General features: G+C 71.1%; 155 protein-coding genes and 3 tRNA genes. 63 read left to right on the top strand and 95 right to left on the bottom strand.

From position 1 onward, the window contains the following. Nucleotides 1-210 precede the first annotated feature (210 nt). Nucleotides 211-750 carry a DinB family protein gene (locus ABZ911_RS25895; protein WP_358060859.1) on the bottom strand — a complete coding sequence of 180 codons (540 nt, stop codon included), beginning with the start codon at nucleotides 748-750 and terminating at the stop codon, nucleotides 211-213. Between the two features lie 67 nt (nucleotides 751-817). Continuing rightward, a complete protein-coding gene (locus ABZ911_RS25890) occupies nucleotides 818-1378 on the bottom strand; it encodes a CGNR zinc finger domain-containing protein (protein WP_358060856.1) in 561 nt (186 codons plus the stop codon). Nucleotides 1379-1441: 63 nt separating this feature from the next. On the opposite strand from ABZ911_RS25890, the gene ABZ911_RS25885 reads away from it, so the two are divergent. Then, on the top strand, nucleotides 1442-2293 hold the full coding sequence (locus ABZ911_RS25885; RefSeq protein WP_358060853.1) for an alpha/beta hydrolase: 852 nt from the start codon (nucleotides 1442-1444) through the stop codon (nucleotides 2291-2293). Here the strand turns inward: ABZ911_RS25885 and ABZ911_RS25880 are convergent. Together ABZ911_RS25880 and ABZ911_RS25875 are read right to left on the bottom strand one after the other, a co-directional pair. After that, a complete protein-coding gene (locus ABZ911_RS25880) occupies nucleotides 2286-3389 on the bottom strand; it encodes a PrsW family intramembrane metalloprotease (RefSeq protein WP_358060851.1) in 1104 nt (367 codons plus the stop codon). The two genes, ABZ911_RS25885 and ABZ911_RS25880, sit on opposite strands and share 8 nt — an antisense overlap. A 102-nt stretch (nucleotides 3390-3491) precedes the next feature. Continuing rightward, nucleotides 3492-4703, bottom strand: a complete 1212-nt coding sequence (locus ABZ911_RS25875; protein WP_358060848.1) for an amidohydrolase — start codon at nucleotides 4701-4703, stop codon at nucleotides 3492-3494. A 130-nt stretch (nucleotides 4704-4833) separates the two neighbouring features. Between ABZ911_RS25875 and ABZ911_RS25870 the strand changes: the two genes are divergently transcribed. Both ABZ911_RS25870 and ABZ911_RS25865 read left to right on the top strand, forming a co-directional pair. Continuing rightward, on the top strand, nucleotides 4834-7395 hold the full coding sequence (locus ABZ911_RS25870) for a glycosyl hydrolase family 18 protein (protein WP_358060845.1): 2562 nt from the start codon (nucleotides 4834-4836) through the stop codon (nucleotides 7393-7395). 177 nt (nucleotides 7396-7572) lie between these two features. Continuing rightward, entirely contained in the window at nucleotides 7573-8760 is a 1188-nt protein-coding gene (locus tag ABZ911_RS25865; RefSeq protein WP_358060842.1) for a Shedu anti-phage system protein SduA domain-containing protein, read from the top strand. Nucleotides 8761-8822: 62 nt separating this feature from the next. On the opposite strand, the gene ABZ911_RS25860 is transcribed toward ABZ911_RS25865, so the two are convergent. The 4 genes from ABZ911_RS25860 to ABZ911_RS25845 form a co-directional block, all read right to left on the bottom strand. Continuing rightward, on the bottom strand, nucleotides 8823-9821 hold the full coding sequence (locus tag ABZ911_RS25860) for a PQQ-binding-like beta-propeller repeat protein (RefSeq protein ID WP_358060839.1): 999 nt from the start codon (nucleotides 9819-9821) through the stop codon (nucleotides 8823-8825). Nucleotides 9822-10043: 222 nt separating this feature from the next. Further along, nucleotides 10044-12845, bottom strand: a complete 2802-nt coding sequence (locus ABZ911_RS25855) for a vitamin B12-dependent ribonucleotide reductase (protein WP_358060836.1) — start codon at nucleotides 12843-12845, stop codon at nucleotides 10044-10046. Then, nucleotides 12842-13309 (bottom strand): transcriptional regulator NrdR, encoded by a 468-nt coding sequence (gene nrdR, locus ABZ911_RS25850; RefSeq protein ID WP_358060833.1) that lies wholly within the window; start codon nucleotides 13307-13309, stop codon nucleotides 12842-12844. Before nrdR ends, ABZ911_RS25855 begins: the two co-directional genes overlap by 4 nt. Before the next feature lie 811 nt (nucleotides 13310-14120). Then, a complete protein-coding gene (locus ABZ911_RS25845) occupies nucleotides 14121-14249 on the bottom strand; it encodes a hypothetical protein (RefSeq protein WP_358060830.1) in 129 nt (42 codons plus the stop codon). Nucleotides 14250-15277: 1028 nt separating this feature from the next. Here ABZ911_RS25845 and lexA point away from each other — a divergent pair. From lexA to ABZ911_RS25830, 3 genes are all read left to right on the top strand, one after another. Beyond that, nucleotides 15278-15985, top strand: a complete 708-nt coding sequence (gene lexA, locus ABZ911_RS25840; RefSeq protein WP_358060827.1) for a transcriptional repressor LexA — start codon at nucleotides 15278-15280, stop codon at nucleotides 15983-15985. Between the two features lie 303 nt (nucleotides 15986-16288). Beyond that, entirely contained in the window at nucleotides 16289-17344 is a 1056-nt protein-coding gene (locus ABZ911_RS25835; protein WP_358060824.1) for an aminotransferase class I/II-fold pyridoxal phosphate-dependent enzyme, read from the top strand. Nucleotides 17345-17425: 81 nt separating this feature from the next. After that, nucleotides 17426-18400 (top strand): helix-turn-helix domain-containing protein, encoded by a 975-nt coding sequence (locus tag ABZ911_RS25830; protein WP_358060821.1) that lies wholly within the window; start codon nucleotides 17426-17428, stop codon nucleotides 18398-18400. A gap of 145 nt (nucleotides 18401-18545) precedes the next feature. Here ABZ911_RS25830 and ABZ911_RS25825 read toward each other — a convergent pair whose 3' ends face one another. Next, entirely contained in the window at nucleotides 18546-21713 is a 3168-nt protein-coding gene (locus tag ABZ911_RS25825; RefSeq protein ID WP_358060818.1) for a PDZ domain-containing protein, read from the bottom strand. Between the two features lie 256 nt (nucleotides 21714-21969). On the opposite strand from ABZ911_RS25825, the gene ABZ911_RS25820 reads away from it, so the two are divergent. After that, nucleotides 21970-22254, top strand: a complete 285-nt coding sequence (locus ABZ911_RS25820) for a hypothetical protein (RefSeq protein WP_358060815.1) — start codon at nucleotides 21970-21972, stop codon at nucleotides 22252-22254. 64 nt (nucleotides 22255-22318) lie between these two features. On the opposite strand, the gene leuS is transcribed toward ABZ911_RS25820, so the two are convergent. Next, nucleotides 22319-24769, bottom strand: coding sequence for a leucine--tRNA ligase (gene leuS, locus ABZ911_RS25815; RefSeq protein ID WP_358060812.1), 2451 nt, complete (start codon nucleotides 24767-24769; stop codon nucleotides 22319-22321). 458 nt (nucleotides 24770-25227) lie between these two features. Here leuS and ABZ911_RS25810 point away from each other — a divergent pair, with 458 nt between their 5' ends. Next, on the top strand, nucleotides 25228-26988 hold the full coding sequence (locus ABZ911_RS25810; RefSeq protein ID WP_358060809.1) for a hypothetical protein: 1761 nt from the start codon (nucleotides 25228-25230) through the stop codon (nucleotides 26986-26988). On the opposite strand, the gene ABZ911_RS25805 is transcribed toward ABZ911_RS25810, so the two are convergent. Then, complete coding sequence (locus ABZ911_RS25805; protein WP_358060868.1) at nucleotides 26985-28187, bottom strand: cytochrome P450; 1203 nt, start codon at nucleotides 28185-28187, stop codon at nucleotides 26985-26987. The two genes, ABZ911_RS25810 and ABZ911_RS25805, sit on opposite strands and share 4 nt — an antisense overlap. Before the next feature lie 235 nt (nucleotides 28188-28422). Here ABZ911_RS25805 and ABZ911_RS25800 point away from each other — a divergent pair, with 235 nt between their 5' ends. Next, on the top strand, nucleotides 28423-29517 hold the full coding sequence (locus ABZ911_RS25800) for an RNA methyltransferase (RefSeq protein ID WP_358060806.1): 1095 nt from the start codon (nucleotides 28423-28425) through the stop codon (nucleotides 29515-29517). On the opposite strand, the gene ABZ911_RS25795 is transcribed toward ABZ911_RS25800, so the two are convergent. The 3 genes from ABZ911_RS25795 to ABZ911_RS25785 all read right to left on the bottom strand — a co-directional run bounded on the left by ABZ911_RS25795 (nucleotide 29492) and on the right by ABZ911_RS25785 (nucleotide 33173). Next, complete coding sequence (locus ABZ911_RS25795) at nucleotides 29492-30658, bottom strand: cytochrome P450 (RefSeq protein ID WP_358060865.1); 1167 nt, start codon at nucleotides 30656-30658, stop codon at nucleotides 29492-29494. The two genes, ABZ911_RS25800 and ABZ911_RS25795, sit on opposite strands and share 26 nt — an antisense overlap. A gap of 91 nt (nucleotides 30659-30749) precedes the next feature. Next, nucleotides 30750-31601 (bottom strand): alpha/beta hydrolase, encoded by an 852-nt coding sequence (locus tag ABZ911_RS25790; RefSeq protein WP_358060803.1) that lies wholly within the window; start codon nucleotides 31599-31601, stop codon nucleotides 30750-30752. Nucleotides 31602-31634: 33 nt separating this feature from the next. Then, nucleotides 31635-33173 (bottom strand): GMC family oxidoreductase N-terminal domain-containing protein, encoded by a 1539-nt coding sequence (locus ABZ911_RS25785; RefSeq protein ID WP_358060800.1) that lies wholly within the window; start codon nucleotides 33171-33173, stop codon nucleotides 31635-31637. 128 nt (nucleotides 33174-33301) lie between these two features. Between ABZ911_RS25785 and ABZ911_RS25780 the strand changes: the two genes are divergently transcribed. Continuing rightward, nucleotides 33302-34837: a long-chain fatty acid--CoA ligase gene (locus ABZ911_RS25780; RefSeq protein ID WP_358060797.1), complete on the top strand. Its 1536-nt coding sequence runs from the start codon at nucleotides 33302-33304 to the stop codon at nucleotides 34835-34837. Between the two features lie 106 nt (nucleotides 34838-34943). On the opposite strand, the gene ABZ911_RS25775 is transcribed toward ABZ911_RS25780, so the two are convergent. From ABZ911_RS25775 to ABZ911_RS25750, 6 genes are all read right to left on the bottom strand, one after another. Next, nucleotides 34944-35558, bottom strand: a complete 615-nt coding sequence (locus tag ABZ911_RS25775; protein ID WP_358060794.1) for a hypothetical protein — start codon at nucleotides 35556-35558, stop codon at nucleotides 34944-34946. 20 nt (nucleotides 35559-35578) lie between these two features. Continuing rightward, a complete protein-coding gene (locus ABZ911_RS25770; protein ID WP_358060791.1) occupies nucleotides 35579-37006 on the bottom strand; it encodes an AAA family ATPase in 1428 nt (475 codons plus the stop codon). Between the two features lie 263 nt (nucleotides 37007-37269). Next, on the bottom strand, nucleotides 37270-38529 hold the full coding sequence (locus tag ABZ911_RS25765) for a cyclopropane-fatty-acyl-phospholipid synthase family protein (protein ID WP_358060788.1): 1260 nt from the start codon (nucleotides 38527-38529) through the stop codon (nucleotides 37270-37272). A gap of 3 nt (nucleotides 38530-38532) precedes the next feature. Beyond that, on the bottom strand, nucleotides 38533-39882 hold the full coding sequence (locus ABZ911_RS25760) for an FAD-binding oxidoreductase (RefSeq protein WP_358060785.1): 1350 nt from the start codon (nucleotides 39880-39882) through the stop codon (nucleotides 38533-38535). A 156-nt stretch (nucleotides 39883-40038) separates the two neighbouring features. Continuing rightward, a complete protein-coding gene (locus ABZ911_RS25755; protein ID WP_358060782.1) occupies nucleotides 40039-41025 on the bottom strand; it encodes an NAD(P)-dependent oxidoreductase in 987 nt (328 codons plus the stop codon). After that, entirely contained in the window at nucleotides 41022-42584 is a 1563-nt protein-coding gene (locus ABZ911_RS25750) for a serine/threonine-protein kinase (RefSeq protein WP_358060779.1), read from the bottom strand. The genes ABZ911_RS25755 and ABZ911_RS25750 overlap by 4 nt, the downstream gene beginning before the upstream one ends. 160 nt (nucleotides 42585-42744) lie before the next feature. Between ABZ911_RS25750 and ABZ911_RS25745 the strand changes: the two genes are divergently transcribed. After that, the gene (locus ABZ911_RS25745) at nucleotides 42745-43860 is read left to right on the top strand and encodes a CaiB/BaiF CoA-transferase family protein (RefSeq protein ID WP_358060776.1); all 1116 of its coding nucleotides are present in this window, start codon (nucleotides 42745-42747) and stop codon (nucleotides 43858-43860) included. 3 nt (nucleotides 43861-43863) lie between these two features. On the opposite strand, the gene ABZ911_RS25740 is transcribed toward ABZ911_RS25745, so the two are convergent. After that, nucleotides 43864-45078, bottom strand: coding sequence for an FAD-dependent monooxygenase (locus ABZ911_RS25740; RefSeq protein WP_358060773.1), 1215 nt, complete (start codon nucleotides 45076-45078; stop codon nucleotides 43864-43866). Between the two features lie 78 nt (nucleotides 45079-45156). Here ABZ911_RS25740 and ABZ911_RS25735 point away from each other — a divergent pair, with 78 nt between their 5' ends. Continuing rightward, a complete protein-coding gene (locus ABZ911_RS25735; protein ID WP_358060770.1) occupies nucleotides 45157-45693 on the top strand; it encodes a TetR/AcrR family transcriptional regulator in 537 nt (178 codons plus the stop codon). A 168-nt stretch (nucleotides 45694-45861) separates the two neighbouring features. Here the strand turns inward: ABZ911_RS25735 and ABZ911_RS25730 are convergent, their stop codons facing one another. Beyond that, nucleotides 45862-46305 carry an effector binding domain-containing protein gene (locus ABZ911_RS25730; RefSeq protein ID WP_358060767.1) on the bottom strand — a complete coding sequence of 148 codons (444 nt, stop codon included), beginning with the start codon at nucleotides 46303-46305 and terminating at the stop codon, nucleotides 45862-45864. A gap of 108 nt (nucleotides 46306-46413) precedes the next feature. Here ABZ911_RS25730 and ABZ911_RS25725 point away from each other — a divergent pair, with 108 nt between their 5' ends. Then, nucleotides 46414-47853, top strand: a complete 1440-nt coding sequence (locus tag ABZ911_RS25725) for a GuaB1 family IMP dehydrogenase-related protein (protein ID WP_358060764.1) — start codon at nucleotides 46414-46416, stop codon at nucleotides 47851-47853. Here the strand turns inward: ABZ911_RS25725 and ABZ911_RS25720 are convergent. After that, nucleotides 47817-48464, bottom strand: coding sequence for an SDR family oxidoreductase (locus ABZ911_RS25720; protein WP_358060761.1), 648 nt, complete (start codon nucleotides 48462-48464; stop codon nucleotides 47817-47819). The two genes, ABZ911_RS25725 and ABZ911_RS25720, sit on opposite strands and share 37 nt — an antisense overlap. A gap of 66 nt (nucleotides 48465-48530) precedes the next feature. Between ABZ911_RS25720 and ABZ911_RS25715 the strand changes: the two genes are divergently transcribed. Then, nucleotides 48531-48905 (top strand): FKBP-type peptidyl-prolyl cis-trans isomerase, encoded by a 375-nt coding sequence (locus tag ABZ911_RS25715; RefSeq protein ID WP_358060758.1) that lies wholly within the window; start codon nucleotides 48531-48533, stop codon nucleotides 48903-48905. 77 nt (nucleotides 48906-48982) lie between these two features. After that, nucleotides 48983-50509: an ATP-dependent DNA ligase gene (locus tag ABZ911_RS25710; protein ID WP_358060755.1), complete on the top strand. Its 1527-nt coding sequence runs from the start codon at nucleotides 48983-48985 to the stop codon at nucleotides 50507-50509. Here the strand turns inward: ABZ911_RS25710 and ABZ911_RS25705 are convergent, their stop codons facing one another. The 6 genes from ABZ911_RS25705 to ABZ911_RS25680 are packed head-to-tail and all read right to left on the bottom strand — an operon-like array spanning nucleotide 50510 to nucleotide 56792. Next, on the bottom strand, nucleotides 50510-51763 hold the full coding sequence (locus tag ABZ911_RS25705; RefSeq protein WP_358060752.1) for a HAMP domain-containing sensor histidine kinase: 1254 nt from the start codon (nucleotides 51761-51763) through the stop codon (nucleotides 50510-50512). After that, nucleotides 51760-52443 (bottom strand): two-component system response regulator CseB, encoded by a 684-nt coding sequence (cseB, locus tag ABZ911_RS25700; RefSeq protein ID WP_358060749.1) that lies wholly within the window; start codon nucleotides 52441-52443, stop codon nucleotides 51760-51762. The genes ABZ911_RS25705 and cseB overlap by 4 nt, the downstream gene beginning before the upstream one ends. A gap of 15 nt (nucleotides 52444-52458) precedes the next feature. Next, complete coding sequence (locus ABZ911_RS25695) at nucleotides 52459-53634, bottom strand: ABC transporter permease (protein ID WP_358060746.1); 1176 nt, start codon at nucleotides 53632-53634, stop codon at nucleotides 52459-52461. A 2-nt stretch (nucleotides 53635-53636) separates the two neighbouring features. Beyond that, nucleotides 53637-54311: an ABC transporter ATP-binding protein gene (locus ABZ911_RS25690; protein WP_358060743.1), complete on the bottom strand. Its 675-nt coding sequence runs from the start codon at nucleotides 54309-54311 to the stop codon at nucleotides 53637-53639. Further along, the gene (locus ABZ911_RS25685; protein ID WP_358060740.1) at nucleotides 54304-56004 is read right to left on the bottom strand and encodes a peptidoglycan-binding protein; all 1701 of its coding nucleotides are present in this window, start codon (nucleotides 56002-56004) and stop codon (nucleotides 54304-54306) included. Before ABZ911_RS25685 ends, ABZ911_RS25690 begins: the two co-directional genes overlap by 8 nt. After that, nucleotides 56001-56792 carry a hypothetical protein gene (locus tag ABZ911_RS25680; protein WP_358060737.1) on the bottom strand — a complete coding sequence of 264 codons (792 nt, stop codon included), beginning with the start codon at nucleotides 56790-56792 and terminating at the stop codon, nucleotides 56001-56003. Before ABZ911_RS25680 ends, ABZ911_RS25685 begins: the two co-directional genes overlap by 4 nt. 249 nt (nucleotides 56793-57041) lie before the next feature. Here ABZ911_RS25680 and ABZ911_RS25675 point away from each other — a divergent pair, with 249 nt between their 5' ends. The 4 genes from ABZ911_RS25675 (at nucleotide 57042) to ABZ911_RS25660 (ending at nucleotide 61286) form a co-directional block, all read left to right on the top strand. Continuing rightward, nucleotides 57042-58892 carry a penicillin acylase family protein gene (locus tag ABZ911_RS25675; protein WP_358060734.1) on the top strand — a complete coding sequence of 617 codons (1851 nt, stop codon included), beginning with the start codon at nucleotides 57042-57044 and terminating at the stop codon, nucleotides 58890-58892. Beyond that, nucleotides 58889-60106, top strand: a complete 1218-nt coding sequence (locus tag ABZ911_RS25670; protein WP_358060731.1) for an MFS transporter — start codon at nucleotides 58889-58891, stop codon at nucleotides 60104-60106. The genes ABZ911_RS25675 and ABZ911_RS25670 overlap by 4 nt, the downstream gene beginning before the upstream one ends. Then, complete coding sequence (locus ABZ911_RS25665; protein ID WP_358060728.1) at nucleotides 60099-60953, top strand: alpha/beta hydrolase; 855 nt, start codon at nucleotides 60099-60101, stop codon at nucleotides 60951-60953. Before ABZ911_RS25670 ends, ABZ911_RS25665 begins: the two co-directional genes overlap by 8 nt. A 105-nt stretch (nucleotides 60954-61058) precedes the next feature. Further along, nucleotides 61059-61286, top strand: a complete 228-nt coding sequence (locus tag ABZ911_RS25660; protein ID WP_358060725.1) for a hypothetical protein — start codon at nucleotides 61059-61061, stop codon at nucleotides 61284-61286. A gap of 461 nt (nucleotides 61287-61747) precedes the next feature. Here ABZ911_RS25660 and ABZ911_RS25655 read toward each other — a convergent pair whose 3' ends face one another. Next, on the bottom strand, nucleotides 61748-62269 hold the full coding sequence (locus ABZ911_RS25655; protein WP_358060871.1) for a hypothetical protein: 522 nt from the start codon (nucleotides 62267-62269) through the stop codon (nucleotides 61748-61750). Between ABZ911_RS25655 and ABZ911_RS25650 the strand changes: the two genes are divergently transcribed. Beyond that, nucleotides 62187-62543 (top strand): septal ring lytic transglycosylase RlpA family protein, encoded by a 357-nt coding sequence (locus tag ABZ911_RS25650; RefSeq protein WP_358060722.1) that lies wholly within the window; start codon nucleotides 62187-62189, stop codon nucleotides 62541-62543. The two genes, ABZ911_RS25655 and ABZ911_RS25650, sit on opposite strands and share 83 nt — an antisense overlap. A 584-nt stretch (nucleotides 62544-63127) precedes the next feature. On the opposite strand, the gene ABZ911_RS25645 is transcribed toward ABZ911_RS25650, so the two are convergent. Beyond that, nucleotides 63128-63745 carry a DUF1707 and DUF4870 domain-containing protein gene (locus ABZ911_RS25645; RefSeq protein ID WP_358060719.1) on the bottom strand — a complete coding sequence of 206 codons (618 nt, stop codon included), beginning with the start codon at nucleotides 63743-63745 and terminating at the stop codon, nucleotides 63128-63130. A 132-nt stretch (nucleotides 63746-63877) separates the two neighbouring features. Here ABZ911_RS25645 and ABZ911_RS25640 point away from each other — a divergent pair, with 132 nt between their 5' ends. Next, complete coding sequence (locus tag ABZ911_RS25640) at nucleotides 63878-64216, top strand: hypothetical protein (protein ID WP_358060716.1); 339 nt, start codon at nucleotides 63878-63880, stop codon at nucleotides 64214-64216. Between the two features lie 84 nt (nucleotides 64217-64300). Here ABZ911_RS25640 and ABZ911_RS25635 read toward each other — a convergent pair whose 3' ends face one another. The 11 genes from ABZ911_RS25635 to ABZ911_RS25585 form a co-directional block, all read right to left on the bottom strand. After that, nucleotides 64301-64744, bottom strand: a complete 444-nt coding sequence (locus tag ABZ911_RS25635) for a hypothetical protein (protein ID WP_358060713.1) — start codon at nucleotides 64742-64744, stop codon at nucleotides 64301-64303. Between the two features lie 129 nt (nucleotides 64745-64873). Beyond that, nucleotides 64874-65563: a class I SAM-dependent methyltransferase gene (locus ABZ911_RS25630; RefSeq protein WP_358060710.1), complete on the bottom strand. Its 690-nt coding sequence runs from the start codon at nucleotides 65561-65563 to the stop codon at nucleotides 64874-64876. Between the two features lie 158 nt (nucleotides 65564-65721). Further along, the gene (locus ABZ911_RS25625) at nucleotides 65722-66861 is read right to left on the bottom strand and encodes an NAD(P)/FAD-dependent oxidoreductase (protein ID WP_358060707.1); all 1140 of its coding nucleotides are present in this window, start codon (nucleotides 66859-66861) and stop codon (nucleotides 65722-65724) included. A 222-nt stretch (nucleotides 66862-67083) separates the two neighbouring features. Further along, the gene (locus ABZ911_RS25620; RefSeq protein ID WP_358060704.1) at nucleotides 67084-68163 is read right to left on the bottom strand and encodes a DUF4192 domain-containing protein; all 1080 of its coding nucleotides are present in this window, start codon (nucleotides 68161-68163) and stop codon (nucleotides 67084-67086) included. Nucleotides 68164-68233: 70 nt separating this feature from the next. Continuing rightward, nucleotides 68234-69145: an EI24 domain-containing protein gene (locus ABZ911_RS25615; protein WP_358060702.1), complete on the bottom strand. Its 912-nt coding sequence runs from the start codon at nucleotides 69143-69145 to the stop codon at nucleotides 68234-68236. 10 nt (nucleotides 69146-69155) lie between these two features. After that, complete coding sequence (locus ABZ911_RS25610; protein WP_358060700.1) at nucleotides 69156-69737, bottom strand: nucleoside triphosphate pyrophosphatase; 582 nt, start codon at nucleotides 69735-69737, stop codon at nucleotides 69156-69158. 60 nt (nucleotides 69738-69797) lie between these two features. Beyond that, the gene (locus ABZ911_RS25605) at nucleotides 69798-70433 is read right to left on the bottom strand and encodes a response regulator transcription factor (protein WP_358060697.1); all 636 of its coding nucleotides are present in this window, start codon (nucleotides 70431-70433) and stop codon (nucleotides 69798-69800) included. Continuing rightward, nucleotides 70430-72328: a sensor histidine kinase gene (locus ABZ911_RS25600; RefSeq protein WP_358060694.1), complete on the bottom strand. Its 1899-nt coding sequence runs from the start codon at nucleotides 72326-72328 to the stop codon at nucleotides 70430-70432. Before ABZ911_RS25600 ends, ABZ911_RS25605 begins: the two co-directional genes overlap by 4 nt. Before the next feature lie 102 nt (nucleotides 72329-72430). Further along, on the bottom strand, nucleotides 72431-72814 hold the full coding sequence (locus tag ABZ911_RS25595; protein WP_358060691.1) for a hypothetical protein: 384 nt from the start codon (nucleotides 72812-72814) through the stop codon (nucleotides 72431-72433). A 70-nt stretch (nucleotides 72815-72884) separates the two neighbouring features. After that, complete coding sequence (gene ftsH / locus ABZ911_RS25590; RefSeq protein ID WP_358060688.1) at nucleotides 72885-74891, bottom strand: ATP-dependent zinc metalloprotease FtsH; 2007 nt, start codon at nucleotides 74889-74891, stop codon at nucleotides 72885-72887. A 41-nt stretch (nucleotides 74892-74932) separates the two neighbouring features. Further along, nucleotides 74933-75721: a hypothetical protein gene (locus ABZ911_RS25585; RefSeq protein ID WP_358060685.1), complete on the bottom strand. Its 789-nt coding sequence runs from the start codon at nucleotides 75719-75721 to the stop codon at nucleotides 74933-74935. Nucleotides 75722-75916: 195 nt separating this feature from the next. Between ABZ911_RS25585 and ABZ911_RS25580 the strand changes: the two genes are divergently transcribed. Further along, nucleotides 75917-76912, top strand: coding sequence for a DUF3616 domain-containing protein (locus ABZ911_RS25580; protein WP_358060682.1), 996 nt, complete (start codon nucleotides 75917-75919; stop codon nucleotides 76910-76912). On the opposite strand, the gene ABZ911_RS25575 is transcribed toward ABZ911_RS25580, so the two are convergent. Both ABZ911_RS25575 and ABZ911_RS25570 read right to left on the bottom strand, forming a co-directional pair. Next, nucleotides 76902-77561 (bottom strand): peptidyl-tRNA hydrolase, encoded by a 660-nt coding sequence (locus ABZ911_RS25575; RefSeq protein ID WP_358060679.1) that lies wholly within the window; start codon nucleotides 77559-77561, stop codon nucleotides 76902-76904. The genes ABZ911_RS25580 and ABZ911_RS25575 overlap by 11 nt on opposite strands. Continuing rightward, nucleotides 77548-78822 carry an MFS transporter gene (locus tag ABZ911_RS25570; protein WP_358060676.1) on the bottom strand — a complete coding sequence of 425 codons (1275 nt, stop codon included), beginning with the start codon at nucleotides 78820-78822 and terminating at the stop codon, nucleotides 77548-77550. Before ABZ911_RS25570 ends, ABZ911_RS25575 begins: the two co-directional genes overlap by 14 nt. A gap of 72 nt (nucleotides 78823-78894) precedes the next feature. On the opposite strand from ABZ911_RS25570, the gene ABZ911_RS25565 reads away from it, so the two are divergent. Beyond that, entirely contained in the window at nucleotides 78895-79875 is a 981-nt protein-coding gene (locus ABZ911_RS25565; RefSeq protein WP_358060673.1) for a helix-turn-helix domain-containing protein, read from the top strand. Here ABZ911_RS25565 and ABZ911_RS25560 read toward each other — a convergent pair. Together ABZ911_RS25560 and ABZ911_RS25555 are read right to left on the bottom strand one after the other, a co-directional pair. After that, a complete protein-coding gene (locus ABZ911_RS25560; RefSeq protein ID WP_358060670.1) occupies nucleotides 79844-80608 on the bottom strand; it encodes a class II aldolase/adducin family protein in 765 nt (254 codons plus the stop codon). The two genes, ABZ911_RS25565 and ABZ911_RS25560, sit on opposite strands and share 32 nt — an antisense overlap. Before the next feature lie 57 nt (nucleotides 80609-80665). Beyond that, nucleotides 80666-81145, bottom strand: a complete 480-nt coding sequence (locus ABZ911_RS25555) for a hypothetical protein (RefSeq protein WP_358060667.1) — start codon at nucleotides 81143-81145, stop codon at nucleotides 80666-80668. Nucleotides 81146-81182: 37 nt separating this feature from the next. On the opposite strand from ABZ911_RS25555, the gene ABZ911_RS25550 reads away from it, so the two are divergent. Next, entirely contained in the window at nucleotides 81183-81812 is a 630-nt protein-coding gene (locus ABZ911_RS25550) for a TetR/AcrR family transcriptional regulator (protein WP_358060664.1), read from the top strand. Between the two features lie 85 nt (nucleotides 81813-81897). Here ABZ911_RS25550 and ABZ911_RS25545 read toward each other — a convergent pair. Then, nucleotides 81898-81970: transfer RNA gene (locus tag ABZ911_RS25545), tRNA-Ala, on the bottom strand. A 117-nt stretch (nucleotides 81971-82087) separates the two neighbouring features. On the opposite strand from ABZ911_RS25545, the gene rpmG reads away from it, so the two are divergent. Further along, a complete protein-coding gene (gene rpmG / locus ABZ911_RS25540) occupies nucleotides 82088-82252 on the top strand; it encodes a 50S ribosomal protein L33 (protein ID WP_358060661.1) in 165 nt (54 codons plus the stop codon). Further along, nucleotides 82249-82494, top strand: coding sequence for a type B 50S ribosomal protein L31 (locus ABZ911_RS25535; RefSeq protein WP_358060658.1), 246 nt, complete (start codon nucleotides 82249-82251; stop codon nucleotides 82492-82494). Before rpmG ends, ABZ911_RS25535 begins: the two co-directional genes overlap by 4 nt. Before the next feature lie 41 nt (nucleotides 82495-82535). On the opposite strand, the gene ABZ911_RS25530 is transcribed toward ABZ911_RS25535, so the two are convergent. Beyond that, a complete protein-coding gene (locus tag ABZ911_RS25530) occupies nucleotides 82536-84119 on the bottom strand; it encodes a von Willebrand factor type A domain-containing protein (RefSeq protein WP_358060655.1) in 1584 nt (527 codons plus the stop codon). 172 nt (nucleotides 84120-84291) lie between these two features. On the opposite strand from ABZ911_RS25530, the gene ABZ911_RS25525 reads away from it, so the two are divergent. Continuing rightward, complete coding sequence (locus tag ABZ911_RS25525; protein WP_358060652.1) at nucleotides 84292-86067, top strand: asparagine synthase-related protein; 1776 nt, start codon at nucleotides 84292-84294, stop codon at nucleotides 86065-86067. Here the strand turns inward: ABZ911_RS25525 and ABZ911_RS25520 are convergent. Next, nucleotides 86036-86578 carry a TIGR03086 family metal-binding protein gene (locus ABZ911_RS25520; RefSeq protein ID WP_358060649.1) on the bottom strand — a complete coding sequence of 181 codons (543 nt, stop codon included), beginning with the start codon at nucleotides 86576-86578 and terminating at the stop codon, nucleotides 86036-86038. The genes ABZ911_RS25525 and ABZ911_RS25520 overlap by 32 nt on opposite strands. Here ABZ911_RS25520 and ABZ911_RS25515 point away from each other — a divergent pair. The 5 genes from ABZ911_RS25515 (at nucleotide 86577) to ABZ911_RS25495 (ending at nucleotide 90774) form a co-directional block, all read left to right on the top strand. Next, nucleotides 86577-87407, top strand: coding sequence for a helix-turn-helix domain-containing protein (locus ABZ911_RS25515; RefSeq protein ID WP_358060646.1), 831 nt, complete (start codon nucleotides 86577-86579; stop codon nucleotides 87405-87407). The genes ABZ911_RS25520 and ABZ911_RS25515 overlap by 2 nt on opposite strands. 44 nt (nucleotides 87408-87451) lie before the next feature. Further along, complete coding sequence (locus ABZ911_RS25510; RefSeq protein WP_358060644.1) at nucleotides 87452-88507, top strand: phosphotransferase; 1056 nt, start codon at nucleotides 87452-87454, stop codon at nucleotides 88505-88507. A 36-nt stretch (nucleotides 88508-88543) separates the two neighbouring features. Beyond that, nucleotides 88544-89317 carry a YndJ family protein gene (locus ABZ911_RS25505; RefSeq protein ID WP_358060641.1) on the top strand — a complete coding sequence of 258 codons (774 nt, stop codon included), beginning with the start codon at nucleotides 88544-88546 and terminating at the stop codon, nucleotides 89315-89317. Nucleotides 89318-89328: 11 nt separating this feature from the next. After that, the gene (locus ABZ911_RS25500) at nucleotides 89329-89796 is read left to right on the top strand and encodes a DUF1990 domain-containing protein (protein ID WP_358060639.1); all 468 of its coding nucleotides are present in this window, start codon (nucleotides 89329-89331) and stop codon (nucleotides 89794-89796) included. 183 nt (nucleotides 89797-89979) lie between these two features. After that, entirely contained in the window at nucleotides 89980-90774 is a 795-nt protein-coding gene (locus ABZ911_RS25495) for an alpha/beta hydrolase (protein WP_358060637.1), read from the top strand. A gap of 72 nt (nucleotides 90775-90846) precedes the next feature. On the opposite strand, the gene ABZ911_RS25490 is transcribed toward ABZ911_RS25495, so the two are convergent. Then, the gene (locus ABZ911_RS25490) at nucleotides 90847-91653 is read right to left on the bottom strand and encodes an LLM class flavin-dependent oxidoreductase (RefSeq protein WP_358060636.1); all 807 of its coding nucleotides are present in this window, start codon (nucleotides 91651-91653) and stop codon (nucleotides 90847-90849) included. 356 nt (nucleotides 91654-92009) lie between these two features. On the opposite strand from ABZ911_RS25490, the gene ABZ911_RS25485 reads away from it, so the two are divergent. The 10 genes from ABZ911_RS25485 (at nucleotide 92010) to ABZ911_RS25440 (ending at nucleotide 101803) form a co-directional block, all read left to right on the top strand. After that, nucleotides 92010-93455, top strand: a complete 1446-nt coding sequence (locus tag ABZ911_RS25485; RefSeq protein ID WP_358060633.1) for an aldehyde dehydrogenase family protein — start codon at nucleotides 92010-92012, stop codon at nucleotides 93453-93455. A gap of 29 nt (nucleotides 93456-93484) precedes the next feature. After that, nucleotides 93485-94627, top strand: a complete 1143-nt coding sequence (gene solA / locus ABZ911_RS25480) for an N-methyl-L-tryptophan oxidase (protein ID WP_358060630.1) — start codon at nucleotides 93485-93487, stop codon at nucleotides 94625-94627. A 25-nt stretch (nucleotides 94628-94652) separates the two neighbouring features. Continuing rightward, nucleotides 94653-95471: an ABC transporter substrate-binding protein gene (locus tag ABZ911_RS25475; protein ID WP_358060627.1), complete on the top strand. Its 819-nt coding sequence runs from the start codon at nucleotides 94653-94655 to the stop codon at nucleotides 95469-95471. Nucleotides 95472-95473: 2 nt separating this feature from the next. Beyond that, complete coding sequence (locus tag ABZ911_RS25470; protein WP_358060624.1) at nucleotides 95474-96247, top strand: amino acid ABC transporter permease; 774 nt, start codon at nucleotides 95474-95476, stop codon at nucleotides 96245-96247. Between the two features lies 1 nt (nucleotide 96248). Then, entirely contained in the window at nucleotides 96249-96971 is a 723-nt protein-coding gene (locus tag ABZ911_RS25465; RefSeq protein WP_358060621.1) for an amino acid ABC transporter ATP-binding protein, read from the top strand. Continuing rightward, a complete protein-coding gene (locus ABZ911_RS25460) occupies nucleotides 96971-98173 on the top strand; it encodes a hypothetical protein (RefSeq protein WP_358060618.1) in 1203 nt (400 codons plus the stop codon). The genes ABZ911_RS25465 and ABZ911_RS25460 overlap by 1 nt, the downstream gene beginning before the upstream one ends. Continuing rightward, a complete protein-coding gene (gene pdxA, locus ABZ911_RS25455) occupies nucleotides 98170-99210 on the top strand; it encodes a 4-hydroxythreonine-4-phosphate dehydrogenase PdxA (protein WP_358060615.1) in 1041 nt (346 codons plus the stop codon). The genes ABZ911_RS25460 and pdxA overlap by 4 nt, the downstream gene beginning before the upstream one ends. Further along, complete coding sequence (locus tag ABZ911_RS25450; RefSeq protein WP_358060612.1) at nucleotides 99207-99971, top strand: DeoR/GlpR family DNA-binding transcription regulator; 765 nt, start codon at nucleotides 99207-99209, stop codon at nucleotides 99969-99971. Before pdxA ends, ABZ911_RS25450 begins: the two co-directional genes overlap by 4 nt. A gap of 94 nt (nucleotides 99972-100065) precedes the next feature. Then, nucleotides 100066-100779: a helix-turn-helix domain-containing protein gene (locus ABZ911_RS25445; protein WP_358060609.1), complete on the top strand. Its 714-nt coding sequence runs from the start codon at nucleotides 100066-100068 to the stop codon at nucleotides 100777-100779. Further along, complete coding sequence (locus ABZ911_RS25440; RefSeq protein ID WP_358060606.1) at nucleotides 100772-101803, top strand: VOC family protein; 1032 nt, start codon at nucleotides 100772-100774, stop codon at nucleotides 101801-101803. Before ABZ911_RS25445 ends, ABZ911_RS25440 begins: the two co-directional genes overlap by 8 nt. On the opposite strand, the gene ABZ911_RS25435 is transcribed toward ABZ911_RS25440, so the two are convergent. From ABZ911_RS25435 to ABZ911_RS25425, 3 genes are all read right to left on the bottom strand, one after another. Next, complete coding sequence (locus ABZ911_RS25435) at nucleotides 101783-103054, bottom strand: alpha/beta hydrolase (RefSeq protein ID WP_358060603.1); 1272 nt, start codon at nucleotides 103052-103054, stop codon at nucleotides 101783-101785. The two genes, ABZ911_RS25440 and ABZ911_RS25435, sit on opposite strands and share 21 nt — an antisense overlap. Nucleotides 103055-103179: 125 nt before the next feature. Beyond that, nucleotides 103180-103845: a response regulator transcription factor gene (locus ABZ911_RS25430; protein ID WP_358060600.1), complete on the bottom strand. Its 666-nt coding sequence runs from the start codon at nucleotides 103843-103845 to the stop codon at nucleotides 103180-103182. Continuing rightward, a complete protein-coding gene (locus tag ABZ911_RS25425; protein WP_358060597.1) occupies nucleotides 103842-106025 on the bottom strand; it encodes a histidine kinase in 2184 nt (727 codons plus the stop codon). The genes ABZ911_RS25430 and ABZ911_RS25425 overlap by 4 nt, the downstream gene beginning before the upstream one ends. Nucleotides 106026-106174: 149 nt before the next feature. Here ABZ911_RS25425 and ABZ911_RS25420 point away from each other — a divergent pair, with 149 nt between their 5' ends. After that, entirely contained in the window at nucleotides 106175-106651 is a 477-nt protein-coding gene (locus ABZ911_RS25420) for a hypothetical protein (RefSeq protein WP_358060594.1), read from the top strand. Between the two features lie 106 nt (nucleotides 106652-106757). On the opposite strand, the gene ABZ911_RS25415 is transcribed toward ABZ911_RS25420, so the two are convergent. After that, a tRNA-Ala gene (locus ABZ911_RS25415) sits at nucleotides 106758-106833 on the bottom strand. An 86-nt stretch (nucleotides 106834-106919) separates the two neighbouring features. On the opposite strand from ABZ911_RS25415, the gene ABZ911_RS25410 reads away from it, so the two are divergent. Next, the gene (locus ABZ911_RS25410) at nucleotides 106920-107858 is read left to right on the top strand and encodes an RNA polymerase sigma-70 factor (protein WP_358060591.1); all 939 of its coding nucleotides are present in this window, start codon (nucleotides 106920-106922) and stop codon (nucleotides 107856-107858) included. On the opposite strand, the gene ABZ911_RS25405 is transcribed toward ABZ911_RS25410, so the two are convergent. The 7 genes from ABZ911_RS25405 to ABZ911_RS25375 all read right to left on the bottom strand — a co-directional run bounded on the left by ABZ911_RS25405 (nucleotide 107834) and on the right by ABZ911_RS25375 (nucleotide 112226). Beyond that, the gene (locus ABZ911_RS25405; RefSeq protein ID WP_358060588.1) at nucleotides 107834-108379 is read right to left on the bottom strand and encodes a Clp protease N-terminal domain-containing protein; all 546 of its coding nucleotides are present in this window, start codon (nucleotides 108377-108379) and stop codon (nucleotides 107834-107836) included. The genes ABZ911_RS25410 and ABZ911_RS25405 overlap by 25 nt on opposite strands. A 3-nt stretch (nucleotides 108380-108382) precedes the next feature. Further along, nucleotides 108383-108598: a helix-turn-helix domain-containing protein gene (locus tag ABZ911_RS25400; protein WP_358060585.1), complete on the bottom strand. Its 216-nt coding sequence runs from the start codon at nucleotides 108596-108598 to the stop codon at nucleotides 108383-108385. Nucleotides 108599-108726: 128 nt separating this feature from the next. After that, nucleotides 108727-109554: a metal-dependent hydrolase gene (locus ABZ911_RS25395; protein ID WP_358060582.1), complete on the bottom strand. Its 828-nt coding sequence runs from the start codon at nucleotides 109552-109554 to the stop codon at nucleotides 108727-108729. Continuing rightward, nucleotides 109551-110813, bottom strand: a complete 1263-nt coding sequence (locus ABZ911_RS25390) for an MFS transporter (protein WP_358060579.1) — start codon at nucleotides 110811-110813, stop codon at nucleotides 109551-109553. Before ABZ911_RS25390 ends, ABZ911_RS25395 begins: the two co-directional genes overlap by 4 nt. A 149-nt stretch (nucleotides 110814-110962) precedes the next feature. Continuing rightward, on the bottom strand, nucleotides 110963-111430 hold the full coding sequence (locus tag ABZ911_RS25385) for an SRPBCC family protein (protein ID WP_358060576.1): 468 nt from the start codon (nucleotides 111428-111430) through the stop codon (nucleotides 110963-110965). Between the two features lie 59 nt (nucleotides 111431-111489). Beyond that, a complete protein-coding gene (locus ABZ911_RS25380; protein ID WP_358060573.1) occupies nucleotides 111490-111870 on the bottom strand; it encodes a hypothetical protein in 381 nt (126 codons plus the stop codon). Next, nucleotides 111867-112226, bottom strand: a complete 360-nt coding sequence (locus ABZ911_RS25375; RefSeq protein ID WP_358060570.1) for a hypothetical protein — start codon at nucleotides 112224-112226, stop codon at nucleotides 111867-111869. Before ABZ911_RS25375 ends, ABZ911_RS25380 begins: the two co-directional genes overlap by 4 nt. 73 nt (nucleotides 112227-112299) lie before the next feature. Between ABZ911_RS25375 and ABZ911_RS25370 the strand changes: the two genes are divergently transcribed. Then, the gene (locus tag ABZ911_RS25370; protein ID WP_358060567.1) at nucleotides 112300-112797 is read left to right on the top strand and encodes a DUF523 domain-containing protein; all 498 of its coding nucleotides are present in this window, start codon (nucleotides 112300-112302) and stop codon (nucleotides 112795-112797) included. Here ABZ911_RS25370 and ABZ911_RS25365 read toward each other — a convergent pair. Then, nucleotides 112773-113153 (bottom strand): hypothetical protein, encoded by a 381-nt coding sequence (locus tag ABZ911_RS25365; protein ID WP_358060564.1) that lies wholly within the window; start codon nucleotides 113151-113153, stop codon nucleotides 112773-112775. The genes ABZ911_RS25370 and ABZ911_RS25365 overlap by 25 nt on opposite strands. A gap of 74 nt (nucleotides 113154-113227) precedes the next feature. Beyond that, complete coding sequence (locus ABZ911_RS25360) at nucleotides 113228-113797, bottom strand: TetR/AcrR family transcriptional regulator (RefSeq protein ID WP_358060561.1); 570 nt, start codon at nucleotides 113795-113797, stop codon at nucleotides 113228-113230. 115 nt (nucleotides 113798-113912) lie between these two features. Between ABZ911_RS25360 and ABZ911_RS25355 the strand changes: the two genes are divergently transcribed. From ABZ911_RS25355 to ABZ911_RS25335, 5 genes are all read left to right on the top strand, one after another. Continuing rightward, nucleotides 113913-115283, top strand: coding sequence for a hypothetical protein (locus ABZ911_RS25355; RefSeq protein ID WP_358060558.1), 1371 nt, complete (start codon nucleotides 113913-113915; stop codon nucleotides 115281-115283). Nucleotides 115284-115319: 36 nt separating this feature from the next. Then, a complete protein-coding gene (locus tag ABZ911_RS25350; protein ID WP_358060555.1) occupies nucleotides 115320-115670 on the top strand; it encodes a hypothetical protein in 351 nt (116 codons plus the stop codon). An 81-nt stretch (nucleotides 115671-115751) separates the two neighbouring features. Beyond that, nucleotides 115752-116528: a hypothetical protein gene (locus ABZ911_RS25345; RefSeq protein WP_358060552.1), complete on the top strand. Its 777-nt coding sequence runs from the start codon at nucleotides 115752-115754 to the stop codon at nucleotides 116526-116528. Beyond that, nucleotides 116525-117451: a hypothetical protein gene (locus ABZ911_RS25340; RefSeq protein WP_358060549.1), complete on the top strand. Its 927-nt coding sequence runs from the start codon at nucleotides 116525-116527 to the stop codon at nucleotides 117449-117451. Before ABZ911_RS25345 ends, ABZ911_RS25340 begins: the two co-directional genes overlap by 4 nt. 11 nt (nucleotides 117452-117462) lie before the next feature. Further along, nucleotides 117463-119640: a hypothetical protein gene (locus ABZ911_RS25335; protein ID WP_358060546.1), complete on the top strand. Its 2178-nt coding sequence runs from the start codon at nucleotides 117463-117465 to the stop codon at nucleotides 119638-119640. Here ABZ911_RS25335 and ABZ911_RS25330 read toward each other — a convergent pair. From ABZ911_RS25330 to fxsA, 4 genes are all read right to left on the bottom strand, one after another. Then, complete coding sequence (locus tag ABZ911_RS25330) at nucleotides 119594-120700, bottom strand: hypothetical protein (protein WP_358060543.1); 1107 nt, start codon at nucleotides 120698-120700, stop codon at nucleotides 119594-119596. The genes ABZ911_RS25335 and ABZ911_RS25330 overlap by 47 nt on opposite strands. A 76-nt stretch (nucleotides 120701-120776) precedes the next feature. Continuing rightward, nucleotides 120777-121730 carry a hypothetical protein gene (locus tag ABZ911_RS25325; protein ID WP_358060540.1) on the bottom strand — a complete coding sequence of 318 codons (954 nt, stop codon included), beginning with the start codon at nucleotides 121728-121730 and terminating at the stop codon, nucleotides 120777-120779. A gap of 9 nt (nucleotides 121731-121739) precedes the next feature. Then, nucleotides 121740-125345, bottom strand: coding sequence for an FxSxx-COOH system tetratricopeptide repeat protein (fxsT, locus tag ABZ911_RS25320; RefSeq protein WP_358060538.1), 3606 nt, complete (start codon nucleotides 125343-125345; stop codon nucleotides 121740-121742). An 80-nt stretch (nucleotides 125346-125425) separates the two neighbouring features. Continuing rightward, nucleotides 125426-125635, bottom strand: a complete 210-nt coding sequence (fxsA, locus tag ABZ911_RS25315; protein ID WP_358060535.1) for an FxSxx-COOH cyclophane-containing RiPP peptide — start codon at nucleotides 125633-125635, stop codon at nucleotides 125426-125428. Between the two features lie 102 nt (nucleotides 125636-125737). Here fxsA and ABZ911_RS25310 point away from each other — a divergent pair, with 102 nt between their 5' ends. The 3 genes from ABZ911_RS25310 to ABZ911_RS25300 are packed head-to-tail and all read left to right on the top strand — an operon-like array spanning nucleotide 125738 to nucleotide 128362. Then, the gene (locus tag ABZ911_RS25310; protein ID WP_358060532.1) at nucleotides 125738-126910 is read left to right on the top strand and encodes an FxsB family cyclophane-forming radical SAM/SPASM peptide maturase; all 1173 of its coding nucleotides are present in this window, start codon (nucleotides 125738-125740) and stop codon (nucleotides 126908-126910) included. Continuing rightward, nucleotides 126907-128178, top strand: coding sequence for an HEXXH motif-containing putative peptide modification protein (locus ABZ911_RS25305; RefSeq protein WP_358060529.1), 1272 nt, complete (start codon nucleotides 126907-126909; stop codon nucleotides 128176-128178). The genes ABZ911_RS25310 and ABZ911_RS25305 overlap by 4 nt, the downstream gene beginning before the upstream one ends. Nucleotides 128179-128197: 19 nt before the next feature. Beyond that, nucleotides 128198-128362 (top strand): hypothetical protein, encoded by a 165-nt coding sequence (locus ABZ911_RS25300; protein WP_358060526.1) that lies wholly within the window; start codon nucleotides 128198-128200, stop codon nucleotides 128360-128362. On the opposite strand, the gene ABZ911_RS25295 is transcribed toward ABZ911_RS25300, so the two are convergent. Further along, the gene (locus tag ABZ911_RS25295) at nucleotides 128348-128797 is read right to left on the bottom strand and encodes a MarR family winged helix-turn-helix transcriptional regulator (protein WP_358060523.1); all 450 of its coding nucleotides are present in this window, start codon (nucleotides 128795-128797) and stop codon (nucleotides 128348-128350) included. The two genes, ABZ911_RS25300 and ABZ911_RS25295, sit on opposite strands and share 15 nt — an antisense overlap. 79 nt (nucleotides 128798-128876) lie before the next feature. On the opposite strand from ABZ911_RS25295, the gene ABZ911_RS25290 reads away from it, so the two are divergent. Together ABZ911_RS25290 and ABZ911_RS25285 are read left to right on the top strand one after the other, a co-directional pair. Beyond that, nucleotides 128877-129254, top strand: coding sequence for a cupin domain-containing protein (locus ABZ911_RS25290; protein WP_358060520.1), 378 nt, complete (start codon nucleotides 128877-128879; stop codon nucleotides 129252-129254). An 11-nt stretch (nucleotides 129255-129265) separates the two neighbouring features. Continuing rightward, nucleotides 129266-129640 (top strand): cupin domain-containing protein, encoded by a 375-nt coding sequence (locus tag ABZ911_RS25285; RefSeq protein ID WP_358060517.1) that lies wholly within the window; start codon nucleotides 129266-129268, stop codon nucleotides 129638-129640. Here ABZ911_RS25285 and ABZ911_RS25280 read toward each other — a convergent pair. Next, on the bottom strand, nucleotides 129634-130572 hold the full coding sequence (locus ABZ911_RS25280; protein ID WP_358060514.1) for a GNAT family N-acetyltransferase: 939 nt from the start codon (nucleotides 130570-130572) through the stop codon (nucleotides 129634-129636). The genes ABZ911_RS25285 and ABZ911_RS25280 overlap by 7 nt on opposite strands. A gap of 272 nt (nucleotides 130573-130844) precedes the next feature. Between ABZ911_RS25280 and ABZ911_RS25275 the strand changes: the two genes are divergently transcribed. The 3 genes from ABZ911_RS25275 (at nucleotide 130845) to ABZ911_RS25265 (ending at nucleotide 133813) form a co-directional block, all read left to right on the top strand. Beyond that, nucleotides 130845-132188, top strand: coding sequence for a hypothetical protein (locus ABZ911_RS25275; protein WP_358060511.1), 1344 nt, complete (start codon nucleotides 130845-130847; stop codon nucleotides 132186-132188). Then, nucleotides 132185-133303, top strand: coding sequence for a hypothetical protein (locus ABZ911_RS25270; RefSeq protein WP_358060508.1), 1119 nt, complete (start codon nucleotides 132185-132187; stop codon nucleotides 133301-133303). Before ABZ911_RS25275 ends, ABZ911_RS25270 begins: the two co-directional genes overlap by 4 nt. A gap of 162 nt (nucleotides 133304-133465) precedes the next feature. Continuing rightward, nucleotides 133466-133813 (top strand): VOC family protein, encoded by a 348-nt coding sequence (locus ABZ911_RS25265; protein ID WP_358060505.1) that lies wholly within the window; start codon nucleotides 133466-133468, stop codon nucleotides 133811-133813. A gap of 7 nt (nucleotides 133814-133820) precedes the next feature. On the opposite strand, the gene ABZ911_RS25260 is transcribed toward ABZ911_RS25265, so the two are convergent. Continuing rightward, nucleotides 133821-135029 (bottom strand): beta-ketoacyl-[acyl-carrier-protein] synthase family protein, encoded by a 1209-nt coding sequence (locus tag ABZ911_RS25260; protein ID WP_358060502.1) that lies wholly within the window; start codon nucleotides 135027-135029, stop codon nucleotides 133821-133823. 502 nt (nucleotides 135030-135531) lie between these two features. Here ABZ911_RS25260 and ABZ911_RS25255 point away from each other — a divergent pair. Next, a complete protein-coding gene (locus ABZ911_RS25255; RefSeq protein WP_358060499.1) occupies nucleotides 135532-135936 on the top strand; it encodes a hypothetical protein in 405 nt (134 codons plus the stop codon). A 425-nt stretch (nucleotides 135937-136361) separates the two neighbouring features. Continuing rightward, the gene (locus tag ABZ911_RS25250) at nucleotides 136362-136967 is read left to right on the top strand and encodes a CPBP family intramembrane glutamic endopeptidase (RefSeq protein WP_358060496.1); all 606 of its coding nucleotides are present in this window, start codon (nucleotides 136362-136364) and stop codon (nucleotides 136965-136967) included. A gap of 106 nt (nucleotides 136968-137073) precedes the next feature. Here ABZ911_RS25250 and ABZ911_RS25245 read toward each other — a convergent pair. The 5 genes from ABZ911_RS25245 to nadD all read right to left on the bottom strand — a co-directional run bounded on the left by ABZ911_RS25245 (nucleotide 137074) and on the right by nadD (nucleotide 139486). After that, nucleotides 137074-137146 (bottom strand) — tRNA-Ala (locus ABZ911_RS25245). A gap of 70 nt (nucleotides 137147-137216) precedes the next feature. Then, entirely contained in the window at nucleotides 137217-137840 is a 624-nt protein-coding gene (locus ABZ911_RS25240) for a histidine phosphatase family protein (RefSeq protein WP_358060493.1), read from the bottom strand. Beyond that, complete coding sequence (rsfS, locus tag ABZ911_RS25235; protein WP_358060490.1) at nucleotides 137837-138232, bottom strand: ribosome silencing factor; 396 nt, start codon at nucleotides 138230-138232, stop codon at nucleotides 137837-137839. The genes ABZ911_RS25240 and rsfS overlap by 4 nt, the downstream gene beginning before the upstream one ends. A 152-nt stretch (nucleotides 138233-138384) precedes the next feature. Then, a complete protein-coding gene (locus ABZ911_RS25230; RefSeq protein ID WP_358060487.1) occupies nucleotides 138385-138801 on the bottom strand; it encodes an ATP-binding cassette domain-containing protein in 417 nt (138 codons plus the stop codon). A gap of 73 nt (nucleotides 138802-138874) precedes the next feature. Beyond that, nucleotides 138875-139486: a nicotinate-nucleotide adenylyltransferase gene (gene nadD, locus ABZ911_RS25225; protein WP_358060484.1), complete on the bottom strand. Its 612-nt coding sequence runs from the start codon at nucleotides 139484-139486 to the stop codon at nucleotides 138875-138877. 95 nt (nucleotides 139487-139581) lie between these two features. On the opposite strand from nadD, the gene ABZ911_RS25220 reads away from it, so the two are divergent. Further along, the gene (locus ABZ911_RS25220) at nucleotides 139582-140598 is read left to right on the top strand and encodes a M48 family metallopeptidase (protein ID WP_358060481.1); all 1017 of its coding nucleotides are present in this window, start codon (nucleotides 139582-139584) and stop codon (nucleotides 140596-140598) included. A 271-nt stretch (nucleotides 140599-140869) separates the two neighbouring features. Then, entirely contained in the window at nucleotides 140870-141088 is a 219-nt protein-coding gene (locus tag ABZ911_RS25215) for a hypothetical protein (RefSeq protein ID WP_358060478.1), read from the top strand. An 8-nt stretch (nucleotides 141089-141096) separates the two neighbouring features. Here the strand turns inward: ABZ911_RS25215 and ABZ911_RS25210 are convergent, their stop codons facing one another. The 9 genes from ABZ911_RS25210 to ABZ911_RS25170 form a co-directional block, all read right to left on the bottom strand. Next, on the bottom strand, nucleotides 141097-143490 hold the full coding sequence (locus ABZ911_RS25210) for a protein kinase (RefSeq protein ID WP_358060475.1): 2394 nt from the start codon (nucleotides 143488-143490) through the stop codon (nucleotides 141097-141099). Nucleotides 143491-143580: 90 nt separating this feature from the next. Continuing rightward, nucleotides 143581-143754 carry a hypothetical protein gene (locus ABZ911_RS25205; RefSeq protein WP_358060472.1) on the bottom strand — a complete coding sequence of 58 codons (174 nt, stop codon included), beginning with the start codon at nucleotides 143752-143754 and terminating at the stop codon, nucleotides 143581-143583. Nucleotides 143755-143805: 51 nt separating this feature from the next. Next, nucleotides 143806-145095: a glutamate-5-semialdehyde dehydrogenase gene (locus ABZ911_RS25200; RefSeq protein ID WP_358060469.1), complete on the bottom strand. Its 1290-nt coding sequence runs from the start codon at nucleotides 145093-145095 to the stop codon at nucleotides 143806-143808. 113 nt (nucleotides 145096-145208) lie between these two features. After that, nucleotides 145209-146333 (bottom strand): glutamate 5-kinase, encoded by a 1125-nt coding sequence (proB, locus tag ABZ911_RS25195; protein WP_358060466.1) that lies wholly within the window; start codon nucleotides 146331-146333, stop codon nucleotides 145209-145211. Between the two features lies 1 nt (nucleotide 146334). Then, nucleotides 146335-147687 (bottom strand): GTPase ObgE, encoded by a 1353-nt coding sequence (obgE, locus tag ABZ911_RS25190; RefSeq protein WP_358060463.1) that lies wholly within the window; start codon nucleotides 147685-147687, stop codon nucleotides 146335-146337. Between the two features lie 189 nt (nucleotides 147688-147876). Then, nucleotides 147877-148134: a 50S ribosomal protein L27 gene (gene rpmA, locus ABZ911_RS25185; RefSeq protein WP_012893687.1), complete on the bottom strand. Its 258-nt coding sequence runs from the start codon at nucleotides 148132-148134 to the stop codon at nucleotides 147877-147879. Between the two features lie 15 nt (nucleotides 148135-148149). Next, nucleotides 148150-148452 carry a 50S ribosomal protein L21 gene (rplU, locus tag ABZ911_RS25180; RefSeq protein ID WP_049575732.1) on the bottom strand — a complete coding sequence of 101 codons (303 nt, stop codon included), beginning with the start codon at nucleotides 148450-148452 and terminating at the stop codon, nucleotides 148150-148152. A gap of 252 nt (nucleotides 148453-148704) precedes the next feature. Beyond that, entirely contained in the window at nucleotides 148705-151446 is a 2742-nt protein-coding gene (locus ABZ911_RS25175; RefSeq protein ID WP_358060460.1) for an Rne/Rng family ribonuclease, read from the bottom strand. A gap of 158 nt (nucleotides 151447-151604) precedes the next feature. Next, nucleotides 151605-152357, bottom strand: coding sequence for a TIGR03936 family radical SAM-associated protein (locus ABZ911_RS25170; RefSeq protein ID WP_358060457.1), 753 nt, complete (start codon nucleotides 152355-152357; stop codon nucleotides 151605-151607). A gap of 174 nt (nucleotides 152358-152531) precedes the next feature. Here ABZ911_RS25170 and ABZ911_RS25165 point away from each other — a divergent pair, with 174 nt between their 5' ends. Next, nucleotides 152532-153356, top strand: coding sequence for a sugar nucleotide-binding protein (locus tag ABZ911_RS25165; RefSeq protein ID WP_358060454.1), 825 nt, complete (start codon nucleotides 152532-152534; stop codon nucleotides 153354-153356). On the opposite strand, the gene ABZ911_RS25160 is transcribed toward ABZ911_RS25165, so the two are convergent. From ABZ911_RS25160 to ABZ911_RS25110, 11 genes are all read right to left on the bottom strand, one after another. Continuing rightward, nucleotides 153349-155259 carry a TIGR03960 family B12-binding radical SAM protein gene (locus ABZ911_RS25160; RefSeq protein ID WP_358060451.1) on the bottom strand — a complete coding sequence of 637 codons (1911 nt, stop codon included), beginning with the start codon at nucleotides 155257-155259 and terminating at the stop codon, nucleotides 153349-153351. The genes ABZ911_RS25165 and ABZ911_RS25160 overlap by 8 nt on opposite strands. A 20-nt stretch (nucleotides 155260-155279) precedes the next feature. Further along, the gene (rodA, locus tag ABZ911_RS25155) at nucleotides 155280-156443 is read right to left on the bottom strand and encodes a rod shape-determining protein RodA (protein ID WP_358060448.1); all 1164 of its coding nucleotides are present in this window, start codon (nucleotides 156441-156443) and stop codon (nucleotides 155280-155282) included. Then, a complete protein-coding gene (gene mrdA, locus ABZ911_RS25150; RefSeq protein WP_358060862.1) occupies nucleotides 156440-158485 on the bottom strand; it encodes a penicillin-binding protein 2 in 2046 nt (681 codons plus the stop codon). The genes rodA and mrdA overlap by 4 nt, the downstream gene beginning before the upstream one ends. A gap of 5 nt (nucleotides 158486-158490) precedes the next feature. Next, nucleotides 158491-158955 (bottom strand): rod shape-determining protein MreD, encoded by a 465-nt coding sequence (gene mreD, locus ABZ911_RS25145; RefSeq protein WP_358060445.1) that lies wholly within the window; start codon nucleotides 158953-158955, stop codon nucleotides 158491-158493. Then, entirely contained in the window at nucleotides 158952-159899 is a 948-nt protein-coding gene (gene mreC / locus ABZ911_RS25140; RefSeq protein ID WP_358060442.1) for a rod shape-determining protein MreC, read from the bottom strand. The genes mreD and mreC overlap by 4 nt, the downstream gene beginning before the upstream one ends. Next, nucleotides 159899-160930 (bottom strand): rod shape-determining protein, encoded by a 1032-nt coding sequence (locus tag ABZ911_RS25135; protein WP_358060439.1) that lies wholly within the window; start codon nucleotides 160928-160930, stop codon nucleotides 159899-159901. The genes mreC and ABZ911_RS25135 overlap by 1 nt, the downstream gene beginning before the upstream one ends. 256 nt (nucleotides 160931-161186) lie before the next feature. Continuing rightward, on the bottom strand, nucleotides 161187-161597 hold the full coding sequence (gene ndk, locus ABZ911_RS25130) for a nucleoside-diphosphate kinase (protein WP_358060436.1): 411 nt from the start codon (nucleotides 161595-161597) through the stop codon (nucleotides 161187-161189). Nucleotides 161598-161742: 145 nt separating this feature from the next. Continuing rightward, complete coding sequence (locus ABZ911_RS25125; RefSeq protein ID WP_358060433.1) at nucleotides 161743-163425, bottom strand: hypothetical protein; 1683 nt, start codon at nucleotides 163423-163425, stop codon at nucleotides 161743-161745. A gap of 11 nt (nucleotides 163426-163436) precedes the next feature. Further along, nucleotides 163437-163778, bottom strand: a complete 342-nt coding sequence (locus tag ABZ911_RS25120) for a DUF4233 domain-containing protein (protein WP_358060430.1) — start codon at nucleotides 163776-163778, stop codon at nucleotides 163437-163439. Then, nucleotides 163778-165097 (bottom strand): folylpolyglutamate synthase/dihydrofolate synthase family protein, encoded by a 1320-nt coding sequence (locus tag ABZ911_RS25115; RefSeq protein ID WP_358060427.1) that lies wholly within the window; start codon nucleotides 165095-165097, stop codon nucleotides 163778-163780. Before ABZ911_RS25115 ends, ABZ911_RS25120 begins: the two co-directional genes overlap by 1 nt. Nucleotides 165098-165466: 369 nt before the next feature. Then, on the bottom strand, nucleotides 165467-165742 hold the full coding sequence (locus ABZ911_RS25110; protein ID WP_358060424.1) for a metalloregulator ArsR/SmtB family transcription factor: 276 nt from the start codon (nucleotides 165740-165742) through the stop codon (nucleotides 165467-165469). Between the last annotated feature and the right edge of the window lie 648 nt (nucleotides 165743-166390).

The following is a 166390-nucleotide window of genomic DNA, read 5'->3' as shown; positions in this document are numbered from 1 at the left end:
CCGTCTACCAGGAGCTCTGCTACGTCATGAGGGGAAAGCCGGACCCGCGATCATGTTGTGACCAGCCATCCGCCACCAGGGATGGAAAAGGCTCAGTAGACGGGGCCGACCACCTGGGGCCCGTACACCTTGAGGGCGGACCCCTTGCGGTCGTGCATCAGCAAGAGGGCGAAGGGGGCCACGCCGAGCTCGCTGAACTCGGCGTGGCCTCTACTCCCCGGTCTCCCCGTCCACCGACTCCCGGAGGAGGTCGGCATGACCGTTGTGACGCGCGTACTCCTCGATCATGTGGACCACGATCCACCGCAGGGACGGCGTCTCGCCGCCGGGCCAGGACCGCTGGGCCAGACGGTCCAGGCCGCCGTCGTCCAGCGCCTCGGCGACCGCCTCACGGGAGCGGTCCACGGCCTTCTCCCACAACGCGAACAGCTCCTCCGGGGAGTCGGCGGCGGCGGAGTTCCAGTCCCAGTCGTCGTCGGCGCGCCAATCCACGGTGTTCCACGGCGCGGATCGGTCCCGCCCGTGCAACCAGCGGGAGAACCAGTCGTCCTCCACGTATGCCAGATGCTTGAGCAGTCCGCCCAGCGTCATCGACGAGGCACCGACCGTTGCCGTCAGCCCCGCGGCGCCGAGGCCCCGGCACTTCCACGCCAACGTCGCGCGCTGATAATCGAGGAATCCCAGGAGGGTCGCCGTCTCGCCGCCCGCGACAGGCGGCTCGGGTCGACCGTGCTCGTCCACATCAGTCATGAACGGCAAGCATAACGACTGTGATCACCGGCGGCATGAGCACTTGAGCGGAAAAACACCCGCCGCGCTATCCGCTGTGGCGGGCGCGATGGAGGCGGACCTTCTCGCGGTTGCCGCAGCGGCGCATCGAGCACCACTGGCGGCGGCCCGCGTTCGACCGGTCCATGAAGCGCAGGCCGCACTCGGGGCCGGCGCACACGCGGACGAGGCGCCGGGCCTCGCCGCCGAGCAGGGCCACGGCGTCGTGCGCCACTTCGGCCAGGGCCGCGGAGACCGGGTCGGAGGGCGGGAGCCGTACCAGGGACAGGTCGGGGTGGAGTTGGAGGAGGGGTGCGTGGCGCGCCGACGCCCAGCGGTTGAGGAGCGCGAGTTCGGGGGCGCCGGGCGGGCGGGCGGCCATCGCGGCGTCCGTGCAGAGGCTGATCGCCTCTCGCAGGTCGCGCGCGTCCAGGAGGCTCGCCTCTCCGGCCTCGGCCCGCTCGGGGGTGAGGCCGGAGGCCGCCAGCCAGGCCGTCAGGTCGGCCGGTTCGAGCAGGAGCTCCCGGCCGCCCGTCTTCCGGTCGCGGTAGGTGTTCACCAGGTCGAGGCTCGCCCTGCCGCCGTCCCACACCCAATCCTGGTTGCTCATACGCCTAACTCTATGATGCAGTTACAAGGTAACCACATCATCCAGTTACCAACGGGAGTGGACATGCCCGAGTCGCGGATGGCCGAGGTCGGCGGGATCCGGATGCACTACCTGATCGAGGGCGAGGGGCCGCCGCTGGTGCTCCTGCACGGGTGGCCGCAGACCAGCCACTGCTGGCGGCACGTCATCCCGGCGCTGGCCGAGACGCACACCGTGATCGCCCCCGACCTGCGCGGGTACGGCAGGACCGACAAACCACGCACCGGCTACGACAAGCGCACCATGGCCGCCGACGTCCGCGAGCTGGCCCGGTCGCTGGGCTTCGAGCGGATCAGCCTCGCCGGGCACGACCGGGGCGGCCGGGTCGCCCACCGCTACGCCCTGGACCACCCGGCGGAGGTGGACCGGCTGGCGGTGCTGGACATCATCCCGACCAGGGAGATGTGGCGCAGGTTCGACATGGACACCGGCCTGGCCGCGAGCGCCTGGCACTGGACCTTCCACCTGCAGCCCGACCTCCCCGAGCAGCTCGCGGGCGCCGATGTACGCGGCTACCTGAGCTACTTCTTCGAGCGGTGGACGGTCCAGCGGGCCGCGGTGGACGAGGGCGTCGAGGAGTACGTGCGCGCCTTCTCCCGGCCGGGCGCGCTGCGCGCGGGCTTCGACGACTACCGGGCCTCCTTCCCGGACGACGCGGCGCACGACGACGCCGACCACGACGCGGGACGGCGGCTGGAGATGCCGGTGCTGGCGCTGTGGGGCGCGGGCGGGATACCCGCCAGGGTGGACGTGCTGGACGCCTGGCGCGGCTACGCCCGCGACGTGCGCGGCGCGGAGATCCCCGACTGCGGCCACTTCCTCGCCGAGGAGCGCCCCGAGGCCGTCGTGACGCACCTGCGGGAGTTCCTCAGGTAGGCGTCATCGCCGCCCGCGCCGACGCCATCACCGACAGCAGCGCGTCGCGTTCGGCGCCGAACTCCTCCAGATCCATGCCGCCGCGCTCGGCCCGCTGGTGCAGCATGGCCAGTTCGGTCGCGGCCTGCTGGTAGTCGCCCATCGCCCGGCCCGCCCGCCTGCGGGCCCGGCGGCGGGCGCCGAGCGAGCCGAGCATGCCGACATCCTGCGCGGTGACCAGCCCGGTCGCCTCGTACAGGGGCAGGTAGGCGCCGATCCTGGCGAGAAGCTGCTTGCGTTCGCGCACTGTCACCACGACGAGCACGATGATCACCGCGAGCAGCAGGAAGTACACGATCGCCAGTCCGCCGGGCGAGGAGAGGACGGCCATCCCGTTCCACAGGCCGTGCAGCAGCACCGCGGCCAGGTAGCCGAGCGGGACCGCGGCGTACCTGCCCGGACCGCTCCTGGTGACCGCGTACGCGACGCCGATCCCGATCATGGCGGTGTAGACCGGGTGGCCGAGCGGGGCGACCAGCCCGCGGAGGACGAACAGGGTGAGCGCCCCGTTCGTGCCGTCGGCCTGGAAGGCGGCCAGGTAGTAGCCCACGTTCTCCACCGCCGCGAAGCCCAGCCCCGCCATGGCGGCGTAGATGATGCCGTCGGTCAGCCCGTCGATCTCCCGCCGCCGCCTGAGCAGCAACAGCAGCGCCGAACCCTTGAGCGCCTCCTCCACCACCGGGGCCACCACCACCAAGCCCACGTCGTTCACCCGCTGGGCGGCCAGTCCCACCCCCGCGAACATGCCTTCGCCGAGGATCGTCAGCAGGATGGCCAGCGCCACCGCGATGCCCCCGCCCCAGACGAAGGCGAAGACCAGGTGCAGCCGGGGTTCGGGCTCCAGCCGGTCCAGCGCGAGCACGGCGGCCAGCAGGACGGGCAGCGGGCCCACCGCCAGCAGGGCCGACAGGCCGAAGTCGGCGGGCCCGCCGGACAGCAGCATGGCGGCCAGGATGAACAGGGCGACGAGGCCGGATATGACCAGCGCGGCGATGAGCGTCCGGCTCGGTCGCCGCGGCAGCACAGGGGGGCGGTAGGTCTCGCGGGAGACGGTCATCCCCCCACTATGAGCTGATCACCTTGACGGTGACTTACAGCGAGGATATTTCACTCAGGTTTGAGCACGATGTGCTGGCCTACTCCGGGGTCGGGTCCATGACTAGCGCGGCCCGGATTCGCGGTAGTAGGGGTCCAGCATCTCGCCCTCGCCGTCCGCGTAGGTGTAGACCTCGCGCCCCGACACGAACACCCGCAGCGCGCGGCTCATGACGTCGAGCGGGTCGCCCGACCAGATGACGACGTCACCGTCCAGCCCCGGCTTCAGCGCGCCGACCCGGTCGCCCAGCCCCATGATCCTGGCCGGGTTGAGCGTGATGGAGCGCAGCGCGACATCGCGGTCCAGGCCCTCCTTGACGGCCAGCGTCGCCTGGTGGACCAGGAAGTGGATGGGCACCACCGGGTGGTCGGTGGTGATCGCCAGCTCGACGCCCGCGCGGGCCAGGATGCCCGGGTTGCGCAACGAGCGGTGGCGCAGTTCCACCTTCGACCTGCTGGTCAGCAGCGGGCCGATGATCACCGGAACGTTCCGCTCGGCGATCAGGTCGGCCAGCAGGTGCCCCTCGGTGCCATGGTTGATCACCAGGCGGTAGCCGAACTCGTCGGCGAGCCTGAGCGCGGTGGCGATGTCGTCGGCCCGGTGCGTGTGCTGGCACCAGGGCAGCTCGCCGTCGAGCACCCTGACCAGCACCTCCATCGTGCCGTCCCGGTCGAACGGCTTGCCCTCGGCCGCCGCGAACTCGCGCCTGTCCCGGTAGTCCTGCGCCTTGGTGAACGCGTCCCTGATCACCGCGGCCACGCCCTGGCGGGTGGAGGGCAGCTTCTTCTGGTCGCCGTACACCCGCTTGGGGTTCTCCCCGAGCGCGCTCTTCACACTGACCGGCTCCCTGACCAGCATCTCCTCGACGGTACGGCCCCAGCACTTGACCGCGACCGTCTGCCCGCCGATCGGGTTGCCGGAGCCCGGCTTGATCACCGCGGTGGTCACTCCGCCCGACAGCGCGTCGGCGAACGCCAGGTCGGCGGGGTTGATCGCGTCCAGGGCGCGCAGCCGGGCGCCGTTCGGGTCGGTCATCTCGTTGGTGTCCTGGCCGGCCCAGCCTTCGGCCTCCTCGTACACGCCGAGGTGGCCGTGGGCCTCCACGAAGCCGGGCAGCACCCAGGAGCCGCCCGCGTCGACGATCGTGGCGCCGTCGGGGATCTCCACATCGTGGCCGACGGCCGCGATCCGGCCGTCCTTGATGAGCACGGTGCCGCCTTCGACGGGGTCGCCGTCCACGGGTACGACGTATCCACCGGTAATCGCAATGTTCATGTAAGGAAACCTACCGGCGTCCAGGCCAACGAAACCGAGCCGCACTCGCCGCAGCTCTTGCCGACGGCCTGACGGGGGCTTACTATCCGCGTAATTGTTAGGAAACCTTCTTTAAAGAAAGGCTTTCTACGTGCGCCGATTAGTCACCCCCCTGATCGCCGTTCTCGTGATCATCGCCCTCGGCACCGTCCCCGCCCACGCGGCGGCCCGTCTTGTCGCGGCCGTGAGTCTCAGCGGCACCACCGCCACCTTCGTCGTCAGCAACCCCGACACCACCGCGGTCTCCGGCTGGTCGATCGTCTTCGAGCTGCCCTCCGGAGTGACCGCGAGCAACCCGCAGAACGCCACCATTCGCCAGAACGGCACGAAGGTGACGCTCACCCCCGCCTATTACATCGCCACCGTGCAGCCCGGCAGGAACACCGAGCCGTTCAGCCCCAAGGTGACGCTCAGCTCCGCCGTACAGCCGACCACGTGCACGATCAACGGCGCGAACTGTGACGGCAGCGGCGGCCCGCCGCCCACGCCCGCGCCCGTGACCGCCACCTACAACGTCAGCGGCACCAGCGCCGAGTTCGTCGTCGCCAACAACAGCACCACCGCGCTCACCGGCTGGTCGATCGTCTTCGACCTGCCCGCGGGCGTCACCGCCAGCAACGCCGACCACGCCACGATCAGCCAGAGCGGGCGCACGGTCACCCTCACCCCCGCGCACTACAACACGACGATCGCGGCCGGGCGGACGACCGCGCCGTACAGCCCGACCTTCCGGGTCAGCACCGCCGACGCCGAGCCGACCAGTTGCCGGGTCAACGACGTCAACTGCGACGGCTCCGCCGACGCCCCGCCCGGCGCGCCCGGCAACCTGCGCTCGCCGGTCAAGACCACCAAGACCGTCTCGCTCGCCTGGAACGCCGCCACCCCGGGCAGCCTGCCGATCGTCGGGTACGAGGTCTACAACGGCACGGCCACGGCCATCACGGTCACCGGCACCAGCGCCACGGTGACCGGCCTGACCCCGAACACCGACTACACCTTCACCGTCAAGGCCAAGGACCGCAAGGGCACCCTGTCGGCGGCCTCGTCGCCGGTGACCGTGCGCACCAACAACCCGGCCGACGACACCCAGGCGCCCACCGTGCCGGGCAACCTGCGCAGCACCGGCAAGACCTCCTCCAGCGTCACCCTGGCCTGGAACGCCGCCACCGACAACAGCGGCGTCGCCAACTACGACGTCTACGTCGGCTCGACCGTCGCCGCCACCGTCACCGAGACGACGGCCACCGTGACCGGCCTGTCCCCCTCCACCCCCTACACCTTCACCGTCAAGGCGCGCGACCTGTACGACAACATGTCCGCGGCCACCCCCGCCGTCCCCGTGACCACCTCCGACATCGTGGAGAACGGGTACGCCAGGGTCGGCTACTTCGTCCAGTGGGGCATCTACGGACGGCAGTACTTCGTCCGCAACCTGGACACCACCGGCGCGGCGGCCAAGCTGACGCACATCAACTACGCCTTCGCCAACATCGACCCGGTCAACCTCACCTGCCTGCAGGGAGTCACCAAGGGCACCACGGGCAACCCGCAGGACCCGAACCAGGGCGACGGAGCCGGTGACGCCGAGGCCGACTACGGCAGGCCGTTCAGCGCGGGACAGTCCGTGGACGGCGTGGCCGACACCGGGTGGGAGAAGCTGCGCGGCAACTTCAACCAGCTCAAGAAGCTCAAGGCCAAGCACCCGCACCTGAAGGTGCTGATCTCGATCGGCGGCTGGACCTACTCCAAGTACTTCTCCGACGTGGCGGCCACCGACGCCTCACGCAAGAAGTTCGTCAGCTCCTGCATCGACACCTACATCAAGGGCAACCTGCCCGCCTACAACGCGGCCGGCGGGCCCGGCACCGGCGCGGGCGTGTTCGACGGCATCGACCTCGACTGGGAGTGGCCGGGCGCCGAAGGACACGCGGGCAACCACATCGGCCCGAACGACAAGGCCAACAACACGCTGCTGATCGCCGAGTTCCGCCGCCAGCTCGACGCGCTGACCACGGAGACCGGCAAGCGCTACCAGCTCACCGCGTTCACCCCCGCCGACCCGGTCAAGATCGCGGCCGGCTGGGACCTGCCGGAGATCGCCAAGACCCTGGACATCTTCAACATCCAGGGCTACGACTTCCACGGCGCGGGCAGCGACAACTCCTGGGAGCCGAACCGCGCCGGCCACCAGGGCAACCTGTACCTCGACACCGACAGCCCCTACAACCCCGACTTCAGCGTGGAGAAGGCGGTCGACGTCTACCTCCAGGCCGGGGTCAACCCACGCAAACTGACCATCGGCCTGGCCTACTACGGCCGAGGCTGGCAGGGCGTCGCCGACGGCGGCAAGTACGGCGAGTGGCAGTCCGCCACCGGCGCCGCCCCCGGCCAGTTCGCCGAGGAGGCGGGCACCCGCGGCTACAGCAACCTGCTCGCGAGCGTCCCCGGCTGCACGGTACGGCACGACGAGCAGTCCGTGTCGACCTACTGCTTCACGGGCAACGGCGGGCAGTGGTGGAGCTTCGACGACGCCTGGTCCATCGGCAAGAAGACCGCCTGGCTCAAGAGCAAGGGCCTGCTGGGCGCGATGATCTGGGAAATGTCCGGCGACACCGGCGTCCTCACCAACGCCCTGGACGCGGGTCTGCGATAACCCCCGGGGGAGCCGGCCACCGACCGGCTCCCCTTCGTCCTCTCGTTGCCGCTCCTTGAGAGCCGCCCCACCCGGGCGGCCTGTCCGGCCTGACGGCTGAGTTCTGTCGGCGGCTTGTGGCAGTGTCCGGGTACCGGATGAGCGGTTCACCCGGGCCATTCGGCGAGGAGTGAGGCGTTGGCTGGGAGGAACAGGATCCGTTCGGACTCTGTGATGACGTCGTTCTTGAGGCTCATCCACTCACTCGCGGAGTCTGAGCAGGTCAAGTCCGCCGTGCAGGACGTTTTGGACCACATCGGTTATCCCTACCGGGGTGGGAAGACGATGCTGGACCTCATCAGGTTCGCCATCCGGCAGGCGGAGATCGGGGGCGATCCGGGGTCCGCCAGCCGCCTCGACGACGCACTCGGCTACGCCACGGGCCGGGTGCTGAGCCCAGATCTCGAGGACAGGTACCAATTGCTCGACGGAGAGTCGAGCCGTACCCTCGGCGCGCTCGAGCTGGCGATGTCCAACACACATCTGGCGATCTCAGTGCTCTTCGAGGCGTTCCTCGAAGAACACCCGGAAGCCGGGGTCGTCGAGGCCCGAGAGTATTTCCGGCGGCTGGCCAAGGCGTCGATCCAGGTCGTGGAGGACCGGGAGGCGGGCACTTACCGGGTTCACAGGCTGGAGGTGGACGGTCAGATCTGGCTAGCCGAAGCCTTGCTGCGACGCACCATGTACGAGCCGCTCACCCGGCCGGCCCCCTCCGTCTCGGAGTTACCGCCGGGGTCGCTCGCGATCCTCTCCAGGGCCGACGCCGAGTCGGTTCTCGCCGGCATGCAACTCTGTCTCCGTCGGCGGAAGCTGGCCGAGATCCGGCGCGTGGTCGAACATCCGTACAGCTCAGAGCGCCAGATCCAAGGGGCGCTCACCGGCGCGTGGTGGCTGTTCGGCGGCGAGTACGTCGGCCAATCCCTGCGCCGCAGGCTGACACGCGGCCTGGAACTCGACATCCCCTTGCTTCGCCCCGACGGCGTCCTCCACGTGGTCGAGCTGAAGCGCGCTGCTGTCAAGGCCATCGAAGGCCACCGAACGTCGACCATCCCCAGCGCAGACGTCCACAAAGGCGTGGCCCAGGCACAGAACTACCTGAAACTCCTCGACGAGAACCGCGACATGGTTCTCGAGCATGGCGTCGACACCCGGCGCGCGACCGCCGTCCTCGTCATCGGCCATCCAGACCTGCAGACCCGGTTCTCTGAAGCCCAGATCAACGAGACCCTCCGCGTCTACAACTCCCACCTCTCACGCATCGAGGTCATCACCTACAAACAGCTCCTCGACGCGGCGGAGCGCGCACTCGACCTGACCGCTCTGTAGATATCGAGGACTGAGATTTGTACAGGAATGGAGCGCTTGCGCATGGATTGGGTGTTCCTTAGTCATTCGCCTCGCCGAAACGGGCCGACGGCGATCATCCTGAGAGTTCCCTTGGTTACCATGATCACCTCTCCCGTTCCCAGGCCTCGCAGTGCGGCAATCCTGGCGGCCGACGAGGCCCGCTCCAGAACCTGGCCGTCGGAGCGCAGCCGAAGGAGCACGCCACCTTGGCTGCCGATCACGAACCCGTCACCGTCTCGCACCACCCCATCGGCGAGCGGCTGAGCGACATCGACGTGCCACAGTTCCGATCCGTCTTCGGGGTCGACGGCCAGATAACCGCCCTGCCGGTCTCGCAACCACACCACACCCCCGGTGAACTCGGGAGCGAAGCCGAGAAGGCCGGTATCGTGACGGAAGAGCTGCTCGACGATGCTCGAAGACAGTCGCATGGCCGCAACGGACCGCGTGCCGCAGAGCGCCAGGCATCGGTCGGGGCCGATCACAGTGAACGCCTGACGATTGTCAGTATCAGCCAGCGGCTCTGGCAACCTCCAGCGACCCAGTTCCATTCCATCACGCGGATCGATCAGCCATGCTTCCGATCCGCTCCCCAGCATCACACCGCCACCCCAGGGCTCGGGGCGCACCGTGGCCGCGCACTGCTGTGTCCGCCACAGAGGCCGTCCGTCCTGCAGGTTGACAGCGACAATGGGTGTGTAACCGCGCCAGCCGCCGACGAGGACCGCCTCCGGGGTGGCCACCACATGCCCCGAATACCCACGCAACCCGGCGCGCCACATCACAGACCCCGTCGGGAGGTCGAGGCAGACGAGTTGATCGGAGTTCTGCGGCAGCACCAGGCAACGATCGCCGTAGACCACGACGGCACGCGGCCAGGTTCCTACCGGAACGTCCCAGCGGACCGCGCCGTCGTGGCGGTCCAGACAAGCCAGCCGATTGTGGCGCTCATGGACGACGACACGGTCTCCCGCTATCGCCAAAGCCGAAGTGGAACCCCTCTGATGAAGCTGCCGCTCCCATAGCGTCTTCCCGATCATCGACCAATATCACCAGGAATGCGCCGCTTGCATCAATCTCATTAACAAAGAAGCGCCTCATTTCGGCCGGACGGTGAAGGTGATTCCCGGCACTTCTCGGGACACTCAGCGATCCCACGAGACCAGGGGAATGAGGGATGCCGAGCACCTTGTCTCGCCACCCCTCATATCCTGCTTCTAGCGGACTACGCAGATACGGTCGAATGCCACCTCTGCGGTGTGTCAGCTGCAGCCGCTGGTCGAGCCGCAGCCCTCGCAGACGTAGCAGCTGCCCGCGGGGCGCATCTTGGTGCCGCAGGTCATGCAGAGCGGCGCGTCGGCGGTGAAGCGCTGGTGGCTTTCCAGCGTGAGCTCCTTCTTCGGCGCCACCTCCACCCTCGGCCGCTCCTCGATCGGCGCCGACTGGGCCAGCGCCTCCTTGTCGACGAGCGCCGCCGGGTCCTCGCCGCGCTGCTGGGCGGCGCGCTCGGAGGCGGAGAAGATGCCGAGCGCGGCCCGCTCCTCGTAGGGCAGGTGGTCGAGCGCCAGGCGGCGGAAGATGTAATCCATCACCGAGGTCGCCATCCGCACGTCCGGGTCGTCGGTCATGCCGGCCGGCTCGAAGCGCATGTTGACGAACTTGCTCATGTACGTCTCGAGCGGCACGCCGTACTGCAGGCCGATCGAGATCGCCACGGAGAAGGCGTCCATGACGCCCGCCAGGGTCGAACCCTGCTTGGACATCTTGAGGAAGACCTCGCCGAGCCCGTCGTCGGGGTAGGACGAGGCGGTCATGTAGCCCTTGGCGCCGCCCACCGTGAAGCGGGTGGTGGTGCTGGGGCGCTGGTTCGGCATGCGGCGGCGGGTCGGCCGGTTGACCTCGATGACCTTGACCTCGGGCTCGGCGGACGCCGCCTTCGGCTCCTCCTTCTTGCCGCCGGCCGACAGCGGCTGGCCCACCTTGCAGTTGTCGCGGTAGACGGCCAGCGCCTTCAGGCCGAGCTTCCAGCCCTCCAGGTACACCTGCTCGATGTCGTCGATCGAGGCCGACTCGGGCAGGTTGACCGTCTTGGAGATCGCGCCGGACAGGAACGGCTGCGTGGCGGCCATCATCCGGACGTGCCCCATGGGGGCGATCGCCCGCTCGCCCATCGCGCAGTCGAACACCTCGTAGTGCTCCGGCTTCAGGCCGGGGGCATCGACGACGTGGCCGTTCTCGGCGATGTACTCGACGATGGCCTCGATCTGCTCCTGCTGGTAGCCGAGCTGCCTGAGCGCCCGCGGGATCGTCTGGTTGACGATCTGCATGGAGCCGCCGCCGACCAGCTTCTTGAACTTCACCAGCGCCAGGTCCGGCTCGATGCCGGTGGTGTCGCAGTCCATCATCAAGCCGATGGTGCCGGTCGGGGCGAGCAGCGACGCCTGCGCGTTGCGGTAGCCGTTCTTCTCGCCGGCCTTCAGGCACTCCGACCACTGCCGCGACGCCTCAGCGTGGATCTTGCCGTCCATCCCGCTGATCGTGCGCAGATCGTCGTTGGCGGCGGCGTGCTTGCGCATGACCCGCTTGTGCGCGTCGGCGTTGCGGGCATACCCGTCGTACGGCCCGACCACCGCGGCCAGCTCGGCGCTGCGGCGGTAGGAGACGCCGGTCATCAGGCTCGTGATGGCGCCCGCGACCGCGCGGCCGCCGTCGGAGTCGTAGGCGTGGCCGGTCGCCATGAGCAGCGCGCCCAGGTTCGCGTAGCCGATGCCGAGCTGGCGGTAGGCCCGCGTCGTCTCGCCGATCTTCTCCGTCGGGAAGTCGGCGAACGTGATCGACACGTCCATCGCGGTGATGATCAGCTCGGTCAGCTTGACGAAGCCCGCGATGTCGAAGGAGTTGTCGTCCTTCAGGAACTTCAGCAGGTTGATGCTGGCCAGGTTGCAGGAGGAGTTGTCCAGGTGGACGTACTCGCTGCACGGGTTGCTCGCGGTGATGCGGCCGGTCTCGGGCGAGGTGTGCCAGTCGTTGATCGTGTCGTCGTACTGCACGCCCGGGTCGGCGCACTCCCACGCGGCCTTCGCCATCTTGCGGAACAGGTCGCGGGCGTCGATCCGCTCGATCACCTCGCCGGTCAGCCGGGCGCGCAGGCCGAACGTGTCGCCCTTCTCCACCGCCCGCATGAACTCGTCGGAGACGCGCACCGAGTTGTTGGCGTTCTGGTACTGCACCGAGACGATGTCCTTGCCGCCGAGGTCCATGTCGAACCCGGCGTCCCGCAGCGCGCGGATCTTGTCCTCCTCGCGCGCCTTCGTCTCGATGAACTCCTCGATGTCGGGGTGGTCGACGTCGAGGACGACCATCTTGGCCGCCCGCCGGGTCGCGCCGCCCGACTTGATGGTGCCCGCGCTGGCGTCGGCGCCGCGCATGAACGACACCGGGCCGCTGGCCGTGCCGCCGCTGGACAGCAGTTCCTTCGACGAGCGGATGCGGGACAGGTTGATTCCCGAGCCCGAACCGCCCTTGAAGATCACACCCTCTTCCTTGTACCACTCCAGGATCGACTCCATCTGGTCGTCCACAGAGAGGATGAAACAGGCGCTGACCTGCTGCGGCGACTGGGTGCCCACGTTGAACCAGACCGGCGAGTTGAACGCGAACACCTGGTGCACCAGGGCGTGCTTCAACTCGTGGTCGAAGATCTCCGCGTCCTCCTCGGAGGCGAAGTAGCCGTACTCCACGGCCGTCTTCGTGTACATCCCGACAACCCGGTCGACCAGCTGCTTCAGGCTCCACTCGCGCTGCGGGGTGCCCACCGCGCCGCGGAAGTACTTGGTCGTGACGATGTTCGCCGCGTTGACCGACCAGAACTCGGGGAACTCCACGCCACGCTGCTCGAAGTTGATCGAGCCGTCCCGCCAGTTGGTCATGACGACGTCGCGCCGCTCCCACGAGATCTCGTCATAGGGATGCACGCCCGGCGTGGTGAAGATGCGCTTCATCTTCAGGCCCTTGCGAGGACGCTTCGCCCCGCGCGCCTCTGAACCGCTGACCGTCTCCGTCATGACTCCCCCTTCACAGGTGCCTTTTCGGCCTTCAACTGCTCGATCTCGGCTTCGAAGTCCGCCAGGCTCTCGAAACCGCGATATACCGATGCGAACCGGAGGTACGCCACCTCGTCCAGGTCCCGCAGCGGCCCCAGGATGGCCAGCCCCACCTCGTTGGAGGGGATCTCGGCCGCGCCCTTGGCCCTGATGGCCTCCTCCACGCGCTGCCCGAGCTGCGCGAGGGAGTCCTCGGTGACCGGGCGGCCCTGGCATGCCCTGCGCACCCCCGCGACCACCTTGTCCCGCGAGAAGGGCTCGGTCACCCCGCTACGCTTGCTCACCATCAGCAGCACCGTCTCCTGGGTGGTGAACCTGCGCCCGCACTCGGGGCAGGTGCGCCGCCGCCTGATGGCGGCGCCGTCTTCGGTGGAGCGGCTGTCGATGACTCTGGTGTCCGGATGGCGACAGAACGGACAGTGCACGCCTCGCCTCCTCGGCCCGCCGTCACCACTCGTAAAATGCTCGTCGCGAGACGCTCGCGCACGCCCCACGGCGTGCCATGGAGCGGTCACGTAAACACAAGTTGTGGTGAACTACATCGGTGTAACTACTAGATGTTGTGGTCCAACCGTAGAAGCGCGCGACCATGAACGCAAGTTGGCAGACCCCGCCCCACCGAAGTCGCTGATCAGCGCCACAAGCCTCCGCGCGCCTGGCGTGTCGAGCCTCGCCGACGGGCCCACCCACCTGCCGCAAACGCCTGCTCTACGGGACATTCTCCCGAAAACCCGCTGGTCACCGGCCAGGCGCCCCCTCCCCAGATCCTCCCACCCGACCCGCAGACGCACCAACTCCAGACCCCACCACCCGACTCCGGTACGGCCACGCCTACACCCCGACTCCACCGCCGGAAGCGAGCCGCCACCCATGCGTCTCACGCGTCTTGTGTGTCTTGTGTGTCTTGTGTGTTTCACGCGTCTTGTGTGCCTCGTGTGGCCCCTCGGCACAGCCTCAAGCCGGATCACACCTACCCTGCGGGCGGAACTCCCCCGGCCCCTGACGTCCGGGCCCAACCTTGACCCACACGATGTTCTGACTTTCCTGCCGTATGCGGCGTTCCGGCCATAGATCCTGGCGACACTCTGCGTTCCGGACCAGGTTTCCCGCGTCGCCTGGTAGTCAGTCACCCCGTGTTCCGAATTGGGGCCCGCGCATTTCCGGGAGTTGGGGCCCGTGCAGAGGATCTCGGCAGGTTCAGGGGTGCTTGCCAGGCGCGCCCATGTCGGCGATCGTTCAGGCGGTTGCCCGTCCGTCCACGACCACCCAGGACAGCACCTCGCCAGTTACCGGCCCGCCCTCGTGCGCCGATGCCCAACTGGCGGCCTTGGTGCCGAGCACGAACGCCCCCAACGCCACGGCCACGAACAGCATTAGTAGAACAATGCGCCCCCGCCGGGTAATCCGCATCGGCCGCCGAGCCGACCCAGCCGATCCACGTGATGAATTCACAGTTCGCCGCACCGAGTTCGTACGCTGCTGTGGCAATTCGTCAGACGAACGTACCGGTTTCAAGAATCGCCGACGCGACCCCACCGGCACCGGAGCTACAGATCGACGAGGCGAGCCCGCCGTCGAACGCGACGCTTTCGCAGCCCGCCGAAGCTTCCGCTGAAGCCGGATCCGCCGCCTCTCCAACCGCCGAACCTTCCCACCAGCACCACGCCGTCGCCCACCACCGGCTGTCAGGTGCTCAGCTTCTGCCGCCTGGCCACGGACCATGCCCACTTGGCGTTCAACCCTCTGCACGGACGGCGTCTCGCACTCTTTAGGGCGGCTTGCCCCGGACCCTCCGAGGCCGGGGGAACTCGCACTCGTGGCGATGGGCCGCGCGGGCGCCGTACCGGAGATCGGGTCTTCGTCTTTCTCCGGTGAGCGTGGCTCGGGGACCAGCCACAGGTGACGCCCCCTGGCTGGGGCACCCGTTTGGGACTGAGCCCTCCGTCGCCGATCTCGCTGGTTCTGGCCTTGGATGCTCCGCCCCTGAGGCTCGGACTTGGAGCCATCCTGCTCCAGAGCCTCGGGATTCTGGGAGGCTCTCCCCTGAGCCTCCTGGCGCTCTCGGTCCCCCCGGGTGCGCTGCTCTCGCGTGAGGTCCGCAAGGAGGGTCAATTGCGTGTCTTCGCTGGTTGTGTGTGTGATTGTGGTCGCTCGCACTGATGACCTCCCGCCACCGTCGACCCAGGAAAAGGTCGAATAAGATCAGCGAATCGAACACGGTGTCGATCGAACTCCCGTACGATGTTGTACACCACCGTGCCAACAATTTCGAGGAAGACTCGAACAATTGTTTGAAGATGATCTTCAACGGCGATACGGTCGCTGTGTGCGACGTGAAGACCACGGACCGGGAGGTTCGCCGGTAAGGCGGGCCGCCGGGCGAGGAGGAGAGCATGAGCGAGCGGGATGACGAAAAGGGCGTCACTGACCTTGCGGTGCGTCGGCGTGACTCTCTGGGGCTGACCCCCAGACAGCGCAAGATCCTTGAGGTGATCCGCGACTCGGTCCAGCAGCGCGGCTACCCGCCGTCCATGCGGGAGATCGGCGAGGCCGTGCACTTGACCAGCACGTCCAGCGTGTCGCACCAGCTGACGGCGTTGCAGCGCAAGGGCTACCTGAGGCGTGATCCCCACCGGCCGCGCGCCCTGGAGGTGCGCCTCCCCGGCGAGCCGGTGCTCTGGGTCGACCCCGACGGCAGAGACGACGAGACCCCGGTGAGCAGGCCCACTGCCGCCTACGTGCCGCTGGTCGGCCGTATCGCCGCCGGTGGCCCCATCCTCGCCGAGGAAAGCGTCGAGGACGTGTTCGCGCTGCCCAAGCAGCTCGTCGGTGAAGGCACGCTCTTCCTGCTTCAGGTCGCCGGTGACTCGATGATCGAGGCCGCCATCGCCGACGGCGACTGGGTGGTCGTCCGCCAGCAGCCCGTCGCCGAGAGCGGCGACATCGTGGCAGCGATGATCGACGGCGAGGCCACGGTCAAGACGTTCAAGCGCAAGGACGGCCACGTCTGGCTGGTCCCCCACAACTCCAACTACGACCCGATCCCCGGCGACGAGGCAAGCGTCCTGGGCAAGGTCGTGGCAGTCCTCCGCCGCCTCTAGCTCCAAAGATCCCGCTCCTGGAGTCACTTGAGCCACCCACAGTCCGCCCGAGTCACCCGCTCGGGCGGACTGCAGGCCCTGTTGGAACACATCCAGTAAGCCGCCTACGCCTGATCCTCTCCAGCGGGGTGCGTATCAGCGGCCGGGCAGCGTGGCGATCCTGCACGAGTCACTCGGCCTGCGGCACTGCCCTCGCCGGCTACGAGCCCTCGCAGTGAAAAGTCGATATTGCGGCGACGCGCCTAGACTGATCGAGTGAATGACTCGTTTCGTGTCGAAGACCTTGAAACCTCTCGTGATGGGTTGAAGTGGACGAAGGCGGGTCCGGGGGTGATCCCCGCGTGGGTCGCCGACATGGACTTCCCGGTCGCCCCCGAGATCACCGAGGCGTTGCGCCGCCGCGCCGCCGGTGACCTCGGCTACCCGGTCTGGCTGGACTCGCCCGACGCGGGCCCGCTCGCCGAGGCGTTCGCCACGCGCATGGCCGTACGGTACGGCTGGCAGCCCGACCCGGCGCTCGTCCGCTCCTACACCGACATCAACCAGGCACTCCAGGTACTTCTCCAGGTGTGCACGAGCCCCGGCGACGGCGTGGCCGTGCACACGCCCGCCTACCACCCGTTTCTGGGCACGCTGGCGGAGATGAACCGCCCGCTGCGGCCGATTCCGATGCTGCCGGACGGCGACTCCTGGCGCTTCGACAAACCCGACCTCTCGGGCTGCCGGGTGCTGCTGCTGGTCAACCCGCACAACCCGACCGGCCGGGTGTTCACCCGCGCGGAGCTGCTCGCCCTGGCCGACCAGGCCGAACGGCACGACCTGATGGTCATCTCCGACGAGATCCACGCCGACCTGACGTACGCCCCGAACGAGCACATCCCGTTCGCGACGATCCTGCCCGAGCGCACGGTGACGCTGACCTCGGCGACGAAGGCGTTCAACCTCGGCGGCATCAGGTGCTCGGTCGCCCACATCGGCATGCCCGCGGTCCGCGAGGCCCTCGACCGCCAGCCCTCCTTCGTGTACGGCTCGGCGAACCTGTTCGGCGTCGAGGCGACGGTCACGGCCTGGCGCCAGGGAGACGCCTGGCTGGAGCAGGTCGTGGCGACGCTCGACCGCAACCGCAAACTGATCGCCGAGCGGCTTCCCCAAGGGGTCGGCTACCGGATCCCGGAGGCCACCTACCTGGCGTGGCTGGACTTCGGCGAGCCGGGCGCCGCCGGTCGGCTGGAGCGCGAGGCGAAGGTGCTGCTGAGCGACGGCGACGAGTTCGGCCCTGGCGGCGAGAACTTCGCCCGCCTGAACTTCGCCACCTCCCCCCCCGTCCTGGAGGAGATCCTCCACCGCATCAGCGGTTGATGCGCATGCCGTCCAGCGCCAGGCCCAGATACCGGGCCGGCTGGGCGCCCCCGCCAAAACGCGAGATGTCATGATTGCGTCATGCTCAAGGCCGCCGGACTCGACGTGACCGAGGAACGCGCGTACCGGCTGCTGGTGCGCTCACCCGGCGCGCACGCCGCCGAACTGGCCGCGGAACTGAGCGTCCCCGTCGATTCCGCGCACGCCGCGCTGCGCTCCCTGCACGCCAAGGGCCTGGCCCGACCGCTCGACGAGGACCGCTTCGCCCCGGTGGCCCCCGACATCGCGATCGGTCCCGTGCTGCTGCGCGAGCAGGAGGGGCTCGACCAGGCCAGGCAGGCGGTCGATCAGCTCACCGGGGAGTACCTGTCGCACGCCCGCCGCCATGATCCCGGCCAGGTCGTCGAGGTCCTGCCCAGTAGGTCGGCCCTGCGCCAGCAGTTGCGCCTGCTCCAGGACAACGCCCGCCACGAGGTCGTCTACTTCTGCCGGGCGGGCCATGTGGCGATGCCCTCGGAGGAGAACGCCGAGGAACCGGCCGCCCTGCGCCGCGGCGTCCGCTACCGGGTGATCTACGAGCGGGCGCTGCTGGAGCAGCCGGGGATGCCGGCCAGTCTCGCCCACGGCATCGGCTTGGGCGAGCAGGCGCGGGCCGTACCCGAGCTGCCGGTGCGGATGGCGATCGCGGACGGCGAGCTGGGGGTGCTGCCGCTGGTGCAGCACGTGAACGCGGGCGCGGAGCCGACCGCCGCCCTGGTACGGCGCGGCAGCCTGCTCGACGCGCTGACGGCCCTGTTCGAGAGCCAGTGGGAGCGGGCGACCCCGCTGGCGATCACCGAGAGCGGCGAGGTCGCCACCTCCGGCTGCCCGCTGGACTCCGACAGCCTGTCCCTGCTGTCGCTGCTGGTCGCGGGCGTGCCGGACAAGTCGATCGCCACCCAGCTCCAGGTGTCGCACCGAACGGTGCAGCGCCGGATCACCCAGCTGATGGAGCAGGCGGGTGCGCGGACCAGAACACAGCTGGCCTGGCACGCCGCCCGCGAGAACTGGCTTTGACAGCCCCGTAGACCGTCTGCCTGACCTGGATCGCGGACCCGACTTGTACAGGTCCGACTCCGATCTCTAGGACGGCCGGCTCACCCGTCGATGCCGCATCCCTGACCTGTCGTGAGTACGACGAGGTCAGGGATGCGGCGATGGGCTAGGCCGGCGGCGGCAGCTCGGGCGGTGTGGCGGCCGGGGTCTCCGCCAGCGCGGCCAGCGCCAGCTCGACGGCCTTCTCCAGTTGCGGGTCACGCCCGGCGACCCGGTCCTGCGGGGTCATGACGACCTCGACGTCCGGATCGACGCCGTAGTTCTCCACGCCCCAGCCCTGCCCCTGCAGCCAGAAGGAGTACCGGGGCTGGGTGACGGCCGTGCCGTCGACCAGGGAGTAGCGGCTGTCGATGCCGATCACTCCGCCCCAGGTCCGGGTGCCGACCAGCGGGCCGAGCCCGCGCGCCTTGATCCCGGCGCTGACGATGTCGCCGTCGGACCCGGCGAACTCGTCGGCGATCGCGACGATCGGGCCGCGCGGCGAGTCCTCCGGGTAGCGGGCGGGCTGGTAGCCGCGCGACAGCGCCCAGCCGCTGACCTTCCGCGACAGCTTCTCCAGGACGAGCTCGGAGGTGTGGCCGCCGCCGTTCTCGCGGACGTCCACGACCAGCCCCTCCCGGTCCATCTCGGTGCGCAGGTCGCGGTGGAACTGCGCCCAGCCGGAGGCCACCATGTCGGGGACGTGCAGGTAGCCGAGCCGCCCGCCGGACAGCTCGCGCACCGCCGCGCGGCGGTCCTCCACCCAGGCGTGGTAGCGCAACGAGGAGTCGTCGGCCAGCGGGGTGACCACGACCCGGCGGGGTTCCCCGCCGCCGGACGGCCTGACGGTCAGCTCGACGGGCTGCTCTGCCGTACCGGCGAGGAGGGCGAGCGGGCCGCGCACCGGGTCGACGGGGCGTCCGCCGACGGCGACGATCGCGTCTCCCTCGCGTACGGCGACGCCGGGCGCGAGCAGCGGCGAGCGGGCGGCGTGGTCGGACGACTCGCCGGGCAGGATCCGCTCGACGATCCAGGCGCCGTCCTCGGTGCGCGACAGGTCGGCACCGAGCAGGCCCTGGCGGCGCTTGGGGTCGTAGCCCCCGCCGGCGGCCCGGGCGTAGGCGTGCGAGGTGGCCAGCTCGCCCTGTACCTCCCACAGCAGGTCGATCAGCTCGGAGTAGGCGCCGATCCGGTCCACCAGCGGCGCGTACCGCTCCAGGGTGGCGGCCCAGTCGACGCCGTTCATGTCCGCGCGCCAGAAGTGGTCGCGCATCAGCCGCCCGGCCTCGTGGTAGCCCTGCCGCCATTCGGCGACCGGGTCGATGGTGACGGTGACCCGGTCCAGGTCGATGGTGACGACGTCGTCGCCCTCACCGGCCGAGCGGGTCTGCAGCCCGTTCTTGCCGTTGACGACCAGCCGGGAGCCGTCGCCGCTGACCTCGAAGGCGCGCAGTTCCCTGCCCAGCTCGGCCTTGGCGCGCTTCTTCAGGTCGTAACGCTCCAGGACGATCTCGGGGGACGACTCGCTGCCGTCGCCGAGCAGTCCGGCCAGCGGGTGGCGCAGCCACAGCAGGGCGTCCTTGGCGGTGCGCAGGTTGCTGTAGCGACCGGCGGGGACGGGCACCGGCACGACCCGGGAGGCGAGCCCCTCGACGTCGACCTCGGTCCGCGGCGGCGCGCCCTTCTCGCCCTTCTCGCCGTCGTCGCCGTCCTTGGCGTCCTTGGCGTCGTCGTCCTCGCCGTTGAAGCCGCGCCCCTGCAGGCTCGGGTCGAACGGCGAGGGCGTGGTGGCCTTGAGCGGCACGATGTACGGCCGGGTGCCCGCGGGGAAGGACAGGTCGAACACGTGCGCGTCGTAGACCGGGTCGAACGTGCGCGTGGACAGGAACGCCAGGTGTTTGCCGTCCCTGGTGAAGACGGGCGCGGAGTCGCTGAAGCGCTGCGAGGTCACATGGATCGTGGTGGTGCCGTCGACGCGGCCCATCTTGATCTGGCGCAGCGGCTCGTGGTGCGGGTGCGCCCAGGCCAGCCACGCCGAGTCGGGCGAGAACGTCAGGTCCTGGATGTCGCCCTGGTCGGTGCGGTCGAGCTCGCGCAGGTCGCCGGACTCCAAATTGACGACGAGCAGGCGGCCGTCGTGCGTGGCCACGGCCGCGTGCCCGCCGTCGGGTGAGGCGGCCAGGTCGAGGACCCGGCCGAGTTCCCCGGCGGCCAGCGTGCGGAGTTCGCCGCCGGGCTTGCCGATCTCCAGGGCGTCTTCGCCGGTGGCGTCGCTGACCCAGATCGCGCGGCCGTCGGCGTCGAGTGCGCGCGGGAGCCGTACCCGCACGCCGGGCTCGACGCGGAGCGCGCCGGCGGGGCCGTCGCGGTGGGTCACCCAGTGCGCGGTGCCGCGGATCTCGACCGCGCTGGCCCGCCCGGTCGCGTCGGGCGAGAACCCGCCGACCCGGTTGGGCGCGGGCCGCCGCGCGCGGGCCGGCCGCGGCCCGCCCAGCCGGACCTCCAGCCGGTACGGCTCGGCGTCCAGCCCGTCGAGCAGCCACAGGTCACCGGCGTGGCTGTAGATCACCCGGGTGCCGTCGGTGCTGGCGTGGCGGGCGTAGAACCCGTCGTGCGCGGTGTGCCTGCGCAGGTCGGAGCCGTCGGGCAGCGAGGAGTACAGGTTGCCGCAGCCCTCGTGGTCGGCCAGGAAGGCGAGCCGCTCGCCGACCCACATGACCGACCAGTACTGCGCGGTGCTGTCGGCGAACAGCCGGGTGAACTCACCGGACCCGTCCGCGTCGACCCAGAGCTTGCCCGCGGTGCCGCCCCGGTAGCGCTTCCACTGCGACGGCTCGCGCCACATCGCCGACACGGTCGCGACCTTCTCGCCGCTCACCGCCACCTCGCTGACCCACCCGTACGGCAGGCGGGTGGCCGGGCCGCCGTCGAGCGGTACGGCGTGGGCCCAGGTCCGGACCCTGCCACCCTCTCCCGCCGCGGTGACCGCCAGGACGTTCCCGTCGGCGCTCCATCCGCGTACTCCCGTGGTCGCGCTGCCCCAGTGGGTCAGGCGTTCCCCTTCCGGACCGTCCACCTCGGCGGCGAAGACCTCGGGGGCGCCTTCTCTGGTGCCGGTCCAGGCGATGCGTGTACCGTCGGGCGAGAACCTGGGGTGCGAGACGGGGGTGCGGTCGGCGGTGAACCGCCACGCCCTGCCGCCGGCCAGTGGAGCCAGCCAGACGTCGTCGTCCGCGACGAAGGTCACCAGGTCACCGTGCAGATGCGGATATCTCAGGTATGCGCCATTTGTCACATCAGAACCCTAATGCGCGACACCCTGTGAAGGGCGCCGCCTCAACCCTGTAGGTATGCCGAACGCCCAAGGGAATCGGCCCCTCCTGGACCTTTGACGCAATGCGCTTCGAGCGAACGCGTCTCCCCTGGCCGGAGTCCTGTGCCGCAGGAGATCTCATCGGAGCCGTCAAGGAGGGGCAAATCCGGCATTCCGTACGGGTCCGGGCGGGTCCGTTCGGGTACTGGATAACCGAATTACCGACACTGGGGGAACCATGATCAGCAAGCTTCACGACATGGGCGTCACGTCCAAGGCGATGTACACGGCGGGGCTCGCGTCCATCGGCTTGTCGTTCGCGTCCTGGCTCATCTCCAAGAACCTCGAGTCCACCGGCGTCGACCGGGCGGACAGGTGGGGCATCTTCATCGGCCAGTGGGCACCCACCTGCTTCGCGATGGGGGTCGCGCTCCGCATCGAGGAGTTCGAGGAGGCCGAGCGCATGGAAGCCGAAACCGGCAGCAGGTTCACGACCGAGACCAAGAGGCCGGTCGGCGTCTAGCACGCACCCTGAGGGCCTGCGCGAAACGCGACGGCCGCCCCGTGCGGGGCGGCCGTCGAGTGGGTCACGGGACGATGTTGACCAGCTTGGGCGCGCGTACGATCACCTTGCGCGGTTCGCCGGACAGGTGGGTCTTGACCTTGTCCGACGCCAGGGCCAGCGCCCGCAGGTCGTCCTCGGAGATGTCCGGCGACACCTCCAGCCGGTCGCGGACCTTGCCCGCCACCTGCACCACGCACGTCACCGAGTCCTGCACCAGCAGCGCGGGCTCGGCGACCGGCCACCCGGCACGCGCCACCGAGCCGCTGCGGCCCAGCCGCTCCCAGCCCTCCTCGGTGGTGTACGGCGCGACCAGCGACAGCATGACCGCCAGCGTCTCGGCGGCCTCGCGTACGGCGGGGTCACCGGCGCCCGGCCCGGAGTCGATGGCCTTGCGCGCCGCCGAGGTCAGCTCCATCATCCGTGCCACGGCCACGTTGAACCGGTTCGAGTCGACCAGCTTGGTGACCTCGTCGATGGTCCGGTGGGTGACCTTGCGCAGCTCCAGGTCGCCGTCCGCGAAGGCGACGCCGGGCTCGCTGGTCACCTCGTCCATCACCCGGAAGGCGCGGGCCAGGAACTTCTGCGAGGCCAGCGGCGACAGGTCGGCCCAGTCGATGTCGTCCTCGGGCGGCCCGGCGAACACCATGGTCAGGCGCACCGCGTCGACGCCGTAGGAGTCGATCTGCTCGCCCAGGTCCACGCCGTTGCCCAGGGACTTCGACATGGCCTTGCCGCCGTTGATCACCTGCCCCTGGTTCAGCAGCCGCAGGAACGGCTCGGTGAAGTCGACCATGCCCATGTCGTGCAGGACCTTGGTGAAGAACCGGGAGTACAGCAGGTGCAGCACCGCGTGCTCGACGCCGCCGACGTACTGGTCGATGGGGCCCCACTGGCGGACCCGCTCGACGTCGAACGGGCCGTCGGCGTAGCTGGGCGAGCAGTACCGCAGGTAGTACCAGGAGGAGTCGACGAAGGTGTCCATCGTGTCGGTGTCGCGCTGGGCGGCACCGCCGCACTTGGGGCAGGCGACGTTGACCCAGTCGGTGGCCGAGGCCAGCGGGGAGACGCCCTTGGGCGCCAGGTCGGCGCCGCGCAGGTCGGGCAGCCTGACGGGCAGCTGCTCGTCGGGGACCGGCACCTCGCCGCAGTCGGCGCAGTGGATGATCGGGATCGGGGTGCCCCAGAAGCGCTGGCGGGACAGCAGCCAGTCGCGCAGCCGGAAGTTGATCGTGCCCCGGCCCAGCCCGTCGGCCTGCAGTTGATCGATGATCTTCGTGATGGCCTCGGTCTTGCCCAGGCCGTCCAGCGGGCCGGAGTTGACCAGCTTGCCCTCGCCGGGGGTGGCGACGCCGGTCTCGCCCGGGTCGGCCAGCCCGGTGTGCACGACGACCTGGACGGGCAGACCGAACTTCCGCGCGAAGTCCAGGTCGCGCTGGTCGTGCGCGGGCACGGCCATGATGGCGCCGTGGCCGTAGTCGGACAGCACGTAGTCGGCCGCCCAGACAGGGATGCGCTCGCCGTTGACCGGGTTGATCGCGTAGCGGCCCAGGAAGACGCCGCTCTTGTCCTTGTCGGTGGACAGCCGCTCGATGTCGCTCAGCTTGGCGACCTCGGCGCGGTAGGCCTCGAACTCGGCCCGGTGCTCGTCGGTGACGATCTCGTCGGCCAGCGCCGCGTCGACGGCCACGACGAAGAACGTCGCGCCGAACAGCGTGTCGGGGCGGGTGGTGTAGACGGTGACGGGCTCGTCGCGGCCCTCGATCCGGAACTGGACGTCGGCGCCCTCGGAGCGGCCGATCCAGTTGCGCTGCATGGTCAGCACCCGCTCGGGCCAGCCGCCCTCCAGCTGGGCCATGTCGTCCAGCAGCCGGTCGGCGTAGTCAGTGATCTTGAAGTACCACTGGGTCAGCTCGCGGCGGATGACGTCGGCGCCGCAGCGCTCGCACTTCCCGGCCACGACCTGCTCGTTGGCCAGCACGGTCTGGTCGTTCGGGCACCAGTTGACCAGGCCGCCCTTGCGGTAGGCCAGGCCGCGCTCGAAGAAGCGGTTGAACAGCCACTGGTTCCAGCGGTAGTACTCCGGGTCGCTGGTGTGCAGGCGGCGCGACCAGTCGAAGGACACGGCGTACCGCCGGAAGCTGCCGGCCTGGGTCTCGATGTTGGCGTAGGTCCACTCGGCGGGGTGGGCGTTGCGCTTGATGGCGGCGTTCTCGGCGGGCAGGCCGAAGGAGTCCCACCCGATCGGGTGCAGGACGTTGTAGCCGCGCTGGAACCAGTAGCGGGACACGACGTCGGCGATCGCGAACACCTCGGCGTGCCCCATGTGCAGGTCGCCCGAGGGGTAGGGGAACATGTCGAGCATGTAGCGCCGCTCCCGGGTGTCGGCCGCGTCCTCGCTCGCCCGGAACGGATCCTGTTCCTCCCATCGCTGCTGCCACTTGGCCTGCAGCGCCTGCGGATCGTACTCACTCACGGCTTTTCCCTCGGTTGGCTCTGACCCATAAGAAAACCCCTCGCTCACAACAGCGAGGGGTAGCCGCGACGGCGGGAGCTCAGCTCGAAGGCCGCCGCGGCCCGCTAAGACGCTGGGTCGCGGAACGCATACGTCAAGACTAGCGCAGTCCGCAAGTCCGCGTCTTCAGCGGAAAGCCCGTGGACTTCCGGGAAGCGTGCGCACAATGGACGGGCCCGCTCCCACGAGACCCGATGGTGATGTATCCGTTGTGACCTCTTATGTCCCTTTAGTTTACGCTCGTCACCGTGGCCCACTCAGCTGAGCCAGGACGAGAACCGTCGGAAGGCGGCCTGCCCATGCAGGATCCGCCGACCGACCCCACTGGCTTCTCTCGTTTTGCTGCGGAACCACCCGCATCGCATGAGATCATGCCCGGTGCGTCCAATTCGGACATAACCTCGGGAGGTACGGCAGCAATGGCAACGGAGAATTCCGGAGCACCACACCTGCCGCCGTCCTGGCCCGAGGTGCCGACCTCCTGGCCCGAGACCCAGCAGGACCCGGTGCCCACCTCGTGGCCCGAATCGAACGCGGCACGCTCGGCCTGGACCGAGACCCCGTACGGCGACACCTCGCAGCCCGGCTGGCCCGAGGCCCCGCGCCACGGGCAGCCCCAGCAGGACCAGGCCCGCCACGACACCGGCCGGCAGGAGCAGCCGCCGGTGCCCGCCTGGAGCGAACCCCCGCCCCCCGCGCAGCCCGCCGGCGGCGCCTGGGCGAACCTGTCCTCCCCGGCCCCCTGGCCCGGCGCGAACAGCAACCCCGCGCCGTGGAACGACCCGCGCCCGGGCAACGACCCGATGGCCGCCGCCCGCCCCGCCGCAGCCGACCCGCTGACCGGCCCGCTTCCCCAGGGTGACCCGCTGAACGACCCGCTGAACGGCCCCCGCCCCTCGAACGACCCCCTCGGCGGCCCCCGCCCGGCGAACGACGGCCGGCGCCCCACAGGCGACCCGCTGAACGACGCCTGGCCCTCGAACGCCCCCACGAGCGGCGCCTGGCCCTCGAACGCCCCCGCGAGCGGCGGGTGGCCCGCGAACGCCCCCGGCCCCGGTCCTGCGGGCGGCCCCGGCCCCGCGAACGGCCCCGGCCCCATGGGCGACCCGCTGAGCGGCCCCTGGCCCGCGGCCGACCCCCAGCACGGGGCCCCGATGGGCGGCCACCAGCCGATGGGCGACCCGCTGTCCGGCCCGATGCCGGGCTCGCCGCCCGCCGGCAACCCGCTCGACCGTACGGTCACCCTCAACCAGGCGTACGCCCCCCAGGCCCCCGTCGCCGACCCCGGCCACCCGAACGAGCCCAGGCCGGGCGCGAACCTCAGCCGCGACCCCTCCGACCCCGACAAGCCCTTCGTCACCGCGGGCCAGGTCAGCGGCTCGCGCACGCCCCCGCCCGAGCGCCAGCAGGAGCTCTGGGACACGGTGTTCGGCGACGGCGAGGACGACGGCTTCGACGACGAGCCCGGCAAGCCGATCTGGATCTACGCGCTCGGCGGTTCGGTGGCCGTGGCGCTGGTGCTGGCCCTGGTGTGGGCCTTCGTGGCGGGCCCGCTGGCCTCCGAGCCCGAGCCCACGACCAGCCCCGGGCCGAAGGCGTCGGCCCCGGCCACCAAGCCGGCCGCGAAGAGCCCGGCACGCCTGCCCAAGTACCCGGGCAAGGCGGCCCCGGTGACCGGCACCCTGCCCGACACGACGGCCGGCATCAGCGTCCCCCGCCTGGGCGGCACCTGGCAGCTCGACACCCGCGCCACGATGCGCACCACCTACGGCTACGCGACCAGGCAGTACGTAGCGGCCGGCACCGACGCCGCAGGCGAGCAGGTGTTCGCCCACGTGATGACGGGCCCGCTGGCCCCGAGGCTGGCCTCCCACTACACCTCGCCCGACAACCTGGAGCCGGTCATCAAGGCCGTGGTGGTCTCGGCCCGCAAGAAGTTCTTCCCCGAGGGCAACACCATCCGCAAGACCGGCCAGCAGATGCTCAAGGTGGGCGACGCGCCGGCCAAGGTGAACGCCTACGAGGTGACCGCGGGCGAGGTCAAGACCATGGTGGTCGCCGCCGCGGTGAGCACCGGCGCCGACGTTCCGGCGATCGTCTACATGTCGGTGCCGAGCGCCGAGAAGGACCTGCTGCCGAACATCAACACGATCTTCCGGCAGATCAAGCTGACCTCCTAGAACCTGCACTCCATGTGCTTGATCCCGTTGATGAAGCTGGAGTGGAGCCGGTCGGGGCGGCCCCCTTCGATCGCCGGGACGCGGCGCAGGAGCTCGCGGAACATCACGGTGATCTCCCTGCGGGCCAGGTGGGCGCCCAGGCAGAAGTGGGGGCCCGGCCCGCCGTACCCGACGTGCGGGTTGGGGGTGCGGGTGATGTCGAAGCGGAGCGGGTCGGCGAAGACGCGCTCGTCGCGGTTGGCCGACCAGTAGTAGAGCAGGACCTTCTCGCCCTCGCGGTAGCGGGTGCCGTTCATCTCGTGGTCTCGGGTGAGTTTGCGGCGCATGAAGTTGACGGGTGCGGCCAGCCGGACGATCTCCTCGACCGCGCCGGGGGCGTGGCCGTCGATGTCCTGGAGCCAGAGCGCGCGCTGGTCGGGGTTGTTCGTGAGCAGGCGCAGGCCGTGGGAGATGGCGTTGCGGGTGGTCTCGTTCCCGGCGACCACGAGCAGGATGAAGAACGAGCCGAGCTCCTGCGCGGTGAGGTGCTCGCCGTCGAGGTTGGCGCTGCTCAGGGCGGCGATGAGGCCCTGGCGGGCGGGGTCGGCGGCCAGTTCCTGGACGAGGCCCTGCAGCTCCATGCCCGCGGTGAGCAGGCGCTCGGCGATGGTGTCCAGGTCGTCGCCGCTGTATTCGGGGTCGAAGCCGCCGAGGATGATGTTCGAGCGGTCGAAGATGAAGGCGTAGTCCTTCTCGGGGATGCCCATCATGTCGCAGATGATCTTCAGCGGCAGCCTGGACGCGACCTCGGTGACGAAGTCGCAGCCTGAGCCGGTCGCCAGCAGGTCGTCCACGATCCGGGACGCGGCCACCTCGACGTCCGCCTCGAACTGTCTGATCATCTTGGGCGTGAAGGCGCGGGAGACGATGCGCCTGAGCCGGGCGTGCCGGGGGTCGTCCATGTTGATCATCGACCCGAAGTACTCGGCGAACTCGGGCGGCATGTCGGGGACGTTGGTCGCGCCGCCCTCCCCCGAGCTGAACACCTCCGGGTTGCGGCTGGCCTCCAGGATGTCGGCATGCCTGACCAGGGCGTGGTAACCGGCCCCCTTGGGCGCGAAGGGCACCTCCATCTCCTCGAAGAAGGCCGGATGGTCGAGGGCGCGCAGCCGCCGGAAGGCGTCCTCGCGCTCGGCCATGGGCCTGGCCCAGAACTCCATGTCGGAGAGGTCGAAGTCGATCACGCTCACCCTTCCATCGTTCGCAGGGCGACCCCGTGGCGTCAACACCAGGGCGGTGGATATTCGCTGGTTCGCCCCCACGCGCGCACGCTACGGTGTGCGCGTGTTCTTCTTCCACCTGCGTTGAGAACCGCCGGCGGGCCGAGGCCAGGCCCACCGCCGGTGATGCGGGACGGCCGTCCGCCGCCCCGGGTCTCGACGTGGGAGAACACCCGTGCATGTCGCCATGCCCTTGCTCGCCAGAACGGTCCGCGGCATCGAGCCGCTGCTTCGCGCGGAGATCCACCGATCTGGGGCGGGTACCGTGCGCCGATCACGCCACCGCGAGGTGTGGTTCACGGCCCCCGACCCCGGCCTCGCGCTGCGCGAACTGCGCACCGCCGACGACGTCCTGCTCCTCGCCGCCGTCGTGGACGGCGTGGGGCGGGCGAAGGCGGCGCTGCCCCGCCTCGGCCGGGCGGCGTCCGCCGTGGACGCCCGCGCCCTGCTGGCGCTCCGGGAACGCGCTCCCGAGCCCACCGGCCTCGACGTTTCGGCCTCGTTCCTCGGCCGCCGCGCCTACACCCGCTTCGACCTGGAGGACACCGTCGGCGCGGAACTCTCCGCCCTGCTGCGCCTCCCCTACCACTCCCGCCGGTACGGCGCCGCGCCCCCGCCCGGCACCGCGTCCTGGCGGGTCACCGTGGAGGACGACGAGGCGGTGATCGCCCTGCGGGTAGCCGAGCGGCCCCTGCACCGTAGGCCGTACAAGACGGGGTCGGTCCCTGGGACGCTGCATCCGCCGGTGGCCGCCGCGATGGCGCGGCTGGCCCGCCTGGACGGCGCCCGGCTGGTGCTCGATCCGTGCGGCGGGGCGGGCACGACGCTCGTGGAGGCACGGGCGCTCGCCCCGCACGCCCGATATGTCGGCCTCGACCACAGCTCGCGAGCCGCGCTGGTCGCCACCGCGAACAGCGGCCCGGTCGCCGGGGAGAGGGCGGCCCCCGGCAGGGCGATCGCGTGGGCGGTGGGGGACGCGGGGCGGATCCCGCTGCCCGGCGGCGTCGTGGACCGGGTGATCGTCAACCCGCCGTGGGGCCGCCAGGTCCCGCCCTCCGGGCTGCTGCGCGGCGACGACGGGCTGCTGTGGCGGGAGCTGGCGCGGGTGCTCGCGCCCGGCGGCCTGGTGGTGGCGCTGCTGCACGACGAACCGGAGCAGCTCCGCCTGGCGTCGGCGAACGGCCTGCGCGCCGAGCGGACCGTCGAGGTGAGCCTGTCGGGGCTGCACCCGGTGATCGCGGTCCTCAGAAGGCGCACTCCATGTGCTTGATCCCGTTGATGAAGCTCGACAGCAGCCGGTCCGGCTCCCCCACCGAACGGATCTCCGGCAGCCGGGTGAACAGCTCCCTGAACATCACCGAGATCTCCCGGCGCGCCAGATGAGCGCCCAGACAGAAGTGCGGACCGGGCCCGCCGAAGCCGACGTGCGGGTTCGGGTCACGCAGGATGTCGAACGCGTACGGCTCGGCGAACACGGCCTCGTCCCGGTTGGCCGCCCAGTAGTAGAGCAGCACCTTGTCACCCTTGGCGTAGTCCATCCCGTTCATCGAGTGGTCGCGGGTCAGCGTGCGGCGCATCCACGCCACCGGCGAGGCCAGCCGGACGATCTCCTCCACCGCGCCGGGCAGCCGCCCGTCCAGGTCCTCCAGCAGCAGCGCCCGCTGGACGGGGTTGCGGGTGAACAGGTGCAGCCCGTGCGAGATGGCGTTGCGGGTGGTCTCGTTTCCGGCCACCACGAGCAGGATGAAGAACGAGCCGAGCTCCTGCGTGGTGAGCTTCTCGCCGTCGATGTTGGCGCTGGTCAGGGCGGCGATGAGGCCGTCCTCGCGGGGGATCGAGGCCAGCTCCTGCAGCCGTTGGCCGGCCCCGAGGAGCAGTTCGGCGGCGCGCGAGCCGTCGCCGATGAACTCGGGGTCGCCGCCGGACAGGATCACGTTCGAGGCGTCGAAGACGGTCTGGTAGTCCGACTCGGGGATGCCCATCATGTCGCAGATGATCTTCAAGGGCAGCCGGGCGGCGACCTCGGTGACGAAGTCGGCGCCCTGGCCGGTGTCGATGAGCCGGTCGACGATCCTGGCCGCCTCCTCCCGGACGTCCTGCTCGAACTTCTGGATCATGCGGGGGGTGAAGGCCCGGGAGACGATCCGGCGCAGGCGGGCGTGCCGGGGGTCGTCCATGTTGATCATGGAGCCGAAGTACTCGTTGAACTCCACCGGCAGGTCGTGGATCGAGGTCGAGCTCTGGCCGGAGCAGAAGACGTCGGGGTTGCGGCTGGCCTCGATGATGTCGGCGTGCCGTACCAGGGCGTAGTAGCCGGGGCCGGCGGGGGCGAAGCTGATCTCCTCCTCGCGGAAGCGGACCGGTCTGGGCTGGGCGCGCAGCACCGCGAAGGCCGCCTCCCGCTCCTCCATCGGCCGCAGCCAGAACTCCGCGTCGGACAGGTCGATGTGATCGAGGGGAACCGTCACCACAGCCTCCACTAGAACGTGATTCGGGCTCAGACTATGGCGCGGACCCGATCCAGTCGAGGATGAGATCGTTGACCTCGCGCGGCCGTTCCAAGTGCGCGAAGTGGCCCGCGCCGGCGACCAGCTCGGCCCGCGAACCCTCGGGCAGGAAGGCGAGCGCGTCCTTGACCACCTCCGCGCCGAGGCAGCCGTCGGCGGCTCCGTGCAGGTAGAGGACGGGACGCTTGACGCCCGCCTCGGCGGCGGCCTGCTCGGAGGCGTACCTGCCGGTGGGCGGCACGGTGCCGAGCATGGCCCGGTAGTAGCCGATGGCCGCGGCCAGGTTGGCCGGCTCGCCGATGCTGGCCCGGGCGAACGCCACATCCTGGCTCGCGTCGTAGCCGGGCGACCAGTCGCGCCACAGCCCTTCGAGGAAGCCGGGCCTGGCCGCCGCGACCTCGGCGAGGCCGGTCTGGAACAGGAACAGGTAGAAGGAGCGCTTGAGCTGGTCGTAGTCGAGGAGGGCGTCCCGCAGCGCCGGGACCGGCGGCACCGCCATCGCCACTGACCTGCGGAAGCGGTCGGTGGTGGCGTACACCGGGATCGCGCCCCAGTCGTGGCCGATGAGCACGGCGTCCTCGTCGCCGCCCAGTTCCTCGTGCAGCGCGGCGACGTCGGCGATGAGCGCGCCACTCTCGTAGGCGGCGTCGGCCGGCACCTCGGTGGGCGCGTAGCCGCGCATGAACGGCGCGACGGCCCGGTACCCGCGCTCGGCCAGCTCCGGCATCAGGTGCCGCCAGGTGTGCGCGGTGTCGGGGAAGCCGTGCAGGCAGAGAGCTAGCGGTCCGTCACCAAGCGCCAGATACGCGAACTCCACACCATTGGCGTGGATCGTCCTGATCTCCATAGGGCGAAAACCTAGCCCTCCCCGCCAGGCCCATCAATACGTGGCGATGAGGTCGGCCCCCTTCTCCCCGATCATGACGGCCGGCGCGTGGGTGTGGCCGCGGTTGAGCGTGGGCATGATCGAGGCGTCCACCACGCGCAGCCCCTCCACCCCGCGCACCCGCAGCGACGGGTCCACCACCGACTCCTCGTCGACGCCCATCCGGCACGTCCCGACCGGGTGGTAGAGCGTCTCGCCGCGCTCGCGCACCCACCGCGCCAGTTCCTCGTCGCTCTCCGGTCCCCAGTACGGCTCCAGCGGCCCGTCGTTGTACTGCTTCATCGCCGCGGTGGCGAACACCTGCTTGGCCACCTTCAGCCCCGCCACCATCCGCCGCACGTCGGCCGGCGCCGACAGGTAGGCCGGATCCACGACCGCCTCGCGCCCGTTCAGCCCGATCCGGCCCCGGCTCTCCGGCTGCAGCAGGATCACGCCCACGGTCAGCCCGTGCCCGGCCGGCACGCTCAGGCCGTGGTCCACGAACGGGCCGGGCGCGAAGACCAGCTCGATGTCCGGCGCGGGCTCCTCCGGCGAGGTCCGGACGAACGCCACCGCCTCGCCGACGTTCGTGGTGAGCATGCCGGTACGGGTCACCAGATAGCGCACCAGGTTGCCGATCGACTCGGCGGCGACCAGCGTGATCGGCTCGGGGCAGGCGACGAACACCCCGCTGGACAGGTGGTCCTGCAGGTTCTTGCCGACGGCCGGCAGGTCGTGCACGACCTCGATGCCGGACTCGCGCAGCTCGTCGGCCGCGCCGACGCCGGAGAGCATGAGCAAATGCGGGGAGCCGATCGCGCCCGCCGACAGGATGACCTCCCGGCGCGCCCTGACCCGGCCGCCGCCGTGCTCCACCGCCACGGCCCGCCTGCCCTCGAACAGCACCCTGCCGACCTGGGCGCCGGTGAGCACGGTGAGGTTGGGCCGCTTGGCGGCGGGCCGCAGGTAGCCGTCGGCCGCGCTCCAGCGCCTGCCGCGCTCCTGGGTGACCGGGGTCGGGCTGCAGCCCTCGTTGGAGCGGCCGTTGAGCTCGTCGAGCCGCCGCATCCCCAGCTCCTCACAGGCCATGAGGAAGGCGGCGGTGGTGACGTTCGGGCTGCGGAGCTCGGAGATGTGCAGGGGGCCCTGCGTGCCGTACACGCCGCCGCGGTTGCTGCCGACGCGGTGCTCGGCCTTCTTGAAGTACGGCAGGACCTCGTCGTAGGACCAGCCGGGGATCTCCCACTGGTCGTAGTCGCGCTCGTGGCCGCGTACCCACATCTGGGCGTTCATCGACGACGAGCCGCCGATCACCCGGCCGCGCGGCCAGTAGAGCTCCCGGCCGTCCATCTCGTCCTGGCCGGTGGTGATGTAGTTCCAGTCGTAGGCGGTCTTGAACAGCTTCTTGAAGCCCGCGGGCATCCGGATTTCGAGCTTGTCGTCCTGCCCGCCCGCCTCGACGAGCGCCACGGTCACGCCGGGATCGGCGGTCAACCGGTTGGCCAGCACACATCCCGCCGACCCCGCCCCGACGATCACGTAGTCGTATTCCATGGATCCTCCCTACTTCAGGTGGCCCAGTACGTCCATATGCATCTGTAACCTTTGTTACCTACCGGTTGGTATGCGGAGCCTGCAAGGATGTCGCGCGAAGCCGTAAGCATGAGGGAGGAAGGCGTTCCATGCTCAACCTTTCGATCGTTCTCGAGGACAGCGCCAGGCAGGCCCCTGATGGGACGGCTGTCGTCTTCGGGGACATGCGCCTGCCGTACTCCATGGTGAACACCGTGGCGAACCAGGTGGCCAACCTGCTCGTGTCGCGCGGCATCGGCAAGGGAGACAAGGTCGCTCTGGCCTGCCCCAACCTGCCATACTTCCCGTTCGTCTACTACGGCATCCTCAAGACCGGCGCCACCGTCGTCCCGCTCAACGTGCTGCTGCAGGCGCGGGAGATCGCCTACCACCTGGAGGACAGCGACGCCAAGGCGCTGTTCTGTTTCGAGGGGTCGCCGGAGCTGCCGCTCGGCGAGCGCGGCAAGGCGGGCTTCGAGGCCGCCGAAGGCTGCGAGCAGTTCTTCGTGCTCCCCGCGACGCCCCTCGCCACCGAGTCGGTGCACGGCGAGTCCATCTGGGCCGCGCTGAACGGCATGTCCGGCGAGTTCCAGACCGAGCAGACCGCGCCCGACGACACCGCCGTGATCCTCTACACCTCCGGCACCACCGGCCAGCCCAAGGGCGCCGAGCTCAGCCACCAGAACATGCTGATGAACGCCTTGATCAGCGACAGGATGTTCCCGCGCGGCGATGGCGGCGACAGTTACCTGGCCGTGCTCCCGCTCTTCCACTCCTTCGGCCAGACCGTCATCATGAACACCGCGTTCCTGCGCGGCGGCACCGTCGTGCTGCTGCCCCGCTTCGAGGCCGGCGACGCGCTGGAGCTCATGCGCAAGGAGAAGGTCACGTTCATCGCCGCGGTGCCGACGATGTACTGGGGCCTGCTCACGAAGATCCACGCCGACGGCGAGGAGGTCCCCACCTCGCTCACCACGGCCGTGGCCGGTGGCGCCGCCTCGCCCGTGGAGGTGCTCAAGGACTTCGAGCGCACCTTCGGCATCGGCATCCTGGAGGGGTACGGCCTGTCCGAGACCTCCCCCGTGGCGAGCTTCAACCAGCTCGGCCGCCCCACCAAGCCGGGCACGATCGGCACGCCCGTCTGGGGCGTGGAGATGAAGCTGATCGACAACGACTGGAAGACGGTCGAGGGCGAGGGCCCCGGCGAGATCGCGGTGCGCGGGCACAACGTGATGAAGGGCTACTACAACCGGCCCGAGGCCACGGCCGAGGTGATGAACGACGGCTGGTTCCGCACCGGCGACATCGCGGTCCGCGACGCCGACGGCTACTACTCGATCATCGACCGGGCCAAGGACATGATCATCCGGGGCGGGTTCAACGTGTACCCGCGCGAGCTCGAAGAGGTCCTGATGACGCACGAGGCGGTCTCGCTGGCCGCCGTGGTCGGGATCCCGCACGAGTCCCACGGCGAGGAGATCAAGGCGTACATCATCCTCACCCCCGGGGCGACCCTCACCGAGGCGGACCTGATCGCCTGGTGCAAGGAGAACATGGCGGCCTACAAGTACCCCCGCCAGGTCGAGTTCCGCGACACCCTGCCGATGACGGCCACGGGCAAGATCCTCAAGCGCGAACTCAGGTAAACGAACCGCCCCCGGTCAGCGCGGTTGCGCTGACCGGGGGCTCCCCGTTCCAGTGGATGGGTCGGCGCGGATGGGCGAGCTTCGCCCCTGGTGTCGTCGGCGACGACTACGCCCATTCCTGGCAGATGCGCTCGATGTCATCCACCATGCGCTTCCATCCGGTCAGCTTGCTCACCGGCCCCGCACGATCTAGTCGCTCCAGCAGCTGCCTGCGGTGCTGGCAGAACCGTTTCACCATCCGCTCGCGCCTGCGGCCAGTCTCCTCACCGGCCCGGAGTAGGCAGTCCCGGAGCAGTTGCTTCGGATCGGGCACACCCTCGACTTCGTGGACCTTCGGCAGCTTCAGGTTCTCTCGCCCGCGCGGATTGCCTGCCACCTGACGGATCGCCGCCTCATCGAGCAACAACCACGCCTCTGTCATGCGTATGGGCACGATGGGGATGATCGACGAAGCGAGACCGGCCGACAGGACGGCGCGCTCGATCTCGCCGCGGCGGGCATCATATCCGGCGTTGTCGGAGTCACGATGCACGACCACGACGTCGACAGGGCCACGAACCAGCCTGAATCCGGCCGCGATCCGCGATTCCACATCCCTTGGCACGCTGTCAAGAAGGGAGAAGTCTGGCTTACTGAGCCGTACGGTCACACCACGATCGACGAAAAGCGCCTCCACGATGTCCGCCAGCGGAAGATCCGATGTTCCCTCGGCGACGAACAACCCCGCATACGACCGCATCCTCACCCGACCATGTCCAGTGGAAGTTGAAGCTGGGCACCCGGAGGCGCCACCAGATACGCGACGACATCGGCTTCCGAGAATGACGGATCGCCTTGCTCAGACCGCCATGATCCGCTGTATGGAAGGAGGGAGAGCGCAGATGTCACGCGACCATCGGGAGCCCTTCGCGGCCGAGTCTCCGCCAAAAGCAGATCAGCAGGATCGCACAGTTGCACCACACCCGGCGCATGCGTGTTGATGATGACCTGCCGGAAGGGGTTGGTCTCATCTGGCGCTTCCCGGGGGTCCACGGCCAGATCACGAACGAGATCCATCATCGCTGGAAGGTTAGCCGGATGGATGCCGTTCTCGGGCTCTTCCATACAGATGAGTCCGGTCACCGTTGGATCCTCCAGCAGAACGCAGAGCGCCAGGAATCGGAGTGTTCCCTCGGACAACGCCCTGGCCGGGAGTCGAAGTCCGCTCCGTTCCTGCAGGAAGAGCGTGAACACCTCGCGCACCGGATCAGGCTCCACACGCAGGCTCTCCACGCCGACGCCTGCGAGATCGGACAGCCGGTCGGCGACGTGCGCGTACACCGCCTCCTCGTCACGGGCTCCCGTGGAGCGACCGGTGTCGGTGGCGATCCGGAAGAGCGTCGCCGCCAGATGGCGGCCATCGGCCTCCAGCGACCTCGGCGAGGCGAAACTGTCCGGCGCGCGCAGGGCCGACGGTTCCAGCGCGAGGCGCCGCCAGCTCTGCATCTCCCGGCGCGCGGCCAGGATGGTCGGGTAGTCGTTGGTGGTGACCGTGCTGAGCACGGTTCGTCCCGCCCTCGCGGCGGCTCTCGGCTGTGGTTTACCGAAGCTGCCACCATCGCCGTGCACGTTGATGACCGTGCCGCTGTCCCGTACCTCGGTGGACAGGAAGGCGCCGCCACGGCGCTGGCCGACGACGACCGAGTTCCTGAAGTTCTTCACGCTGTGCGGGAAGCGCAGATGACGGGCGGCGTCCCCGCGGTTGATGTGCCGCAGTTCCTCACGTGCGAGCACCAGTCGTCCGACACTGCTCTGTCCTTCAGGTGGCGAGTAGGCCAGATCCAACTCGTAGCGCAGGAACGTCGTCGTCGCCTTCGCGGGCGCGCCGAGATCGTCCTCCACCTCCGCCGGCACGATCATCTCGGCCGTAAGCGCTATGTGGCGCTGACCATCACGGTAGCCGTCCCAGAAGAGGTCCCGGGGATCCCCGCCACGCAGCCCGGACGCTCCACGCACCCGCTGGGATGCCTCCACCAGGGTGTCCGTCGCCAGATGGGAGAGGAACTCGACGACATCGAAGACATTGGACTTGCCGGTGCCGTTGGCGCCCGCGATGCAGGTGAAAGGCCCGAAGTCGATGTGCACGTCGAGGAGGTTCTTGAATCCTTTGACCTCAAGCCTGGTCAGCATCGCCGCTCATCCCCTCCGCATTCCACCCGCCGTGTTCGACCAGCTCCGTGGTAAGAGCGAACTCGCTGAAACGGCCTCTAAATCCTCAACGATCTCACGGCCTGGGCGCCAGGTGTCAGAAGTCCGTTCGCGTCATCACGGTGGATGACTGAGGATCACGGCTTGGGGCCGATAGACCCGAGATCGGGGGCCATGCCTTGGTTGGAGCGCGGGGGGCGCGGAGCCCCCCGCTGAGTCACGATCCCTAAGCGAGGGCCATGCCTCTAGGGCCAGTCGCGTGACGGCCGGAGGGGGACATGTGCGTTGCCCGTGGGGTCCAGTTTGACGCCCAGGACCTGGTGGAGTTGGACCTTGTTGCGTTCGAAGCCCACGATGCATCCGGCCATGTACAGTGCCCACACCCGGGCGGTGCCCATGCCCACTTCCTGGACCGCGTCCTCCCAGTTGGCGTCCAGGTTGTCGCACCAGTACTTGAGGGTCTGCGCGTAGTGCTCGCGCAGGTTCTCCTCGTGCCGGATCTCGAACCCGATGTCCTCCATCTGCCGGACCAGCCAGCCCACCGACTCGAGCTCCCCGTCCGGGAAGACGTACCGGTTGATGAATCCGCCCTTGTTGAACGTCTTCTCCTTCCCGGTGGGACGCGTGATGCAGTGGTTCAGCAGCCGCCCGCCGGGCTTGAGCTTGCCGTACAGGAAGGAGAAGTATCCGGGTACGTTGGCGGCGCCGATGTGCTCGGTGAGGCCGATGGAGCTGACCGCGTCGAAGTCGCCCTCGCGGACGTCGCGGTAGTCCATGTGGCGGACTTCGGCGAGGTCCTGGAGGCCGGCGTCGGCGATGGCCCGCCGCGCCCAGTCGGCCTGCTGCTTGCTCAGCGTGACGCCGAGCACCTTGACGCCGTACTCGCGCGCGGCGTGCATGACCATGCCGCCCCACCCGCATCCGACGTCGAGCAGCCGCATGCCGGGCTTGAGGCCGAGCTTGCGCGCCACCAGGTCGAACTTGGCGAACTGCGCTTCCTCCAGCGAGGACTCCTCGTGGGGGAAGACGGCGCAGGTGTAGGCCATGGACGGGCCGAGCACCCACTCGTAGAAGCGGTTGGACACGTCGTAGTGGTGGTGGATGGCCTCGGCGTCACGCTGTTTGGCGTGCCGCGAGCCCAGCCTGGCCAGCGTGCTCTGGCGCATCTCCTGCGGCGGCGGCGGCACGCGCATCAGGAGCGGTTTGACCCCCAGCGACCGTACGGCGTCCATCTTCTCGCTGAGGGACAGGTCGTTGGTGGTGATGTTCCACATGCGGTCGAGCAGGGTGTACATGTCGCCGTGCACGTCGATGTGGCCTGACACGTACGCTCTGGCCAGGCCGAGCTCTCCCGGCGCCTGGGCCAGGTACGCGACCGCGATAGGGGATTTGACCTCGAGCCGGACGTCCGCCCCGTCCGGCCCGGCTTTGCTGCCGTCGTAGGCCATGAACGCCACGTTGGCGTCCCTGCCGACGATCTTCTCAAAAATGGATGCGAGCGCCATCTCTCACCTTCCCCGCACACACTTGTCGTACAGGTCCAGCAGGCGACCGCTCGGATCGTATTCCCGCTTGACCGGCCAGTAGGCGTCACCGTTGTACAAGGTCCAGAACTGCTCGCGGGCGTAGAAGGACGTCGAGTAGAGCGACTTGTGCCCGTCGAGGTCGTGGACCGCGGTCTCGATGAGCCGGTTGTAGTAGCCGTCGAACTGCCCCCGCGGCAGCGGCACCATTCCCCAGAACCCGAAGTTGACGTACAGCTTGCCCGGCTCCAGCGGGTAGAGCGGCCAGGCGCTCGACGCCTTGAGCGGGCAGATCCAGACAGGGGTCATCCCGACCTTGTCGTGGAAGAAGCTCAGGAACTCGGCGCCGCGATCGATGGGCGTCTCGACGTCCTGGATGACCGACTCCTGCACGGGCTGGTCGCGCCAGCGGTCGACGCGCGCGACGACGCCGTACTTGCGGTCGAGGGCGACGAGCCGCCGGTAGACGTCGGAGCGCATCCACTTGCGCGGCATCAGCGAGCGCACCAGCGGCTGCTGCACGCCGAAGGCGCGCGAGCACCAGAACCAGTCGGTGTCCCAGCGCCAGAGATAGTCCCGGACGGTGAGCCAGTCGCGGCTGCGCTTCTGGATCGACTGGTAGTAGATGCGCATGCCGGTGTAGTCGGAGGTGTACGGCGCGCGCTCGGCGAAGCGCCCCACGGTGATGTACAGCTCGCCGGGGCCGAAGAACACCCCGTCGACGAAGTCGACCTGTTCCCCGTCGTGCCGCATGCTCTCGCAGATCTCCTGCATCGCGAGCATGCACTTGTCGGCCTCGCTGAAGCGGATGTGAGTCAGCTTCACGTACGGCTGGACCGGCTTGAGCCTGATCTTGATCCGCAGGGCGTAGCCGAGCGTGCCGTAGGAGTTCGGGAAGGCCCTGAACAGGTCGCGGTGCTCGTTGTCGTCGCGGGCGACGATGACCCGGCCGTCGCCGGTGAGGATTTCGAGCTCCTCGACCGACTCGTGCGGCAGGCCGTCCCGGAAGCTGGTCGACTCGATGCCGAGCCCGGTCACGGCGCCGCCGAGCGTGATGGTCTTGAGCTGCGGCACGACGTACGGCATGAGCCCGTACGGCAGCGTGGCGTCGACCAGGTGCTCGTAGGTCGTCATGCCCTGGACCTCGGCGGTCATGGTCACCGGGTCGACGCTGATGACCTCGTCGAGGTCGCGGGCCGACAGCTTGGCCGCCTTGCCGGTGTCGCGGAACCTGAAGAGGTTGGAGGTCGCCTTGGCCAGCCGCGGCGTGGCGTCCTCGGGGATCTCGGCATAGGACCGTCTGATCTGTTCTACGGCCCCTTGGTGTGCCGACATCGTTGTCACAGGTCCACCCCCAGAGCTGTGTTTTAGAGATCGTCCGTAAGACCGTATCTCTCTGAAACTTCATGGAACAGTCCGGGGTCGTTAATGACCCGAAAACTCTAAAGAATGCCAGGTAAGGTCCGTTCGCGTTTAGCGAACCGGGAAAGTCTATCGATCGGCTGCGGGCCGCCTGCTGATCTGCGGCGGCGCGTCGTTGACCACGTACGCCACGGGCGCCCCGCTGATCGCGGCCCTCAGGTTGTCCAGGACGGCCCCGACCAGACGGCCGGTGGCCTGCGGGGTGACGCCCGCGACGTGCGGCGACAGCAGCACTCCGGCCAGGTCGCGGAGCGGGTCCAGGGCGGGCAGCGGCTCTTCCTCGTACACGTCGAGCGCGGCGCCGCCCAGGTGCCCGTCGCGCAGCGCGGCGACGAGCGCGTCCTGGTCGACGACTCCCCCTCGGGCGGCGTTCACCAGGAGCGAGCCCGCGCGCATCCGGCGGGGGTCGACGAGCCCGCGGGTCTCCTCCGACAGCGCGATCACCAGGACGAGGACGTCGGAGCCGGCGACGACCTCGTCGAGGGGGCGGTAGGCGGCGCCGTACGACTCGGTGCGCGGGGTTCGGGTCCAGTAGGAGAGCTCGCAGCCGAACGCGCCGAACAGGCGCGCGCAGGCCGCGCCGATCGGGCCGAAGCCGACGATGCCCACCCGCGAGCCGGACAGCTCGGTGGGGCCGAGGTCGAGCTGCGGCCAGCGGCCGGCGCGGACGGCCGCGTCGGCTTCCACCAGGCGGCGCGCGAGGGCCAGGGCGGCGCCGACGCACCATTCGGCGACCGCGACGGCGCTCACGCCCGCGGTGTTGGCCAGCGGGACGCCCGCGGCGCTCAGCGCCCCCAGATCGTGCGCCTCCACCCCGACGGACGGCTGCTGGACGAAGGCCAGCCTGGGCGCCGCCTTGACCGCCTCGGCGTCGAGGGCGAGCCCGCCGCTCCAGTCACCGAGGACGATCTCCGCCTCGCCCAGCGCCTCGATCAGCGACGCCCGATCGCGGGCGGCGGGAGCATGCACCGAGACGGCGTCACCGAGCGGGGCCAGCAGGCCACGCAGCGCGTCGAGGGGCAGCGGCGGCAGGGCGAGGAGGTTCCAGGGGGTCATCCCCCCACAGTAAAGCTGCCGATCACCTGCCGCATGAGAGACGCGTTCCTTCGCCACTGCCGTTCGGTGAACGTCCAGGAGACGATGTAGGCGGTGTCGCCGACCGCGACGGCGCGGCGCACTTCGCGGTAGGTCTGCCCGGCGACCGCCCACGGCGCCTGCTCGCCGCCGGCCGCGGTCCAGGTGAACTCCCATTCGGCGGCCGGGTGGCCGAGGTGGCGGACGTTGGCCTGCCGCACGGTCCGCACGCCCGGGGTGCCCTGCTCGAAGAGTTCGCGGGAGGCGGTGAGCACTTCGTCGGGGTTGAGGTTGGCGTAGCTCTCCTGGATGCCGAGGTGGCCGACGCCGCCGGGGCGGGTCCACTCGGTGTAGGCGTCCGAGCGCGCGCCCCGCCACCCGGTGGGCCGCAGGATCGACCAGCCCGACGGCGACTTCCACACCCGCACCACGGGCGGGGGCGCCTTGCTGACCGTCGGCGTCGGCGTCGGGGTGGGCGTGGCGCTCGGCGTGGGCGCGACCGTGGCGCTCGCGGTGGCCGGTGCCGCGGCCGTCGCCTGGGCCGTGGGCCGCGAGCTGCCCTCCGCGGTGCTGGGCGTCAGCTTGAGGTAGGTGAGCGTCCCGGCCCCGACGACCAGCGCCGCGATCGCGACGATCCAGGGTGTACGGCGACCGCCGCGCTTGCCCGGCGGCGCCTCGGGTACGGCCTGGGCCCGCCTGCGCCCACCCGGCCCCGCCGGGGCGCCGGACGCGACGGCGGCCAGCATGGCGTCGGCCTGTTCGGCGTTGACCCGGCGCAACGGCTCCTTCTCCAGCAGCCCCTGCAGCACGGGATGCAGGGCGGGCGGGATCCTGCGGTAGTCGGGTTCCTCGCTGAGCAGCGCGCTGAGCGTGGCCATCGCGTCGCCCCGGTCGAACGGCGAGCGGCCGAGCAGGGCGGCGTACAGGGTGGCGCCGAGCGACCACAGGTCGGAGGGCGGGCCGAAGTCGAGGGCGCGGACCCGTTCGGGGGCGAGGAAGCTGGGCGAGCCGGTGACCATGCCGGTGCTGGTGAGCGAGGACTCGCCTTCGGCGGTGGCGATGCCGAAGTCGGTCAGCACCGCCCGGCCGTCGTCGGTGAGCAGGATGTTGCTGGGCTTGACGTCGCGGTGCAGGATTCCGGCCTCGTGCGCGGCGCGCAGCGCGGACAGCACCTGGCGGCCGACGTCGGCGGCCTGCCGTACCGGGAGGGCGCCCTGGGTGGCGACGACCTCCTCCAGGGAGGGGGCGCGGACCAGCTCCATGATGATCCAGGGCCGCGTGTCCTCCTCCACGACGTCGTAGATGGCCACGACGCTGGGGTGGTTCAGTTTGGCGGCCGTGCGGGCCTCGCGGGTGGTGCGCAGCAGGTGGCGTTCGCGCTCGAGCGCGGACAGCCCGGCCTGCAGGAGTACCTCCTTGACCGCGATCTGGCGGTTCAGCAGTGTGTCGTAGCCTTCCCAGACCACGCCCATGCCGCCCCGGCCCAGCTCGCGCAGCAGGCGGTAACGACGGGCGATCACGCGTTCCGTGCCCGAAACCATCTCTAACCCCCTGGTGCATCCATAACAGTGGGCAAGTTTTCCATACCTCCGCACACGCGGGGGGTTCGTCCCGGAATGAAACAACTCGGGCGTGCCAAGCTTGCACCCTGTCACCGAATGTTGTTCTACTGGGCTGAGGATCGAAAGTCAGGAGACGCCGATGTCCGACGCCCGCAGGGGGCCGCTGGCCGGGGTGCGCGTGCTGGAGCTCGCGGGGCTCGCCCCGGGACCGTTCGCCGGGATGATGCTGGCCGACCACGGGGCCGAGGTGCTGCGGATCGACCGCGTGGCGAGCGTCACCGACGCGCCGCGCAGGGACGTGATGGACCGCGGCAAGCGCACGATCGGTCTCGACCTGAAGTCGCCCGAGGGGGTCGCGGCCTTCAAGGAGCTGGCCCAGCACGCCGACGTGGTGATCGAGGTCTTCCGGCCCGGGGTGGCCGAGCGGCTCGGCATCGGCCCCGAGGACCTGCGGGCGGCCAACCCGCGCCTGATCTACGGGCGGATGACCGGCTGGGGCCAGGAGGGGCCGCTCGCCCCGACGGCGGGCCACGACATCGACTACATCGCGGTCTCCGGCGTGCTGTCCATGCTGGGGCGGGCGGGCGGCAAGCCGACGCCGCCGATCAACATCCTGGGCGACTTCGCCGGCGGCGGCCTGATGCTGGCCTACGGCGTCCTGCTCGCGCTGGTCGAACGGCAGGCCACCGGGGCGGGCCGGGTCGTGGACGCCGCGATGGTCGACGGCGCCTCGGTGCTGTTCGCGATGTTCTACCAGGCGGGCGGCCACTGGGGCCCGCGCGGCACCAACCTGCTGGACACGGGCGCGCCCATGTACGACACCTACGAGACGGCCGACGGCGAGTACGTCGCGGTCGGCTCCCTCGAACCGCAGTTCTGGGACGCGATGGTCGCCCTGATGGAGCTGACGGACCTGCCCGACCGGAACGACCCGAAGCAGTGGCCCGCGCTGCGGGCGCGCCTGGAGGAGGCGTTCCGGTCGAGGACCCGGGCCGAGTGGGAGGCCGTGTTCGAGGGGTCGGACGCGTGCGTGTCGCCGGTGCTGTCGATGGCGGAGGCCGCCGCCCACCCGCACAACCGGGCCAGGGGCGCCTTCGTCGAGATCGGCGGCGTCACCCAGCCGGTGCCCGCGCCGCGGCTGCTCGGCGTGCCCCCGCAGGACCTCTCCCCCGCCACCCGGCTGACCGACCTGTCGGCGTGGGGGCTGTCGGAGGAGGCGGCGGCCAAGCTGCGCGCGCAGGGCGTGCTGGCCTGACGGTCACTTTGCGGCCAGGGCCGCGGTGTAGTCCTTCAGCTCGACCTCGTCGTGCAGGCGGACGCCCTTGGCGTTGAGCTTGGTCAGCGCTCTGGTCAGCCGCTCCGGCAGGTGCTCGACCAGGCGCAGCACCCCGGCCGTCACCCGGAGTTCGGTATGGTCGGCGGGGATGAGGCGCTTGGCGGCGCCGAGTGCGAAGGCGCGGCTGCGCCGTACGTAGTCGCCGAGTTCGCGCTCGTAGGCGGCGAAGGCGCGGGTGTGGTCGCCGCCGGCCGCGGCCAGCTCACCCGCCAGCACGTAGGCGCCGACGACGGCCAGGCTGGTGCTGCCGCCGATCGCGGGACCCGGGCAGTAGCCGGCGTCGCCGACGAGGCTCACCCGGCCGCGCGACCAGGTGTCCATGCGGAGCTGGGTGATCGAGTCGAAGTAGAAGGCGGGGGTGGTGTCCAGCTCGGCCAGCAGGCTCGGGATCAGCCCGCCCATTCCGGCGAACGCCCGGCGCAGCAGCTCCTTCTGGCGGTCCACGTCCCGGTGGTGGTAGTCGAGGGGCTCGGCGCTGCGGAACAGGAAGACGGCCCGCGCGTCGTCCAGGTGCCTGGCCGAGTAGACCCCGCCCATCCGCCCCGGCGCGGTGTGGACGACGGAGTCCCCGTCGGAGCCGAAGCGGTTCGGCACCGACGCGACCGCCAGGTAGGCGCCGACGAACGCGGAGAAGCGCGACTCCTCGCCGAAGACCAGGCGGCGCACGTTGGAGTGCAGCCCGTCCGCGCCGATCACCAGGTCGAACCCGCGCGGGGCGCCGCGCTCGAAGGTGACCTCGCCGTTCTCGGAGATCGAGGTGATGGAGTCGTCGAAGACGTACTCCACGTCGTCCTTGGTGGCGTCGTGGAAGATCTCGCTCAAGTCGTCGCGCATGATCTCGGCGTGCCGGTCCGAGACGGCGCCCATCAGCCGCCCCACGCTCACCTCGACGGGCCTGGCGACCCCCTCCCGGTACATGATCAGCCGATCGGTGCCGGTCTTCCTGGCCTCGATCTGCTCGATCACGCCCATCTTCTCCGCGATGTCCATCGCGGGGCGGAACAGGTCCACCGCGTGCCCGCCGCTCTTGCGCAGCGCGGGCGCCCGCTCGACGACGGTCGGGGTGAATCCGTGCCGCCGCAGCCAGTAGGCCAGGGCCGGGCCCGCGACGCTCGCCCCGGAGATCAGAACTCTCACGACCACTCCTTACTTACTTAACGATAGGTAAGCATGGAAGGTCGCGTTCCCGCAAGGGCTTACCTATCGTTAAGTAACATGGCCCGTTCAGACACCAAGGCACGCATCCAGGCGGTCGCCCGCGACCTGTTCATGAAGCAGGGCGTGGCCAAGACCAGCCTGCGGGAGATCGCCGACGCACTGGAGATCACCAAGCCCGCGCTCTACTACCACTTCGCCTCGCGCGAGGATCTCGTGCGTAGCATCGTCCAGCCGCTGATCGACGACATGGAGTCCTTCCTCGCCGAGCGGGAGCCCCTGCCGCCGCCCGCCGCCCGCGCGCTGGTCGAGGACTACTTCGACCTCATCCACCGGCACCGGGCGATCATCGTGATGATGGTGCGCGACCTCAGCACCCTGGACTACCTCGACCTGGGCACCCGGATGTTCGAGTGGCGGCGGCGGCTGATGGTCATGCTGCTCGGCCCCGACCCCACCCTGTCGGCGCAGGTCAGGGGCGTCGTGGCGATCGGCGGCATGTCGGACTGCACGGTGGAGTTCGCCCATCTCCCGGTGGCGGAGGTCAGGCCGCTCGCGGTCGAGGCGGCCTGCTCCACGCTCGGGATCCCGTACTAGAGCTTTCGAGAGAGTCTCCCGGCGGCCGCACCGCCTGACGCGGGCCCGGCGGTCGCGGCGGCGGCTGGTGGCCGTCGGCGTGGCGGTGCTCGTGACGCATGCCGTGATGCCCCTCCTCATCGCGGGCTGGCGGCTCACCGACCCGCCGCCCGACGACGAGGAATGAGCTCAGACCGCGATGTACAGGTCGGCTCCGCCCGGGTGGTGCAGCTCCAGGTCGGTGCCGAAGGAACGCGCGGGCGTCCCACCGGTCTCGGTGTGCTGCCAGACCTGCTTCCACGCGTCGACGACGGCGCCGGGCATCGGCCCGCGCGCCTCGACCTTCAGCGCCCGCCCCGCCGGCACCCGGACGGCGACCATGCCCTCCGGGAGCCTCGGCACCGTGCGCACCGCGACACCCACGATCTGCGTGTAGGCGCCGTGGTGATCGCTCTCGTAGTCCGTCAGCACCGCGTAGAGATTCTCGTCGGCCCTGCCGGGCACGTGCGCGAAAGCCCCCGGCGCCCCCGCCCGCTGCCAGAGCCCGGGCAGCTTCGCCCGCGACGGCTCCATCTCGTCGGCGTTCGTCGTCCGTACGGCGAGGCCGACGACCAGTAGCTCGGACCGCTCCACGACATCCACGGTTCTCCCCAACCCCCCTTTTGTGCGTTCGCGCCGATCCTATGGCCCGTCAGAAGGGAAATAACCCTCTTAACCTGTCAGCACGTAAGGTGGACGAACGTGAAGTTCTTGAACGGACTCGAGCCGTCATATGACCTGACATACAGCGACGTGTTCATGGTTCCGTCGCGGTCCTCGATCGGCTCCCGGCTCGGTGTCGACCTGTCGACGAACGACGGCACGGGCACCACGATCCCCATCGTGGTCGCCAACATGACGGCCGTCGCCGGCCGCCGCATGGCCGAGACCATCGCCCGCAGGGGCGGCGTCACGGTGATCCCGCAGGACATCCCGATCGACGTGGTCGCCGACGTCGTCGACTGGGTGAAGAAACGCGACCTCGTCCACGACACCCCGCTCACCCTCACCCCGCACGACACCGTCGGCGAGGCGATGAACCTGCTGCCCAAACGCGCCCACGGCGCGGTCATCGTGGTCGACTGGGACAACCGGCCCGTCGGCGTGGTCACCGAGGCCGACTGCCACGGCGTCGACATGTTCACCCAGCTCTCCCAGGTCATGTCCGCCCACCTGCTGACGCTGCCCGCCGGGCTCGACCCCCGCCAGGCCTTCGACATGCTGCACGAGGGCCGCCACCGGCTCGCGCCCATCGTGGACGAGGAGGGCCGCCTGGTCGGCATCCTCACCCGTACCGGCGCGCTGCGCGCCACCCTCTACCAGCCCGCGCTCGACGCCTCCGGCCGGCTGCGCGTCGCCGCCGCCGTCGGCGTCAACGGCGACGTCGCCGCCAAGGCCGAGGAACTACTCGACGCGGGCGTCGACTGCCTGGTCGTGGACACCGCGCACGGCCACCAGGAGAAGATGCTCAGCGCGCTGCGGGCGGTGCGCGCGCTCAGCCCCCGCGTCCCCGTCGCGGCCGGCAACGTGGTCACCGCCGAGGGCGTGCGCGACCTGGTCGAGGCCGGGGCCGACATCCTCAAGGTCGGGGTGGGCCCCGGCGCCATGTGCACCACGCGGATGATGACCGGCGTGGGCCGGCCGCAGTTCTCCGCCGTCCTGGAGTGCTCGGCCGAGGCCAGGCGGCTCGGCCGGCACGTGTGGGCCGACGGCGGCGTGCGCCACCCGCGCGACGTGGCCCTCGCGCTCGCGGCGGGCGCGGCCAACGTGATGATCGGGTCGTGGTTCGCGGGCACCTACGAGTCCCCCGGCGACGCCAGGACCGGGGCCGACGGGCGCAGGTACAAGGAGAACTTCGGGATGGCGTCGGCCCGTGCCGTACGGCTGCGCACCGCCGACGACTCGCCGTTCGAGCGGGCCCGCAAGTCGCTGTTCGAGGAGGGCATCTCCACCTCCCGGATGTACCTCGACCCGGAGCGGCCGAGCGTGGAGGACCAGATCGACGCGATCGTGGCCGGGCTCCGGTCGGCGTGCACCTACGCGGGCGCGGCGAATCTGGAGGAGTTCCACGAGCGGGCCGTGATCGGGATCCAGAGCTCGTCCGGCTACAGCGAGGGCAAGCCGCTGCACCAGAGCTGGTGAGCGTGCAGGCCGCCGTCGACGTGGAGGGTGACGCCGGTGACGGACCTGGCCATCCGGCCGGCCAGGAACACCACCGCGGCCGCCACGTCCGACGGGCCGCCCGGGTGGCCGAGGGGCGCGGGCCGTACCGGATCGCCCGGGGCGACGGCGTTGACCCTGATGCCGCGCGGCGCCAGCTCCACGGCCAGTGACCTGGTCAGGCTCTCGACGGCGGCCTTCATCGCCGCGGTGACCGCCGTCCGGCCCGCCTCGCCCGAGGTCACGTTGACGATCGACGAGCTGCGGTCCATCAGCGGCAGCAGGCGCCTGGTCAGGCCGGTCAGCCCGGTGAGGTGCTCGTCGATGAGCGCCCGGTCGCCGATGTTGACCAGCACGTCGACCCGGCCGTACCGCTGGGCGACCGCCTCGGCGAACACCTCGACGGCCACCGGGTCGGCCACGTCCATGGTCATCGCCAGCGGGCCGTCCGGCTTGTTCCGGTCGCACAGCGCGAGCTGCGCACCGAAGCTCGCGAACAGCTCGGCGACGGCCCTGCCGACGCCGCCGGACGCCGCCGTGACGACGGCGACGCGCCCGGTGAGCAGGATCCCTTCGGGGGTATGCGCGGCCATGGACACCGACGATATCCCGGCCGCGTAGAGTCGATCGGTCCAATGTTTTCAACTTCAGGAGAAGTAGTGGCACTCGAGAAGCCGGAAATCGACTTCCCGGAGGGCAACCCGCCCGCCGACCTGGAAATCGTCGACATCGTCGTGGGGGACGGCCCCGAGGCCAAGCCCGGGCACAACGTCAGCGTGCACTACGTTGGCGTGGCTTTCTCCTCCGGTGAGGAGTTCGACGCGTCGTGGAACCGTGGCGACGCGTTCGAGTTCCCGCTCGGCGGCGGGCGCGTCATCGCCGGCTGGGACCAGGGCGTGGCGGGCATGAAGGTCGGCGGCCGGCGCAAGCTGGTCATCCCGCCGCACCTCGGCTACGGCGACCGTGGCGCCGGCGCGCGGATCAAGCCCGGTGAGACGCTCATCTTCGTGGTCGACCTGCTCGGCGTCCGCTGAGTGCGGCAGGGGCGGGCCGTCCGGCCCGCCCCTGCGGATCTGGGACATTGTCGGTCGGGTAGGGCACGATAAGGCATGTGCTGCTGATCGACGTCGTCCGCGTATCCGAGGCCGTGACCAGGACCTCCGCCCGCCTGGGCAAGATCGGCCATCTGGCCGAGCTACTCGGCCGCGTCGGGCCCGACGAGGCGCGCGTCGCGATCGCCTACCTGTCCGGCGAGCTGCCCCAGCGCCAGATCGGCGTCGGCTGGCGCGGCCTGCAGGACCTGCCCGCGCCCAAACTCGTCGCCACCGCGACGCTCACCCAGATCGACGCGCTGCTCAGCCGCATCAAGGCCGTCTCCGGTCCCGGCTCACAGGCCGCCCGCAAGGCGCTGGTCGCCGAGCTGTTCGCCTCGGTCACCAGCCAGGAACAGGCCTTCCTGCTCCGGCTCCTCGGTGGCGAGCTGCGCCAGGGCGCGCTCGACGGCGTGATGATCGAAGCCATCGCCAAGGCGTCCGGAGCCCCTTCCGCCGACGTGCGCCGCGCGCTGACCCTGCGCGGCTGGCTGCCCGCCGTGGGCGAGGCCGCGCTGTCCGGCGGCGTCGAGGCGCTGCACGCGTTCAAGCTGGAGGTGGGCCGCCCGGTCTCGCCGATGCTGGCCGGCAGCGCGCCCGGCGTGGACGCCGCCCTGGAGAAGATCGGCGGGTCGGCCGCGCTGGAGTGGAAGCTCGACGGCATCCGCGTCCAGGCGCACCGCTCCGGTCCCGACGTGCGCGTGTTCACCCGCACCCTCGACGACATCACCTCGCAGGTTCCCGAGCTGGTCGAGGCGGTGCTGGCGATGCCGTCCACCGATCTGGTGCTCGACGGCGAGGTGATCGCGCTGCGCCCCGACGGCACGCCCGAGCCGTTCCAGGTCACCGCGTCGCGGGTGTCCAGCAAGCTCGACGTCGACCGGCTGCGCGCGGCCACGCCGCTGAGCGTCTTCTTCTTCGACGCGCTCCGCGTCGACGGCGCCGACCTCCTCGACCTGCCCTACGCGGCCCGCCACCAGACCCTGGCCGCCGCCGTCCCCGCCGACCTTCTCACCCCCCGCCTGCTCACCGGCGACACCACCGAGGCCCAGGACTACTTCACCTCCGTGGTACGGCTCGGCCACGAGGGCCTGGTCGTCAAGTCCCTCACCTCGCCGTACGCCGCCGGGCGCCGGGGAGCCGGGTGGATCAAGGTGAAGCCGCGGCACACGCTCGACCTGGTGGTGCTGGCGGCGGAGTGGGGGCACGGGCGGCGGGAGGGAAAGCTGTCCAACCTGCACCTGGGCGCGCGGGACGCCGCAGGGGGCGGGTTCGTGATGCTGGGCAAGACGTTCAAAGGGCTGACGGACGAGTTGCTGGCCTGGCAGACGGAGCGGTTTCTGGAGCTCGCCGAAGGGCCCACGGATGAGTGGACGGTGACGTTGCGGCCGGAGATGGTGGTGGAGATCGCCATCGACGGGGTGCAGCGCTCGCCCCGCTATCCGGGCGGGATGGCCTTGCGCTTCGCCCGGGTTCTCCGCTACCGCCCAGACAAACGCCCCGAAGACGCCGACACCATCGAAACAGTCCGCTCCCTGATGCTCTGACTATTCGTCCGGGTTCGGTGGTGTGGTGGGCAGGGTGACGGTGACGCTCGCGCCGCCGTCGGGAGGGTTGGTGAACTGGAGAGCGGCGCCGATGATCCGGGCGTGGCCGAGCACGATGGTCAGGCCGAGCCCGTGCCCCCGGCCGCGCTCGGTCCGTCCGGTGCGGAAGCGCTGCGCCTGTCCGCTGCGCAGGTCCGCGAGCAGGTCGGGCGGGAAACCGGGCCCGTGGTCGCGGATGACGATCTGATGGGAGCTTACGGTGATCTGGACCGGGGCGGCGCCGTGCGTGCGGGCGTTGAGGACCAGGTTGGCGACGATCCGCTCGAGGCGGCGCGGGTCGGTGACGGTTGTCGCGTCGCCCTGATCGTCGGCGGTGTGCAGGTCGGCGGGCACGCCGAGACGGTGCAGCGACTCGCGTACCAGGTCGGCCAGCGGCACCGGCTGCCGGTCGGGCCGCTCGCCGCTGGCGTCCAGGCGGGAGATCTCCAGCAGGTCGTCGACCAGGCCGCGCAGCACGCCGATCCGGTCGCGGACCAGGTCGGTGGCCTGCCCGTCGGGCAGCAGCTGGGCGGCGGTGAGCAGTCCCATCAGCGGGGTACGCAGATCGTGCGCGACATCGGCCGTGAAGCGCTGCTCGGCCAGCAGTCGCCGCTGCAGGCTGGCGGCCATGGAGTCGAGCGCGGCGCCGATGTCGGCGATCTCGTCCCGGCCGCCCGCGTCGGTGCGGGCGTCCAGGTCGCCGCCGGCGATCCGGCGGGCGGTGCAGGCGACGCGCCGCAGCCGCCGGTTGGGGAGTTCGGCCGCCAGCATCGACAGCGGTACCACCCCGGCCAGGGCGAGCAGTGCGGCCTTGGCCATGTTGCGGTCCAGCGCGTACAGGCTGCGCAGCTCCGAGCCCATCGAGATCTGTACGCTCACCGCCAGGCGGCCGTCGCCGCCATACGCTTGGGCGGCCCACATCCACGGCTCGTCCCGGTGGTCGAGCCCGTACCAGGTCACCGGCTGGCCGGTCCACAGCTGGGCGGCCAGGGCGGCGGGGAGTTCCCCGACGGGCACCACGTCGGCGGGCAGGCCGCCGGGCCGGTCGGTGGAGGCCAGTGACTGCTCGATGGCCTCCAGGGCTTGGCCCTTACCCATGTCCAGGGTCCGCTGCCAGGTCGCCTGGTGCACCAGGAGGCCGACCACGGCGGCGACGACGGCGCAGGCGAGCGTGACCAGGGCGGCGATCTTCCAGCGAAGCGAAGCCGGATTCATGTGACGCACAGCTTGTAGCCGAACCCGCGGACCGTCTCGATGCGCTCGGCGCCGATCTTCTTGCGCAGGCGCTGCACGCACAGGTCAACCACCCGGCTGTCGCCGTCCCAGCCGTAGTCCCACACGGTGCGCAGCAGCGTCGCCCGCTCCAGCACGATGCCGGGGTTGGCGGCGAACTCCAGCAGCAGCCGCAGCTCGGTCGGGGCCAGTTCGACGCGTTGCCCGGCCCGCCGTACCTCCAGCGCGCCGGTGTCGATGCTCAGATCGCCGAAGGCGAGCACCGCGCTCGCGGCGGCCTGCCCGGGCGTGGGCTGGGCGACGGTGGCGCGGCGCAGCAGTGACCGGATCCTGGCGACCAGCACCGGCAGGTCGACTGGTTTGACCACATAGTCGTCGGCGCCGCCCTCCAGCCCGGCGACGATGTCCAGGCCGTCGCCGCGGGCCGACATCATGAGGATCGGCACCTGGCTGGTCTCCCGGATCCTGCGGCACACGCTGATGCCGTCCAGGCCGGGCAGCATCACATCCAGCAGCAGCAGGTCGTGGCCGCCCGCCTGGGCCGCCTCCAGGCCGGTGAGCCCGTCGGCGGCGGTAGTCATCCGATAGCCGTAGCGTTCCAGAGCCAGGGCGACCGACGTACGGATCACCGTGTCATCTTCGACGAGCAGCAGGGATGTCATAGAAACGCACCATATCTACCGAAGTGCATTGACTGGTTCCATTCGGGCGGCACGCAGAGCCGGGTACAGGCCCGCGAGCAGGCCGACGACGGCACCGGCGGCCGGTGCCATGACGGCCAGCCGTACGTCCAGGACCGGGGTCCACTGCTTGGCGGCGCAGACCGCGACGATCACGACGATCCCCGCGGAGGCGCCGATGACGCCGCCGGTCAGCCCGGTGAGGGTGGACTCCAGCAGGAACTGCGCGGCGACGTGGCGGCGGGCGGCGCCCAGCGCGCGGCGCAGGCCGATCTCGGCGATGCGCTCCATCACGGTCACCAGCGTGACGTTGGCGATGCCGACCGCGCCGACGACCAGGGAGACCAGCCCGAGGATCAGGAAGAGGGCGTTGACGTCGCCTTCGACCGCATCGCGTGCTCTGGTGGGGCTGGGCGGCGAGATGACCTGGAGGAGGGCCTCATTGCCGGGGCTGAGCGCGGCCGGCGCCTGCTTGGCGATCAGTTCCGCGGCGCCGAGGCCGGTGTTGACCAGGACCCGGGTCACGGTGCTCAGGCCGTAGCGCTTGCCGATGGCCGGTGGCAGCAGGACGGCGCTCGCGAGGCTCCTTTCGCGTTTCAGGTCGCCGAGCACGCCGATGACGGTGTACGCCTGGGTGCCGATGAAGACGGCCGGGGCCCGTTCCAGCCGGGTGATGCCCAGCATGCTGGCCGCGTGCCGGCCCAGCACGACGACCTTGTCGCCGCGGGCGATGTGCCCGGCGTCGAAGTAGCGGCCCTCGATCATTCTGCCCTTGACCGCGGCGGGTAGGCCGGGGCTGCTGGCGACCACCGTCAGGGTCTGGTCGGTGACCCGGGTGGGGTCCACGATGTCGTTGGAGCGGACGCTGAGGTTGGCGCTCTGCTTCGACTCGGCGAGGGCGGCGGCGGAGACCACCCCGCGCAGCCTGGTCACCCGGCCGACGTCGGCCCAGTCAACCAGGGGGAACGGGTGCTCCGGGACTTCGACCGTGACGGAGGTGGCCGTCAGTTCGTCGAAGCGGCCGACGATCTGGTTGCCCGCCGTGGCGGCGACGCCCAGGGTGACCACGAGCGTGGTGATGCCCAGGACGGTGCCCAGCGTGGTCAGCGCCGAGCGCACCGGGCGGGCCAGCAGGCCCGCCATGGCCTCGTTCAGCAGGTCGCGCGGGTGCACATCTACTCCTCCGTGAGGATGCCGTCGGTGATGCGCACCCGGCGCCCGGCCCGGTCGCTCACCCCGTTCTCGTGGGTGATGACCACGATGGTCATGCCCTGGGCGCGCAGGTCGTCGAACAGGTCGAGCACGGCGTCGGTGTTCTTGCTGTCGAGGTTGCCGGTGGGTTCGTCGCAGAGCAGCAGCGACGGTTCGCCCATCAGGGCGCGAGCGATGGCGGCGCGCTGCCGCTCGCCGCCGGACATCCTGCCGGGCAGGAAGTCCACCCGGTGCGACAGCCGTACCCGCTCCAGGGCCCGCAGTGCGCGCTTCCGCCGCCCCGGGCGCGGGCCCGCCCCGTAGACCTCGGCCAGCATGACGTTCTCCAGCACGCTGCGGTGCGGCAGCAGGTGGAAGGACTGGAAGACGAAGCCGATGCGGCTGCCGCGCACCTTGGTCCGCGCGCCGTCCTTCAGGGTGGTGGTCTCGATGCCGTCGAGCCGGTAGGAGCCGGACGTGGGTGTGTCGAGCAGGCCGAGCATGTTGAGCAGGGTGGACTTGCCGGACCCCGAGGGGCCGACGATGGCGACATAATCCGATTTTTCGACTCTTAGGTTGATGGCGGAGAGTGCCCTGACGGGGGGCTCGGTAGGGAACTCCTTGGTCAGGTCGTCGAGCACGATCACCGGCTCAGGCACTGTTGATCACCACCTGGTCGCCCGGCCTGAGGTCGCCGGTCACCTCCACGGCTCCGTCGGCGGCCAGGCCGGTGCGCACCTCGACCTCCCTGGTCTGGTCGGGCGCGGTCTCCACCCGCACCCGGGCCTTGCCGTCCGCGGCGGTGACGACCGCCGCGGCGGGGACCACGAGCACCTCCTTGCCGGTGGCGCCGATGGTCACGCGGACGGTGACGGGGGCGCCCGCGAGCTTCCTGAGGCCCTTCATCGAGGCAGGAGTGATCACTACCGGCACGGCGCCCTTCGCGTCGCGTCCGCCGAGGGAGGTCACCGTGCCGGGGACGGTCTTGCCCGCCTCCGTTTCAATGGTCGCGTTCAGACCCGTCTTCAGCCGCTCGGCCTCGCCCGCGTCCACCGAGCCTGAGATCACGAACGTCGAGCCGGTCACCGTGGCGATCGGCTTGTCCACCGGCTCGCCCGCCTTGACGGTCGCCTTGTGGAGGCGGGCCGGCAGCTTGGGCAGGAAGACGATCTCCCCCGGCGGGATGGTGGTGCCGTAGGTCCGGGAGTACTCGGCCAGCAGCGCCCGCGCCGCGGCCAGGTCACGCTGCGCGTTGGCCACCTTCAGCTTGACGGGCGAGAGCTGCCTGGCCTGCCTGAGCGTCTGCTCGGCGGTGACGACGGCCTCCCGCGCCAGCCGGACGCTCTTCCCCAGTTCGGTCAGCCGCTTGTCCCGCGCGATCCCGGCCTCCTGCAGCACTCGCTCCAGCGCCGACCGGGCGGCGGCCAAGTCCGCTCTCGCGTTGGCGACCCGGAGTTCGGGCAGGCGGGTGTCGGCAGGCGGCCCGATCGGGGCGCTGGGGCTGGGCGCGGGGGTGGGCGTCGCGACGGCCTGGGCGAGCTCCCGCTCGGCGGCCAGCAGCTTCTCCTCGGCCGCCCGCACGGCGCTCTCGGCGGCCTCGACCTTGGCCTCGTCCTCGGTGGTGTGGTCCTGTGCCCGCGCGCTCTCCAGTGCCCGCCTGGCCTCCCGCAGATCCCGCCGGGCGTTGGCGAGCCTGACTTTCAGCGGGAGCACGTCCAAGCCCTGGTCAAGCGCCTTGCGCTCGGTCGCCAGCACTTCTTGCGCCACCTGTACGGCCCTGCGCAGGTCGTCGCGCTGCCGCCGCAGCTCCAAGGTGGGTTGCTGCGCCTCATAGCCCCGCTTGGCGTAGAAGCGCGACACCGCGGCGATGGTCGCCTGGTCGAACACTCCGGTCACCGGCGCGCGGTGCCCAATCCCGCGCAGCGCCTTCTGCAACTGCCTGACATCGGCCCCCCTGACGCCGGGAACGAGGCTGCGATGCATCGGCACCTTGCCGGAGAAGGCGAACACCGGGCGCCCGTTCACCTCCATCACCACCGCGCCCTCCGCGATCGTGCCCCGCCGGGGAGCACGGGTGGCCCGCTGGGTGGTCTCGCCGCCGCCCACCACCCCGGCCAGCGACACCGCGTACGGCGAGCCGTACTCCAGGGTGCCGCTGACCACGACGGTGCTGACCAGCTCGCGCCGCTCGACCGCGACGGTGACCAGCGACGGTTTGGGCGGCTTGCGCGCCGCCGCCTCGTCGGCCGGGGAGCGCAACCGGGCGCTCACCCCCCAGCCGGCCCCCGCTACCGCCAAGACCACGGCCAGCACCAGCACCAGCAGCAGCTTGCCGCGAGGGGTGCGCGTCACTGCTCTGTGTACCCGAACTTCACCCTGGCCTCGTTGGTGAGCCGGGTGCTCAGCGGGACGAAGGCGGCGTAGAAGTCCTTGCCGCACTCCAGGTCGACCAGCGCCGACTTGATCTCCTTGGCGAGGTACGGCCTGGCCGCCTCCGCCGTGACGGTTCCCTTCTTGGCGAGCTGCTCGGCCTGCTCGCCCCACACCACCATGCCGCGGGAACTCAGCTCGAGCGGCCTCACGGAGGACACCCGCTCACCCTTGGACTTCAGGCACTCGGCGAACGGCGCGGCGAGCTCCACCAGCTTGGGATCGCCGTCGAGTTCCTTGTCGATGCGCTCGATCTCCTTGCTCATCTGCTCCTGGTAGTCGTCGAGCGAGGTGACCTTCAGGCCGTCCACCTGCTGGAGGGCGGTGACCCGGCACTCGTTCATGGTCTTGGTGTAGGCCTGCCGCTTGGCGGCGGGGAGGCTGTCGATCGTCTCCCGGTTGGGGTCGTCGGGCTCCTGCTCACCGGCCGGGTTCGGGTAGACGAAGGCGGAGAAGACGCCGAAGCCGTACTTGTCGCGGGCCTCCTTCATCGCCGCGTAGTCACCGGTGCCCGCCTCGGACTTCTTGGGCCGGCTGACCGAGGGGATGTAGCGGAACCCCTTCTGCTTCATGCAGGTGGCGATGGCGTTCTCCCGCTCGCGGGCCTTGTCCACCGGGGCGCTGCCGCCGTCGGCCGCCGGGGTGGTGGTGTCTCCCCCGCAGCCGGTCAGCACCGCCAGGCCGAGCAGACCGCATATCAACGCACGCATCGAGGACTCCTTCACGGTGCGCGCCGCCCTCGCGACGCCGTGGCCACTCTGGAGGCCGCTTTCGTCCGCTCCGCATTCACCGGGTATCCGCGCGCGCTCAGCCGTGTATCCGCCAGGTATCAACGCCTTGATCCGGCCCGCTGAGCTCACGGGTTGACTGCCGCTGTACGGCGATCGACCAGCGGGTGTACGGAATCCTTGTCCGATCGGCCAACGATTCCCGCCTGTGCCCACCCCAGAGTTGGGCCCATGGACAACCCTTGGGGAGTGGTCACGCTCGTCCGTGATCAGTACCGGATGCCGCTGCTCGACGCGGACAGCGAGCCCGCCGCCTACTTCGGTCTCGGATACGCGCAGGCGCAGGACGACCTGCCCGGCCTGCTGCGGCAGTACCTGCTCGTCCGCGGCGAGCTCGCCACGGTGGACGGGCCCGCGGCCGCGCCGCGCGACGACAACCAGCGCCGCTGGCGGATCCTGCAGGAGGCGCGCGAGGGCCTCGCCGGTCTGCCCGAGCCGATGCGCGCCTGCTACGAGGCGTTCATCGCGGGCGTGCGGGCCTGGATGGACGAGCACCCCGAGCTCGCCCCGGACTGGGCGCCGCCGCTGGAGCCCGCGCTGCCGATCGGCGTCAACCTCACCGTGATGCTGTACTGGGTCACCGCCGACGCGGTGAAGGACCTGCGAGCTGCCGGGGTCGCGCTGCCGCCCGTCATGTCCGAGGTGGAGCTCGCGCTGGCCGGGCCCGCCTACGACACGCCGGGCTCCAACGCCTGGGTGCTGCGCCCGTGGCGTACGGCGACCGGCGAGACGTTCGTGGTCAGCGACCCGCACCTGCCGATCGGCGGGACGTTCGCGCTGCACGAGGCGACGGTCAGGGCGGGGGAACTGCACTACACCGGCTTCACCTTCCTCGGCGCGATGCTCCCGGCCCTCGCGCACAACAGGCACGTCGCGTGGGGCGTCACCACCGGCGGGCCGCGCGTCTCCGACGCCTACCGGATCGACGACTGCGACGCCGACCAGGTGCTGCTGAACGGCCTGCGCTCGCCGGTCGTCGCGCGCGAGGGGCGCACCGCCTACGCGATCTGCACGCCGTACACGGGGCTGGCGGGAGAGACCGAGCGGCAGTTCATGACGATGCTCCGGGCGCGCGACGCGCGCGAGCTGCGCGCCGCGCTCGACCTCGGCGCCTTCCCGCCGCAGAACCTGCTCGCGGCCGACGCCTCCGGCGAGTGCTTCTACCTGCGCACGGGCCGGGTCCCGAGGCGCCCGTACGGCTCGGCGCGCGTGCTCGACCCGAGCCAGCAGTGGGACGGCTTCCTGGCCCAGGACGAGCTGGTGGAGGTGTGGAACCCCGCCTCCGGCCACCTGCACAACTGCAACACGGCGCCCCCTGACGGCGACTGGCACCCGGACGCCTTCAACGACGTGCCGGGCCGCTCCACCTGCCGGGGCGAACGCAGCGAGGAACTGCTGTCCCGCGCCTACGAGGTACAGGCCGAGGACGTGATCGGCTGGGCGCTCGACGACCTGTGGCCGGACACGCCGCGCTGGCGTGCGGCGCTGGCGTCCGCGGCGGCGTCCGACCCGGAACGCGTGGCGGGCTGGCCCGCCGCCCGGCGCGTGCTGCTGCGCCGGCTGCTGGCCTTCGACGGGCTCGCCACCCCGGCCTCCCGCGACGCCACGGCCTGGCTGGGCTGGCGCACCGCCGTCGCCGGGACGGACCTGCCGCCGGACAAACTGCGCGACCTGGTCGAGGCTCTCGACGCGGACCTGCTGCTCGGCGGCGTCGAACGCGCCGTGGACGACGACCGGCCCTACGGCGAGGTGCACCGCTTCGCGCCCGGCGTCCCGGGCCGGGGCGGCGCCTTCCTCAGCAGACCGGTCCTGCCCGACGACACCGAGGGCGTGCTCCAGGTGTCCCTCCGCGCCACCTACTACGCGGGCGGGCGCGCGGTCGCGGGCGGGCCGGCGCTGCGCATCGTCGCGCTCGGCCCGGACGGCATGCGCTCGTGGAGCGTCTCGCTGCCCGCGCAGGCCGCGCTGTACTCGCGCGGCGAGGTCAAGCCGACCCTGTTCGAGCCGGTGACCGCGTCATGAGGTGGTACCCGGTCACGGCGCTCTCGCTGCTGGCCATCACCGACATGATCGCGTCCCAGGCGCTCAGCGTCCTCGCGCCCGACATCACCCGCGCGCTGGGGGTCTCGGCGGGCGCGTTCGCCTCGCTGCTGGCCGTACAGCTCGTGGCGGCCTGCCTCGCGCCGATCCTCATGGCCACGCTGGCCGGCGACAGAGCGATCCGCGCGGTGATCGCCATCTCCACCGGATTCGTGTGGAGCGTCTGCGTCGCGGCCGTCGGACTCGTCGACAGCATATGGATGCTCGGCGTACTGATCCTGCTGAACGGCCTGGCCAACGGCAGCGTCGCCGCCCTGCACACACCCCTGCTCACCGACCTGTACCCGCGGGACGTGCGCGGCCGCGTCCTCTCCCTGTACGGCGCGGCCGGCCCGGCGGCCAGCGTCCTCGGACCGCTGGCCGTCGCCGGCCTGACCGGGTGGCTCGGCCTGAACTGGCGCGTCGTGTTCTTCGTGCTCGGCGCGGTCTCCCTGGCCGGCTGCGTGGCCGCGATCCGCCTGCGCGACCCCGGCGTCGGAGCGCGCGAGCAGGACAACCCCGGCTCGCTGTCCGGCTCGTTCCTGGCGCTGTTCCGCATCCCCACGATCCGGCGGATGCTGGCCGGGTTCGCCGTGTTCGGCATGATGCTCCTGCCCGGTGCCACGTTCATGGCCATCCACCTGGAACAGCGCTGGGGCCTGCAGGCGGGCGCGCGCGGGCTGTTCATGGCCGCGTACGCCGTCGGAGCCATCGTCATCCTGCTCACGCTGGGACGTAAGCTGGACTCGCTGTTCCAGAACGACCCGCGCAAGGTCGTCGTGGTGTGCGCGATCGTCGTCGCCACCTCGGCCACCGGCATCGCGCTCGGCGCCGCCGCTCCGTTCCTGGCGCTGTGCCTGGCGGCGTTCTTCGTGGCGATGACCGCGACCTCGCTGATCGTCCCGGTGGTCGCGCTGGTCGGGCTGTCCGTGGCGGCGCCACGCCAGCGCGGGCACTTCGCGGCCGTGTTCACCGTCACCCTGGCCGGGGGCGGGCTGACGGGGGCGGGTCTGCTGACCGTCGTCGAGGGGGCCTTCGGCACCGCCGGCGCGGTGGCGTCCGTGGCCGTACCCGGCGTGCTGGCGGCCTGCGTCATCATCACCGCCGTCCGCACGGTCCGCACGGACCTGGAACCAGGAGTCCACGCCCATGGCTGACACCAGCGTCTTCGGTGCCCCTGGCAGGGTCACCCTGCCGGACGGCCGGCGGCTGTACCACGTGAGCCAGGGCGAGGGTGAGCCCGTCGTGGTCCTGGAGGCGGGACTCGGCGGCTCGCGGGCGGACTGGGGACTGGTCCTGGCCGGCATCGCCACAAGCACCAAGGTCGTCGCCTACGACCGGGCCGGCCTGGGGCGCAGCGACCCCGACACGGCGCGCCGCGACGTGGGCCGCATGGCCGAGGACCTCGGCCATCTGCTCGACGGGCTCGGCGCCGAGCGCTACCTGCTGGTCGGCCACAGCCTCGGCGGCCCAATCATCCGCGCCTACGCCGCACGCCACCCCGCCCGGGTCGCCGGTCTCGTGCTGATCGACCCTGCGGACGAGACCCTCGACATGTACTACTCGCTGAAGCACCGACTCCTGGTGCGCGGCATCTGTCTCGCCATGGAACTGCTGTCGCGCGCGGGCTACCGCAAGCTGCCCGGCGGGAGCCGGGCCGCCGAGCTGTTCCCGCCCGAGATGCGGGCCGAGGCGGAGCCGGAGCTGACCAGCCCCGGCTCGCTGCGGGCGAGCCGGGCCGAGGCCACAGCGCTGGCGGACGGCCTCCGCGAGCTGCGCGCCGCCCCCGGGACCCTGCCGCCGGTGCCGGTCACGGTCATCAGCGGCGCCCTCAGCCGCTCGCGAGGCGAGGCTGCGCGCCACGACGACCTGGTGGCCGCCCACCGGGCCTTCGCCGAGTCCCTGCCCCACGGCCGCCATGTGATGGCCGAGAGGTCCGGCCACATGATTCAGCAGGACCAGCCGAACATCGTCATCGAGGAAATCCTCCGCCTGCTGCCCTGAACCGCGCCACCACCTCCACCCTGCCGACCTACTCCGGGCACTGCTCAGTGGTCTCCCTGGCCCGCTACGCCCGAGTCCCAGGTGGGGCCGACCCGCTGGAGGGGTGTGGCGGGCCCGCTTGGCCGCCGAGATCATCAGAATGGCGGCCAGGACGGGGATGAGGACCAGGTCAGGGATCACGCCGAGCATCAGCCCGCCCAGGCGCCCAGCAGGCTCCCGGCCAGCAGGTTGATCGCGACCGCCCAGTGCGCCCAGCGCGACGGCGGCCAGCCGTACGGGCAGGGCGGCGAGCACCACGACCAGGCTCACCGCCTTGTTCAGGATGACCGCTGACAGCGCGGCGAACCCGAACAGGCCCAGGCAGCCGGAACTCCGCGCCGCCCGAGCCGATCACCCCGCCCATTACACCGACCGCCGCACCGGCGGCATCGAGCGCGCCGCACGGGCGGGACTGTCGTTCGCGGTCATCTCCAACCGGCACTCTCGCCGCCCGGCTCCCGCACCCTGCTGCAGCGCCCCGACCTGGGCTGATGCGAATTCCGTCGTTCTCCGGGCTTCCTGAAGATCCAAGGCGTACTCTCGGTTTTGCGGGGCTTTCGTGACCAAAGTGAGATATATCACGGTATGTCGCTTTAAGTTGTCTTTGCTGTGCCTTTGTCCCGTATGTTCGTCCACATTGCGGGGCTTCAAGCACTCCCCGCCGCAGGATCGGCCGGCGCGCATCCCCCACCATTCCCCTTCCGCCTGGCCCTTCTCTGTCCTGTCCCCGATCTAGGACCGTGGTTCCCCTTGGGTCAGCACTCCCAGAAGAGCGCCATGAGCAGCCTCATGGCCCCCGGCAAGCGCAGGTGGACGACCGTGGTGGCAGGTGCGGCCGTGGTCGCCGCCGCCTCCACCACCGCCTGGGCCGCCGTCGCGAACGGCGACACCCCCACGAACGCCGCCGGCCTGGCCACCGCCTCCCCGCCCCTCGCGGCCTCCCCCACCCCCGCCACGAGCGCACCATCCGACGACACATCAGCGCCCTCGCCCAAATCCCCGTCCACGGGATCGAAGTCCTCGAGCACCCCGTCCTCCACGAGCGCCACAGCCTCCACCAGCGCCACAGCCTCCACGGATTCGTCCTCCTCGTCCGCCTCCAAGGATTCGTCGTCCACGCGGTCGACCGGCAAGGTGTCGTCGCCCAAGAGTTCGTCCGACAAGGATTCTTCGAGCACGGACGGCACCGACACCGTGCAGAGCCCGCCCAAGAAGCTCGTGAACAAGCCGAAGGCTGCCGCAGCCCCGCCAAAGGCGCGCGTCCTCTCCTCAGGCACCTGCGGCGCGTCGTACTACGGCGAACCCCAAATGACCGCCAGCGGAGAACACTTCAACCCATCGGCGATGACCGCCGCCCACAAGACGCTCCCACTCGGCAGCAAGGTACGCGTCATCAACCCGAAAACCGGCGAATCGGTCACCGTCCGGATCAACGACCGCGGCCCGTTCGTCAGCGGCCGCTGCCTGGACCTCTCCCAAGCCGCCTTCTCCACCATCGGCAACACGAACGCGGGCGTCATGACCGTCAAGTACCAGGTCCTCGCCCGCTAACCCCAGACCCCACCGAAGCACCGAGCACCGAGCACCGAGCACCGAGCACCGAGCACCGAGCACCGAGCAAGCCTGCCTGACCTCGCCGTTTCGCGCCGCTTCCCCGCCGTACACGCACGCCCCAAAAGCGGCCGAACCGAGAGCGTCGACACGAACAACCCGCGCAGATCATGATCCAGGCCGCGCACCGTCCTCGCCGGTACCGTCCTCGCCGGTGGCGGCGGAGCGCGCGGCCTGCGCGCGGGTCCGCATCAGCGCTCGTACGCCGATGGGGTGGCACTCGGATGGTACATATCGAGCAGTTCGTCGGAGGCAGTCGCCCGGCGAAGAGGCTGACCGCGCTGAAGCGCTCCGGCAGAGCCTGGCACTCCCAGCATCTGCATGATCTGGCCGTGTGGCCTTGGGCACGTCGCCGGACTCCGGGCGACGTTCGAGCACCCTGGCTTGGGCGGGCAACCACCTCGCACACCCTGCGATCCGACCTGTGGAGAATCGCGACCGCCCCGCCCGCGACTGGTCCGGCTCCCAAGGAGGAGAAGCCGGAATGCGGACGAGGCCGGAGAAGAGATGAAATCGGATGGGTGTTACTTCACCAGGCGAAGCGTGAGCGGGTAGCGGAAGTCGTTCTCCGTGAGAGCCGAGACGCCGGCGACGACGGCCAGGACGAAGGCGGCCATCCAGATCACCGGGACGAGGACCACGCCGACGATCGTGAGCGGCAGCAGGATCGAGGCACCCAGCAGGGTCAGGTGGAAGTTCAGCGCTTCGACGGCGTGGCTGCGGATGTACGGCGAGGTCTTGCCGCCCGTGAGCAGCAGGATCAGGGGGCCGATCACGAAGAGTCCGGCCACCGGCAGCAGGTGCGCGGCCGCCGCGCCGAGCCGCTCGTTGCTCTCGGTCGGTACGCCGGAGCGCCTCGGCATGCGGACGGCCTGCGGCGCCACGGGCTGCCAGCGCGGATGCGAGGTGCCGTAGATCTCGTTCATGATGGGCATCAGGTCGCCGTGCGTGCGAGCGGTCATCGCCCGCTCCAGACGCTCGTCGAACTCGTACTTGTCGAACCTGCCCTCCGCGTACGCCGCCTTGACGTGCTCGACCACGTGCTCGCGGTCCTCGTTGGTGACCCGGAGCTGCGCGTGAGCCACCTTGCCGTGACCTGCCGGTGTCACCGGCGACGTCTGTGCCTCTGCCATGACTGCCATGCCTTCTCCTCGTCCTGACGATCCGACCTTCATCGTGCCGTCCCGGCTCGGCGGGGGCATCCGGAGAAACCCCGATCTCTCCCCGATAACAGCCCCGACGCACGGAGCCGATGAACGGTATAAAAAGGAAGCATGAAATGGCGAGACCGCTACGGGCTCCGGCGATTGCGCGGGCCGAAGGTCGCGAAGTTCGATCGCGAGGCCACGGACGCCGACATCGAAGCGCTCATCGCCTTCGCCAAGTCCCGGCGCGGGGTTGAGTTCTACGTCGAACCTGAGACGTTCGCCACCGACACGACGGCCGTCGCGGTGGCCGACGACGGGGAGTGGACCAGGCGCAGGGTCGGAGCACCCGCCGTGATCCGCAAGGTCGCCCGCGACCTGGCCCTGCCGGTGTACGACGTCCAGCTGACGGGCTACCCGCCCCGAATGCGCGCCTACAACGAACGCCGCAAACGCGAACAGACCTAACCCTCACCTCGGTAACCGCGACCACCTGCCGCCCCTGGCTGAGGAGCTGGCGCCCCAGGTCGGGATCCGCACGCCCCGGTGCTCCTAGTCGTCGCCGATCCGTTCCAGCGGGTCAAGGAGGAGCCAGAAGCCGCTTCGCCCTGTCTCCGCAAGCACCACATGCCGTCCGGCGTCGGTGTCATGAAAGCGCGTCTCCATGAAGACCACCACACCGTCCTCGTCTCCGTCGGCGTTGTCTCCGTCGGCGTTTCCGCCCTCGTCTCCGTCGGCGTCGGCGTCGGCGTCGGCGTCGGCGTCGGCGTCGGCGTCGGCGTCGGTCAGCCGGATCCACAACCGCGCCCGGCCCTGCATGTGCCACCGGAACTCCAGCGTCTCCGCGCCGAAGGCGACCGAGTGGGTGAAAAGCCGACCCGTGCCGTCCGGGGCGAACACCACCTCGTCGCCGACCAGCGCTCCCGCCGTACCGCTTGCCGTACGCCACCGCCCGACCGGCCCGCGCTCCAGGGTGCCGTCCGCATCTGTACTCATATGTCGCACGATCTCAAACTCTTCATCACCCAGCCACGAAACAGGCGCTTGTCCCCCGGTGCCGCCTATCTCCTCGCTTGCGAGACGCACGACAGAGCACGACCCCACCGCCACCCGGCCACCCACGGGTCATGGATGCTTGCGGGCTCGTAGGACGGTGTCGTGGAAGGTGATCTCGTGGCCGTGGGGGGCGGTGGCCGTTCTGGTTCTGGCCTCGGCGACGGCGATATCCCACCGGTCGGGGTCGAGGCTGGCCGCGATCTCCTCGGCCGTGATGTGCACCGTTGGTGCTGAGGCGTGCGCCGTGGAGGTGTGCGGGGTGGAGGTGTGCGGGGTGGAGGTGTGCGGGGTGGAGGTGTGCGCCGTGGAGGTGTGCGAGTGTGATGGGTGGTGGTCGACGATGAGCAGCGTGCCGCCCGGCGCGACTGATGCGGCCAGTCGTCGGAACAGCACCTCGCGTGATGCCGCCGGGTGTACATAGTGGGCGCAGACCAGGTCGAAGTGTTCCTCGGTAGGTGTCCAAACGGTCAGATCGGCCTGTACCCAGTCGATCCTGCTGGTGACGTCTGTGCCGAGGGTTTCGGCGTGCTCGCGTGCGCGGTGCAGCGCGGTGGAGGCGAGATCCACCGCTGTCACCCGCCAGCCGCGCGAGGCGAGCCAGATGGCATTGGCTCCCTCCCCGCAGCCCGCCTCCAGCGCCGTACCGGGCGCGAAGTCCCCGACCTCCGCCACCAACTGCGGATTGGGCTGCCCACTACCGACCGGGGTATGGCCGCGGTAACGCCCTTCCCAGTACGCCTTGTCAAATTCCTCGGACACAACGATTCCCTTCCGTGGTTACAGGCTGTGCTTACAGGCCGTCGCTACAGGCCTTGGCTACAGGCCGTGGTTCAGGCCGTGGTTCAGGCCGTGGTTCAGGCCAAGGTTCAGGCCGAGGTTCAGGCCGAGGCGGCTGCAGCCCGTGGTTCACACCGGGTTCAGGCCATGGTCCACAGGCCGTGGCGACGGTCGCCCAGCACCAGTTCAGCGACGCGTGCTTCGGACTTGGCCGAGAACGGGGTCCGCCAGGCGGTGACCGCCTGTCGGGTGTCCTCGGCGACCAGGTCGGCGTTGATCTGGGCCGCTGCGGCAGCGCCCGCCGCCGCGGCGGTGCCGACCTGGGCGGTCAGATCGGTGACGTTGCCCGCGACCCACACCCCGGGCACCTGGGTACGGCCCGCCGCGTCGGCGGGGATGTGCTCACCGACGCCTCCCGGATGCTCGGCCGGTCGCAGTCCGAGCTCTGTCAGGAAGTCGGCGCGCGCGACCATCCGCGGCCCGACCGCCAGCACCTGGCGGCTGACCAGCGTGCCGTCGCTCAGCCGTACTCCCACCAGGCGGTCCTCGACGATCTCCAGGGACGCCACCTCGCCGCCCACCACCCTGATGCCGCGGGCGGCCAACTGCTCGGCCTCCTGGTCGGTCGGCGGCGCCATGGTGTGGGACAACAGCGTGACATCGGCGCTCCACTGCCGGAACAGCAACGCCTGATGCACCGCCATCGGCCCGCTGGCCAGCACACCGATGGCCTGGTCACGGACCTCCCAACCGTGGCAGTACGGGCAATGCACCACGTCCCGGCCCCACCGCTCCCGCAGTCCCGGTACGTCCGGCAACTCATCGACCAGCCCAGTGACCATCAGCAGCCGACGCGCACGGATCGTCCGCCCGTCGGCCAACTCCACAGCGAACCCGATGTCCTCCCCATGGCCCTCGCGAGTTACGGCCCATTTCTCCTCGCGAGCCACGACCCCGTCGCTCCCGCGAGCCACACCCCCGTCGCCCCCGCGAGTCACGGCTCTGACCTCGCCGGGCACCACGTGACCGCCGTAGCGGCGGACTTCCGCCCGGCCGCGCTTCAGCAACTCGGCCGGCCGGATCCCGTCCTGGCCCAGCAGCCCGTGCACAGCCGCAGCCGGGGCGTTGCGCGGGGCTCCCGCGTCGATCACCACCACCGACCTCCGCGCCCGGGCCAACATCAACGCCCCGCTCAACCCAGCGGCGCCACCGCCGACCACCACCACGTCGTAGCCGTCCCTCAGCTGATCAGTCACCGAGACCACCTCCACGGCCACCATGCGACATCACCGCCCAATTCCGCAAACCCTATTGCCAATCCGGCAAAGAAATACCAAGGACGGCAACCTCGATCAGACACTCGGTCGCTCTCCGGCTATGCGCGCCGCCCCGGCATCGAACCCACACTGGCCGACCTGAAGGCGACGACCCGCATCTCGGCGAGCCCCTGTCGCGGCTGGAGTCAGTCACCCGACGGCCGGACCACCGCCCACGAACGAAGCTCAGGACGTATGCGGCTGATCTGCTGGATCGTCGAGTAGCTGGACCAGGGGCAGGAGCCAGGCGGCTCGGGGCTCGCCCATGGCCGCGTCGAGGTCCGCCGGGGTGGGCATGCGCTCGCGGAGCGCCTTGGGGGACAGCAGGTGGCCAAGGGCGTGGGTCAGCAGGGTCGCCATGGAGTAGGCGGGATCGATCGACAGTGCCCGCCCCAGCGCGATCGAGGCCAGCGCGCAGTCGCCCGCCTGCCAGGCGGCCACCCCCAGCAGCGACGCGGCGGGCGGCGCGAACCGGGGCTCCAGCCTGCGTGTCAGGTCCTTCCACAGGGCCACGTGGGCGCGTGGAAGGGAGTCGTCGATGAGTGTCCACGCCTCGTCGCGTACCCGGATCACCGCCAGGTCGAGACCCAGCCTGGCGGCCTCCCGGTCGTCGATCCGGCCCCCGGTCGCGTAGGTGTGCGCGGCGGCGCGGACCCGGGTGAGGCCGTCCGTGATGAAGGTGCGGGCGAAGGTTTCGGCGTCGGGAGCGGCGGTCAGTCCGGCGCGCAGCTCGTCGACGGCTGCGGCCGTGGCCCCGCGCATCGACAGGCGCACCGGCCCGGCGAGCGGTTCGACGACGCGTTCCAGGCTTCCTCGGTCGGGCAGCGCGACCAGCCCCTGCACGGTGGCGGCCGCGGCCACGCGACTGGCCGAGACGTCGAAGGGAGTGCCTTCGGGGGCGCAGCAGTCGCACAGGTAGGACCAGTAGCGCCCGCCGTGCGCGCGCAGCGCCTCGCAGACCGCGACCCCGGCCCGCCCGGCGAGGAGCCGGGCCTCGTCGACGGCGGGAGTGACCAGGGCGCCCGCCCCGTAGCCGACGATGATCGCGTGCGTGACGCCCTCCCGGGCGAACAGCGCCACCAGCGGATGCAGGGACCCCGCCTGGAGTGGCAGGTCCCACCGGGTGCTGACCTCCACGACCGGACCGGCCAGGCCGATCACGATGAGGCTGTCGGCCGGGTGGAAGCCGAGGAGGTAGGGGACGGCGGCCAGGACGTCGGCCGGGGAGGACAGGATGAGGCCGGGCTCGGAGATGTTGGTCGTCATGGGCACGAGGGTGCCCGGTGCGGCGGAGGGCGAGGGCGGCCAGGAGGGGGCCTGGGGATAACCCCGGGAACTACTGGTCCCGCCTGTGGACGGGCGGGGGCGGGCTCTGCCGACGAACCGGCGCGGAGGGGTCCTGCCTGGGGCCCGGCGCAAACGGCGCCTGCCCAGGACCCGGCGCGGGCGGGGCCTGCCCAGGAGGCAAGGTGGGCGGGGCCTGTCCCGGAGGCAGGGTGGGCGGAGCAGCCTGCCCAGGCGCGAGCCGTACTCGGACCATGAGGGCTGCGCCCGCGACCGCGGCGGGCATCGCGAACACGGCCACCAGCGGGATCAGGAACAGCAGGAACACCGCCACGCCGAACCCCAGCGCGGGCGCCTTGTTGGCGCGCAGCAGCGCGAAGCGTTCCTTGCGCGGCAGGCCGCGCCGTTCCATCGCCAGCGTGGTCAGCTCGACGGTGAGGAAGAAGCCGGACACCATCGCGCCGAGCACCGGCACGACCGTCTGCCCGAGCACCGGCACGAAGCCCAGCGCGAACAGCGGGATGCTGAACATCAGCACGTAGCCCAGCGTCACCAGGCTGTCCTTGATCGAGCGCGGCAGCGTACGCCACCAGGGCTGCTCGACCGCGCCGGGCAGTTCGTCGACCTTCGCGGAGAGCTTCTCGTAGAACGGCTCGCCGATGAGCAGCGTCACCGCGGTGAAGGTGACGACGGCCAGCGCGAGGCCGCCCAGGAAGAGCATGACGCCGACCGTGGCCCTGAAGAACGTGCGCCAGCCCTCGGCCCAGCCGTCGGCGAACGGCGTCAGGAAGCCCGCGAGGTCCCCGGCCTGGTTGCCGAGGAAGATCAGCGCGGCGAGGTACAGCGCGAACGCGATCAGGGCCGGGATCAGCCCGAAGAGCCACCAGCGCGGGTTCCTGGCCACCCAGCCCACGCCCTGGAAGAAGAAGCCGACACCACCGGCGAAGTGCCGCAGAGATCGCATGCCAGGAAATCTAGCGCCAGAGCGCCGTGACCGCGTAGCCGAGTTCGTCGAACAGGTCGCGCAGCAGCGGCAGCGAGATGCCGAGCACATTGCCGTGGTCGCCGTCGATGCTTTCGACGAACCAGCCGCCGCGTCCCTCGATCGAGAACCCGCCCGCCATGTGCAGTGGTTCGCCACTGGCGACGTAGGCGGCGATCTCCTCCTCGGAGGGCATGCCGAAGCGCACCACGGTCGAGGCGACCTGGGCCGCCTCCCGGCCCGCGGCCACGTCGATCACGCAGTGGCCGGTGACCAGCCGCCCGGTCCTGCCGCGCATCATCCGCCAGCGCTCGATCGCCTCCTGCGCGGAGGCGGGCTTGCCGTACGGGCGGCCGTCCAGCTCCAGGAGCGAGTCGCAGCCGATCACCAGGCCCTCCGACAGGTCGGCGGCGACCTTGGCGGCCTTCGCCTTGGCCAGTGTGAGGCTGAGCGCGGCGGGCGAGTGGGCGGTCACCGCGTCCTCGTCGACGCCGCTGACGATCACCTTGGGATCGAGCCCGGCGCCGCGCAGCAGGGCGAGGCGGGCGGCTGAGGCTGAGGCGAGCACGATCATCGCCCCAGCCTACCGGCGTCACCGGCCAGGGCCGCCCGTGCGGCCCGGAGAAGGGCAGGGCTATAGCGGATCCCCCAGGCCCGCCTGGCGGGCCCGGACCACCGCCTGTGCCCGATCGGCCACCTGGAGCTTGGCGAACACCGAGGTCAGGTGGTTCTTGACGGTCTTGTGGCTGAGGAACAGGGTCCTGGCGATCTCGGCGTTGGTCCGGCCCGAGGCGAGCAGGTCGAGCACCTCCCGCTCCCGGTTGGTCAGCTCGGGGAACGGCCCGCCGCCCGGCCCGGAGGTGAGGAAGCGGCGGATCCGCCTGGCCACGGCCGCGCCGTACACCGCCTCTCCTCTGGCGACCGCGCGGACGGCCGCGATGAAGTCGTCGCCGTCGGTGCCCTTGAGCACGTAGCCGCGCGCTCCGGCGCGCAGCGCGGCGAAGACGGAGGCGTCGTCCTCGCTCATGGTGAGCACCAGGATGCCCAGGTCGGGCCGCTGGTCGATGAGCTGCCTGGTGGCGTCGAGCCCGGAGGTGCCCGGCATCATCAGATCCATCACGACCACGTCGGGGTCGAGGGCGAGCGCCATCGCCACCCCTTCGGCGCCGTCGCCCGCCTCGCCCACCACCTCGATGCCGCCGAGTTGCTCCAGCAGCGCCCGCAACCCGTGCCTGAGCATGGGATGGTCGTCCACCAGCAGGACCCTCACAGCGGAAGCACCGCCTCGACGGTCGTGCCCGCGCCCGGCGCGGACGTGCGGCGCATGCTGCCGCCGATCTCCGCGGCCCGTTCTCTCATGCTCACCGAACCCACTCCCTCGGTGACGGGTTCGGCGAACCCGATACCGTCGTCCCTCACTGTCAGCACCAGCTTCCCGCCGCGCAGCCCCAGCGCGATCGTCACGCTCGTGGCCTGGGCGTGCTTGAGCGCGTTGGCCAGCGCCTCCTTGGCGATCCAGTACGCCGCCGCGCCCACCGCCGCCGACAGTTCCGGCAGCGGATCGCGCACCTCCACCCGGACGCCGTCGGCGGCCAGCGCCAGGTCGTCCAGCGCGCCCTCCAGGCCCAGTTCGTCGAGGGCGGGCGGGCGCAGGTCGTGCACGACCCGCCGTACGTCGCCGACCAGCCCCTGGGTGAGCGCGCGCACCTCGGCCAGGCCGCCGCGCAGTTCGGGCGGCGCGGTGGCCTCGATGAGGTTCAGCCGTACCCCGATGGCGGCCAGGCCGGGGCCGAGGCCGTCGTGCAGGTCGCGCCTGAGCCGCCTGCGCTCCTCCTCGCGTGCGATCACCAGCCGTTCCCTGGACGTCTGCACCTCGGCGGCCAGCCGTACCGCGGCGAGTCCCACGGCCAGGTGCCCGGCCAGCTCGTCGAGCACCGCCAGGTCGGCCCTGGACATGCTCTCGCCGGGCGCGCGGGCCGCCGCGCGCAACTCTCCCTCCCTGCGCCCGCCCGCGAGCAGCGGGACCCGTACGGCCACGGCGGGCACCTCACCGAAGCCGGACACCTCCTCGCCCGCCGCGTCCACGATGGTCACGCCCGGCAGCCGCAGCGTGCGCGCCACCGTCTCGGCTGTCCCGTCCAGCAGCCCGCTGGTGCCGACCGACGCCCGGAGCTGCTGGCCGAGCCGCGACAGCGCCGAGTTCGGGTCGCCCCTGCTGCCGAACAGCAGCCGCGCGACAGCCTGCTGCACGGCGTCCCTGACCGGCGCGAACGCCACCGCGACCACGGCGGTGGCGACCAGCGGCTCGACGATCCCCGGGGCGATCAGGCCGTGCAGGGCGGTCGCCGTGGCGAGGTACGCGCCGAGCAGGAGGCCGGTCACGACCACGTACACGACCGTGCGGCGCAGCATCACCTCGATGTCGAACAGCCGGTAGCGGAAGATCGACACGGCGGCGGCGATCGGCAGCAGCGGCACGGTGAGCATCTGCACCCACATCACCGGCGACCAGCCGGGGGAGCCGAAGGCGGCGTCGAGCAGGGTGCTCACGGCGAAGGCGGACGCGGCGGCGAGGACGGGCATGAGCTGGCGGCGGTTGTCGGCCTGCCGTACCCGGACGGCCAGCGCGACGGCCCCGGACACGCTGGCCCCGACGCCGACCACGATGAACGCGGCGGCGACCACCCCGGTGGGCAGGAAGCCGTAGGGGTTGGGCCATTCGACGCCCCACAGCCAGGTACGGTCGCGGACCATGAGCCCGAGCTGGAGCAGCGCCATCGCGCCCACCAGCAGCCGCAGGACGGGCCGCCAGCGCGGCGAGGGCAGGCGGCCGTCGGGCAGCAGCAGCGGCAGCAGCAGGAGCGGGCCGAAGCCGAGCAACCAGACCCAGTTGACGCACCAGGCGGCCAGCCCGGTGCCCGGCCAGCCGTGCGCCTGGCCGTAGGAGGCGTAGCCGCCGGCCAGCGCCTGCAGCGCCATGCCGATGCCGGCCAGGCAGAACAGGATGCCGATCACGTCTTTCGGCCGGCGCGTCACGATCAGCGCGCCGACCACCGGGTAGGTCATCCCGGCCACGCAGCTCATCAGCAGGTAGCCGGTGTCCGCCGCGTCCGAGCTCCACAGCAGGCCCGTCACCGACGCCACGAGGGAGATCAACGGGATCACCCATGGCCATCTCGACGGATCCGCGCGCACCACAACATAGTTGGGTATTTCCGGATATTGGGCAATGGGGCCAGGGTCCCGATTAACCGGGACCCTGGCTGGTCAGCGGCGGCGGGAGGCATGCAGCAGGTGCCCGCCGAGGCCGATGATGACCAGCGCGCCCACGCCGTGGAAGATCCCCAGAACGGGGGTCTCCAGCGCGTACGCGCCGATGCGTCCCTGCACGTCCATCACCACGAGCAGGAGCAGCGCCGCCAGGATGCGCTTCCAGCCGCCCTTGGCCACCAAGGTGGCGATGAACAGCAGCACGCCGACCACGAACATGGCCAGCGCGTTGGCGAAGCCGTGCCCGTCCCAGCCGAGCCCGAAGGCGCCCGCCGCGGCCAGCACGATCTGGGCGGCCGACAGCAGGAGGAACAGCGCCGCCAGCGCGGTGCAGGCGGTCTCGCGCCGGGACCGGCGCGCAGTGATCGTCTCGGTTGTCATGCCGACGAGCCTGTCCCGCCCGCAGTCCCGTTCTCATGGAGCGCGGGTCATCCCGAGGTCCCGGATGGGCTCAGCCGGATGAGTCCTTGGCCGATCCGTTGGGGCTCGGCGCCTGCTCCGCGCCGTTGAGGCTCGGCTGCGCCGAGTCGATCGCGTGGCGGCTGGTGCGCGGCAGGCCCGCCGCCATGTACGCGCCCGCCTCGTCGAGCGTCTCCTGCTCCAGCAGGGCGGTGACGATCGCCTCCAGCCGGTCCCGGTTCTCGTTGAGCACCCGTACCGCGACCTCGTAGCACTCGTCGACGATCCGCCGCGTCTCGGCGTCCACCGTGGCCAGCGTGTCCTGGGCGGCCTGCGGCTGGCCGTCACTGGGCAGGATGGTCAGCGGCCCGACCTTCTCCGACATGCCCCAGCGGCCGACCATGCCGCGGGCGATCATGGTGACCTGCTCCAGGTCGTTCTCCGCGCCCGTGGTGATCACGCCGTAGATGACCTGCTCGGCGGCCATCCCGCCGAGCGCGCCGATGATGCGCCCGCGCAGGTAGGTCTCGTCGTAGGCGTAGCGGTCGGTGTCCGGCGTGGACAGCGTGACGCCGAGCGCCCGGCCGCGCGGGATGATGGAGATCTTCCGGACCGGGTCGGCGCCCGGCTGCAGCATGCCCAGCAGCGCGTGCCCCGCCTCGTGGTAGGCGGTCCTGGTGCGCTCCTCCTCCGGCATCACGATCGAGCGGGCGGTGCCGAGCTGCAGCTTCTCCAGCGCGTCGGCGAAGTCGGCCCGGTCGACCTTGTCCTTGCCCCGCTTGGCGGCCAGCAGGGCCGCCTCGTTGACCAGGTTGGCCAGGTCGGCGCCGGTCATGCCGGGCGCGGTCTTGGCGAGCTGTTCGAGGTTGACGTCGCCGGCCAGCGGCACGCCGCGGGTGTGCACCTGGAGGATCGCGGTACGGCCCGCCGCGTCCGGCGCGGCCACCATGACCGTACGGTCGAACCGGCCGGGCCGCAGCAGCGCGGGATCGAGGACCTCGGGCCGGTTGGTCGCGCCGATCACGATGACGCCCTCGGTCCCGGAGAAGCCGTCCATCTCGGTGAGGATCTGGTTGAGCGTCTGCTCCCGCTCGTCGTGACCGCCGATCCCGCCAGCCCCGCCACGGGCCCGGCCGATGGCGTCGATCTCGTCGATGAACACGATCGAGGGGGCCGCCTTGCGCGCCTCGTCGAACAGGTCACGCACCCGGGAGGCGCCCACGCCGACGATCATCTCGATGAACTCCGAGGCGCTGGCGGAGAAGAACGGCACGTTGGCCTCGCCCGCGACAGCCTTGGCCAGCAGCGTCTTGCCGGTGCCGGGCGGCCCGGCGAGCAGCACGCCCTTGGGCAGTTTCGCGCCCAGCCTGCGGTACTTGTCCGGCTCCTTGAGGTAGTCGACGATCTCGACGAGCTCGTTCTCCACCTCGTCGATGCCGGCCACGTCGTCGAAGTTGACCCTGACCTTGTGGGTCTCGACGGGTTTGGCCGACTTGGACTTGCCGAGGCCGCCGAGCCCGCCGCCGCCCATCATGCTGGCGCCGCGCCGCATGATCCAGATCCAGAGCCCGACCAGGAGCAGCACCGGCAGCAGGGAGAGCAGCAGGTTCAGGAACAGGCCGCGGCTCTCCACCGGCGACTCGGCCTGAACCTTGACGCCCTGGGCCTTGAGCTGCTGGTCGAGCTGGTCCTGGTTGGCGAAGATCGGAATCTCGGTGACGAACTCCGTGTAGCTCTTGTTCTCGCTGTCGGGGTCCTTGGCGGCCTGCTTCAGCTCGCCCTGGATCGTGTAGCCCTTGGAGTAGATGCTCTTGACGTTGCCCGAGGCGATCTGCGAGGTGAACTGCGTGTAGGACACCGTCTCGGGCGCCTCGGCGTCGAAGAAGGAGGAGATCACGAAGAACGCGGCGTAGACCACCACGAGCGTGATGACGAACCGCCACCAGTTGATCTTCGGGCGGCCTCCCGGAGCGCCGCCCTTCGGCAGCCCCTCCGCGCGCCAGGGCTTGGACATGCCCTTCTTCCGGTCAGGCTCCTGCGGCGTCCCCGAGCGTTCCACGGCGTCACTCCCCCACACATCGCCGCACTCATGATCCGCTCTTAGCCTAGAACACGCACGTCGGAAACCACGCGCCGGATGTCCGCCCAGCGCTTGCGCTGGGTGTCGGGAACGGTGACGAACACCAGCGCGGGCTTGGTTTTACGCGTCTGGAGAACGGCGACCGCGGCCATCGAGGAGCGCTTGCCGTACGTCACCCGGTAGACCAGCGCCCAGCCCTTGGCGATCCGCTTGGAGGACACCCAGCGGATCTTGGAGCCCTTGGGGTGGTGGTTGAGCGTCCAGCGGGCGGCGAGCTGGGCGGTGTCCCGGGGCGAGCGCTGGGCCTCGATCGGCACAGGGCAGGTGACCACCATGCCGCGCGGCCCGGCGCTCTTGACCTTCGGCAGCACCTGCCTGGTGGCGAACGGCGCGGGCCCGAACACCTTCCACGGGGCGCGCAGCCTGGGCACCCGCAGGCCGGAACGGGCGTCCCTGATCGAGCCCCTGGTCTTGATCACACGGCCCGGCAGCGCCTTGGCCTTGATCCTGGCGGGCAGCGCGGGTACCCGGGGATCGGCGCGCAGCGCCTCCATCGGGGTGTACCCGGGCGCGATCGTGGACCCGGGAGACGGCGTCGCGGACGGCGAAACCGAGGGCGACATCGAGGGCGACACCGACGGCGAGGCCGTGGGTGCGGGCGGCGCCGGCGAGGACGGCACGGCCGATGGCGCGGCGACCGGCCGGGCCGCGACCTCGCCGGAACCTCCGGGAAGCACCATCACCAGCACGGCCACGGCAGCCACCACCGCCGCGACCGCCAGTGCGAGCACCCGGTAGATCACCCGCATCGGCAGATCGCCTATGCGGGAGCGCTTGACGGGAGAAGCAGTGACCTTCGGCCGCCCAGTCGCGGTCTTCTCTTGCGTAGGGACCGCGGTCCCACGGGAACCCACGGTCCCAGCCTCCCCATCGAGCACGATCGGGAGCGTACGACATATCGCGCCAATCCGTGTACGAACCTGGCGAAGTGGAATGATGGCTGGGTGAACCAACAGGTTGAGCTCCGCTTCGACCACCTCGCCAGGCAGGCGCGTACCCACACGAACCTGTCCGCTCTGCGGCGCGAGGGCGACGGCCTCTGGGTCGCCGGCGACGAGACGGCCACCGTCGAGTACCTCACCTGGAACGGCGAGCGCTACGACCACCAGCGCAGCTTCCGCCTCGCCGACTACGTCGACCTGCCCGCCGGCCCCGACGAGGAGGCCGACATCGAGGGGCTGGCCCGCTCCGGCGGCTACCTGTGGCTGGTCGGCTCGCACAGCCTCAAACGCAAGCGGGTCAAATCCCCCGACCCGAACAAGGCCCGCCGCCGCCTGTCCACGGTGCTGCGCGAGGAGAACCGCTTCATCCTGGTACGGCTCCCGCTCGACCCGGCGACCAACGCCCCCGCCAGGACGGTGGACGGGCGCACCGCGGCCATCCTGAGCGGCCCCGGACGCAACGTGGCCGACCTGGTGGCCGAGGATCCGCACCTGGCGCCGTTCCTCGCGCTGCCGGGCAAGGACAACGGGTTCGACCTCGAGGGCATCGCCATGGTGGGCGATCGGATCTTCCTCGGGTTGCGCGGGCCGGTGCTGCGGGGGTGGGCGGTGGTGCTGGAGATCACGACGGAGACCGATCCGAGGGATCCGCACCGGTTGCGGGTCGCGGCGCCGTACCAGACGAACTTCCTCGATCTGGACGGGCTGGGGGTGCGGGACCTGTGTCCGGACGGGGAGGACCTGCTGCTGCTCGCCGGGCCGACCATGCATCTGGACGGGCCCGTGCGGGTGGTGCGCTGGCGGGCGCCCGGCAGCCGCTCGGTGGTGCCGGCCGTGGAGCTGGAGCCGGTGACGGACCTGCCGTTCGGGGCGGGGTGCGACCATCCGGAGGGGCTGGCGGTGCTGGAGGACGGGCGGCTCATGGTCGTCTACGACAGCCCCGGGCCGCACCGGCTCACCCCGGAGGGCGGGGTCTACGCCGACGTCATCACGATCTGACCGCCCGGCCGCGCAGCCAGGGCGCGTCGGCCACCAGCGTGCACGAGCCCGGCGCGATCTCGGTGAACCCGGCGTCGCGGACCACCGGCATCCCGGCGTCCACCAGTTCCCTGAACCGGTGGGCTTCGGCGATGCGCACGGCCACCCGCAGACCGGCCGCCCGCCAGCTCTCCCGCGCGCTCGGGGAGCTGGCCCACCAGGCGAGCTGCGCCGCGTGCCCGGCCTGGGCCATCGCCTTGCCCGCCGACATGGTCAGCTCGGGGTTGAGCCACAGGATCGGCGGCTCGGCGGGCGGCGGCTCGTGCGCGTCGACGAGCTCCGTCCCCGACACCTGCAGCCTCGACAGGTCCTTCGGCCAGTCGTCAAGCGGAACAGGCGGATGCACCCGCACCTCCGCGCCACCGTGCTCGAGGGTACGGCCCGGCAGGGCCAGCACCCGCCGCCACTCCGCGCCGCGCGCCCGGCGCACCACCTTGCGGATCTTCCCCGTCGACTCCCACACGCCGACCTCCTCGGCCCACTCCCCCGGGTCGTCGAGGAGGCTGAGGACGGCCATCGCGGCCGCCTCCAGGGCGTCGGTGCGCTCGGGGGGCGTCGCCCGTTCGATCCGCACGACCAGGGGGAGGACCCGCAGCTCAGACTCGTTCACGCTGTCCAGCATGCCGGATGGCCAGGGACATGCCCGCCGCCAGCAGACACAGGACGCCCGCGCCGTACCAGGCCAGGTCGTATCCGCCCAGGTGGTCGCGGGTGAGCCCGGCGGCGACCGCGGCGATCGCGGCGCCGACCTGGTGGGAGCCGAAGACCCAGCCGAACACGACCGCCCCGTCCGCGCCGTAGACGCGGCGGCAGAGCGCGACCGTCGGTGGCACGGTCGCGACCCAGTCGAGCCCGTAGAAGATGATGAAGATCAGCATGCTCGGCTCGGCGTCGGCCGTGAACAGGCTCGGCAGCACCATCAGGCTCAGTCCGCGCAGCACGTAGTAGACGACGAGCAGGATCTTCGGGTCGATCCGGTCGCTGAGCCAGCCGGACAGGACGGTGCCGGCGATGTCGAAGATCCCGATGAGCGCGAGCAGCCACGCCGCGGTGGCCTGCGGCATGCCGTGGTCGTGGGCGGCGGGGATGAAGTGGGTGCCGACCAGACCGTTCGTGCTGGCCCCGCAGATCGCGAAGCCGCCCGCGAGGAACCAGAAGGGGCGCGTCCCGGCCGCGCTCCTGAGCACCGTGAGCGCCCTGACCGCCGCGTTCTCGGCGGGCGGCCTGATACGGCTGACGCGGCCCGGCTCGGCGCCGAGCGCGGTGGTGCCGACGTCTTCGGGGTGGTCGCGCAGCAGCCACCACACCAGCGGCACGACGACCAGCGCGGCCCCGCTGACCGTGAGGGAGGCGGCCCGCCAGCCGGGCCCTTCGGCCAGCCAGGCCAGCACGGGCAGGAAGACGAGCTGCCCGGTGGCTCCGGCCGCGGTGAGCAGGCCGGTCACGATGCCGCGATGCCGGACGAACCAGCGGTCGGTGACCGTGGCCACGAACACCAGCGCCATCGACCCGGTGCCCAGGCCCACCAGCACGCCCCAGCACAGCACGAGCTGCCAGCTCGCGCCCATGAAGACGGTCAGGCCGCTGCCCACGGCGACCAGCAGCAGGGCGAAGGAAACGACGCGGCGCATGCCGAAGCGGTCCATGAGGGCGGCCGCGAAGGGGGCGGTCAGGCCGTACAGGACGAGGTTGACCGAGACGGCCAGCGAGATGGTGCCGCGGGTCCAGCCGAACTCCTGCTCCAGCGGGGTGATCAGGACGGCGGGGGTGGCGCGGAATCCGGCGGCGCCGAGAATTGCCACGAAGGCGACGGCGGCGACCAGCCAGGCTCGGTGCAGCCTGCGGCGGCGGTCGGTGGTCTGGGCGGTCATGGAGGAAATCATCCGGTTTCCGGATCTGCCTCCGCGAGCGGCCGGTTAGCCAATATCTGCAAGAATCCGGCCATGCACCGGATCGCGGTCCTTGTCCTCGACGACTTCGCCACGCTCGACCTCGGGGTGCCGGGTCAGGTGTTCCGGGTGGCCGAGTCCGGCGGGGAGCGGCTGTACAGCGTGCGGACCTGCTCGCCCGGCGGGCTGCCGGTGCGCTCGTCGGCGGGCTACAGCGTGCTGCCCGACCACGGCCTGGAGCTGCTGGACAGCGCCGACACGGTGATCGTGCCCGGCATCCACAGCGGGCCGCCGTTCACCGAGGGCACGCTGGCCGCGCCGGTACGCGACGCGCTGCGCGAGGCCGCCGGGCACGCCAGGATCGTGTCCATCTGCACCGGCGCGTTCGTGCTGGCCGCCGCCGGGCTGCTGGACGGCCGCCCGGCCACCACCCACTGGCGCAACTGCGCCCGTTTCGCGGCGCTGTACCCCAAGGTCCGGCTCGACCCCGACGTCCTGTTCGTCGACGACGGCGACCTGCTCACCTCGGCCGGCGTGGCGGCGGGCCTCGACCTGTGCCTGCACCTGGTACGGCGCGACCACGGCAGCGCGGTGGCCAACAGCACCGCCAGACGGTGCGTGATGCCGCCGTGGCGGGAGGGCGGCCAGGCGCAGTACATCGAGCGACCCGTCCCCGGCTCGCCGGAGTCGAGCACGGCGGCGACCCGGTCGTGGATGCTGGAGCGCCTGGGCGAGCCGCTGGACCTGGCCGCCCTGGCCGGGCACGCCAGGATGAGCGTGCGCACCTTCACCAGGCGCTTTCGCGAGGAGACCGGGCTGAGCCCGGCGCAGTGGCTGATCGGGCAGCGCGTGGAGCACGCCCGTCACCTACTGGAGACCACCGACCTGGGGGTGGAGCAGGTGGCGAGGGGCGCGGGATTCGGCAGCGCCGTCTCCCTCAGGCAACACCTGCACGCCGCCGTCGGCGTCACGCCCCTGGCCTACCGCCAGACGTTCCGGGTGCTCAGCCGAACAGGTCGGGCTGCTCGCGGATGATCTGGTCGTGCAGCGGCTGGTAGTTGATCCAGCCGACCAGGTCGTTGCCGATCTGCTGGTGGGTGAGCACGGCGTTGTCGTGCTCGATCGGCACCACCTGGCCCGCCGCCTTCGCCAGCAGCTGGACCTGGGCCGAGCGCTCCATGGTGATGAACCACCAGGCCGCCGCGTCCACCGTGGTGCCCACCGTGAGCAGGCCGTGGTTGCGCAGCACGACGGCCTTGCGCTCGCCCAGCGCGGCGGCGATGCGCTTGCCCTCCTCCAGGTCGGTCACCACGCCGGTGTAGTCGTCGAACAGCGCGTTGTCCTGGTAGAAGGCGCAGGCGTCCTGGGTGATCGGCTCGATGACGTGGCCGAGCGCGGACAGCGCGCGCCCGTGCACCGAGTGGCTGTGCGCGGCGGCGACGACGTCGGGCCTGGCCTGGTGCACCTGGGAGTGGATGGCGAAGGCGGCCTCGTTGACGTGGTAGCGGCCCTCGACGACCTGGCCCTGGTGGTTGACGAGGATGAGGTCGCCGACCGTGACGTGCTTGAACGACATGCCGAACGGGTTGACCCAGAAGTGGTCGGTCCGCTCGGGGTCGCGGGCGGTGATGTGCCCGGCGACGCCCTCCTCGAAGCCGAACTTGCCGAAGATCCGCAGCGCGGCGGTGAGCCGCTCCTTGCGGTGCTGCCGTTCCTCCTCCACCGTCTCGAACGTCGGCGGCAGGCGGAAGATCAGGTTCTCGGGCATCGCGGACACTCCACGGAGATCGGGTACTGAAACTTAGTTCCAGTAGACCAGGCTCCGTCAACGACCGCGATCCCGCGCGTACGGCACGCCGGCCGCCCGCCCGCGCACCCCGATGACCATCGCCTCGCCCAGCAGCCCCACCCCGATCGACAGCGGGATCGGCCTGGCCTCGGCGTGCAGGCCGAACCTGACCCCCAGCAGCCCCACCCCGAATCCGGCGGCGAGCGACAGCGCCCAGACGGCGAGCGTGCGCCAGGTGTAGCGCTGCCAGAGCGCGCCGTCGCGCTCGAACAGCACGGTCGTCGAGGCCCTGACCGCGCCGAACACGACGCCGACCAGGGAACCGGCGACGATCCAGAACAGGTCCGTCCCGGTGAGGGAGACCTCGGTGAGGGCGCGCACGCCGAGCGCGAGCATGATCACCGGGGGCACGAAGACGTCCTTCGCGTTGAGCGGCTCACCGACCATGCGCCTGACCACGACGTACACCACGAGCCCCGCGACGATCACCGGCCACCAGTTATTTAGCACGTCCATGCCAAATAAATTAGCAGGGGCGTGCTATAAAGACAACGTGCCGAAAGTCGTGGATCCCGAAGCCCGCCGTGACGCCGTCGTCGAGGCGGTGTTCGCCGTCGTCCGGCGGGACGGGCTGGAGCAGGCGTCCCTGCGCAACGTGGCCGAGGAGGCCGGGCTGGCGATCGGCTCGATCCGCCACTACTTCGCCGGGCACACCGAGCTGATGGTCTTCGCGATGCGCGCGATGAGCGAGCGGCTGACGCGGCGACTGGAACAGCGGGCCGAGCCGCTCCTGTCCGACCCGCCTCCCGCGAACCGCCAGGAGGCGACGCTGCTGTTGCTGGCCGAACTGCTTCCGCTCGACGAGCCGCGGCGCGAGGAGGCGACGGTCTGGCTGGCCTTCGCGACGGCCGCCCGCACCCGCCCCGAGCTCCGTCCGCACGCGGCCGAGGTGCACGATGGGATGCGCAGACTGGTCACCCGCGTATTCGACGGCGGCCACCGCCTCGGGCGGCTACCCGCCGGAACCGATGTGGCCCTGGAGGTCGAGCGCCTGTGCGCCCTGCTCGACGGCCTGACCGTAGAGGCGATCCTCCACCCGGACCGGATAGACGACACCACGCTACTCCGCGTACTCCGCCGCCACCTGGAGAGCCTCACCGCTTGCGCGCCACCGATCCCGTAGCGGAGGAGGCTCCCGGGCGCCCCGAAACACCCGCACAACGGCGAAGATCCCGCGCGATCATGGTGATCGAACGGGATCTCAGATGTGGAGCTAAGGAGACTCGAACTCCTGACCCCCTCCATGCCATGGAGGTGCGCTACCAACTGCGCTATAGCCCCGCCGCGCCCCATCGGGCACCACGCCAGTGTATCGGACTTCGGAGGCCGGCGCGTACGGGAATGAATCGTGCCGCGCCCGAGTTGGGATGAAAACCATTTCCGACCGAGGAGGCGTGTGTGGCCAGGAACGATCTGCGGCCCGTGGTGAAGCTGCGGTCCACCGCGGGGACCGGATACACGTACGTGACCACCAAGAGCCGACGCAACGACCCGGATCGGATGTCGCTGCGCAAGTACGACCCGGCCGTCCGCCGGCACGTGGAGTTCAGGGAGGAACGATGAGGAAGAGTCTGCACCCCGAGTACCGTCCGGTCGTCTTCAGGGACCCGAGCGCGGACTACGCGTTCCTGACCCGCTCGACCAGGACCGGCGACCGGACGATCGAGTGGACCGACGGCCGGGTCTACCCCGTCGTCGATGTCGACGTCTCGTCCGCGAGCCACCCCTTCTACACCGGCCGGGGCCGGATCGTGGACACCGAGGGCCGGGTGGAGCGGTTCAACCAGCGGTACGGCAGGCGCTGACCGCCCGCCGGGCCTCCGCGGGAGCGGCGGCCCGGCGCGGTTCAGGCGGCTGAGCGGGCCTTGCCGATCAGGTCGGCCAGTTCGGAGACCATCGGGTCCTCGGTCGTCTTGGCCAGCCGGGCGGCGTGCTCGCCCAGCGACCCCAGGTCGAGCCCGAACGCCTCCCTGTCGCGCAGGTGCAGGGCGAACCCGGCCGCCACCACGTCGACCTGGAGCCGCGGCGGCGCCTTGGACCACAGCGCCCCGGCCAGGTCGCCGGCGCCGACGCTCCCGCTGGCCTCGGCGGGCTGCCTGGTGTCGGGGTCCTGCCAGCGCACGGTCGCCGAGGCGAGCTGCCCTGAGGCGCCGGGGCGTAGCCGTACCGAGTAGAGGGCGGTGACGGAGTGGCCGGGGCCGACCTCGCCGCCGTCGCGGGTGTCGTCGCGGAAGTCCTCGGTGGCCAGCGCCCTGTTCTCGTAGCCGAGCAGCCGGTAGGACTCCACGACCTGCGGGTTGAAGACGACCTGGGCCTTGGCGTCGCGGGCGCGCAGCTCGATGGTGGCGGGGAGCTGGTCGACGAACACCTTCTTGGCCTCGTCGGTGGTGCTGACGTACACGGCCGCGCCGTCGCCGTTGTCGGCGAGCTGCTCCATCAGCTCGTCGCCGTAGTCCCTGCCCACGCCCACCGACAGCAGCGCGATCTGCCGTCCGGCGTGCTCCTTGACCCGGTCGAGGATGGTCTGCCACTGGGTGTTGCCGGTGTTGGCGAGGCCGTCGGACAGCAGGACGACCCGATTCGTCGCGGCGGGCCGGAACGCGCGGGCCGCCTCCTGGTATCCGGTGAGCAGGCCGTCCTCCAGGTTGGTGGAGCCTTCGACGGCCAGTTCGTCGATCGCGCCGTGCAACTCGCCGCGGGCGGTCAGCGGAGTCATCGAGGCGCGCAGCGTGGCGGTGTCGCTGAAGGAGACGATCGACACCCGGTCGCCCGGGGCGAGCTGGTCGACGAGGGTGTGCAGCGACTCCTTCACCAGGTCGAGCCTGCCCGGCTCGGCCATCGAGCCGGACACGTCCACGACGAACGTGAGGTTGGCGGGGCGGCGCGCGGCGACGTCGGCGGCCCTGGTCTGCAGCCCGACCCGCAGTACGGCGGTGTCGTCGGCGGGCATCCTGGCGCCGTCGACGTGCACGGTGAACCCGTCGTCGGACGGCTGCGCGTAGTCCTGCCGGAAGGAGTTGACGAACTCCTCGGGACGCACGGCGGCCGGTTCGGGCCATCGCCCTTCACCGAGGGTACGGCGGGCGTAGCCGTAGGAGGCGGTGTCCACGTCGAGGGCGAACGTGGAGATCTGCTCGGCCGCGACGTCCTTCTCCTTCGCGGCCTCCGACTTCGCGGTGTCCGACTTCTGGGTGTCCTTCGCGGTGTCCGACTTCTGGGAGTTCTTCGCGCTGTCCGAGTTCCGGGAGTCCTCGGCAGCGGCTGTCGCCGCAGGCTTCTGCGCGTCTGGCCGCTGTTTCGTCCCCGACCCCGTCTCGCCCGCGCCGCTCTCCCCCGGGGCGACCGCCGCCGGGGCGCGGTCGGTCGCGCCCGACTCCGACCCACCGGGACCTCCACAGGCGGACAGGACAACAAGCGCGACCAACGCCACTAAGACCACTAAAGGGCGAAATTTCATGTCAACCACCTCCATGGCGTACGACGGCGCGCGGGAAGTCGTCGGCCGGGCCCTTGACGCAAGCGACTGCAAACCGTGTTCGCGACGTGATCGGATGTCATGAACCAGATGAATCGGTTGTCGGGAACCTCCCGATCCGGTAGGCATGGGTGCCGTGCGTGTCTATCTGGGCCTGGCCGCCAAGCGGCGGGACATCCCCGACTCCGTCCTGACCACCGTGCGAGCCTCCATCGAGAGTGCCTTCCCCGTCCCCGCTGAGGTGATCAGGGGGCGCGAGTGGCACGGCGCGGGCGTGTCGCTGTTCGGCTGGAGCAACGAGCCCGACGACTCGCGCAGCCCCGGCCTGCTCGACGGGACGGGCGGGCGGGTGCTCGGCGTCAACGGCCACCTCGCCGACCCTGCCGACGCGGCCAGGCTGCCGGACGACTCGGTCGGCGGCTGCTTCTCCGCCTGGCTGGCCCGCGACGGCGAGCTGAGCGCGTCCACCGCGATCAACCGGGTCTGCCCGGTCTTCTACGCCGAGACGCCCGACCTGCACATCGTCGGCAGCCGGGCGCTGCTGGTGCATCTGGCGGCGCAGCGCTCCGACCGGATCGAGTACGACGTGGCAGCCCTTCAGACGATGGTCAGGCAGGGCTTCTTCCTGTCCGACGAGACCCCTTACCTGGGGGTGTCGGCGCTGCGGCCGTCCTCGACGATCAGCATCAGGGGCGGCGCCCGTACCATCGCCGAGAGGCCGTTGCCGGAAGCGGGGGCGGCGCCCGCCGGGGCGCGGCAGAAGAAGGCCGCGATCGACGAGCTGGCCGAGGCGCTGCTGGCCACCGTGGCGCCGCTGCGCGGGCTGGACCAGCCGGTGAACCTGGCGCTGACCGGCGGGCGGGACACCCGGATCCTGGCCTCGCTGCTGCACGCGGCGCGGGTGCCGTTCCGGGTGACGACCAACGGGCTGGACACCCACCCCGACGTGATCCTGGCCCGGCGGATCGCCGCCGCGCTCAAGGTGGAGCACACGGTCATCGCGCCCGCGCAGACGGCTCAGAAGGACGCGGTGCTGGTCGAGCACCCGCTGGCCAGGGCGTACGAGACGATCCGCACCTGTGAGGGGATGACCTCGGCCTACGAGTCGATCGTGGGTTACCTGCCGTACTCCACCAAGCCCACCATGTCGGGGCAGAGCGGTGAGACGCTGCGGGCGGGCAGCCTCAACCTGCTGCAGACCGACCTGAGCGACAAGGCGCTGCTGCGGCGGATCACGAACACCTTCTGCAAGGACGAGAAGCTGTTCACCGCCGAGGCGAACGAGCACGCCCGCGAGCTGGCCAGGCCGTGGCAGGAGCGGGCCGACCGGCTGGAGGCGCTGGACCACATCTACATCTGGTACAAGGTCGGCAGGTGGCAGGCGAGCGCCCGAGCGGGGTCGCTGCGCAGGGGCGACCCGGTGCGCCCGTTCCTGGACAACCGGGTCGCACGGGCCGCGCTGAGCCTGGACCAGGGCTGGCGCCTCTCCGAAGAGGTGATTTATGCCCTTATTTTGAGATTTGCGCCTGAGTTGAAGAACGTGCCCATCGAGGGGAAGGCGTGGCGGTTCGCCGAGGGGATGAGCAAGCGGTTCCCCTGGTCGCACGTGCCGCCGCCGCACATGCCGACGGTCAAGACCGGTGGCGGCTGGAGCTGGCGGACCAGTCCGGGCGAGGCGCTGACCTCGGTGCTGCGCGAGCAGGTGCTGGGCACGCTGGACGCGCTCACCCCGATCGTCAACCCCGACGAGGTGCGCGCGCTGTTCGCCGACCCGGTGGTGAAGAAGCCCGGCCAGGCGTGGCACCTGTACACGGTGAGCACGCTGCTGACCGGCCTCTACCCGGGCAAGGCGCCCGAAGGGCTGGCGGAGATCACGGTGTCCAGGCCGGATCCCGGCCGCTGAGGCCGAGCATCCGGTCCAGCGCGGGCGCGTCGTCCGGCACCGGGACCGGCTCGCCGTACACGCCCTGCTGCCGGGCCATCGGCCCCATCCGCTCGATGAAGCCGATCAGCAGCTCCACCGCCTCGGAGTCGGTCTCGTACGGCCGGCCGGTCGCCTTGGCCAGGTCCCAGCCGTGCGTCACCAGGTCGCCCAGGCACATCGTGGCGAGGGTGGTCATCGGCAGGCCGAGACCGGCGCTGACGCCCTCCCACGCCTCCGGCTTGGACCAGGCGTCGAGCATCCGCTCCACGCGCCGCGGAAGGTCGCCCTGGTACTCCTGCTGGGCCGGCATCCCCTCCTTGCGGGCCGCGGACTCCATCATCGCGGCCACATACTCCAGGTGCGCGATCAGGGCCTTGACGTCGAACTCGGCGCAGGGCGTGCGCAGGGCCAGCTCGTCCGGCCGCAGGCTGCCGACCAGGGCGAGGGTGCGTTCGGCCGCGCGGGTCATCAGCGGCATCATGTCAGTCATGGTCTCCACCATGCCCGGCGAAGGCCCCCGCCGTCTTGTAGAAACGCGCCAGCGCGGCTGGTTAGATCCGCGGGCAGCGGTGGCGCACTTCGACTACCGGCCGCTGACGTGCGTGCCCGAGCTGGAGCCGTTCGTGGGTCACTTCTGGGTCATCACCTGGGATCTGGCGCGGCCGTACACCCAGCAGCTCGTCTCGCATCCGGCGGTCAATCTCACGATCACCGAGGATTTCGCCAGGGTCGCCGGGGTGGTCAGGGGTGGGTTCGCGCAGACGCTGGCCGGGCGTGGCCGGGTGATCGGCGTGCACTTCCGGCCTGGCGGCTTCCGGCCGTTCCTGAGCGGCTCGGTCTCCGCACTGACCGACCGTTTCATACCGATCTCCGACATGTACGGCGACGCGGGAGCCGCGCTGGTCCGCGACGTGCTCGGCACCGAGGACGCCGAGGCGGCGCTGTCCCTGATCGAGCGCTTCCTGCTGGGCCTCGGCCCGATCCCCGACCCGGTGGTCGACGAGGTGGCCGCGCTGGTCGACAGGATCGACACCGACATGTCGCTGACCCGGGTGGACCAGGTCGCCGCGCTGGCGGGGATGTCGATGCGGTCCCTGCAGCGGCTCTTCCACGACTACGTCGGCGTCGGCCCCAAGTGGGTGATCCGCCGCTGCCGCCTGCACGAGGCCGCCGCCCGCGCCTCCGAGGACGACCCGCCGGACCTGGCCCGGCTGGCGGCCGAGCTCGGCTACACCGACCAGGCGCACCTCACCAGGGACTTCACCGCCGCGGTCGGCCGTCCACCGGCCGCCTACGCCCGGGACTCGCGCCCTGGGTAGGGGGTACTCAGGCGTCCCGGCTCGTCCGCGTCCATCCTGATTGCATGGACGACCTCTCCGGCCTCGTCAGGAGGACGACCGGCTCCCGCCTCCGCGAGTGGTGGGTGGAGCCCGTCGAGCACGCCATCCGCACCCCTTCCACGGCGGGCCTGCGCCGGGTGCGGGGCACCACCGCGGATGGCGGGGAGTGGTCGTTCTTCGTCAAGACCCTGCAGTCGGTACGCCACTGGGCCGACCTGGCGATCGTGCCGGAGCCGTACCGGGAGGACTTCGTCGCGGGCTACCCGTGGCGGGCCGAGGCCGACCTGTACCTGGCGGACCTGCCGCTGCCCGAAGGGCTGCGGATGCCGCGCCTGTACCTGGTGGACGAGCTCGGCGACGACCGCGTGGACCTGTGGCTGGAGGATGTCAGGACCGCCGAGGCCGGCTGGGACCTGGACCGCTACCGGGACGCGGCCCGTCTGCTCGGCCGGTTGGCGGCGCTGCGCCCGAGTCCGCGGCCCGGGCTGACGCTGCGCATGTTCGTGGCCAGCAGGGTGGTGATGGGCGCGCTGCCGTTCCTGCAGGCCCCGGCGACCTGGAGGCACCCGCTGGTCGCCGAGCACGCCGACCCGCGCCTGCGCGGCGATCTGGACCGGCTGGCGGACCGGATCGACGAGTTGCTGGACGCCGTCGAACGGCTGCCGCAGACGTTCGCGCACGGCGACGCCTGCCCGCAGAACCTGCTCGTGCCCGCCGACGGTCCGGCCGCGCTGGTCGCCATCGACTGGGCCTGGGCCGACCCGGTGCCCGTGGGCTTCGACCTGGGTCAGCTTCTGGTCGGGCTGGCGCACGAGGGGCTGACCGAGCCGTCCGAGCTGCCGCTGATCCACGCGGCGATCGAGCCCGCCTACCTGGCGGGGCTGCGCGTGGAGGGGTACTCCTGCGATCCCGCCGCGCTGCGGCTCGGTTACGTCGCCACGCTGGTGCTGCGCAGCGCGTTCACCGCGGTGCCGACCGAGTTGCTGGAGCTGGAGCCGACGCCGGAGCTGAAGGAGCTGTTCCGCAGGCGGGTGGGGCTGGCCCGGTTCCTGGCCGACCTCCTGAACACGTTCAAGTAGGTGTAGGTTCTCCTTGAACGCGTTCAAGGAGGCGGCGTGTCCCCCCTCGTCGGTGTGATCGTGACGCTCGGCATGCTGGTCGTGCTGCCGCTCGGCCTGGAGCTCATCGAGCCGGGGCGACGCCCGGTGATCCTGGCGGGCGCGGTGCCGGGGGCGGTCTCGCTCTGGCTCGAACCGGGCCACCCCGTGACGGTCTGGCTGGCCGGTGTGTATCTGCTGGCCACGCTGGTGCTGGCCGGCCGGATATTGCCCCGGCTGCGACGGCTGAACGTGGTGGAGTTCGCCGCCTGCACCGCGCTGGCGACCCCCGCGATCGCAGCCGTGGCGCTGCTGGCGGAGCGGGCCGCGATTCCGCTGTTCGGGTACTCGGGGCAGATGCTCGCGCTCACCGTCGCGCACTTCCACTTCGCCGGGTTCGCCGCCGCGCTCGTCGCCGGGCTGGTGAGCAGGCTGACCGGGGACGTCTTCGCGGCGCTGGCCGTACCCGGGGGCACGCTGCTGGTGCTGGCGGGCTACTTCGCCGGCGACTACGCCGAGCTGGCCGGTTCGGTCGTGCTGACCACCGGGATGTGGCGGGTCGCGTGGCTGTCGCTGCGGCAGGTGAAGGGCGAGCGGGTGCTGATCGGCGTATCCGGCGTGATGCTCGTGGCGACCATGGCGCTGGCGCTGAGCTGGGCGCTCGGCCAGGCCACCGGGCTGCCGCACCCGACGCTCGGCGTGATGATCGCCACGCACGGCGTGGGCAACGCGTTCGGCTTCGCCCTGTGCTCGATCGCCGCCTGGCGCCGCCTGCGGCCCCAGCCCCTCTGAGAGGAGAACCCGTGGATCTCACCTACGCCGACGTCGGCGCCACCCAGCACGCGGTCCTGCCCCGCGGCTACCGCCACCTGCGGTACGAGCGGGTGCTGTCGGTCCCCTACGAACGGGCGGTCGAGACGCTGATGACCTGGCAGGCGCACCGGCGCACCGGCCTGTCCCCCCGCCCGACGGCGCCGCGCGCGGCCGCGGGCGTGGAGGTGGTGTGCCGCCTCGGCCCGTTCCGCGAGCCGTGCCGGGTGGTGTGGGCGCTCGAAACCCCCGACCGGACCGGCTTCGGGTACGGCACGCTCCCCGGCCACCCGTTCACCGGCGAGGAGAGCTTCGTCCTGGAACGGGTGGGCGACCGCGTCACGTTCACCATCACCGTCTTCAGCCGCCCCGCCCGCTGGTACACCCGCCTGTCCGGCCCCCTCCCCGGTCTCGCCCAACGCCTCTTCGTCCGCCTGTACGGACGCGCCGTGAATTCCTGAGGCACCGCGTCCTGAGGCACAGCGCCACAAGGTGGCTTGCGCGGCTGCCCGGGGCAGGATCAGAGGCATGAAGGCTGATACGCGGACGAGGCGATCAGGGCTTCGATCACTTGCGTCGCCAACGGTCAGGATGATCAGGGATCCCGGTGACCACCTGGTGATCGGGACGGCGGTGACCGCCGCATGGCGCGGGCGGTCGAGGTGATCAGGGCGGTGATGGCCGTTCTGGTGGTGGTCGTGGTGCTGCTGGCCCTGCTCTGGGTGTTCCAGCGGCGGCTGATCTATCTGCCCGACACCGCCGAGGTCCCGCCCGCCGCGTCCGTGCTGCCGGGCGCGCGCGACCTCACGCTCACCACCGCCGACGGGCTGCGCCTGGGCGCCTGGTACCTGCCCGGCGGCGGCAGGGACGTGACCGTGCTGGTCGCGGGCGGCAACGCGGGCAACAGGGCGGACCGCGCTCCGCTGGCCGCCGCGCTGGCCCGCGAGGGCTTCTCGGTGCTGCTGATGGACTACCGCGGCTACGGCGGCAATCCCGGCAGCCCGACCGAGAAGGGCCTGCTGCTCGACGCGCTGGCGGCCCGCGAGTCGATCCACGGCAGGGTGGTCTACTTCGGCGAGAGCCTGGGCGCCGCCGTCGTCACCGCCCTGTCCCTTACGCGACCGCCCGACGCCCTGCTGCTCCGCTCCCCCTTCACCTCGCTGGCGGACGCCGGCCGGCACGCCTACCCGTTCCTGCCGGTACGCCAGCTGCTCCGCGACCGCTTCCCCCTGGCCGACCAGCTCGCCTCCGTCCGCGTGCCGACGACCATCGTGTACGGCGCCGCCGACTCGATCGTCCCTCCCGCCCAGAGCCGCGAAGTGGCCACCTCGGCGGGCGGCCCGGTCACCGTGGTGGAGGTACCGGGCGCGGACCACAACGACCAGGCGCTCCTCGACGGCCACCGACTGATCGCCGCCGTCACCGCCCTGTCACCATGACCAGCCGCCCCAGGGCAGGCCACAACCTGATCGTCATCGCCGCGGCCTCCGGCGGCCGAGCTTCCTGACCTGTCAGGTACCCGCGAGCAGCCGTACGACCGGAGCGAACTCCTCGATGAACGCGGCGTTGACCGAGATGTAGGAGATGCCGAGCTTGTCCCTGCGCCTGGTCAGCGTCTCGGCCATCTCCTCGGCGGTGCCGGTGAGGATGCCCGTCCCGCCCTGGGCGATGATCTTCCGGGGGTCGCCGCCGAGCTGGGCGGCCAGCCAGGCGGGCGGCTCGTCGCCGACGGCGGCCAGGTTCAGGGCCAGTTCCAGCTCGTCGAAGCGGTCGCCGGCCAGCTCGTACAGCTCGTCGAGTCTGGCGGCCAGCTCGTTCTCGGTGGTCTGCGCGGGTACGCCGAGGGCCACGGTGTCGGCCTTGGCGGCGGCGAGGCGCAGCAGCTTCGGCCCGGCGGCGGCGACCAGGACCGGCACGCCCTCGACCGCGTCGATCGTCTCGGCCACCCGCCTGATCCGCTGGTCGGGCGTGCCGAAGTCGACGCCGAGCCGCGCGCAGTCGGCCTCCGAGCCCGGCCGGCCCGCGCCGATCCCCAGCTCGAAGCGCCCACCGGACAGCGCGCGCAGCGCCGCCACCTCCCACGCGACCGCCCCCGGCGTCCGGTACGGCGCGCTGAGCACGTACGTCCCCACCCGCAGGGTGGTGGTGGCGGTCGCGGCTGCGGCCAGCGCGGGGAAGGGCGCGAAGGTGCCGAGGGTGTCGGGGACGAGCAGCGTGGCGTAGCCGAGTTCCTCTGCCCTGCGGGCCAGCCCCGCCCACGCCTGGGCGCTGGGCGCGAAGCCCGCGACGGTGCCGAATCTGAACGGACGGGTGATCATCAGGTCTCCTCGTGGTGGTCGCCGCTTCCCACCCTCCCGCCCGCGCACCCTCAGGTCATCGCCCTGGAGGACGTACCCGGCCTACCGCCCCCGGCGCATCGCCCGCCCGCCGCCTACTCCCCCGGAGGTACCGACCCTGCCGCCGGGGCCCGAGCCTCCGGCGGCGCCGCCCGCCGCACACCGCGGCGAGGGCTGACGCGTGTCTCACCATGTGAGAAGTCGCATCTATTGCGTAAGTTGTGCAGGGGTAAAGGCTTGACGCGCAAAATGCGCATACCTACAGTGTGTACAACCCGTTCACCTGGTGTTTCCCCAGGTGAACGCTGCGATGAGAATCCTCCCCCGAAGGGTGCGCTGTGCCTTCCTACGAGAACTCCCCGTTCATCGATGGCGCCTTCGTCTCAACATCCGGGACATCGATGCAGGTCATCAGCCCGGCCGACGCAACGGTCGTCGCCACCGTCGCCGCCGCCACCCGGGAGGATCTCGACTCGGCGCTGCGCGCTGCGCGACATGCGCAACGAGCGTGGTCGCGCACCTCCCTGCGCCACCGCATGGAGGTGATGCTGCGCGTCGCCACCCTGATCGAGCGCTCCGCGGAGGAACTGGCGAGGATCGTCGTCTCCGAGGTCGGCAAGCCGATCACCGAGGCCCGCGGCGAGGTGCAGGGCGCGATCCGCTACTTCACCTACTTCGCGCACCTGCTCGACGGCGTCACCGACGAGATCGTGCCGCGCACCGCCGAGAGCGAGGAGATCTGGATCCGCCGGGTCCCGCACGGCGTCGTCGGCGCGATCATCCCCTGGAACTACCCCGCCGCGCTCACCGCCCGCAAGGTCGCCCCCGCCATCGCCGCGGGCAACGCCGTGGTGCTCAAGCCGCACGAGCAGACCCCGCTGTCCAGCCTGTACCTGGCCGCGCTGTTCGCCGAGGCGGGCGTCCCCGACGGCCTCGTCAACGTCGTCCCCGGCGCGGGCCCCGACATCGGCCAGGCCCTGGTCACCCACCCCGAGACCGACCTGGTCACGATGACCGGCAGCGTACGGGCGGGCCGCTCGATCCTGCGTGACGCCGCCGAGCGGATCACCCCCGTCTCCCTGGAGCTCGGCGGCAAGGCCCCGCTGATCGTGCTGGCCGACGCCGATGTCGCCGCCGCCGCCAAGGCCGCGGTCGAGTCCCGGTTCGCCAACGCCGGGCAGGTGTGCATCTCCGCCGAGCGCGTCTACGTGCACGAGAGCCGGCACGCCGAGTTCGTGGACGCCCTGCGCGCCGAGGTGGCCGGCCTGCGCGTCGGCGACCCGATGGACCCCGCCACCCGCCTCGGCCCCAAGGTCACCGAGGCCGAGCGGGACAAGGTCGAGGCCATGCTCGCCGCGGCCCTCGAATCCGGCGCCGAACTGCTCGCGGGCGGCGGACGCCCCGAAGGCGAGGGTTTCGCGCGCGGCTGGTGGATGAACCCCGCCGTGCTCGGCTCGGTCACCGACGACATGCCCATCATGCGCCAGGAGATCTTCGGCCCGGTCATGCCGCTCACCTCCTTCACCGACACCGCCGACGTCGTACGGCGCGCCAACGACTCCGAGTACGGCCTGTCCGCCTACCTCTTCACCAACGATTTCCGCCAGGTCATGCGCCTGGTCGACGACCTGCGCTTCGGCGAGGTCTACGTCAACAGGATCGGCCCCGAGGACGTGGCCGGATACCACTCCGGGTTCCGGCGCAGCGGCCTCGGCGGCGACGACGGACGCCACGGCCTCGACTTCTACTGGCAGCGCCAGACCGTCTACGTCAACTGGGCCTGACCTCCCCCTTCCCCCTAAGGACACGTGACATGACCGTTTTCGACGCCGACGTCATCGTCGTCGGCCTGGGCGCCTGGGGCTCCTCCGCGCTGTGGCGGCTGGCCGAGCGCGGGGTGAACGCCATCGGCATCGAGCGCTACGGCCTCGGCCACGAGTACGGCTCCTCGCACGGCGCCACCCGCCTGTTCCGCCTGGCCTGCCTGGAGCACCCCGGCCTGGTCCCGGTCGCCAGGCGCGCCGGCGAGCTCTGGCGCGAGCTGGAGCGGCGCACCGGCGAGGAGCTCCTCCGCATCACCGGCGGCATCATGATCGGCCCGCCGGACGGCCGTACGGTGGCCGGCACGCTCGCCGCCGCCCGCGCGCACGACCTGCCCGTCGAGGAGCTCGACGCCGCCGCGCTGCGCGCCCGCTTCCCGCAGCACGCCGGTGTGCCCGACGACTTCGTCGGCGTGTGGGACCCGAACGCCGGCGCCGTCCGCCCCGAGCTGGGCGTCAACGCCGCCTGCCGGGCCGCCGTCGCCGCCGGGGCGCGCGTCTACGCCGACACCCGGGTGAGCGGCGTCGAGCTGATCGACGGCGGCGCGGTGGTCACCACCCCCGCCCGCGTCTTCCGGGCCAGGCAGGTCGTCGTCACCGCCGGTCCGTGGCTCGGCAAGCTCGTCCCCGACCTGCCGCTGGACGTCCGGCGCACGCCGATGATGTGGTTCTCGGCCAAGGAGGACCCGGAGGCGTTCGCCATCGACCGCTTCCCCGTCTTCATCCGGCACCTGGACGACGACACCTCGATCTGGGGCCACGGCTCGGTCTACGGCCACGAGGTGAAGGTGGGCCTGGAGGACGCGGGCGACCACTTCGCCTCCACCGATCCCGACGAGTGCGACCGGGGCATCACCCCGCGCGACCACGGCACGCTGTCGCGGGTGTTGCGCACCGCCGTACCCGGGCTCGACCCGGCGCCGGCGCGGGCCATCGCCTGCATGATCACCAACTCGCCCGACGCGCAGTTCATGATCGGGCGCCCCCGCCGGGACCCGCGGCTGATCGTCGGCGGTGGCTGCACCGGGCACGGGTTCAAGCACGCCACCGCCGTCGGCGAGGCCATCGCGCAGTTGGCCGTCGGCGAGGAGACCTTCTGCGACCTGTCCTTCACCGACCCCAACCGGTTCCTCTGATCCGTCCCCCTGTCTGGAGGATGCCATGAAGGCATTCACGTTCCCCCGCCTGATGACCGCCCTCGTCGCGGGCGTCCTGGCCACCTCGCTGACCGCCTGCGGCGGCGGCTCCACCGACGCGGCGCCGAACACCGACGGCACGCTCTCCGCGGGCGTGCTGCGGGTGGCCACCCTCGGTGACGCCAAGCCGTACGCCTACACCGAGAACGGCACCTACAAGGGCTTCGACGTCGAACTGCTCCAGGCCATGGCGAAGAAGCTGAACCTGAAGACGGAGTTCGTCACCCAGGACTTCTCCGGCATGCTCGCCTCGATCAACAACAAGCAGTTCGACGTCGGCGCCTCCTCGATCGCGATCACCGAGGAGCGCAAGAAGACAGTCGTCTTCAGCGACCCGTACTACATCGGCTACATCAGCGTGATGACCAAGAAGGACGCGGGCATCGCCGACGAGGCCGGTCTGAAGGGCAAGCGGCTCGGCCTGGTGCAGGGCACCATCCAGGAGCGGTACGCCCAGCAGAACCTCCCGGACACCGACATCGTCCGCTTCCCGGACAACAACGCCGGCTACTCGGCGCTGCAGAGCGGCACCATCGACGCGCAGTTCCTCGACCTGCCCGTGGCCCAGGACTACGCCGCCAAGAACGACAAGATGAGCATCCCGGTGGAGATCCCCACCAGCGACCAGCCCGCCGGCTTCGCCGTCCGCAAGGACAACGCGGCGCTGCGGGGCAAGCTGAACACCGCGCTCAAGCAGGTCGTCGACGACGGCACCTGGCTGAAGCTCTACCAGCAGTACATGCCGACGCTGCCGGTGCCCGACCAGTTCAAGCCCAAGGGCTGAGCATGGACTCGCTCGACGCGGTGATCAGCAACTTCTTCGACGGCGAGTCCATGCTCAGCGTCCTGCCGGACATGCTGGCGTACGGGCTGTGGAACACGCTGCTGCTCGCGCTCGCCGCCAGTGTGCTCGGCACGGTCCTCGGCATGGTGCTCGCGCTGATGGGGATCTCCCGCAAGCGCTGGATCCGGGTGCCCGCCAAGGTGTACACCGACGTCTTCCGCGGGCTGCCGGCGATCCTCACGATCCTGCTGATCGGCCAGGGACTTGCCCCGTTCGGGCGGGAGTTCTTCGGCAACTCGCCGTACCCGCTCGGCATCCTGGCCCTGGGCCTGGTCTCCGCCGCGTACATCGGTGAGATCTTCCGCTCGGGCATCCAGAGTGTGGAGAAGGGGCAGACCGAGGCGGCCCGCGCGCTCGGCATGAGCCACGGCCGGGCGATGCGCCTGGTCGTGGTGCCGCAGGGCATCCGCAGGGTGCTGCCGGCGATGGTCAACCAGTTCATCTCCGTGGTCAAGGACTCCAGCCTGGTGTACTTCCTGGGCCTGCTGACCACCGAGCGCGAGCTGTTCCGCATCGGCCAGGACCAGGCGGTCTCCACCGGCAACCTGTCCCCGCTGGTGGCGGCCGGCCTGCTGTACCTGCTCATCACCGTGCCGCTGACCTACCTGGTCAACTACATCGACCGGCGGCTGCGCACCGGGCGCAAGGTGCCCGTCGCCGCCGACGAGCCGCAGGCGCCCGTCGAGCCGGTCGCGCTCGCGACGGGAGGAAAGTGACATGACCAGCCTGGAAGTGCGCGACCTGCGCAAGTCCTTCGGCGAGCTGGAGGTGCTGCGCGCGGCCTCGCTGTCCGTCGCGCAGGGACAGGCCACCTGCCTGATCGGCCCGTCCGGCTCCGGCAAGTCCACCCTGCTGCGCTGCGTCAACCGGCTGGAGGAGCCCTCCGGCGGCGACATCCTGCTGGGCGGGGAGAGCGTGCTGCGCTCCGACCCCGACCGGCTGCGCCAGCGGATCGGGATGGTGTTCCAGCACTTCAACCTGTTCCCGCACCGCACCGTGCTGGACAACATCATCCTGCCGCTGCGCAAGGTGCGCGGCCTGGCCAGGGACCGCGCGGCCGAGATCGCCCGGCAGCGGCTGGAGGAGGTGGGGCTCGCGGACAAGGCCGCCTACCGGCCCGCCAACCTCTCCGGCGGCCAGCAGCAGCGCGTGGCCATCGCCCGCGCGCTGGCCATGGAGCCGGAGGTGATGCTCTTCGACGAGGCGACCAGCGCCCTCGACCCCGAGCTGGTCAAGGGCATCCTCGCGCTGATGGCCGACCTCGCCACCTCCGGCATGACGATGGTGGTCGTCACCCACGAGATGGGCTTCGCCCGGCAGGTGGCCGACCAGGTCGTCTTCATGGACAGGGGCTCGGTCGTGGAGGCCGGCGCGCCCGACCAGATCTTCGACGACCCGGCCTCGCCGCGGCTCAAGCAGTTCCTCTCCCAGGTGCTGTGATGTCCCGTTCCCTGATCGTGCTGGCCGACGACCTGACCGGCGCGGGCGACGCCGCCGCCCCGTTCGCGGCGCTCGGCTGGCCGGTCACGGTCCGGCTGGCCGCCCCGTCCGGCCCCGCCCTGGCGGGCCCGCCGGCCGGGGTGCTCGTGGTGGACCTGGACTGCCGCCACCGCCCGGTCCCCCTTCCCCCGGTACGGCCGGGCGACCGGCTCCTGGTGAAGGTCGACTCCCTGGCCAGGGGCCGCTCCGCCGAGCTGGTCGTGGCGCTCGCCGCCCACCTGGGTGTTCCCGTCCTGTGCTGCCCCGCCTGGCCGGACGCGGGCCGTACCGTGCGGGACGGGTGGATCGTGGAGGACGGCGCGCCGGTGGCCGACTGGGCGGCGGCGCTGACCGCCGCCGGGGCGAAGGTGCGGCGGGTACCCGCGGCGGAGGCCCGCGCGGCGCTCGCCGGGGCCGGTCCCGGCGAGGTCGTGCTGGCCGACGCCGCCGACGAATACGATCTGCGGCTGGTCCTGCCCCCCGAGACCGGGCGCGACCGCCTCACCTCCGGGGCCGGAGGAGCCGTCCTCCTGGCGGGAGCCGCCGGTCTGGCAGCCGCCATCGCGACCGCCTGGGGCCCTCACCCGGCGTGGGCGGAGGGCGCAGGCGGTCCCGGCCCGGACGGTGCGGCGCGGGGGCCGGTTCCCCCCGTGGCCAGGGGGCCGGTGCTGACCGTGGCGGCCAGCCTGCATCCGCGGACCAGGCGGCAGCTCGCCGAGCTGGGTGAGCTGCCCGGTGTCGTCACGCTGGAGATCGACCCCGGCGACCCGTCCGCCACCGTCCGCCACGCCCGCGAGGCGCTGGCCGACGGCCTGGACGTGGCGGTCGCCACCCCGCCCGCCGTCGTCGAGGACCCCGGCGTGGGCGGGCGGCTGGTGGGCCCGCTCGGCGCGCTGGTGCCGCTGGCGGGGACCACGGTCGCGACCGGCGGAGTCTGCGCGCGAGCCCTGCTCGACGGCGCGGGGGTGACCGAGCTGCGCGATCCGTGGCCGGTCGGCACCGGGCTGACCGCCTACCGCTCCGGCGAGAACAACATGATCATTACCAAACCCGGGTCGCTCGGCGACGACGCGTGCCTGGCACGCGTCGTCCGGACGGCCCGGCTCGGCCCGCCGCCACATGGCGAGGCCCGAGCCGACTCGAAAGGAACCCTCAGGGCATGACGGCGACCAGCGTAGAGACGACGGGCGTGCCGTCCTCCAACAGCGTCCGGCCGTTGGTGGCGGTGACCATGGGCGACCCCGCGGGCATCGGCCCGGAAGTGATCGTGAAGACCGCGGCCCGGCTGGGGTCGGGCGGTCCCGTCCGCATGGTGATCCTGGGCGACGCCGAGCGGCTCAGGGACGCGGCCCGGCGCTGCGGCCTGGTGCTGGACGTCGTCGTGGTCGACGATGTCGAGGACGAGACCCCGGCGGGGTCGCTGGCCTGCCTGCAGGTGGACCGGGTGCCCGGCGACCTGCCGTACGGGGTGATCGACGCCGAGGCGGGGCGGCTGGCTTACGAGTACATCGCGCGGGCCGCCGAGCTGGCGGTGGCCGGGCGGGTCGACGCCATCTGCACGGCACCCATCAACAAGGAGGCCCTGCACGCGGCCGGGTACCGGTACCCGGGGCACACCGAGCTGCTCGCGCACCTCACCGGCACCGACGAGGTGTCGATGATGCTGACCACCGCGAACCTGCGGGTCATCCACGTGACCACGCACATCGGCCTGCTCGACGCCGTCGCCCGCATCGAGCCCGGCCTGGTGGTCAGGACGGTACGGCGCGGCGACGCCGCCCTGCGCGCGGCCGGCGTCGAGCGCCCGCGCATCGCGGTCTGCGGCATCAACCCGCACGCCGGCGAGAACGGCCTGTTCGGCTACGGCGAGGAGGAGCACAAGATCGCCCCGGCGATCGAGACGCTGCTCGCCGAAGGCGTGGACGTCCAGGGCCCGCTGCCCGCCGACTCCGCCTTCTTCCTGGCCGTCCGCGGCGACTTCGACATCGTCGTCGCCATGTACCACGATCAGGGCCACGGTCCGATCAAGGTGCTGGGACTGACCGACGGCGTCAACATCACCGTGGGGCTTCCCGTCATCCGCACTTCGGTGGATCATGGGACGGCTTTCGACATCGCGGGAACGGGCGTGGCAGACGAGATGAGCTTCATAGCGGCACTGGACTCGGCGGCCGACCTGGCCAACCGGAGAGAACGTTGACCACCCAGTCACGCCGCGACACCATCGTCGAGATGGTACGGCTCGGCGAAGTGAGCGTCGCCGAGCTGGCCAGGACGTTCGAGGTCACCGAGTCGACCGTCCGCAGGGATCTGGCCAGGCTGGCCGGCGAGCAGCGGATCGTGCGGACGTTCTCCGGCGCGACCGGCCGGCCCGAGGCCGAGGCCGAGGCGCCGACCAGCGTCCGGGCGCAGACCGCGCGGCAGGCCAAGCACCGCATCGCCACGCACGCCCGGACGATGATCCCGCCGAGCGCCTGGGTGTACCTCGACGCGGGCACCACCTGCGCCGGTCTGGCCCAGCGGCTCGTGGACGCCGAGGACGTCACCGTCGTCACGCCGAGCCTGCTGGTGGTCAGGGCGCTGGCCAAGGCGCCGAGGGTGACGGTCCTGGCGACGGGCGGCCGGTTGCGGCCGATCTCCGAGGCGTTCGTCGGCCGCGAGGCGGAGCGGCTGCTGCAGCACGTGTCCATCGACACCGCCTTCTTCAGTGCCGACGCCGTCCATCCGGCCCGCGGCATATTGGAAGTGGACACGGATCAGATCGCCCTGAAGGAGGCGGTGGTCCGGGCGGCGCGGCGGGTGGTGGTGCTGGCCGACGCGTCCAAGATCATCGACCATGTTCCGGCCGGATACTGGCTGCCCTGGCCCCGCGAATGCGAAATCGTGGTGGACGCCGCCGCCGCGCAGCACCAGCTCGACGCCCTGCGCGCCACCGGCCCAACCGTCACCCTGCTCACCTGACCTTCCCTCTCGCGCCAGCCGTTGGGACTCTGCTTGACTGATGACTGGTGACCAAAGTGCTATTCTGGTCACCAGTCATTGGATGGAGGGCATCGTGAGCGAGACTCGGCGTTCCGACCTGGACGACCGCGCCGACCGGATCCTCGACACCGCCAAGGACCTGCTGCTGCGCTGGGGGTATCGGCGGGTGACGATCGACGAGATCGCCAAGCGGGCCGGTGTCGGCAAGGGCACGGTGTACCTGCACTGGCGGACCCGTGAGCAGCTGTTCTTCGCGGTCGGGGCGCGGGAGGCGGCCGCGATGATCGACGCGGTGGCGGCCGCGATGCGGGCCGATCCCGCCGAGATCGCGCTGCACAGGTACATGCGCCGCTTCTTCGTCGAGACGATGCGGCGGCCGGTGCTGCGCGCCCTCTTCACCAGGGACGCCGAAACGCTGGACAAGTTCCTCTCCAGCCCGGCGAGGCAACCCCTGCAGAGCGCCAAACTCCTCGCCTCTCGCGAGTACCTGGGCGTCCTCGCCGACCACGGCCTGCTGCGCGTGGGCCTGCGTCCCGAGGACCTGGACTACCCGCTGCCCACCGTGGTGCTCGGCTTCTTCGCCATGGAGCCCCTGCTGCCCCCGGAGACCGAGCTCACGCTGGAGGAGAAGGCCGACCACCTGGCCGACACCCTGCGCAGGACGTTCGAGCCGGGGGCGGTGCCGTCCGCGGCGGAGTTCGCGGGGGCCGCGGACAACGTGATCAAGATTTTCGAGCGGCTCGCCCGCGACTACCGGGACGCGGCCTATGGAGGCACCGATGGATGACATCACCGGCCTGCACCACGTGGGGCATGTCGTGCGGGACATGGAACAGGCGATGGAGCGCTACCGCCGGCTGGGCTTCACGCTGCCGCCCCCGGCGTACCCCACCATGCCGCGGGCCGCGGGCGGCGAGCCCGAACCGTTCGGCACCGGGAACACCCACGCGTATTTCCCGCGCAACTTCGTCGAGCTGGTGACCGTCGTCGACGAGGACGGCACCGGCCGGATCCCCGCCGACGCCGAGCTGATCGAGCTCCGCGTCCCCGACGACAAGCTGCCCGGACTCGTGGCGGCCGTCCAGGGCACCGCCGCGAACCTGGCCGCCTGCCTTCGGCGTTTCGAGGGGCTGCACATCCTGATGTTCGACGCGTCCGACATCGAGGGCGCGGCCGTACGGCTGGACGCAGGCGGCGCCGGTCACGGCGGCGTGCACGTCGTCCAGCGGCCGGTCGAGACCGAGGACGGGACGCGGCTGGAGACCGTCCGCTACCTGGAGATCGACACGCCGGGGATGCCGCGCGGCCGCGTACCGGAGGGCAGGGTGGGCCTCGCCCAGAACCCCGCGCCCGCAGAGACGCGGCACCCGGGACCGGATCGTGGCACCACCCTCCAGACGCATCCCAACGGGGCCGTCGACCTGGTCGAGTGCGTGCTCTGCGTCGCGGACGCCGACCTGCCCGACGTGGAACGGCGCTACGCCGAGTACCTCGCCCGCCCGGCCCGGCCCGACGGACAGGCGCGGGCGTTCGACCTCGACGACGGACGGATCACCCTCGTCGCCTCCTCCCATCTGCCCGGCGTCCTGCCCGGCGAGCAGGCACCGCCCTTGCCCGCGTTCGTCGCCTACGCCGTGGCGGTACGCGACCTCGCCGCGACCGAACGGTTCCTGCGCGGGGCCGGGCTCCCGGTCGCCACGACGACCTCGGGAGACACCTTCGTACCGGCCGCCGCGGCGGCCGGTGTGGCGATCATCTTCCGGCAGGCGGGTCCCGGGTTCTCCGAGCGCTCATCGGGGCGGGTCGGCTGAGGTGTGGGCGGGCAGGGGAAGGGGCTGGTCGGTCAGGAAGGCCCGTAGGAGGCGGGTGTAGGCGTCGGGCTGGTCGCCCGCGATGGCGTGACCCGCGCCCGCGATGGGCACCAGGGTGGAGTTGGGGAGCGTGCGCCGGTACTCGTAGGCGCCTTCCCAGGGGACGAAGTCGCACGAGCCGCGCATGATCAGTGCCGGTACCCGGATGCGGCGCAGCTCAGGGCGGGGGTCGGGCACCTGGCGGAAGTCGGCGGCGGTGATCTGGTTGACGTAGAAGCCCTGGCGGTTGTGGTGGGGCTCTCGTGCGGGCATGCCTGGGCACGAGCCGGTGTCGCGGCCCACCAGCGCGAGCTCGTGGAAGCGCTCGTCGGCCTCGCGATCACTCATCAGGGCGTGCGCGGCGTTGGGGTTGACGCCCAGCAGGAGGGACATGGTGATCATCCGCGGCGAGCCGACGAGCTCGTCGTAGCGTCGTTGCTGCTCGGCGGTGAGGCGCTGCGAGAGATCGCCGTCGGGTCGGGAGCCGGGCCACAGCGCCCCGGGCGAGGTGAAGATCACCTTGAGGACGCGCTCGGGATGCGCCGCGAGGTACTGGGCGGCGAGCGAGCCGCCCCAGGACTGGCCGACGATGACGAGCTTGTCCGCGCCGATGGTACGGCGGATCGCCTCAAGATCGGCGACGTGCCGGGCGACCGTGTAGCCGGTGACGTCCGACAGCCGGGTGGAACGGCCCGCGCCGAGTTGGTCGTAGGAGTACACGTCGAAACCCGCGGCGGCCAGGGCCTCGCCGCTGACCGGGATGCCCTCGCCGGGAGTGCCGGGGCCGCCGTGCAGGAAGATCACCGGTGTGGGGCGGGGCTCGCCGGTGGCGGCGGCGTGGACGTAGGCGATGCGGGAGCCGGTCGGCAGATCCCAGTATCGAACGCCCGCGGGAGCCGGGATGGCTTGGGGGATCGGGCCTGGCCACAGGACTGTGACGGATGCGAGCACGGCTATGACGGCCGTCCAGCCGATCGCGGCCAGCATCGCGACCTTGCGAGCGCCGCGCGCGCCGAGCAGGGTGAACGTCGGCCAGCTGAGCAGGAAGGCTGTACCGGCCATCGCCACCAGCCCGGCGGCCGCGAGGACAGGGATAGCCGGGCTGGCGACTGCGGTGACGAGGAAGGCGGCGGCACCGGCGAACGACGCCACGACCATCGCGGTGAGCAGAAGAACGCCGCCGACCAGGCGGCGGGTGAGGGTGCGTGCCATGAAGTTCACGCTAGAAGCGGCAAATCGCCCTCTCCTGCGCCTTCAGGACGGTCTTGGACCTCGTGGAGCCGCGCCGTCCGGCGGATACCGCACCCCGCCTCACGGCGGGGGCGCGATGGCACGGCTCAGCCTCCGCCGCCACTGGCACCCGGCCTCACCAGGCCGGTTTCGTAGGCGACGATGGTCGCCTGGACCCGGTCCCGTACCCCGAGTTTGGCGAGGACGGCAGCGACGTGATCCTTGGCGGTGGCCGGACTGATCTCCAGGGCGGCGGCGACCTCGGCGTTGGTCAGGCCGCGCGCCACCCGCAGGAGCACCTGCCTCTCGCGGGCGGTGAGAACGGACAGCCGCTCGCCGTCGACCGGGCCGGGCCCGGTGACGAAATGGTCGAGCAGCCGCCGTGTCACGGCGGGGTCCAGCAGCGCCTCACCCCCCGCGACCACGCGGACGGAATCGATGACACGGTCGGGGTCGGTGTCTTTGAGCAGGAATCCGGCCGCCCCGGCGCGCAGGGCCGCGAACACGTACTCGTCGAGGTGAAACGTGGTCAGGACGATGACCCGCGTGCCGGGCAACGCGGCGGTGATCTTCGTGGTGGCGTCCAGCCCGTTCATGCCCGGCATCCGGATGTCCATGAGCGCGACGTCGGGCCGCAGCGAGGTCGCGAGGTCCACGGCGGCGGCGCCGTCGGCCGCCTGGCCGACCACGCTCAGGTCCGGCTCGGCGTCCACGATGGCGGCGATCCCCGCACGCACCACAGCCTGGTCGTCGGCCACCATCACCCGGATCACGACAGGAACACCTCCGGCAGCCACACCAGTGCCGCGCCGTCGTCGGCGATCCTGAGGGTACCGTCTGCGGCGTCCGCGAGCGCCCGCAGCCGTCGCTGGACGACCGGTCCGGCCGGCGATCGGCCCGACACCATGACGCCCCCGTCGAGGAACGTCACAGTGACGGCGGTTCCCTCGGTGAGCAGTTCTCGCGCGACCTCGTAGGCGGTGGCCTCGGCGACCGGCGGCAGCGGCCTGCGGAGTCCCAGGTAGCTGGCCACGCCGCCGCGCCGTGCCGCCAGCGCGGCGATGCCGTCCACGGTCGGTGGCAGGTCGCCGCCGACCTCGCGCTCCCGCGCCTGAGCCAGCAACTCCCGCAACGCGCTCAGCCCGGCCTTGGCCTCAGCGAGGACGACCTCCAGGTTTCCGCCGTCGGCTCCGCCGACCACCCGCTGAGCGTGCCGTCGTGCTGTACGGCGCAGCCCGCCGACGATCCGGCGGCGCTCGGCCGCCGCCGCCAGGACCGCATCCCGCTCCAGCAGGTCCCGCTCCCGGCTGAGCGCCGTGCCACGCCTTCGGCGACGCGACGCGACGAACCTCCCCGAAGCCCAGGCCGCCCAGCTGGGGAGGGCCAGCGCCACGGCCAACACCAGCCAGGCAGCCAGACGATCACCCGTGATGCCGTCGCCGCTGCCGAGCACCAGCCCGCCACAGCCCGCCAGCGCGGCAGGCGCGAGCCAATCCCAGCCCCCCGTACGGCACGCGCCGATCGCGTAGACCAGCGCCAGTTCCACCCACCAGCACCACAGGAACGCGTCGCTGATCGGCGGTCCCGGCCAGCCTGCGATGTCCAGGCCCAGCCACACCAGGAGGGTGGCGAGCGCGACCACCAGACCGCGGCGGGAGGCGTTCCTGCGCCACCAGAGGGGCAGCGCGTGCAGGCCGAACAGCAGCGCCAGCAGCACGCCCGCGCCCGGAGAGGCGAACGGGTCGAGACCGTCCCCGGGCAGCAGGCTCGCGCCCAGCGAAAGCGCGATCGCCAGGATGACCAGCGCACCGTCGAGTGCCGACGAACCGCGCCAGCCACCCCCGCGCCGGCCCGCCCCATCGGCCATCACGCCGTGCGGAGACCGCTCGAGAGGCAGGGGGATGACGGCCCGCACCTCCCAGCCGCCGTCCTTGGGGCCGGCTCGCAGGGATCCGCTGACGGTCCGCACGGCGGTGCGCAGTCCGGTGAGCCCGCTTCCCGTGCCGAGGCCGGGCGCCGCCGCGGTGCCGCCGCGGTCGGTGATCGTGACGGCCAGTTCCCCGAGCGAAGCGTCGATCCGGACCCGGGGCGCGCCCGCCGCGTAGCGCATCGCGTTCGTCAGCGCCTCGCGAACCACCCGGTAGGCGACGACGGCGACCTGCGGTGGCACGGCGGCGACCGTACGCCGGTAGTCGAGGCCCCCGTGCTCGGCGACGAGCGCGTCGATGTCCTCCAGCGTCTCAGGTTCCGCCGCCTCGGCCAGGCGGTCCAGTTCCGCCACCGCCTGACGCCCGGCTTCGGCGGCGTGCCGGGCCGCCTCCGCGGCGAGTCGCGGGTCGGCGAGGCGGGTGGCGGCGGCGGCCGACACCACGATTCCGGTGAGCCGGTGCGCGGCCACGTCGTGCAGCTCCGCCATCAGCCGTGCCCGCTCCGTACCGGCGGCCAGGCGCGGCACCGACGAGGAGTGCGCGCGGTACGCGGCGGTGGCGGCCCGGCGGGCCCGTCCGCGCCGCCGGGACCGGCCCATCACCCAGACCACCGCCGCCATACCCGCGGTCTGTAAGGCAAGCCCCGCGACGGTCCTAGCCGGCGCACCGGCGACAAGGGCCATCCCCGCCGCGACCAGGACGACGGCCAAGCCCCCGGCCGCGGCGAGCCCGGCCGTGCGGCGCACGGCCAGCGCATGAAGTGCGCCCAGCACCGCCACTGGCCCCACCAGAGCGCCGCCGACCGTGCCGATGCCCAGCACCGCTGCGAGTAGCGTGCCACCAAGGGCCCACCCAGGTGCGACGCGACGGCAGGTGAGAGCGACAAAGGTGATCCCCGCACTCACAGCCGAGAGGACCGATTCGGGAAGCCCCTCGTATACCGACATCGACCGGAGCAGGATGTGCGCGACGGCCAGGCCGCCCGGAAACAGCGTCTCCCGCCATCCCAGCCTGCCGGCGCTCACGGCGATCAGCCTAAGGTCCTCCGTGGACCGGGCGCCCACCAGGGCCATCCCGCGTCGAGCGTAAGTCTTCCGTAAGGTTCGCGCCGCGAGGTGAACCCGGGCCGGGCCGTACCCGTGCCGGGGATATGAGGAAATTTCTGGCTCCCCTGATGGGGACTATCGCCGCCTCCCTCATGATCGCCGGGGGTGGCGGCCACAGCACCGGGGGCGCCGCCATGGCCACGCCCGCGACGCCGGACAAGACCGGCTACGGCACTCCCGCCCCGGACGCGACAGTGCGCGTGGGCGACACGGGAATCGGCAAGATCATAGTCGACGCCGAGGGGCGCACGCTCTACCTGTTCGAAAAGGACACGAGCGGGAAGTCGACCTGCTACGGCCAGTGCGCGGAGGAATGGCCGCCCTATCTCACCACGGCCGCGCCCCAGGCCGGTGAAGGAGCGAAGGCCGACCTGATCTCCACCACGACGCGCAGTGACGGATCCAAGCAGGTCGTCTACGGTAAGTGGCCGCTGTACTACTACCACGACGACAAGAAACCAGGTGACACCACCGGGCACGACAAGGAGGAGTTCGGCGCCGAGTGGTACGCGCTCACCGCCGCGGGGACGAAGGCGGCCGGTTAGCGAAGCGGACAAACCCGCAGGCGACCTCGACAGGCTGGAAAACGACGAATCCCGCCGATCAAGATGATCGAACGGGATTCTGCGGGCCGTCTCAGAAACGGCCCTGTGGTGGAGCTAAGGAGACTCGAACTCCTGACCCCCTCCATGCCATGGAGGTGCGCTACCAGCTGCGCTATAGCCCCGTGCTGCTGCCCAGCTAGTGTATCCGACCCCAAGCCCACAAACGAACCATGTCACACCCCTCCTCTCGTGATACGTCTGTCCTTCTATGTCGACCGAAACCTTCGAACAGCACAGAAGCGCGCTCACCGGGGTCGCCTACCGCATCCTGGGCACCGTGGCCGATGCCGAGGACGTCGTGCAGGAGGCGTGGCTGCGCTGGTCGGAAGTCGATCAGGCGGTGGTGCGGGACGCCAAGGCGTACCTCATCCGGGTCACCTCCCGGCTGGCCATCGACCGGCTGAGGTGGGTGAAGGCGCGGCGGGAGTCGTACGTCGGGCCGTGGTTGCCTGAGCCGTTCGGTGTCGAACCGGACGCGGCGGAGCGGGCGGAGCTGGCCGACACGGTGGAGCTGGCGCTACTGGTGGTGCTGGAGACGTTGTCGCCGCTGGAGCGGGCGGTGTTCGTGCTGCGTGAGGCGTTCGACCTGCCGTACGCGGAGATCGCCGAGGTGATCGGGCGGGCGGAGCCGGCGACGAGGCAACTGGCCAGGCGGGCGCGCGAGCACGTGCAGGAGAAGCGGCCGAGGTTCGATGTGGATCGGGCGCGGCGGCGGGAGATCACCGAGCGGTTCATCGGCGCGTCGGCCGGGGGTGATCTGGCCGCGTTGACGGAGTTGCTGTCGCAGGATGTCACGCTGGTCGGCGACGGCGGTGGCAGGGCGAAGGCGCCGCTGCGGGTGCTGTTCGGCGCGGATCATGTGGGCCGGTTCGTCGCGGGGATCGCCACTCCGGTGGGGGCGGAGCGGTTCCTGGCGTCGCTCGGGCTGGAGCGCGGGGAGTTGTCGTTCGGGCTGGTGGAGCTGAACAACGCTCCGGCGATCGTGGTCGGCGCGGCCGGGAGGGTGGTCACGGTGATCTCGCTGGACATCGCGGACGGCAAGATCCAGACCATCTACCTGGTGGCCAATCCGGAGAAGTTGTCGCATCTGGCCCCGCTCGATCCGGGGCCGCCTGACTCCGGTCAGGCCGCGCGGCTGGGTCGGTGAACCGGGATTCCGGCTTCGGCGACCAGGGCGGGCAGGTCGACGCCGCCGCCGTACAGGATGCGGGCCGTGCCGTTGGCCGCGTCGGCGAGCAGGCCCCACAGCAGGCGCTCGCCGGTGACGGGTCCCGGCCGCCACTGGGCGACCTCGACGGTCTTGCGCAGGTACGGCTCCAGCGGGAGGGCGCCGAGCGGGCCGAGAAGCGTGACCCTGAGCGGGTTCACCCGGGAGCGGCGCAGCCGCCACAAGGCAGGGTCGTCGGCACCCCGGCGGGCGCGGGCGCACACCGCGTCGGCGTCGATGCCCAGTGTGGCCAGCAGTTCGCGCGACCGCCCGGTGTCGACGTGCTCCCGCACCGCCTCGGGGGCGATGGCGAAAGAGTCGAGCGGCCCGGCGAACGGGCGCAGCTCGGCCAGCGCGAGCAGCAGGTGGCCGGTGCGGACGGCGGGAGCGCCCGCGTCGAGGGCGATCGTGCCCGCGCGGACGAAAGCGCGCCGGGCGGAGTCGGTGAATCTCGCGAACATGGACTACCTCACCATTCTGCGGGCGTGCTTGCGATGCGCGGACTGCCGTCTGACGCCGAGGGCGGCGGCGATCTGCTCCCATGACCAGCCCTGCGCCCTGGCGTTGGAGACGTGCGCCGCCTCGAGCTCTTCGAGCAGGTCGCGCAGGGCCGCCACCGCGGCCAGCCCCACCGCGGGGTCGCGGTCGTCGGCGGCTTCGGCCAGCTCCGTGACTCTCATGCCTGTCAGCATGCGCTGACAAGCACCCGCTTGTCAACACATGCTGACAGTCTCGCCAGAGGCGGGACGGCGAGGCGTTCCAGCACCGGGACCGCCTGACGCCTGCGCCTGACTGAGAGGGCCCGAGGTCAGGGCCGCACGGTCGTCCGCATCGTGAGCTCCGACTCGCCCGGCTCCAGGGTGACGGCCACCACGCCCAGCTCGCCGGTACTCCGCACGTGGGTGCCGCCGCACGGGATCGACACCTCGCCCTCCGGCAGCGAGCAGTGCCACGTCCGCCGCGCGGTCAGCTCCGGCCCCGGAACGTCCACCCACACCGGCACGTCCGCCGCGACCCATGTCCTGAGCAGGTCGTCGACCCGCTCCGCCGTCTCCGCCAGGTCGAGGTCCTCGGCCGAGAAGCCCTTCTTGCGCAGCGACTTCCCCAGCCGGTACACGTCGACGCTGGCATGGGCGGAGATGCGCGAGGAGGTGATGGCGCTCTGGTCGAAGTCGGGATGGCCGAGCGCGTCGAACCTGGTCTCCTTGCGCCACCGCCCCGCCAGCGCGGCGTTGAGCGCGAGCGCGGCCAGGTGGCAGGCGGTGTGCCCGGCCGACAGCGCGGCCCGGTATCCGGCGTCGACCTCCAGCTCCACCGGCGACCCGGCGGGCAGCTCCTGGGCCACCACGTGCACGACCAGCCACCGCCAGCCTTCGTCCTCGCGTCGCGCGGTGATGTCCGCGCCGAGGAGCACCTCCCCGCCGGAGGCCGGGACCGCGCCGGTCACGCAGTCGAGAACCGGCAGCCCGCCGATCGTGCCACGGTCGGCGGGCTGGTCGGGCCAGGTGTGGTCGAGCGGGTGGAACGGCGTCTCGGCCACCACGAGGCCACGCCGATCCCCCACCGGCACGGCCGCCACGACCTCCGAACGCCCACTGACCTCCCCGCGAGGAAAGGTGACGGTAGTCGAGTTCACACCGTCATCTTGCCAGTACGGCTTGCGCCCGCCCCCCTTAGGGAGCGCATGCCGTACTCGTCCTCCAGATACCGGTCCCCTCCGGCGTACCAGCCGGTGAAGAGCTGGACGGCGACCACCGCGAGCATCAGCACGTACGGCAGCGTCCACCCGCCCGTCGCCTGGTAGAGCACGCCGACCAGCAGCGGCCCCATGCCCGCGATGAGGTAGCCGACGCTCTGCCCGAAGGCGGACAGCGCGGCGGTGGCCTCGGCGGTGCGGGTGCGCAGCGCCAGCATGGTCAGCGCGAGCGGGAACGAGCCCATGCCGACGCCCACGAACCCGGTCCAGATCCACGCGGTGGACGACGGCGCGAGCCACAGGCCGAGGAAGCCGACGACGTAGAAGCCGACCAGGCCGGCGACCACGGGCCGCTGGTCCTTGAACCGGCTGGCCAGCGCGGGGACCAGCATCGAGATGGGGATGCTGAGCGCGGTGAACACGCCGAGAATCAGGCCGGCCTGACTGGTGGTGTACCCGCCGTCGGTGAGGATCTTGGCGAGCCAGCCGAACATGATGTACGCGATCATCGACTGGGTGCCGAAGTACACGGCCACCGCCCACGCCAGCCTGCTGCGCAGGAGCCTGCGAGGGCCCGCGTCCGTCCGCCCGGTGTCCCGCTCCGGCTCACTGCGCAGAAGCGCAAGCCACGGAATGACGGCGACAGCGGCGAGGGCGGCCCACACACCGAGCGCGACGTGCCAGTTGCCGTCGGCGGCGCGCTCGATGGGGACCGTGGCGGCGGCGGCGAGCATGGTGCCGACGGCCAGCGCGGTGGTGTAGACGGTGGTCATGATCCCGGCGCGAGCCGGGAAGTGCCGCTTGATCAGGGTCGGGATGAGCACGTTGCCGACCGCGCCGCCGGACAGCGCGACGGCGCTGCTGAGCAGGAAGACCGGGGCGGAGTCGACGAGTGACCTGATCAGCAGGCCGGATCCGAGCGTGATCAGGGCGAGCAGCAGCAGCCGGTGCTCGCCCAGCCTGCGGGACAGCGCCGGGGTCATGGCGCCGACGGTGGCGAAGGACAGCACCGGTAGCGTGGTGAGCAGCCCCGTTCCCACGCTCGACATGCCCAGACCCTCGCTGAGCTGGTCGAGCAGCGGGCCGATGCTGGTCACGCCGGTACGCAGGTTGACCGCGGCCAGCACGATCCCCAGCACGAGCAGCCAGGCCAGTGGAGTGGTTCTGCTGCCTCTGGCCTCTTGGGTCAGCACGCTCATGCCGGCTCGAATCCTCCACTCATGGAATCATGGGATGACTTGACGAAGTCACAAGCGTAACAGGACCGAAATATCACTTTATTCCTGACCCACAAAAAGCCCCTTTCCCTGATCGGGAAAGGGGCTTCGCAGAGCCGGACGATCGGCGGCTAGTCCCCGATGCCCCGGCCGGGGACCTCGCCGCGCCACCCGCCGGTCTCGTCGCCGCGCGCCTCGATGAACGTCTTGAAGCGCTCAAGGTCGTTGCGCACCCGCAGCCGGACGACCTGCAGCCAGTCGCCGACCGTCTCGACGAACCCCTCCGGGTCGTAGGTCATCTGCAGTCTGACCCGCGTGCCGCCGTCGCCCAGCGGCTCGAAGGTCACGACCCCCTCCTGGTGCGGCCCGTCCACCGAGCGCCAGGCGACGCGCGAGTCCGGCCGCTGCTCGGTGATGTCGGCGTCGAACTCCCGGTGCACACCGGCGATCTCGACCACCCACGCGGTCCGCCTGTCGTCGAGTTGCTTGACCGACTCCACACCTTCCATGAACTCGGGAAAGCTCTCGAACTGGGTCCACTGGTTGTACGCCACCCGCACCGGGACGCCGACGTCAACCGTGTGCTCGATCGTGCTCATGGCCTGTCTCCCTCCGTGTCAGGGGTACTCAGGCTGGCCCTGCCCCCGGCCGGACGGGCCTAACGCCTGCGGCGCAGCCAGTAGAGGCCGACGAGGGGCAGCACGAGGGGGATGAACAGGTAGCCCTTGCCGTACACCGACCAGACCGTCTCGTCGGGGAAGGCGGCCGGGTCGAGCAGGCTGGCCGTGCCGATGATCAGGACGCCCGCCAGCTCGATGCCGAGCGCCCACAGCGCGAGGCGGCGCGCGCCGCGCGCCAGGGCGACGGTGAGCACGACGTAGACGGCCGCGGCGAAGGCGGACAGCGTGTAGGCGATGGGCGCCTCGGCGAAGCGGGTGGCGATCTGCACGGTCGCGCGGGCTCCGGCGGCCAGCGCGAACAAACCGTAGACGGCGAGCAGCGCGCGCCCGGGGCCGGTGCCGATGGCGGGGGCGCTCATCCGCCCTGCCAGATCTGCAGCAGCCTGCCGGTCATCACCGCGACCGCGAACCCGGCCACGACCAGGATCGCCGAGCCCCACCTGCTGCGCTCGGCGAGGCCGAAGAACACCCCGGCGGGCGGGATGATCGCGATGCCGGCCAGGTAGCCGAACAGGGTGACCTTGTCGGCGGGCCCCTCACCGCCGACCACAGCCGCGATCACCAGCCCCGCCTGGACGAGCACCGCGAGCTCCAGCACGGCGAAGCCGCTGAGCAGGATCATGCCCATCGCCCGGTCGCGGATCGCGACGATCAGGCTCACCAGGGCCAGCAGCAGCGACCCGATGATCACGACGGTCGCGAGGGTGGAGTTCATCGCCGCACAGGCTACCGCGCGGACCTTCCGGGCGCCGTCTCGGTCCCACACTCCCGCGCATACGATTGACCAGGTGGAACGAATTCTGGTCAGCGCCTGCCTGATGGGTCAGCGGGTGCGCTACGACGGCGGCGCGAAGACCAGCTCCGACGAGCTGCTGGCCGCCTGGAAGGCCGAGGGGCGGCTGGTGCCGTTCTGCGCCGAGGTCGAGGGCGGCGGCCTGCCGGTCCCCCGCCCGGCCGCCGAGATCGAGAGCGGCGCGGGCGGCGCCGCGGTGATCGCGGGCGCGGCCCGGGTGCTGACCACCGGCGGCGACGACGTCACCGCGGCCTTCCTGTCCGGCGCGCAGGCCGCGCTGGCCGTCGCCACCTCCTTCGGGGTCAGGGTGGCGATCCCCAAGGAGGGCAGCCCGTCGTGCGGCGCGCTCAACATCTACGACGGCACCTTCCGCGGGCGCAGGACCCCGGGCCAGGGCGTCACGACCGCGCTGCTCGAACTGCACGGCATCAAGGTCTTCACCGAGGAGCACATCGCCGACGCCGCCGCCTACCTGCGCGACCTCGACAGGTAGATCGCTCCGCCGAGCCCCAGGGCGAGCAGCACCGCCATCCCCCGGTGGTACCCGGTGATGTACGCCGTCGGCGTGTCCTCGCCCAGCGCCACCGCCAGGGTCCCGATCAGCACGCCGCCCAGCGCCACCGCGTGGGCGTCCACCAGGACGCGAGACGCCCAGCGGCGCCCGGCCAGCGTGCCGTACCCGGCGGCCACGAGCACGCTGCCGCACAGCGTCTCCACCAGTACGGCAGGCGGCGTGAACGGCTCGCGCAGCGCGCCGACGACGACCCCGGCGTGCAGCAGCGCCCCGAGGTAGAACACCGCCGCGTACACCAGGCAGAGCGCTCCGAAGAGCAGGCTGAGCTTTCGCATGCCGCCAGGCTCGCAGCCAGCGCGGGGCGCCGAATCGTCCTCCAGCAGGCCGGGGCGCTACGCCCGGGGGTGTATCAGCCGTCGAGCATGCCCCGGACCAGGCTGATCACCTCGTCGATCGTCTCGGTGGCGTCCTGCTCGGACTCGCAGGCGGCCACCTCCCTGCCCGCCTCGCCCATCACCGTGGTGAGCATGACCACCAGCACGTGGCTGCGCCTGCTGTCGTCGAGCCCCAGCAGTTTGGTGTTGCCGCGGATCCACGTCCAGCCGCGCCGGCGGCGCAGCGTGCTGAACTCCGCGGGGCCGTCGTTCTCCAGGAACAGCCTGGCCACGTCCCGCCGCTCCCAGGACCCCTCCAGGTAGGCGCGGGCTCCGGCCAGGAAGCGCTCCTTGCTGGAGGCGTCGACCGCCTTGGCGGCGCGGACCGTGCGCTCCTCCTGCCCGCGGTGGAAGTCCTCCCAGAGGGCGAGGTAGAGGCCCGGTTTGCCGCCGTAGTGGTGGTACAGGCTGCCGACGCTGATGCCGGAGCGCTCCACGATGTCGGCCACGGTGGCCTCGCCGTACCCCCTGGCCAGGAAGACGTCGCGGGCGGCGGTGAGCAGTGCCTCCCGGGTGACGCTCGACCTGCCCCACTGCCGGGTCATACCGGTGCTCCCTTCGCGCGCGCTCGAACCTTTTCCCGCGCGTACGAGTCCCATCTTGCGGAAAGCGCGAACTGCGGGGGATCGATTTCATCACATAAGGGGAGGGGATTCGGCAATGTCTGTCGATCTGACCAATGACCGGCCGCTGGACTGGGACTCGGCGGCGCTGGACGCCGACACCAAGGAGATGCTGAACAATCTCCAGCCGAACATTCTCCGCGCGCACGTCCGCGACCATCTGTGCGTGCTTTTCGTGAGATTCAACGATATTCCGGAAGGTCGGCGTTTCCTCCGGACGGTCGCGGTGACCTGGATGAAATCCACGCGCCGGCATCTGGAGGAGGTCCGCGAGTTCGCCCGGAGCGGGCGGCGCGGCGCGCCGTACGTCGGGATCGGCCTCAGCAAGGCCGGTTATCGGGACCTCGGTCACTCGGTGGAGCAGGTGCGCAGGTTCGGCGACGCGGCCTTCCGCGACGGCATGAAGCGCAGGGCCGCCGCGCTCGGCGACCCGGCGGTGGCCGCGTGGGAGCCCTGCTACCAGCGCGAGCTGCACGCCGTCGTGCTCATCGGCGACGCGCGGCGCGAGCCGGTCGAGGCGCTGCGCGAGGAGATCCTGGACACCCTGCCGGACAGCGCGCGCGTGCTGGGCGAGGAGCGCGGGCAGGGCATGCGCAACCCGGCGGGCGACGGCATCGAGCACTTCGGCTACGTCGACGGCCGCAGCCAGCCGCTCTTCCTGGCCGACGAGGTGGCCCGCGAGCCCAGGGAGCACTGGAACCCGGCCTTCCCGCTGGGCAGCGTGCTGGTGGCCGACCCGTTGGCGCCCGACCCCCGGCGGCATTACGGCAGCTACTTCGTCTACCGCAAGCTGGAGCAGGACGTGCGGACCTTCAAGGAGATCGAGCAGGAGCTGGCCGACGATCTCGGTCTGACCGGGCGCGACCGCGAACGCGCGGGCGCGATGCTGGTCGGCCGGTTCAAGGACGGCACGCCGCTCACTGCCAAGGGCGCGCCCGGCGGCGGCCCGGTGTCCAATGACTTCACCTTCGGCGGCGACGACGGCACGAAATGCCCGTTCGCCGGGCACATCCGCAAGACCAACCCGCGCTCGTCCGGCCGCGAGGTGCTGATGGCCAGGCGCGGCCAGACCTACGGCGACCGCGCCGACCTGCCCTGGGACGACGCGCCGCCGCACATCCGGCCGAGCGGCGGGGTCGGCCTGCTGTTCATGGCCTTCAACTCCAGCGTGACGGGCCAGTTCGAGTTCACCCAGATCTCCTGGGCCAACCAGCCGGACTTCGAGATTCCGGCCACCGGCCACGACCCGGTCATCGGCCAGGGGCGGCGCGACCTCAAGGTGACCTATCCCAAACTCTGGAACAAGCCGGAAATGTCACTTCCGCGGCGGCAGGTCCCCGAGACGGTCACCATGAAAGGCGGCGAGTACTTCTTCATGCCCTCCCTCGCCTACCTTCGCGCGCTGTAGCGTCATCACAAACTAACCAATAACGGGGTGAATGTGATGCTTATGGTCGTCCACCTGATCTTCCTCCTGCCGTCCCTGGCCGCGCTGATCACCGGCATGGTGCTGACCGGCCGGGCCAGGCGCGAACACGGCAAGGCGGCGACGTACGGCATGATCGGTTGCGCTCTGCTGTTGGTCAACCTGCTGATCGAGGCGGGCTGGTCGATCGCGTTGCCCATGCTGGTCGACTCGATGGGCGTCGGCGGCCTGGGGCTCGTGAGCGCGGCGAGCAGCATCCTGGGAGCGGCGCTGTTCTGCGGCGGCGTCGGCCTGCTGATCTGGGGCGTCGTCGCCCGCCGGGGCCCGGCCGCGCCCCCGCCGCCGCCCGGCTGGTACCAGCAGCACTAGAAGAGTCTCGCTTTAGTGGCACCTGATGCTGCCCAGGCGGTTATCTTGCAATTGACGGGCTAAGACAGAAGGACGGGTGGCATGCGAGGGCGCGGCGCGTCGGGGCTTTTAGGCTTTCTCCTGCTGTTGCTGATCGCCGCTCCCGCCTACGCGCAGACTCCCACCGACACCGACAAGCGCACGGTGTTCTGCCTGGGCGGCGAGACCCGAGCCAAGCTGGCCGAGGCGGCCGTCTCGCTGAAGCTCGCCACCTCCACCCAGAACGCCCGGCTGCTCGTGGGCGGCCGACAGCTCACGCTGGAGGAATGGCGCGACGCCAAGCCCAAGGACTTCCAGCGCACCTGCGCGGCCGTCGCGGCGGGACACCCCGACCAGCGCGCCGCCGAACCGGCGAGCTTCCTGGCGACCATGCTCGGCGTGCTGCTGCCCGTGGTCGTCGGCGGGCTGCTCACCCTGTTCTCCACCGAGTGGCGGGTCTCGGCGAACACCGGCGGCAAGCACGCCGACGACCTCAGGGAGGCCGCCTTCTCCTTCGGCGAAGCCGTACGGGATTACGCCGAGGACCGGCGCAGGAACCGGCCGCCCTCGGTCACCCCGTTCGAGACCGCGCACGCGAACCTGGCCAGGCAACTGCGCCGGGTCAGGGACTACCGCCCCACCTGGGTGCTGCCCGGCGTCCTGCTGAGCACCCTCACCGAGCACCTCACCCGGGACGGGGTCGACACCCGGCTCGCGACCGCCGAGGACGAAGTCGACGCCCTCCTCACCGCCACCCACCGGATCGGCGCCGCACTGCGCCGCCCGTGGCTGCCGCACCCCGGCATGAACGCCGACCCGGCCAAGGCGATCCGCCGATGACCGCCAACCCCATCCGGCTCCCCGGCCTGTACGGCGGCCCGCACGAGGGCCCGCTGATCATGTGCGAGGCGGGCACGGACCACCGCGACTACTTCGCCTTCGTCGACGGCACCCGCGCCTCCTACCAGCGCTTCACCGCCTTCGCCGAGCCGGAGCGCCTGTCCCGCTACGGTCACCTGGTCTTCGTCAGCGGCCCCACGGGGGTGGGCAAGAGCTCGTTCATCGCCCTGTGCGCCAGGCACCTGCGCGACACGCTGAAGGTCCCGGTGGCCGTGGTCAACTACGGCCAGGCCGCCGTGGCCCCCGACGGCGACTTCGACCGGGCCGCCAAACAGTTGTTCCGCGAGATAGTAGGGGTGATAAAAAGCGAGTCCTGGATGTCCAAGGAGACACTCGACAGCCTGAGAACCAGGATGGACAATCTCCAGGACGCCTACGAATATCTGGGGGACCTTCTCGAGGAAGGGAACGCCATAATGGCCGTTATTCTTCCGCAAAAGATCCCGCTGGCCTGGGTTCAGAACTACTACTACCTGACGCAGAAACGCATCATGTTCCTCGCGGAAGGTGCGAATGACGCCGAAGAGGACTTCCGCGCACACGTGGGCAACCTGCCGGGAAGACCTTCCCTCTTTCTCTCCCTCGGCCTGCTCGAGCCCGAGAACGGCGACATCCTGACGTTCCTGAACAGCCGCGTGGACAGGGACGGTAGCGTTCGCGAGATGACCGACGAGGAGCGCAGGCTCGCCTGCCGGGCGGTCCGCCCCGCGCAGACGGTGACACAGGTCGAAGAGGAACTGACGCACCTGTTCGACCTGAGCGGCTCCATGACGATCACCCCTTCGCTGGTCCAGCAGTACATGGAGCAGGCGCTGGGCAGACTGTTCACGAAGCTGGCGCGTGATGACGTGGCACGCGGCTAAAGGGAAACGGGATGAATGACAACAGACCAGGGGATCCAGAAATCCCCGTCACCTTCACCACCCGCCTGAGCGACACCGCCGACCCCGAGTCGATCACCGTCGTCACCCCCGCCTTCCAGCGCGCCTTCGACTACGTCGACGCCTTCCTCGGCACCACCCCGGCCGAGCTGCCGGGCGAGCGCAGCCGGGCCCTCGCGGTCATCGGCGAGCGCGGCTCGGGCAAGACCCACCTGTCCATGTCGCTCATCGACAGGGTGAGCAAACGCCAGGGAGACGCCTTCGTCCTGCGGCTGGACGCGCCGCACTCCGAGTTCGCCTACCTGTTCCGCAACATCCTGGTCGAGCAACTGCGCAAGGACCGGATCTACAGCCTGATCGTCGACTACTACGCGAAGGTGACCGCCGAGGCGTTCGGCGAGATCGCCATCTTCGAGGACTACGCCCCCGGCATCCGCGACGGCCTGATCGGCCGGCAGATCGACCCGCGCAAGGTCATCGACCACTTCCAGCTCGCGGAGAGCGCCCTGCAGGCCGACCTGCGGCGCGAGCTGCAGCACCTGCCGGAGTACGCCCCCTTCGCCACCGCGCTGGCCCTGATGGTGGTCGACGGCTTCAAGGACGCGGTGTGGGAGTGGCTCAGCGGCGGGCCGCCCAGCGAGGAGCTGGTCGCGCGCGGCATCACCCGCAGGCTCACCGAGAACGAGGACGCCTACCACGCGCTCGCCGTCCTCGCCTTCCTCATCGGCCACATGGGCAAGCGCATGGTCATGGTGGTCGACGAGTTCGAGAAGCTGCTCGGCGGACCCGGCGAGTGGAAGACCCCGTCGGTCAACGCCTTCGACGAGCTGATCAAGGTGTTCGTCGACACCAACGGCCTGTTCGTCTTCTGCGGCCTGCCGGAGAGCATGGCCCGGCTCCCCCGCGACGTCCACCAGCGCACCCGGGTGATCAGACCGACCGCCCTCACCCAGAACGACGTGGTCGAGCTGCTCAGGCGGCGCGACCGGGAGATCCCGCAGCTGGTCGCCGCGCAACTGCTGGAGCTGACCGGCGGGGTGCCCCGGGAGGTGCTGACCGTCTACCGGCGCGCCGAGGGCATCGCCGCCAGACAGCAGGGAGGCGTCACCCCCGGCGTGGTCCGCGTGGCCGTACGGCAGCAGTACGAGACGGCCACCCGCGCGCAGATCGAGGTCGCGGTCCGGCGGCTGCTGGTCGAGACGGGGCTGGAGTTCCGCTCCGACGTCACACTCGCCGAGGCCGCCCCGATCGACTTCTGGATCCCGTACGGCGAGGGCCGCCGCTCGGGCATCGCCATCCTCTGCACCACCTCCCTGCTGCGCGAGGGCGACGAGCAGTACCTGGCCCGGCAGGTGGCCGCCGCCAGGGCGACCGCCTCCCCCTGCGAGATCCTCCTGGTCATCAACGGCTACCTGGCCGTCTCCATGCGGGAACGGGTCGCCGAGCTCATCGGCAGGCAACCGCTGCTGTTCGAGGAGCACGACTTCAGCGAGGAGTTCCGCAGGACGTTCGGCGCGGCCCTGCGCAGGCTCGACGCGGCCTCCGAAGAGGGCACGATGGAGAGTCTGCGCCGCCAGGTGGAGCGCCTGAGCCTGCAGCAGACCGCCACCCAGAACATGATCGACCAGCTCTCGGGCTCCGTCGGCGGGCTCAGGACCCGCCTGCTGGCCGGACCGCCCGAGGAACACGACGCGCCCGTCCTGCCCGCGGGCGTCGCCGAGCACTTCGACCGGGCGCTGGCCGCGGTGAGCGCGATGAGCGGGATCGACCAGGCCATCGAGGACGTCTTCGACCGCCCGGCGGGCAGTGAGGGCAGCGTGCGCATCCGCCGCAGGCTCGCCTCGCACGACCTGATCGAGGCCGTCGGCGCGGCCGTGATCCTGCGCAGGCTGCTGGAGAGCTTCAGAGCCCGGGTGGCCGTCTTCCTCGGCGCGGCCGGCTCCCGGCCGCTGGGCCGCGCCCAGGAGGAGGAACTCCGCGTCATCTGCCGCACGTTCGAGGCGACCGCGGAGTCGCTGCCGCTGCGCAGACCGGCCGGCATGGGCGATCCGGCCTCGCCCAGCGCGATCGAGCAGGTGCTGGCCGGGCAGTTGCACGGCGAGCGGCTGCGCGCCCTCGACGAGCTCAGCTCACGGGTCTTCCGATCGGTGATGGCGACGACTCGGACGTGAGGTCGGGAAAGCGGGTGCGCTCCGTCCTGTTCCAGAGGCCGTTGGCCACCACGTGCAGGATGTTGACGATGAGCACCGCGGGCGCGATGACGGCCACCGCCTCGGGGTAGGCGGGCACGAGAGCGAGGGCGAGCAGGATCGCGGTGATGCCGTTCTGCTGCCCCAGCGCGAGGCGTACCCGGTCGGTGGCGGGTAGCCCGCGCGCGATGACCAGCCCGCCGATCACCATCTGCGCGGCGAACGCCGCCAGGCCGAGCACGGCCGCCCGGCCCAGGTCCACCCCGCCGACCAGCAGCATGCCGAGCGCGAACGTGGCCAGGTAGAAGGCCGCGGCGAGGGTGCGGTCCAGCAGGCCGGCGATGCCGGGCCGGTAGAACAGGCCGATCAGCGCGACGCCGAGCAGCAGGACCTGCCACACCGCGAACGCCATCAGCCCGGCCAGGACCACCAGCGCCGCCGCCTTCACCAGACGAGGGTTCAGCCGGTCCTTGAACCTCAGGGCGAGCCGCCAGCCCGCGAGGACGACGCCCGCGAACAGCAGGTTGAGCCCGAGGTTGCCCAGGTAGGCGAGCGCGCCGCCGCCCGGCGCCGTCCCGGTCAGCACCAGCGACGACAGGTAGACCGTCAGCAGCGCGGTGATCGGGTCGTCGAAGGACGCCCAGGCCAGCAGGATGGACTTGCCGCGCGCCGACATCCGCGAGCGGGCCATCATCGCGCCGACCGACAGCGGGTCGATCTGCGCCACGGCCAGGCCCAGCAGCAGCGACACCGGCTCGGCGAAGAACAGGAACATCACCGCGGAGATCAGCAGGACCTTCAGCAGCACGCCGACCGTGACCGCGAGGACCACGGTGCGGACGTCCCGGCGGACCATGCCCCGGGAGATGCCGTAGGCGCTGCCGTACAGGCCGATGGCCAGTAGTGCGGTGACGGTGTGCAGGTACCACGGCTGGGAGACGGCGTCGCCGGTGTCGGTGAGCTTGACGAACGCCCAGCCCCCGAGCGCCACGAGGACGCCGCTCACCAGCCGGCCCGCCGCGCCTTCCGGCATTCTCAGCACGAGGCCTCCCGGCCGTCCGGTGAGCCTTGATCGTAATCGGGCGGGACGGTTCTCTGCCATAGGCTCCCCGGTCATATCAGCGGTCGAGGTGCTCGGGTCTGAGCAGTTCCTCGATCTGCCGCACGACCGGGCGCAGCCGCTGCTCGGCGGCGTAGACCTCGGGCTGGTGCAGGGTGAGGCCGAGCACGAAGCCCCGGCGCGGGGCCAGCGGGTAGACGTAGAGCGCGCCGGCCACCACGTCGAACACGATCCTGCGCACCGGCTGCTCGGAGAACAGCCGCAGCGAGTAGGCCAGCTCCGGCAGGTCGGCGCGGAGCCTCGCGGCCACGTCGAGATACTGCTTCCTGCGCCCCTCGGGGGCGGTCTCGCCCTTGAACCAGTGCGCCAGCGCGGGCTGGTCGAAGACGTCGGCGGAGAAGGCGAAGCTCCAGTCGAGGTGCAGCGCGACATAGTGCAGGTCGCCGGTGTTGACCGCCGTCCGGAGCAGCCCGGTGAGCGGCTCGGCCAGTTCGGCGTCGAGGGTGGCGGCCGCGGTCATGCGCACCGGCGACGCCTGGTCGAGCGGCCCGGCCCGCTGCTCCCGGTCACCGCCCGGCAGTTGGTCGGCCTGCTTGTAGACCGTCTTCCTGATCCGGGTGACCAGTTCGCCGACGCCCTCATCCATGCTGTCCACCCCGGCCTGCCGTCGGGTGGCGCCGACCAGGAACTCCTCGGCGAAGACGTGCCCGCAGTAGACGGCCCCCTCCGCCGTCTCGACCACCGTGCGCATCAGGTCGCCGGTGCCGAGGTCGCGGAGCAGGTCGTCGAAGCGCCTGACGTCGCCGACGAGTTGCCGGAATGCCGTCTCGTAGCCCTTCAGTGCGGCCTGGTCGCCCGTCCGGTCGACGGTGAAGGCGTGCAGGTTGCGGTCGTAGTAGGCCAGGCAGTCGAGGCTGGGCAGGTCGGCCGCGGCCGCCTGGCACAGCTCGATCAGCCGCTCGTGGCCCGGCTGGGCGTAGGGAGAGCGGATCACCGCCGGGTTGCTGCTCATCGCCGCCTCTCAGTAGCCCAGGATCTCGATGCCGAGGTCGCGCCTGCCCGCCGCCAGGGCGCCGGCGCGGCCGACCTTCCGATGCCGGGTGTTCTCGTGGTTGCCCTGGACGACGCGGGTGTGCGGGTGGGCGGGGCCGAACAGCCTGGCGAGATACTCCAGGACGCTCGCCTCCAGCCGGAGCGCGCGGTCGGGGTCCGTGTCGACCACGCCGTTGGCGACGGTGACCGCCGCCGCCATCGTGTACGGGTGCCGGGTGCCCAGGCGGGCCCGCAGCCACTCGTGGGCCTGCTTGGCCAGGGCCTCCGACTCCTGCCGCTCGCCCTGGCCGCGCAGGTGGATGGCCAGGTTGACCTGGGCGGCGTAGCGCATCGGGTGCTCGCCGTACAGGCGGGCGATGTCCTGCGCGCTGCGCCTGGACCTGAGCACGGCGCCGTCGTGGTCGCCGCGGGCGTGCAGGTCGGCCGCGACGCTCATCGCGCACAGCATGGTGTAGAGGTTGCGGTCGCCGACCAGCGCGCGCAGCTCCTCCAGCGCCTCGGTGTTCCTGGTCAGCGCCTCGAAGGGGCGGCCGAGGAAGCGTTCGGTGACGCCGAGGCCGTTCTCCAGCCTGAGCGCGAGCAGGGTCCGCGGGCCGCCCTTGGTCTGCTCGTGCGCCAGGTGTTCCAGGCAGGTCTTGAGCAGGTCGTAGGCGTCGTCGTAGCGGCCGAGGTCGCGCATGAAGTGGGCGGCGTTGCACGCGGTCCACAGGGCGGCGGGGTCGGCGTCGCCGTACAGGCGGGTTCTGCGGGCGATGCGTTCCTGGGAGGTGTCGAGCGCGAGGTGCGGTTTGCCGTTGAGGGAGGCGGAGGCGGCCAGGTTGTTCATCGCCCGGCCGGTCCAGGCGTGGTCGGGGCCGAGCAGCCGGTTGAGGCCGTCCCAGGCGGTGAAGTCCCAGTTGTAGGCCTCGTCGTAGTCGCCGCTCACCCGCAGGTCGGCGGCGTGCAGGGTGGCCGCGACGTACATCAGCGGGTGCGGGCGCTGGGGGCCGCTCAGGTCGCGCAGCGCCCGCTGGCTCAGGTCGAAGGCCTGCTTGTGCTCGCCGAGCGCCCGGTGCACGTTGGACATCTGCATCCGCAGCCCGGCCAGCAACGGCACGTTCGCGTGGCGCTCCCAGTGGCGCAGGGCGGTGATGCCGATCTCCTTGGCCCGCAGCCATGGGGTCCGGTCGTCGAGGAGGTAGAGGTAGCGGATCTGGCCGATGACCCAGCGGCAGACCATCTCGTCGTCGCTCTCCAGCGCCTTGGAGACGATCAGGTGCTTGCCGAGCTCGTCGAAGAGCTCGTTCTCCACGCCCTCGGCGTCGGTGGGGCTGTGCCGGGCCAGCAGGGCGAGCACCTGGCGGTTGCGGGTGGCCCGCTCGGCGGGCGGCATCCGGCCGCGCAGTTGCTTGGCCACCAGTCGGTGCATGCGCAGCATGCCGCGCCGGCCCAGGTCGACCCTGACCAGCGCGTAGGTGTGCACGAGGCGGAGCACCACGTCGACCATCAGCTCGTCGGCGTAGTCGCTGTCGGTGGCAGCGACGTAGCCCCTGGATCGGGAGGAGCGCAGCATGGCGAGCGAGGCGCCCTCGGGGGACAGGAACGCGCACGCCTCCAGCAGCCATTCGGCGCCGGTGCCGCCCGGCTGGCCGCGCAGCGCGTCGAGGGAGATCTCCACCATGACCCGGTGCGGTGAGACGAACTGCCCGCCGGTTCGCCCGCGCAGCTCGCGCTCGGTCCTGTCGTAGGCGCCGAGGAACCTGTCGATGGTGGCGGTGTGCAGCTCCGCGATCGGTCGCCGGGTGCGCCGCGTGCTGTTCAGCTCGCGCGACAGCCAGGCCCTGGCCATCTCCAGGGCGAGCGGCAGGCGGCCCACAGCGGACGCGATCCGGTCGGCGTCGGCCGGCGGGATGCCCACGTCGCCTTCGGTGAGCAGTTCGACGGCGTCGGGCGCGCTGAAGGCGGTGACGTCGAGGCGGTCGTCGTAGCCGTCGCCCCAGTCCCGCGTGCGGGAGGTGACGATCACGTGGCCGAAGGGGCGGACGCCCGGCACCAGGTCGCGCAGCACCTCGGGCCGGTCGGCGTTGTCGTAGACGAGCAGCCACCGGCCGGACCGCGGGGTGGCCAGGTGGGCGAGCACGGCCTGGACCGCGTCGCCGCCGGTGGCGATGCCGAGCCGCTCGCCGAGCCGTCTGAGCCCTTCGCGGGCCTTGAACACGTTGTCGGCGGAGATCCAGTGGACGGTGTCGTAGGCGCCGAGGAAGCGGTGGGCGTACTCGGCGGCCACCTCGCTCTTGCCGTGGCCCTCCTCGCCGGTCAGCAGGACGCGGCCCGCGGTGTCCCACTGCGGGCCGAGCCGGGCGCGCAGCCGCTGGATGAGCGTGCTGCGCCCGGCGAAGGCGGGGTTGCGGGCGGGCAGTTCGACGCGCTGGTCGGCGCGCGGGAAGCGGGCCGCGCCCGCGGCCTCGGCGGGCAGCGGGCCGCTGATGCCGAGTCTGGCCCGCAGCTCGGCGACGGCCTCGCCCTCCTCGCCCGCGCGCAGGTCGATCTCGTCGAGCGCGCTGACCGGCACCTGGGCGGGCGCGTCGTCGACCCTGACGGTGAACAGGCCGCGCCCCTGGTGCCTGGGCGCCGAGGTGAGTTGCCTGACCAGCTCCTCGTCGGGGGCCGACAGCCGGGTGGGCGAGACCAGCAGCACGGCGGCGCCCGCGTCGCCGGCGAGCAGGTCGACGGGGGTGCGGGCGAGGTAGTCGGCGATGGGCATCTCCTCGACGCGCACGCCCGAGCGCTCGATCTGGCTGCCGATCCACTCGGCCCAGAGCTGGTGCCTGGGCGTGTGTACCACGTAGACGCCGGTGAGCGTGGTGACCGCGCCGCCGCTCAGCGTCTCGGCCAGCCGCTCGTAGGCCCGCCGCAGCCCGTGCTCGGCTCCGGGCGGCTCATGCAGTACGGCCAGCGAATCGGTGAAGTAGTAACCCGCGTCATAGGGGATCTCCACCCCCGTCCCCCCGGGGAAGGCGGCCCGCACCCGCTCGCGCGCCGCCTCCAGCGCCTCGCCACCGGCCGCGTCGACCCTGGCCGGCACGGGCACCACGCGCACGTCGCCGCCCGCCTGCCGTTCGATCGTGGCCGCGACGTCCTGGGCCTCCTCGATCGCGGCGGGGCTCAGCGCGAAGCAGGTGACGATCTGGTGGCAGACCTGCGCCACCCAGGTCAGCGCGGCGGTCTCGGCGCCGGAGCGCAGGTTGATCAGGATGTGGTCGTAGGGGGCGGCGTGCAGCGCCTGGGCGGCCGCCGCCGCCGGGGCGAGCGTGGCGACGGCGTAGTCGAGCCGCTCGCCGGGGCCGCCGAGCGACAGCACCCGGCCCGCCCAGTCGACCTGGCCGCCGTTCAGGTGCACCGGCTGGAAGGAGCCCGCGCCCGCGGTCCCCAGCCTGCTCAGGTAGCGCCGCAGCGCGGGCGCGGCCGGCTCCTCGTCGAGGACGAGGACCCGCCTGCCCGCCGCGGCGAGCACCACGGCAGCGTTGCACAGTGCCATCGTGCGCCCCACCCCGGCCCTGACCGAGTGGAACGCGATCACAGATGCTTCAGTCATCGCCGCTCCGCTGCGCCGACGTGGGTGGGGGGAAGTGACTCTCCCTTCACTTTGCCATAGTCACAGGTCCGCCGTGGAATTCAGCGTTCGTCGTCGACGGCGGGCGGTCCCGCCTGAAAGGCCAAGTAGAAAGAGTCGGCCGAGTCGTCCACCTGGTCGCGGATCCGGCGCAGCGCGCGGGCCAGCGCGCTGTCGGGCAGCTCGGCGAGCTTGTCGAGGTCGAGGCCCGCCAAGTCGACCAGATCGGATCGCAACTCCTCCTCGTCCGCGCCGTACGCCTCACCGTTCATCCGCCGCAGGCTCCAATGAGCGAGAAACAATATCCACATTCAACCACAAACAGATATTATCTGATGACAAATCGAATAACTCGCTGACAAGGATGGAATCCGGTGCCATCCAGCCGTATCTCGCGAATTCAACCTGATGTCACCCCATTCCGTACGTTTGTTCTTAAAGTGCATAGCCGGTGTGATCTGGCCTGCGATTACTGCTACATCTACAACGGGCCCGACCAGAGCTGGCGCGACCGGCCCCGCACCATGAGCCCCGAAGTGGCCGAGCACGCCGCCCGGCGGATCGCCGAGCACGTACGCGGGCACCGGCTCGACCTCGTCGACGTGGTCCTGCACGGCGGCGAGCCCCTCCTGTGCGGCCCCAGCCTGCTCGGCCGGATCGTCACGACGGTCCGGCGGGCCGTCCCCGCCCGCGTCCGGGTCAGCCTGCAGACGAACGCGCTGCGCCTGGATGAAACGTACCTGCGTCTGTTCGACGAGCTCGACGTGGTGGTGGGGGTCAGCATGGACGGCGGCGGCCCCGAGCACGACCGGCATCGCCGTACCCGGTCGGGGGCGGGCAGCCACGCGAAGGTGAGCGCCGCGGTGCGCGAGCTGGCCGCGCGGCCGCGCCGGTTCGGCGGCCTGCTCTGCACGGTCGACCTGCGCAACGACCCCGTGGCCAGCTATGAGGCGCTGGCCGCGCACCGCCCGCCCGCCGTGGACTTCCTGCTGCCGCACGGCAACTGGTCGTCCCCGCCACCCGGCCGCCCGCCGGGACAGGCAGCGCCGTACGGGAACTGGCTAGCCGCCGTCTTCGACCGCTGGTACGGCGCGGCCCCCAGGGAGACCGGCGTGCGGATCTTCGAGGAGATCATCCACCTGCTGCTCGGCGGGCGCTCCACCGCCGAGGGGGTCGGGCTGGAACCGGTGGGCATCGCGGTCGTCGAGACCGACGGCACGATCGAGCAGATCGACGCGCTGAAGTCGGCCTTCGACGGCGCCGCCGCCACCGGCCTGCACGTGCGCACCGACGACTTCGACACCGCCCTGCGCGCACCGGGGTTCGCGGCCAGGCAGGCGGGCACGGCCGCGCTGTCGCGCCAGTGCGCGGCCTGCCCGGTGGTGCGCGTGTGCGGCGGCGGCCACTACGCGCACCGCTACCGCGCGGGCGCCGGGTTCGCCCATCCGAGCGTGTACTGCCCCGACCTGTTCCACCTGATCGGCCACATCCGCGACCGGCTGGCCGAGGATGTGGGGCGGCTGCGCATCGTCGCGGAGCCCGCGTGATCTCCGCGCTGTCCGTACGGCCCGACCTGTTCGCCGAGCTGTCCCGCGGCGGCGGCGGCCCGGCCGCGATGCGCCTGCTCGGCGCCGCGCGGCACAGCAGGCACCTGCTGCTGCTCCGGGCGATCGTGGGCGAGGTCGGCGCGCGGGCGCATCCGCAGGCGGCGGCGACGGCGGCCGGATACCGGGAGCTGGCCCGGGTCGAGCGGGCCAGCCCCGCCGCCGTCGCCGCGGTGCTGCGCTACCCGCTGGTCGGCGCCTGGGGCGCGCACACGCTGCTCGGCCTGCTGCGCGACGACCCGGCGGCACGGCCGGAACGGCTCGCCGCGCTGGCCGCCGCCGCGGCGGTGCGCGGCAGGGTGCCGACGCGCACGACCTTCCCCGCCGAGGAGGGCGGCGCGGCCCTGCCCTCGCTCGGCCGGGCGCACCTGCCCGGCCTGCCCGCGGGCAGTCCCGTCGTCCTCGACCTCACGGCCGGAGCCGCCCGGCTCGACCTGGGCGGGGTCCGGATGCTCATCCCCCGGGACCCGTACCGGCAGGAGGGCCGCTGGCAGGGCCTGCGCAGGCTCGCGCCGGGACTCCTGCTGGACGACGTCGACCCCTGGCGCTTCCCCGGCACCCCCTCGCCGCTGGACCGGCTGCCCGAACGGGAGGTAGCCGTCTGGCGGGAGCGGCTGCGCGGCGGGCTCGGGCTGCTGGCCGGGCACCACCGGCCGACCGCCGCGGCGATGGCGGCCACGACGGTGGTCGTGCCGCTGACCGCGCCCGAGGGCGGCGCCCGCAGCGCCACCTCCAGGGCCGCCTACGGCTGCGTCGCGCTGTCCCTGCCCGAGGACGCCAGGTCGGCGGCGCTGGCGCTGACCCACGAGCTGCAGCACGCCAAGCTGGCCGCGCTCATGGACCTGTTCGACCTTGTCCGCGACGACCACGGGCAGCGCTTCTACGCGCCCTGGCGCGAGGACCCGCGCCCGGCCGGGGCACTGCTCCAGGGGGCCTACGCCCACCTGGGGGTCGCCGGGTTCTGGCGGGCTCAGCGGCACGTCGAGGCCGACGCGGGCGCGCACGTCGAGTTCGTGCGCTGGCGCGACGCCAGCCTGGAGTCGGCGCTGGCGCTGCGGTCCAGCGGGGCGGTGACCGCGCTCGGGCGGCGCTTCGTGGCGGGCATGCTGCACACGCTCACCGGCTGGCTCGCCGACCCCGCCCCCGAGGACGCCGCCGCCACCGCCAGACGGGCCGCGACCCGGCACCGGGCCCGCTGGTCACACCAGTGATCAGGCCCTGGTGAGCTCCATGATCCAGTTGGTCTCCCCAGGTCCGCTCGCGCGGAGGTACGGCTGTCGCCTGGGCGCCGACGTCGAGGTCATCTCCCCCGCCGAGCTGCGCGAACGGCTGGCCGAGACCGCCGAGACGCTGGCCGTCGTGTACCGGTCGGGCACCCCTTCACAGCTTCCGTAGCGTGCGGGCCAGACTGTCGGGGGAGTCGCTCCTGTCCACGATCGCGGTGAGCACCTCGCGCAGCGCCGCCACGCGTTCCTCGCCCAGCTCGGCGACCATCCGGCGCTCGAAGTCGGTGTGGAACTCGTGTCCCCTGGCCATCAGTTCACGGCAGCGGGCGGTGAGGACGAGCCGCTTCACCCGGCCGTCCGCGGGGTCGGGCACCCGCTCCACGTACCCGGTGGCCACCATCTCCTCGACCGTCTTGGCCGCGCCCTGCGGGGTGATCTTCAGCCGGGCCGCGAGCTGGCTGGTGGTCAGGCTCTCCGCCGCCAGCACCTTGACCGCGTAGCCGAAGTTCGCGCGCGTGTCGTCGAAGCCGTACCCGGCCAGGTGGGCGTGCAGCTCGTCCACGAACTGCTGGTAGGCCAGGCCGAGCAGAACCCCGAAGTCCATCCGTCCTCCTGTTGACACAACCAAGATATGCAACCTAGGTTGTAAACCTCAGTTGTAGATCTCTTCTAAGGAGGATATCGTGCCAGTCGTCAAGGGCGCCACCGCGCCCGTCTTCGAGCTGCCCACCGCCACCTTCACCGGCCTCGCCGCCCCAAGCAGGGGCGCGAAGGAGACCAGCGTGTGGCGGACCCTCGTCAAACCCGGCGCGGAGCCCGGCCCGCCGCACTCCTTTGACCACGAGGAGGTGCTTGTCGCCATCCGGGGCCGCGCCTACGCCCTGCTCGACGGCGTACGGCACGACGTGGCCGAGGGCGACGCCGTCATCGTCCCGGCGGGCACCCTGTTCGGCCTGGGCAACCCGTACGACGAACCGTTCGAGCTGGTCGCGGCGTTGCCCGTGGGCGCCATGGCCACCATGCCCGACGGCGAGGTCACCGTCCCCTTCACCGCCAGATAGAGGAGTTCCGCATGCCCGTCATCTCCGGGGCCACCGCCCCCACCTTCACCGTCCCGCACGTCACCGCGCACGGCCTGGCCGCCCCCAGCCGGGGTGCGAAGGAGACCTGCGCCTGGCGGTTCACCATGGACCCGGGCGCGCCCGCCAACCCGCACACGGTCGACCGCGAGGAGATCTTCGTGCTGATCTCCGGCCGGGCGCTGGCCGCACTGGAGGGCGAGGAGCACCACCTCGTGGCCGGTGACGCGCTGATCGTCCCCGCGGGCACCTCGTTCGCCCTCGGCAACCCGCACGACGAGCCGCTGGAGATGGTCGCGGTCCTGCCGGTCGGCGGACGCGCGCACATGCCGGGGAAGGAGGCTTTCGTGCCCCCGTGGGCTCAGTGATCTCCCTGCCATCTCATGACGTGGAACCTGCGGGTGACCTCGTACCCGGCCCTGGTGTACAGGTGACCCGCCGGGCTGTCCTCCCCGGTCCAGAGGAACCACGAGGAGTGCAGCCCCTCGGCGCGCATCCGGGTCATGGTCTCGTGCAGCAGGATCTTGCCGAGCCCCGTGCCCCGCTCCCCCGGATCGACCCCGAACGGCCCGAACCGCTCAGGAATGCCACGGTAGGCCCCAAAGGCGGCGAACCCGACGATGCCCTCCCTGACCGCCACCACCAACCTCCCGTTGTCCTGAAATTTCCGGATCGCTTCGCCCCAGTCCGGGTTGAAGAGGTCGGCCGCGAAGCGGATGAGGGCGGGCAGTTCGCCGTCCGCGGGCGCGCGGAAGGCGTAGCCCTCGCTCTCCCGTTTGGCCCGCAGCTCGCGCACCTCCCCGGGCGCGGCGTAGCCGACCAGCGTCCGGTCCATGGCCACCGGCGAGTAGAGGGTGGTGAACCCCATCTCCCCCAGCAGCCGCCAGGCCTCCGGGTAGGTCCGGGCGTCGACCCCGGGCAGGACGTAGTTGGGGGTGTAGGAGGCGAAGTCGACCCGGGTGCGCCCCCGCTCGCGCAGGAAGTCGAGGGCCTCGCGCAGCAGCCGCCGCCCGAGCCCGCTCCCCCGGTGCTCCGGCACGACGAAGAAGAACGGGATCCAGCCCGCCTCGGGCTCCAGGTCCGTGCCGCGCGCCAGGGGGACGAGCCGCCGAACCGCGTACGCGCACCCGATCACCTGACCGTCCACCTGGGCGACGTGCAGCCCGCCGGGATCGAAGTTGGGGTCGAGCAGCACGCAGTCCCGGAACCAGGCGGCCGTCGTGGGGTCGTGGGTCAGGCTGCGGTTCCACGCGGCGACCAGGGAGCGCTCGTCTCCCGGAGCGAAGGCGCGCGTCAACATGGGGAGTCCTTTCACGTCCGCTCGCGCGAAGAGCCTCACGAAGCTAGGGAAGAAAATTTCTTCCCAGCAACCTACATGGAAACTTTCCTTCTCACCGGACCTCCTCGGTATCGGCCCTAAATCACTCGGAACCCAGCCGCACCCGGTGATAGCGTGACCAATCGTTGGCCGCGGGACTCGGGCGCGACTTCCGGAAACCGCCTGTACAGCGACTATTTCGCCGTTCGCTCCCCCATTCCCCGGCCAACCACTGGACCGGAAGCGAGGGTGTCGTGAGCGACGTGATCGCCTGCGAGGACGTGCTGCTCTTCGTCAACGCGGCGATCACGTCCACCGGGCAGCGGGAGTTCCACTCCTCGGCCGACGAGCAGCGCCTGTCGCTCGGCTTCCTGCACCGCTACATCATGGGCAACTACCGCGAGGTCTACGCCGCCGCGCTCGCCCTCGACATCAACGACCACAACGCCGCCCTGATCGCCCGCAACCTGCTGGCCGAGCGGCCCACCGAGCGCGAGGGCCGGCTGATCGCCCGCCGGCTGCGCCGGATGGCCCCCCAGCGCGTCTACGGCCTGTTCCGGCTGCTGCGCGCCGCCGGGATCAACAACCGCCGAACCCGCGCGATCATCAGGGACTGGCTGGCCGACCGCCCCGACCTGGCCTTCGACGCGGTGAAGTACCGCTCCGCCCTCAAGGACGCGGTACGGCACGCCCACCTCCCCCTCCCCGCCGAACTCGGCGACTTCCTGTTCGGCACCCGCGTCCACTTCGACACGCCCATCCTGGAGGCGTGGCGGCGCGCCCACTACGAGGCCAGGGCCGTCTACGAACTGCCCTACACCGTCGCCGAGGGCTTCGCCGCCAGGCGCGGGATCGCCCGGGAGAAGTTCCTGGAGCGGATCGCGCCCCGGCTGACCAAGCTGGAGCGGCTGCGCCTGGACGCCGATCCCGATCTGGGTGGGCAGCCGCTGGTGCGGGCGGCGAGTTATGTGCTGGCGCTGCCGTACGAGGAGCGGGTGCGCAGGCGCGCGGAGCTGCACGCGGCGCTGCGGGCCTCGGCCGCGCGGGCCGCGGGCGCCCGCGCGGGGACCTGGGGGCGGGTCGCGGCCGTGCTCGACGACAGCTTCTCCGCGTTCGGCTCCACGGCCAAGCGGCGCCGGCCGCTGGCCGTCGCGCTGGCCTGCCACTACCTGCTGGCGGCCCTGGCCGGCGAGTACCGCGGCCGGTGGCTGTCCGGCCGGGGCGACCCGCTCCTGGTACGGCCGGTGGGCGCGACGCCGCTCGGCGAGCGGATCATCGACGCGCTGGAGTGGCGCCCCGACCGCCTGGTCATCGTCTCCGACGGCTGGGACAACGCGCCGCCCGGCCTGGCCGCCGAGGTGCTGCGGGTGTGGCGCGAACGGCTCGACCCGGCGGAGCTGACCGGCATCGTCCACCTCAACCCGGTCTACGACGCCGACGACTTCGACGTGCGCAGGCTCTCGCCGCTGGTGCCCACGGCGGGCATCAGGGACGCGGAGAGCCTGCCCGCGCTGGTCGAACTGGCCCGCTTCGCCACCGGGCGAACCGGCTACGCCTCACTGCTGCGCTACCTCGACGACAGGACGGCCGAGCTGTGATCGACCTGACCGGCCTGGAGACCCGCCCCGCGCAAACCTGGGGCGCCATCAGACTGGTCCCGCTGGTCAGACCCAGACCCATCACCGACCTGCGACTGCACCATCAGGTGTACGGCGAGGACCTGACCGTCGTCTCCCTGCCCGACAAGTCCACCTACACGGCCTACGTCCCGCACGCCCTCGTCGCCACGTGGAGCAAGGACGGCACCCCCGCCGCGGCGTACGGCACCCAGCTCGGTGATCCCGCCCAGTGCGCCCCCGTCCGCTTCACCCGGAAGATGGCCCGCAGGGGAGCGGGCCCCGACCGGCTGCGCTTCCTGCCGCTGCACCTGGCCATGGAGGGCTACCTCGCGCTGCACTTCGGCGGCCCGTCGATCGCCTGGGAGGAGTGGTCGCGGCGCGCGATCAAGCAGGGCCTGTCGCCGCGCGAGGAGGCCGCCTACACCGGTGCGAGCGTCCAGGGCCTGGACGACGCGCTGCGCATCTTCGAGATCCACGAGGGCCAGTGCGGCATGGTGATCTACGTCGGCGACCTGGCGGCCTCCGCGACGGTGGTGCCGCACCCCGAGGACTACCGCGCCCTCCACCCCACCCTCGTCCAGGACATGTACGGCGAGCTGATCTACACCAACGCCCTGTACTCCCCTCCGGTGCACGACTTCACCGCCTCCCTCGGCGAGGTGACCTCCATGGCGGGCCTGCGCGCCGAGGCGGCCCGCGTCCGCGCGGAGTGGTCGGGCTTCCACACCTCGGTGATGGCCGCGGGCCTGCTGGACGCCTCGCACGCCTTCGACCCCGTCTACCGGATGGGCCGTTTCACGCTGTCGCGCTTCCTGCCGTCGTTCGAGCGGCAGCGGGAGAACCACATCGGCGAGGTGATCACTGACGAGCGGGGCCTGGTGGCGTACCTGAAGACCTTCCGCCTGTCGGAGGCGCAGATCCGCAGGGGTCACCTGCTGACCGTGCTGGCCGCCCACGACTGGCACCTGGGCTCGGCCGCCGAGGCGCTGGGCATCGACGCCGTCCGCCTGGCCCTGCGCCTCGACCGGGCCGGGTTCGGCCACCTGCTCCGCCAGGACATCCTCGACGGATACCGTTCCCAGCGACGAAGGTGACGATTCACGACTGAAGGCCGTACCGCGCGATCAGCCGCCCGCGTTGAGGCCGTCCCGGGTGCCTCGGCCGCCTGGTCTTGGATGCGCACCGGCCAGCGGGAGTAGGGCGTCCTGCGGCAGGATCGGACACACATCACTCCCACCAACCAGCAGGAGGCACCGATGTCCGTCCGCCGGGTCGTCCCCAACATCCCGTCAGCAGCCCTGGAGGAGAGCGCCGAGTTCTACGGCCTGCTGGGCTTCGAGGAGGTCATGAACCACGGCTGGATCATGACGCTCGCCTCACCCGCCACCCCGGCGGCGCAGGTCAGCTTCATGACCGGCGACAAGACCGCGCCCGTCATGCCGGACCTGAGCGTCGAGGTGGACGATGTGGACGCGGCCTACGCGGCCATGCGGGAGAGCGGCGCGGAGATCCTGCATCCCTTGCAGGACGAGGAGTGGGGGGTTCGCCGCTTCTTCGTCCGTGACCCGAACGGCCGCGTGATCAACGTCCTGGGTCACCGATGACCCGGGCTCAGGTCGTGAAGGCCAGGGAGGCGTTGTGGCCGCCGAAGCCGAAGGAGTTGGTCACCGCCGCCCGCCACCGGCCATGGCGCGGCTGCCCGGTGACGATGTCCAGTTTGACCTGAGGGTCGAGGTCGTCCAGGTTCCGGACAGCGGGGATCACCCCGTCCCGGAGGGCGAGGATCGTGGCGATCGCCCCCAACGCCCCCGCCGCCCCGCACAGGTGCCCGGTCATCGACTTGGTCGCGGTGACCACGGGATGCGTTCCCAGCGCCTCGGTGATCGACCGGGCCTCCGTCAGGTCGCCGGTCGGGGTCGAGGTGGCGTGGGCGTTCACGTGCCCGACGTCGAGCGCGTCCAGCCCCGCCGAGGCCAGGGCCAGCCGCATCGCACGTACCTGCCCGGCCACGTCGGCGGCCGTGATGTGCTGGGCGTCGGAGGTGGTGCCCGCGCCCGCCAGCGTGGCGTGCACCCGGGCCCCGCGAGCCGCGGCGAATCCCTCGCGCTCCAGGACCACCAGGGCGGCCCCCTCGCCGAGCACGAACCCGTCGCGCCCCACGTCGAAGGGCCGGGACGCCTCCCACGGGGCGTCGTTGCGCTTGGACAGGGCCCTGGCCTGGGCGAACCCGGCGAGGGTGAGCTGGTGTACGCACGCCTCGGCGCCACCGGCGATCACCACGTCGGCGCGGCCCAGGCGGATGAGGTCCAGCCCCATCGCGATCGCCTCGGACCCGGACGCGCAGGCGCTCACCGGCGTGTGCGCCCCGCCCCGGGCGCCGAACTCGATGCTGACCACGGCCGCGGGCCCATTGGGCATCAGCATGGGAACCGTGTACGGCGAGACCTTCCGCGCCCCTGACGTCTCAAGCAGCTCGTTCTGGGCGAGCGTGGTCAGCACCCCGCCGACTCCCGTGCCGACGACCACCGCCAGCCGCTCGGGCTCGACCTCGGGAGCCCCCGCGTCCGCCCACGCCTCCCGCGCTGCGACGAGCGCGACCTGCTGGCAGCGGTCCAGCCGCCTGGCCGGCACCCGGCCCAGCACCTCGACGGGGTCGACCTTCAACCGTCCGGCGATCCGCGCGGACAGCCCCTCCGCCCAGTCCTCCTCCAGCAGGGTGATGCCCGAACGCCCTGCCAGCAGACCGGCCCATGTGGAGTCCACGTCCCCGCCCAGTGGCGTGGTGGCACCGAGCCCGGTGACCGAGGCGCCCGCCTTCATCCCGTCTCCCAGCAACGTCCCCTTCGTTCGTGGAGACGCCCCCGTGGGCGATGCCACCGGGGCGTTCCCGCACAACGCTGCCAGGACGCGCCCGCTCCGGTAGATCACCTGATCAACGAAAATGTCGCGGAAGATTTGTCGGTGTTGCCGTGCCGGACACGGTCGCCGGAGAAACAACGATGCCCAGGCCATCACGACCTGGGCATCGAGGAAAGGTCGCCCAGGCGCTCAATTCGGCGTGGCCGCCTCCGCGTAAGCTGCCGGCCCCTCGCGGCTGGATCCCTACAAGCCATTCGTCGACCATGCGGTGTCGTGTCAGCGGTCATGTCAGGACGGCAACGGCCCGGTATCAGAGCGGTCGGCGATGGTGGATGCATGAACGGTTCAGCGATTGCGGCCCTCAAGGCCGGGTGAGATCCACCCGACCTGAGTAATCCAGACCCCGCCGCATTCCACCAGCCGTCCGTTCACCTGAATTTCAGACTTGAAGGAGCACACGACCATGTCCATCACCCTTACCGACCAGGACAAGCTCACCCTGCGGACCGCCGCGTGGGGCGCCGTCTCACTGATGTCCGCCGCTGGTGCCGCCGGCTCGCCCCACAAGGTCGCCACCCACGGCTCCATCGCCCTGACCTCCGCGACCGGCCTGGTCGGGCACGTGCTCACCAAGGCGCCCAAGGGCGTGAAGTACGGCAAGTCCGTAGCCGAACTCGCCGACCAGGTGCTGCCGGCCCTGACAGCGGCCATGAACCTGCTCAAGCAGCAGGCTCCGGCAGAGGCCGACAACTTCCGCAGCACCATCATCGTCGCCATCGAAGCAGCCGCCCGCACCCACCAGGGCGAGCCCAGCCCCACCATGGCCGACATGATGCGCAAGATCACCGCAGCCCTCGACGCCGCTTGACGGGATGTCACGAGGTCCTCTCCGGACCCGTGACGCGGCGGCATGCAGGTCAGGGAGGGGTCGAGCCCCGCCAAGGCGGCCAAGCCGGCTCCCTCACCTGACCCGGACACGGCGTCGGCAGCATGATCCAGACGTTGGTCGGCGTGACGCTGCTGATCGGGTTCCGGCGGCACGATGGCCTGCCTTACACGTCAGAGACGCCATCATGGCGTCACACACCCCCATGAGGTGCATCTATGGCCACCACGGAAGACACTCGACCGAACCGGATAGTTGAGCGGCTACTGGGCGACCGCCACTCCCTGCCGCTGTCCATCGCGCTCCACCTTGTCCCCTGAGCCCTGATCGTCGCCGTCTACCTGCTCATCACCGGGCCGTTCGTCAAAGCCATCGGCTGTCCGCCGTTCCTGGGCTGGGCGATCGCCATGTGCCTGGCTCTGGCGCCGGTCCAGCTCGGCCTGCTGCTGTGGTTAGGCCGCCGACGAAACGGCCGGTTTTCGCTGCGTGGAGTGGTGAGCTACCTGGACAAGCCGATCCCACGCGGGAGGCTTGTCGCCATCGTCGCCCCCCTGATCGTGCAGATGGTGGTGCTGTCGTTCGCGTTCACACCCGTGGACAACTTTGTCTACCAGTGGCTGTTCTGGTGGATCCCGTTCGAGGGCGCGGGCAGCGCCACCGGATACTTCGCCGGATACTCGCGCACCGCCGTCATCGTCTCGGTGGCGTCGTGCATTCCGCTGACCGGACTGGCGTTCCCGATCATCGAAGAGCTCTACTTCCGCGGCTTCCTGCTGCCCCGCCTCTCCCGGCTGGGCCGGTGGGCGCCGGTGGTCAACACGGCCCTGTTCTCGCTGTACCACCTCTGGTCGCCATGGGTGTTCCTGTCCAGGGTGATATTCATGCTTCCGGCGGTCTGGCTCGTCTGGCGGAAGAAGGATCTGCGGGTGTCGATCGGGATGCACGCCGGCACGACTTTGCTCCTATCGACGGGCGGCACCATCGCCCTCCTACTGAACTTCGTACGCTTGTAGCGCCCAGAACGCGAGACGGGGCACCGTCCACAGTGGACGACGCCCCCCTCGCGGTTACCGAGCGTCAGCCGCTCGGGCTTGGGCGGCGTCGACGTCGAAATCAGGGTGGAGCTAAGGAGACTCGAACTCCTGACCCCCTCCATGCCATGGAGGTGCGCTACCAACTGCGCTATAGCCCCTTGTCACCGCTTCGAGTGCTCTCGTTGCGGCGCTCAGGGAGCATATAGCCCCCCGAGGGAATTCGCATAATCAGATGTTCGGGATGTCGTCACTGTTGATCGGCTCGGGCAGCGTGCCGGCGTTGTGCTCCAGGAGGCGCCAGCCCTTGCGCCCCTCCTCCAGCACCGACCACGAGCAGTTGCCCAGGCCGCCCAGCGCAGGCCAGAGCTCCTCGGGCAGGCCGAGCAGGCGGGCGATGCCGAGCCTGAGCGCCGCGCCGTGCGAGGCCACCACGAGCAGGCCGTCGTCGTCGAGCGTGGCCGCCCAGCGGCGCATGGCCACGGCCACCCGCTCGGCGACGTCGGGCACAGGCTCGCCCCCGGGAGCCTCCCAGGCGAGGTACTCGGCGGGCCAGCCCGCCGAGATCTCCTCACGGGTCAGCCCCTCCCACGCGCCGCCACCGCGCTCGCGGAAGTCCTTGTCGACGGCGACGTCGAGGCCGACCAGCCGGCCGAGCGCCAGGCCGGTGTCATTGGCCCGGCGCAGGTCGGAGGAGACGATGCTGGTGGGGCGCAACGAGGCCAGCAGCGAGGCCGCCCGCGCCGCCTGGGCGAGGCCGGTCTCGTCGAGCGGGATGTCGGTGTGCCCCTGGAACCTGTGCTCCACGTTCCACAGTGTTTGCCCGTGCCGCAGGCAGACGATCCTGCGGCTCACTTGCGCGCCCGCTGCGCGGCGCTCTGCGTGACGCTCTCGGGCAGCGCGATCGCCGGGCAGTCCTTCCACAGCCGCTCGAGCGCGTAGAAGGTGCGGTCCTCCTCGTGCTGGACGTGCACGACGATGTCGAGGTAGTCGAGGAGCACCCAGCGGCCCTCCCGCTCCCCCTCCCGGCGGACCGGCTTGGCGTCCGCCTCGATGCGCAGCCTGTCCTCGATCTCGTCGACGATGGCGCGGACCTGGCGGTCGTTGGTGGCGGAGCAGAGCACGAACGCGTCGGTGATGACGAGTTGGTCGCTCACGTCGTAGGCGAGGATGTCATCGGCCAGTTTGTCGGCCGCCGCCTCAGCGGCGAGCCTGACGAGCTGGACGGCTCTGTCGGATGCGGTCACGATGCGGGTCTGTCCTCCTGTGTCGGCTTCCCTGTGGGGATTACCTACCCACACCACGAGGTTACCGCTCCTCGGCGTAGGCCTTCGCCTGCAGTGTGTACATCTCCGCGTAGATGTCGCCCAGCTCCATCAGGTCGGCGTGACTGCCCTGTTCAGCCACCTCGCCGCGGTCCACGACGTAGATCCGGTCGGCCCACCGCACGCTGGCCGGCCGATGGGTGATCATCAGGACGGTCCGCTGGACGGCGTGCCGCCGGATGCTCTCGAAGATCGCGTGCTCCGACCTGGCGTCCAGCGAAGGTGGTCGGCTCGTCGCAGATGAGCAGCGGCGCGTCCCGGTACAGCCCGCGCGCCACCGCGATCCGCTGCCACTGCCCGCCCGACAACTCGGTGCCGCCCCGATAGGTCGGGTCCAGCATGGTCTCCAACCCGTACGGCAGGCGCGCCACCACCGCGTCCGCCCCCGAGGCCCGCAACGCCTGGTCGAGCTGAGCGGTCGAGTCGTGCCGCCCGATCGCGATGTTCTGCCCCGCCGTGAACGGCCAGTGCGTGAAGTTCTGCGCGATCACCGCGATGTGCTCGCGTAAGGCGTCCCTGTCGATGACGTCGTGGCCGACCCCGCCCCACCTCGGCGACGGAGCGTCAGGAGTGGTAGAGCCTGCGCTTCCCGATGTACTGCACGATGCCGTCGGGCACCAGGTACCAGATCGGCTCCCCCTTGGCCACCCGCTGCCTGCACTCCGAGGAGGAGATGGCCAGGGCCGGGATCTCGATCAGGCTCACCTTGCCCTTGGGCAGCCCCGGATCCTGCAGGGTGTGACCGGGGCGGGTACACCCCACGAAGTGCGCGATGTCGAACAGCTCGTCCGCGTTCTGCCAGTCCAGGATGGCCGCCAGCGCGTCGGCGCCGGTGATGAAGTACAGCTCCGTATCCGGCCCATAAATCTCGGAAACATCGCGCAAAGTGTCGATGGTGAACGTCGGTCCCGGCCGGTCCACGTCCACCCGGCTCACCGAGAACCTCGGGTTCGACGCGGTGGCGATCACCGTCATCAGATACCGGTCCTCAGGCGCCGAAACCTCCCGAGCCGCCTTCTGGTACGGCCGGCCCGTCGGCACGAAGACCACCTCGTCGAGCTCGAAGTGGTGAGCCACCTCGCTCGCGGCGACCAGGTGACCATGGTGGATCGGGTCGAACGTTCCGCCCATCACCCCCACGCGTCTCTTCCCCTGGACACTTGGCGCGTTCATCATGAAACGGACCCTACGCGGACCGGGAATTCCACCGGATGTCGCCCCCTTGGTAATGGATCGCGCATCACTCCCGCCGCCGACGTAGCATGCCGGACATGACGACCACCCCGGATCGCAACCGCGTGCAACTGCCCGGCATCTCGTCTCGTGCCTACGAACACCCCGCAGACCGGTCCGCCCTGGTCGCTCTGCGCAAGCTCAGTGGGTTCGACACGGTGCTCAAGCAGATGTCCGGCCTGATCAGCGAGCGCCGCCTGCGCCTGATGTATCTGGCCTCGGCCGTACGCGTGAGCGAAACCCAGTTCCGCTCCCTCTACGACATGGGTCGCGACGCCGCCTACACCCTTGACCTGCACCGGATCCCGGAGATCTACGTCCAGCAGGACCCGCAGGTCAACGCCAAGGCCATCGGCTTCGACGACCCGTTCATCGTCGTGACCACCGGCCTGCTCAACCTCATGAACGAGGAGGAGCAGCGCTTCGTCATCGGTCACGAGACCTCCCACATCCTGTCGGGCCACGCGGTCTACCGCACGATGCTCGACATCCTCACCCGCCTCGCCACGCGCGTCGCCTGGATCCCGCTCGGCTACATCGGCCTGCGCGCGATCGTCGCCGGCCTGGAGGAGTGGTACCGCAAGTCCGAGCTCTCCTCCGACCGCGGCGGCCTGCTCACCGGCCAGGACCCCGAGGCGGCCAAGCGCGCGCTGATGAAGCTCGCGGGTGGCGACTACACCCACGAGATGAACATCGAAGCCTTCCTCGCCCAGTACCAGGAGTACGACACCGGGGGCGACCTGCGCGACGGTTTCCTCAAAGTCCTCAACCTGCTGGGCACCACGCACCCGTTCGCCGTGGTCCGGGTGGCCGAGCTGGACAAGTGGCAGCGCAGCGGCGAGTACGACCGCATCATCGGCGGCGACTACCCCCGCCGCGAGGACGACGCCGACGCCCGGGTCACCGATGAGGTCAAGGCCGCGGCCGAGTCCTACCGCCGCTCGTGGTCGGAGTCCCAGGACCCGTTCATCGGCGTGCTGCGCGACGTCGCCGAGGGCGCGGTCAACGCCGGAGAGCGCATCTTCAACCGCTTCTCCCGCCGCGACGGCAACTAACCCCTACACCCAAAGGTCCGGAGGCCATCTTCCGGACCTTTTCCCTTTATTCTCTCGCCCTATAAGACTCCCCTGATCATCACCGCGGCCTGTGCCACGGCCCTCTCCTTCTCCGGTACGGCCTACGCCGCCGCCTACCCGGTCAAGGACTCCAAGCTGCCGAGAACGAGCTGTACACCATAGGCGCGATCCCCGAGACCGAGTGCGCCGAGAAGCCGATCACGAACAACAACAAGAAGTCAGCTCAGCGCTACATCACCGCCATGGTGACGTGCCTCGACGCGGCTTGGGAGCCCGCCCTGACGGCATCTGGCCCTCGCTGAGGCGTAGCCCCCGCGAGTGGAACCAACTGCTCGGCGTAGTCAAGGAGAACGGCGGCGGCTGGGCCGGCAAGGGCGCCAACCGCGTCACCTGGACCAAGCTCGGCTTCGCCTCCGGCGACCCGGCCAGTTGCAACACCTGGACCGCGGCCTCCGTCAAGGTCTCCTGACAACCAGGTCAGAGGAACAGCGCGATCGCGCGCACCGCCGCGGCGCACAGGGCGACGAAGCCGCCCAGCACCGCCAGTGCGCGCAGCCCCTCCCTGCGGAGGGTGGGCAGGCCGGGACCGATGCGCTCCACCTCACGGCCCACGATGCCACCGCACAGCACCCCGAACACCACCCCGGCGGCGGTCACCGGCAATGACCGCTGCCACCAGTCGGGGCCGAATTCGCCGCCCGAGGTGGCCCAGTAGGCCAGTGCCCCCGCCCCCGCCGCGGGCACCCCGGGCCAGACCGCCCCCGTCATCACGCCCCCGGCCAGCGTCAGCGGCAGAGCCAGCACCCGCAGGCCCACCCTGACCCGGCGTGACTTCCGGTTGCGCACCAGCCAGGCCCCGAACCAGACCGCCCTGACCAGCACCACGAACAGCCCGGTGAACACGATCGAGGCGATCGGCCAGATCACCGTCGACACGACGCACGGCACGGCGAGCAGCGCGAGCAGCAGCAGCGCGGCACTGCCCGTGGGCAACGACCCGGGCGCCTCGGCCCCGAGCGCCGCCCTCCTGGCCGCTCCCCGCCGCCCCTCCCCCCTGGTACGGCTCCGCAACACGGTACCGCCCTCACCGCCACGCGCCCGCCCCGCGACACCGTCCCCCACGACCGACGACCGGCCGCGCGCCGCACCCACCTCCCCTAGGGCCGACGACCGGCCGCGAGCCCCACCCGCCTCACCCACGGCCGACCTGCCGCGTGCCGTACCCGCCTCGCTCGCGGACGACGACCGGCCGCGCCCCTCGCCCACCTCGGGCGCGGTCGCGGCCCGGCCGCGCACCCCGCCGCCGTCGGCACCGGCCCCCGACCTCCCGCGCAGCCCGCCAGGTTCACCCACCGGAGTCGCCCGGCCACGCACCCCACCACCGTCGGCCGCCCCTGAACGCCCGCGCACTCCCCCCGCTTCGGGAGCAGCCGCCGAACGCCCGCGTGCTCCGCCCGCCTCGGGCGTGGCCGCACGGCCACGCGTGCCGTTCCCCTCGGCCGGAGACGCCGCCCGCGCACGCCCAGACGGGCTCCGCGTGCCCTTGCCGACGTCGTCAACCCCCGCCGAACGCCCGCCACGCGCCGTACCGGCCTCGGCCGACCTCCCCGGGTCCGCCGCCCCACGAGCAGCGCGCGCACCCTCAGCCCCGCCGCCACGCGGCCCCCTCGCCTCCCCCGAAGCACCTCGCCCGTTGTCCTCAACCGGGACGGCACGCCCCCGTCGCCCTCCGGCCTCATCAGCCGGACCGCGGCTTCGACGCCCTCCGGTGTCGTCGGCCGGAACGCCACGGCCTCCGCGCGCCGCGGCCTCATCAGCCGCGACACCGCGCCCTCTGCGTCCCCCGGCGTCCTCAGCCGGTACGGCGCGACTTCCCCGCGCCCCGCCGGAATCCGCCGCCGCGCCTCTCGCGCCGCGTGCCACGCCCGGAACAGCCGCGCCGGGCCGACCCGGCCGTGAACCGGGATCCGTCGGCGTGCCGCGACCGGCAGGGTCACTGCCCGCGCCGCCGGGTTCACGCCTGCGTGTGGGCGTCTCGACCGCCTCGGCCTCCAGCCGCTCCCGTTCCGCCGCGCTCGCGGCCTTCGCCAGCCGGGCCAGCCGGTCGGCGAGCAGCGCGGCGGTGGGCCGCTTGCCGGGCTCACGGTTCAACGCGGCGCGCACGAGGGGCAGCAGCCCCGCGGGCACCCCCTTGAGGTCGGCCTGCCCGTTCAGCACCGCGTACATCTGCGCCTCGACGGTCCCCCGCCCGAACGTCGGCCGCCCGGTCGCCGCGAAGGCCACCGTCGCCGCCCACGCGTGCACGTCCGCGGGCTCTCCCACGTGCTCGTCGGCGAACAGTTCGGGCGCGGCGTAGCCGGGAGTGCCGAGGAAGGTGCCGGTCATCGTCAGCCGGGTGGCGTCGAGCACCTGGGCGATCCCGAAGTCGATCAGTACAGGACCGTCGACGCCCATCAGGATGTTGGCCGGTTTCAGATCGCGGTGCACGATTCCGGCGGCGTGCACGATGGCGAGGGCGGCGGCGACCCCCTGCGCCAGCGCCACCAGTTCGGCGCCGAGCAGGGGACCGCTCCGCCGCACGGCCTCCATCAGCGTGTCGCCCTCGATGTGCTCCATCACCAGGTACGGCCTGGCACATTCGAGGTCGGCGTCGAGGACGCGGGCGACGTACGGGCTCTCGACTCGGCGCAGCGCCTTGACCTCGCGTTCGAGGCGGATACGCGCGCCGGAGTCGTCCTCCATCAGGTCGCGGAGCACCTTGATCGCGACGTGCTCGCCCCTGCGGGTGGAGGCGAGGTACACCTCGCCCATGCCACCGCGGCCGACCCGTTCGAGGAGGGTGTATGGCCCGATCTTGCCGAGCTTCGTCACGCTCCCTCCCCGCCCGGCGCGCCCATAAGGGGCAACACCATAGCGGGGTGGCGGGAGATTACCGCTGCGACGCGCCGGAGGTGGAGCGGATCATCTGGGTGAGTCGGAGAGCATGCCGTCGAGCCCGGTCGTGGGTTCCTCCTGCAGCTTCTTGCGGCCCTTCCTGCGCCAGTTGATGTGACCCCGGCTCTCCAGCCAGAGCAACAGCCGGTCGGCGCCGAACAGCATGGCGCCCGAGAAGATGAGTGCAATCGCAATCTCCATCGGGCCAGTCAACCCACACTTCGGTGCGAAGGCCAACCCCGACACGCGGTCTCAGCCCTGCCCCGACACCACCACTGTGCCCTCTGACGTGCGCAAATGCCCTTCCCCAGTGTAGATCCACTTGGTCGAGGTCAGCTCGGGCAAACCCATCGGACCGCGCGCGTGCAGCTTCTGCGTCGAGATCCCGATCTCCGCCCCGAATCCGAACTCCCCGCCGTCGGTGAACCGCGTGGAGGCGTTGACCGCCACGGCCGCCGAATCCACCAACGCCACGAACCGCCGGGCCGCCGCCTGCGACCGGGTCACGATCGCATCGGTGTGCCCGGAGCCGTACGCCCGGATGTGCGCCACCGCGCCCTCCAGGGAGTCGACGACGGCCGCGGCGATGTCCAGGGAGAGATACTCGGTCCGGAAGTCCTCCTCGCTCGCGGGCACGACCTCCCCGGCACGGGCGTGGGCGGTCACCCTCTCGTCGCCGTGCACGGTCACGCCCGCGTCGATCAGCGCCTTCAGGGCACGAGGCAGGAACTCCTCCGCCACGGCCGCGTGCACCAGGAACGTCTCGGCCGCGTTGCACACCGAGGGCCGCTGGGTCTTGGCGTTGAGCAGGATCTCGACGGCGAGGTCCAGATCGGCGTCGGCGTCGACGTACACGTGGCAGTTCCCCACCCCGGTCTCGATCACCGGCACCGTCGACTCCTCGACCACCGAGTTGATCAGCGACGCCCCACCACGCGGGATCAACACGTCGACCAGCCCCCGCGCCCGCATCAGGTGCTTGACCGACTCGCGGGTCAGACCGGGCACGAGCTGTACGGCCCCCGCCGGAACCTCGGTCCCCTCCAGCGCCTCCTGCATGATCTTCACCAGCGCGGTGTTGGACGAGTAGGCGCTGGACGACCCGCGCAGCAGCACCGCGTTGCCGCTCTTCAGGCAGAGCGCCGCCCCGTCCACGGTGACGTTGGGGCGTCCTTCGTAGATGATGCCGATCACCCCGAGCGGCACCCGGAGCTGGCGCAGCTCAAGCCCGTTGGGCAGCGTGCTCCCACGCACCACCTCCCCCACCGGGTCGGGCAGGTCGGCGACGTCGCGTACGGCCTGCGCGATCGTCTCGACCCGCCCGGCGTCCAGCCTCAGCCGGTCGATCATCGCCTCGGTGGTCCCCTGCGACCGCGCCTTCTCCACGTCCACGGCGTTGGCCTCGATGATCTCACCGGTCCGCGCGACCAGGGCGTCGGCGATGGCCCGCAGCGCCCGGTCCTTGGCCGCCCGCGGCAGCGGGGCCAGCTCGGCGGCGGCCTCTCTCGCCGCACGGGCCACCTTCAGGAAGTCCTCGGACATCTCACGCTCCAGATAAACGAGACCAGTTCGACAACCCAGCACACATCACCACACGGCCTCAGCCCGGCCGCGGGCACGATCGCCCGTGCCCGGTGCCGGAACGACCGGCCTGTCTAGTGGTGGGCCTCCAGTATGACGATGTCGTCGCGGTGAATCAGCTCGCGTTCGTATTCCGGACCGAGCGCGCTGGCCAGTTCCTTGGTCGAGCGTCCCATCAGCTCCGGAATCTCCCCGGCGTCGAAGTTGACCAGCCCCCTGGCCACCACGCGCCCCCGAGGCCCGCACAGATCAACCGGATCCCCGGCGGCGAACTCGCCTTCGACCGACGTCACCCCCGCGGGCAGCAGCGACTTGCGACGCGTCACGACCGCCTCCACGGCCCCGTCGTCGAGGTGCAGGCGCCCGCGCCCGGTGGTGGCGTGGGCGAGCCAGAGCAGCCGCGTCCCCGGGTGCCGCCCACCCGGGTGGAAGAACGTGCCGACATCGGCGCCCGCGAGTGCCTGAGCGGCGTGCGCGGCGGCGGTCAGCACGACGGGGATGCCCGCCCCGGTGGCGATGCGCGCCGCCTGCACCTTGGTGACCATGCCGCCGGTGCCCACCGAGCCGTTCTTGCCCAGCTCCACGCCGACCAGGTCCTCAGGCCCGCGAATCTCGGCGAGGCGCCGCGAACCGGCCCTGCTGGGCGGCCCGTCGTAGAGGGCGTCGACGTCGGACAGCAGGACGAGGGCGTCGGCGTGGATGAGGTGGGCGACCAGCGCGGCCAGCCGGTCGTTGTCGCCGAAGCGGATCTCGTCGGTGGCCACCGTGTCGTTCTCGTTGACCACTGGCATGATGCCGAGCTCCAGCAGCCGGCTCAGCGTGCGCTGGGCGTTGGCGTGGTGGGAGCGGCGCATCATGTCGTCGGCGGTCAGCAGCACCTGGCCGACGCGCAGGCCGTACCGGGCGAAGGAGGAGGTGTAGCGGGCGACCAGCACGCCCTGGCCGACGGAGGCGGCAGCCTGCTGGGTGGCCAGGTCGCGCGGGCGCGAGGACAGGCCGAGCGGGCCGAGGCCCGCCGCGATGGCTCCGGAGGAGACCAGGACGATCTGCGTGCCCGCACGGCGGCGGGCCGCGAGAACGTCGGCGAGCGCGTCGACGCGGTCGCCGTCGATCACGCCCTGGGGGGTGGTGAGCGACGACGAGCCGACCTTGACGACGACCCGTGCCGCTGAGCTGATCTGATCTCGCACGTCGTGCACCCTATCCGAGCCGGTTGTCCGTGCCCCGAGGTCCTGTGTGAATGGATTCGGCGTTGAGTGTGGGCTGCCAGTCGAAGATGTAGCCGTCCTCCATGGACCCGATGATCACTTCGGCTCCGGCGACGGCGCCCGCCTTGACCAGCTCGACCTCGACGCCGAGGCGTTCGAGACGGTCGGCGAGGTAGCCCACGGCCTCGTCGTTGGTGAAGTCGGTCTGCCTGATCCAGCGCTCCGGCTTCTCACCGGTGACCTGGAACTGCCGCTCGGTGACCTTGCGCACGGTGAAGCCGGCGGCGCCGAGCTGCCTGGGCTTGAGGACCAGGCGGGTCGGCTCCTCGATCGGCCTGGCGGCCCTGGCCGCGGCCACCCACTCGCCCATCGCGAAGGTGAACTCGCGCAGGCCCTCGTGCGTGGCGGCGGAGATGCTGAAGACCTTGAGCCCGCGCTCCTCCAGGTCGGCCCTGACGATGTCGGCCAGCTCGCGGGCGTCGGGTACGTCGGCCTTGTTGAGCACGACCATGCGCGGCCGGTCGTCGAGCTTGCCGTAGGCCTTCAGCTCGGCCTCGATCACCTCGTAGTCGGTGATCGGGTCGCGGCCCGGCTCCATGGTGGCGCAGTCGATGACGTGCACCAGCATGTCGCAGCGCTCGACGTGGCGGAGGAACTCGTGGCCGAGCCCCTTGCCCTGGGAGGCGCCGGGGATGAGGCCGGGCACGTCGGCGACGGTGAAGACGGTCTCGCCCGCGGTGACCACGCCCAGGTTGGGGATGAGCGTGGTGAACGGGTAGTCGGCGATCTTCGGCCTGGCGGCGGAGAGCGCGGCGATGAGCGAGGACTTGCCGGCGCTCGGGAAGCCGACCAGCGCCACGTCGGCGACGCTCTTCAGCTCCAGCAGGGTGTCGAGCCCGTCACCCGGCTCGCCGAGCAGCGCGAAGCCGGGCGCCTTGCGCTTGGCGGAGGCGAGGGCGGCGTTGCCGAGCCCGCCGTGGCCGCCCTCGGCGATCACGTAGCGGGTGCCGGCGCCGACCAGGTCGACGATGACCTCGCCGGTGGCCGCGTCCTTGACCACGGTGCCGTTCGGCACGGGCAGGATCACGTCGGCGCCGTTGGCCCCGTCGCGGTTGGCGCCCGCGCCCTGCTTGCCGTTGTCGGCCTTGCGGTGCGGACGGCGGTGGTAGTCGAGCAGCGTGGCGGTGTTGGCGTCGACCTCGAGGATCACGTCACCGCCGCGCCCGCCGTTGCCCCCGTCCGGGCCGCCCAGCGGCTTGAACTTCTCCCGGTGTACGGAGGCGCAGCCGTTCCCTCCATCACCGGCCTTGATGTGGAGGACCACCTGGTCCACGAAGTCCGGCATATCCGCCTCCCCTTCTGATCGTTCGGACAGGCTCAGGATGCTCCAGCCCGGCCCTCGGCACGCGACCGGGACGCCGCCCTGTGGACGACGCCTGCCGCGCGGAGAGGAGCTGTGGACAACCCCGAACACGAAACAAGGGGTGGATCGTAGAACGATCCACCCCTCAGGTAACGCCTAGCGGAAGCGGATTTACTCCGCGACCGGGACGATGCTCACGGCGCGACGGCCGCGCTTGACGCCGAACTGCACGTGACCCGCGGCCAGTGCGAACAGCGTGTCGTCGCCACCGCGGCCGACGTTGTCGCCGGGGTGGAAGTGGGTGCCACGCTGACGGACGATGATCTCGCCCGCGTTGACCAGCTGGCCGCCGAAGCGCTTGACGCCCAGGCGCTGAGCGTTGGAGTCACGGCCGTTCCGGGTGGACGACGCGCCCTTCTTGTGTGCCATCTCTCATACTCCCGATCAGGCCTGGTCGATACCGGTGATCTTCACCTGGGTGTACCGCTGGCGGTGACCCTGGCGCTTCTTGTAACCGGTCTTGTTCTTGTACTTGAGGATGCGGATCTTGGGGCCCTTGGTCTCACCGAGGATCTCGGCGCTCACCGTGAACTTGCCCGCCTCCGTGGTGACATCGCCGTCGTTGACGACGAGCACCGTCGGCAGCGAAACCGAAGAACCTACCTCGCCGGCGACCTTGTCCACCTCGAGGACGTCACCGACGGAGACCTTCTGCTGCCTGCCGCCGCAACGAACGATCGCGTACACCGCGGAACCCTTCTGCTGTGTTGTTAAGATCCCCGGCCCGCCAAAAGACGGACCGCTTAACTCCTGAATGCTGCGTCCGGCTCCCGGCCGCAGTCTGGAACCGACGAGCCGAGCGATCGCGCACTAACAGGGCACGTCACCGACGCACCGATTGACAAGGGTACCGGATTACCGGGGCCCTGGTCGAACCGGGCGGATCGTCGGCAGTCAACCTGAAGACCTCCGGCGGCACAGAGCGCCGCCGGAGTGTCGTCATTCGGCTGACTTGGTTCGGCGGGAGCGTCGCCGCCCCCTGCCAGAAGTCTGGTTCGCCTGGTCGTCCTCTGTCGGGACGTCTTCAAGCGCACCGGTCACGGTATCACGGCCATTGGGGTCCTTGGCCGCGGAAACCTTCTCCGCGACCGACTTCTCGATGGCCATCTTGCCCTGCGTGCCGCGCGGCTCGGGCTTGCCCTCGACCGGCTCGGCCGAGACGATCACCCCGCGGCCGTTGCAACAGTCACAGGGCGTCGAGAAGGCCTCCAGCAGCCCCTGTCCGACCCGCTTGCGCGTCATCTGCACGAGACCGAGCGAGGTGACCTCGGCGACCTGGTGCTTCGTCCTGTCGCGCGCCAGGCACTCCAGGAGCCGCCGCAGCACGAGGTCGCGGTTGCTCTCCAGCACCATGTCGATGAAGTCGATGACGATGATGCCGCCGATGTCGCGCAGCCTGAGCTGGCGGACGATCTCCTCGGCCGCCTCCAGGTTGTTGCGGGTGACGGTCTCCTCGAGGTTGCCGCCCTGCCCGGTGAACTTCCCGGTGTTGACGTCGACGACGGTCATCGCCTCGGTCCGGTCGATGACCAGCGACCCGCCCGACGGCAGCCACACCTTGCGCTCCAGCGCCTTGCCGAGCTGCTCGTCGATGCGGTGGGCGGCGAAGACGTCGCCGTCGTCCGCCCACTTCGTCAGCCGGTCCGCCAGGTGCGGGGCGACGTACTTGACGTACTCCTCGACCGTCTCCCACGCCTCCTCGCCCTGGACGACCAGCGAGGTGAAGTCCTCGTTGAACACGTCGCGGACCACCCGGACCGTCAGGTCGGGCTCGGAGGACAGCAGCTCGGGCGGGCTGGCCGACTTCGCCTTCTTCTGGATGGCCTCCCACTGCGCGGACAGCCTGGCCACGTCGCGGCCCAGCTCGTCCTCCGAGGCGCCCTCGGCGGCCGTACGGACGATCACACCGGCGTTCTCCGGCATGACCTTCTTCAGGATGCTCTTGAGCCGCGTCCGCTCCTTGTCGGGCAGCTTGCGGCTGATCCCGGTCATGGAGCCGTCGGGCACGTACACCAGGTAGCGGCCCGGCAGCGAGATCTGCGAGGTCAGGCGGGCGCCCTTGTGGCCCATCGGGTCCTTGGTGACCTGCACCAGTACCGACTGCCCGGACTTCAGCGCGGCCTCGATGCGCTTGGGCTGACCCTCCAGGCCCGCGGTGTCGAAGTTGACCTCGCCGGCGTACAGGACCGCGTTGCGCCCCTTGCCGATGTCGACGAACGCCGCCTCCATCGAGGGCAGTACGTTCTGCACCTTGCCCAGGTAGACGTTGCCCACGTAGGACTGGCTGGCCTCGCGGTTGACGTAGTGCTCGACGAGGATGCCGTCCTCGAGCACCGCGATCTGGGTACGGTCGCCCACCCGCCGCACCACCATCATCCGGTCGACCGACTCGCGCCTGGCCAGGAACTCGGACTCGGTGATGATCGGCGGACGCCTGCGGCCCAGCTCGCGCCCCTCGCGGCGGCGCTGCTTCTTGGCCTCCAGGCGGGTGGACCCGCGCACGCTGGTGACGCCGTCGGCGGAGATCTCCATCGACGAGGAACGGCCCGTGCGGGGCGCGCGGATGCGCACCACGGTGTTGGGCGGGTCGTCGGTGGCCGGCTCCGCGCCGTCGTCGCCGCCCCTGCGGCGGCGCCTGCGCCTGCGGCGCGAGGAGGATCCCTCCTCCTCCGCCTGCGCGTCGTCGGACTGCTCCTCCTCTTCGGAGTCCTCGCCCTCGTCGTCGCCGTCCTCGGAGTCGTCGCGCTCGCGCGACTTGCCCCTGCCCCGGCCCCCGCGGCGGCGCCGGCGACGGCGACCGCCGTTCTCGTCGTCCTGTTCGGCGTCGAGCTCGGCGGCCTCGACGTCCTGCTCCTCGTCGGCCTGCTCGTCCTCGGCCGCTTCGTCCTCGACGACCGGCTTGACGGGCCTGACCGGCTGCGGCGGCTCGACCGGCCTGGCCGGCTGGGCCTGGCTCGGGTCGGGCGCCTGGAACAGCGGCGCGAAGATGGCCGCGGGCCGCTGGAAGGCGGTGCCGGGCTGGCTCTGGCTCTGCGCGGCGAACCCGAACGGGTCGGCCAGCAGGCCCGGCCTGCCCACCGGCTCCTCGTCGAGGTCCTCGCCGGCCGGCTCGTCGTCGAGCGGCTCGGGCTCGGGCAGTTCCTCGAGCAGTTCGACCGCGACCGCCTCGACCGGCGACTCGGGCTCCACCGCGCTCTCGGCGGCCTCGTCGGCCTTCTTCCGCGTCCGCCGCCGCTTGACCGGCGCCTCTTCCACGGGCGCCGCCTCGACGACCCCGTTCACGGGCGCGGCGGCGGCCTCCGCCACCACCTCGTCGATCACGGCCTCAGCCTTCTTGGTGGTACGGCGACGCGCGGTCGTCGTGGTCGCCCTGCTCCTCGTGGCTCGCTTCGGCGCGGCCTCAACGGGCGCGGCTTCGACCGGCGCGGCCTCAACCGGCACGGTGTCGACCGGCACGGCCTCGGCAGGCGTGGACGCCACCGGCGCGGCCTCGGCGGGCACGACCGGCGCCACCTCGGCGGCGGCCTTGGTCACAACGGCCGGGGCGGTGTCGTTCTCCGGCGGCTCGGGCGGCGGCCCGGCGGGCCTGCTGGCCGCGCGGCGGCGCCGGGTCGTCGCGGGCGACTGTGTGGATTCGTCGTCAGGGCCGTTGGCCCCGGTGTTGGGCTCGTTGTCGAGCATGCGGGCGCTCTCCCGTCAGCCCCCGGGCGCGTCGCCGCGCCGCGCAGGGGCTCTCGTGTCTCGTTGTCCGCCCGGCCTCCGAAGAGGCGCGAGCGCCAAGTCCTGTCAACGGTCGAGCCCTCCAGACCTCGCCCTGCGCGAGGCCCACAAGACCCTTCCTATCCGGCGACATGCACGTCAGCCGGTCCCATGTCGCCGCCGCGCGTCATGTCGCGGTCCAGGTCGAACGGGTCGGCGGGCGCACCGGTTTCCGCGTCCAGCGGCCCCTGCGCCAGCCTGGTCACCTCGGGAGGGACCGGCGGCGCGAAGTCGGCCACCAGGCGCAGGCCTGTGAGCACGTCGTCGGGTCGAACGGCAGGAGTCACGTGCCGAACAACCATGCGCAGTATGACACACGACCGTCCTGGCACCTGAGCTGCGGTTCCTTCTGTTCCCTCGGCCACCGCGAGCGTCAGCACGGCTTCGCGGGCGTCGAACCGGCGGGGACCCTTCTTGGTGAGCCGTTCCACCTCGACGCTGTCGGCGGCGAGGAACTTCGCCACCGCCGTACTCGCGAGGTCCGCGTCGGCCTCTGGCAGGCGTAGCTCCCAAGCCGATCCCTCCAGGCGGTCGGCCAGAGCACCGGCTCTTGCCTCGACGACGTCGAGCACGTCGAGGCCGGGAGGGAGCGAGGCGTCCAGGTCCGCGCGAATCCTGCCGGGCTCGCACGTCTCGGTCACGCCGATCTCAAGGTACTCGGCTTCGCTGGCGACACCCGTGGGTGCCGCGCCCGCGTAGGAGATCTTCGGATGGGGAGAGAAGCCCGCGCTGAAGGCCACCGGGATGCCGGCCCGCCTGACCGCCCTTTCGACGGCGCGGGAGATGTCACGGTGGCTGGTGAAGCGCAGACGTCCGCGCTTGGCATAGCGCACGCGAAGGCGCTGCACCGTAGGCGCGGGCGGAGGCCCATCGGGAACAGGTTTCAGAGCTTTGTCGTCCTTCCCGTGCTTTCTTCGTTCGGTTCTTCCTCCCAGGATAAGGCCGCCCGCGGACCTCAATCCCATGGCTGCGCCAGCCGATCATGACCCGGTGCCAGAATGGCCCGCATGACAAGGCTGCTGGTGACCGGCGCGAGCGGATATGTCGGACGTGCGGTCGTCAGACTCGCCACCGCCCAAGGCTTCGAGGTGTACGGCACCCGCGCCTCCCCCGACCTCACCTGGCACCGCCTCGACGTCTCCGACCGCGCCCGCACCCTGGAACTCGTCACAGCCCTCGCCCCCACCGCCGTCGTCCACGCCGCGGCGGGCAGGCACCTTAACGACTGGGCGGTCATCGCCGACGGCGCGGCCAACGTCGCGGTCGCCGCCCGCGAAGCCGGCGCCCGCCTGGTGCACATCTCCACCGACGCCGTCTTCGGCGCGGGCCAGGCCCCCTACCCCGAGTCCGCCCTCCCCTGCCCGGTCAACCTGTACGGCGCGGCCAAGGCGGCCGCCGAGACCGCGGTGCGCGCCGTGTCCCCGGACGCCGTGATCGCCAGAACCTCCCTGGTCCTCGGCGACGGCGACAGCAAGCACGAACAGCATGTCCGTGAACTGGTCGCCGACCCCGGGCGCGGAGTCCTGTTCGACGACGCGCTGCGCAACCCGGTACACGTCGAGGATCTGGCGGCGGCCCTGGTCGAGCTCGTCTCCCTCGACCACGAGGGGGTCGTCCACCTGGGCGGCGCCGACGCGATCAGCCGATACGAGCTGGGCCGGCTGGTCGCCGTGCGCGACGGACTGGACCCGGGGCGGGTCCCGGCGGGCAGCGCGGCCGGGCTTGGCGTGCCGTACCCGCTGGACACGCGGTTGGGCGGTGAGGTGGCGCGGCGGGTGCTGCGCACCCGCCTGCGCGGGGCCGCGGAGTTCCTGCGGCCCGGGGTCAGATGACGCTGAGCGGCAGCAGCTTGCGGCCCGTGGGGCCGATCTGGATCTCGGTGCCCATCGTCGGGCAGACGCCGCAGTCGTAGCACGGCGTCCAGCGGCAGTCCTCGACCTCGACGTCGTTGACCGCGTCCTGCCAGTCCTGCCACAGCCACTCGCGGTCGAGCCCGGCGTCGAGGTGGTCCCACGGCAGGACCTCGTTCTCCTCGCGCTCGCGGGTGGTGTACCAGTCGACGTCGACGCCCGCCACCTCGGCGGCCTTCATCCAGCGCTCGAAGGAGAAGTGCTCGCTCCAGCCGTCGAAGCGGCCGCCGTCCTCCCATGCGGCCCTGATGACCGCGCCCACGCGCCGGTCGCCGCGCGAGAGCAGGCCCTCGACGATCGACGGCTTGCCGTCGTGGTAGCGGAATCCGATGGCCCGGCCGTACTGCTTGTCGCCGCGCAGGGAGTCGCGCAGTTCCTTCAGCCGCTGGTCGACGGTCTCGGCGTCGCACTGGGCCGCCCACTGGAACGGCGTGTGCGGCTTGGGCACGAACCCGCCGATCGACACCGTGCAGCGGATGTCGCGCGAGCCCGTCGCCTCCCGGCCCGCCTGGATGACCTTCTTGGCCAGGTCGGCGATGCCGAGGACGTCCTCGTCGCGCTCGGTGGGCAGGCCGCACATGAAGTAGAGCTTCACCTGCCGCCAGCCCTGGCTGTAGGCCGTGGTGACGGTGCGGATCAGGTCCTCCTCGGTGACCATCTTGTTGATCACCTTGCGCATCCGCTCGGAGCCGCCCTCGGGCGCGAACGTCAGGCCGGAGCGCCGGCCGTTGCGGGAGAACTCGTTGGCCAGGTCGATGTTGAACGCGTCGACCCGGGTGGAGGGCAGCGACAGCGAGGTGTTGGTGCCCTCGTAGCGGTCGGCGAGCCCCTTGGCCACCTCGGCGATCTCGGAGTGGTCGGCCGACGACAGCGACAGCAGGCCGACCTCGTTGAAGCCGGACTCCTTGACGCCGTTCTCCACCATGGCGCCGATCGTGGTGATCGACCGCTCCCGGACCGGCCTGGTGATCATGCCCGCCTGACAGAACCGGCAGCCCCGGGTACAGCCGCGGAAGATCTCCACGCTGAACCGCTCGTGCACCGTCTCGGCCAGCGGGACCAGCGGCTTCTTTGGGTACGGCCACTCGTCGAGGTCCATCACGGTGTGCTTGTGCACCCGCCACGGCACCCCGCTGCGGTTGGGCGCGACCCGCTTGATCCGGCCGTCCGGGTGGTAGTCGACGTCGAAGAACTTGGGCACGTAGACGCCGCCGGACTCGGCCAGCCGCATCAGCAGCTCGTCGCGCCCGCCGGGCGAGCCCTCGGCCTTCCACTCACGGATGACCTCGGAGATGGCGATGGCGATCTGCTCGCCGTCGCCGAGCACGGCCGCGTCGAGGAAGTCGGCGATCGGCTCGGGGTTGAAGGCGGCGTGGCCGCCCGCCAGCACGATCGGGTCGTCGTCGCCGCGCTCGGTCGCGAGCAGCGGGATACCGGCCAGATCGAGCGCGGTGAGCATGTTGGTGTAGCCGAGCTCGGTGGAGAACGACAGGCCGAGCACGTCGAAGGCGCGCACCGGACGGTGGCCGTCCACGGTGAACTGCGGCAGTCCGTGCTCGCGCATCAGCGCCTCGAGGTCGGGCCAGACCGAGTAGGTGCGCTCGGCCAGCGTGCCCGGCAGCTCGTTGAGGATCTCGTACAGGATGGCCACGCCCTGGTTGGGCAGGCCCACCTCGTAGGCGTCCGGATACATCAGGGCCCAGCGGACGTCGGCCTCGTCCCAGTCCTTGACCGTGGAGTTGAGCTCACCTCCCACATACTGGATCGGCTTCTGCACCTTGGGCAGGAGCGCTTCCAGACGGGGAAACAGCGACTCGACAGACATGCCATCAAGGGTAGTCGACCTCAGAAGGACTGTTCCCTCATGCGGATCGCCTGGAGCAGGCCGACCGCGATGAGGTTGGCGAACGTCGCGGTCCCGCCGTACGACACGAAGGGCAGGGGCAGGCCGGTGATCGGCATGATGCCGATCGTCATCCCGATGTTGACGAACGATTGGAAGGCCATCCAGCACACGATCGTCCCGGCCACGATCGTGCCGAACCGGTCCTCGCACCGCTTGGCGATCTGCAGCCCGCGCAGCAGCACCACGCCGAGCAGGACGACCACGGTGACCGAGCCGAGGAAGCCGAACTCCTCCCCCGCCACGGTGAAGATGAAGTCCGTGTGCTGCTCGGGCACGAACCGGCCGGTGGTCTGCCCACCTTCCAGCAGCCCCTTGCCGAACAGTTCGCCGGAGCCGATCGCGATCAGCGCCTGGGTGCTGTTGTAACCCACCCCGCGCGGGTCCACGCTCGGGTCCAGGAAGGCGGTGAACCGCGCCACCTGGTACGGCTCCAGCACCTCCATGAACCACACGCACGCCGCCCCGGCCACCGCCACCAGCGTCAGCCCGATCATCCACCGCTTGCGCACCCCGGCGACCACCATCGCGCTCGCCGTGATCACCGCGAGCACCAGCGTGGTGCCGAGGTCGGGCTGCAGCATCACCAGCCCCATGGTCACCGCCGCCGCCACCAGCGAGAAGACCAGGTCGAGCCCGCGCGGCCGGTCGGTGCCCTCGGCCGGCTGGGCGAGCAGCATGCCGAGCATCAGCAGCAGCCCGAGCTTGCCGAACTCCGACGGCTGCACGGCGAACCCGCCGCCCAGCATGATCCACGAGTGCGAGCCGTTGACCGTCGACCCCAGCGGCGAGATCACCAGGACGAGCCCGATCAGCGTCAGCAGGTACACCATCGGCGAGTAGGCGCGCAGCAGCCGGTGGTCGACCGTCGCCACCGCGCACGCCATGGCCGTGCCGATGGCCAGGTTGAGCATGTGCTTCTTGACCAGCCCGGTCGCGCCCGGCGCCCAGGTCCTGGTGGAGGACCACACCAGCAGTGTGCCGATCACGCACAGCGCGGCGACCGCGACCAGCAGCACCCCGTCCACCTGCCACACCGCCGACTGCGTCCCCACCGCGCGCCTGCCGAACGGCCTGCGGCGGGTCAGCGCGCTCCGGCCGGTCACCGGGCCACCGTGCCGTCCCGCTTGATCATCGGCAGCACGGCGACCGGCTTGCCGTCCGGCAGCGCCGCCCCGGCGGCCTCGCCCTTGGGCGTGAACCCGTAGATGCCTTCGTAGATCTCGCGTACGGCGGGCGCCGCCGTCGACCCGCCCATGCCGCCCTGCGACACCATGACCACCACCACGAACCTCGGCTTCGACGTCGGCGCGAACGAGGCGAACCAGGAGGTGTCCTCCTTGCCCCACACCTCCGCGGTACCGGTCTTCCCGCCGACCCTCACCTTGTCCATCGGGAAGCCGCTGAAGGCGCCGGCCGCCGTACCGTCGGAGGCGACCTCGCTGAGCGCGCCCTTGATGTAGGCCCGCTCCTTCTCCGTCAGCGGCAGCTTGCCCCGCACCGGCACCGGGATCTCCTTGACCAGCGTGCCGTCCGGGCGGACCAGCGCCCAGCCCACCCGCGGGCTGCGCAGCCGCCCGTCACCGACCAGCGCCGCGTACGCCGAGGCCAGTTGCAGCGGCGTCACCAGCACGTCGCCCTGCCCGATGGAGAAGTTGGCCGCGTCGCCGGGCCGCAGCAGGTAGCCCTCCAGGCAGTTCTCGTAGGCGAGCCGCTTGAGGAAGGCCGCGCGCGTCTTGTCCGCCACCTCCGGGTACCCGGTGCGTGAGCGCTTGCAGGTGTCGGCGCTGGTCGCCGCCCACAGGTCCTTCTTCCAGGTGCGGTCCGGGATGCGTCCCGCCGACTCGCCCGGCAGGTCGATACCGGTCGGCCGGCCGAACCCGAACGCCCTGGCCATCGCCGCGAAGCGCTCCTGCGGCGCCTTCTTCGGCCGCAGCCCGCCATCGCGCAACCACTGCTCGTAGGAGGCCTTGTAGAAGATCGTGTCGCACGACCGCACCAGCGCCGTGTGCAGGGTCAGCGTGCCGAGCCCGATCCCCCGGAAGTTGTTGAAGGGCCGGTCGCCCACCATGAAGGACCCCGGGCAGTCGTACTTCCCGTTCAGCGGGTAGCCCGCGCGCAGCATCGCCGACACCGACGACACCTTGAACGTCGAACCCGGCGCGAACTCACCCTTCATCGCCCGCGACACCAGCGGCTTGCCCGCCTTCTCCGACAGCAGCCGCTGGTACTCCGCCTCCGAGATGCCGCCCGTCCAGATCGCCGGGTCGTAGCCGGGCGCGCTGGCCAGCGCCACCACCCGGCCGGTGCGCACGTCGAGCACCACGCCCGCGGCCCCGTCGGCCTTCGGCGCCCGCTTCATCGCCCCGTGCACCGCCTTCTCGACCACCGCCTGGACCCGCGAGTCGATGCTGGTGATGAGCGTGTCGCCGCTCGTCGGCGCGACCTGCCGCTCCACCCCGATGGCCTTGCCGAGCCGGTCGACCTGCACCCGCCGCAGCCCCGGCGTGCCGCGCAGCGCGTGATCGTAGACCGACTCCAGCCCGTCCCGCCCGACCAGGTCCACACCGGAGAACCCGGCCTTGAGCCGGTCGCGCTTCTTCAGCTCCTCCTGGGTGACCGGCTGCAGGTAGCCGAGCATCTGCGCGCCCGCCTTGCCCCCCGGGTACTCCCGCACGGCCTGCACCTCGGCGCTGACCCCCGGGAACTCCTCCTGCCGCTCCAGAATCTGCAACGCCTCACGCGTGCTGACCTTCTCGTCGATCGGAATCGGCTGGTACGGCGAGCCCGGCCAGCACGGCCGCGTCACCCCGGGACCGCACGACCGAAGCCGCCGCTCCAACTGCTTGACCGGCCGATCGAGCACCGCGGCCAGCCTGCGCAGCACCGCGTCCCCGTCCTTCATCCTGCTGAGCAGCGTCCGGTCCACCGAGACGACCAGCGCGGTGCGGTTGCGCACCAGCGGCTGCCCGGCCGCGTCCAGGATCTGCCCGCGCACCGCGGCCACCATGACGTCCCGCGTCCTGGTCTCCGCCGCCGCCGAGACGAACTCGGCCCCGCTCATCACCTGCACCTGCCACAGCCGCACCGAGAGCACCGCCAGCATCGACAGGACCAGCACGTGCAGCACGACCAGCCGGGTACGCATCCTGTTCACGGCGTGTACTCCAGCGACCGGGCGCGCAGGCTCACCCAGATGACCACGGGCGCGACGACCAGCGTGTACGCCGCGGTGACCGGGACGACCGTGGCCAGCGACGTCATCGTCACCCGGGGATCACCGATCAGCCCGCCCACCGCCGCCGCCAGCACGGGCGCGGCCAGCACGCACAGGATCACGGTCGGCACCACGCCGCGCACCCCCCAGCCCGCGACATAGCCGACCAGGGCGAACACGAACGCGTACTGCCCCAGCACGTGCGCGGTCGGCGGCACCAGATCGACGAGCAGCCCGGCGCAGAACCCGATCACCGCACCGGCCACCGGGCCGCGCAGCAGCGCGATGCCGATGACCGCGAGCAGCACCAGATCGGGCGCCCCGTTCGCGGGCAGCGCCATCCGGTTGACGATCGTGACCTGCAGCAGCAACGCCGCCACCAGCACCAGAGCGGGAATCACCGCCGCCCCTCCTTCACCGGGTCCGCCTCCTTCTTGACCGGCTCCTCCTTCTTGCCCGGAGCCGCCGTCCTGGCCGGAGCCGCCGTCGGCAGCACGGCGTCCCGCGGATCCCGCGCGGGCGCCCGCACCACCACCCCGACCACGTCCAGCGCGGTCAGATCGGCGTACGGCCTGGCGTAGGCGATGCGGGTCAGCTCCCCCGGCGTGGCCTCCACCCGCTCGATGACCCCGATCGGCACCCCGGGAACGTACGGCGCGCCGCGCTGGGAGCCGAAGCTGACGATGCGGTGGCCGGGCGTCAGCGTGGCCGTCGAGTCGAGCAGCCGGAAGCGCACCAGCCTGCCGTACTCGCCGACGCCGTTCACCACCCCGATCTCGTTGCCGCCCTCCAGCCTGGCGCCCGCCGAGGAGGCGGGGTCGCTCAGCAGGACCACGGTCGCCGTCGACGCCGACACCCGCACCACCCGCCCGACCAGGCCGTCCCCGTTCAGCACGGTCATCTCGGGACGGACGCCGTCGACGGTGCCCGCATCGATCTCCACCGCCTCCTCGAACCCCGGCTGCCCCCGGCGGGCGATCACGTGCGCCGCCACCACCCGGTAGCCGCCGAGGCCCGCGACGCCCAGCATGCGGCGCAGCTCGGCCGAACGGGTGTGGTCAAGGCGGCCCGCGACCACGTCGTTGCGCAGCCTGGCGTTCTCCGCCTCGAGCTCCAGGATGCGCCTGCGGGCGTCGGGGGCGCCGGTGACGGTCTCGGCGAAGTCGCCGAACGGGCGGACCAGGTTGGCGCCCAGGCGCTCGGCCGTGCCGAACAGCCAGGCGCCGACGCCGCGCAGCGGGCCCAGCGGAGAGGCGTCGCCCGTGCGGTGGTCGACCGTGACGAGCACGAGCGCCGCGGTGAGCAGCAGTCCGAGGATCAGCCTGGCGCGGCGCGTGTCCCGCATCAGTGCCGGGGCTCCGGAACGAGCACTTGCTGCAGCTCCTCGAACTCCTCCACACACTTGCCTGAGCCGAGCGCGACCGAGTCCAGGGCGTTCTCCACCAGGTGCACCGGCATGCCCGTCTCGTCCCGCAACCGCTCGTCCATGCCCTTGAGCAGGGCCCCGCCCCCGGTGAGCGCGATGCCCCGGTCCATGAGGTCGCCGGACAGCTCGGGCGGGCACTTGTCCAGCGTGGTCTTGACCGCGTCGACGATCGTGTTGACCGGCTCCTCGATGGCCCGGCGGATCTCCTCGGCCGACACCACGATCGTCTTCGGCAGCCCGCTGACCAGGTCACGCCCGCGGATCTCGGCATGACACTCGTCGTCGCTCCTGCGCGCCGAGCCGATCGCCATCTTGATCTCCTCGGCCGTCCGCTCGCCGAGCATCAGCGAGAACTCCTTCTTCGCGAAGGTGATCACCGCCTGGTCGAGCTCGTCGCCGCCGACCCTGATCGACTGGCTGGTCACCACGCCGCCCATCGAGATGATCGCCACCTCGGTGGTGCCGCCGCCGATGTCGACGACCATGTTGCCGGTCGGCTCGTGCACCGGCAGCCCGGCGCCGATCGCGGCGGCCATCGGCTCCTCGACGATGTAGACCTTGCGCGCGCCCGCCTGGTAACCGGCCTCCTTGACCGCGCGCTGCTCCACACCGGTGATGCCGCTGGGCACCGCGATGATGATGCGCGGCTTGGCGAAGTGGCGGCGTTTGTGGACGCGCTGGATGAAATACCGGAGCATGCGCTCGGTGACGTCGAAGTCGGCAATGACGCCGTCCTTCAACGGGCGCACGGCGACGATGTTGCCCGGCGTGCGGCCGATCATCCGCTTCGCTTCGATGCCGACCGCCACGATCTTGCCCGTGGTGGTGTTGATCGCGACTACGGACGGCTCGTTGAGCACGATGCCGCGGCCACGCACGTATACCAAGGTGTTGGCGGTGCCGAGATCGACCGCCATATCACGGCCGAGAAAGGCGAGCTTGCTGCCCATGGGGAACGAGGCCTTCCGTAACGACGTTCGCGGATAATTACGGATCGCATTTGAATCGTAACGTGACGTACCCGCCATGGGCCGTGGCGAGCGTATGCTCACCGGAAAAATCTCCGCCTCTCTCCTTCATCCCCCGTTGGCCGGGAATGAGCCGCCGTTGACCTTTCCGCCGACAACACCGGCGATACCGGGCCTGGAAACGCGAACGGCCGCCGCCGCATCCCTCTCGGATGCGGCGGCGGCCGGGACGGTCCGCTTAGAAACGGTCCGGGAAGAAGATCTTGATCTCACGGGCCGCCGACTCGGCAGAGTCCGAACCGTGCACGACGTTCTCGCCGATCTCCAGGGCGTGGTCGCCGCGGATGGTGCCGGGCGCCGACTTCACCGGGTCGGTGAGCCCGGCGAGCGCGCGGAAGGCCTCGACGGCGCGCGGGCCCTCGAGGACCATGGCGACCAGCGGGGCGGAGGTGATGAAGTCGACCAGCTCGCCGAAGAACGGCCGCTCGGCGTGCTCGGCGTAGTGGGTCTTGGCGGTCTCGGTGTCGAGGGTGCGCAGGTCCATCGCGACGACCTTGAGGCCCTTGCGCTCCACGCGGGCGATCACGTCTCCGATGAGGCCACGCTTCACCCCGTCGGGCTTGATCAGGACAAGAGTGCGCTCGGACACTTGAGGTTCTCCTTTGAACAGAGTCGGGGTCGCGGAATGCGGCGAGTTTCTCGTGCCCTCGCTCCGTGAGGACATCTGTCCTCGTCTCCTGCGAATGCGAGTCCGAGCTTACCGCCCTCCGAGGATTTCCCGTTCTCCCGGTGATTCAGGTGGCGGCGGAGTCCTCGGGAGACTGCGCGGGCTGCGGCACCACGGGCATCGGCCCCGTCGACTCGCCCTGCCCGCCGACCAGCTTGTCCTCCCTGCCCGCGAGACGACGCGCCCGCTCCGGCCCCTCAGCGCCCTTCTCCCGCCCTGCGGCGGCATCCGAGCCCGCTACGCCGGGCGACCGTGCCGCCACGCTCCAGGACGCCTCACCGGTGCCGCCGTGACGCTCCTCGCCGCCGCCGGCACCCGCAGTACCGGCGGCGAGGTCGGCCAGCGCCGTACGGCCCGCCGAGCGGCGCGCCAGCACCGCCGCCAGCACGATCACCGCGACCACCAGGAACCCGCCGATCAGCGCCCACAGATGCAGGGCGGAGACGAACGCGTCGACCAGTTCCTGTGGCGACGTGGCCCGCCGCAGCCAGCTCACCTGCACACCCGTGCCCAGCAGGTAGCCGCCCAGCACGCCCGGAAAGCACAGCGAGAGCCCGAACAGCGAGGCGCCGATCCCCGCGACGCGGAGCGCGGCGGTCAGCGCCACCGCCGCCCCCACCGCGAGCAGCAGGAACGGCACCACCAGCAGCAGCCCCTGCGCGACCGGCACCATCAGCCGCACCGCGCACATGCCGAGCACGATCGCGACCAGCCCCGCGCCGGACAGCAGCTGCATCGACCCCAGGTCAAGCCGGCTCACCACCACCGCGGCCAGCACCGCGCCCACCCCCGAGATCAGGAACGGCGCCCACAACCCCGACAGCCCGGGACCACCGAGACCGCCCAGCTCCACGTTCGTGATCTGCGCCGCGGTGGGCAGCAGCACCACGCCGACGGCCACCATCGCGTAGGCGAGCGAGCGCCCCGACGGCCCCTCGAAGGTGCCGATCGAGGCCAGCGCGAGCAGCGCGACGACGGACAGCAGCGCCGCCAGCACCACCATGTGCTCGGGCCAGTTGTAGGTGGTGCCCACGGCGAGGATCGCGATGCCCGCCGCCGGCACCACCGACAGCGCCAGCCGACTGCGCTCGACCGGCTCCGGACCGGGCACGCCCGGCGACCCCCGGGTCAGCCAGAGCGCCAGATAGACCGCCGCGAGCCCGAGCGACACCCCGGACAGCACCGGGTACGGCTGCAGCGTGATCTGCCAGGCGGTGACGTTGTCGAGCGGCCACAGCGCCATCGCCTGGGCGGCCAGCAGGCTGACGGCCAGCATGCCCGCCCAGAGCGCGCGCAGCACGGGCGTCCTGTCCCAGGCGGCCACCAGCGTCGCGGGGATCAGCAGCCCCGCCCCCACACCGTGCAGCACGCGCAGCAGGCCCACCAGGAACGCCGAACCCGCATACCCGCCAGCCGCGTCGGCGACCGCCAGCAGGGCCAGACCGCCCACCATGATCGGCGCGGCCTTCGTCCGCCGCACCGCGACCGCGGCGAGCGGAACCGTCAGCATCATCGCCGGCAGGGCGAGCCCGTGGGCGCGGATCAGCCCCAGCTTGTCGATGTCCACCGGCAGCAGGTTGCCGACCACCGAGACGGTGTTGGGGATCGAGACGATCGCCAGTGGCAGGGCGGCCACGATGAGCAGCCCGAGAACGACGTCGGGCAGCCAGGCGAACCTGGCCGCTTCGATAGATCCCGCGGAGTCGGCAGCCGCCGGCTGCTGGGACCGCTGAATTGGGGGGACGGCCATGTAGGCCGACTTTAGCGGGAAGTCACGCCTTCGACACGGCGAGCGACGAATATCGCCGTGACCCAGAGCACCGCGAAGATCGCCCCGAGGAAGAACATCGCCGGCACGAGGAACCCCGTGCAGATCGCCAGCACCTGCACGACACTGCCCGCGATGTACGCGAAGGGCCGCTTCAGCAACCCCGCGACCAGCACGCAGAGCACGGCCATGCCGATGCCGACCGTCACCGCGAGGGCCGGTTCGACACCGCCCACACTGATCGCCACCGGCGTCATGAGCCCGACGACGATCGCCTCCATGCCGAGCACCGTGGAGCAGAGCCTGCGCATGCCCGGCGTGACCTGGAAGTTCATCAGACGCCTTCCACCTTGAGCAGGTGTCTGGCGTCGCCCGCGGTCACCACCGACCCGGTGATCAGCACCCCCGCTCCGCTGAACTCTCCCTCGGCATCCGCGATGCCGATACCCCTGTCGATGGCGTCGTCGAGCCGCTCGACGAGGTGGACGCGCTCGGCGCCGAAGACACCCTCGGCCAGCTCGGCGAGCTCGGCCGCGGGCATGGAGCGGGGCGAGGAGTTCCGCGTCACCACGATCTCCTCCAGCATCGGCTCCAGCAGCTCCAGCAGGCCGCTGACGTCCTTGTCCGCCATCACCGCGACGACCCCGATCACCTTCGCGAAGTCGAACGCCTCGTGCAGCCCCTCCAGAGTGGCCACCATGCCGCCGGGGTTGTGGGCGGCGTCGATGACGACCGTGGGATTGCGACGGGCCACCTCCAGGCGTCCCGGGGAGCTGGCCTGGGCGAACGCCTGCCGGACCAGTTCCACGTCCAGCGGGTCGTCGCCGCCGGTGAGCGCCTCGACGGCGGCCAGGGCGCAGACGGCGTTGCTCGCCTGGTGCTGGCCGTACAGCGGGAGGTAGACGTCGTCGTACACGCCCTTGAGGCCCTTGAGGGTCAGCAGCTGGCCGCCCAGCGCGACCTCCCTGGCCAGCACGCCGAACTCCAGCCCCTCGCGGGCCACGACCGCACCCACCTCGGCGGCCCTGCGCATCAGCACCTCGGCCGCCTCCAGCTCCTGCTGGGCGAGGATCACCGTCTGGCCGTCCTTGATGATGCCCGCCTTCTCACCGGCGATCGCGGTGAGGTCGGAGCCGAGCCGGTCGGTGTGGTCCAGCGAGATCGGCGTGATCACCGCCACGTCGCCATCGACCACGTTCGTAGCGTCCCAGGTGCCGCCCATACCGGTCTCGATCACCGCGACATCCACCGGGGTGTCGGCGAAGGCCGCGTACGCCATGGCCGTGAGCAGCTCGAAGAACTGGATGCGACGGCCCTTGGTGTCGTTCAGCTCGACGAACGGGGCGAGCTCCTCGTAGACCTCCGCGAACCGCTCCTCGCTGATCGGCTCGCCGTCCACGCTGATCCGCTCGCGCATCGACACCAGGTGCGGGCTGGTGAAGCGGCCCACCCGCAGATTCCGCTCCCGCAGCAGCGCCTCGGTCAGCCGCGCCGTGCTCGTCTTGCCGTTCGTCCCCGCGATGTGCACGACAGGGTACGACTGCTGGGGCGAGCCGAGCAGATCCATGAGAGCGGCGATCCTGTCCAGGGTCGGCTCGAAGTCCCACTCGACCCCGCGTTCCAGAATGGCCCGCTCAACCGCACGATATTCCACCCTCCAACCCTACTGACCCCCCAGCCCACCTCCGCCTTCCGCACGACCCACAGCGCCTCCAGCCAGCCCTTTGCGCGACGTGAACGGGCCATTTCTCGCGCTGCCGCACGGCACGATGGAATCCGGGGCGACGGATCCGCGCGGAATCGCACGGCAGAACCGGGGACCCGGGATCCGCAGGGGCACCGCACGGTAGATCTGGGGACTGGGGACCCGCGGGGCACCACATGGTAGTTCCGGGGACCCTGGGCCCGCGCGGCACCGCACGGTGGGACCAGGACCAGCGATCGGAAGTCTGGACGACGATATCCGCATGGGCGTGGCATGACGGATCCCCGCACGGCCGACGCGTCGGCTGTCTGGCGCCGACTACGAGACCAGCGCCCCTCGGCTCAACTCCTGCAACATCTCCGCCACCCCCACCAGCGCCTGCGGCACCAGCGAATAGCAGATGGTGGTGCCCTCCCGCCGAGTCGTCACCAGCCCGGCCTCCCGCAACACCTTGAGATGCGCGGAAACGGTCGGCTGACTCACATCGAACTCGTCGGTGAAGTCACACGCACAGATATCGCTCTCCCTGGCCAGCCGCCGCACAATACCCAGCCGAACAGGATGAGCCAGCGCACGAAAAATCTCAACCTCCACAACATGAGCGTATCGCCCCGCCCCTATATACCTGCCGGCACTCCCCCACACGGTCCCAGGAGCACCTCCCCACCAGGCACCACGCCCCTCCTAGAACCGCGCCTCGCACCTCACACGCACTCTGGCGCTACCAGGGCATCGCCGACAAGCCCCCACAGGGCCAGCTGCGGTTCTCGGAAGCGATCCATCGATCAGAGCTAAATGTCTGGAGGGCGTAGAGGTCCCGACGATTCGAGGTCCCGAGGATGTCGAGGATCCTGGCAGAGGTCCCGAGGATTCGAAGGTCTGAATGCGAACGCGAGGGCCTGAAAACGCGGGTCTCGAGGTTCTGAATCTGGCTCATGTCGCCCCGCCGGTCCCGCGAACCCAGGCGGCAGGAGGAGAGCACCAAGTCCGGATACCAGCTGTGTAACGCCGAAAACCACGCGGAGGGCCACCCCCAGACGAAATTACCGCCCTGGACGGGTGGCCCTTCGCCTCTCGATACCCGGTCGCATATCAATACCCGGAGTTCGGGTATCGATAAAGCGAAGGGGAAACGACGAAAGGGCCACCCCGTCCGAGGTGGCCCTTCACATACCAAACAAACCGGGAGGGAAACGAGAAAGGGCCACCCCAGAAGGGTGGCCCTTTCTTAAAGATTGTGCG

Source organism: Nonomuraea sp. NPDC046570 (assembly GCF_040645915.1).
In the GTDB taxonomy this organism is placed as follows: domain Bacteria; phylum Actinomycetota; class Actinomycetes; order Streptosporangiales; family Streptosporangiaceae; genus Nonomuraea.
This window is presented reverse-complemented; position numbering and strand designations above follow the sequence as displayed.

Bases quoted from the DNA above. Each gene is read 5' to 3' on its own strand.
- ABZ911_RS25895 (WP_358060859.1), bottom strand. From the start codon at position 750: ATGACTGATGTGGACGAGCACGGTCGACCCGAGCCGCCTGTCGCGGGC.
- ABZ911_RS25890 (WP_358060856.1), bottom strand. From the start codon at position 1,378: ATGAGCAACCAGGATTGGGTGTGGGACGGCGGCAGGGCGAGCCTCGAC.
- ABZ911_RS25885 (WP_358060853.1), top strand. From the start codon at position 1,442: ATGCCCGAGTCGCGGATGGCCGAGGTCGGCGGGATCCGGATGCACTAC.
- ABZ911_RS25880 (WP_358060851.1), bottom strand. From the start codon at position 3,389: ATGACCGTCTCCCGCGAGACCTACCGCCCCCCTGTGCTGCCGCGGCGA.
- ABZ911_RS25875 (WP_358060848.1), bottom strand. From the start codon at position 4,703: ATGAACATTGCGATTACCGGTGGATACGTCGTACCCGTGGACGGCGAC.
- ABZ911_RS25860 (WP_358060839.1), bottom strand. From the start codon at position 9,821: ATGATCGGGAAGACGCTATGGGAGCGGCAGCTTCATCAGAGGGGTTCC.
- ABZ911_RS25855 (WP_358060836.1), bottom strand. From the start codon at position 12,845: ATGACGGAGACGGTCAGCGGTTCAGAGGCGCGCGGGGCGAAGCGTCCT.
- lexA (WP_358060827.1), top strand. From the start codon at position 15,278: ATGAGCGAGCGGGATGACGAAAAGGGCGTCACTGACCTTGCGGTGCGT.
- ABZ911_RS25830 (WP_358060821.1), top strand. From the start codon at position 17,426: ATGCTCAAGGCCGCCGGACTCGACGTGACCGAGGAACGCGCGTACCGG.
- ABZ911_RS25820 (WP_358060815.1), top strand. From the start codon at position 21,970: ATGATCAGCAAGCTTCACGACATGGGCGTCACGTCCAAGGCGATGTAC.
- ABZ911_RS25810 (WP_358060809.1), top strand. From the start codon at position 25,228: ATGGCAACGGAGAATTCCGGAGCACCACACCTGCCGCCGTCCTGGCCC.
- ABZ911_RS25805 (WP_358060868.1), bottom strand. From the start codon at position 28,187: ATGGAGTTCTGGGCCAGGCCCATGGCCGAGCGCGAGGACGCCTTCCGG.
- ABZ911_RS25795 (WP_358060865.1), bottom strand. From the start codon at position 30,658: ATGGAGGAGCGGGAGGCGGCCTTCGCGGTGCTGCGCGCCCAGCCCAGA.
- ABZ911_RS25790 (WP_358060803.1), bottom strand. From the start codon at position 31,601: ATGGAGATCAGGACGATCCACGCCAATGGTGTGGAGTTCGCGTATCTG.
- ABZ911_RS25785 (WP_358060800.1), bottom strand. From the start codon at position 33,173: ATGGAATACGACTACGTGATCGTCGGGGCGGGGTCGGCGGGATGTGTG.
- ABZ911_RS25780 (WP_358060797.1), top strand. From the start codon at position 33,302: ATGCTCAACCTTTCGATCGTTCTCGAGGACAGCGCCAGGCAGGCCCCT.
- ABZ911_RS25770 (WP_358060791.1), bottom strand. From the start codon at position 37,006: ATGCTGACCAGGCTTGAGGTCAAAGGATTCAAGAACCTCCTCGACGTG.
- ABZ911_RS25765 (WP_358060788.1), bottom strand. From the start codon at position 38,529: ATGGCGCTCGCATCCATTTTTGAGAAGATCGTCGGCAGGGACGCCAAC.
- ABZ911_RS25760 (WP_358060785.1), bottom strand. From the start codon at position 39,882: ATGTCGGCACACCAAGGGGCCGTAGAACAGATCAGACGGTCCTATGCC.
- ABZ911_RS25755 (WP_358060782.1), bottom strand. From the start codon at position 41,025: ATGACCCCCTGGAACCTCCTCGCCCTGCCGCCGCTGCCCCTCGACGCG.
- ABZ911_RS25750 (WP_358060779.1), bottom strand. From the start codon at position 42,584: ATGGTTTCGGGCACGGAACGCGTGATCGCCCGTCGTTACCGCCTGCTG.
- ABZ911_RS25745 (WP_358060776.1), top strand. From the start codon at position 42,745: ATGTCCGACGCCCGCAGGGGGCCGCTGGCCGGGGTGCGCGTGCTGGAG.
- ABZ911_RS25735 (WP_358060770.1), top strand. From the start codon at position 45,157: ATGGCCCGTTCAGACACCAAGGCACGCATCCAGGCGGTCGCCCGCGAC.
- ABZ911_RS25720 (WP_358060761.1), bottom strand. From the start codon at position 48,464: ATGGCCGCGCATACCCCCGAAGGGATCCTGCTCACCGGGCGCGTCGCC.
- ABZ911_RS25705 (WP_358060752.1), bottom strand. From the start codon at position 51,763: ATGAATCCGGCTTCGCTTCGCTGGAAGATCGCCGCCCTGGTCACGCTC.
- cseB (WP_358060749.1), bottom strand. From the start codon at position 52,443: ATGACATCCCTGCTGCTCGTCGAAGATGACACGGTGATCCGTACGTCG.
- ABZ911_RS25680 (WP_358060737.1), bottom strand. From the start codon at position 56,792: ATGCGTGCGTTGATATGCGGTCTGCTCGGCCTGGCGGTGCTGACCGGC.
- ABZ911_RS25675 (WP_358060734.1), top strand. From the start codon at position 57,042: ATGGACAACCCTTGGGGAGTGGTCACGCTCGTCCGTGATCAGTACCGG.
- ABZ911_RS25670 (WP_358060731.1), top strand. From the start codon at position 58,889: ATGAGGTGGTACCCGGTCACGGCGCTCTCGCTGCTGGCCATCACCGAC.
- ABZ911_RS25665 (WP_358060728.1), top strand. From the start codon at position 60,099: ATGGCTGACACCAGCGTCTTCGGTGCCCCTGGCAGGGTCACCCTGCCG.
- ABZ911_RS25645 (WP_358060719.1), bottom strand. From the start codon at position 63,745: ATGGCAGTCATGGCAGAGGCACAGACGTCGCCGGTGACACCGGCAGGT.
- ABZ911_RS25640 (WP_358060716.1), top strand. From the start codon at position 63,878: ATGAAATGGCGAGACCGCTACGGGCTCCGGCGATTGCGCGGGCCGAAG.
- ABZ911_RS25635 (WP_358060713.1), bottom strand. From the start codon at position 64,744: ATGAGTACAGATGCGGACGGCACCCTGGAGCGCGGGCCGGTCGGGCGG.
- ABZ911_RS25625 (WP_358060707.1), bottom strand. From the start codon at position 66,861: ATGGTGGCCGTGGAGGTGGTCTCGGTGACTGATCAGCTGAGGGACGGC.
- ABZ911_RS25620 (WP_358060704.1), bottom strand. From the start codon at position 68,163: ATGACGACCAACATCTCCGAGCCCGGCCTCATCCTGTCCTCCCCGGCC.
- ABZ911_RS25615 (WP_358060702.1), bottom strand. From the start codon at position 69,145: ATGCGATCTCTGCGGCACTTCGCCGGTGGTGTCGGCTTCTTCTTCCAG.
- ABZ911_RS25610 (WP_358060700.1), bottom strand. From the start codon at position 69,737: ATGATCGTGCTCGCCTCAGCCTCAGCCGCCCGCCTCGCCCTGCTGCGC.
- ABZ911_RS25595 (WP_358060691.1), bottom strand. From the start codon at position 72,814: ATGACAACCGAGACGATCACTGCGCGCCGGTCCCGGCGCGAGACCGCC.
- ABZ911_RS25585 (WP_358060685.1), bottom strand. From the start codon at position 75,721: ATGCGGGTGATCTACCGGGTGCTCGCACTGGCGGTCGCGGCGGTGGTG.
- ABZ911_RS25570 (WP_358060676.1), bottom strand. From the start codon at position 78,822: ATGACCGCCCAGACCACCGACCGCCGCCGCAGGCTGCACCGAGCCTGG.
- ABZ911_RS25565 (WP_358060673.1), top strand. From the start codon at position 78,895: ATGCACCGGATCGCGGTCCTTGTCCTCGACGACTTCGCCACGCTCGAC.
- ABZ911_RS25560 (WP_358060670.1), bottom strand. From the start codon at position 80,608: ATGCCCGAGAACCTGATCTTCCGCCTGCCGCCGACGTTCGAGACGGTG.
- ABZ911_RS25555 (WP_358060667.1), bottom strand. From the start codon at position 81,145: ATGGACGTGCTAAATAACTGGTGGCCGGTGATCGTCGCGGGGCTCGTG.
- ABZ911_RS25535 (WP_358060658.1), top strand. From the start codon at position 82,249: ATGAGGAAGAGTCTGCACCCCGAGTACCGTCCGGTCGTCTTCAGGGAC.
- ABZ911_RS25525 (WP_358060652.1), top strand. From the start codon at position 84,292: ATGGGTGCCGTGCGTGTCTATCTGGGCCTGGCCGCCAAGCGGCGGGAC.
- ABZ911_RS25515 (WP_358060646.1), top strand. From the start codon at position 86,577: ATGGTCTCCACCATGCCCGGCGAAGGCCCCCGCCGTCTTGTAGAAACG.
- ABZ911_RS25520 (WP_358060649.1), bottom strand. From the start codon at position 86,578: ATGACTGACATGATGCCGCTGATGACCCGCGCGGCCGAACGCACCCTC.
- ABZ911_RS25510 (WP_358060644.1), top strand. From the start codon at position 87,452: ATGGACGACCTCTCCGGCCTCGTCAGGAGGACGACCGGCTCCCGCCTC.
- ABZ911_RS25495 (WP_358060637.1), top strand. From the start codon at position 89,980: ATGGCGCGGGCGGTCGAGGTGATCAGGGCGGTGATGGCCGTTCTGGTG.
- ABZ911_RS25490 (WP_358060636.1), bottom strand. From the start codon at position 91,653: ATGATCACCCGTCCGTTCAGATTCGGCACCGTCGCGGGCTTCGCGCCC.
- solA (WP_358060630.1), top strand. From the start codon at position 93,485: ATGACCGTTTTCGACGCCGACGTCATCGTCGTCGGCCTGGGCGCCTGG.
- ABZ911_RS25475 (WP_358060627.1), top strand. From the start codon at position 94,653: ATGAAGGCATTCACGTTCCCCCGCCTGATGACCGCCCTCGTCGCGGGC.
- ABZ911_RS25470 (WP_358060624.1), top strand. From the start codon at position 95,474: ATGGACTCGCTCGACGCGGTGATCAGCAACTTCTTCGACGGCGAGTCC.
- ABZ911_RS25465 (WP_358060621.1), top strand. From the start codon at position 96,249: ATGACCAGCCTGGAAGTGCGCGACCTGCGCAAGTCCTTCGGCGAGCTG.
- ABZ911_RS25460 (WP_358060618.1), top strand. From the start codon at position 96,971: ATGTCCCGTTCCCTGATCGTGCTGGCCGACGACCTGACCGGCGCGGGC.
- pdxA (WP_358060615.1), top strand. From the start codon at position 98,170: ATGACGGCGACCAGCGTAGAGACGACGGGCGTGCCGTCCTCCAACAGC.
- ABZ911_RS25440 (WP_358060606.1), top strand. From the start codon at position 100,772: ATGGATGACATCACCGGCCTGCACCACGTGGGGCATGTCGTGCGGGAC.
- ABZ911_RS25435 (WP_358060603.1), bottom strand. From the start codon at position 103,054: ATGGCACGCACCCTCACCCGCCGCCTGGTCGGCGGCGTTCTTCTGCTC.
- ABZ911_RS25420 (WP_358060594.1), top strand. From the start codon at position 106,175: ATGGGGACTATCGCCGCCTCCCTCATGATCGCCGGGGGTGGCGGCCAC.
- ABZ911_RS25410 (WP_358060591.1), top strand. From the start codon at position 106,920: ATGTCGACCGAAACCTTCGAACAGCACAGAAGCGCGCTCACCGGGGTC.
- ABZ911_RS25405 (WP_358060588.1), bottom strand. From the start codon at position 108,379: ATGTTCGCGAGATTCACCGACTCCGCCCGGCGCGCTTTCGTCCGCGCG.
- ABZ911_RS25400 (WP_358060585.1), bottom strand. From the start codon at position 108,598: ATGAGAGTCACGGAGCTGGCCGAAGCCGCCGACGACCGCGACCCCGCG.
- ABZ911_RS25390 (WP_358060579.1), bottom strand. From the start codon at position 110,813: ATGAGCGTGCTGACCCAAGAGGCCAGAGGCAGCAGAACCACTCCACTG.
- ABZ911_RS25385 (WP_358060576.1), bottom strand. From the start codon at position 111,430: ATGAGCACGATCGAGCACACGGTTGACGTCGGCGTCCCGGTGCGGGTG.
- ABZ911_RS25380 (WP_358060573.1), bottom strand. From the start codon at position 111,870: ATGAGCGCCCCCGCCATCGGCACCGGCCCCGGGCGCGCGCTGCTCGCC.
- ABZ911_RS25375 (WP_358060570.1), bottom strand. From the start codon at position 112,226: ATGAACTCCACCCTCGCGACCGTCGTGATCATCGGGTCGCTGCTGCTG.
- ABZ911_RS25365 (WP_358060564.1), bottom strand. From the start codon at position 113,153: ATGCGAAAGCTCAGCCTGCTCTTCGGAGCGCTCTGCCTGGTGTACGCG.
- ABZ911_RS25360 (WP_358060561.1), bottom strand. From the start codon at position 113,797: ATGACCCGGCAGTGGGGCAGGTCGAGCGTCACCCGGGAGGCACTGCTC.
- ABZ911_RS25355 (WP_358060558.1), top strand. From the start codon at position 113,913: ATGTCTGTCGATCTGACCAATGACCGGCCGCTGGACTGGGACTCGGCG.
- ABZ911_RS25350 (WP_358060555.1), top strand. From the start codon at position 115,320: ATGCTTATGGTCGTCCACCTGATCTTCCTCCTGCCGTCCCTGGCCGCG.
- ABZ911_RS25345 (WP_358060552.1), top strand. From the start codon at position 115,752: ATGCGAGGGCGCGGCGCGTCGGGGCTTTTAGGCTTTCTCCTGCTGTTG.
- ABZ911_RS25340 (WP_358060549.1), top strand. From the start codon at position 116,525: ATGACCGCCAACCCCATCCGGCTCCCCGGCCTGTACGGCGGCCCGCAC.
- ABZ911_RS25335 (WP_358060546.1), top strand. From the start codon at position 117,463: ATGAATGACAACAGACCAGGGGATCCAGAAATCCCCGTCACCTTCACC.
- ABZ911_RS25325 (WP_358060540.1), bottom strand. From the start codon at position 121,730: ATGAGCAGCAACCCGGCGGTGATCCGCTCTCCCTACGCCCAGCCGGGC.
- fxsT (WP_358060538.1), bottom strand. From the start codon at position 125,345: ATGACTGAAGCATCTGTGATCGCGTTCCACTCGGTCAGGGCCGGGGTG.
- fxsA (WP_358060535.1), bottom strand. From the start codon at position 125,635: ATGAACGGTGAGGCGTACGGCGCGGACGAGGAGGAGTTGCGATCCGAT.
- ABZ911_RS25300 (WP_358060526.1), top strand. From the start codon at position 128,198: ATGATCCAGTTGGTCTCCCCAGGTCCGCTCGCGCGGAGGTACGGCTGT.
- ABZ911_RS25295 (WP_358060523.1), bottom strand. From the start codon at position 128,797: ATGGACTTCGGGGTTCTGCTCGGCCTGGCCTACCAGCAGTTCGTGGAC.
- ABZ911_RS25285 (WP_358060517.1), top strand. From the start codon at position 129,266: ATGCCCGTCATCTCCGGGGCCACCGCCCCCACCTTCACCGTCCCGCAC.
- ABZ911_RS25280 (WP_358060514.1), bottom strand. From the start codon at position 130,572: ATGTTGACGCGCGCCTTCGCTCCGGGAGACGAGCGCTCCCTGGTCGCC.
- ABZ911_RS25265 (WP_358060505.1), top strand. From the start codon at position 133,466: ATGTCCGTCCGCCGGGTCGTCCCCAACATCCCGTCAGCAGCCCTGGAG.
- ABZ911_RS25260 (WP_358060502.1), bottom strand. From the start codon at position 135,029: ATGAAGGCGGGCGCCTCGGTCACCGGGCTCGGTGCCACCACGCCACTG.
- ABZ911_RS25255 (WP_358060499.1), top strand. From the start codon at position 135,532: ATGTCCATCACCCTTACCGACCAGGACAAGCTCACCCTGCGGACCGCC.
- ABZ911_RS25250 (WP_358060496.1), top strand. From the start codon at position 136,362: ATGTGCCTGGCTCTGGCGCCGGTCCAGCTCGGCCTGCTGCTGTGGTTA.
- nadD (WP_358060484.1), bottom strand. From the start codon at position 139,486: ATGATGAACGCGCCAAGTGTCCAGGGGAAGAGACGCGTGGGGGTGATG.
- ABZ911_RS25220 (WP_358060481.1), top strand. From the start codon at position 139,582: ATGACGACCACCCCGGATCGCAACCGCGTGCAACTGCCCGGCATCTCG.
- ABZ911_RS25205 (WP_358060472.1), bottom strand. From the start codon at position 143,754: ATGGAGATTGCGATTGCACTCATCTTCTCGGGCGCCATGCTGTTCGGC.
- ABZ911_RS25200 (WP_358060469.1), bottom strand. From the start codon at position 145,095: ATGTCCGAGGACTTCCTGAAGGTGGCCCGTGCGGCGAGAGAGGCCGCC.
- obgE (WP_358060463.1), bottom strand. From the start codon at position 147,687: ATGCCGGACTTCGTGGACCAGGTGGTCCTCCACATCAAGGCCGGTGAT.
- rpmA (WP_012893687.1), bottom strand. From the start codon at position 148,134: ATGGCACACAAGAAGGGCGCGTCGTCCACCCGGAACGGCCGTGACTCC.
- ABZ911_RS25175 (WP_358060460.1), bottom strand. From the start codon at position 151,446: ATGCTCGACAACGAGCCCAACACCGGGGCCAACGGCCCTGACGACGAA.
- ABZ911_RS25165 (WP_358060454.1), top strand. From the start codon at position 152,532: ATGACAAGGCTGCTGGTGACCGGCGCGAGCGGATATGTCGGACGTGCG.
- ABZ911_RS25160 (WP_358060451.1), bottom strand. From the start codon at position 155,259: ATGTCTGTCGAGTCGCTGTTTCCCCGTCTGGAAGCGCTCCTGCCCAAG.
- mrdA (WP_358060862.1), bottom strand. From the start codon at position 158,485: ATGCGTACCCGGCTGGTCGTGCTGCACGTGCTGGTCCTGTCGATGCTG.
- mreC (WP_358060442.1), bottom strand. From the start codon at position 159,899: ATGCGGGACACGCGCCGCGCCAGGCTGATCCTCGGACTGCTGCTCACC.
- ABZ911_RS25135 (WP_358060439.1), bottom strand. From the start codon at position 160,930: ATGGGCAGCAAGCTCGCCTTTCTCGGCCGTGATATGGCGGTCGATCTC.
- ABZ911_RS25125 (WP_358060433.1), bottom strand. From the start codon at position 163,425: ATGGCCGTCCCCCCAATTCAGCGGTCCCAGCAGCCGGCGGCTGCCGAC.
- ABZ911_RS25120 (WP_358060430.1), bottom strand. From the start codon at position 163,778: ATGAACTTCCAGGTCACGCCGGGCATGCGCAGGCTCTGCTCCACGGTG.